Genomic DNA, 230,686 nt, shown 5'->3' on the forward strand with positions numbered 1-230,686 from the left:
CCGTCCTGCGCCACCTGCTGACCGCCCGCGAGACCGTCCTGGCGGTCAACGCCGCCTACCTCGCGTCCGCCGCCCGAGCCGACTCGACCCGCACCGAACCGCCGTTCCGGCTCCAGGGCTCGTACCGGAACATGAACAAGATCACGGCCCGCATCGCACCCGTCATGAACGAGGCCGAACTCGCCGCCGTCATCGACGACCACTACACCGCCGAAGCCCAGACCCTCACCGGCGAAGCCGAGACCAACCTCCTCAAACTCGCCGGGCTCCGGGGCACCCTGACCGACGCGCAGGCGGACCGCTGGTCGGAGGTCATCGCCGCCCACACCCGTACCCAGAGGCTCGGCGGAGCCGCCGACGACCCGCTGACGCGGGCGGTCGCGGCGCTCGGCCTGCTCGCCGACCGCATCACGGCCGTCGAGGCGGCGATCACCCGGGCCGCCGACCCGCGCCGCGCGGACTGACCCCCGGCACCCGCCCGAGCGCTGTCCGGTCGGCGTCCGTGGGCCCGGCCGGGCCTGATCCCGCGCACCACCCGCGAGGAGACCGCGGGGGACCACGGGACGCGGGCCCGGACCACCCGGAGGACAATGAGGGGGCGGAAACGCCGCGTGGGAGGCCCCCGTGAACACGAGAAGCTCAGGCGGACCGGGGGGCCGCGCAGTCGTCGTGGGCGCGAGCATGGCGGGGCTGTGCGCGGCTCGCGTGCTGTCCGAGTACTTCGGCAGCGTGACGGTGATCGACCGCGACCCGCTGTCCACGGACGCCCCCTGGCGCCCGCACGTTCCCCAGGGCAGACAGCCGCACCTGCTGCTGCACGCGGGCACCCGACTCCTCGAAGCCTGGTTCCCCGGCGTGATCGAGGAGCTGTACGCCGGTGGGGCGACGCCCTTCGACATCTGCCGCGACTTCTACTGGCACCAGGCCGGAGGACCCCTGATCCGGCCTGCCACCACGATGGTCGGGCCCGTGATGTCACGGCCCTTCCTGGAGACGACCGTCCGCCGACGCGTCGCCGACCTCCCCGGAGTCACGCTCCGTGGCGGCGCCGCGGCCGAAGGGGTGCTCACCGGCGACCACGGGACCCGGATCACCGGCGTCCGGCTGTCCGACGGCAGCGCCCGCGACTGCGAGCTGCTCGTCGACGCCACCGGGCGGCAGGCCAGCAGCCTCGGCTGGCTGAAGGAGCTGGGCTACGGGGAGCCGCCCACCTCCGTGATCACCGTCGACACCCACTACGTCAGCCGGATCTACCGCCGCGGCCGACGGCCCGCGCGGGACTGGAAGGCGGCCGTGGTGATCGGGGCCCCCGACACCAGGCGCCTGGCGATGGCCCTGCCGTGGGAGGGCGACCGGTGGATCGTGGCCCTGGTCGGCGTCAACGGCGAGCTGCCGCCGATGGACGAGGCGGGCCGGCTCGCCTTCGCCCGCTCCCTGGACTCGCCGGTGATCGCCGACGTGATGGCCGCGTCGGAGCCCCTCGGCACGGCGGTGGGCCACCGGTTCGTCGCGAACCAGCGCCGCCATGTCGAGCACATGCGACGCCACCCCACCGGATGGGTCCTGATCGGCGACGCCGTGTGCAGCCTCGATCCCGTCCACGGGCAGGGCATGAGCACCGCAGCCCTGCAGGCGGAAGCGCTGGGCCATGCCCTGCAGCACTCCCGTACGGTCGACCGGACCTTCGCGCGCCGCTACTTCCGGGCCGCCGCCGGGTCGGTGGCCGTCGCCTGGTCCGTCACGGTCGGCAGCGACTTCGCGTACCCCGGCACCCAGGGCAAGAAGCCTCCGGGCACCGATCTGATCAACCGGTACATGAACCGGGTCACCCTCGCGGCGCAGCACGACGAGGCCGTGTGCGTGCGGTTCAGCGAGATCGCGGGCATGGTCCGGCGCCCGGAATGGCTCCTCACGCCTCCGTGCGTCCTGCGGGTGCTGCGTCTCTCCCGGCGGGGGCCGGCTCGCGTTCCCGCGTGATGTGCCACCTCAACTGTCGAGCAGACGCCACGCGGCGAGGGCGAACTGCGCCCGTAACAGTCCGGTGGGACCGGTCAGTTCGATCCCGAGGGCCTTGCCGAGGCGTTCGAGCCGGCCGGCGACGCTGCTGTGGTGCAGATGGAGCAGGTGGGCGGCCCGGCGCAGGGAGCCGGTGGCGCAGTAGGCGTCCAGCGTCTCCAGATCCTCCGGGTTGCCGGCGACGACGGCGATGGCCGCGACGTCGGCGTTGTCGCGTACGACCTCCTGCGGCACCTGCGCGAGGAGGGCCAGCGCCCCCAACTCGGCGTAGTGGAGGGCCGGTCGGCGGGGACTCGTGAAACGGAGGGCGGTGCGGGCCTGCTCCCAGGAACGGGCGGGTCCCTCCGCGGCGCCGATGCCCGCACGGACGCCGGCCGGAAACCGCTCAGGGGCGACGACGGAGGCGGCCAGGATCACGCCGCTGTCGGAGAGCGGCGCCGCCTTCACCGGGCCGGTGGGACAGAGCAGGACGCCGACCTTGTCGAGCGGAAGGCAGGTGCGTACGGCGACGGCGCGCAGCGGCTGACCCGCGGGGAAACCAAGGAGCCGAAGGGCGCGGGACCGGGCCGCCTCGTCGGTGTCCGGGCTGACGACCAGTTCGACGAGGGCGGGGTCGGCCATGGTGGTGCGGGCCGGGCCGTACCGTTCGACGACCGTCGCCGTGGCGAGGGCGAGCCGGTCCAGGAGGACCTCGTCGAGGGGACTCGGCGCGCCGGGACGCTCCAGCCACACCGTGCCGATCTCCTCCTCGTCGAGGGTGATCGGCGCCGTGCTGGAGGTGGGCCGCGGAGGGCCGGGTGCTTCCCTCCCGTCCGGCGCGATGCGGACGACCCGTCCCGTGCCGTGGAGCCCGATTCCGACCACGCACGCGGCCAGGCCCGCGGAGGACCGGGCGAGCGCGGGGACATCGACCCTGCGGCGCATCAGCGTGTCGTAGAACGCGATGACGCGAATCGCGCCGTGGACGTGCGAGTCCAGGTCTGACAGCCGTTCGGACAGTGCCTCCATGGCTGGAGGATACGGTCCTCCGCCCGGCAGCGGTGGCGCCGCCCGGCGCGCAATGCGGGCCGGATGCCCGACAGTTGGCGGGTGAACCGGGGGGCGGCCGGAGCGAGGATGGCCGACATGGATCCCGAACTGGAAGCATTCACGCCCCTGATCCCCCATGTCGATCTCAGCGACCCGCTCGCCGACCGTAGGAATTACGCCGCACGGGCCGCGGCGGCCCCGGCCTTCGACACCACGGGCATGGAGATCGAGGACCACGCCGTGCCCGTGCCCGGTGCGCCGGACGTCCCCGTACGGATCTACCGCCCGCACAAGGCGGAGGGCGCCATCGTGTGGATGCACGGCGGCTCCTGGGTCATGGGCGATGTGGACACCGACCACCCGTGGGCCTCCCGGCTCGCGGCCCTCTCCGACGTCGTGGTGATCTCGGTGGGCTACCGGCTGGCCCCCGAGCACCCGTTCCCAGCCGCCGTCGACGACGCCTACGCCGTGCTGACCTGGGCGGCCGGACACGCGGCCGAACTCGGACTCGACCCGGAACGGATCGCGGTCGGCGGGCACAGCTCGGGCGGCGGCATCGCCGCGGGGGTCGCCCTGCGGGCACGGGACGAGCAAGGGCCACGGATCTGTTTCCAGCTGCTCAACCAGCCGGGGCTCGACGACCGGCCGGAAAACTGGACCAGAGGCCACCTCGCCGAGACGCTCGCGGGCGGTCACGTGCACGCCGCCGCGTCCTGGCGGCACTGGCTGGGCGGCGCCCCCGCCACACCGTACGCCGCCCCGGCGCGGGCCGAGGACCTGTCCGGTCTGCCGCCCGCCTTCATCGGCGGCGCGGAGTTCTGCCCGTACCGCGACGTCGGCATCACGTATGCCCTGCGCCTGCTCCAGGCGGGAGTCTCGGTCGAACTGCACCAGTGGGCCGGAACCTTCCACGGCTCCCAGGCGATCCTGTCCGCCGACGTCTCCCAGCGACAGATGGCCGAAGTCGGCGCGGTCCTGCACCGCGCGGTGGCCGGGTAGCACGCGATGAACGAGCAGTCAGTTACTGCCGGACGAAGAGCCCGCGGCGGCGGGACCCACGGCCGGTTCGTCGAGGAGGGCAGCCACGAGGAACTGCTGCGCCGCGGCGGCCGCTACGCGAACTTCTGGAAGCTCTCCTGGGCAGGAGCGGCGGGGGGCGCGGGCCGGGTGGGCGCCTGACCGTGCCGGAGCCCGGCCGGGTTTCCTCGGCCGGGCTGTCGGGCCGCCGGTGGGCGCGGGTCAGCCGAAGTCGGGGATCGGGTGGTCCGGGGCGAGTGCGGCGGCGATGCGCTGGGCGATGGTGTGGGCGCTGTGGCCGGCCTGGGCGGTGGGGCCGTTCGTGGTCGAGACGGCGATGGCCAGACGCTGCGACGGGAGGTAGGCCTGGGAGGCGGAGTAGCCGAAGAACAACGGGTGCTGCGCGATCCAGTCGCCCAGGACGAGCAGGCCCATGCCGTAGTGGGTGGCTTCGGTGTTCGCCAGGCAGACCGTCGCGGGGCACGTCCTGGTCGGCTTGCCCAGGCCCACCGTCCCCGGGTTCAGGAGCTCCTTGTACGAGGCCGGGGACACCAGCTCCCCCGATCCGATGCCGACGGCCGAGCGGGCCAGGTCGCAGATGTCGGTGGTCTGCACCGCGCCGGGGGCCGTGGTCCACGAGGGGTTCCAGAAGGTGGACTCCTCGTACGTCCCCCGATCGGCGGTGAAGGCGTGCAGGACGGGCTCGGGGATCTCAGGCGTGAAGCTGTTGCGGGTCTCGCGCAGTCCGAGCGGGCGCAGGACCTCGTGCCGGAGCAGGACGTCGAGGCGGGTCCCGGTGATCTTCTCCAGGGCGGCGCCGAGCAGGACGAAGTTGGCGTGCGAGTAACTCCAGTTGGTGCCCGGCTCGTACCAGCGCGGATGGCTCGTCGAGATGGCGACCAGTTCCTTGGCCGTCCACTGGCGGAACGGGTTCGCGTAGACGCTCTCGCCGAACCCGGCGGCGGTGACGTAGTCGACGAGCCCGGTGGTGGACGCGGCCAGCATCCGCAGGGTGATCCTGTCGCCGTCCTTGAGGTGCGGAAGCCAGCGCGACACGGGGTCGTCGAGGCGGACCTTGCCCTGGTCGACCAGGCGGAGCAGCGCGGTGCCCAGGTAGCTGATGGCGATGTTGCCGTTCCGGAAGTGCATGGCGGGGGCGGCCGGCACACCCGTCATCGATTCGCCGAGCGCGGTGGTGACGATCTCGCGGTCGCCGGCCGTGACCCGCACGATCACGGACTTGAGGTCCATCTCCGCCTTGGCCTGCTCCGCGATCCGGAGGACGTCGCGTGCCGGGCCGCGGTCGGGCAGCCGGGAGGCGACGCAGGGCCTGCGGTCGTGACCGTCGCCGCCGGTGGGGCCGCCGATGGCCGTGACCGGGGAGCCGAGCGCGAGGAGTGCGGAGAGCGCGGTGACCGCGGCGGCGCGGGACCGGAAGGGGGAGCGAGCTGATCTCATGGCGGGAGTATTGGCCGCGGCGTACCGGCCCGGCGGCGGAGGCCCCGCCGACCCGCACCAATGTCACCCGTCAGGCCCGCGCGCGCCTGCCCGGGGGAGGGTGGGCGGGGGCGGCTCCGCCTCGGGTCCGGGAGGCGTCGGTGGCCCGTCTCAGGTCCGGGAGGCGTCGGTGCCCGCGGCCGTGTCCGTGCCGGCGGTCAGCCAGGAGCCGATTCCCGGGAGCGCGTCGGGCCCGCTCTCGCCCTCCACCGTCGCGACGAGATCGGCGATCGTGGTGCCCGCGAGCGAGGCCCTCCACGCGGCTTCCGCTGCCCCCATCGCCCGGGCGATCGGGCAGGGCTTCGTGCACTTCTCCGGCGGGGTCGCCAGCGGTCCGCGCTGCCGGATCTCGGTGCAGACGAACGCCGGGTCGGGCCCGTCGACGGCCTGCACGACGTCGAGCAGGGTGATCTCGGTGGCCTGCCTGGTCAGCACGTATCCGCCGGTCTTGCCCTGGACGGATCGCACGAGACCCGCCCGCGACAGCGCCTGCATCTGCTTGGCCAGGTAGCTCGGCGACACGTCGTGCAGCTGCGCGAGCCGGGCCGCGGGCACCGGTCGGATCGCCGCCGTCAGGACCACACAGCAGTGGAGCGCCCACTCCACGCCACCGGACAGTTTCATGTCGCCTCCCCATTTGACTCGGACACATAGTATCCGAGTATCATCTCGGACATCGGGTATCCGAGTTTGAGCCCCGGGGTTCCGTGCACCGGAGGCATGACCGGCCCACGAAGGAAGGCACACCATGAAGATCACCGTCATCGGCGGCACCGGCCTCATCGGCTCCCAGGTCGTCACCGTGCTCCGGAAGGCCGGCCACGACGTGGTCCCGGCGTCCCTGTCCTCGGGGGTCGACCTGCTCACCGGCGCCGGCCTGGACGAGGTCCTCGCCGGCGCCCACACGGTCATCAACGTCAGCAACTCCCCGACCTTCGACGACCGCTCGCTCGACTTCTTCCGCACCACGGTGGGCAACCTGCTCGGCGCGGGCGAGCGGGCGGGGGTACGCCACCAGGTCGCGCTGTCGATCGTCGGCGTGGAGCAGGTCCCCGACCTGGACTACTACCGCGCCAAGGTGCTCCAGGAGGACCTGCTGCGCGACGGCCCCACCCCGTACTCGATCGTCCGCGCCACCCAGTTCTTCGAGTTCATGGATGCCGTGATGTCCTGGACCGCGACCGACGGCGAAGTCCGTCTCCCCGCCACCCCGCTGCAGCCGATCGCGTCCGCCGACGTGGCCGCCGCCCTCGCCGACGTCGCCGTCGGGGAGCCGCTGAACGGCACGCTCGACGTCGCCGGGCCCGACCCCCTCGCGCTGGACGAGATCGGCCGGATCACCCTGGCCGCCCGCGGTGACGGCCGCGCCGTCGTCGTCGACGACCAGGCGGGTATGTTCGCCGCCGTCCGCGGCGACGTCCTCACACCCGGGCCGGGCGCGCGACTGGCTCCCACCCACTACCGCGACTGGCTGGGCGCCACCCTCGCCGGCTGACCGTGACCGGCAGCCGTTCGAGAGCGCGGCATCGTTCCCGGCCGGGCACTCGGCCTCCGAGGTGAACGTCGCGGCCGGACGGCTGGGTGCGCGGTGGGGGGAAGGGTGCGCGTCCTACGGTGGATCGATGCGATCCGTTCCCAGGTGGGCCCTGCTGTCCTCGGGGTGTGCCCCGATCCTGCTGGCCGGCGGCTGGACCGTCGCGGCGCTTCTGGAGGGGCCCGCCTACGACCCCGTCACCCAGACGATCAGCGTCCTCGGCGCCTACGGGGCCGCGGGATCCCGGGTCATGACCGGAGCCTTCCTCGCCCTGGGGATCTGCCACCTCCTCACCGCCTGGGGGCTGCGGCCCGCCGCGCCCGCCGGGCGGGTGGCGCTCGCCGGCGGTGGCGTGGCGGCGCTGGTGGTGGCGTGGGTTCCGGCGCCGAGCAGTGGGGGGTCCTTGTACCACGGGGCGGTCGCCGCGGTCGGCTTCGCGCTGCTCGCGTTGTGGCCCGTGCTGGCGGTCGAGCGCGGTCGCGGCGCGCCCTGGGGGCTGCGGATCGCGCCCTCCGTCGCCGTGACCGCGATGATGGGCCTCGGTGCGCTCTGGTTCCTCGTCGAGCTGCACCGGCAGGGCTCCGCCGGTGTCGCCGAACGGCTGGTGACCTGCGTCCAGTCCACGTGGCCCCTGGTCGTCGTCGCCTCCTGCCTCCGTCACACCGGCGGCGAGGGTTCCGCGCCGACCGGATGAGCGGATGACCGGCGGAGCCAGGACACCCCCTACCGCTCCGCGAGGACGTCGTCCTTCGGTGCCCGCCGATGCGAGCGAAGCGCGAGGGCGCACCAGACGGTCGCCGCGATCAGCGCGGCCGCCGCCATCGCGACGACCAGCGGCGCCTCGGGGCGCCAGCCAAGGGAGAGCCGGGTGCCCGCGTAGGTGAGGGCGGCGGCGATCCGTCCGGGTGCGTAGACGAGGATCCGGGCGGCGGCAGCCCGCAGGACTGCCGCGACCGCGATGCCGATCGCGGCCCACGTGGCCAGGTACGGCCACAGCGCGCCGGGAGCGGCGGGCGGAAGCCCGTACTCCTCGGGTCCGATGCGGAACAGGGCGGTGGCCCAGCCCACCGCCACCGCGCCGGCCGCGATGCCCACCACCCACAGCGCGTGGCGCCACAGCGGGCCCGGGCGCAGGGCCTCTTCGTCGCTTTCGGGGCCGGAGAGGCCGGTGGGGTCGGAGGTGTCGTATGCGAAGGGCTCGGTCACGCCCCCTAGGACGCGGTGCGGCGGGCCGGGGTTGCTTCGGCGTCCCTCAAGATCATCGGCCCGTCAGCCGGCCCAACGCCCTGTCAGGAAGGTGACGGCGAACAGTGTCGACAGGGGCGCGGCGAGACAGAGGTACGCGGTCCTGAAGCGGGGCGCGCGCAGGCTCCAGGCGGCGAGCGTGATCCACAGCGGCCACCACAGGAGGGTGGCCCGGGGGACGGACTGGTACCAGTAGGACGTGCCCAGGGCCCACAGGCTGAGGCCGACGTAGGCGGCCTCGGGCCACTGGCGGCGTCGGATCAGGAGAGCCGCCAGGATCAGTCCGATCACCATGGCGAGCAGTTCGGCCTGGAACATGAAGGCGTAGCCGGTGGTCTGGACATGCCCGAACGCGGACTCCCAGGTGGTGCTCCAGGCGTCCCAGGGAGTGTGGAACCGGCGGTACCACCCGCGCTCCTGGGCATGCTTCCAGGCCATCCAGTCGCCGGTCCGCGACTGCAGGTACCAGGTGTAGAGGAGTGCGGACAGGGCCGGGAGGGCGAGCCAGGGCAGCGGGCGCCAGTCGGCGCGGGTGCGGGCGGTCAGGACGAAGTGCAGGGCGAGGGCGGCGGCGAGGAAGAGACCGCTGACGCGTACGGCCGTGGCCAGGGCGGCCAGTGTGGCGGCGAGGGGCCAGTTGCGGCGGTGGGCGGCGAGCCAGGCGGGCAGGGCGAGGGCGAGGAAGAGCGACTCGCTGTACCCGGCGGCGAGGAAGACCGCACACGGCGACAGCAGCAGGAGCTGCGCGGTCCGCCGGCCGGCCTTCGGGTCGGGCAGATACAGACGCGCGACGCGCACGAGCGCCAGAACGGCGATGCCCCCGGCGACGAACGAGATCAGCAGTCCGGCCGCGGTCCAGTGCGGAACGACGGTGTGCAGGGCCCGCAGGGCGAGGGGGAAGCCGGGAAAGAACGCCTCGCGGTTGTCCCGGTCGGCGTCCCCCGGGCCGTTTCCGGCGGGGAAGTAGCCGTCGCGCGCCACGTTCAGGAAGTGCCCCCAGTCCCACCGCTCGAAGGGCGCGAGCACGGGGCCCGCGTCGCGCGCGTCGGCATCGGCCGGGAAGAGCCACCGCGCGCAGTAGGCGGTGGTCCACAGGGCGGTGCGCGTGAGCAGATACAGCCACAGCACGTCCCGGTCCTCGGCGCTCGGCCGAAGACGGCGGCTGACGCGGCGCACGCCGTCGGTGCGGCTGACGCGGCGCACACCGTCGGTGCGGCGGACGCTCGCCGCCGGGCGGTACCGGGGGCGGGGGAGCGGCGGCGCCTCTCCCCGTGACCCGGGGGATATCACAGACATAAGGGACCTTCGTAGGCGTGGGAAGGCATGGCGGATCGCGCGACGGCGGCACGTCGCGATGAAGGGCGGCGCAGGTCAGGGGGGTGAGGTGGTCACCCGGCCGGAGGGCTGCGTCGCCGTGGCCGAGGGATCGCCGGGGGTGCCCTCGCGGGTGGGGGAGGTCGGCGATGTCGTACTGCTCCGCGGCGGCAGGGTGGTCTCACCGGGAGACGGCGCGTCGGGCGAGGGGCTGGTGGCGGGCGCCACGGGAGCCGGCGCGTCCGACAGCAGAGCCGCCGCGGTCACTCCGCCACCGGCGAAGAGCAGGCACGCGGCGCCCGCCGCGACGGCGACACGGCGCCGGTGCGCGCGCCTGGCGCGTTCGGCGATGCGCGCGACCGGTACGGCTCGGGCGTGGGACTGCCCGGCGGCGGCGGCCTGCCGGAACATCTCGCGAAGGGGGTCCTGGGGTTCCTGGGGGTCAAACACCGGGGTCCTCCTCAATGCTCCGGGGCTGCAGACGATCGGCGAGGGCGACCCGGCCGCGGACCAGGTGCGTCTTGACGGTGCTGGCGGACTGTCCCGTCTCGCCGGCGATCTGTTCGACGCTCAGATCGCACAGGTAGTGCAGCGCCACCGTGCGGCGCTGCTGGGCGGGCAGGTCCCGGAGCGCGTCGATGAGCACCACGTGCTCGGGACCCGGTCCCTCGACGGGCGGTGGAGCGCCCGCTCGGTCCCAGGCGTCCGACGCGCGCCTGCGGAAACGCCAGCGGCTCACGGCCAGACGCCAGGCGACCGTACGGATCCACGCCTCCGGCTGCCCGTCGCGATCGAGCTGCCGTCGCCGACTCCATCCCTTGACGAACGCTTCCTGCACGACGTCCTGAGCCTCGTGCAGATCGCCCAGCATCACGTACAGCTGCCCTGTGAGTCGCGCGACCGCCTGCTCGTAGAACGCCTCGAACTCCTCAACGGTCAACACTCACTCCCGGATCTTTCGCTTCACCACGCATACGCCCGGGACCAGGCGTCCGGTTGACACGGCCCACGAATCGGCGGAGTGACGGTGATCACGGAACCGAACGGAGCGGACACGCGTCACCCCGGTCCGGCCATTCCACCAGCTCCGGACCGCCGGACACCGCGGCGGCACACGACGTCGTACGGTCCGGCCGCGCCCTGCTCATCCATGAGAGCGAAAGAAACGTGGACGCCGATGTCGAGAACCCGCGACCTGCTCCGTCCCTGGGGCGGATGTGACCACAATGGGTCGCACCGGGACCGAGGAGAACCGCCATGGCCAAGTACCTGCTGCTGAAGCACTACCGAGGCGCTCCGGCCGCCGTCAACGACGTACCCATGGACCAGTGGACGCCGGAGGAGATCACGGCGCACGTGAAGTACATGAACGACTTCGCGGACCGCCTCAAGGAGACTGGCGAGTACGTCGACGGCCACGCGCTCTCCCCGGAGGGCACCTTCGTCCGGTACGACGGTGAGGGACGGCCGCCGGTCACCGACGGCCCGTTCGCCGAGACGAAGGACGTCATCGCCGGCTGGATGGAGATCGACGTCGAGACCTACGAGCGGGCGCTCGAACTGGCCGGCGAACTGTCCGCGGCGCCGGGCGCGGGCGGAAAGCCGATCCACGAGTGGCTCGAACTGCGCCCCTTCCTCTCCGCGCCGCCCACCATCACGGAGTGACCCTTTCGATGGACGAGGCCCTGCTGAGGAGCCTCACGCCGAGCGTGCTCGGGATCCTCGTCCGCCGCGGAGCCGACTTCGCGGCGGCCGAGGACGCCGTACAGGACGCCCTGGTCGAGGCGGTCCGCGTCTGGCCGGCCGAGCAGCCCAGGGATCCGAAGGGCTGGCTCGTCACCGTGGCCTGGCGCAAGTTCCTCGACGCGACCCGGGCGGACACCGCCCGGCGCCGGCGCGAGGACCTCGTCGACGAGGAACCGCCGTCCGGGCCCGCGACCGGGGTGGACGACACGCTCCAGCTCTACTTCCTGTGCGCCCACCCCTCGCTGACGCCGTCCTCCGCGGTCGCGCTCACGCTGCGCGCCGTCGGGGGACTCACGACCCGGCAGATCGCCCAGGCCTATCTGGTGCCGGAGGCGACGATGGCGCAGCGGATCAGCCGGGCCAAGCGGACCGTCGCCGGTGTGCGGTTCGACCGGCCGGGCGATGTCGCCACCGTGCTGCGCGTCCTCTACCTGGTCTTCAACGAGGGCTACTCCGGCGACGTCGACCTCGCCGCCGAGGCCGTCCGGCTCACCCGGCAGCTCGCGACCGTGATCGACCATCCCGAAGTGGCGGGGCTGCTCGCCCTCATGCTGCTCCACCACGCCCGGCGCGACAGTCGAACCGCACCCGACGGCAGCCTCGTGCCGCTCGCCGAACAGGACCGCGGCCGCTGGGACACCGGGCTGATCACCGAGGGCGTCGAGATCCTGCAAGCGGCCCTCGCCCGCGACCGCCTCGGCGAGTACCAGGCCCAGGCCGCCATCGCGGCACTCCACGCCGACGCGCCCACCGCCGAGGAGACCGACTGGGTGCAGATCGTCGAGTGGTACGACGAGCTGGCGCGGCTGACGGACAGCCCCGTCGTCCGGCTCAACCGCGCGGTGGCCCTCGGGGAGGCCGACGGTCCGCGCGCCGGGATCGCGGCCCTCGCGGCGCTGCCCGACTCCCTGCCCCGCCACGCCGCGGCGGCGGCGTACCTCCACGAACGCGCCGGCGAGCCGGCGACAGCGGCACGGCTGTACGCGGAGGCGGCACGCAAGGCCTCCAACCTCGCCGAACGCGACTACCTGACCCGCCAGGCCGCCCGCCTCAACACCCGCCGGATCCACTGAGGGGGTGTGGTGTCGATCAGGCCGGGCTCGCGACGCGGCCTGATCCGACGCCCATGGTCAGACACGCCCTGGGCCGCCGTGACGTTCCCGGCCGGACGCGGCACCGTTGCGGAGCCGGTCAGTTGAGGGCGTCGTCCATGGAGCTCTGCCAGTACGTCACGCGCAGCGAGCTGTCGACGTACACGCCCTTGCCGGCGAGCGGGGGCTTGGCGGTGGTGCCGTTGGTGAAGCCGACCGTGAGGCTCGTCGTCGTGTAGCCGTGCTGTCCGCTGCCGTCGGCGGCGGACAGGATGACGCCCGCGTACCCGGACTCACCCGGAGCGAGGGTCACGACCGCCTGCGGGTGGGTCTCCTCCATGACCGGCGGGACGGACTGGGCCTCGCCGAAGCGGGCGACCGGGTAGCCGAGGAGGTCGCAGCGGGCGGAGCCGGTGTTGGTGACGGTGAGCAGCATGTGGTTGAGCGGGCGGGCGACCGGGGTGGCGGTGATCTTGGTGTTGCCCGCGCCGCACTGCTTGTTCCGCGAGGGCCCGCTGTCGTCGCCGCCGGAGGCCGAGGCGCTTGCCCCGCTGTTGCCGCCGGAGCCGCCGCTCCCGGCGGAGGTGGTGCCTCCGGTCTTCCCGCCGGTCGTGGTGCCCGTCGACGTGCCGCTCGTCGTGCCGGAGGAGCCGTCCTGGGGCTTCGTCGACGTGTTGCTCTTGGGGGGCGTGGTCGGGGTCGTGGTCTCGGCCGGCTGCGGGGCGGAGGTCGTGGGTGCTACGGACGTGGCGGCCGCGCCCTCGTCCTTCGCGGTGCCGGTGCCGGACCCGCAGGCGGTGAGCGAGAGCGCGGCGACGGCGAGCGTCGTGGCGGCGAGAAGACGGCTGCGGGTGGTGCGTCCGGACATGGGAGTCCCCCTCAAGGGTGGGGTCGGAAATCGGTCGTTGTGCGGTACGGGCCACCGGTTCCCCGTGGCGGCCTTGCTTCGCTGGCCACACCTTGTGCGAAGATCCGTTCCAGCTGCCACTCCCGCCGGGTGGTACGGGACGCTGGAACGAATTCAAGGCGCTGACCTGCGCTGATGTCCCTGCCTGGGACGCGGGATCGAACGCTGGAAGAGGGTGGAACGGTGGCGGGGGACGAGTTCGCGGCGCTGTTGGGACAGCTCAAGGAGCGCTCGGGGCTCAGTTACGGCACGCTCGGCAAGCGCCTGCACCTGAGCGCCTCGACCTTGCACCGGTACGTCAACGGGGACGCCGTACCAGTGGATTATGCGCCCGTGGAGCGGTTCGCGCGGCTGTGTCGCGCGACCCCCGACGAACTCGTCGAGCTGCACCGGCTCTGGGTACGGGCGGACGTGTCGCGCCAGCGGAAGACTCCGGCCGCCGTCGGGCCGGACAGCGCCGCCGAGCCGGAGCCGTCGTCGGCGGAGTCCGTGGAGTCCGTGGTGCCTGTGGTGCCTGTGGAGTCGCACGAGCCGGCGTCCGAGGCGTCGACGACGGAGCCGGCGCCGCCGGACGAACGCGTCGCGTCCGAGCCGACTCCCGCGGTGGCCGCCCCACCCCCTCAGGAGCGTCGGCGGTTCCGGCGTACCGCCGTGATCGTCGGCAGCGCTGTGGTCGCCGCCGCCGTGTCGGTGGCGCTCGTCATGAACCTCTCGGGCGGGGACGGACCGGAGAAGGGGCGGTGGACGGGCGACGCGGCCATGCCCTCGGGCACCACGGCCGGAGTGCCGGAGCAGTCCGCGAAGCCCGGCCCGTCCGACGCCAAGACGGCGGCGCACGCGCCGACCGTCGCCACCGCGCCCCACACCTGGGAAGGACCCTGCACCCAGCACTATCTGCTCGACCGCGAGCCCGAGCAGGTGCCGCCGCCGCCCACGGAGCAGGACGCGCCGGGATGGATCGCCGCGCTCGACGCGGTGCCGGGCGGGGACCAGCTGCTCCGGCTGACCGTGCAGGGCACCGGGAAGCAGACGGTCGTCCTGGAGGCCCTCCACGTCCGGGTCGTGAGCAAGAAGGCGCCCCTGGCCTGGAACGACTACGTGATGGGCGTCGGCTGCGGCGGCAGCGTGTCGACGAAGGCCTTCGCCGTCGATCTCGACGCCGGCCGGCCCACCGCCGTCCCCGTGGGCGGGCAGCGGACGTTCTCGTACAAGACGAGCGAGTCCGACCCGGTGATCGTCAACGTGGCCGCGCGCGCCCAGGCGCACGACGTCAGCTGGTACCTGGAACTCGTCTGGTCCAGCGGCAAGGAGCACGGCACCCTCCGGGTCGACGACGACGGCCGCCCGTTCCGTACCAGCGGCAACCTCGCCCGGCCCGCGTACGCCTACCCCTTGGGCTGGACCGAATGGATCGACAACGACGTCGACACCAGCGGACGCTAGCGGGCGTCGAGGGCGGCCACCAGGCTCGCCACGGTGACCGTGTTGAAGACGAAGGCGATGGCCGAGTTGGCGGCGACGGTGCGGCGCATCTCCGTCTTCCTCTCCCTGTGTTCCTCACGGCCACGTCCCCGCACAGCCGTTTTATGGACATTCCGGAGAGACCGTAGTGTATTGCTCCGGCGGTGAATCGCCCCGCGTCAGCCCCGAAGCGCCGAGGCGAAGATTCTCGGCAGCGCGGACCAGCGGGGCGCGGCGACGAACTCGGTGAGGAGACGGCCTGTCGTCGCCGCGGTGCGGTTTCGACGAACCACGGGGGCTTGGGGGACATGACCGGCTCCCCGTGCAGGATCGCCCGGGGAGCCGGGCGGAACGGGCCCCGTACGACGGTCCGTTCGGGTCCGTCCAGGAGCAGCGCGTTGTGCACGACGCCGATGCCGCTCTGGATGTCGTCGAGCGTGTGCCCGGGGAAGGCGCCCCAGGTGGCGGTCGCCGTCAGATAGCCGAGGCCCGTCCAGGCGTTCACCGCGACCGTGCCGTAACGGAGTTCGGCGATCATCCGGTCGAGCGCCGGGCCGAGCGCGGCGATGGTGCGCGGATGGACGACGAGGTTCACCCCGAGCGTGCCGGTGAGCTCCTCGTTGGCGGTACGGATCGCCTCGTCGAGGAACTGCCCCATGTCACCGGGGAGTTCCAGGACGGCGAGGACGGGGGCGAAGTACTCGGTCGTCAGGGCGGGGCCCGGATCGGCGGGGTCGAGGTTCGTCAGCAGCACCCGGCCCTTGTCGATGCGTCGCGCCCCGGCGTACGAGGCGACGGCCTGCGCCACCCGTTCGTCGCTGCCCGGGTAGTACGCGGGACGGGCGGGGCGCAACGTGATCGGCGGCGCGGAACGCGCCCGTACCCCGCAGATCGTGGCCGACGCCGCGCACGCGGTCCTTACCCGTGACGCGCGCGCGTGCACGGGCAACCTCTTCGTCGACGACGAGGTGCTGGCGGAGGAGGGGGTGCGGGACCTCTCCGGCTACCGGCCGACGGACGCGGACGCGAGCGGCGAACTGGAGCTGGACATCTTCGTCGACCCCGCCTGACTCGGGGCCGAGGGGGGGCGAGGCGGGCGCGTCGGTGCTCTACGAGCCCTTCCTGGGCGTCGGCTGCTCGCGCACGGCGTCGTAACGTGCCGGCATCGTGGGGCCCGACGCGAGTTCGTGCAGGAGTCGGTGGAGCGCCGTGCGGTCGGCCGGGGCGAGGTCCGCGAAGACCTGCTCGTCGAGGTGTTCGAGCCCGCCGTTGGCGCGCGCGAGCACGGCGGACCCGGTCTCGGTGACGTCCACGACGTACCGGCGCCGGTCCCGCGGGTCACGCGCCCGCGCCACGTATCCGGCGGTCTCCAGGGTGTCCAGGCTGCTCGCCATCGTGGCCGGGTCGATCCGCAGATGCGTACCGAGCCCCAGCTGCGGCTGCGGCCCGTTGTCCACGAGGGCCTGCAGGATGCTGTAGTGCCGTACGCGCAGCCCGAGCCCGTCCAGCTCGCCCTCGCTCAGCCGGAACGCCACCTGTCCCAGCTTGAGCAGCAGACAGATCGCGTGCTCCGCCGCCGAGCCAGGGACCAAGGATCCCTCGGACACCGTTTACCCCGCTTATCGTTTGCCGTGCGTACGATGGACGGTCGCCATGATAGCGAGCGCCGGAGGGCCGGGCAGCGTACCAGCGGCGGACCCGGCAAGGGCGGATATTCACGTACTCTCCGCGCCTGAATGTGTTCATACGGTAGTCATGACGCCGGGAGGAACACATTGATCTTCAGTCGCAGCCGCCGCCGGAAGTCTGTCCCCAGCACGGGCGCCTGCCCCTACGCGTCCGGGGACCCCTCGCCCGCAGTCCCCGTCCGCGAGGTCGCCGGCCAGGTGCCGCACCTCGTGGACCGGCGCGAGGCGGAACGGTTCATCCGTCAGTTCCACGGCGAACAGCCGGGCGCCGGAGACGTGCGGAGCCGGGTCCGTGAGGCGCTGGCCGAGATCGATCGCACCGGCACCTACGAACACTCCCCGGCCGAACTCGCCTTCGGCGCGCGCGTCGCCTGGCGGAACGCGGCCCGCTGCATCGGCAGGCTCTACTGGCGCAGCCTCGTCGTGCGCGATCTGCGGCACCTCGCGTCCGCCGACGACATCGCCGCCGCCACCTTCGAGCATCTCCGGCTCGCCGGCAACGGCGGCCGGATCCGGCCGGTGATCACCGTCTTCGCCCCCGACCGGCCGGGCCGCCCCGGCCCCCGGATCGTCAACGACCAGTTGGTGCGCTACGCCGGACACCGCACGCCGGAGGGGCGGTGGAGCGGCGACCCCCGCAGCGCACCCCTGACCGCCCGGGCCCGCGATCTGGGCTGGAAGCGCGACGAAGAACCCTTCCAGGTACTGCCGTTGATGGTCCAGGAGCGCCCCGGAGACCGGCCGGAGTGGTACGAGCTGCCGGACGACTCCGTCCGCGAGGTGCCGCTGAGCCACCCCGATCACGCGTGGTTCGCCGACCTGGGACTGCGGTGGTACGCCGTGCCCGCGATCAGCGACATGACCCTGGAGATCGGCGGCGTACGGTATCCGGCGGCGCCGTTCAACGGCTGGTACATGGGGACCGAGATAGGTGCCCGGAACCTCGCCGACACCGAGCGGTACGACCTCCTGCCCGTGGTGGCCGACCGGCTCGGGCTCGACCGGTCGAGCGAGCGCACCCTGTGGCGGGACCGGGCGCTCGTCGAACTCAACGTGGCGGTGCTGTACTCCTTCCACCGGGCCGGGGTGACCATGGCGGACCACCACACGGAGTCCCAGCGGTTCCTGCGGCACATCGCCCAGGAGGCCCGCCACGGGAGGGAGACGCCGGCCGACTGGAGCTGGATCGTGCCCCCGGTGTCCGGCTCCGCGACGCCGGTCTTCCACCGGTACTACGACGCGGTCGACCCGTCCCTCCGACCGGCCTTCCTCGCCCGCGGCTGAGCGGGGCGGCGTGCGGGCGGGCGGTGGTGCGGACGGGACGGCGGCGTGCGGGCGAGCGGCGTGTGGGCGGGCGCCTTCGCCTCAGCCGCCCGTCCCGGGGGCCCAGTAGTTGTGCACCGCCATGACCTCGGGGCCCGCGTCGGTGACGGGCCAGCCCTCCTCGGCCGCGATCGGCATCATGCGTGCGGCGAAGGCGTTCATCTGCTCCTCGGTCTCCCAGACGTCGAAGATCTCCAGGCCGCCGTCCGCCTTCGCACACGTGTGGGACACACAGCCGTCGAAGATGTCGGGCGTCGAACGGAGCCGGGCGTTGAGGGCGTCGTACTGGTCGGTGGTGATGCCCGAGAGGACGGCGTGCACGAAGATCGCCATGATGGATCACTCCTCCTGAGAGAGGGTGGCGGCACCTCCCGTGCCGCCCCCGGCGCCGTCCGCTCCCATCCACCAGCACAGCACGGCCCGTCGTCGACGGCACGCCGGAGGCCGTCGCCCGCCCCGAGGCGCGGGCGGCGGGTGGTCAGCGGCCGCGCGGGGGCGGTGTCTGGTCGACGAGGACAGCCGTCGCGCGGTCGAGGAGGTCGCACAGGGCGCCGTGTTCGGCGGGCGTGAACGCGTCGGTGAGCGCGCGTTCGAGGACGATGACCTCCTCGTAGGCGCGGTCCAGTACCGCCCGTCCGTCATCGGTCGGCGTGGCGATCTGCACCTTGGCGTGCGCGGGGGACGCGTCGCGGCGGATGAGGCCCTTGTTCTCCATGGTGGTGAGCACGCTGGCCATGCTCTGCTGTGTCACCCCGCAGGCCCGAGCCGCCTGGGCACCGGACAGGCCGCCCTCGCGGGAGAGGGTCAGCAGCACGGTGTACTGCGTCATGGTCAGCCCGTGGCCGCGCAGTACGGCCTCGTGGTGCGCCATCAACGCCTGTTCCGCGCGCCTGATGCGGGTGCAGAGGTACTCCTCGACCGGGATCTCCGTCATGCTCTCACTCCCAACACAGGTATCTGTGTTGACTCAGATACCTGTTACGTCTAGCGTTCCTCGTGACGTGACACAGGATACTGAGTCAGCTCAGGAGGCTGCATCCATGCGGGCGATCATTCTCGACAGCGACGACCACTACCGGATCACCGAACGCGACGAACCCGCCCCCGGCCCCGGCCAGGTGGCGGTCCGCGTGGCCTACGCGGGCATCCAGTGGGGCGACACGATGGTCAGGGACGGCCACTTCCCCGTGCCGCGCCCCTTCGTCCCCGGCTTCGAGGCCTCCGGGCACATCGTCGCCGTCGGTGCGGGCGTCGACGGCGACCGCGTCGGGGAAGCCGTCACCGCCCTCGCCACGGGCGGCGCCTGGGCCGAGGTGGCCGTCGTGCCCGCCGCACTCGCCCTGCCGATCGGCGATGTGCCCCTGCGTACGGCGGCCGGATTCGGCTGGGGCACCCCGACCGCCTACGACCTCGTCCACACCGCCGCACGCCTGCGGCAGGGCGACAGCGTGCTCGTCCACGCCGCCGCCGGTGGAGTCGGCGGTCTCGCCGCCCAGTTCGCGAGACTCGCCGGAGCCGGCCGCGTCGTCGGCGTGGCCGGCGGTGCCCGCAGGGCGGAGTACGCCGCCGGTGGCGCCTTCGACCGTGTCCTCCAGCGCGAGGCGTTCCCGGCCGGGCTCGGCGACGAGCGGTTCGACGTGGTCCTCGACCCCGTCGGCGGCAGGACCCGGCAGGAAGGGCTCCGGCTGCTCGCGCCGCACGGCCGCCTGGTGGCGTACGGCGGCCTCGGCGGCCGCGAACCCGTCCCCGCCGACGCCGACGACCTGCTCATGACGGGAAGGTCACTCGTGACGTACAACAGCGACCTGCTGAGCCGCACGCACCCCGACCGTCTCGCCGACTCCGCCCGGCGGGCACTCGACCTGCTGGCCCGGGGGCGGATCCGGATCGACATCACCGCCGAGTACGACCCGACGGAACTCGACGTCGCGGTGCGGCGGCTGAGCGACGGCACCACCCTCGGCAAGAGCGTCCTGCGCGTCGCCGGGCGTCTGTGAACCGGCGCCTCAGCGCCGTCCCAGGAGCTCCGCGATCCGCGTGAAGCCCTCCGCGCCGTGGCCCAGGGCCACCGTCCGGCGGGCCAGGCCCTCGGCGGCGCGCATCACGCCCGCGTCGATGCCGTGGGCCTCGGATGCGTGCACGATGTGCGCCATCGTCGACACCGCCGAGGTGAGCGGATTCCCCTCACCCGAGTACCGGCCGTTCTCCACGTCCTCGGCCCACTCCTGGAACAGCGGCGGCAGGATCGCGCCGATGCCGGCGGCGAACGGCGCCAGCTCCGTCGGGGAGATCCCCTCGGCGCGCGCCACCGCCAGGGCGTGGACGTAGCCCGCCATGGACGTCCAGAAGATGTCGAGCAGCGCGATGTCGTACGCCGCCGCCCGGCTGATCTCCTCCCCGAGGTGGGTGTGGGTGCCGCCCAGCGCGTCCAGCACCGGCCGGTGCTCGCCGTAGAGCGCCTCGGGGCCGCTGTGGAGGAACACCCCGGCGGGCGTCCCGATGGTCGGGGTCGGGGTCATGATGGCGCCGTCGAGATAACCGATGCCGTGCTCTTCGGCCCACCGTCCGGTGTCCCTGGCCCGCTCGGGGGTGTCGGCGCTGAGGTTCACGACGGTCCGCCCCTTGAGCGCACCCGTCACGGCCGCCTGCCGCAGTACGGAGTCGGTGGCGTCGTAGTTGACCAGGCAGACCACGGTCAGCGGGCTCGCGGCGACCGCCTCCTCGGCGCTCGCGGCCGGGACGGCACCGGCGGCGACCAGCTCCCCGTCCCGGCCCGGCGTCCGGTTCCACACGGTGGTCCGTACGCCCGCGGCCAGGAACGCGGCGGCCAGCGCCCGTCCCATCGGCCCGAGACCGACGACGGTGACCGAGGGTTCGCGGGAAGAAGACATGGGTGAACTCCCTTGTAGACAGATGAAAGAAGAAATCCCGGAGGAAGGAGAGGGACGCGGATGTCACGCGCCCGGGCCCAGGACACGAACGTGTGCGGCGTCAGCGCCGCGATCGTGGTCATCGAGGGCAAATGGAAGACGGCCCTGCTGTGGCTGCTGGAGTCAGGCCCGCACCGCCCCGGCGAACTGCGCCGGAAGCTCCCCGAGATCAGCGAGAAGGTGCTGACCCAGGCCTTGCGCGAGATGGAGGAGGACGGTGTCGTGCACCGCGAGGTGTACGACGTCCTGCCGCCGAAGACCGTCTACTCGTTGAGCGGCTTCGGGCGTGAACTCTCCGAGGCGCTCGCCCCGTTGTCCGACTGGGGCCACCGCCGCCTGGACCGGCTCACCGCGGTACCGGCCGCTTCCTGAGGCCCTCCGTCTCCTTTCCTCCGGGCCGCTTCCAGCTTCGCCCGGGCCGTGCGCCCCGACAAGTACGCACAAAAAAGTGGGTATGCCGGGGCGCACGCGAAGGGGGCCTCCCCGTGAAGGAAGGCCCCCTGAGGGAGGAGTCGTCAGCCCCGCCGCTCCCCGAAGGCGTCCAGGATGCGCTCGGCGGCCAGCGTCGCCGTCAGCCCGCCCGCGCGGACCTGCTCCTCAAGGGCCGGCGCGAGCTCCTTGACCGCCGGGTCCGTGTGGAGGCGGCGCAGGAGTTCGTCGCGGACCATGTTCCAGGTCCAGTCGACCTGCTGGTCGTGGCGCTTGGCCGTGAGTCGGCCGGTCGAGTCGAGCAGGGTGCGGTGCTGCTGAAGGCGGTCCCACACCTCGTCGAGGCCGGCCGATTCCCGGGCGCTGCAGCTGAGCACCGGCGGCGTCCAGAACGAGTCGGCGCCGTGCATGAGCCGCAGCGCGCCCGCGAGTTCGCGGGCGGCGGCGCGGGCGTCGCGCTCGTGGGGGCCGTCGGCCTTGTTGACGGTGACCACGTCGGCGAGTTCCAGGACGCCCTTCTTGATGCCCTGGAGCTGGTCGCCCGTGCGGGCCAGGGTGAGCAGCAGGAAGGAGTCGACCATGTTGGCGACGGCGGTCTCGGACTGGCCGACGCCGACCGTCTCGACGAGCACCACGTCGTAGCCCGCGGCCTCCATCACGACCATCGACTCGCGGGTCGCCTTGGCGACGCCGCCGAGGGTGCCGGCGCTGGGGGAGGGCCGTACGAAGGCCGCCGGGTCGACGGCCAGCCGCTCCATCCGCGTCTTGTCGCCGAGGATGGAGCCGCCCGTACGGGTCGACGACGGGTCGACGGCGAGCACCGCGACCCGGTGGCCGAGCCCGGTCAGCATCGTGCCGAACGCGTCGATGAACGTCGACTTGCCGACACCGGGCACTCCGCTGATCCCGATCCGCACGGCGTTCCCGCTGTGCGGAAGCAGCTCCGTCAGGAGCTCCTGGGCGAGCGCCCGGTGCTGGGGGCGGGTCGACTCGACGAGGGTGATCGCGCGGGCGACGAGCGCCCGCTTCCCCTCCCGTACCCCCCGGACGTACGTGTCGAGATCGATCACCGCTCGTGCCCGAGGTCGGCCGACAGCCGCGTCACCAGGTCGTGGGCCGCGTCGGGGATCACCGTGCCCGGCGGGAACACGGCGGCCGCGCCCATCTCCAGGAGCGTCGCCACGTCCTGCGGAGGAATCACCCCGCCGACCACGATCATGATGTCCTCGCGGCCCTCCGCCGCCAGTTCCTCCCGCAGCGCCGGTACGAGCGTGAGGTGTCCGGCGGCGAGCGACGAGACCCCGACGATGTGCACGTCCGCCTCGACGGCCTGGCGGGCCACCTCGGCCGGGGTCTGGAACAGCGGGCCGACGTCCACGTCGAAGCCCAGGTCGGCGAAGGCCGTGGCGATCACCTTCTGGCCGCGGTCGTGGCCGTCCTGGCCCATCTTGGCGACCAGGATGCGGGGGCGCCGTCCCTCGGCCTCGCCGAAGGCGTCCACCAGGGCCCGGGTGCGCTCCACCGAGGGGGACGCGCCGGCTTCGTTGCGGTACACACCGGAGATCGTACGGATCTGTCCGGCGTGGCGGCCGTACACCTTCTCCAGGGCGTCGGAGATCTCGCCCACGGTCGCCATCGCACGGGCGGCGTTCACCGCGAGCTCCAGCAGGTTGCCTTCGCCGCCGGCCGCCCGGGTGAGCGCGGCGAGCGCGTCCTGGCAGGCCTGCTCGTCGCGCTCCTCGCGCAGCCGCTTCAGCTTGGCGATCTGCTGGGCGCGCACCGAGGAGTTGTCGACCTTCAGGACGTCGATCTGCTCGTCGGTCGCCACGCGGTACTTGTTGACACCGATCACCGGCTGCCGTCCGGAGTCGATCCGGGCCTGGGTACGGGCCGCGGCCTCCTCCACGCGCAGCTTGGGAATGCCCGCGTCGATGGCCTTGGCCATGCCGCCGGCCTGCTCGACCTCCTGGATGTGCTTCCAGGCGCGCCGCGCGAGGTCGTAGGTGAGCTTCTCGACGTACGCGCTGCCGCCCCACGGGTCGATGGTCCGGCAGGTGCCCGACTCCTGCTGGATGAGCAGCTGGGTGTTGCGGGCGATGCGGGCGGAGAAGTCGGTCGGCAGGGCGAGCGCCTCGTCGAGGGCGTTGGTGTGCAGCGACTGGGTGTGGCCCTGGGTGGCCGCCATCGCCTCGACGCAGGTGCGCGTGACGTTGTTGAACACGTCCTGCGCGGTGAGCGACCAGCCCGACGTCTGCGAATGGGTGCGGAGCGACAGTGACTTGGGGTTGGCGGGGTCGAACTGCTGCACGAGTTTTGCCCAAAGGAGGCGGGCAGCGCGCAGCTTGGCGATCTCCATGAAGAAGTTCATGCCGATCGCCCAGAAGAACGACAGGCGAGGCGCGAACGCGTCCACGTCGAGCCCGGCCTCGCGGCCCGCGCGGATGTACTCCACACCGTCGGCGAGGGTGTACGCCAGCTCCAGGTCGGCCGTCGCTCCCGCCTCCTGGATGTGATAGCCGGAGATGGAGATGGAGTTGTACCGCGGCATCCGCTGCGAGGTGTAGGCGAAGATGTCGGAGATGATCCGCATCGACGGCCCGGGCGGATAGATGTACGTGTTGCGGACCATGAACTCCTTGAGGATGTCGTTCTGGATGGTCCCGGCCAGCTTCTCGGGCGGTACGCCCTGCTCCTCGGCGGCCACGATGTACAGCGCGAGCACGGGGAGCACGGCGCCGTTCATCGTCATCGACACGGTCATCCTGTCGAGCGGGATGCCGTCGAACAGCTGGCGCATGTCGTAGATCGAGTCGATGGCCACGCCGGCCATGCCGACGTCACCGGTCACGCGCGGGTGGTCGCTGTCGTACCCGCGGTGGGTCGGCAGGTCGAAGGCGACCGACAGGCCCTTCTGGCCGGCGGCGAGGTTGCGCCGGTAGAAGGCGTTCGACTCCTCGGCCGTGGAGAAGCCCGCGTACTGCCGGATCGTCCAGGGCTGGTTGACGTACATCGTCGGGTACGGGCCGCGCAGGTACGGGGCCATGCCGGGGCGGGTGTCCAGGAAGTCCAGGCCCTCCAGGTCCTGCCCGGTGTACAGCGGCTTGACGCCGATGCCCTCCGGGGTCTCCCAGAGCAGGTCGTCCCCGCCGGTGGCCTTCTTGACGGCCGTACGCCACGCTTCGGGACCGCCGTCGGCGGTCGGCGCCCCGAGCTCGATCCCGGAGAAATCGGGGATGGACATCAGGACACTCCCATGCGGTCGAGGGCGGTGGAGAGCAGGGCGACGGCGTCACAACCCGCGAAGAGGAACGAGTCGACACCGGGGTGGTCCCCGGGGCGACCGGCGAGGAGGACGTGCTCGGCTCCCGCCGCGCGCAGCTCCGCGGCCACGGTTCCGGCCTGCTCCGCGTACAGCGCGTCGCTGGAGCAGAGGCAGACCTCGCGGGCGCCGCTCTCCTCGAACGTGCCCTCGGTGACCGGCTCGATGCCGCCCGCCTGGAAGAGGTTCGCGGCGAAGGTGACCCGGGCCGAGTGCGCGGCCGCCGGGCCGAGCGCGGCCAGATAGACCCGGGGCCGGGCCCCGGTCGCGGCCAGGTGCGCGTCGGAGCGGGCGCGCAGCGCCTCGTACGCCTCGTCGCGCCGGACGCGGGGAAGACCGCCGGACGGCTGCTCGGGCGCGGGTGCGCGCTCGACGGGCTTCTCGGTGAGGTGGGGGAACTCGCTGACACCCGTGATGGGTTCGCGGCGTGTGGCCAGCTTCTTGCTGCGCGCGGCCCAGGTCGCGGCCAGCTGCTCGCCGATCGTCCCGGCGCGCAGCGCGGCCTCCTGGCCGCCGGCCCGCTCGATGCCCTGGAAGAACTCCCAGGCCGCGTGCGCCAGCTCGTCGGTGAGCCGTTCCACGTACCAGGAGCCGCCCGCCGGGTCGATCACCCGGGAGAGGTGCGACTCCTCGATGAGGACGGTGGAGGTGTTTCGGGCGATCCGGCGCGCGAAGGCGTCCGGCAGCCCCAGCGAGTCGTCGAAGGGGAGGACGGTGACGCTGTCGGCGCCGCCCACCCCGGCGGCGAGGGTGGCCACCGTGGTGCGCAGCATGTTCACCCACGGGTCGCGGCGCGTCATCATCACCGGCGAGGTCACCGCGTGCTGGCGCTGCGCGCCCGCGTCCGGGGCGCCGCAGACCTCGGCCACCCGGGCCCAGAGGCGGCGTGCCGCGCGGAGTTTGGCGATGGTCAGGAACTGGTCGGCGGTGGCCGAGTACCGGAACTCCAGCTGTGCGCACGCCTCGGCGACGCTCAGCCCGGCCTCGGTCAGACCGCGTAGATAGGCCACGCCCGTCGCGAGCGAGCAGCCCAGTTCCTGGGCGGCCGAGCCACCGGCCTCGTGGTACGGCAGGGCGTCCACGGTCAGGGCGCGCACCCCCGGGTACCGGTCGGCGCAGCGGCGCGCGAGACCGGCGACGGACGCGAGGTCGTACGCCGGGCGGCCGGTGCGGGCCTCGTGGCCGAGCGGGTCGGCGCCCAGGTTGCCCCGGGCCGCGTCGTCGGCGACGCCGCGCTCCTCGTAGAGCCCCAGCAGTCGCTCGGCGGCGGCCGCCGTCTCGTCGCCCGCGTCGAGGACCACCGGAGCCAGGTCGAGGTAGACCCCGTCGAGGACCGTGGCGAGGGAGGAGACCGGGATGCCGGTGCCGCCGACGCCCAGCCAGAGGGAGGTGACGCCGTTCTCCAGGTCGGCGAGGACCGCGTCGCCGTCGGCCGCGAGATGCCGCTGGCGTACGTCCCAGCCGCCGAGGGTGTTGCCTTCGGCGCGGCCGCCGCGCACGAAGGGCGCGAAGCCGGGGAGTCCGGCGTCGGGGGCGGCGTCGCGCGCGGTGTACAGCGGACGGGTGTCGAGGCCGTCTTCGAGGAGTGTGGAAAGGGCGTCCTCGGCGGCGTCGCCGGAGACCTCTTTGCCGGACTTGCGCAGGACACCTGCCACAAGGTGTTGCCACTGTTCGTGTGGCGCGTCAGGGAATTCGGACGCCAGGGAGAGCCCGTCGTCAGGCAGGACCGTCATGCTCGGATGCTAGGGGAGATCGACAAAGCAGCAGGAGGGCGTACGACTGTGACCTTCTTCTCTTCGACCTGGGGCGTTCGGTGTGGTGGGAGCTGTGCGCGGCGTCGTGGGCGCGGTCGGCGGCGTTGTCAGTGGTGGCTGGGACGCTGATCGTATGGACAGGGACGAGGAGCTGTTGAGAGGCCGGGTCTACGGCCAGGACCATGACGACCCCCGCCCGGGCCCGCGGCCCGGCCGGATCTATGCCGAACTGGTCGGCGGCCCGCTCGACGGGCTGCTGCTCGACGTCACCGACCGGACGCCGGAGCAGCGGGCGGCCGGCGTGGCCCTGGAGACGGAGCTGGGGAGGTACGGCGCCGACGGACGCTCGCTGTACGACGCGAGGCCCGGCGCCCCTCTCCACTTCGACTGGTCCGGCGATGCGCCGTGAGCGGATTCCCGTCATATGTGCGCAAAAGAGGGCTCATCACACGGGGTGTCAGTCGTCCTGCGACTCCCGGGTCTTCACCCGTCCGTTCCCTATCGAGCCCGCGATGAGTTAGCTTAGGCTTACCTAAGTAGCCCTCGTCATCTGTCCCGGGAGATCTCGGATGCGTTCCTTCACCACCCGCGTCACGCGGCCCACCCCCGCCGAGCGCGTGCGATCGATCCTGGCCGCCGCCCACTCGATGACGGTCGTGTCCGACGGACTCCACCAGGAAGTGCACCTCCTGGACGGGACCGGGCCCATGGGGCACATCCACCTCCACGACCCGTCCGAGGAGAGCCACGCCGGGCAGCCCGCGCGGATCCCCGTGCGCCTGGAGTTCACCGACATCGCCCCCACTCCCGTACGGGAACGGCTGCGGGCGCGCGTCACCCTCACGGGACTCCTCGCCACCCCGTACGAGCCCGGGGCGACCACGAGCATCTGCATGGAGTTCGGCCAGGCCCTCCTGGAGGACGCCGAGGGCCGGAGCTACATCACCCTGGAAGAACTCCACGCGACCGACGTCGACCCGATGGCCTCCTGCGAGGCGTCCATGCTGACCCACCTCGTCGACGGTCACAGCGAGCTCGTCCCCCTGCTCCTGCGCCTCGTCCGGCCGCGCCCCGAACGGGACATGGTCCGCGCCCTCCCCGTCGCCCTCGACCGGTACGGCATCACCCTGCGCCTCGAACACCCCGCCGGCCACCAGGACGTCCGGCTGCCCTTCCCCACCCCGGTCACCGACCTCGACCAGGCCGGCCCCCGTATCCACGCTCTCCTCGCCGCGGCCCGCCGCTCCTCCCACCCCAACCGCCTGCTGACCTGACCGAACGCCCGCCCGCCCCGGCCGAGATGCCGGAGCACCGAGGCAGGCGAACAATGGACGGGTAGACCCGTGCATCGTCGGTGCGGGGACCGCTCGGGGACTTCCCAACCGGACACGGCCTTGCCATGAACGCAGGAAGCCCGGCCGCTACCCGGCCGTCACCGCCCAGGGGTGCGCTCTATCGACTGGGTCACTGGTGCGCCCGTCACTTCATCGTCGTCATCGCGCTGTGGCTGGCGGCGATGGTGGGACTCCAGATCACCGACAGGGCGGTCGGAGGGCAGTACTCCGACAACTTCGACCTCCCCGGGGTGCAGTCGACGGAGGGGCTCGACGCCCTCCAGGCGCACGACCCCGCTGCCGCCGGCTACGCGGCGCAGATCGTCCTGAACAGGTCCTCGGGGCCGCTCACGGACGAGGCGTCCGTCATCAACTCGACCGTCACCGCCCTGGAGAAACTGCCCGACGTCATCGGCGCCCAGAACCCCCTGCCGCCGCCGGGCACCACCCCGCCCGCCCTGCCCGCCGGGGTCCCCAACACCGGCCCGCTGTCCACCGACGGCAAGACCGCCTACATCACCGTGCGCTTCAGCGTGCCTCCCTCCACCCTCGGCACCGATTACCTGCCCGGGGTCGACAACGCCGTCCAACCGCTCCGCGACGCGGGCGTGGACGTCGAGTACGGCGGCCCCCTGGGCGAACTCGCCCGGCCGGCGGCCGACGACCGCACCAGTGAGGCCATCGGCTTCGCCGTCGCGATCGTCGTCCTCCTCATCGGCTTCGGCAGCGTCATCGGGGCCGTCCTGCCGCTGATCACCGCGCTCCTCGGGGCGATCTGCGGCCTCGCGCTCCTCGGCCTGATGGCGGCGGCCTTCACCTTCGGCACCGTCTCGCCCACGCTGGCCACCATGATCGGCCTGGGCGTCGGCATCGACTACGCGCTCTTCCTCATCACCCGCCACCGCCAGAACCTCATGAACGGGCACAGTCCCGCCGAATCCGCGGGCCTCGCGACCACCACCAGCGGCCGCGCCGTCCTGGTCTCCGGCTGTACGGTCATCATCGCCCTCTCGGGCCTGTGGGTCTCCGGTGTCAGCTTCATCGGCAAACTGGGCCTGGCGGCCGCCTTCACGGTCGTCACCGCGGTCCTGGCCGCGCTCACCCTGGTCCCGGCCATGCTGGGTCTCGTCGGCAAGCGCATCGACCGCTACCACGTGCGCAAGCCCGTGGCGGAGACCGACGCCGAGCCCGGAGCGCCCGCGCACGGCACCTGGCACCGGTACGCGCAACGGGTGGAGAAGCGCCCCTGGTGGTTCCTGACCGGCGGCGTCCTGGTGCTGCTCGTCCTGGCCTTCCCGCTGCTCTTCATCCAGCTCGGCCACATCGGCGACGGCGCCGACCCCAAGTCCTTCACGGACCGGCGCGCCTACGACCTCATCTCCACCGCCTTCGGGCCCGGCGCGAACGGCCCGCTGACCGTGGTCGTCGACCAGACGGCCGTCCCCTCCGCGGACCGCGCGGACCTCGCCGACAAGCTCAAGCAGTCACTGACCGGAGTCCCCGACGCGGCCTACATCACCCCGCTCCAGGCCACCCCCGACGGGGACGTCCTGGTCGGCACCGCCTACTCGGTGGCCTCCCCGCAGGACGAGAAGACCACCCAGCTGACCAACCACCTCGTCGACGACGTACTGCCGCAGGCGGCGGCCGGCACCGACGCGAAGACATACGTCACCGGCACGACGGCCTCCCAGGTGGACTTCCTCGACCTCGTCTCCAGCCGGCTCCCGCTGATCATCGCCGTGGTGGTGGGGCTCGCCTTCCTCGTCATCCTTGTCGTCTTCCGCGGACTCCTCGTCGCGGTGAAGGCCGCCGTCCTCAACGTGCTCTCCATCGCCGCCTCGTACGGCGTGGTCGTGGCCGTCTTCCAGTGGGGCTGGGGCGGGCCCGCGCTCGGCGTCTCCGGCAAGGTGCCCATCGAGAGCTATGTGCCGATGATGATGTTCGCCATCGTCTTCGGCCTGAGCATGGACTACGAGATCTTCCTGCTGTCCCGCGTCCGGGAGGCCTGGCTCCGCACCGGTGATTCGAAGGCCAGTGTGGCCCACGCCCTGGAGATCACCGCTCGGGTCATCACCTGCGCCGCACTCATCATGGTCAGCGTCTTCGCGGCCTTCATCGTCTCGGACAACATCGTCGTCAAGATGCTCGGCCTCGGCCTCGCCGCCAGCGTCCTCATCGACGCCACGGTGGTACGGCTCCTCCTGGTGCCCGCCGTGATGACCCTCCTCGGCGAGCACGCCTGGTGGACCCCCCGCTGGCTGGACCGGATACTGCCGCACCTGGACACCGAGGGCGAGGGCGAAGTGGAACCGGCAGAACCGGCGGCGGCCGGGGCGAGGAAGGGCTGAGGCTCATCCGCGCGACAGCTCGCCGAGCAGTTTCCAGGTACGGACGCGGCCCTCCTCGCCGTTCAGTTCCGTCGCGGTGAACACCACCTCCGTCGCCCCCGCCTCGCGGTAGCGCCGCACCTCCTCGGCGACGGTCTCCTCGTCGCCGATCACGGCGAGTTCGGCCGCCCGGCCGGCGCCGGAGCGTTCGATGGCGCGCTGGTAGGAGGGAATCCGCTCGTACAGCGCGAGCGCCTCGGCCGCCTTCTCCCGTACGGCCCCGGCCTCCGCCTTCGTGGTGACCACACCCGGCACCAGGGCCACGATCCGGGGCGCGGGACGGCCGGCGGCCGCCGCGGCGGCGGTGACGGCGGGGACGATGTGCTCGGCGAGCGCCCGCGGACCCGCCAGGAACGGCAGGATTCCGTCGGCCAGTTCACCGCTGACGCGCAGCGCCTGCGGCCCCATCGCCGCGACCAGGATCGGCACCGGCGGCCGGGCGCCCGGCACCGCCGCCGAGTACGGCGTCGTCGCGGTCAGCAGCTCGCCGTGGAAGTCGGCACTGCCCGTTTCGAGCAGCGGCCGAAGCGCCGTCAGGAACTCCCTGAGCAGCCCGATGGGCCGCTCGTACGGGAGGCCGAAGCCGGTCTCGGTCAGGTGCTTGGTGCCGAGGGCCAGCCCCAGGTGGTACCGGCCTCCGGTGGCCGCCTGTGCGGTCTGCGCCTGGCTGGAGACGAGCAGCGGATGGCGGCCGAAGACCGGGATCGCGGAGGTCCCGACCTGAAGGCCGGGCACCTCGCGCCCCACGATCGCGGCGAGCGAGGGCGAGTCGTACGCGAAGGTCTGGCCGAACCACGCCGAGTGCAGGCCCGCGTCGCGCGCCTCCCGCGCGAGCCGCACCGTGCTGTCGATCGTGTGCTGGACGGCGGTCGAACCGAGCGTTACTCCGAGAGTCATGCATCTGGCAACCGGCCCCGCGGCGAACGGCATTCCCATCCATGTGTGAAGAGTGTGTTGCACCGTCACCGTCACTGGGGGTGTGGGAGCAGGAGCGGGCGCAGGGGGTAGGGGGGGGCGGCGGCCTCCGGTGCCCCGCGATGATGGGGCGATGAAGAATCTCGCCGAGGTGGACGCGCTCGCCGACCGCGCGCACGCCGGACAGACCGACCTGATCGGTGCCCCGTACGTCGAGCACGTCCGCGCCGTCGCCGCCGGCCTCGAACCCCTCGGCCCGCACCTGGCCATGGCAGGCCTCCTCCACGACGTCATCGAGGACACCGCCTGGACGGCGGAACGACTCCGCGCAGCCGGCATCCCGGACCACGTCGTCGCCCTCGTCGAGGCCGTCACCAACACGCCCGGCACGCCGTACGAGGAGAAGATCCGCCGCATCACGGAGGACCCCGACGCCACCCTCGTGAAGATCGCCGACAACGCCCACAACAGCCGCTCCGACCGGGCCGCCGCACTGCCGCCCGACAAGCGGGAGCGGCTCGCCGCCAAGTACCGTGCGGCCCGGCAGGCGCTGTGGGCCTCGGCCGACCCCGAGCACATCGCGACGATCCTGCGCGTCGTCAATCCCGAACTCCTGGAGGAACTGACCCCGCGATGTGACCCGGGTCACGGGAACCCGCTCCGGGGGCCGGACAGACGAGAGACGTGAACATCGATCTGCGCGCACGCATCCGGGACGGAGACCCCTCGGCCTTCGCCGAACTCTTCGACTCCTACGCCCGGAGCGTCTACAACCACGCCTTCCGGCTGACCGGCGACTGGTCCGTCGCCGAGGACGTGATGGCGGCGACCTTCCTGGAAGCCTGGCGGCTGCGGCAGAAGGTGGACCCCGAGGGGGGTTCGCTCCGGCCCTGGCTGCTCGGCGTCGCCACCAACGTCTCCCGCAACCACTGCCGGGGCAACCGCCGATACCGGGCCGCCGCCACCGCGTACGCCGCCGCCGGCCCGCCGGAGGCCTCGGTACCCGACCACGCCTCCGAGGTCGCCGGCCGCATCGACGACCGGCGCCGCATCGCCGCCACCCTGAAGGCGCTCGGCAGCCTCCGCCGCACCGAACGCGAAGTCCTCGTTCTCTGCCTCTGGGAGGGCCTCGCCTACACCGAGGTCGCCCGGGCCCTGCGCGTCCCCGTCGGCACCGTCCGCTCCCGGCTCTCCCGTGCCCGCGCCAAGCTCCGTACCGGCGCCGAGGAAGAACTCGCCCGGGAAAAACGGGAACCCGGCTCCCGCACCCGACAGACAACAGGTGATCGCGTGAACGCGGTCCGGCCCGCGCAGGAAGGAATCCGATGAACCCCGACCCGGACAAGACCCGTACGGCGAACCGGTACGAGACCGGAGACCTGCCGGCGATCGAGGAGCACGACCTTCCTCAGGGCCGCCACCAGTTCCACAAGGAGCGCCTGATGAGCCAGATCCACGACGACCGCCTCGCCGCCGCCGAGGCGCGCACCCGGCGCAACCCCTTCCTCCGGAAGGTGATCCTCCTGCCCGCCGCCACCGCACTCGCCGGAGCGCTTGCCGTCGGCGTCCTCGTCCTCACCCCGGGCGGCAGCGGCGACCCCGTCGAGCGTGCCACCGGTCCCGCCCTCACCACGACCATCGGCGTCGCCGACGCCAAGGGCGCGCCCCGGCTCCTCGACCGTATCTCGCTCGCCGCCGTGGAGGCCGAGGCCCCCAACGGCCGCGCCGGCCAGTACATCTACATCGAGACGCGGTCCGCGAACACCTATGTGCAGACCGTCGACGGCGAGAGCAGCCTCGTCAGCGACCCCCTGCACACCCGGCAGTCCTGGCGGTCGCCCGACGGCCTCAAGGGCTGGCTGATCGAGCCCGGCAACACCGGCCCCGAGGGCCTCACCCTCGAAGGCCGCGACGAACAGGGCAACGTGCCGAAGCCGCACCTCGGCGCTCCCTCCCACGACTACCTCGCGACCCTGCCCACCGACCCCGACGCGCTGCTGCGGAAGATCTACAAGGAGACCGAGGGGCAGGGCCGCGGGAAGGACCAGCAGGCCTTCACCACCATCGGTGACCTGCTCGGGGAGAGCTGGCCGACCCCGAAGCTGACGGCGGCCCTCTACCGGGCCGCCGCGAAGATCCCCGGTGTCGTCATGGTGGACAGCGCCACCGACGCCGCCGGCCGCAAGGGCGTCGCCGTCGCGCGGCTCGACGAGACCAGCGGGGCGCGCACCGAGTGGATCTTCGACAGCAAGACCTTCACCTTCCTGGGCGAGCGCACCGTCCAGGTCGAGGGCAACGGCGGCGAGGGCGGCCTGATCAAGCCCGGGACCGTCGTCTACACCCACGCGATCATGGTCCGGGCCTTCGTCGACGACATCAAGGTCGTGCCGTAGGCCTCAGGACACCTGTCCGGACGACCAACCGCCCAGCTCCGTCGGGCGGTTGGTGATGACCCCGTCCACGCCCAGCGTGTCCAGGGCCTTCCAGCGGGCCGGGGTGTCGACCGTCCAGACGTTCACGGCGACACCCGCCGCGTGCAGCTCGCCCACCAGCCCCGGGCGGGTGGAAAGGGCCTGGTCCGAGGTGTTGTACGCCGCGAGGTGAAGGTCCTCGGCGAGGGCGACGGGGTCGGCGTCCAGGGTGTCCCGCAGCAGGCCCAGCGGCAGTTCGGGGGCCAGCTCGTGGACGTACTGCAGATGCGTGACGTCGAAGCTCTGGACGAAGACCCGGTCGGTCATGCCCTGTTCGCGCACCACCTCGACGATCCTGCGCACCTGGGCGTAGGTGTGACGGCCCTTCACCTCAAGGAGCAGCTTCCCGCCGCGCTCGCGCAGATCGGCCAACTGGGCGGCGAGCGTGGGCACACGGGTACCCGCGTAGGCCGGGGCGAACCAGGAACCGGCGTCCAGGGCGTCCAGTTCGGCGGAGGTCAGCGAGCGGATCGGGCCGGTACCGTCCGTCGTCCGGTCGACGGTCGTGTCGTGGAGGATGTACGGCACGCCGTCCTTGCTGGGCTGGACGTCGTTCTCGATCCAGACGGCGCGGCCCCGCCGGGCCACCTCGTCGGAGACCAGGGTGTTCTCCGGGGCGGCCGAGGAGGCGCCCCGGTGGGCGATCACGGTCAGTGGCGCCCCCGCCTTGCGCATCCAGGGGCTCGCCGCCGCGGCGGCCCCGGCCGCCGGAGCCGGAGCCGGAGCCGGTCGGGGCGCGGACCGCGAGGGCGGGGCGCCGACGACGAACGCGGTCGCGAGCCCGGCGACGGTGGTGACCACGGCGACCAGGCCGGCGGTCCTGCGCCGACGGGTCCGGACGGCACTCGGGTGACGGTCTCTCATGACCGCACACCCTAAGTGGTGACGCGCCGATCGGGCCGGATCGGGGCGGCGTCTCGTGTCGTGCCGCGCGGGGCGGAGGAGGGGGCGGGAGGGAGACATGAAGGAATCCTGGAGAGGTTTCTCCGGCGTGCTCACCGGACCCCGTGCCAACTTTCACCTCCCCCTCGCCGGTCGGCGGCCGGGCCGCCCCGACGGCTGCCGTATGCGCCGAATCTCCTGAACTGCACCCCTGTGGAGTGCCGTTGGATACGGCGCGAACACGGTTACGTTTCGCTCAAACGTTCTGGAAATCTCCGTTCGACTAGCCGACACCCGGGCGACGGAGACAACCTCACATGCCCACAAGGCGCATACGCCGCGCATGGCTCACGGCCGCCGCGGCGGCCTCACTCGCGTTCATCGGACTCGCGGCGCCGGCCCAGGCGGAGGACCTTCCGCCGGACGCCCCGCAGAGCTGGATCCAGGAACCCCGCACGACCGACGGGACCGCCTCGCCGTTCGCGGCCGGAGCCTGGACCGAGCCCGGTGGCGCGGCCTCGCCCGGTGACTTCACGATGTCGCCCGGCGCGCTGAATGCCGAGACCACCACGCGCGTCACCCACCTGGACAAGGTGCTGCCGAAGTCGGGTGTGCAGAACCTGCTGGCCGGGCCAACCGCACCGTACAGCCGTGGTGTTCCCGGGACCCGTTCGGCACGGCCCCGGACCCCGACATCAAGTACTGCCTGCAGAACGACGACTCCGTCTCGCGGGAATGGGTCCCCCAGGGCATGACCGGCGTCTCCGACGCCAAGATCGACGAGCTGTGGGGCGAGGCCGGGAACATCCAGCTGTTCGCCTCCTACGACGGCTGGGACCCGGGCCGGGAGAACGACCCGCTCCCGACGGCCGGCGACTGCACCACGGCCGAGCTGGAAGCGAACGACGCCTGCAACCAGAAGGGCGTCCGCATCACGTTCGTACAGAGCCGGACCAACCCGGCCACGGGCAGCCCCGAGGTCAAGTACCGGCACGTCCTGCTGGGCTGGACCTATGTGAACTCGGCCGACCACGTCTCCTTCGACGGGCTGCACGCCGCCGAGTACCCGATCCAGAAGGGCGTGCATGCCGGCGGGATCGTCTGGTACGGCAACTACCTCTACGTCGCGGACACCCGCAACGGCCTGCGCGTCTTCGACATGCGCACCATCATGGACATGGACCCGGACGGCGACCCCGGCACGCACGACGCGATGGGGGCCGACACGGACGGCGTGAAGACCACCTCCAACGTCGAGGACAAGACGAAGGTCGGCCGGCACGACAACGTCTGGTACAGCTTCGGCTACCGCTATGTGATGCCCCAGGTGGCCGCCTGGAAGTTCAAGGCGGACCAGAAGAACCCCCAGGGCTCCTACGCCTGTGTCGACACCGGCGCGCCGAAGGCCTCCTACATCTCCCTGGACCGCAGCACCGTCCCGGACCGTCTGATCATGGGCGAGTACTGCCGTCCGAAGAGCGGCTACCCGTCCACCGGCCGCATCGCCTCCTACTGCCAGCGGGTGCTCTACGGACACAAGCTGAGCTGGCTCGACGGCCGGCCGTAGCGCAGACGGCGTGGAGGGCTCGCCCCGCGACACGACGGACAGTGCGAGCTCTTCGCCGGAATCGACCGGTCTGCGGCATGGTGGGGGACATGCCCGGAGCCGTGCCGTCGGGGGTACGCGGCCGGGCGCGGCGAGTCGGGGGGACTCATGGACGGCGGTAAGGGCAGCTCGTCGGGCAGAACCGGGCACGGACAGGTGCGCGACCAAGGGCCCGCGCCGGCCCGCGGCCGGGGCGTACTCGAAGGGGCGTTCGCCCTGCTCGACGCGCTGCGCCGGAACGGCGACGAGGCGGGAGTGACCGAACTGGCGCTCGCCTGCGGAGTACCCAAGGGCAGCGTCCACCGGCTGCTCGACCAACTGGTCACGCTCGGCGCCGTCGAACGGAAGGGCAATCGCTACCGCGTCGGCCCCCAGCTCTACCGCCTCGGCCAGGCCTGGGAGCCGCACCCCGGCCTCCGCACCGCCGCCCGGCTGCCGCTCCAGCGGCTCCGCGCCGCCACCGGCGCGAGCGTGGTCCTCGCCGTGCTGCGCGAGGACATGGCGATCACCGTCAGCTCGGTCCCGGGAGACCTCGAACCACTCCTCCCCGTACGGGACGGCATCGCGTTCCGGCTCGACACCGCCGCCGGGAAGGCCCTGCGGGGGCCCCTCCGGGGCGGCGCGGTCCTCGACCGGGAGGACGTGATGGCCGGAGTGTGCTGCGCCTCGCTCCCGGTCCGCACCCCGGACGGGCGTACGGTCGCGGCGCTCGCCGGCCTGGTGCCCGCGGGCCGCCCGCTCGACTCGCTGGCCCGGGGCGTAGCCGAGGCGGGAGCCGCGATCAGCCGCGCACTCGCCAGGGGCGGGCAGCGAAGCCCCGTCCCGAAGACCGCGCTCGTGCTCTGAGCAGGCCGCGAACCGCTCTCGCACGGCGCTGTTCCGCCCAGCGGAACGCGCGTAGAACCGGGACGGCGGGCCGGGCACAGTGGGTGTCGTGCCGAGGGGAACGGCACGCAGGCCCCGCCCCCACGAGGCGGGCCGCAACCACCGTCACGCGAGTGACCCGATGTGTGGGGGGACCACATGCGCAAGAACCGAATCGCCCGAACCGCCGCCACCGCCCTGCTCGGACTCGGCAGCGTCGCCGCCTTCGCCGGTTCCGCCCAGGCCGAGCCGATCGACTACGTGCGGATCGAACTGGTCGAGCTCCACTGCCAGAAGAACAGCGAGGGCGACCACGACGAGGCGTACCTCAAGATCACCGACGCCAACGGCAACGCCGTCAAGGTCTGGCCCGGCAACGGCGTCAAGTACCAGACCATGGGCACCGGTTACGTCCGCTCCATGGCCGACGGAAACGGCAACGCCGCCCTCATCCTCGGCAAGGAGCAGGCCCGCACCCTGACCCTGTGGGACGACGACTCGACCAGTGGCGACGACAAGCTCGGCGCCACGCTCGTCACCGGCAGCGAGGTCGGCGCCGAGACCCAGTGGCGCTCCGTGGAGGGCTCCGGCGGCGTGTACGTCATCGGCTACCGCGTGATCGACATCTGACCCACCCCCGGTACGCGAGGAAGGCCGTGCCGGAACACCGGCACGGCCTTCCTCGCATGCGGGAGATCCGCGGGGGATCAGTCGCCGTCGGGAGCCCGCAGCTCACCCGACCGGGCCACCCGCGCGTACCAGCGGGCGCTGGACTTCGGGGTCCGCTCCAGGGTGTCGTAGTCCACCCGGACCGCGCCGAAGCGCTTCGCGTAGCCGTACGCCCACTCGAAGTTGTCGAGCAGCGACCAGAGGAAGTAGCCGCGTACGTCCACCCCTTCCGTGATCGCCCGGTGCACCGCCTCCAGATGCGCGTGCACATAGGCGGCGCGCTCCGGGTCGTGCACCGAACCGTCCGGGCCGACCACGTCCTCGTACGCCGCCCCGTTCTCGCTGATGACGAGCGGGAGTTGGGGGTACGCGTCGGACACCCGGGTCAGCAGGTCGTACAGGGCGCCGGCGTCGACCGGCCAGCCCATCGCCGTCCGCTCGCCCGGCGCCCGGTGGAAGGCGACCGCGTCCGCGCCGGGCCACGGCGAGTGTTCGCTGTTGCCGTGCCCGTCGTCCTGCGGCTTCTCCGCACCTTCCTGAACCTGCGAAACGACCGTCGGCGTGTAGTAGTTGATCGCGAGCAGGTCCAGCGGCTGCCGGGCCGTCGCGGTGTCGCCGTCCTTGACGAACGACCAGTCGGTGAGCTGCGCCGTGTCGCGGATCAGGTCCTCGGGGTAGGCGCCCTCCAGCATCGGACCCAGCCAGATCCGGTTGCCGACGGCGTCGATGCGACGGGCCGCGTCCCGGTCCTCGGCGGAGGCCGTGAGCGGCCGCACCTCGTGCAGATTGAGCGAGACCGACAGCTGCCGGTCGGCGGGCAGCGAGGCCCGCAGCGCCTGGACCGCGAGCCCGTGCCCGAGGTTGAGGTGGTGGGCGGCCCGCAGCGAGGCCACCGGGTCCGTACGGCCAGGGGCGTGCACCCCGGAGCCGTACCCCAGAAAGGCGCTGCACCAGGGCTCGTTGAGGGTGGTCCAGCGGGTCACCCGGTCGCCTAGGGCGTCGGCGACGATCCCCGCGTACTCGGCGAACCGCTCGGCGGTCGCCCGCTCCGGCCAGCCGCCGGCGTCCTCCAGCTCCTGCGGCAGGTCCCAGTGGTACAGGGTGAGCGCCGGCTCGATCCCGGCGGCGAGCAGCTCGTCGACGAGCCCCCGGTAGAAGTCCAGTCCCTTCTGCACGGCCGGGCCCCGACCGGTGGGCTGCACCCGGGACCATGAGACGGAGAACCGGTAGGCGTTCAGGCCGAGTTCGGACATGATCGCGACGTCTTCGCGGAACCGGTGGTAGTGGTCCACGGCCACGTCACCGGTATGGCCCTCGAAGACCTTGCCGGGGGTGTGCGAGAAGGTGTCCCAGATGGACGGGGTACGGCCGTCCTCGGCCGCCGCTCCCTCGATCTGGTACGCGGCGGTGGCCGCGCCCCAGAGGAAGTCGGACGGGAACGAGCGGGTGGCGGTGAGCGGCCGGGTATCGGACGCGGTCATAGGAGAGCGCTCCCAACGCGGGTACGGGGTAGGTACGTTCGGTACGTGCGGTACGGAGAGGGGGTGGCCGGTCAGCTCTTGACGGCGCCGGCCGTGATGCCGCCCACGATGTGCTTGCCGAGGAAGGCGAAGACCAGGAGGAGCGGCACGGTGGAGATGAGGGCGCCGGTCAGGACGACCGCGTGGTCCACGGTGTGGTTGCCCGCGCCCAGGCCGGCGAGTGCCACCTGAAGCGTGGGGTTGCCGTCGGGGGTGAGGGCGATGAAGGGCCAGAAGAAGTCGTTCCACGACTGGACGAAGACCAGCATGCCGAGTACGGCCATGGCGGGCCTGGCTACGGGGAAGACCACGTGCCAGATGATGCGGAGGCTGTGGGCGCCGTCCATCCGGGCCGCCTCCACCAGCTCCATCGGCAGTGCCTCCACCAGGAACTGGCGCATGAAGAACACGCCGAAGGCGGCGACGAGCGAGGGCAGGACGACCGACTGGAGCTGGTCGAACCAGCCGAGGTCGGTGATGATCTGGTACAGCGGGATGACGCTGAGCTGCGGCGGGATCGTCATGGTGGCGACCACCAGGGAGAGCAGCATGCCCCGGCCCCGGAAGGGCAGCTTGGCGAAGGCGAAGCCGGCCAGCGTGGAGAACAGGACCGTGGACAGGGACACCAGGCTCGCCACGATCGTGGTGTTGATCAGCGCCTCGCCCATGTCGACCTGGTTCCAGGCGAAGGTGAGGTTGTCCAGGAGACGGTTGCCGGGCAGCAGCGGTGCCGGGGCCTCCACGACCCGCTCGCCGGTGTGCGAGGCGGCGACCACGTTCCAGTACAGCGGGAAGAGCGAGACGAAGGCGGCCGCGACGAGCAGCACGTAGGTGAGCGGTCCGGCGTGGTGCTGGCGGCCGGCGGTCTGACGGAACCGGCGTCCGGGCCGGGTCCGCGCCGGGGCGGGGGTTCCGGACTCGGCCGGGCTCCTGTCGAGTGTGTGCGCCATGAGGTCAGCCCCCCAGCTTCTTGCGGTTGTGGCGGGAGGCGAGCGCCTGGACGCCGCCGACGATCAGCAGGAGCAGCAGCATGACCCACGCGATCGCCGAAGCCTGGCCCAGTGCGCCGGTCACCCACCCCTTCTCGTACATCAGCAGGCTCAGCGTCTGGAACTGGTTGCCGCTGCCGCCGCTGATGCCGACGCTGCCGCCGAAGAGCATCGGCTCACCGAAGAGCTGGGTGGCGCCGATCGTGGACACGATGATCGTGAAGAGGATGGTGGGCCGGATCGAGGGGATCGTGACGCTGACGAACTGCCGCCAGCGCGAGGCCCCGTCGAGCGAGGCCGCCTCGTACAGGTCCTGTGGCACGGCCTGCATGGCGGCGAGGTAGATGAGCGCGTTGTAGCCGGTCCAGCGCCAGGTGACGATCACCGAGATGGCGATCTGCGCCGGCCACTTGGACGATTCCCAGTTCACCGGGTCGAAGCCGAACCAGCCCAGGACGCCGTTGATCATTCCGTAGTCGGTGTTGAACAGCTGGGCGAAGACCAGGGTCGCCGCCGCGATCGAGGTGGCGTACGGGGCGAGGATCGCCACCCGGAGGAAACCCCGGCCGCGGAGCTTGTAGTTGAGCAGATGTGCCAGGCCCAGGGCCATGAGCAGCTGGGGGACGGTCGAGATGACCCCGATGGTGAAGGTGTTGAAGAGTGCGTTCCAGAAGAACTCGCTGGTCGCGAGGTCGGTGTAGTTCTCCAGACCCTTCCAGGTCGGGTCACCGCCGAGTTCGACCCGGTTGAGCGAGAGCCAGCCCGTGTAGATCAGAGGGAAGAGACCGAAGGCGGCGAAGGTGAGGAAGAAGGGGGCGACGAAGACGTACGGGATCGCCTTGGTGTCCCAGCGGTAGAGCGTGCTGCGCCAGCCGCCGGAGGAGGAGCGGTGGCCGCGCGGGCCGGGGGAGGAGGGCGGTGCGGCGGGCGGCGGGGAGCCGTCCGGCTTCGCCCGAACGGAGGTGGCCACGGGGGCGTCCTTCCAGGGTCGATGCGTGCGGTGGTGCGGACGGTGCCGGTCCGCCGCCGACGGGCGGCGGCGGACCGGCAGGTGTCCCCGCTACTGGTCGATCTTGTCGTCGACCAGCTTCTTGACGTTCTCCCAGGCCTTGGCCGGGTCGGTGCCGCGCTGCTCGATGTCGAGGATGCCGTTGTCGGTGAGGAAGGTCTTCACCTGGCCGTCGTAGCGGCTGATGGCGGCGGGGGTGATGCCGGCCGCCGCGCTGGAGAAGATCTTGCCGACGGGGGTGTCACCGAAGTACGGCAGCTTCGCCTCCTGGACCGCCGAGGAGGTGAGCGTGTCCTTGGACGAGGGGATGTTGCCGTTGACCGCGAACACCTTGGCGTGCTGCTCGGGCGCGGTCAGCCAGGCGGCCAGTGCGGCGGCCTCCTTGGTGTGCTTGCCCGCCTTGGGCACGGCGAGGAAGGAGCCGCCCCAGTTGCCGGCGACGGGCGGCGCGGCGATGTCCCACTTGCCCTGGTTGGCGGGGCCGGCCTGGTCCTTGATGATGCCGGTCATCCAGCTGGGGCAGGCGACGGTGGCGAACTTCGAGTTCTTGAAGGCGGCGTTCCAGCTGCCCTTCTCGTCGAACTGGCGCAGCTTGGCGGTGAGTCCGCCCTGGGCGGCCTTGACCGCGGTGTCCCAGGCGTTCTTCACGCCGGGGCTGTTCTCCCAGTCGAGTTCGCCGCTGGTGTTGGCGTACTGCACCGGGTCGCTGGAGACGACGGCGTTGAAGAGACCGCTTGCCGAGTCGTGGAAGGAGGTGCCCGCGGGGGCGGCCGCCTTGTACTTCTCGCCGGTCGCGATGAACTTGGCCCAGTCGCCGGCCCACAGCTTGCCGACGGCGTCGCGGTCGGTGGGCAGCTTGGCCTTGGCGAAGAGGTCCTTGTTGTAGCAGATGGCCATGGGGCCGATGTCGGTGCCGAGGGCGATGATCTTGCCGTCGCCGGTCGTCGCCTGCTTGACCTTCCAGTCGAGGAAGGCGTCGGTCTTCGCGCCGCCCTCCTTGCTCAGGTCGACCCACTTGTTCGCCATCGTCGTGCCGGTCGCCTCGGCGATGTAGCCGACCTCGACGGCCTGGATGTCGGCGACGCCGCTGTTCTGGCCGAGGCGCAGCTTCAGCGTGTCCCAGTACTTCTGACCGTCGGAGACGTTTGACTCCTCGATCTTGATGTTCGGGTGGAGCCGCTCGTACTCGGCGTACAGCTTCGCGCCGGTCTTGTTGTCGTAGCCGAAGGAACCGAAGGTTCCGATCCGCAGCGTGATCTTCTCGGTGCTCTGGCCGCCCCCGCCGCCCGTGCCGCCGTTGTCGTCGTCGCTGCCGCAACCGGTGAGCAGGGTCGTGCCGGTCACGACGACGGCGACCGCCGCGATCGCCGCACGGCGTCCGCGTCTGCTGCTGGAAGTGCGCATTCCACTCTCCTCGTCCAAAGGTGGTGCTCGTTGTGCGCCAAGAGGTCCGGCCGGCTGATCGCGGCTCGGCGGCGCCTGCCAGGACCTGATGCAAGGCTGTGCGCATCCCGGATGGGAGCGCTCCCACGTCGTTGCCGGAAGGTTGCTGCCTGGCGGGTACGGGTGTCAAGACATGAACGCGGATTCGTTACCGGAAGGTTTTCCAGGGGTTTCGCGGGCCTGGGCAGGGATCATCGCGTCATCTCCTGAACGCACCCTCGTGGCGCGAGGGGAGGGGCTTGGACTACGGTGGGAGCGCTCCCATTGCTGCTTCCGTTCCCGGCGGGGCCGTGGTGAGCAGCGCGTTGTCCTACGAGGGGAGTTCGGGAGTTGTGAGCGGACGGCAGAGCGGCAGACCCACCCTTGAGGAGGTCGCGGCCAGAGCCGGGGTCGGCCGGGGCACGGTCTCCCGGGTGATCAACGGCTCCCCCCGGGTGAGCGAGCAGACCAGAACGGCCGTCGCCAGAGCCGTCGACGAACTCGGCTACGTACCCAACCAGGCCGCCCGCGCCCTGGCCGGCAGCCGTACGGACGCGATCGCCCTCGTCATCCCCGAGGTCGAGGCGCGGCTCTTCGCGGAGCCGTACTTCCTCGACCTCATCCGCGGGGTCAGCGCCGAACTCGCCGAGGCTGACAAGCAGTTGCTGCTCACCCTGGTCCGCAGCGAGCAGGAACGGCAGCGCTTCGAGCAGTACCTCGCCGCCCAGCGCGTCGACGGTGTCCTGCTCGCCTCCGTCCACGGCGACGACCCACTGCCCGACCGCATCAGGGAACTGGGCCTCCCGGTCGTCATGAACGGCCGCCGCTCGGAGGCCGAGCCCGTGCCGTACGTCGACTCCGACAACATCGGCGCCGGACGGGCGGCCGTCGCCCACCTCGTGGGGCGCGGTCGGAGCCGTATCGCCACCGTCACCGGGCCGCTCGACATGTACGTGGCGCGCGCCCGGCTCGGCGGCTACCGCGCCGGTCTCGCGGAGGCCGGGCTCGCGCCCGACGAGGCGCTGGTCTCGGCGGGCGACTTCACGGAGGAGGGCGGCCGCCGGGCCATGCGGCTGCTGCTCGACCGCAGCCCGGACCTGGACGCGGTCTTCGCCGCCTCCGACGTGATGGCGGCCGGGGCGCGCGCGGCCCTGCGGGAGGCGGGCCGCCGGGTGCCGGAGGACGTGGCCCTCGTCGGGGTCGACGACTCGCCGGTGGCGCGGCTGATGGACCCGCCGCTCACGAGCGTGCGTCAGCCCATCGAGGAGATGGGCCGCACGATGGCCCGGATGCTGATCCAGGAGATCCAGGAGATCCAGGGGATCGCGGAGGCACCGGAGGAGCCCCGTCGGCACGTGCTGCCGACGGAGCTGGTGGTGCGGGGCTCCTGCTGACGGCCCCCCGTTCGCGACGGGCACGTCAGGGCTGCGCGCCCGGCCCGTCGGCCACCGCCCCTGCAAGGCAAGGTCATCGTCCCCAACGCCCGGAGAGGGAACGGAGATCGGGGAAGCGGTCCGGAAGCGGAACGGGCCGGACGGGGTCTCCGGGCCCGTCCGGCCGTTTCGCGTTCCTCGCAAGGGGGTTGCCGCCACGGCCGCGCCGGGTCGGCAACCCCTTAGGAGGTCTTACAGCGCCGGGTAGGCGTTCTTCATGAGCTCCTGGAACTGGGCCGAGAACCACTGGCCCGAGATCGGGGCGTCGGGCAGCGCGCCCGACATGCTGTTCCCGTTACGGGCGTTGCCCGTGTACGTCGGGTCGCACATCCGGTCGAAGCCCTTGCCCTCGTTGTTCGGGATCTCCTTGCTGGCGCCGTCGGACTCGCCCGGGGGCTTCATCCAGACGTACGCGTCGATGCCCGCGGCGGGCGCCGCCTGGGGTCGCTCGCCGAGACCCGCGCCGGACTGGTTGCACCAGTTGCCGAGGTGGATGCGCCGGTCGTAGCGGCCGCCGTTGACGTAGGTGTCGACGTTGGTCGTGGCGCCCGCGGCGGTGGGCCGGGCGGTGCCGCCCCAGCCGTTGCGGGAGGTGTCGATCAGCATGCCGAGGTTGCTGTCGAAGCCGAGCGAGACGAGCTTGGTGCGCATCGCCTGCGCGTACGACAGTTCGTCGGTGTACCGGTTCCAGTCGACCCACTTCGACTGGCGCACGGAGACGCCGTTCACGCTGTCGTTGATGGTGAAGTGGTCCTCCTTCAGGGCGCTGTAGTTGGCCGTGTTGACGATGAAGCCGTGGACGTTGGAGACTGTGGAGCCCTCGGCCGTGGCGGCCTGCTTGAACAGCTCCGCGGAGGCGCCGAAGTTGTCGTCCCAGCCCAGCCAGCCGTGGTGGCCGGCGTCCACGTAGTTGTAGACGTTGCCGATCGAGCCAAGCTTCTTCAGCGCGTAGCCGACGCCGGTGATGTAGTTGCCGTTGGCCTTCATGACATCGCAGTTGGGCGTGGCGGTCGGGCGTCCTGAGACGTTGGTGACCAGGTTGGGCAGCGAGTCGATCTCGACCGTGGTGACGATCCGCAGGCCCGCGTACTTGGAGTCGGCGAGGATCGCGGCGATCGGGTCGATGTACTCGGTCTTGTAGCGGCCGATCTCGGTGGGGCCGAGCTCACCGTTGGAGGCGAGGGCGGCACAGTCGCGGCCCGGCAGGTTGTAGACGACCAGCTGGACGACGAGCTCACCGGTGCCCTTCTGCTTCAGGGCCTCGTCGAGGTGGGCGCGCAGGCCCATGGAGGTGGCGGAGCCGTTGATGGCGGCGATCCGGTCCAGCCAGACACCGGTCGGTTGGCCGGAGATCTTGTTGCCGCCCGGCTCGGCCGCGGCCTTCGCCGCCCACTCGGGGTTCACGTACACCTTGGCGCCGGCGTACGGGTTGTCGGCCTTGGAGCCGGCCGGCGGCGTGGTGGGCGGCGTCGTCGGCGGGGTGGTCGGGGGAGTGGTGGGCGGCGTGGTCGGCTCGGTCGCGCCGTTGCAGGTGACCCCGTTGAGCTTGAAGGTCGCGGGCACGGCGTTGGTGCCGCTGTACGAGCCGTTGAAGCCGAAGGAGGTCGAACCGCCCGTGGCCAGGGTCCCGTTGTAGGAGACGTTCTTGGCGGTGACGGCGGCACCGGACTGGGTGATGGTGGCGTTCCAGCCCTGGGTGACCTGCTGGTTGCCGGCGTAGGACCACTCGACGGTCCACGTGGCCACCGGGTCACCGGTGTTGGTGACGGTCACGTTGGCGCCGAAACCGGTGCTCCACTGGTTGGTGATCTGGTAGTCGACCTTGCAGCCGGGGGTGGCGGCGCCGGCGGTGGCGGTGCCGAAGACGGTGGCGGTGGCGCCGGTGGCCGTGATGAGGCCGAGGGCCGCCAGGAGGGCGGTGCGGCTGGTGCGGCTCATGCGGGTGGGGATTCCTTTCAGGGGGTGAGACCGCGCAGGTGATCGCGCGGTCCGATCAGGGGTTGAGACCGCGCAGGTATCGCGCGGTCCGATCAGGGGGTGAGGGCGCGCAGGTGATCGCGCAGTCCGATGCCGAATGCGGTGGGGGTGCCGTCGTACGAACTGATCAGTGCGGGACCGGAGTTGCAGTTCCAGGTGTTCCAGGTCCAGCCCAGGTACGAGAGGCCGCGGTCGTCGAACCACTTCATGACGCGGTCGATGAACGCGTGTCCGCAGGTGTTCTCACCGATCTCGCCCGCGAGGAGAGGAACCTCGGCGGCTACCGGGGCGAGGGTGTTGTTCCAGCACGTCTCGTCGGCGCAGGTGTTGAAGTTGTAGACGTGCCAGGCGGCGGCCAGATTGCCCGCCGGGTCCGTGGGGCGGTACGTGAGCCACTGGCTCAGGTCGTTGGAGTACGCGATGCCCGGGACGAGAACGAGGTTCTTCGATCCCGTGGCGCGGACCGCGTCCAGCAGGTCCTGCATGCCGGCGACCTCGTATCCGATGCCGGGGCAGGTGCCGCCGTCGCGCCAGCAGGACCAGGCCTGGGTCGCGGTGGAGGTCGCCCGGTCCGGATAAGGCTCGTTGAACAGGTCGAAGACGACCCGTTTGTCGTTCTTGAAGGTGTTCGCGACCGAGGTCCAGAACGCCGGCGTGTACTGGGCGTCGGGCATCGGCTTCTGGCAGGAGGCGTGGACGTCGGCGCAGCCCGCGGAGTTGCCCGTGTACTGGCCGTACGTCCAGTGGAGTTCGACCACCGGGGTCATGCCGTGCGCGATGACCTTGGTGACCAGGTCCTTCACGGCGTTGATGTAGTTCGTGCCCCGGTACTCGGGCTTGATGTTGTCCAGGCCGAGCCAGCACTCCTCGTTGAGGGGAATGCGGACCGTGTTGGCCTTCCAGTCGGCGATGGCCTTGACCGAGGCGTCGTCGACGGGACCGTCCCAGATGCCGTAGCCCTGGACGCACATGAACTCACCGCCGGAGCGGTTGACCCCGAGAAGGCGTCGGGTGGCGCCGTTCTGGTCGGTGAACCTGTTGCCGGACACGCTGAGTTCGGGCGCGCCGGAAACCGGGGTCGGCGTCGTCGGGGGAGTGGTGGGTGGTGTGGTCGGGGGTGTCGTGGGTGGTGTGGTCGGAGGCGTGGTGGGCGGTGTCGTCGGATCGGTGGGTGTGGGAGTCGGCGTCGTGCCCGAGTCGCACGGCGTGCCGTTGAGCGTGAACGCGGTGGGCGCCGTGTTGGCACCCGACCAGGAGGCGATGAAGCCGCCCGAGATCTTCGCGCCCGTGCCGAGCGCGGCGTTCCAACTCTCGTTCACGACCGTGACGTTCGTCCCGGATTGGGACCACTTGCCGCCCCAGCCCTGACTGACGACCTGGCCGGCCGGGAAGCCGAAGCCGAGGCTCCAGCCGTTCAGCGCGGCACTGTGGTTGGTGACGGTGACGGCACCCTGGTAGCCGCCGGCCCACTGACCGACGACCGAGTACTCCACCGTGCAAGCGGGTGCGGCCGCGGCTCCTGAGGCCGTACCCATGAGGGCGAACGCGGTGCTCGCCATCGTGAGCGCCACTCCGGAGAGCAGCGCGGACAGACGTGGGGGATGTCGCATGAGCGAGTCCTCGCAGCGAGGGCACACCCCTGACGGTGTGCCGACCGGACGGATTCGCTCCCACTGGTCGGGCAGACCGTAGCGGCAACTGCCGCCAAGGAAAAGAGGGGTTGGGTAAATTCCCCGGCTTTTGACTTCGACTTCTCACACACCTTGACGGCGTTGGGCCCCAACTGCACAGTGGGAGCGCTCCCACTGGTTCAAAGCTTGACTGTCAGGCCTTCCCGCTCTTCGCTCACCCGACCTCCCGAGCCGCGAGGAGAACCACCCGCATGCCACGCCTCCGACCAAGAACGCGACCACGCCGGCAGCTGACCGCGCTGGCCGCGGCGCTCACCCTCCCCCTCGGTCTCACGGCCGTCGGCGCCACCACGGCCCAGGCCGCCGACGTGCAGTGCAGCGTCGACTACAAGACCAACGACTGGGGTTCGGGCTTCACCGCCGAACTCACTCTCACCAACCGCGCCACCACCGCGCTCAACGGCTGGACCCTCACCTACGCCTACGCCGGTGACCAGAAGCTCACCAACGGCTGGAGCGGCGTCTGGTCCCAGTCCGGCAAGAACGTCACGGTGACCAACGCGTCCTGGAACGGCACCCTCGCCGCCGGGGCCGCCACCACCACCGGCGCCCAGTTCACCTACAGCGGTGCCAACGCCGCTCCCAGCTCCTTCGCGGTCAACGGCACCCCCTGCACGGGCGCCCATCAGCCCCCGGTCGCGGTCCTGACCAGCCCGGCCGCCGGGGCCGTGTACAGCCAGGGCGACGCGGTGCCGCTCGCCGCCACCGCCGCCGCGGCCGACAGCGCCACCGTGAGCAAGGTGGAGTTCTACAGCGACACCGCGCTCCTCGGCACCGACACCACCGCGCCCTTCACCTACAGCGCGGCCGGCCTCGCCACCGGCTCGCACTCCCTCTACGCCAAGGCCTACGACAGCCTCGGCGCCTCCGCCGAGTCGGCGCCCGTCGGCATCACCGTCGCCGCGGGCCCCGCGCTCGTCGCCGCCCCGAGCCAGCTCGGGGTACGCCAGGGCGCCAGCGGCACCTTCGACCTGAAGCTCTCCACCGCCCCCACCGCCAACGTCGCGGTGAGTGTCGCCCGTACCTCCGGCAACACCAACCTCACCGCGACCCCCGCGACCCTCACCTTCACCCCGTCGAACTGGAACACCGCCCAGAAGGTGACCGTCGCCGCCGCGGCCACCGGCACCGGCTCCGCCGTCTTCACGGCGACCGCCCCCGGCCACGCCAAGGCCGAGGTCACCGTCGCCCAGCTGGCCGCGAACTCCACGTACGACGCCCGCTTCCTCGACCTCCACGGCAAGATCACCGACCCGGCCAACGGCTACTTCTCGCCCGAGGGCATCCCGTACCACTCCGTCGAGACCCTGATCGTCGAGGCCCCCGACCACGGCCACGAGACGACCTCGGAGGCGTACAGCTACCTCATCTGGCTCCAGGCCATGTACGGCAAGATCACCGGCGACTGGACCAAGTTCAACGGCGCCTGGGAGACCATGGAGAAATTCATGATCCCCACCCACGCCGACACGCCCACCACCTCCTCGTACAACGCCGCCAAGCCGGCCACGTACGCGCCCGAGTGGGACCTGCCGTCCCAGTACCCGGCACGGCTCGACTCCGGGGTGACCTCCGGCTCCGACCCGATCGCCGCCGAACTCAAGAGCGCGTACGGCACCGACGACATCTACGGCATGCACTGGATCCAGGACGTCGACAACGTCTACGGCTTCGGCAACGAGCCCGGGAAGTGCTCCGCCGGACCGACCGCGACCGGCCCCTCCTACATCAACACCTTCCAGCGCGGCCCGCAGGAGTCCGTCTGGGAGACCGTCACCCACCCCACCTGCGACAACTTCTCCTACGGCGGCAGGAACGGCTACCTCGACCTCTTCACCGGGGACGCCTCCTACGCCAAGCAGTGGAAGTTCACCAACGCCCCCGACGCCGACGCCCGCGCCGTCCAGGCCGCCTACTGGGCCGACCTCTGGGCCAAGCAGCAGGGCAAGGGCACCCAGGTCTCCGCCACCGTCGGCAAGGCCGCCAAGATGGGCGACTACCTGCGGTACGCGATGTTCGACAAGTACTTCAAGAAGGCCGGGAACTGCGTCGGCCCCACCACCTGCCCGGCCGGCACCGGCAAGGACAGCGCCCACTACCTGATGTCCTGGTACTACGCCTGGGGCGGCGCCACCGACACCTCCGCCGGCTGGTCCTGGCGCATCGGCTCCAGCCACGCCCACGGCGGCTACCAGAACCCGCTCGCCGCCTACGCGCTCAGCGAGTACGCCCCGCTCAAACCCAAGTCGACGACGGGCGCGGCCGACTGGGCGACCAGCCTCGACCGGCAGCTGGAGTTCTACCGCTGGCTCCAGTCCGACGAGGGCGCCATCGCGGGCGGCGCCACCAACAGCTGGCAGGGCCGCTACGCCACCCCGCCGGCCGGCACCCCCACCTTCCACGGCCTCTTCTACGACGAGAAGCCCGTCTACCACGACCCCGCGTCCAACCAGTGGTTCGGTTTCCAGGCCTGGTCCATGGAGCGGGTCGCCGAGTACTACCAGCAGACCGGTGACGCCGGGGCGAAGACCGTCCTCGACAAGTGGGTCTCCTGGGCGCTGTCGAAGACCACGATCAACCCGGACGGCACCTTCCGCATCCCCTCCACCCTCCAGTGGTCCGGCGCGCCCGACACCTGGAACGCGGCGAACCCCGGCGCCAACGCCGGACTCCACGTCACCGTCGCCGACTACACGAACGACGTCGGTGTCGCCGCCGCCTACGCCAAGACCCTGACCTACTACGCGGCCAAGTCCGGCCACGCCGAAGCCAAGCGGGTCGCCAAGGCACTCCTCGACGGCATGTGGGACCACGACCAGGACCCGCTGGGCATAGCCGTCCCGGAGACCCGCGCCGACTACAACCGCTTCGACGACCCGGTCTACGTGCCGAGCGGCTGGACCGGCGTCATGCCGAACGGCGACGCGGTGAACTCCTCCTCGACCTTCGCCTCGATCCGTTCCTTCTACAAGAACGACCCGGCCTGGCCGAAGATCGAGGCCTATCTGGCGGGCGGGGCCGCGCCCGTCTTCACGTACCACCGGTTCTGGGCCCAGGCGGACATCGCCCTGGCCATGGGCTCGTACGCGGAGCTGCTCGAATAGCAGCCGCCCCGCACGGAGCGGCTCCACGTACGACGAGACCGGGCGGACCCCGAAGAAGGGGCCGCCCGGTCTTCCGCCGCTCCCGCCGGCCCTTTCCGTGGCCCCGCCAAGTGCTCCCTGTCGTAGGCGACTTACCTGTCCCCGAGGTGAGTACGGGTACTCAGGCCTCGTCGCCCGCGATCTTCCAGACTGAGGCGCGAACGCCGGACCGCCTCAGGGGGAGACTCATGGACCACGCTCTACAGCTGCGCGCCGCCACGCCTCGTGATCACGACTGGATCCACGAGCTGCGCCATCGTGTGTACGCCGAGGAGCTGGGACAGCATCCGGTGGATCCGTCCGGGCGGCTGAGCGACGGACTCGACGGCGACAACGTCTATCTCGTGGCCGCGCGCGGGGAGACGCGGATCGGATTCGTCAGCCTCACTCCGCCCTGGGTGGGCCGCTATGCCCTGGACAAGTACCTGACGCGTGAGGAACTGCCGCTCCTGACGGAGGAGGAGCCCTTCGAGATCCGCGTCCTGACCGTCGAGGAACGCTGGCGGTCCACCGCCGCGGCGCCGCTCCTCATGTACGCGGCGCTGCGCTGGGTCGCGGCGCGGGGAGGCCGCCGGGTGGTGGCGATGGGACGCACGGAGCTGCTCGACATGTACCTCGCCACCGGGCTACGGCCGGTGGGGCGCACGGTCCGCTCGGGTGCGGTCTCGTTCGAGGTGCTGAGCGGCTCCGTGGCCGAGCTGACGAGGACGGTCGCGGACCGCCACGGCCGGACCCTGGAGCGACTGCGGGCGGGTGTCGACTGGCGGTTGGACGTGCCGTTCGCGCCGCGCGCCGACGGCTGTGAGCACGGTGGTGCCTTCTTCTCGGCGATCGGGACGGACTTCCGGACCTTGATGCGCCGTCATGAGGTGGTCGCCGCCGATGTGTTGGATGCGTGGTTCGCGCCGGCCCCGGCGGTCCGCGCGGTCCTCTCGGAGGACCCGGGGTGGACGGCGCGGACCTCGCCGCCGACCGGCGCGGAAGGGCTGCTCGCGGAGCTTGCCGAGGTCCGCGGGCTGCCGACGGAGTCACTGGTCGTCGGCGCGGGCTCGTCCGACCTGATCTTCCGGGCCTTCGGACGGTGGCTGACGCCGGGGAGCCGGGTGCTCCTGCTGGACCCGAGCTACGGCGAGTACGCCCATGTCACCGAGCGGGTGATCGGCTGCCGGGTCGACCGGCTCCGGCTGCGCAGGGAGGACGGCTGGCTGCTCGACCCGGCCCGGCTCGCCGCCGCGACCCGGAGCGGACGGTACGACCTCGTGGTGGTGGTCAATCCGAACAACCCGACCGGCCGCCACGCTTCCGCCGACGCACTGCGCGCCGTCATCGAGGCCTCGCCCGCGCGCACCCGGTGGTGGATCGACGAGACGTACCTGGGCTACGTCGACGCGGCGGACTCGCTGGCCGGGCTCGCCGCGGTCGACCCCCGGGTCGTGGTCTGCACCTCGCTGTCGAAGATGTACGCGTTGTCGGGGATGCGGGCCGCGTATCTGGTGGCGGACCTGGACACGGCCGGGGAGCTGCGCCGATGGACGCCGCCGTGGCCCGTGAGCCTGCCGGCCCAGCTGGCCGCCGTGACGGCGCTGCGCGACCCCGCGTACTACGCGGAACGCTGGGCGCGCACCGCCGTGCTGCGCCGGGACTTGGCCGCCGGGCTCACGGAGCTCGACGGGCTGTCCTCGGTCGACGAGGGGATCGCGAACTTCCTCACCGTCATCCTGCCGCCGGACGGGCCGAGCGCGGCGCGGCTGGTGCGCGAATGCCGCCGCCACGACGTGTACCTGCGGGACCTGTCGCCGATGTCCCCGTCGTACGAGGGGCGGACCGTCCGTGTCGCCGTCCGCGACACGGCGGAGAACGCGCGGATCGTGGCGGCGTGCCGAAGCGCCCTGGACGCGCTGCGCACGCCGGTGGGGTCGGGGGCGCCGGACGGGCGGGTCTCCCTGTGATCACGGTCGCCGGCCTCGTGCCCTGTCTCGGCGGGGCACTGGCGATCGGAGGGCTCGCGGTGGCGGCGACCCGGCGGCGTGAGCTGATGGTCCGCTGGTGCGTGTGGATGCTCGGAGTGCCGCTGGTCACCGCGGCGTTCTGGCTCGGCCCGCCGGGGATCGCGGCGCTCGCGGCCGTGGTCGGGGTGGTCGCGGTGGCGGAGTTCGGCGGTCTGCTGAGGCTCGGCCCGGTGGACCGGACGGTGCTCGGCGCGGCCGTCACCGCGCTTGTCCTGACCGCCTGGCTGGCGCCCGGCGAGGTGCTCCGGGTGGCGGCGGTGGGGGCGCTCGCGATCGCCGGGGCGCCCCTGCTGGCGGGTGACGCGGAGCACGGACTCCGCCGCCTGGGGGCGGGCCTGTTCGGGCTCGTGTGGCTGGGCGCTCTGGCCGGTCTCGTGCCGGCCGGTCCCCTCGGCCTCGTTCTGTTCGTGGCCGTGTCGATCGCCGACATCGTGGCGTACGCGGCGGGCCGCCGTCTCGGCGGCCCCCGGCTCTCCCCGCTGTCGCCCGCCAAGCGGTGGAGCGGCACGCTCGCCGGGGCGGCCGCCGGTCTCTGCGCACTCGCCGTGCTGTCGTCCCTGACGTGGCAGACGGCGGTGGCCGTGGCGGTCGGCGGCCCGCTGGGCGACCTGCTCGAATCGATGGTCAAGCGGGGGGCCCGCGTGAAGGATGCCGGCCGCTGGCTGGCCGGCTCCGGCGGTCTGCTGGACCGGATCGACTCCCTCCTCGTCGCCCTGGCGGTGCTGCTGGTCCTGAGCTGAGCCACGGGGGGACAGCCGCACGCGCGCGCGTGCGGTGGCCGGAGGCGGTCCATTGACGCGGGAAGTCCCTCCTCCTACCTTCTCGTTCGGACACACGACAACTGGTCGATATTTCGAACGAGAGGGACACGCATGTCAGCCACGGAACCCGCCGCCCGCTTCACCCTCGACCCCGACTTCACCGTCGGCCCCGTCGGCCCGCGCCTCTTCGGCTCCTTCGTCGAGCACCTCGGGCGCTGCGTCTACACCGGCGTCCACGAGCCCGGCCATCCCACCGCCGACGAGGACGGACTGCGCACCGACGTCCTGGAACTCGTCCGCGAACTGGGTGTCACCGCGATCCGCTACCCCGGCGGCAACTTCGTCTCCGGATACCGCTGGGAGGACGGTGTCGGCCCGGCCGAGGAGCGCCCGCGCCGACTCGACGTCGCCTGGCGGTCCACCGAGACCAACCGCTTCGGCCTGAGCGAGTTCATCGCCTTCCTGCGGAAGGTCGGCCCGCAGGCTGAGCCGATGATGGCGCTCAACCTCGGCACCCGGGGCATCGCCGAGGCGATGGACCTCGTCGAGTACGCCAACCACCCGGGCGGCACCGAGCTTTCGGACCGTCGCATCGCCCACGGCGACAAGGACCCCTTCGGTATCCGCCTCTGGTGCCTGGGCAACGAGATGGACGGCACCTGGCAGACCGGACAGAAGACCGCCGAGGAGTACGGCAGGCTCGCCGCGCAGACCGCGCGCGCCCTGCGCCAGATCGACCCCGGCCTCGAACTCGTCGCCTGCGGCAGCTCGGCGCGCGGGCTGCCGACCTTCGCCGCCTGGGAGGCCACCGTCCTCGCGGAGACGTACGAGGTCGTCGACCACGTCTCGCTGCACGCCTACTACGAGGAGGTGGACGGCGACCGCGGTTCCTTCCTCGCCTCCGCCGTCGAGATGGAGGCCTTCATCGAGGAGGTCGTCGCCACCTGCGACCACGTCGGCGCCCGGCTGAAGTCGTCGAAGAGACTCACCCTCTCCTTCGACGAGTGGAACGTCTGGTACCAGCGCCGGCCCAATCCGCATCCCGTGCGGGACTGGCAGGAGGCCCCGCGCCTCCTGGAGGACGTCTACACCGTCACCGACGCCGTCGTGTTCGGCACCCTCCTGATCGCCCTGCTGCGCCACGCCGACCGGGTCGCGGTGGCCTGTCTCGCCCAGCTGGTCAACGTGATCGCCCCGATCATGACCGAGCCCGGCGGCCCCGCCTGGCGCCAGACCACCTTCTTCCCCTTCGCGCAGGCCTCCCGGTACGGCCGGGGGGCCGTCCTCGACGTGCGCGTGGACTCGCCCACGTATCCCACGGAGCGGTACGGGGACGTACCGCTGCTGCACGCCACGGCCGTGCGAGACGAGGACGGCCGTGTCACCGTCTTCGCGGTCAACCGTGGCCGGAACGCGCCCCTGACTCTGGAGGTCGCCCTGCGCGGTCTCGACCTGGGCCGGGTCGTCGAGCACAGCGCGCTCGCCGACGCGGACCCGGAGGCGGCCAACACGCTCGACGAGCCGGAGCGGGTCACGCCGCACGCGGTGGAAGGCGCGACGCTGGCGGACGGGACGCTGCGGGCCGTCCTGGAGCCGATGTCCTGGAACGTCATCAGGCTGGCCTGAGAGGCCCACTGTTGAATCCTTTCATCCCGATCGCCCGAGGTCATGCTTCGAAGCGCTTCGAAAGATCCTGTCCGAAGCGTTGACGTGGCTGGCGGGCGAACCTACTTTGTCCCAGCAAGCGCTTTCCTGAAACGTTCTAATCACACGCGCGGGAGGACGAACTGTGCGTACTCAAAGCACTGTCGACCGTCGGAATCTGCTGAAGTTCGCGGGCGGGTCACTGGCGGCTCTCGGCCTGACCGCCGCGGGGTGCGGCACCGGCTCCGGATCAGGGGACGGCACCGTCACCATCCGGTACGCCTGGTGGGGCTCCGACGACCGGGCCAAGCGGATCAACCAGACGATCGCCCTCTTCGAGAAGAAGTACCCGAAGATCAAGGTCAAGACCGACTTCCAGCCGTACGCCGACTTCTGGAAGAAGTTCAACACCCAGGCCTCGGGCGGCAACGCGCCCGACGTCTTCCAGAACGCCATCGGCTTCCTGCGCAAGTACGACGCGAAGAACGTCCTGCTCGACCTGCGCGAGCAGGCCGAGCAGGGCAACCTCCGCCTCGACGGCTTCCGGGCCGGCCTGGAGAAGTTCGGCGAGGTCGACGGCAAGCTCCTCGGCATACCCGTCGGCAGCAACTCGATGGCCCTGGTCGTCGACCAGACCGTCTTCGGCAAGGCCGGCGTCACTCCCAAGGCCGGCTGGACCTGGGACGAGTACCACGCCGCCCTCGCCAAGATCCGTGACACCCAGGGCCGCGCCGGAGACGCGGGCCCCTACGGGATCATGTACCTGTACGACCTCTACCTGCGCCAGCACGGCAAGGCCTTCTTCAGCACCTCCGGACTCGGCTTCACCGAGGCGGATCTGACGGACTGGTGGACCAAGGCCCACCAGGGCGTCACGTCCGGCATCTACGCCGACCCGAAGCGGACCATCCAGGCCAAGCCCAAGTCGGCGGTCACCGCCGAACTCGCCGCCTGCGAGTTCACCTGGGACAACTTCACCGTCCGCTACGCCTCCGAGGGCAAGAGCCAGTACGGTCTCGCCCCCATCCCGACCACGGACGGCCGCAAGACCGGCCAGTACCTCGGCTCGCTCATGCTGAGCGGCTCCCGGCGCACCAAGCACCCCAAGGAAGTCGCCCAGTTCATCGACTTCATGGTCCACGACCCCGAGGTCGGGAAGATCATGGGCTATGACCGCGGCGTCCCGGCCACCACCGCCCAGTACGAGGCGTACGTGCCGACCGACGCGGTCGGCAAGCAGATCGCCGCGTACGAGAAGCAGCTGGTCGAGTCCCGCGTCCTGGAGCCGATCACACCGCACCCGGCGGGCGCCGACGTCACCGAGGCCGCGTTCCTGCGGCTCGGCGAGGAGATGTCCCTGGGCACCCGGCCCGTCCCGGACGCGGTGAAGCAGTTCTTCACCGAGGCGAAGACGGCGCTCGCCTCCTGATGGACGCCGCCGTGACCTCCGTACCGAACCCCGCGCCGGCGACCCCGCCGGACGTGGCGACCGCACCCGCGGACGCCACGTCCGGCGGGGACCGCCCGCGCCGGACGCCGGGCCGCGCCGGACAGCGCGACCGGGCCCGCCGCGAGAACCTCGCCGGCTATCTCTTCATGTCCCCCTGGATCGCCGGCTTCCTCCTGCTCACCGCGGGGCCCATGGTCGCCTCGCTCTACTTCGCCTTCACCGACTACAACCTCTTCGACGCCCCGAAGTGGATCGGCTTCGACAACTTCACCGAGATGTTCGGCGACCCCCGCTGGCGCACCTCCGTCGAAGTGACCAGCTGGTACGTGGTGATCGGCACCCCGCTCAAACTGGCCGCGGCACTCGGCGTGGCACTGCTGCTCAACCAGAGCCGCCGCGGGCAGGGCTTCTACCGGGCCGCGTTCTACGCGCCTTCGCTCGTCGGGGCCAGCGTCTCCATCGCCATCGTCTGGCGGGCGCTGTTCTCCGACGGCGCCGCGATCGACCGCGGCCAGCAGTTCCTCGGCATGGAGGCCGGCGGCTGGATCGGCGACCCGGACCGCATCATCTACAGCCTCGTCGCGCTCACCGTCTGGCAGTTCGGCGCCCCCATGGTCATCTTCCTGGCCGGACTCAAGCAGGTGCCGCGCGAACTGTACGAGGCGGCCGAGGTCGACGGCGCGGGCCCGCTGCGGAGGTTCTGGAGCATCACCCTGCCGATGATCTCCCCGGTCCTCTTCTTCAACGTGCTCCTGGAGACCATCCACTCCTTCCAGATCTTCGGATCCGCCTACATCATCGGCAGCCAGGGCAACGCCTGCGGACCGGCCGACGGCACCCTCGTCTACACCTGCTACCTCTACATCCAGGGCTTCGAGAACAGCCGGATGGGACTCGCCTCCGCGATGGCCTGGATGCTGCTGCTCGCCGTCGCCCTCGTCACGGCGTTCCTTTTCTGGTCCCAGCGGCGCTGGGTGCACTACGAGGAGGGGGCCCGATGAGCCTCACACGCACAGCCACGCGCCCCGCCAGGACGCGGACGGCCGGCTCGCTCGTCTGGCACCTCGGCGCCCTCGCCGTCCTCGCCGTCATCCTCTACCCCGTGGTGTGGGTCATCGGCGGCTCCTTCAAGCCGAACGACGAGATCGTCGGCAGCCTCGCCCTCTTCCCCACCGACCCGATCACCGACAACTACCGGCGCCTCGCCGACGGGATCGCCGACATCCCCATCACCACCTTCTTCGGCAACTCCCTCTTCCTGGCCGTCGGTTCGGTCATCGGCGTGGTCCTCTCCAGCTCGCTCGCGGCCTACGCCTTCGCCAAGGTCCGCTTCGCCGGGCGCGGACTGCTCTTCACCGCGATGATCGGCACGTTGCTCCTGCCGTACCACGTGCTGCTCATCCCGCAGTACGTGCTGTTCCAGAAGCTCGAACTCATCAACACCTACACGCCGTTGCTGCTCGGCAAGTACCTGGCCACGGACGCCTTCTTCGTCTTCCTGATGCTCCAGTTCATGCGCGGGCTGCCGAAGGAACTGGACGAGGCGGCGCGACTCGACGGCTGCGGGCACCTGCGCACGTACTGGTCGATCGTGCTGCCGCTGTGCCGGCCCGCTCTCATCACCAGCGCGATCTTCACGTTCATCAACGCGTGGAACGACTTCATGGGGCCGCTGATCTACCTCAACGAACCCGAGAAGTACACGGTCTCGCTCGGCCTCAAGATGTTCGTCGACCAGGACGGCGTCGCCAACTACGGCGGCATGATCGCGATGTCGCTCGTGGCGCTGCTTCCGGTGGTCGCGTTCTTCCTCGCCTTCCAGCGGTACCTCATCGACGGCATGGCCACGTCGGGCCTCAAGGGCTGAGGGGCGGTGCCGAGATGAGAGACCGGTTCCTGGCACGGTTCGCCGTCTTCGCCGAATGCCTGCTCGTCGGGGTGTGGATCGCCGTCGCCGCGCTGCCCCTCGTCACCCTCCCGGCGGCCCTCGCGGCCGGCGCCGCGCACCTGCGGCGCTGGACCGGCGACGAGGAGACCGGACTGCGGTACTTCACCGCCGACCTGCGCGCGGCCCTGCGGGGCGGCGGCTGGTCGGCGGGTCTCGGCTACGGGACCGCGCTCGCATTGGTGGGTGCCGACCTCGCGTTCGTACGGGCGCTGCCCGTGCCCGGCGGGCGGGCGGCCGGGGCCCTCGCGATCCTCGCGGCGCTCTGGCTGACGGTCACCCTCCTGCGGGCGGCCACCGCCTGGCGCCCGGACCTGCGCTGGCGCCCCCTGCTGGGCCCCGCCGCCCGCCGCGCGCTGCGCGACCCGGCGGGCTCCCTCCTCGTCGTCTGCGGCCTGGCGGTGATCGCGGCGTCGGCCTGGTTCTCCGCCCCCCTGGCCCTACCGGCCCTCGGCATCCTCGTCGCCTCGACTCTGGCGGCGGAACGCCGCGGGGCGGCTCCGGCGACTGCCTGATCAGGGGGCCCATCCGGCCGGGGCCGCCCCCGGCACCTCCCGCCCCCGGCACCTTCCGCACCCTCCCGCTTCCGCCGGCATGCCTTCGGCATGCCCATGAAAGGAGTTCCCGTGTCTGCGATACCTCGCCGCTCCCTCCTCAAGGCCGCCGCCGTGGCCGGAGCCGCCGCACAGTTCAGCTGGGTGCTCGGGCGCGGGGACGCCCGGGCGGCCGCGCCCGCCGAGACCCCGGCGGCCGACCGGCCCGCGACCGTCACCTGGCTGGAGCCCGGTGGGCTCGGTGCCGCCGCCGGATCGACCTTCGGCGTCGCCTGGCCCAAGGGCGTCCACCCCGGGGACCGGGCCTTCGCGCTCACCGCCGCCGACGGCACCGACGTCCCCGTGCAGACCTGGACCACCGCCCGCTGGCCCGACGGCTCCCTCAAGTGGACCGCGCATGCCGTCGGACCCGAGGCCGCCGGGGTCGAGCGGTTCACCCTCGCGCCCGGGACCCCGGCGACCGTCGCGAAGACCGTCTCCGTGACCGAGACCGGCCGCCGGATCACCGTCGACACCGGCATCGTCCGGGCCGTCGTCTCCAAGGACGGCGGGAAACTCGTCGAGTCCGTCACCCGCGACGGCGTGAAGATCGCCACCGACGGCCGGCTCGTCCTGCTCCGCCAGAGCGACCTCGACGACGGCGACCACGGCAACGCCAAGTGGGACCGGTTCGACGGCGAGATCTCCGGCGCCGTCGTCGAACAGAGCGGCCCCGTCCGGGCCGTGGTCCGCATCGACGGAAAGCACCGCAAGGGGAGCCGGAGTTGGCTGCCGTTCTCGGTGCGCCTCTACTTCTACGCGGGCTCCGAGTCCTTCCGCATGGTCCACACCATCACCTACGACGGCGACCAGCAGAAGGACTTCATCCGCGGCCTCGGGGTCCGCTTCACCGTGCCCATGCGGGACGCCGCGTACGACCGGCACGTCCGCATCGCCGGTGAGGGCGCCGGGTTCCTCACCGAGGCCGTCCAGGGGATCACCGGCCTGCGCCGCGACCCCGGCGCCGCCGTCCGTACCGCCCAGGTCAAGGGTGAGAAGCTGCCCGACCCCGCCACCTGGGACCAGCGCGTCACCACCCGCATGCAGTACGTCCCCACCTGGGGCGACTACACCCTCGCCCAGCTCTCCGCCGACGGCTTCAGCCTCCGCAAGCGCACCAAGTCCGGCCACGGCTGGATCCCGGCCGGCGGCGGCCGGCGCGCCAGCGGCTTCGGCTACGTCGGCGGCGTGACCGGCGGACTCTCCTTCGGGATGCGGGACTTCTGGCAGAAGCACCCGGCCCAGCTCGACATCCGGGGCGCGGCCGGCGACGCCGCCGAGGTCACCCTCTGGCTCTGGTCGCCCGAGGCCCAGCCCATGGACCTGCGCTTCTACCACGACGGCATGGGGCAGGACACCTTCCCCGAGCAACTCGAAGGCCTCAACATCACCTACGAGGACCACGAGCCCGGCTTCGGCACCCCCTATGGCATCGCCCGCACCAGTGAGCTGATGTTCTGGGCCAACGCCGCCACCCCCACCGCCTCCACGCTCGTCGCCCAGGCGGCCGCCGTCCGTACCCCTCCGCAGCTCGCCGCCAGTCCCGAAGACCTGGTCCGCGCACGGGTGTTCGGCGGGCTGTTCTCGCCCGTCGACCGTTCCACCCCGGCGAAGGCGACGATCGAGGACCACCTCGACTACCTCTTCACGTACTACAAGGACCAGGTGGAGCAGCGCCGTTGGTACGGCTTCTGGGACTACGGCGACATCATGCACACCTACGACGAGGACCGGCACCAGTGGCGGTACGACGTCGGCGGCTATGCCTGGGACAACTCCGAGCTCTCGCCCGACCTGTGGCTCTGGTACGCGTACCTGCGCTCCGGCCGCTCCGACGTGTTCCGCTTCGCCGAGGCCATGACCCGCCACACCGGCGAGGTCGACGTCTACCACCTGGGCAAGTGGGCGGGCCTCGGCACCCGCCACGGCGTCCAGCACTTCGCCGACAGCGCGAAGCAGCAGCGCATCTCCACCGCCGTCTACCGTCGTCCCTACTACTTCCTCACCGCCGACGAACGCGTCGGCGACCTCATGCACGACCTGGTCGACTCCGACGAGACCTTCCTCGTCCTCGATCCCATCCGCAAGATCCGCACCGAGCCCTACACCCCCGACCGCCACGCCCTCTCCATCGGCTTCGGCACCGACTGGAGCGGTCTCGCCGCCGCCTGGCTCACCGAGTGGGAGCGCGGCGGCCCCAAGGCGGCCAAGGCCGAGGCCCGGTTGCGCTCCACCATGGAGACCATCGCCGCCCAGCCCAACGGCTTCGTCCAGGGCACCGGCCTCTACGACCTCGACACCGGCCGCTTCGCGATCGCCGACAAGCCCGTCGTCGGCGTCTCCCACCTCTCCGCGATGTTCGGCCTGGTCGAGATGTGCGCCGAGCTCATCGACCTCGTCGACCAGCCGAAGTTCAAGGAGGCCTGGCTCGACTACTGCCGCTACTTCAACGCCTCCAAGACCGAACAGGCCGCCCGCTACGGCCAGAACTTCGGCACCCTCCTCCTCTTCCAGGGCCACTCGCGCCAGGACGCCTACGCCGCCGCCCAGTCGAACGACACCAAGCTCGCCCAGCGCGCCTGGGCCAAGTTCGACAAGAGCGACGGCTACACCGCCGCCATGGTCTGGGACAAGACGCCGGTCCAGGGCTCCGCCGCCCTCGAACCGGGCTACGAGCACCTGTGGATCAGCACCAACACCACGGCCCTCTACGGCCTGGCCGCCATCCAGAACCTCGCCCTCGTCGGCGACCACCTGCCCAAGTGACCACCGGAGGCACCACGATGAGGAAGAGAGCGCTGCTCGCCGCCGCGGCGACCCTGCTCGGCACCCTGGCCGGCGCACCCGCCGCCCACGCCGCCCCCGCCCACGGCCCCCACGGCCAGGGGCTCGACCACTGCACCACCGCCACGACCTCGGACAACCTCTCGGACACCGCGTCCCTCAGCTGCCACTTCGCCGTCCCGCCCGGCACGTACGACGTCACCGTGACCCTCGGCGGCGACTCCGCCGGATCCACCGCCGTCAGCGGCGAGACCCGGCGCGCGCTGCTCGCCGAGACCGCCACCGAGGCCGGACAGCGCGTCCGGCGCTCGTTCACCGTGGACGTACGCGACCCGGAGGGCGAACCCACCGGACCGGCCGGAAGCCCCGGACTCGACCTGCTCCTCGGCGGCTCCGCACCCCGCGTCACCGCGCTCCGGGTCACCCCCGCCCGCGCGGCCCGCCGGCTCTTCCTCGTCGGGGACTCGACGGTCTGCGACCAGCCGGGCGACCCGTACACCGGCTGGGGTCAGCTCCTCCCCGCCCATCTGAAGCGGGGTATCGCGGTCGCCAACCACGCCGACTCCGGAGAGAGCACCGTCACGTTCCTGGAGAACCCGGCCCTCTTCGAGCGGGTCGAGGCCGCGATCCGGCCCGGCGACCCCGTCCTGATCCAGCTCGCCCACAACGACAAGCAGACGGACGCCGCCACCTACCGCGCGAACCTCACCACCCTGGTCGAGCGGGTACGAGCGCGGGGCGGCGAACCCGTCCTCGTCACCCCGATCGTCCGCCGCTGGTTCAACGCCGACGGCACCCTGAACAACGCCGTCGCCTTGCTCGTGAACGGCCTCGGCGTGGACCACCCCGCCGAGATCCGCGCCCTCGCCGCGACCCTGGGCACCCCGCTGATCGACCTCACCGCCCTCACCAGGGCGCGGGTCGAGGAGCTGGGCCCCGAGGCCTCCAAGGCGCTCTACCTGACGACGGAGAAGCGGGACAACACCCACACCTCGGTGCGCGGGGCCACGGAGTACGCGGCCCTCGTCGCGGCGGAGCTGCGGGCCCGTGGAATCGTCCCGGGGCGGCTGCTCCGCTAGGGGGTGTCTTGTCGATCAGGCCGGGCTCGCGGCGTCTGGCACGCCTTGATCCGACGCCAATGGTCAGACAGCCCCTGGGGCCGGAGGGCCGCCGCTCTTGGACGCCCTGGCCGAAACGCATCTACTATGCCGGTGATCATCGCCGCCGTGCCCTTACACGGCGGCGTCGCCGTGTCCCGGGGGGGAAACGTTTCATGGATGCGTACAACGTGCCGGTCGGACCGGCCGCCGTGCGGGGCCCGCGGTTCAGGTTCCGCAATCCGGTCGGACCGGCCCTCGTGGTCCAGTCGCTGATCGCCACCCAGGCCCTCGCCGACGTGTACATCATCGCGACCGGCGGCAAGGACTCACCCTGGCTCGCCGAGGACATGGTCCCGTTCCCGGCCGTGCTCCAGGTGGCGTGCTGGATCGCGTTCCTCTTCTGGTTCGTCCGCGTCCGCTCCAACGCCGAGGTCCTTGCCCCGGGCAGTCACAAGCACACCGTGGGCTTCGCCATCGGCGCCTGGGCCATCCCGCTCGCCATGTGGTGGATGCCGCGCCGCATCACCCTCGACATCCACCGGGCCGGCGGCCCGCCCCGCGACGCGTGGCTCATCAACGCCTGGTGGTTCGTCTGGCTCGTCGACGGCCCGTTCTCGGTCGCCTTCCACCTCGGGGTCCTCGATCAGACGGACTACCGCAACCCGGTCGACCAGGGCCTCAACATCCTGTGTGCGATCCTCGCGATCGCGGTCATCCGCCGGGTGACCGCCGCCCAGCCCGCAGGCCCCCTGCCGTACTTCAACATGACCTGAGCCCCGGCCCCCCACCGGGGGACCGGGGACGCGACGGTCAGCCGAGCGGGGTGAAGGCGAGGGAGAAGGCGGCCGGGGCCGCGTCGAGCCGGTACTCCGGCAGCACCCCCGGTCCGCAGGACTGGGAGCCGATGCCGTGCTGGGCGTGGTCCAGGTGCAGCCACAGCGTGTCGCCCGGGACCAGCTCGCCGCGGTGGGTCGCCGCGTCCAGTTGCTCGGTGGTCCAGCGGCGGGCGGTGAACGCGAACGCCGGGTCGCCCTCCACCCGTACGCCCCCCGTCGGGGACGTCAGCTCCACCCACCGCGTGTCGATCCGGGCCCCGTTCTCCTGCGGCCGCAGGTACGGGGTCTGGAGCGCGTCCACGGTCGCCTCCCAGCGGCCGAGCCGCGCCGCCGCCCGGGTGTCGGGGTACGCCTCGCCCGGCCCCGCCCCGTACCAGTCGACCCGGTCCAGGGGGGCCGGCAGACCGAGCCTCACCCCGAGCCGGGGCAGCGGCACCCGCCAGTCGCCGTCCGGGACCACCTCGACCGCGAGGCGCAGTGCCGTGCCGTCCGAGGTCCAGCGGTACGTGGTGCGGAGCCCGACGTCCGACGCGGCCGGTGCGACCCGCGACCGCACGGTCAACCCCTCCTCGTCCAGGAGGACTTCGTCCGTACGGTGCCGCATCCGGTGCAGGCCGAGCTCGCGCCAGAGCGGCCCGTGGCGCTCGTCGGGCTGCCAGGGCGCGCCGTCGTCGTTGTCCGTCGGCGCCCGCCACACGTCGAGGCGCGGGCCGGCGGTGACAGGGAGGGACCCGAGTGCCGACAGCGCACCGGTCCGGGCGTCGAAGACGCCGGGGCCGAGCGTGATCCGGTCCGAGGTGCGAGACGGGTGCGCGCGGGTCGGGGGAGCCGGGCGGACGGGTGCGGAGACCGGGATCTGTCCCCAGGCGACCTCGTGCCCGGCGGGCGCCCACGCGGTGTCCGCCGCGAGCAACGCCCGTACCGTCCACAGGGTTTCCGCACCTTCGCGATGAGCGGGCGGTACGGGAAGCGCGACCCGGGCGCTCGCCCCGGCGGCGAGCACGGGCACCTCCAGGGGGCCGGTGGCGAGCGTCTCGCCGTCGGCGAGGAAGGACCAGGTGAAGGCGAGATGTGCGAGGTCGGCGACGTCGTGGCCGTTGGTCACCAGGGCCGCGCCGGGTCCTCCGTCGGCGATGCGGACCGGCTCGACGACCTTCTTGTACTCCAGGAGTCCCGGCGACGGCGTCCGGTCGGGGAACAGCAGTCCGTCACAGACGAAGTTGCCGTCGTGCAGTTCCTCCCCGAAGTCGCCGCCGTAGCCGTACCCGTGGACCGGATGGACGAGGCCGTGGTCGATCCACTCCCAGACGAAGCCGCCCTGGCAGCGCTCGTACGTCTCGAAGAGCCGCTGGTAGTCGGCGAGTCCACCGGGGCCGTTGCCCATCGCGTGCGCGTACTCGCAGAGAATGAAGGGGAGTTGCGCGCGGGCGGCGGGTCCCCCGTCGGTGCGGCGGCCGATCTCCTCGACCTCGGCGTGCGGCGGATACATCCGCGAGTAGACGTCGGTGTCCGCGCAGGAACGGTCGCCCTCGTAGTGGACCGGGCGGGACGGGTCCCGGTCGCGGATCCACCGCGCCATCGCGGTGAGCCCCGCCCCGGTGCCGCACTCGTTGCCCAGCGACCACATCACCACCGACGGGTGGTTCTTGTCCCGCTCGACCAGGCGGGCCGCCCGGTCGAGCAGTGCCGGGGTCCAGCGGACGTCGTCGACCGGATTGCCCCGCCAGGCGAAGTCCTCGAAGCCGTGGGTCTCCAGGTCGCCCTCGTCGATCACCCAGAGCCCGTACGCGTCGCAGAGGTCGAGGAAGGCGGGGTGCGGCGGGTAGTGGGAGGTGCGGACGGCGTTGATGTTGTGCCGCTTCATCGACTCGACGTCCTCCCGCATGGTCGCGAGGTCCAGGCTGCGCCCGCGCTCCGGGTGGAACTCGTGCCGGTTCACGCCCCGGAAGAGCACCCGGCGCCCGTTCACCGTCATCACGCCGTTCTCGACCGCCACCGTCCGGAACCCGACGCGCAGCGGGACCCGCTCCCCGCCGGCCGCGAGCTCGGCCTCGTACAGTCGGGGGACCTCGGCGCTCCACGGCTCGACCGCGACCGTGACCGCCTCCCCGGTGGCGAAGTCAAGCCCGAGCTCCGGCACCGTGATCCGGCCCGCCACGTCGCCCTCGCACTCCACCCGCAGGGTGCCGGTGCCGGTGACGTGGTCGTACGAGGCACGGACGAAGAAGTCGCGGGGCGCGCCCTCCGGCCGGTGCAGCAGCGTCACGTCACGGAAGACGCCCGGCAGCCACCACTGGTCCTGGTCCTCCAGGTAGGAGCCGGAGGACCACTGGTGGACGCGGAGGGCGAGGACGTTGTCCCGGGCCTTCAGGAGGTGGCCGACGGCGAACTCGTGGGCGAGGCGCGAGCCCTTGAACTCGCCCAGCTCCGCGCCGTTGAGCCAGACCCGTGCACAGGACTCGACCCCGTCGAGGCGCAGGACCGCCCCACCGGTCGCGGGCCAGTCGGCGGGCAGGTCGAAGCGGCGCAGATGGTCACCGGTCGGGTTCTCGGCGGGGACGCGGGGTGGGTCGACGGGGAAGGGATAGCGGACATTGGTGTAGGCGGGGCCGCCGTACTCCCCGGGCGCCTCGCTCCCCTTGCCCTGGAGGACCCAGTGGCCCGGCACCGCGACCGTTCCCCAGTCGCTCGCGTCGTACTCGGGAGCCGCGAAGGCCAGGTCCTCGGCGTCGGCGGTGGGGGAGAGGCGGAACGCCCAATCGCCGTTCAGGGAGAGGGCGGGGGCGTCGGAGCGGGCGTACCAGGCGCGGGGCGGGAGCGTGCCTCGGCCGGGGGAGACGTCTTCGTACCAGGGCAGGGCGGACATGGTCCTCCTGTCGGAGAGAGGGAGAGAAAGGGGAGCTCAGTGGCTGTGAAAGCGCTTGCTGTCCCGTGTCCATCCCATCGCGTGGCACGCCCCCGCACAACCCCGCCCGGGCGTCGGACCCTTGGACTCTTCGCGACCCGCCTGGACAGCTCGACGAGCGGCCGCTTAGGGTCGGGGTCCGAATCATCGACGGGCGCCGTGCGCCCGGAACACCGGGAACACCCGAGGAGCGCGCACGTGGTCACCCTCGCCGATGTCGCCCGCCACGCCGGGGTGTCGGCCAGCACCGTCAGCTACGTGCTCAGCGGCAAACGCTCCATATCCGCCCCCACCCGCGAGCGGATCCAGCACAGCATCGACACCCTCGGCTACCGGCCGCACGCCGGCGCCCGCGCGCTCGCCAGCAGCCGCACCGACATCCTCGCCCTGATGATGCCACTGCGCACCGGCCTCTACGTGCCGGTCATGATGGAGATCGCGATGGCCGTCACCACCACGGCCCGCTCCCACGGCTACGACGTGCTGCTGCTCACCGGCGAGGAAGGCCCCGAAGCCGTCCGCCGCGTCGAGGGCAGCGCCATCGCCGACGCCATGATCGTCATGGACGTCGGACTGGACGACCCGCGGCTCCCCTGCCTCCAGGAGGCCGAACGGCCCGCCGTCCTCATCGGGCTCCCCACCGAATCCGCGGAAGCCGCCGACACCGCCGGACTCGACTGCGTCGACCTCGACTTCGAGGCCGCCGGCGCGCGCTGCGTCGAGCACCTCGCCGGACTCGGCCACACCCACGTCGCCGTCCTCGGCGAACCGCCCGCCGTCTACGAGCGGGGTACAGGCTTCGCCGCCCGCACCCTCACCGGACTGCGCGCCGCCGCCGACACCCACGGCGTCGGTCTGCTCCACCGGCCCGTCGACGGCACCTACGCGGCCGTCGCCGCCGCCGTCACCCGCGTCTTCGAGGAGCGCCCCGGCACCACGGCCCTCGTCGTCCAGAACGAGGCGGCCGTCGAACCGCTGCTCGCGCTCCTGCGCCACCAGGGCCGCGCCGTGCCCGAGGACGTCTCCGTCCTCGCCATCTGCCCCGACCAGGTCGCCGTCCACGCCTCCGTGCCGCTCACCGCCGTCTCCGTGCCCGCCCAGGAGATGGGCCGGCTCGCCGTGGAACGGCTCGTCGCGCGTCTCGCCGGGGAGGAACCCAGGGGCACGGAACTGATCCCGCCCCTGCTGACCGCCCGCGCCAGCACCGGACCGGCCACCACCTTCGGCGCCCCGTCCCCTTCCGCTTCGACCGAGGACCGTCGTGGTCTCGGCAGACACTGAGGCCGAGGGGAGCGCGGCGGAGTTCCGGGCCTTCTTCGAGCGCCACTACGCCGAACTCGCCCGTCTCGCCCATCTGCTGACGGGTGAGACCGACGCCGCCGACGACCTCGCCGCCGACGCCATGCTCGCCCTCTGGCACCGCTGGGACCGGGTCCGCGCCGCCGATCATCCCGCCGCCTACGCCCGCGGCGTCGTCACCAACCTCGTCCGCACCCGGATCCGTGGCACCGTCCGCGAGCGGCGCCGCATCGCCGCCTTCTGGGACCGGCGCCCCGACCACACCGAGGACCCGGACGTCCCCGCCGTCGTCGACGTGCGGACGGCGCTTCGCGCCCTGCCCTTCCGCAAGCGGGCCTGTGTCGTCCTCCGGCACGCCTTCGACCTCTCCGAACGCGACACCGCACTCGCGCTCGGCGTCTCGGTCGGTACGGTCAAGAGCCAGACCGCCAAGGGCATGGCCGAACTCCAGCGGCTGCTCGGCCCCCACGCCGTCACCGAACTCGCCACGGGGAGGCGCTGATGGACGAGACACGGCTCCGCCACGAGCTGCGGGAGGCAGCGCTCGCGCACCGGCCCGACCACGCCCGCATGCTCGCCCGGGTGGAACGCGGCCTGGCCGCGCCCGCCCCGGTGACCCGTCCGGTCCGGCCCGTGAATCGCTGGACCGGGCGCCGCTGGGCGGGGGTCGCGGCCGTCGCGGCGGCCGTCGCGGGAGTCGTCGGCCTCGGCGGTCTCGCGGCGACCACGCTGAACGGCCGGACCGCCACGCCCGCCACCGTGCTTCCCGCACCCGGCCCGAGCGCCCGGGCGACCGCCACGATCGACCCCGGCAGCAACCGCTGGTGGGCGCAGAGCGATCTCGGCCTGACGACCGACACCCCCGTCACCGGCCTCACCGTCGAGCTGCGGATCGTCCGCACTCCCGGCGTCGTGAGCACGGGCCACTGGCGCACCCGCCCCGCCGAGGACTTCACCGCGACGGTGGCCGAGGAGGGCAGGGAGCTGGTCTACCGATGGACGCTCAAGCCGGGCCGCACGGTCCCGCCGGGCCCCCATGTCTTCGCCGGCCAGTACAACCACGCCGAGGGGGTACGGGACGCCTCGGCCGACACGTACACCGCGGTCCTGACGGGCGCGGACGGCGGCCGCACCACCCTGGACGGCGACTTCGGCACGACGGCGGCGAAGTGACGGCACACGGGCCGCACGAGCCGTCCGCGACATCGTCTTGAAACGTTTCGAACATCCGGCAACCCCCACCCCTTCAGCGGCGACCTAGGGCTACCTGCCACCTCCGTACCGAAGGAGCCGCACCCCGATGAGCGCGTACGACACCTCCGCACAGCCCCTCCGCCGCCGCACCCTCCTCGGGGCCGCCGTCGCCGGGACGGCCGTCGCCGCCGCCGGCGGCCTCGTGCCCTCCCCGGCCACCGCCGCGGCCACCGCGTTCGGCTGGAGCGACGACGGCACCCAGTACGTCGTCGACACCGGCGCGGGACTGGTCTTCAAGGTCTCCAAGTCCACCGGCGACCTCACCTCCCTCGTCTACCAGGGCAAGGAGTACGAGGGCTACGGCGGCAAGCACTCGCACGTCGAGTCCGGCCTCGGCGCCTCCACCGTCACCCTGGCGCAGACCGGCTCCACCGTGCTGATCACCGTCGTTCACGGCACCCTCCGCCACTACCTCGCGGCCCGCTCCGGACGGAACAACGTCTACCTGTGGACCGACAAGGCCGACACGTCCTTCACGGCCACCCGCTTCATCGCCCGCCTCAAGCCCGGCGTCTTCCCCAACGAAGGCCCCGACTCCTGGGTCGAGGGCACGGACACCGTCATCGAGGCCGGGGATGTCTGGCAGCGCGCAGACGGCCACACCCGGTCCAAGCACTACTCCGGCGTCCGCGTCATGGACTACGACCACATCGGCTACACCACCGGCTCCGTCGGCCTCTGGATGATCCGCTCCAACCACGAGAAGGCCTCCGGCGGCCCCTTCTACCGCTCGCTGCTCCGGCACTCCAACGAACTGGGAGTCGGCCTGTACGAGATCCTCCACTACAACCAGTCCCAGACCGAGGCCATGCGCTTCGGCCTCCAGGGCCCCTACCTGCTGGCCTTCACCGACGGCGGCACCCCCGACCCGGCGCTCTTCGCCGCCAACCACGACACCTCATGGGTGGACGGCCTCGGCATTCCCGGCTGGGTCGGCGCAGCCGGCCGCGGACGGGTCGCCGGCGTCGGACTCCAGGGCATGGCCGCAGGCCACCCGTACACCGTCGGCTTCGCCAACGCCGACGCCCAGTACTGGGCCCGCGCCACCGCCGGAACCGGCGCCTTCTCTTGCCGGGGCATGCTCCCCGGCACGTACACCCTCACCGTGTACAAGGGTGAACTCGCCGTCCACACAAGCTCCGTGACCGTCACCGCGGGCGCCGCCACCGCCCTCCACACCCTCACCCTCACCAACGATCCGAGCACCGCCCCCGCCCTCTGGCGGATCGGCGACTGGGACGGCACCCCCGGCGCGTTCAAGAACGCCGCCCTCATGACGTACGCCCACCCCGCCGACGTCCGGGCCGCCGCCTGGACGGGGAACGTCGTCCTGGACGGGGGTGACGTGTCCGCCTCCTTCCCCTGCTATCTGTGGAAGGGCGTCAACGACGGCGTCCTCGTGTACTTCCGGCTGACCGCCGCCCAGGCCGCCGCCGCGCACACCCTGCGCATCGGGGTCACCACGGCCTTCCTCAACGGTCGCCCCCAGGTGACCGTCAACGACTGGGTCTCCGCGATCCCCTCACCGCCCACGCAGCCCTCGACCCGTTCGCTGACCAACGGCTCCTACCGGGGCACCAACCACACCTTCACGTACGTCGTCCCCGCGAGCGCCTGGAAGACCGACCCCGGCCAGTACAACGTGCTCAAGCTGAACGTCGTCAGCGGTTCCTCCGGCACCGGATTCCTGAGCCCGGGCACCGCCGTCGACTGCGTGGACCTGTTGGCCTGAGCAACGCCTGAGAGGGGAGGGGCCCCGGAGCGGGTCCCTCCCCTCGACTGCGTTGAGCAGCGGTTCAGTTCATCGTCGAACCGATCGTCGTCGAGCCGGTGGTGAGGAAGGCCGTCGACGGCAGCGAGCCGTCCGCCTTCCGCGCTCCGTACGCGCTCGCCGGATCGGTGGACAGGAACGCCGGCGTCGCGATCCCGCTGTCCCAGTTGTTGCCCGCCGAGACGACCGACGAGCCGGCGCTCACCGAGCCGGTGCCGTTGGAGACGGCCAGGTTCTTGCCGAGCCGGGCCGCGCCCGTCGCGAAGTAGTAGCCCTTCTTGCCGTTGGCGTAGGACGTCGTGCGGTTGATCTGGATCGCGCCCCGATTGCTGTTCTCGGTGAAGCCGTTGCCCGCGTTGTCCCAGGCCGCCGAGTTGTTGACGACATGCGCGACGACCTCGCCGTCGCCGCCCAGCTTGTATCCGTTGCCGTCGCCCGCGAAGGCCGAGTCCGACCAGCGGTTGCGCCCGTTGCCGTACGCCCAGCTGTGCTCGATCGTCAGCGGGCTCGACCAGGACCACAGGTCGACGCCGTCGTCGGAGTTGTTGGAGAGCCGGGCCCCGGTGATCAGGTTCCCGGTTCCGGAGCCGAACTTCACGGCCAGGCCGTCGGCGTTCTCGCCGTGGTTGGCGGCGTCGTAGTGACCGGAGGAGTCCAGGTTGCGGACGGTGTTGTCGTTGGTGTCGGCTCCGGTGAGGGTGAAGCCGGAGTCCCCGCCGTTGATCGTCCTGATCCGGTCCCAGGTGGTGCCCGTGCAGGAGGTGCAGACGACCGCGCTGTCCGGGGAGTTCTGGAAGGTGAGGTCGGCGACCGACCAGTAGTCGGCGGTGAGTTTGAAGATCCAGGAACCGGCCGGGAGTTGGGAGCCGTCGATCCGCACCGTCTCGGAGCCGTACGGTCGCAGCTGGATGCGGCTCGCGGAGGTGCCGTTGGCCGTGGACTGGAGGGTGGCCGTCGGGTAGTAGGTGCCGCCGCGGATCTGGATGACGGTGCCGGGGGTGGCGTTCTTCACGGCGGTGGCCAGGTCGGCCGCCGTCGAGACGGTGACGGTGGCGGCCTGTGCCGGACTCGCCAGGGCGCCGAGGCCGGCGCAAGCGGCCAGGACGGAGACGGCGACGAAGGTGCTCCTGGTGCGTGCGGTACGAGACATGACGTGCGGGTCCTCTCGTGTGCGGTGGGGGAGGAGCGGGTGGGTTCTTCCGGGGATCAGGGGCAGGGCGGGCGTGGGTTCCAGTCGCCGAGATACGTCGACCGGGTCGCGGACACTGCCTCGGAGGACCCGAGTTGGGGGCGGTTCTCCGGGACGGTGATCCGGGCACCAGGGCCGGAGTTGCGGTACTCGGCGAAGCGCTGCGCCTGCCATGGGTAGGCGTCGCGCATGTTCGCGTACGGGGCCACCGTGTCGACCCCCTGGCCGAGGACGGTGTCCCGGACCACGAGTGACGGCCAGGCGGTGAGGTCCGAGCCGGGGACCCAGGGGCGGGCCAGCTTGTAGTAGCCGTCCGGGGCCTCGCTGGTGACCCGGCAGCGGGCGGCGAGGAACCCGTACGGGTTCTCCCGGCCGTGGACGGGGCGAAGACGAAGCCGTGCGGGGCCGCCGCCAGATCGGGGCGGAGCAGCGTACGGAAGTGGCAGTGCTCGAAGACGGCGGTGGCCCGGCCGAAGACGAAGTCGACGTCACCCTCGACGTAGCAGTGCGCGAAGTACTGGCGGGCGAAGGCCGTCAGCGACATCGAGTCCGCGTACAGGGTGTCCTGGTGGCCGAGGAAGCGGCAGTGGAAGAAGGCCGACCGGTCGCCCTGCACCTTGAGCGCGACGGCCTGGGTACCGGGGTTGCCGGGGAGGTCCGTGCGCAGGAAGTCGTTGGCGAAGGTGACGCCGTGGGCGGTGAAGCCGGCCGCCTGGACGGTGGTGGTCGCGGAACCGGTGGTGCCGTAGGTGCCGCCCTCGGGGCGGGGCGTTCCGGCGGCGTTGGCGTACACCACGACGACGTCGCGGGGATCGCCGCTCGCGCCGATCCAGGTCATGTCGGTACGGGCCGGGCTCACGGCGACCGTCTCCCGGTACGTACCGGGGGCGAGCACCAGGGTCCGGCCGGTGCCGCTCGCGGCGGTGACCGCGGCCTGGACGCTGGTGTGGTCGCCGAGGCCGCCGGGGTGCACGTACAGGGTCCGCTCGGTGAGCCGGCGGTCGGGCGAACCGAACCGGCCGAAGGGCCGGGCACGCGACGGCGAGGTGGCCGGATCGGCGGAGACGGCCGAGGCGGGAGCGGCGGGCAGGGCCAGGGCGAGTGCGGCTCCGGCGGCGCCCAGGAGCAGGGAGCGGCGTCCCGTCGGCGCTCCGTTCGGGTGCGAGGGCATGCGGGGTCCTCCTGAAAGGGGATGGGGGATCAGCAGGACCGGCCGGCGCCCGCGCGGTGGTCGACGAGGGCGGGCACGGCCCTCGGGTGGTCGACCCGGGTGCGCAGGACGGGGGTCCAGCCCGCGTCGGCCCGCAACAGCTCCTCGGGGAACTGCGTGTTGTGGACGGCGAGGAGGTCGACGGGCTTGCCGTTCACGTAGTTGCCCACCGTGGTGACGGGCGCGTCCTTCCACTTCTTCAGGATCTTCCCGGCCGGCACGTCCCCGGCGAGCGTGAACGCGTTCTTCTCCGCGAAGAGCTGGGACTCCTGCCCGATGCCGAGGCTGTACGCGTAGGCCGAACTCGGCACGACGAAGTGGTTGTTGTACGCGTCGACCTGCCCGAACCGGACCCGCGGCGCCCGCTCGATCACGTTCTCGAAGAGGTTGTGGTGCAGGGTGACCCGCAGTTTCCCCCGGTCGGTGGCGCCCGCGCTGTCGCTGTTGCCGATCATCAGGGTCTTGTCGTGGTCGGTGAAGACGTTCCAGGAGATCGTGACGAGGTCCGCACCCCGTACGACGTCCAGCTCCCCGTCGTGCTGCTGGTAGACCTCCCCGTAGTACGAGGGCAGCGAACTGTCCGGGTGGGCCCCGTCGGTGAAGGTGTTGTGGTCGATCCACACATGGGTGGAGCCGTAGACGACGAGGCCGTCGTACTCGGAGTTCCACGCACCGGTCGCGCCGTCCGTCGGGTCCCACTGCGGGAAGCAGTCGAGCGGGCTCTCCATCGTGAGGTTGCGGATCACCACGTTGTCGACGCCCTGCACCTGGAGGCTGCCGCCGGTGATCCCGGCGTCCCTGCCGACACCGGCGATCGTGGTGTTCGCGGGGACCTTGACCTTGATGGCCTTGCCCTGGGCGGTCGCGGAGGCCGCCCGCAGGTCCTCCTGGGGGCCGCTGACCACGGTCTCGTACCCCCAGACGGCGGGGTCGTAGTCGGCGAGGTAGCGGGCGAAGTCGTAGCCGGGGGCCTCGAAGGCGGCGCAGCCGGCGGCGGTGGCGTTCAGCGTGCCGACCACCTTGACGATCCTGGGCTCGGTGCCGGGCACGGCCAGAGCGTCCCGGAACTCCTCCCAGGTGGTGACGGTGAAGACTCGGGAGGCGTCGGCGGCGGCCCCGCCGGTGGTGCCGGTCCCGTCGGACGCCCAGCCGTCACCGGCCGGCAGCGTCGCGCGGGCGGGGTCGGCGGCGGGGCGCGGGGCGGCGTGGGCGGCGGGGGCGGTGACCGCCAGGGTGAGGGCGGTCGCGGCCACCACTCCCAGTCGCGTGCGTCGGTTCATGGGCTGCTCTCCTCGGACTCGGGCCAGGTGATCCACTGGGTGGGTATCTCGTCGTCCAGGCGGCGCGTCTCGCGCGGTGCGAGGACATGGGTGCGGAGCAGCTCGGCGGCGGCGAGGCGGGCCACCTCGATCGCCCCGGGCGGGTTGAAGTGGGTGTTGTCCTGCTCGGTCGCGGTCCAGTTGAAGTACGTCTTGGTGGCCTCGGGACCGAGCCGCTGCCACAGGGCGAGCGACAGCGCCTCCAGGTCGAGGAGCGGGACGTCCGACTCGCGGGCGGTCTCCCGCATCGCCGCCGGATACGCGCCGAGCGTCCGCAGGGCGGTGCCGTCCACGTCGAACTTGCGCCGCTCGACGGAGGTGGCGAACACCGGGAGGGCGCCACGGGACCGCGCGCCCTCGACGAAGACCCGCAGATTGTCCTGGTAGGTGGTCCACGGCTCGGTGTACCGGCTCGGATCGGCGACCTTCTGGTCGTTGTGACCGAACTGGACCAGGAGCAGGTCGCCGGGGCGGAGCGCCTTCAGTACGACGTCGAGGCGCCCCTCGTCGAGGAAGCTCTTGGTGCTGCGCCCGTTGACGGCGTGGTTGGCGACCCGCACGCCGTGGTGCAGGAAGAAGGGGAGGGCCATGCCCCAGCCGGTCTCGGGAGCGGCGTCGGCGTACTTCTGGGCGGCGGTGGAGTCGCCCGCGATGAACAGGGTGCGCATTCGGGGGTGTCCTTGGGAACGGGCCGGGGGAGCCCCGGCCAGGGCGAGCGCGAGGCCCGCCCCGGCCGTGACCACCGCGCGGCGGCCTACGCTCACTGGTTCTGCTGCTTCCACTCGGCCTGCGCCGCGTTCAGCTGCTCGGCCAAGTGGTCGAGGAACTCCTTGGCGCCGGACGTACCGAGCAGGACCTTCTGGAAGCCCGGCTCGTTCTCGGCCTTGGAGATCGTGTTCCAGTCCGGCAGGTAGTACGGCAGCTCCACGATGGTGGCCTTGCCGCTGAAGAGGACCTCGGCGCCGAGCTTGGTCGGCTCCGCCTCCTGGAGCCACGGGTCCTGGGCGGCCTCCGTGTTGGCGGGGATGGCGCCGGCCGACTTGTTCCACTTGCTGTTGGAGGCGTGCGAGGCCGCGAACTCGATGAACTTCCAGGCAGCGGCCTTGTTCTTGCTGGAGGAGAAGAGCCCGAGGCCGTCGACCGGGTTGGAGACCTGCACGCGGGTGCCGTCGTCCAGAGTCGGGTTGGGGATGCCCCGGAACTTGTCGGTGCCGAGCGCCTTCACGTGGTCCTGGTAGGAGCCCAGGTTGTGGTTCAGCATGCCGATCTGGCCGCTGTCCCACTGCGCGACCATCTTGGTGAAGTCGTTGTTGACGTCGGCGGCCGGGGTGGTCTTCTTGAAGAGGCCGGCGTACTTCTCCAGCGCCGCCACGTTCTTCGGATCGTTGACGGTGGTCTTGTCGCCGTTCCAGAAGCTCGTGATGCCGCTCTGGCCGTACATGGCGTCCAGGGCCTGCGCGATCGAGCCCGCGCCGCCGCGGATCGTGTAGCCGAACCGGTTCTTGTCGGTGGCGGTCAGTTTCTCCGCCGCCGCGTAGAACGTCGACCAGGTGGTGGGTTCCTGCAGCCCGGCCGCCTTGAACAGATCGGTGCGGTAGTAGAGCACGCCGTTGCTCGCGGAGGTGGGGACGGTGAACAGCTTGTCCTGCCCGCCCGCCGCCTTCACGCTCGCGACCATGCCGGCGTTCAGCTTGCCCTTGAGCGCGCTGTCCTCGATCCGGGCGTCCAGCGGTTCCAGGGCGTTCTGCGCGGCGATCCCGGCGAGCATCGCCGCGCCGACGCCGCCCACGTCCGGCAGGCCGTCGCCCTGGATCGCGGTGTCGTACTTCGACTGGACCTCCTTGGAGGCGATCCCGACGTACTCGACGTCGATGTCGGGGTTCGCCTTCTCGAAGTCCGCGATGATCTCCTTCCAGACGTCGGTGCGGACACCGCCGTTGTTGTCCCAGAAGGTGATCTTTCCCTTGCCCGATCCCTCGGTTCCCTTGTCGCCGCCCCCGCCGCTGCCGTCGTCACCGCAGGCGGTGGCGGTCAGGGCGAGGACGGAGGACAGGGCGAGGGCGAGGGCGGCTCTGCGCCGTCCGCCGGGGAAGATGGTCATCGTCGGCTCTCTTCTCTCGGGGTGTTGCGGGGACTTTCGGGGATGGGGATGTGGGGGAGTTCAGGGGGCGCCTCGGAGCGCGCCCGGCGGGCGGGGTCCTCAGCCGGCGGTGACGCGGAAGGCGGAGAACACGGCCGTCCCGGCGTGTCCCGCACCCTCCGGCGCCCCGGCGAACAGACCGAGCAGGGCGCCGACCCAGCGCCAGGGAGTGGCGGCGAACTCCGGTCCGAGCCGGACCGGGCCGTCAGCCGTGTCGTCGGTGGCGTACGAGAAGCGGCAACGCGCGTCCGCCGTGACCTCGATCCGGAGCAGGACCCGGTCCCCGGCGACCGGCCGGGAGTGCGCCGCGTCCCGTTCGTGGTCCGCGTTGCCCGGGGCGAAACGGTGCACGAGCCGGGCCGTGCCGTCCGGGGCACGCTCCAGACCGATCCACGCGTACGCGTCCCCCAGGACCACGAGCCCGGCGCGGGCCCCGGCCGCCTCGGAGCCGAGCCGCAGCCCGACCTCGACGGTCACGGCCCCGGCGGGCAGCCGCTGGGTGAGGACGTGCGGCATGCTCCGGAGGTCGTCGAGCCGGTCCGTCCGCACACAGCCGAGCCGCAGTCCGTCGCCCGAGTGCTGACTGGCCCAGCCCTCGCCCGGGTTGGCGGTCCACTGCCACTGGCGGCCGAACCGCCCGCCGGGAAAGGTGTCGTCCACCGCCGGCCGCGCGGGCGGCTGCTCCGGCAGGTCCGGCTTGCGGTGGACCCGGACCGGGGCACCCCCGGCGCCGAGCACGGGCCAGCCGTCCGCATCCCAGCGCATCGGCTGGAGATGGACGAGCCGGCCGTGCGCGCCGGACTGCTGGAAGTGCAGGAACCAGTCCTCGCCGCGCTGGGTGCGCACCCAGCCGCCCTGGTGGGGGCCGTTGACGTCGGTGTCGCCCTGCGCGAGGACGGTCCGCTCCTCGTACGGGCCGAAGAAGGACCGCGAGCGGAACGCGCCCTGCCAGCCGGTGGCCACGCCCCCGGCCGGAGCGAGGATCCAGAACCAGCCCTCGTGCCGGTACAGCTTCGGGCCCTCCAGGGTGAACCAGCCCGGAATCCGGTCGGCGTCGACGAGGACCCGGCCCTCGTCGAGCACCTTCGTGCCGTCCGGGCTCATCCGGTGCCCGGTGAGCCGGTTGTTGAACCCCGCGCGGGACTTGGCCCAGGCGTGCACGAGATACGCCTCGCCCGACTCCTCGTCCCACAGCGGGCAGGCGTCGATCAGACCCCGGCCCGCCTTCACCAGGTGCGGGGCCGTCCACGGGCCGCGCACGGAAGGGGCGTTGACCTGGAAGATCCCGTGGTCGGGGTCGCCCCAGAAGATCCAGAACCGGCCGTCGTGGTGCCGGAACGAAGGCGCCCACACCCCCCGGTCGTGCCGGGGCTCCGTGAACGCGGCGGCCGGTTCGAGCCGCTCCAGGGCGTGGCCGACGAGCGTCCAGTTGACCAGGTCCCGGGAGTGCAGCAGCGGCAGGCCGGGCGCGCGGCCGAAGCTGGACGCCGTCAGGTGGTAGTCCTCGCCGACCCGGACCACGTCGGGGTCGGACCAGTCGGCGGCGAGGACGGGGTTGCGGTACGTGCCGTCTCCGAGGTCCCCGGTCGCCCCGACCGCACCGGGCCCCGTCACGAGGTCACCGCCTTGCGTACCAGGGCCGCCGCCTCGCCCCGGTCGAGGCGGCCGTCGGCGACCACGGTCACCACCCGCCGTACGAAGGTCTCCCCGGCCGTCACCGGAAGACGCCGGTCGTGGGCGAGCGAGGAACCGACCCCCGGGTACTCGGCCGCCCGGACGAACCAGGGGTCCTCACGGGTCCGGGCCGTCGCCCCGGCGAACACCAGGGTCCAGCCGCCGCCCACGAGCGCCACCCAGTCCGAGCGGACCCCGTGCACCGCCTCCTCGCCGTCCGCGTCCGCCGCCGGCCCGAACACCGCCGGCGCCTTCGTCTCCTTCGGCGCGCGCCAGAAGAAGCCGCCGTACGCCGCGCCCGGCCGGCCGTTCGTCGCGGGACTGCCGATCGACAGGTCACGGCCGGACACATTGGTGAGGGAGAAGGTGAGGTCGAGCGCCCAGGCCGTCTCGGTGAGCGCGGTGGCCGCCACCGTACGGTGCTCGCGGAGCAGCCGTTCGCCCCCCGCCGTCCAGGTCAGCTCCTCCACGAAGCCGTCCGGGTCGCACAGCTTGAACCCGTCGTGCCGCTGCACCCCGTGGTCGTCGAGCTGCACCGAGCCGCGGTCGCGGACGAACGTGCGCCCGCCCCAGAAGTTGTGGCCGGCGACATCGGGCACGGCGACGCCCGCGCCGAGGTGGTGCGGATGGTCCTCGGGCACCGTCTCGGTCACCGGGCGCCCGGCGAGGGTGGTCACCGGGTGCAGGTACGGCCGGGGGGAGTGGTCGAGGGCGAGGTCGGGCCGGGTCGTGCAGCGGGCGACGGTGACGCCCGCGCAGCGCAGGACCGTCGACGGCTCGGGGTTCATCGGGCCTCCGTCCGGGTCGACGGAGCCCAGGGGGCGCCGAGTTCGGAGAACAGCCTCAGCTCGTCGGCACTGGCGTCCACCAGGGCGTCGACGCCGTCGACGACCCGGCGCGGTGCGCTCTCGCCGGGCTCGGCGTGCCAGTGCGCGGCGGCTATCCCCAGCGGGTCGGGAGCCGTCCGTACGGCCTCGACGACCCGCATGAACGCGCCGGTCGCCGACGGCGGGACCCACAGCGGCTCGCCGTCCGTGACGTGCGCGACGAGGTTCTCCAGAAGGTCGGTGCGGCCGTACTCGGTCTCCACCGGGCCGTGCCCGGCGCGCTGCACGAGCACCCGGTCCTGCCGGTACCAGAAGGTGATCCGGCCCTGGCTGCCGTGGACGATGACGTACGGCTCCGAGGACTTCTCGGCACAGAGCGTCGCCGCGACCGTGACCTGGGTGCCGGCCGAGGTGACGACGCGTACCGCCGAGGTGTCGTCGGACTCGATGGCGTGGGCGTGCAGCAGCTCGGTCTCGATGTGCTCGACGTCCTCGGCCCGGGTGGAGCCGGACAGCGCGAGCGCCGTGGCGACGGCGTGGGCGAGGGGGTTGGTGAGCGCCCCGTCGACGACGTCGACCCCGTCGAGCTTCCGGTGGCCTGCCCAGGGGGCGCGCCGGAAGTAGGCCTCGTCACGGACCCAGGCGCCGGCCGCGCCGACGCCGAGGAGTTCGCCGATCGCGCCGTCCCCGACCATCCGGCGGATCGCGGGCACGGCATGCGAACCGAGCGACTGGAAGCCGATCTGGCAGGCCACCCCCGCGGCCTCGACCCCGTCGGCCATCCTGCGGAACTCGGCGAACGAGGGGGCGGGCGGCTTCTCCAGGAGGATGTGCGCCCCGTGCCGGGCGGCGGCGAGCGTCATGTCGGTGTGGGTCTGGATGGGGGTGCTGAGCACGGCGATCCGGGCGCCGGTGGAGACGAGGAGCGCCTCGAAGTCGGCGGACTGCGCCGGGTCTCCGATGCCGTCGAGCTCGTCCGCGTCGAGCGGGCGCAGCTCGCAGACCCCGGCGAGGCGGACGAGCCCCTGCTCTTCGAGGCGGCGGATGTTGAGGAGGTGGCTGCGGCCGTGGCCGCGGGCGCCGGCGAGGACGACCGGCAGCGGGGTGGTGCGTACGGTGTTCATGTCTTCCCTGTTCGTGCGTGCTGTGCTGATGCCGACGGCCCCGTTCATCCCTTCACCGCCCCGGCGCTGAAGCCGGTGACCAGCCACTTCTGGATGAAGGCGAAGACGACGACGACGGGCACGGCGGCGACGACGCCGCCCGCGGCGAGCGCCCCGAGGTCGACGCTGTCGGCGCCCATGAGGGTGTTGAGGCCGACCGGGATCGTCTGCTTGTCCTGGCTGCTGAGGAACATCAGGGCGAAGAGGAAGTGGTTCCAGGCGTGCACGAAGGCGAAGGAGCCGACGGCGACCAGACCGGGCCGGAGCAGCGGGAGGACCACGATCCGGAAGGCGGAGAAGCGGTTGCAGCCGTCCACCCAGGCCGCCTCCTCCAGGGAGTACGGCACGTTCCTGATGAAGCCGCTGATGAGGATCATCGACAGCGGGAGCTGGAAGACGGTCTCGGCGATGATCACACTGCCGAGCGAGTTGATCATCTTCAGCTCGGCGAAGATCTGGAACAGCGGGACGAGGAGCAGGGCGCCCGGCACGAACTGCGAGCAGAGCAGGGCCAGCATGAAGCCCTTCTTGATCTTGAAGTCGAAGCGGGCCAGCGCGTAACCGCCGGCCAGGGCGACGACGGTGGTGCTGATGAGCACGGCGACGCCGATGAGCAGGCTGTTCTGGAAGAAGACGCCGAAGCTCCGCTCGTTCCAGACCTTCTCGAAGTGTGCCGTCGTCATCGGCCAGGGCAGCAGCGAGGTGGAGCCGGCCGGACGTACGGCGAAGAGCAGGATCCAGTAGAAGGGGATCAGGGTGAAGAGGAGGTAGATCCCGAGGGGCAGATAGATCTGCCAGCGGGGCACCTCGTCCCAGGCCCTGCGCCTGACGCGGGCGGCGGAGGGCGGGGTCCGGTCGGGCGGCTGCGCGCCCCGGGGCGGGGTCACGTCGGCCGGGGCCGGGCTCAGGGTGGACTCGGCTGTCACTTGCCGTCGCCTCCGAACTTGCTCAGGCGCAGATAGACCATCGAGCAGAAGAGAAGGATCACGAACGCCACCGTGGTGAGGGCGGAGGCGTATCCGAAGTTGTGGGCGTCGACGCTGGTGTGGGCGATGTACAGCGGCAGGGTGGTCGTCTCGCCCGCGGGGCCGCCGCCGGTCAGCGTGTACAGCAGGTCGACGTTGTTGAACTCCCAGACCGCGCGCAGCAGCGTGGACAGGACGATCGCGTCCCGGATGTGCGGCAGGGTGATGTGGACGAACTGGCGGACCCGGCCCGCCCCGTCGACCTCGGCGGCCTCGTACAGGTCCTTCGGTACGGACTGGAGGTCGGCCAGGATGAGGATGGCGAAGAAGGGCACCCCGCGCCAGAGGTCGGCGATGATCGCCGCCGGGAAGACGGTCGCGGTGTCGGAGAGCCAGGACGTGCCGTACGTGCCGAGGCCCATGTCCGCCAGATAACGGCTGATACCGGTCTGGGAGTTGTAGAGCAGCACCCAGATCGCGGAGGTGAGCACTCCGGAGACGGCCCACGGGGAGAAGACGAGGGCCCGGCCCAGGGCGCGGCCGACGAAGGTCTGGTTCACGATGAGGGCGAGCGCGAGACCGAAGAGGAGCTGGAGCGTCACCTCGACGACGACCCACTTGAGGCTGAAGGTCAACGTGCCCCAGAACCGCGGGTCGTCCGTGAAGATCCGGGTGAAGTTGTCCAGGCCGGCGAAGCCGTTCCGCCAGGGCTTCGTGGGGTTGTAGTGCTGGAGGCTGTAGTAGAAGACGCTGAGCACCGGGTAGGCGATGAAGCCCAGCATCAGCAGTCCGGCGGGGGCGATCAGCAGGTACGGCAGTCGGCGGGGGGTCGCTCCCGTGCGGCGGCGGCTCCGTGCCGTGACGGCTCGGGGCGGTGGGGTCACAGCTGAGGCCATGACGGCGGCTCCGTTCTCGGTGAAGCGCTTCGCGAACGACGTTCGAGATTTCGGACACGATGGGGCGGGTGGAGCTGGAGGTCTGAGGAAGGGCCCGGCGGCCGGGTTTCAGGAGCGGGCTGTCAGCCCGCGTACGGATCGGGGGTGGCGCCCGGCCTGGCCAGGAACTCGAAGTCGCAGCCCGTGTCGGCCTGGGAGATCTGCTCCATGTAGAGCGCGCCGTAGCCGCGCTCGTACCGGGCCGGCGGCGGTGTCCACGCAGCCCGGCGGACGTCCAGCTCCTCGTCCGTGACGTGCAGATGGAGGGAGCGTGCCGCGACGTCGAGGGTGATCGTATCGCCCGTACGGACGAGGGCAAGTGGTCCGCCGACATGGGACTCGGGCGCCACGTGCAGCACACACGCCCCGTAACTCGTCCCGCTCATCCGCGCGTCGGAGATCCGCACCATGTCCCGAACCCCCTGCTCAAGCAGGTACCGGGGGATGGGCAGCATGCCGTACTCCGGCATCCCGGGCCCGCCCTTGGGGCCCGCGCCGCGCAGCACGAGGACGTGCTCGGGCGTGATGCCGAGCGCCGGGTCGTCGATGGTCCGCTGCATCGACCGGTAGTCCTCGAAGACGACCGCGGGACCGGTGTGCTTCAGCAGCCGCGGCTCGGCCGCGATGTGCTTGATGACCGCCCCGTCGGGGCAGAGGTTGCCGCGCAGCACCGCCACCCCTCCCTCGGCGGCCAGCGGCCTGGAACGGTCGCGGATCACCTCCTCGTCGTGGACGAGGGCCCCGTCGAGCTGCTCCCGCAGGGTGGCGTGGGAGACGGTGGGCCGGTCCAGGTGCAGGACGTCGGTCAGCCGGGAGAGGAAGCCCGGCATCCCGCCCGCGAAGTGGAAGTCCTCCATCAGGAACTGTCCGCCCGGCCGCAGGTTCGCGAGGACCGGGACCGTCCGCGCGATCCGGTCGAAGTCGTCGAGCGTCAGCTTCACCCCCGAGCGCCCGGCCATCGCGATCAGATGGATGACCGCGTTGGTCGAACCGCCGAGCGCGAGCACCGCGGCGACCGCGTCCTCGTACGCCTCCCGCGTCAGGATCCGCGACAGCCGCAGGTCCCGCCGTACGAGTTCCACGATCCGCAGCCCCGAGGCCGCGGCCATCCGGTCGTGCCCCGAGTCCACCGCCGGCACCGAGGAGGCGCCCGGCACGGTCACGCCGAGCGTCTCGGCGGCGGCGGTCAGCGTGGACGCCGTCCCCATCGTCATGCAGTGGCCCGGGGAGCGGGCGAGTCCGCTCTCCAGCTCCGCCATCTCGCAGTCGCCGAGGTTCCCGGCCCGCTTCTCGTCCCAGTACTTCCACATGTCCGTACCGGAGCCGAGGGTCTCGCCCCGCCAGTGTCCCGGCAGCATCGGCCCCGCCGGGACGAACACGGCCGGCAGGTCGACCGAGGCCGCACCCATGAGCAGCGCGGGGGTCGTCTTGTCGCAGCCGCCCATCAGCACCGCCCCGTCCACCGGGTACGAGCGCAGCAGCTCCTCCGTCTCCAGGGCGAGGAGATTGCGGTAGAGCATCGGGGTCGGCTTCTGGAAGGTCTCCGAGAGGGTGGAGACCGGGAACTCCAGCGGGAAACCGCCGGCCTGCCACACCCCCCGCTTCACGGCCTGGGCGCGGTCGCGCAGATGGACGTGACAGGGGTTGATGTCGGACCAGGTGTTGAGGATCGCGATCACCGGCTTGCCGAGGTGTTCCTCGGGCAGATAGCCGAGCTGCCGGGTGCGGGCCCGGTGGCTGAAGGAACGGAGGCCGTCGGTGCCGTACCACTGGTGACTGCGCAGGTCCTCGGGGCGTCGCCCGGCGCCGGCCGGGTCTCCGGTGCTCATATCGGCCACCCGGCGGCGATCGTGGCGACCTCGGCCCGCTCGCTCTCGGGGAGTTCGCGGCTCGGCGGGCGGACCTCGCGGCGGCAGAGGCCGAGCGAAGCGAGGGCCTCCTTGACCACGGTCACGTTGTCGGCACTGCCGTTCGCCGCGCGCAGCTCCTCGAAGCGGCGGATCCGCTCCCAGACCTTCATCGCGGTCGGGTAGTCGCCGGCCCGCAGGGCGCCCAGCATCTCCAGTGAGAGCGCGGGGGAGACATTGACCAGGCCGGAGGTGAACCCGGTGGCGCCGCTCGCGAAGTAGGCGGGGGCGTACGGCTCGGCGAGGCCCGCCACCCACACGAACCGGTCGAGGCCCGCGTCCCGCGCGAAGCCGGCGAACCGGGCCGCGTCGGGTACCGCGTACTTCACACCGACGACATTGGGGCAGACGGCGCCCAGCTCGGCGAGCCGGGCCCCGCCGATCAGCGGGTTGCGGATGTACGGGACGACGCCGAGCTCCGGGACGGCCTCGGCGATGGCCCGGTGGTAGGCGACCCAGCCGCTCTCGGAGACGTACGGGTGGACGGGCTGGTGGACCATCACCATGTGGGCGCCCGTGGCGCGGGCGTGCCGGGCCGCCTCGACCGCCGTCGGCACGTCGTGGCCGACGCCGACCAGGATCGCGGCGCGGTCGCCCGCCTCCTCGACGGTGATCTCGGTGAGGGAGCGGCGCTCCTCGGGGGTGAGGGCGTAGAACTCGCCGGTGTTGCCGTTGGGGGTGAGGGTGCGGACCCCGCTGTCCAGGAGCCGGCGCAACAGCGCCCGGTGCGTGACGGTGTCCACGGAGCCGTCCTCGGCGAACGGCGTGACCGGGATGGCCACGACGTCGGCCAGTGCGGTCCTCAGGGTGTCGAACTCGATGCTCACGTGCTGCCCGCTCATTCGTTGATCATGGGGGACTGGTTCATGGGGGACTGGTTCATCGGGGGCGGGTCCATGGGGGGCGGGTCCATGGGGGAGTGCGGGAAGGCGCGCTCGACGAACGAGGCGATGTGGTCGTGCACGGCCAGGCCCGCGCCGTCGACGTCGCCCGAGTCGGCCAGCCGCAGGATCTCCTCGTGCTCCGCGGCCTCGCGCTCCCAGGAGGGGACGGCCGCCCAGGCGACCGTGGAGACCAGCGCGGCCTGGTCGCGGACCTCGTCGAGCATCCGGCCGAGCAGCGGGTTGCCGCAGGGCAGGTAGAGCGCGCGGTGGAAGTCGCGGTTGGCCAGCGACCGTTCGGCCGGGTCGTCGGCCCCGGCCGCGCGCCGCAGCGCCTCGTGCGCCGCGTCGAGCGGGGCACCGGAGGCGACCGCCCGGCGGACCGCCTCGGGCTCCAGGAGCAGCCGCACGTCGTAGACGGCGCGGGCCATGTCCGCGTCGACCATCCGGACCGTGACGCCCTTGTACTGGCTCATCACCACGAGTCCGCTGCCCGCGAGGGTCTTCAGCGCCTCGCGGACGGGCGTCTTCGACACCCCGAAACGCGCGGCGAGTTCGGTCTCCACGAGCGCCTGCCCGGGTCTGAGTCCCCCGGTGAGGATGTCGTGCTTGATCGCTTCCAGGACGTACTGGGTGCGGGAGGGGATGGGACTGGGGGCGAAGGCCATGGCGCACTCTCAGATCTCATGTATCGCGTCTCATATATGACGTACGAAGTGCAACGGGCATGAAGCTATGGGGGCGTTCGTGTTTCGTCAATGCTTCGCGCAAGCGGTTTCTACGGCGGGATCCAGCGGCGATCACTCGGCTGTGGGGGCTGGTTCGCTGTTTTGTTTTCTGGGATAACTATTGAGGGCTCGGTGCAGCCCCTCCCCACCCCACCCCCAAGGACCAGCATGAAGTTCACCGACGGCTTCTGGCTGATGCGCGAGGGCGTCCACGCCTCGTACGCCACCGAAGTCCGCGATCTGCGCCCGGAAGCCGACCGCTTCACCGCCTACGCCTCCGTCAAGCGGGTCGAGACCCGCGGCGACACCCTGAACTCGGCCCTTCTGACCGTGGAGTGCCACGCGCCCGCCGAGGGCGTGATCGGCATACGCGTCACCCATCACGCGGGGAAGGCCCACCGCGGACCCGACTTCGACCTCGACCGCCCCGGATCGGGGGCGGGCAGGCTCCGCACGGACGGACCGGTCGTCGAGCTCGCCTCGGGGCCGCTGCGGCTGCGCCTGGACCGATCGGCGCCCTGGACCCTGGAGTTCGGCGACGCCGAGGGGCGTGCCCTCACCCAGGCCGGCCGCAAGGGCACCGCGTTCGTCACCACCCCCGACGGCGCCCACCACATGGCCGTCCAGCTCGCGCTCGGCGTCGGCGAGCAGATCTACGGCCTCGGCGAGCGCTTCACCCCCTTCGTGAAGAACGGCCAGAGCGTCGACATCTGGCAGGCCGACGGCGGCACCAGCAGCGAACAGGCCTACAAGAACATCCCGTTCTACCTCTCCTCACGCGGCTACGGCGTCTTCGTCAACCACCCCGGCCGCGTCTCCTTCGAGATCGGCTCGGAGGCCGTCGGCCAGGTCCAGTTCAGCGTCGAGGACCACACCGTCGAATACTTCGTCGTCGCGGGACCCACCCCCAAGGACGTCCTCGCCCGCTACACCGCGCTCACCGGCCGCCCCGCCCTGCCTCCGGCCTGGTCCTTCGGCCTCTGGCTGACCACCTCCTTCACCACCGACTACGACGAGGCGACCGTCACCTCCTTCGTCGACGGCATGGCCGAACGGGACATCCCGCTCTCCGTCTTCCACTTCGACTGCTTCTGGATGCGCGAGTACCAGTGGTCGGACTTCCGCTGGGACCCCGAGACCTTCCCCGACCCGGAGGGCATGCTGGCCCGGCTCAAGGCGCGCGGGCTGCGCGTCGGCATGTGGATCAACCCGTACATCGCCCAGAAGTCCCCCCTCTTCGAGGAGGGCAGGGAGCGGGGCCATCTCCTCAAGCGGCCGAACGGCGACGTCTGGCAGTGGGACCTGTGGCAGCCCGGCATGGCCCTCGTCGACTTCACGAACCCCGAGGCCAGGACCTGGTTCCAGGACAAGCTGCGACCGCTGCTCGCGCAGGGCGTCGACTGCTTCAAGACCGACTTCGGCGAGCGCGTCCCCACCGACGTCGTCTGGCACGACGGCTCGGACCCCGAGCGCATGCACAACTACTACGCCCAGCTCTACAACCGGACCGTCTTCGACCTCCTGGAGAAGGAACGAGGCACCGGCGAGGCCGTCCTCTTCGCCCGCTCCGCGACCGCCGGCGGCCAGCAGTTCCCCGTCCACTGGGGCGGCGACTGCTGGGCCTCCTTCGAGGCCATGGCCGAGTCCCTGCGCGGCGGACTCTCGCTCTCCCTGAGCGGCTTCGGCTTCTGGAGCCACGACATCGGCGGCTTCGAAGGCACACCCGAGCCCGAGGTCTTCACGCGCTGGCTCGCCTTCGGGCTGCTCTCCTCGCACAGCCGGCTGCACGGCAGCGACTCGTACCGGGTGCCCTGGGAGTTCGGCGAGGAGGCCGTGGAGGTCGCCCGGCGCTTCACCCGGCTCAAGCACCGCCTGATGCCGTACCTGTATGGGGTGGCGGCGGAGGCGCACGCGACGGGGATGCCGGTGATGCGGCCGATGCTCCTGGAGTTCCCGGAGGACCCGGCGTGCCGGACCCTGGACCGGCAGTACATGCTCGGCCCCGACCTGCTGGTGGCGCCCGTGCTCAGTCCCGGGGGCGAGGTCGAGGTCTACCTCCCGGCGGGCGACTGGACCCACCTGCTCACGGGCGAGACGGTGACCGGCCCGTGCTGGCGCCGGGAGACCCACGCCCTCGACAGCCTCCCGCTGTACGTCCGCCCCGGCGCGGTCCTCCCCCTGGGCGCCGACGACTCGCGCCCGGACGGCGACTGGCTGGACGGCCTGACGCTGCTCGTGGCACCGGGAGGTACGGGGGAGGGGCAGGGCGCGGTGACGGTCACGGTCCCCGACCACACGGGCGCCCCGGCGGCCGTCTACCGGGTGACCCGAACGCCGGAGGGGCCGCGTGCGGCGGTGACCGGGACGGATCTGCCGTACGAGGTACGGGTTCTGCGGGCGGACGGATCATGACCGGGACGCCCCTTGGGGTCGGGCCGTAGGGTCGGGCCATGACGAACACGCGGACGATACGAGATCCCGAACAGCGCAAGAAGGACCTCCTCGCGCGGCTCGCGGAGGAGGTGGACATCTGGGTGGCCTCGGCGAGTGCCGACGGGACGCCGTACCTCGTACCGCTGGCCTTCCACTGGGACGGCACGGACATCTGGCTGTGCACCCGGCTGACCAACCCCACCGGCCGCAACCTCCGTACCGGCGGACGGGCCCGGCTCTCCCTCGGGCACACCCGGGACGTCGTCCTGATCGACGGCGAGGTGACGACCCTCTCCGTCGGCGACGTACCGACCGCGGCGATCGAGGAGTTCGCCGCGAAGTGCGGCTGGGACCCCCGGAACTCGGGCCCCGCGTACGGCTGGTTCCGGGTCCGGCCCACCGCCGTGGAGGCATGGCACGAGGAGCCCGAACTCGCCGGGCGCCACCTGATGCGGGACGGTGCCTGGGTGGTCTGAGGCGGGTGGATAACGGGGTGCGCCGGGTGGTGGGAGACGGGTAACCTGCCCGCCATGTCGAGCCCCGAAGCATCCAGGGTGGGGGCTTTCGGTCACGCCGTCAGCCCCCTGATCCCCTGATTCCTGAACGTCTGAACCTGTGAGCCGGTAGTCCGCCTGCGCCCTCCCGCCGCCCCGCGCGGCCGGACGGGCCGCGCCGGTGTGCCCAGGTCGGGGGTGCTGACCGTGGTGACGAGACGTCGTTCTCGTAGCCCTCCTCACCCCGGAGCCACCCTTGACGCGTCCCTCGACGCCTTCCTCGATGCCCCTTCCCCTGTACCTGCTCGCCCTCGCGGTCTTCGCCATGGGCACCTCGGAGTTCATGCTCGCCGGGCTGCTGCCCGACATCTCCCGCGACCTCGGCGTGAGCGTCGGCGCGACCGGCGCGCTCACCTCGGCCTTCGCGATCGGCATGGTCGTCGGCGCCCCGCTGACGGCCGCGCTCGCCCGTGACCGGTCCGGCCGGGCCGGACTGCTCGGATTCGTCCTGGCCTTCCTCGCCGCCCATGCCGTGGGCGCCGTCACCGGCAGCTTCGCGGTCCTGCTCGCGACCCGTGTCGTCGCCGCCCTCGCCCACGCGGGCTTCCTCGCCGTCGCCCTGACGACAGCCGCCGCGCTCGTCCCGCCCGAGCGGAAGGGCCGTGCGCTCGCCGTGCTGCTCTCCGGCACGACCGTGGCCACGGTCGTGGGCGTGCCGGGCGGCGCGCTGCTCGGCGGCCTCTTCGGCTGGCGCGCCGCGTTCTGGGCGGTCGCCGCCCTGTGCCTGCCCGGCGCGCTCGGCGTCCTCCGGGGCGTCCCGGCCCACCCCGTACGGAAGGACGCGCACGGTCGGCGGGACGCGGACGGTCGGAGAGACGTGGATGGTCGGCCGGACGCGGACGGTCGCCGAGACATGGAGGGCAGGCGGGACGATCCCGGCGCCCGGCAGTCCACGGACGACCGGCCCGCGCTACGGGCGGAGTTCGCGCGGCTCAGGAGTCCGCGGCTCCTCCTGGTCCTGCTGTCCGGCGCCCTGATCAACGCGGCGACCTTCGGCGCCTTCACCTTCCTGGCCCCCGTGGTCACCGGATCCGCCGGACTCGCCGAACCGTGGGTCCCGGTCGCCCTGGTCCTCTTCGGAGCCGGTTCCTTCGTGGGGATCACCGCCGCCGGCCGGCTCTCCGACCGCCGCCCCGGCCTGGTCCTCGCCGTCGGAGGCCCGCTGCTGCTCCTCGGCTGGCCCGCCGTGGCGCTGTTCGCGGACCGGCCGGTGGTCCTCCTCGGGCTCGTCCTGGTGCAGGGAACGCTGTCGTTCGCGCTGGGAGGCACCCTGATCGCCCGGTCCCTGTACGCGGCGGCCGGGGCGCCCACCATGGCCGGGGCCTACGCCACCGCCGCCCTCAACGTCGGCGCGACGGTGGGACCCCTCCTCGCGGCGGCGACCCTCGGGACCTCGGCCGGACCCCTGGGACCCTTCTGGGCGGCCGCCGTGCTCGTCGCGGCCGCACTGCCCGTCGCTCTCGCGGCCGTCCCGGCACGCGGCACACGCGCCTGAGCACCCCGCGTACGACGAGAGCCCGGCACCGGAAGGCTCGGTGCCGGGCTCTCGGGTCGGTTCCGCCGGTCCCTCAGCCGACGAAACCGACGTGGGCGAGGCGCACCCGCCCGCGCAGGGCGACCCGGAGGTCCACCACGTCCTGCGTGAGCACCGGGGCGACCAGGGTGCGGTAGGCGTACGGCCCGTCCGTCGGCTCGACATCGAACCGGGCCAGGAGGGTGCCGTCGGCGAGGGACAGCTCCACCGTTCCCTCGCCCGCGACCGTCACCGCCGCCTCCGAGACGCCGTCGGCGAAGTAGCAGGCCCGGTAGACGAGGCGGCCGTCCGCGTCCGGGTCCGCCGGAGTCACCGCGTCACCCGAGACCTTCGTGCGGTCCACGATCACCGTGCCGGACTGCTCGTCGTAGTCGGCCGCGGCGAGGCCTTCCACCCGGACCGGACGCGGGCCCGGCGCCTCGCCCGCCACCTCGACGCGGACCGTGCGGCGGATGTCCGCGGCGGACGCGCCCACCTGGATCTCGTACGGGCCCGGCTCCACCGTCCACCGGCCGTGGGCCACGTCCCAGTACCCGAGCGCGGCCACCGGCACCTCGAAGGAGAGCGTGGCGGACGCGCCGGGCGCGATGCCCACGCGCGCGTGGGCGACGAGTTCCCGGTGCGGGCGCGGTACGGAGGGCGCCACTACGCGCGCGTACACCTGGATCACCTCGTCCGCGGTGACATCACCCGTGTTGGCGACCGTGCAGGAGACCGTCACGGTCCCGCCGTCGACGGCGGCCGTCAGCTCCTCGTACGCGAAGCTCGTGTACGACAGGCCGTGCCCGAACGGGAAGAGCGGTGTGCCGTCGAAGTACAGATACGTCTGCCGGCCGCCGATGACGTCGTAGTCCAGCATGTCGGGCAGGTCCTCGTCCGCCGCGTACCAGGTCTGCGGGAGCCGCCCCGCCGGGGAGACGTCACCGGCCAGGATCCGGGCGAGCGCCGTACCGGCCGCCTGCCCGCCGTGCGCGGTCCACAGCACGGCCGGGAGCGTGGCGGCGGCCTCCGGGACGGCGTACGGGTACGAGGAGACCAGGACGAGGGCGGTCCGCGGGTTCGCCGTGTGCGCGGCCCGCCACAGCCGCTCCTGGTGGGCGGGGAGGGCGAGCGTCGTACGGTCCTCGGTCTCCCGGCCGTTGATGTGCGGGTCGTTCCCGGCGACGACGATCACCGTGTCCGCCCCGGCGGCGGCCCGGGCGACCGCCTCCTCGCCCCGCTCGATCACCTCCACCGTGAAGGGTTCGGCCGATTCCCGGTCGGCGGCAACCTTCACGCCGTCGGCGGCGACAGAGACGTAGCCACCCGTACCGAGGTGCAGAAGGAGGTGTCGGTTCCCGTGTTCCTCACGCACCGCGTGTCCCTCGTGGGCTTCGAGTCGGAAGGTCTCCTGGACGACCCAGCCGCCGGGTTCGTCCGCGGAGGCGCGGACGAACCCGTCCTCGGCGACCGACAGGTACCGGCCGTCGGGTGCGCGCAGGGTCAGTACCCCGTCGCCCCAGTCGACGAGGGCGAGTTCCGAGCCCTCCGCGTCGGCGGTGAGCGGCGGAAGGTCGGTCCGGCCCGCCAGCAGGGCCGGGTCGAGCGCGACCTCGGTGCCCCGCACCGTGCCGGCCGCGCCGCCCTCCGGCACCCGCAGCACGGTGCCGGACGCGGTCCGCAGCCGTACCCGGTCCACGCCCTCGGCGAAGGTCACCCGGTCCGCGCCGAACCGCTCCCGCAGCCCGTCCAGCGGGGAGGAGCGGTGGATCGGCGAACCGCTGTACCAGTCGAGCTTGCAGGCGTCGGCGAGCAGCCCGACCACGGCGATCCGCCGCCCGCCGTCCGCGAGCGGCAGCAGCGGGCGGTCCGGCCGCTCCGGGGACCTGCCGCGCAGTTCCGGGCCGCCGGAATCCGTGCGCTCGTCGCGCGACACCGGGCCACCCGGCTCCAGGGGCTCGTTGCGCAGCAGGACGACGGCCGCCTCCGCCGCCTCGCGGGCCAGTTCCCGGTGCTCGGCCGTGTCGAACCGGTCCTCGGCCGCGTACGGACCGAGCTCCGGGTCGAACTCCCCGAGCAGACACCGCACGGTCAGCTGGCGCCGTACCGCCCGGTCCACATCGCCCTGGTCGAGGAGTCCGGCCTCCAGGGCCCGCCGCAGCCGCCCGAGGATCACCGAGGTGTCCGTGCCGTGGTCGGTGAAGGAGTCGACACCGGCGCGCAGCGACGCCGCCAGCGCCTCCTCGTGCGTCGCGAAGTACCCCTGGGAGTCGGCCAGGTTGGACGGCGCGCCCGCGTCCGAGCAGACGAGCAGCTCCTGGTCCGTCCAGGTGCGCAGCTCCTCCTCCAGGTACGGGGAGAGGTGGTTGGGCCGGCCGTTGACGAGGTTGTACGCGGGCATCACCCCCGCCACCGCGCCGGCCTCCACGGGTCCGCGGAAGGCCCGCAGGTCGTACTCGTACAGCACCCGCGGTCGTACGGAGGCCGAGGAAGTATCCCTCGCCGCCTCGTTGTTGTGGGCGAGCCAGTGCTTGAGGACCGGTGCGGTACGCCAGTACACGGGATGGTCGCCGCGCAGGCCCCGGGTGTACGCGGTGGCGATCGCGGCGGTCAGCGTCGGGTCCTCCGCGTATCCCTCCTCGCCGCGTCCCCACAGCGGGTTGCGCAGCAGGTTCACCGTCGGTGCCCAGACGTTGAGGCCGACCCGGTCGTCCTTGGTGCGCATCGCCCGCGCCTCGCGGGACACCGCCTCGCCCACCCGGCGCACCAACTCCGGGTGCCAGCTCGCCCCCAGGCCCACGGACTGGGGGAACACGGTCGCCGGCCCCATCCAGGCGACGCCGTGCAGGGCCTCCTGGCCGGTGCGGAAGGCGGCGAGACCGATCCGGTCGACACCGGGCGCGAACTGGTGGAGGAGCGCCAGGCGTTCGTCGGCGGTGAGCCGGTCGAGCAGATCGTCGACCCGGGAGGCGACGGGGAGCGCCGGGTCACGGAAGGGCGGCCGGTGTGCGGTCACGTGCGAGTCCCTTGCAGAGGAGCGTGGATGCCGACAGGGCGGAGCTTTCGAAGCGCTTCGATGCTCCGTGTGGGAGGAGTGGGTGTCAAGCGGTCGAGGGCGATCATTCACCGTGCCCTCAAGCTCACTTGAGAGGAGCGGGTCTGTCGTGGAATCCCCGGAGATTCTCGGGAACGACTCTTGCCGCGCCTGTGGCGGTCACTTAACCTCGCAGCAATATCGAAGCGCTTCGACTCGATCGTCGACAGCGCCCGGGGTACCGCCCCGCCCGCACCACCTCCACCACCGCAGCCGGCCGGCACCTCCACGGTCGCCGTATGTCCTGGCGCGTGCCATGAAGGGTTGACGCAATGACGCCGAACGCCGTCTCCACGGGCTCCCGGAGATCCGCCCCGAGCCGGAGCGACTCCGGGCAGAGCCGCAGGGGCTTCCTCGCCTCCACCGCCGTCGCCGCCGCCGCGGTCGCCGGCGGCGCACCGCTGCTCGCGGCCTGCGGTGGCGGCGGCTCGGACGGCGGGAAGAAGGACGGCACCACCACCGGCAAGGACGCGGCGAAGCTCCTCCCCGCCTTCGTTGCGAGCACCGTCGTCGCCCCCGACATCGCGCCGAAGAACGGCTCGGCCGCCGGCTTCACCCGCGCCATCCCGAGCGCCGAACTCAAGGCCTCCGTCGACGGGAAGCGGGGCAAGGGCGGCGCCCTCACGATCATGGCCCCGTTCTGGGGACCGCCGCCCGCCCCCGACAACCCGTACTACCAGGCCATGAACGACGCCATCGGCGTCCGGGCCACCTGGCAGAACCAGGACGGCAACGTCTACGACCAGAAGCTCGGCGCCGTCCTCGCCTCCAGCGAGATCCCCGACGTGGTCGTCGTCCCCGGCTGGAACCTCGGCGGCAAGATCCCCAGCGCCGTCGACGCCAAGTTCGAGGACCTCGGCCCGTACCTCTCCGGCGACAAGGTCAAGGCCTACCCCAACCTCGCGGCGATCCCCACCGACGCCTGGCAGCGCTCGATCTTCGGCGGCAAGCTGCGCGGGCTCCCCATGCCCGCCTCCTACGTCACCAACATCGCGCCCTTCTACCGCAAAGACCTCTTCGACGCGAAGGGCTGGCAACTCCCCAAGAGCGCCGACGAGTTCCTCGCCCTCGCCAAGGAGATCACCAGCGCCAAGGCGAAGGTGTGGGCCTGCGGCGACATGACCTGGACCGCGTACAACATGTTCGGCGTGCTGCTCGGCAACGACAAGGCGCTCGGCTGGAACCTGGTCGACGGCAAGCTGATCAACCGCATCGAGACGCCCGAGTACCTCGAAGCGCTCGAATGGACCCGCAAGCTCTTCGACGCCGGAGTCGTCCACCCCGACGAGAAGACCCAGAACCAGGGAGACACCGGCAACCGCTTCACCGCCGGCCAGTGCCTGATCTACAACAACGACCTCTCCCACTGGTACGCCAAGACCTCCGAACAGGCCGCGCAGAAGCCGACGTTCGCCATGGCGGCCATGGACATCCCCGGCCACGCCGGCGGCCTGCCGAAGCTGTGGGCCACCAACCCCGCCAACATCTGGGCCTTCATCAGGAAGGGCAGCTCCAAGGCCGTGATCGAGGACGCCCTCGCCGTCGCCGACTTCACCGCCGCGCCCTACGGCACCAAGGAGCGGATGCTCACTGACTACGGCGTCGAGGGCGTCCACCACACCGTCAAGAACGGCCTTCCGGTCAAGACCGACAAGGGCAACCAGGAGGTCAGCAGCTCCTGGATGTTCGTCGCGAGCCCCGCCCCGTACATCGCCCACCCCGACACCCCCGAGGTCACCCGGGCCATGATCGAGTGGCAGCAGCGCATGGGCGCCGTCACCTCCAAGTCCTCGTTCTACGGCATGACCGTCACCGAACCGTCCCGGTGGACCGGCCTCATGAACGACTTCGAGCAGCTGGAGAAGGACATCGTCCGCGGCCGCAAGAAGGTGTCCGACATGCAGCAGGCCGTCTCCGAGTGGAAGACCAAGGGCGGCGACGAGCTCCGCGACTGGTACCGGAAGCTCCTCGACACCAACGGTTCCGCGGCGAGCTGACCGTGAGCACGCTCGACACCAAGACGGCGGAGCCGCCGGCCGCGGGGCCCGCCACAGGCGGCGCCCCACGGGGCCGCCGCCGTGACCGGCGGCGGAGCCGTACGGCCGGGCACGTCCCGCTCGGCCGGCGGCTCCGCCGTGACCGGACCCTGCTCCTGATGACCGTCCCGGCGCTCGCCCTCGTCGTCGTCTTCAACTACGTCCCGATCCTGGGGAACGTGGTCGCCTTCCAGGACTACGACCCGTACATCTCGACCAACGGCGTCACCGCCATGCTGGAGAGCCCCTGGGTCGGCCTAGCCCAGTTCGAACGGGTCTTCTCCGACCCGGGGTTCTGGCACGCCGTCGAGAACACCCTCGTCCTCTTCCTCCTCCAGCTGGTGCTCTTCTTCCCCGTGCCCATCGGGCTCGCCCTGCTCGTCAACAGCGTGCTGCGGCCCCGCGTGAGAGCGGTCGTCCAGGCGATCCTGTATCTGCCGCACTTCTTCTCCTGGGTGCTCGTCATCACGGTCTTCCAGCAGATCCTCGGCGGCGCCGGCATCATCGCGCAGACCCTCCGGCAGTACGGCTACGAGGGCTTCGACCTCATGACCGACCCGGCGATCTTCAAGTTCCTCGTCACCGCCGAAGGCATCTGGAAGGACGCGGGCTGGGGCGTCATCGTCTTCCTCGCCGCGCTCGCCGCAGTCAACCAGGACCTGTACGAGGCCGCCGCCATGGACGGCGCGAACCGGTGGCGCCGGATGTGGCACGTCACCCTGCCCGCGCTGCGGCCCGTGATCGCGCTGCTCCTCGTCCTCCGCGTCGGCGACGCCCTCACCGTCGGCTTCGAACAGCTGCTGCTCCAGCGCGACGCCGTCGGCCCGGGTGCCGCCGAGGTCCTCGACACCTTCGTGTGGTGGACCGGTCTGCGCAGCCAGGACTTCAGCTACGCGGCCGCCGCAGGCCTGGTGAAGGGAGTCGTCGGCCTCGTGCTGGTGCTCTCCGCGAACAAGACCGCCCATCTCATGGGCGAGCAGGGGGTGTACCGGAAGTGACCCAGAGCCTGGAAGTGACCCGACGACCGGAAGTGACCCGACGACCCACCTCGCCGCGGTGGGCGGCGCCCGCCCGGCCCGTCTGGGAGGAGCCGCCCGGCCGGGCGGGCCTCGCCGCCAAGGGCGCGATCCTCGTCCTCGCCTGCCTCGCGGTCCTCCTCCCGCTGTGGATCGTGGTCGTCACCAGCCTCTCGTCCAAGAAGACGATCACGGAGACCGGCGGACTGGTGGTCGTCCCCAGGGACATCACCTTCATCGCCTACCAGGAACTCCTGAGCGGCGGCCAGGTCACCCGCGCGGCCGTCGTCAGCGTCCTCGTCACCGTGACCGGCACGCTCTTCTCGATGGCCGTGTCGATCCTCTGCGCGTACGGACTCTCCCGGCCCGGCTCGCTCGGCCACCGCTTCATCCTGCTCGTCCTGATGGCCACCATGTTCTTCGGCGCCGGCCTGATCCCCACGTACCTCCTCGTGCAGACCCTCGGCCTCACCGACACCTATCTCGCGCTGATCCTCCCCAGCGCCGTCAGCGTCTTCAACATCCTCGTCCTGCGCGGCTTCTTCATGGGCGTCTCACCCGAACTCATCGACAGTGCGCGCATCGACGGAGCGGGAGACATGCGGATCCTCTGGCAGATCGTGATGCCGCTGTCGAGGGCGGTCATCGCCGTCATCACCCTGTTCTACGCGGTCGGTTACTGGAGCGCCTGGTTCAACGCCTCCATCTACCTCAGCGACCAGAACATGATGCCGCTGCAGAACGTCCTCATCCAGCTCGCGCAGAAGCAGGAGATCCCCGTCGGCCTCGGCCAGGCCGTCAAGGCGGGCAACCTCTCCGGCCTCGCCGTCCAGATGGCGGTCATGGTCCTCGCCCTGCTGCCCGTCGCCGTCCTCTCGCCCTTCGTCCAGAAGCACTTCAGGAAGGGCATGCTCACCGGCGCCGTCAAGGGATGAGCCCGCACCCGCCCCACACAACCCCCTCTCTCTTACGGAGCGTTGGATGCCGAGCCTCGACGACGTGACCCGGCCGCCCGGACGGCCGCCCCGGATCCTCTACGGCGGTGACTGGAACCCCGAGCAGTGGCCCGAGGAGACCTGGGCCGAGGACATCCTGCTGATGCGCCGTGCCCGAGTCGACTCGGTCACCCTCGGGGTCTTCTCCTGGGCACGCATCGAACCCACGCCGGGCGCCCGCGAGTTCGGGTGGCTCGACCGCCTCATGGACCTCACCCACGACCACGGCATCAGTGTCGTCCTCGCCACCCCCACCTCCTCGCCACCGCCCTGGATGGGGCGGCTCCACCCCGAGACACTGCCCCGCGACGAGGACGGCAGGACCGAATGGTGGGGCTCGCGCCAGCACTTCTCCCACTCCAGCGAGGTCTACCGGCAGTACGCCGCCGCGATCACCGAAGATCTCGCCGCCCGCTACGCCGGACACCCGGCCCTCACCATGTGGCACATCAACAACGAGTACTGCACCTACGACTGGGGCGACGAGGCCGCCCGTACCTTCCGCCGCTGGCTCCAGGACCGGTACGGCACCCTCGACGCGCTCAACACCGCCTGGGGCACCGCCTTCTGGAGCCAGCGGTACGGCGACTGGGCCGAGGTCCTGCCACCCCGCCGCGCCCACTACCTGAAGAACCCGGCACACGTCCTCGACTTCCGGCGCTACACCTCCGACCAGCTCCTGGAGTGCTATCGGGCCGAACGGGACATCGTCCGCCGCCACACCCCGCACCTGCCCGTGACCACCAACTTCATGCCGTTCTGGTCCGGCCAGGACGGCTGGGCCTGGGCCGCCGAGGAGGATCTCGTCTCGGTCGACGTCTACCCCGACCCACGGGACCCGGGCTCCGGCGCGTACAACGCGATGATCGGAGACCTGACCCGCTCCCAGGCCGGCGGCGGGCCGTGGATGGTCATGGAGCAGGCCGCCGGCGCCGTCAGCTGGCGGGGCGTCAACCACCCCAAACCGTATGGACTCAACCGCCTCTGGGCCCTCCAGACCGTCGCCCACGGTGCGGACGCCGTCTGCTACTTCCAGTGGCGGCAGTCCCGTCAGGGCGCGGAGAAGTTCCACTCCGGGATGCTCGGCCACGCCGGGGAACGGGGCCGTGTCTTCCAGGAGACCGTCCGCATAGGCGAAGACCTCGCCCGGCTCGGCCCCCGCGTCGCCGGCAGCCGCGTCACCACCGACATCGCCGTCCTGCACGACTGGAACTCCTGGTGGGCCGGCGCCCAGGACGGGGCGCTCTCCCGCCTGGTCGACCATGCCGAGATCGTCCGAGCCTGGCACCGGGCCCTCTGGGAGGCCCACCTCCCCGCCTCCTTCGCCCACCCCCACCACGACCTCGGCGGCCACCGGCTCGTCGTCGTCCCGCACCTCTACCTCCTCGACGACACCGCCATCGACAACCTCCTCGCGTACGTGCGCGGCGGCGGCACCCTCGTCTGCGGTTTCCTCACCGGCATCGCCGACCAGGACGACCGGGTCCGCCCCGGCGGGATGGACGCCCGCCTCCGCGAACTCCTCGGCATCGACCTGCTCCAGGAGTGGTGGCCGCTCGACGAGGGCGAACACGTCGACTGCGGCACCTTCAAGGGCTCCCTCTGGTCCGAGGAGCTGACCGCCGCCCCCGGCGCGGAGACGGTGGCCGCCTACCGGGGCGGGGAACTCGACGGCCTTCCCGCCGTGCTCCGCAACGGCCGCGCCTGGTACGTCTCCACCCTCCCCGAACCGGCAGGACTGCGGGACCTGCTCGCCGCCGTGGCCCACGAGGCCGGGGCGCACCCGCTCCTCGACGGACTGCCCGCCGACGTCGAAGCCGTCCGGCGCGGCGAACTGCTCTTCCTCCTCCACCACGGGCCCGACCCGGTCACGGTGCCGCTGCCCGGCCGCCACCGTGACCTGCTCACCGGTGCGGAGGTCGAAGGGGCGCTGAAGCTCGACCGGTACGGAGCGGCGGTCCTGGAGGAGTGCGGACCGGGCCCCGTGCCCGCGTCGGAGGGACGTCCGTGATCCACGGAACCTGGGAGCCCGCGCCCGCCACCCGCTGGGAGGACGCCTTTCTCGCCGGGAACGGCAGGCACGGCGCCCTCGTCCTCGGCGACCCCGAGGACGACCGGGTGATCGTCACCCACCACACCCTCGTACGGCCGAACAACGCGCCCGCCGACACCGCGCCACCACAGCTCGCCGCCGCGCTCCCCGCGCTGCAGGACGCCCTGCTCGCCGGGGACGCCACCGCCGCCGAACGCTTCACGGACGGGCGCCCGCTGCGCTGGGTCCGGCCCTTCCACCCCGCCTTCCAGACCCGCGTCCGGAGCCGTACGCCCGGCACCCCGGCACTCGCCGCACGCCGATCCGTGGACTTCGCCGACGGGCTGGTCACCGGGGAGTGCGGGCAGCGGCGCAGCGAGGTCCTCGTCTCCCGCGCCGACGACGTGATCGTCCAGTACGTCTCCGAGCCCGGACCCGTCGTCGAGATCGGCCTCGACCACCGGCTGCCCGGCGCCCCCACCGAGCTCGGGGCAGGCCGGGGCGTCGCCACCGCGGGCCGGGAGACCGTCCTGACCCTGCGGGCCCGCTACCCGGACAGCCCACTCGGATACACCGGCCTCACCCTTCTGCTCACCGACACCGGCCTGACCACGGTCACCTCGTCCGGTGTCCGCGTGGAGGGGGCCGGGCAGCTGCTGCTGCTCACCCGGGTGCGGCGGCACGGAGGGGATGCCGACGCGGCCCGGGAGACGGAGGAGCTGTTGCGGGAGCTGCGGGCAGTGGTCGCCGAAGCCACCCGCGCCTCCTCCTCGGACCTCGCCGCCCTCCACGGACGGCTGCGAGCCCGCCACACCGCACGGCACAGCGCCGCCTACCGGCGCGTCTCCCTCGACCTCGGCGCGGACGAGGCCGAGCGCGCCCTCCCCGGCTCCGTCCTCCTGCGCCGGCCCGGCAGCCCCGCCCTCCTGGAACGTCTCTTCGCGGCCGGCCGCTACCACCTGCTGTCCTCCTCCGGTACGCATCCGCCCCGGCTCACCGGGCTCTGGACCGGGGACTGGGACACGGCGTGGTCGGGGGCGTTCACCACCAACGCCAACCTCAACCTCCAGACCGCGTCGGCCGTCGCCGGCGACCTGCCTGAGGTGACGGAGGCTCACACCGCGTTCATCGAGGGCCAGTTAGGAGACTGGAGGGACAACGCCCGGGCGATCTTCGGGACCGGGGGCATCGTCGCCCCCTCGCACACGGACGGCGTCTCGGGGCACACGTACCACTTCAGCCGCGAATACCCCCTCCACCTGTGGACGGCGGGCGCCGACTGGCTCCTCAAACCACTCCTCGACCACGAGGAGGCGAGCGGGACACGCGACCCGAGGACCTCGGCCGCCCTCGCCGAACTCGCCCTCTTCTACACGGACTTCCTCACCCGTGCCGATCCCGACGGCCGCATCGTCGTCGTCCCCTCGTACTCCCCGGAGAACCGCCCGCGCGGTGGGAGCTGGGGCGCGGTCAACTCGACGATGGACATCGCCGCGGCCCGCCACGCCCTCCGGGCGGCAGCCGACCGGGCGCCGCTGGCGGACGCCGCCCGCCTGCGCGCGCTCGCCGACCGCCTTCCGCCCTACCGGGTCAACACCGGGGGAGCGCTCGCCGAGTGGGCGTGGCCCGGCCTCGGCGACCGCTACGACCACCGGCACCTCAGCCACCTCTACCCCGTCTGGCCGCTGGACGAGATCAACCCGTACGACACCCCCGACCTCGCGAAGGCCGCCCGGCGCGCCCTCGAACTCCGGCGCAGCGAGAACGACTCGGCCCACGGACACCTCCACCACGGCCTGGTGGCCGCCCGGTTGGGAGACGCCGCCCGCACCGAGGCCGCGCTGGACCGCGTCCTCACGGGCGACTACTTCCACGACTCCCTCATGAGCGCGCACTACCCGGCCCGCGACGTCTACAACGCCGACGCCGCGCACACGCTCCCCGCGCTCCTCATCGAGGCCCTCGTGCAGTCCACGCCCGCGCGGCTCGTGTTGCTGCCCGCGCCACCCGCCCGGTGCCCGCACGGCCGGCTCACCGGTGTACGGACCCGGTTCGGCGCCCGTGTCGACCTGACGTGGTCGCCGGGGACGTACCGCGCGGTCCTCCGCCCCGACCGGGACGCCGAGATCGACCTGAGGACCCCGGCGGGGGCCGCACGGCTCGTCCTGCGTGCGGGGGAGGAGCGGACGGTCGGTTCCTGAGCCCGGCCCGGAGGATGTCCGCAGGACCGGTGAGCACGCGGTCAGAACCAGTGCAGGCAGTGCGGGGAGCGCTCGGCGCGGAAGAGGGCGTCGGCGAGCGCGGCCGCACCCGGGCGGTGGGCCCGGATGTGTCCGGCACGCACGAGCGTGCTCGGGGCGGTGCCGCCGAGGTAGACCGAGCCCAGGTCGCGCACGTCAAGGGACAGGTCGGGCTCCCGGTCCGTCGGCACGCAGTCGGCCTTGCCGTCCCGGACGGTCAGCAGGTAGCGGCCGTGCTCGCCGAGGAACGGGTCCTCGACGTCGAGGACGAGCTCGCCGTCGGTGTACCAGCCGCGCGCGGTCAGGGCCCGTGGGACGTCGAGCAGCCGCACCCACAGCCAGTCGGTGTCGCCGCTCACCCGGCCGGCCCGGAAGTCCGCGAACTGCCAGCGCAGCGGGTGCTGGGGCGGGACGTGCTTGAACACGACCTGAGAGACCAGGTCGTGGCCGAGGACGAACCGGGCCAGGGCCGTGAAGACGGTGTCGTCGCAGGCGATGGTCTCGTCGACCGTCAGGGTCTCGGCCTCGCCGATCGAGTAGCCGGCATACCCGTCAGGGACGCCGTCGGCGTCCCTGTGCACGGCGACGTAGCGCGGCGCCGGTGAGATCGGGGGCTGCCCCGCGCGCAAGGCCCACCAGCGGTGCGGCCGGGACAGCGCGCCGGGCTGGGAGCGGCGGTACCGGTCGTAGACCGCTTCCAGGACCTCTCCGCACTCGGCACGACGCAGCACCTCGATCGAGCCGGTGGCCGGTGCGTCGGCGACTGCGTGTGTCCGGGGCGAGGCGAGGGCGGCCTCGTGGCGCTGCACCGTCAGCCGTCCCGTGTAGGTCGCCGGTCCGTAGCCGAACCTGCCGTAGATCGGGGCCTCCGAGGCGAGGAGTACGGAGAGGAACTCCCCGCGGGCCCGCAACTCGGCGAGCTGATGCCGCATCATCGCGCTGAGCACGCCCTGGCGGCGGTGCGAGGGCAGCACGCCGACGGCGGTCACCCCGGACACCGGGACGAAGGTCTCACCGGGCAGGGTGAGTTCGAAGGAGTGCGCGGCGGCGGTGCCGACGGGCCGCCCGTCCGCCGTCAGTGCGAGCAGGCAGCGGTCCGTTTCGAGCGCCGACCACCAGAGCCCGCCGCCCTCGACCGGTGTTTCCGGGAAGCGCCCGAACGCGGCATGGACAGTGTCGACGAAGGCGTCGAAGTCCTCATCGGTCGTGGAACGAATCTCCATTGCAGCCGCTGTCCCCTCGGGTCGCGGGCACCACGACGCGTGGTGCCCGGCCACAGTCCAGCGTCGACGCGTGGCCGGGGCAAGCGCATTACGGGTCCGGGGTCGTACGGGCGTTCACATCAGGGCCCTCACGGCCGGGCCCGAGGCGACGGCGGCGGGCCCGAGCTGTCCCGTACGGTCAGGGTGGGTGTGAGGAGTTCGACCCCGGTGGTGTCCGCCCCTGCCCGCCGGGCGAGGCCCGCGATGAGCCGCTCCACCGCCCTGCGGCCCAGCTCCTGCGCGGGAATCGCCACCGAGCTGAGCGGCACCGAGGCCTGGGCGGCGATCTGGTCGGCGCAGACCGCGACCACCGACACGTCCTCCGGCACGGCCCGGCCCGTGCGCCGCAGCAGGGCGAGCAGCGGCTCGACCGCCGTCTCGTTCTGCACGACGAAGGCGCTGACCCCGGGCCGCTCGTCGAGGATCCGAGCGAGCACACCGGCCACGGCGTCATGACCGCCCTCGCACGGCCGGTGCAGCAGGCGGACACCGAGCTCGGCCGCCCGGTCGCGCAGCCCGCGCAGGGTGCGCTCGGCGAAGCCCGTATGACGGGCGTAGACACCGGGGGACTCGCCGATGACCGCGATCTCCCGGTGTCCGAGGGACGCCAGATGCTCCACGCACCGCGCTCCGGCCGCCGCGAAGTCCAGATCGACGCAGCTCAGACCGGTGGGGTCGGCGGGCAGCCCGACCAGGACGGCCGGCGGGCCCGCGGCGCGCAGCACCGGAAGCCGCTCGTCGTCGAGCTGGACGTCCATCAGGATCACCGCCTCGGCGAGTCCGCTGCCGGTCACGCGGCGGAGCGCCGACGGTCCTTCCTCCCCGGTGAGGAGCAGCACGTCATAGCCGTGGGCGCGGGCGGCGGTGGCGACGGCGACCGCGATCTCCAGCATCACCGGCACGTACATGTCGGTGCGCAGGGGGACCATCAGCGCGATGATCCGGGAACGGCTGCTGGCGAGCGCGCGGGCGCCCGCGTGGGGCTGGTAGCCGAGCTGCTCGATGCTGGCCCGCACCCGCTGCCGGGTGGGGTCCGAGATGGGCCGCTTGCCGCTGAGGACGTAGCTCACCGTGCTCGCCGACACTCCGGCGTGCCGGGCGACCTCGGCAAGCGTGACCATCCGTTCTCCCCGCGGGCCGTGACTGAGGTGAAGCGAGGCGAATCGCCTCGAATCGCTTCGACGACGCCTGTCGAACGATCGCTTCGACGGCTCAGCGAGACCGTAACGCGGGCGGGTTGACGTGTCCAGAGAAGTGGGTCAAGAAGATCGAAGCGCTTCGACGGGAGACGTGTCGCAGCTGAAGCGCCGCAGTTCGCCCGGGTGCCGGTGAGGACGATGGCGAGCGCCTCGGGGCTCTCGACGGAGGGGATCTCGGTGGGCCGGAGCCCGCCGTCGGGGAAGCGGTGCGGGGAGGTGTCGGCGGGGTCCGCCGCCGGTACGGGGTGGCCGATACGGCGGAGGGCGTCGCCGCCGGGGAGCCGGGGGGCCGGTCGCGTGGTCATCGGAGTCCTCCGCTGGGGAGGGCGGACGCGGAAGGGGGGTGGCCGCGGGGTCGGGTTCAGGGGCGGAGGAGGACCTTGCCCGTGTCCGGGGAGCCGCCGCCCGCCAGGGCGAGCGCCTCGCCGAACCCTTCGAGCGGGAACTCGTGGGTGACGAGCGGGCCCGGGTCGAGCAGTCCGAGCGAGAGGGCGCGGACGGCATCGGCCCAGGCCGCGGAGGAGGCGCCGAAGACGCTGCGGACCTCCAGCTGGCTGGCGGAGAGGTGGACGGGGTCGATGCCGGTGGCCCCCGCCGTGAACATGCCGGTGAGGACGACCCGGCCGCCACGGCGGGCGAGCAGACAGGAGGACGCGGCCGTGGTGGACGCCCCTGCCGTCTCCACGACCAGGTCGAAGCGCCCGGTCTCGCCGTCCGCCTCGGCCGGGGTGAGGGCCCGGCTCGCGCCGAAGTCCAGGGCCCGTGCCGCCCGTTCCGTCCGCGGGTCCACGACGGCCAGTTCGGCGGGGGAGGAGGCGGCGAGCCACTGGACGGCGAGGAGCCCCAGCGTTCCGGCACCGACCACGGCGATCCGCTCGCCCGGGCGTGGCCGGCCCGCCCGCACCGCGGCGGCGACGACGGCGGCCGGTTCGAGCAGGGCGGCGGCACGGAGGTCCACCCCGTCCGGCAGGGAGTGCAGGAGCCGGGCGGGTACCAGGACGTGGTCGGCGAACGCGCCCGGTTCGGTGAAGCCGGTCTCGGCGTATCCGGCCGTGCACAGGCTGGTCTCGCCGTGCCGGCAGCGCTCGCACAGACCGCAGGACCGGAAGCCCTCGGCGACACACGGCCGGCCCAGGAGAGAGGGATCGACGCCGGTGCCGACGGCGTCCACGGTGCCGGACCACTCGTGGCCGGGGACGATCGGATAGCGGACGTAGCCCGGGGCGCGGCGGCCCTCGTACAGCTCGCGGTCGCTCATGCAGATCCCGGCGGCGGCGACCCTTACCCGTACCTCGTCGGGGCCCGGCTCGGGGACCTTCCGCTCGACCAGCCGGTGAGTGCCGGGCCGTTCGACGAGGACGGCGCGGCTCACGGCGGCGGATGCGGCGCGCCTCACTTCGGCTGCCTTCTCTCCCAGCCCTCGGCCCACAGGTCGAACCGGGCCCGCTGCTGCGGGAATTCGGCGGCGGCGTCCGCGTCGAACTCCACCCCGAGACCGGGCTCGTGGGAGACGGTGAAGCAACCGGTCTCCGGGTCGACCTCGGGCGCGCCGCGCACGACCTTCTTGATCTCCGCGTCCGCGAAGTCGTTGAAGTGCTCCAGGATCTTGAAGTTCGGGGTACAGGCGGCGAGTTGGAGTGACGCGGCGGTGAGGACCGAGCCGCCGACGTTGTGCGGGGCGACGAGGACGTAGTGGGTCTCGGCGGTCGCGGCGAGCTTCCTGGCCTCCAGGATGCCGCCGATGTGCCCGACGTCGGGCTGCACGATGTCGGCCGCCTGCGACTCGAAGAGTTCCCTGAACTCGATCCGGTCGTGGATCCGTTCACCCGTCGCGATCGGCAGGTCCACCTTCTCGGCCACCTTCGCCAGGGCTCTGAGGTTCTCCGGCGGCACCGGCTCCTCCAGCCACGCCGGCCGGAACGGGGCGAGTTCGCGCGCGAGCCGGACCGCGGTCGAGGGGGAGAAGCGGCCGTGCATCTCCACCATCAGCTCGGTGTCCGGGCCGACGGCGTCCCGTACCGCCTCGATCAGGGCGACGGCCTCCCGCGACCGCTCGGCGTCCAGCTCGTAGTGACCGGTGCCGAACGGGTCGATCTTCAGCGCCCGGTAGCCGCGCGCCACGACCTCACGGGCCGCCGCGTGGTACGCCTCCGGGGTGCGCTCGGTGGTGTACCAGCCGTTGGCGTACGCCTTCACCCGGTCGGTCACCTTCCCGCCGAGCAGCTGCCAGACGGGAACGCCGAGCGCCTTGCCCTTGATGTCCCAGCAGGCCATCTCCACGACCGCGATGCCGGACATCACGATCTCCCCGGCCCGTCCGAAGTCCCCGTACTTCATGCGCCGTACGAGGTCCTCGACGGCGAACGGATCCGAACCGGCGATGTGGTTGGCCTCCGCCTCGCGGAGGTAGCCGACGAGCGCGTCGGTGTGCCCGAGCATCCGGGTCTCGCCGACCCCGGTCAGACCCTCGTCCGTGTGGACCAGGACATAGGTCAGGTTGCGCCACGGCGTGCCGACGACATGAGTGGTGATTCCCGTGATGCGCACGGTGGTTGCTCCCCGGGGACGCGGAAGTGTTCTTCGAGAGGCCGAATTGTTCGAGATGCCGAATGGCGTTCGGTGGATCGGCGAGACCGTAGGCAGCGGCCCGCCGGGGTGTCAATGGGAGCACGTCCACCCGGCCCGTCCACGACGAGAGCCGTTGCCGGGCGTGGGGTGCGCCGCTAGTCTCTGTTCGCGATTTCGATCGTGGTACGGAATACCGAACGGACAGAGGCGAGGTGGGGGACCCATGGGACGACTCGTTCCGGCGGTGACCAGGGCATTCGACGTACTGGAGCTCTTCCTGGAGGGCGACGGGACACTGTCCGCCCCCGAGATCACCCGCAGGCTCCAGCTGCCCCGCACGACCACCCATGAGCTGGTCACCACCCTGACCGCCCGCAACTACCTCGTACCGGTGCCGGAACAGCCGGGCCGCTACCGGCTCGGCGTCCGTACGTACCAGCTCGGCAGCCGGTACGCGGAGCAGCTCGACCTCGCGGCCGAGGGGCACCAGGTCGCCCGCGAGGTGGCCGACACCTGCGGCGAGACCGTCCACGTGGCCGTCCTGGAGGACATGGACGTCATCTACATCGCGAAGGTCGACTCCACCCACGCGGTGCGGATGGTCTCGGCGGCCGGACGCCGACTGCCCGCCCACTGCACGGCCGTCGGCAAGATGCTGCTCGCGACCCTCCCGGAGGCGGAGCTCGGCGAGCGCCTCGAAGGGTGCGAACTCATCGGCATGACGCCCCGCAGCATCACCGACCCGGACGCGCTGCGCGCCGCGCTCGCCGAGATCCGGATCCTCGGGGTCGCCGGCGAGCAGCAGGAGTCCAACCCCGACGTCACCTGCGTCGCCGCACCGGTGCGGGACCGCACGGGCCGGGTCGTCGCCGCCCTGTCCGTCTCGGTACCGGTGCACCGCTGGAGCGAGGACCGCGAGAACGAACTCACGGCACTCGCGGTGAAGGGCGCGAACGAGCTGTCGGAGCGGCTGGGGTACGGGATCGTGCGCTGAACCCCGGCCCGCCCCCGCCCGGTCAGGCCTCCGCATCGGCGGGTCCGGCGTGTCCGCCGTCCCGTCGCTCCCGGGGCCGGCGCATCCGGCTGACCGGGCCGAAGACCTCCCGGTCGTCGAGGAAGCCCTCCAGGGCGAACGCGGCCGCGCCCCGGGTGACCGCGTTGTGCGGCACCGCGCTGCGCCGCAGGGTCGCCGCCCGGTGCGGCAACGGCAGGGCGTGCCGCGTGACCGCCTCGTACGTGGCGGTCAGCAGACGCTCTCCCAGCAGGTCGACGACCTGGTTGCCGAGGACGAGGGCCCGGGGGTTGAGCAGATTGACCAGATTGGCCACCGCCGCGCCCAGGTAGCGCCCGGTCCGGTCGATGACCTCGGCGGCCGTCGGATCCTCCTCGGCCGCCGCGCGCGCCAGGGCGGCGACCGTGGCCGCGTCGTCCGGCCCGGCGGCTCGCTCGTCGCCGGGGGCGAGCTCGCGCCAGGTCCGGGCGATCCCCCGGGTGCTGACGTACGCCTCCACGCACCCCCGGTTGCCGCAGGTGCAGAGCCGCCCGTCGATCGCGAGACAGGTGTGGCCCCATTCGCCCGCGCTGTTCGTGAACCCCCGGTAGAGCTGCCCGTCGACGGCGATCCCGGCGCCGACACCGGCCCGCAGGGTGAGCACCACCAGGTCGTCCACCTCCCGACCGGCGCCGAACCACAACTCGGCCACCGTGCTGGCCCGCAGGGGGTTGTCCAGCCGGAGCGGCAGCCCGAGGCGTTCGTCGAGCAGCGCGCGGAGCGGCACCTCGTGCCAGGACCAGTAGGGGGAGAAGGCGGAGACGCCGCCCTCGTGCTCCACCATGCCGGGCACGCTGACCCCGACCCCGAGCACGCGCGCGCGGGGGACCCCGGAGACGCGCAGCAACTCCTCGACGCACGCGGCGAGCTGCTCGACCACGTCGGCTGGACGGACGTCGTCCGGGGGGAGCGGGCGCTCGACCGAGTGCCGGACCTCCAGGGCGAGATCGAACAGCTCGGCGTGGACGGAGGTCTCGGCGATGTCGACGCCGATCAGGGCGCCCCGGTCGGCGTTGACGGCGAGCCGTGCGCGGGGCCGGCCGCCGCTGGAGTCCTCGTGGCCGGCCTCGACGAGGACGCCGGCCTCCAGGAGTTCGGAGGTCAGGTTGGCGACGGTCGCGAAGGAGAGGCCGGTCGCGGCGGCGAGGTCCTGACGGCTCATCGCACCGGACCCGGCGTAGAAGCGCCGCAGGACCTCGAAGCGGTTGAGGCGGCGAATGTCCTGGGACGTCCGCTTGATCATGGGTGCTGTCCTCCGCTCGTACGGCCCGTACGCACGACCCGCTCTGACGGCCCGTACTTCGGGATCTTATTCAAAGGGTTGGAAGAACTGGAGGGCGGGATATTTACAACCGTTAGACGAACCCGTAGTTTTTCCTTCGCCGCACCACTCCACCGCACCACTCCACTGCACCACTTCGCCGACCGAGGAGGCCAGATGCAGTACCTCAGGGCCGTGCCCTGCTCCCCCCTGCCCGGACGCCTGACGGAAGGGCCCGTCTGGGACGCCCGGCGCCGGGAACTGCTCTGGGTGGACATACCCGACGGCCTCGTCCACCGGGCCGCCCTGACCCACGAGGACGCGACGCCGGACCTGGTCGCCGTCTCCACGATCCGCCTCGACCGCCCGGTCGGTTCGGTTCAGCCCTGCGCCTCCGGGGCCCTGCTGGCCGTGGCGGGCACGTCCTTCCTGCGGTTGGAGGAGGACCGCCCGGTCGCCGAGGCGGTCGAGCTGGCAGCGCCCCTCCTGCCCGAGGACGGCCTGCCCCGCCGGATGAACGACGCCGCCGTCGACCCCGCGGGCCGGCTCCTCGCCGGAACCATGGCGTACGACGAGAGCCCCGGCGCGGGCGCGCTCTACCGCCTCGACGGCGACGGCCTCGCCACTCTCCTGGAGTCGGTCACCATCTCCAACGGCCTCGGCTGGAGCCCCGACGGCACGCTCCTCTACTACGCCGACAGCCCGACCGGCCGGGTCGACGTCTTCGCGTACGACACGGGCACCGGCACCCTGAGCGGACGACGGCCGTTCACCGTCCTCGACCGCGGGGTGCCGGACGGGCTCACGGTGGACGCCGAGGGGCGGGTGTGGGTCGCGGTGTGGGGCGGCGGGGAGGTTCTCGCCTTCACCCCCGAAGGCGGCCTCCACGCGCGCGTGGAGGTCCCCGCCTCGCACGTGACCAGCTGCGCCTTCGCCGGACCGGACCTCGACGTCCTGGTCATCACGACGGCGACGGAGGGCCTCGACGAGGACCGCCGCCGGGCGGAGCCGGATGCGGGGCGCCTGTTCGTCTGCCGCCCGGGGGCGCGGGGCCTGCCGAGTGTTCCGTACGCCGATCGCTGACCGCTGACCCCGACCACCGATTGCTGACGGCTGACCGCCGACCTGGGGAGGCGGATGGGCCTGGCGGGGGACGGCCGGGCCCGTCGGCCGCTCGGCCTGACGGTGTCCTTCGGCGCGCCCGCCGCTGAATTGCCGGAACGTCGCGCGGCCGTCGACTCCGCGCGCTCGCGCGGGTGGAGCACGGCCGCCGGTCCGCCGCCGCAGCTCCGCCGCCGAACCTCCGGCGGACTGCCTCGCCGTAGCCCGTAGCCCGGTCGCCGCGGCCCACCTGCCCGGCGGGCTGTCAGCCACGCCCGCCTGCCCGTCCCCGGATCCCGCCCGCTCGCCTGTCGGCCGGCGGACCGTCAACCGTTCCCGCCCGCCCGTCTCCCACCCCGCACCCCTGAGGAAACACCGGCCATGACCACCCCTCCCACAGCGACCACACCGCCCGACGAGCGCACCCGGCCACACGCCGTCGCCCTCCGGGCCGCCCTCGCCTCCGCGCCCGTCATCGCGATCCTTCGTTCCACCTCCGCCACCCGCTTCGCCGAAGTCACCGACACCCTCCTCGCGTCCGGCATCCGCGCCGCCGAGTTCACCCTCACCACCCCCGGCGTGCTCGACGCCCTGCGCGAGTACGCCGCCGACGCACCGCCCGGCCTCGTGCTCGGCGCCGGTACCGTGACCACGCCCGCCGAGGCGCAGGCCGCCGTCGAGGCCGGGGCGACGTACCTCATCACCCCGACCACCTCCACCGAGGTCATCGCCGAGGCGGCCCGCCTCGGCGTCCCGGTGCTCCCCGGTGCGTACACCCCCACCGAGATCCTCACCGCCTGGAGGGCCGGGGCCACCATGGTGAAGCTGTTCCCCGCCGCCACCGGCGGACCCGAGTACCTCCGCGCGATCCGCGCCCCGCTGCCCCACGTCCCCCTGGTCCCGACCGGCGGCATCGGCGTGACCGACGCCCCCGCCTATCTGGCCGCGGGCGCCACCGCCCTGGGCATCGGCGGCCCCCTCGTCGGCGACGCCTGTGAGGGCGGCTCCCTCGCCGCCCTCGGCGAGCGCGCCGCCGCCCTCCTCGACGGAACACGCCGATGACGGCGACCGGACGGCGGCCCGCCCTCGTCACCCTCGGCGAGGCCATGGCGGTGGTCGCCGCGACCGAACCCGGACCGCTCGCCACCGGCGCGCCCCTCCGCCTCGGCTGGGCGGGTGCCGAGGCGACGGTCGCCATCGGCGTCAGCCGGCTCGGCCACCGGGCCGCCTGGACCGGCCGGGTCGGCGACGACGCCGCGGGCGCGATGGTCCTGGCCGGACTCCGGGCCGAGGGCGTCGACGTCTCCACCGCCGGCACGGACCCGGCCGTGCCGACCGGTCTGCTGCTCCGCGAGCGCCGCACCGCCGACCGGCTCCGCGTCAGCTACTACCGGGCCGGGCTCGCGGGCTCCCGGCTCGCCCCCGAGGACCTCGACGAGGCACAGCTGACGGGCGCGCGGATCCTTCATGTCACCGGAATCACCCCGGCGTTGAGCGGCACGGCGCGGGCCGCCGTGGAACACGCCGTCGCCCTCGCCCGCGCCGCGGGCGTCACCGTCTCCTTCGACGTCAACCACCGCGAACGCCTCTGGAGCCGCACTGAGGCCGCCGAGGTGCTGGCCGAGCTCCTCCCGTACGCCGACATCGTCTTCGCCGGACCGGAGGAGGCCGCCCTCTTCGTACCCGAGGAGACGCCGGAGCGGATGGCCCGCGCCCTCACCCGGCTCGGCCCGGGGCAGGCCGTGCTCAAACTCGGAGCGGGGGGCGCCCTCGTAGCCACGGCGGACGGCGAACTCCACGTCCGGCCGGCCGTCCCCGTCACCGCCGTCGACCCCGTCGGCGCAGGCGACGCCTTCGTCTCCGGCTACCTCGCCGCGGCCCTCGACGGCTCCCCGGTGGAGGAACGCCTGCACCTCGCCGCACTCTGCGGTGCTTTCGCGGTCTCGGTCCCCGGCGACTGGGAAGGCCTTCCGCGCCGCGCCGAACTCGGCCTGCTCGCGGCCCAGGACATCAGTCGCTGAGCCGTCCGCGCCCCCCTCGATCACCTTCCGCACCAGCACTCAGGAACCCACACCCATGAACCGTTTCTCCGGGCAGATCGCCGTCGTCACCGGCGCGGCCTCCGGCATCGGGGCGGCCAGTGCCGTCCGGCTCGCCGCCGAGGGCGCTGCCGTGCTCGTCTCCGACATCGCCGACGGGCCCGGCGAGACCGTCGCCGCCGCGATCCGCGCCGACGGCGGCCGCGCTGCCTACGTCCGCTGCGACGTCTCCTCCGAGGAGGACTGGACCGCCCTCCGCGCCGAGGCCCACGCCCGGTTCGGCCCGGTGAGCATCCTCCACAGCAACGCCTTCACCCACACCACGGCCGCCGCCCACGAACTCCCCGTCGCTCTGTGGGACCGGGAGATGGCCGTCAACCTGCGGGCCCTCTACCTCGCCACCCGCACCTTCCTCGACGACCTGCGCGCCGAACGCGGCAGCCTCGTCGCCACCTCCAGCGTGCACGCCGACTTCGGCCTGCCCGGCTATCCCGCCTATGCCGCCGCGAAGGGCGGGATGTGCGCGCTCGTCCGCCAGTTCGCCGTCGAGTACGGGCCCGACGTCCGCTTCAACTCCGTGCTGCCCGGCCCGATCCTCACCGACGTCTGGAACGACGTCGACGAGGAAGGACGGCGGCTCTCCGCCGATGCCACCGCGCTCGCCCGGCTCGGCAGGCCCGAGGAGGTCGCCGCCGCCGTCGCCTTTCTCGCCTCCGCCGACGCCGCCTACATCACCGGAACCAACCTGGTCGTCGACGGCGGCTGGACCGTGAAGAAGGAGTCCAAGTGAAGATCACCTCCCTGCGCACCTACCTCGTCGCCCCGCGCTGGTGCTTCCTGCGCATCGACACCGACGAGGGTGTCACCGGCTGGGGCGAGCCCGTCGTCGAGGGCCGCGCCCACACCGTCGCCGCCGCCGTCGACGAGCTCTCCGACTACCTGATCGGCCAGGACCCGATGAAGATCGAGGACCACTGGCAGGTCCTCACCAAGGGCGGCTTCTACCGTGGCGGCCCCGTCCTCTCCAGCGCTGTCGCCGGCATCGACCAGGCCCTCTGGGACATCACCGGCAAGGCCCTCGGCGTCCCCGTCTGGCAGCTGCTCGGCGGCAATGTCCGCGACCGCGCCCGCGTCTACAGCTGGATCGGCGGTGACCGGCCCGACGAGGTCGCCTCCGAGGCCCTGGCCCGCAAGAACGAGGGCTTCACCGCGATCAAGATGAACGCCTCGGCGCAGCTGCGGCTCATCGACACCCCCGCCGCCGTCCACGGGATCGTGGACCGGGTCGCCTCGATCAGGGAGGCCGTCGGCGACGAGTTCGACATCGCCATCGACTTCCACGGGCGGCTCACCGCCCCGATGGCCCGCCGCGTCCTCCCGCTCCTGGAGCCGTACCTCCCCTTCTTCGTGGAGGAACCGGTCGTCCCGGAGATGAGCGACCACATCGGCGACATCGTCCGCTCGACCTCGATCCCCATCGCGACCGGCGAACGCCTCTACTCCCGCTGGGACTTCAAGAAGGTGCTCGACCAGGGCATCGCGGTCGCCCAACCGGACCTCTCGCACGCCGGCGGCATCTCGGAGGTGCGCAGGATCGCCGCCATGGCGGAGGCGTACGACGTCTCCCTCGCCCCGCACTGCCCGCTGGGTCCGATCGCGCTCGCCTCCTGCCTCCAGGTCGGCTTCGCCGCGCCGAACCTCCTGATCCAGGAGCAGAGCCTCGGCATCCACTACAACACCGGCTCCGACCTGCTCGACTATCTGGTCGACCCCTCCGTCTTCCGGTACGAGGACGGTCACGTGGGCCTGCCCACCGGGCCGGGCCTCGGGATCGAGGTCGACGCGCAGGCCGTCGAGCGGGCCGCCGAGGTCGGCCACCGCTGGCGCAACCCGGCCTGGCGCCGCGACGACGGCTCCCTGGCGGAGTGGTAGTCAGGACGCACGGAAGGGGCGGGCTCGTTCACGAGTCCGCCCCTCATCATGTGTGCGGTCGGGTCAGCGGTGCGCCAGCCAGCCGGCCGCGGGCAGCAGCTTGCTGTCGTAGTCGAACAGGGCCTGGTTCTCCCAGCCGTTGCCCGACGAGGAGTCGGCCGGGTCCCAGCCGTTGCCCGTGACGGCGGTCCAGGCGGGCTCCCAGTAGACGACGCCGAGGCCGCGGCCGTTCGGCACCGCCTCGACGACGTTCATGACGTCCCGCAGCCAGGCCGACTGGCCGGCGCTGCTCGCCGGGTAGCCGGTTACCAGCTCGCTCGACAGGTCGATGATGTTCTCGTGGGCGTCCTCGCTGTCGAGGCGGAAGGGGTACGCGGTCTCGGCGACCATGACCTTCTTGCCGTAACGGGCGGAGATGTCGTCGAGGTTGGCCTGGAGCGAGGACAGGGCGCCGTGCCAGTAGCCGTAGAACGAGAGCGCGATGACGTCGTAACTCACGCCTTGCGCCGCCGCGTTGTCGAACCAGGTGCGGTAGAGGGTGTTGTCACCGCCGTTGGCGAGGTGCAGGGCGATCTGGGTGCTGGACGAGACCGCCTTGGCTGCGGAGATACCGGAGTTGAGCAGACCGGCGAGCTGGGACCAGTTGCTCGTCGAGCCCTCGGGCCAGAGCATGCCGGTGTTGATCTCGTTGCCGATCTGCACCATGTCGGCGGTGGTGCCCTGCGCCTTCAGGGCGTTGAGGACGTCGTACGTGTGGTTGTAGACGTCCGTCTTCAGCTGCGTGTACGAGTGTCCCTGCCAGGCGGCGGGCTTGGTCTGGGCGCCCGGGTCGGCCCAGATGTCGGAGTAGTGGAAGTCCACGAGGAGCTTCATGCCCTGCGCCTTGATCTTCTGGGCGGTGGCGAGGACACGGGCCTTGTTGTTGTAGCCGTCGGCCGGGTTCACCCACACCTTGAGGCGGCCGTAGTTCGCGCCCGCGTTCTTGAGCAGGGTGACCGCGTCACCGGTGGTGCCGGAGCTCGACTTGTAGGTCCCGCCGAGGTCCTCGCTCTTCTTGAGCGCGGAGAGGTCGACGCCCTTGACCGAGAGTCCGGTCGTGCCGGAGGTGAACGTCAGGTCGTCGACGTTGAGCCAGTTCCCGGCGTTGGCGTCGGAGTTGATGCTGATCGTGCAGGTGCCTCCCGTCACCGTGATCGGGGTGACGATCCGTATCCAGGAGCTGGAGGTGACCGGTAGGTCGGTGCGCTGCTCCGCGGACCCACAGTTGCGCAGGGCCAGATAGGCGGAGTTCTGCCCGCCGCCCGAACGCACCCAGGCGCTCAGCGTGTACGTGCCGTTGGCGAGCCCGGAGAGGTACTGGTACGTCTCCACCTTGTACGCGGACGCCGACCAGTGGCTGAGGCGGTAACTGCCGCCGTGCCCCCCGGCTTCGGTGAACGAGGCGGCGTTCTGGCCGGCGGCCGAGTAGGTCGACCAGCCGGCCGGGGTGGCGGTCCCGGCGGCGTCGCTCTCGAACCCGGCGTTGGTGAGGGTGGCGGCGGCCTCGGCCCGCTGGGTGGCGGGCAGGGGAGCCAGGAGCAGGGCGCCGAGCGCGGCGGTGACGGCCGCGGCGCGCAGACGGAAGCGGCTTCTGAGGGTGGGGTGCATCGTCGAGTCCCTTCGACGGTGGCGGACAGGAGTGTGGTGCGTTTCCCAACGTGTGGTGCGGGTGGTGCGGGTGGTGCGGGTGGTGCGGCCCGTGCCGGGGGCACGGGGGTACGGCTCACCCGGGGGCGGCGCAGCGGGTACTGCCGCTCCCGGGGAGATCGGGGGCCCGCCCCGCGGAACACGGGGGCGGGTAGGGGGGCTCAGGCGTCGAGGCGTACGACCCTGACGGCCCCGGCCGGAACCGCGAGCTTGCCGGTCATGTGGGCACCGCCGAGCAGCTCCGTCCCGGCGCCTTCCAGCGGCACCTCGACGTCCTCCCCGGAGTGGTTCAGGGCGAAGACGTATTCCCCGCCCTCCCCGGCCCGCCGCACGACCTCCACGTCACGCGGCAGTCCGGCCCTTGCCGGGACCCCCGCGTCCTCGGACGCGGCGGCGACGATCGCGTCGAGCGACGTCGCGTCGAGCCGGGTGGAGACGTACCAGGCCGTGCCCTGCCCGAGCCGGTGCCGCGTCACCGCGGGGCCGCCGGCGGCCGGCCCGTCGGCGTACGTCCACACGGTCTCGGCGCCGCGCGGCCGGACGAACTCCGTCCACACGTCGCCGGTGAGCGAGGCGCCGTCGGGTCCGGTGATCCGCACGCGCTCGTCGTCCAGGAGCGGTGACCACTCCTCCACGGTGAGGCCGAGCACGTCCCGCAGCGCACCCGGGTAGGCGCCGGGGTGCACGGCGTCGTGCTCGTCGACGATCCCGGAGAAGTACGAGACGACGAGCGTGCCGCCGTTCTCGACGTACTCGCGGAGGTTCTGTCCGGCGGCCTCGGTCATGAGGTAGAGCGCGGGGACGACGACCAGCGGGTAGGCCGAGAGGTCGGCCTCGGGGTGGGCGAAGTCGACGGTGAGGTGCCGGTCGTAGAGGGTCTCGTAGAAGCTGTCGGCGCGCTCACGGGCCTCGTGGGCCTCGTTCGGCCGCCACTCCAGGTTCTGCGCCCACCAGGAGTGCCAGTCCCAGAGCACGGCCACGTCCGGGACGGTCCGGGTGCCGCGTACCTCCTCCAGGGCCTCCAGGTCGGAGCCGAGGGCGACGACCTCGCGCCAGATCCGGGTGTCGCTGCCGCCGTGCGGGACCATCGCGGAGTGGAACTTCTCGGCGCCGCGCCGGGACTGGCGCCACTGGAAGAACATGGCGCCCTCGGAGCCGCGCGCCACGTGGGCGAGCGAGTTGCGGGCCATCTCGCCGGGGCGCTTGGCCGGGTTGCGGGCCTGCCAGTTCACCCCGGACGTGGAGTGCTCCAGGAGCAGCCAGGGGGCGCCCCCCGCCACGGAGCGGGTGAGGTCGGCGGCCATGGCCAGGTTGACGTGGGTGCGGCGGCCGTCGGTCATCAGATAGTGGTCGTTGGTGACGAGGTCGACCTCGCGGCCCCAGGCCCAGTAGTCGATCGAGTCGCACTGGCTGAGCGCGGTCATGAAGTTGGTGGTGACGGGGATGCCCGGCGCGAGTTCGTGGAGGATGTCCCGTTCCGTCCGGAAGTTCTCTCGGATGGTGGCGTCGGCGAAGCGCCGGTAGTCGAGCTGCTGGGCCGGGTTTCCGACGGTGGGGGTGACGCGGGGCGGGTCGATCTCCTCGTACGAGCCGTAGCGCTGGCCCCAGAAGGCGGTGCCCCAGGCCTCGTTCACGGCGTCGACCGAGCCGTACGTCTCGTGCAGCCAGCGGCGGAAGTGGGCGGCGCAGCTGTCGCAGTAGCAGGCGCTGACGGGTACGCCGTACTCGTTGTGGACGTGCCAGAGCGCGAGCGCCGGGTGGCTGCCGTAGCGGCGGGCCAGCTCGGTGGTGATGCCTGCGGCGGCCGCGCGATAGGCGGCGGAACTGTGGCAGATCGCCCCGCGTGAGCCGTAGGAGAAGCGCACGCCCTCGGCGGTGACGGGCAGGGCCTCCGGGTGGGCGCGGTAGAACCAGGCGGGCGGTGCCACCGTCGGTGTCCCCAGGTCGACCCGGACGCCGTGCTCGTGGAGCAGGTCGAGGAGCCGGTCGAGCCAGCCGAAGTCGTACCGGCCCGGCTCCGGTTCGAGGAGGGCCCAGGAGAAGATCCCGACGCTCACCATGGTGACGCCGGCCTCCCGCATGAGCCGGACGTCCTCCTGCCAGACGCTTTCCGGCCACTGTTCGGGGTTGTAGTCCCCGCCGAACGCGAGCCGGTGCAGGCCCTTGGGAGTGGTCTGCGGCATGAGTCTCTCCTGAAACCTCGAACGATGAAAGCTGCGGAGCCTTGTGAACGTGCACACAGTCGATCTCGATGTGGCAACGCAACATAACCGCACACGAACAACCATTGACAAGTGTCCGGAACATTTCTCTACTGTGAACGCTCACAGATGCATGACCGGCCTTCCCGCTCTGGGGAGAGGCCCCTTTTTCGGTCAGGGAGAAGCACCCCATGCCTCACATCACGCGCCGCAGCCTCGCCGCCGCCACCGCCGTCCTCCTCGGCGCCACCGCGCTCACCGCCTGTGGATCCTCCGACTCCGGCGACGACTCGGCGGCGTCCGGCCCCGTCTCGCTGACCTACTGGGCCTGGGCGCCCGGTATGGACAAGGTCGTGGCCCTCTGGAACGCCGAGCACCCCGACATCAAGGTCACGGTGCAGAAGCAGGCCTCCGGCGACGACCTGGTCACCAAGATCATCACTGCCGCCAAGGCGCACAAGGCTCCCGACCTCGTCCAGGCCGAGTACCAGGCCCTGCCGACCCTGGTCTCGAACGACGCCCTCGCGGACATCGCCACCGACGTCACGGGCGTCAAGGACAAGTTCGCCCCCGGCATCTGGCAGCAGACCACTCTCGGCAGCGACGAGGCCGTCTACGCCCTGCCGCAGGACTCCGGGCCGCTGATGTTCTTCTACCGCCAGGACCTCTTCGAGAAGTACGGCCTCTCCGTCCCCAGTACCTGGGAGGAGTTCGCCGCCACCGCCCGCGACCTGAAGAAGAAGGCCCCGAAGCAGTCGCTCACCACCTTCTCCGCCAACGACTCCGGCCTCTTCGCGGGACTCGCCCAGCAGGCCGGCGCCAAGTGGTGGACCTTCGAGGGCGACACCTGGAAGGTCGGCATCGACGACGCCGCCACCAAGAAGGTCTCCGACTTCTGGGGCGGCCTGGTCGCCGAGGGCGCCATCGACAACCAGCCGATGTACACCCCCTCCTGGAACAAGGCCATGAACACCGGCGAGCAGCTCGCCTGGGTCTCCGCCGTCTGGGCCCCCGGCACCCTGACCACCGCCGCCCCCGACACCAAGGGCAAGTGGGCCATGGCCCCGCTCCCGCAGTGGACCAAGGGCGGCTCCTCCACCGGCAGCTGGGGCGGCTCCTCCACCGCCGTCACCACCGACTCCCAGCACAAGACGGCCGCCGCGCAGTTCGCCACCTGGCTGAACACCGACCCGGTCGCCCTCAGCGCCCTCGTCAAGGAGAGCGGCATCTACCCGGCCGCCACCGCCGCCCAGACCAGCGGTGCCCTGGCCAAGGCCCCCGACTACTTCGCCAACCAGCCCGACTTCTACACCCGCGCCGCCGAGATAGCGAAGACCACCGCGCCGGCCGCCTGGGGCCCCAACGTGAACGTCGCCTACACCGCCTTCAAGGACGAGTTCGGCAAGGCCGCCAAGGCCAAGTCCGGCTTCGACACCGCCCTGTCCGCCGTCCAGTCCGCCACCGTCGCGGACCTGAGCAAGCAGGGCTTCGAGGTCGCCAATTGACTCCTCCCCCTCGTGAACGAAGGGGATTCCTGACTCACTCCGCCTGGCACCTCACAGGTGGCAGGTCTTACAAGATCGGCACCAGCCGGGTTGAGACCAGCCCGGACGAGCATCACGCGTGCGGAGTTCTTGTCCCTGGGGGACACCACTCCGCACGCCGTGCACGTGAAGGTTCTCTCGGAAAGGGGAAGTGCGTGCTTGGCTCTCGCTCCGCACCGCGCGCACTCCATGGTGGTGTGCGCAGGATGGATCAGACAGATCGTGCGGCCGTGCTTGCGTGCCATCTCGACCAAGGCGGTCCTGGTGGCGGTGATCGCGGCGTCGGCGGCCTTGCGCGCCAGGGTGGACTTGGCGAGGAACCTCGGCCGGAAGTCCTCCACCGCGAGGACGTCATGATCACGGACGACCCGCTTTGCCCACTTGCGGGCCGTGTCCTGCCGCTGCCGAGCGACCTTCTTGTGGGTCTTCGCCGCTGCTTTACGGGCTCTGCGGTACCCGGCCGTGTCAGGACGGTTCTCAGGTGTCGCACGCCTGGCCATCATCCGCTGATAGCGGGTCAACCTCTGCGCCGCCGTGCGGCCGTGCTCGGGGTGGGGCAGGTCGTGGGCATCGCTGGTGGTCGTCGCGGTTTCGCGTACGCCCCAGTCGATGCCGATGACCCGGCCGGTGGTGGGCAGTGGCTCGGGCCGGACGGTCACGACGAACGAGGCATACCAGTGGCCGAGGCTGTCGCGGTACACCCGTACCGACGTGGGGACGACCGGAAGTGGACGCGACCACACGACCGTCAGGACGCTGCCGCCGGCCAGGTGCAGACGGCCGTCCTTGAGACGGAAGCCCCGCACCGTGTAGTTGAGCGACGGCAGTGCCTCGCGCTTCCGCTTCGTGCGAGGCATCCCTGCCCGCTGCCGGACCGGCAGCCGTGCCGTGACATCCTTCAGCGCCTTGACGCGGGACTTCGCGAAGTCCCGGATGGTTTGCTGCTGAGGGACGGAGGAACCCTCCCTCAGCCAGGCCATCGACCGGCGAGCGTCCGTCAGCAGCTTGTCCAGCTGTGCCGGACCACATGTGATCTTCTCGGCGACCGTCTGGTTGAAGGCGTGGACCTTGCGGGCCATCGCCACGCACTCGTTCCACACCCAGCGACACCGCGCCCATTCACCCTCCAGGGCCGCATACGCGGTGGACGACACGCGCAGCCGGTACGTGTACCGGGCGTGCCCGGCCCCGTCCGCCCCCACCGCTGTCGTCATGCGGATCAACCTAACGGCCACCACTGACAACACAGGAAAGAACAGGTCACCACAGATGCGCAGCAGAATCCGCCGCTTCGCGGCGCCGCCCCGAGGAGCCGTTCCTCCTCGGCATGAAGGCCGAAGCCTCCCGGGAGAAGTCCGGTGACGCAGCCCCCCAAGGGCGCGCGCCGGTCGTACGGGGTCAAGGCGGCCCCGTACGGCTTCCTCCTCCCCGCCGCCCTCCTCTTCGCCCTCTTCTTCGCCCTGCCCATCGGCTACGCCCTGTGGCTCAGCTTCCACAAGGTCCAGATCAAGGGCCTCGGCCTCGGCAAGGGCGCCAAGTCCGAGGTCTGGGCCGGCCTGGAGAACTACACCTCCGCGCTCACCGACTCCGAACTCGCCGCCAGCGCCCTGCGCGTCCTGGGCTACGGCGCCATCGTCGTCCCCGTGATGCTCGGCCTCGCCCTCTTCTTCGCGCTCCTGCTCGACTCCGAGCGCGTCCGGGCCCGCTCCTTCGCCCGGCTCGCGATCTTCCTGCCGTACGCCGTCCCCGGTGTCATCGCGGCCGTCCTCTGGGGCTTCCTCTACCTCCCGGACGTCAGCCCCTTCCACTTCGTCCTCGACAAGCTCGGCCTCCCGCAGCCCGACCTCATGGACGGCGGACCGCTCTACCTGGCGATGTCGAACATCGCGATCTGGGGCGGCACCGGCTTCAACATGATCGTCATCTACACCGCGCTGCGCTCGCTGCCCGTCGAGGTGTACGAGGCGGCCAAGCTCGACGGCTGCTCGGAGCTCCAGATCGCCTTGCGCATCAAGATCCCGATGGTGGTGCCCTCCCTGGTGCTCACCTTCTTCTTCTCGATCATCGCCACCCTCCAGGTCTTCAACGAGCCCATGACGCTCAAGCCGCTCACCAACGGCATCCCCTCCACCTGGAGCCCCCTCATGAAGGTCTACAGCGACGCGTTCACCGGCGGGAACATCTACGCCGCCTCGGCCACCGCCGTGGTCCTCGCCCTCGCCACCTTCGTGCTCTCCTTCGCCCTGCTCAGAATCTCCAACCGCCGCACCACGCAAGGAGCCAGCCGATGACCGGGCTCGCCTCCCCTCCGCTGCGCAAGGCAGCCCCGGCAGCCGGCAGCACCCCCGGCGTCCCCCAGGCCCCGCCGCGCCCCCGCCGCACCGCGCTGCTCCCCACGGCCGCCCTGGTCCTCGGCGCGCTCTACTGCCTGCTGCCCGTCGCCTGGGTCGTGGTCGCCGCCACCAAGCCCGACAACGAGCTCTTCTCCACCTTCACCTTCCTGCCCGGCGGCGGTCTCGCCGACAACGTCTCCGAGCTCACCGCGTACCGCGAGGGCATCTACTGGCGCTGGATGCTCAACTCCGTGTTCTACGCGGGCCTCGGCGCCGTCCTGTCCACCGTGGTCTCCGCGCTGGCCGGCTACGCCCTCGCGATCTACCGCTTCCGCGGCCGCGAGGCCTTCTTCAACGTGATGCTCACCGGCGTCCTCATGCCCCCGGTCATCCTCGCCATCCCGCAGTACCTGCTGATGGCCGAGGCCGACCTGACGGACACCTACGCCTCGGTGCTGCTGCCGCTGATCCTCTCCCCGTACGGCGTCTACCTCGGCCGTATCTACGCCGAGGCCGCCATCCCCATGGAGCTGGTCGAGGCCGGCCGCATGGACGGCGCGGGCGAGTGGCGGATCTTCGTGCGGATCGCCGTCCCCATGATGTCCCCGGGCCTGGTGACGATCTTCCTCTTCCAGTTCGTCGCCATCTGGAACAACTTCCTGCTGCCCTTCATCATGCTCGGCGACGACGAGAAGTTCCCCATGACCGTCGGCCTGTTCACCCTCCTCAAGCAGGGAGCCTCCCAACCCTCCCTCTACACCCTGGTGATCACCGGCGCGCTCCTCGCCATCGCCCCGCTCATCGCCCTGTTCCTCGTCATCCAGCGCTTCTGGAGCCTCGACCTGCTTTCCGGCGCCGTAAAGTCCTGAGCACAGGGGATCGAGGGGAAACACACAGCATGAGCACAGCAGCGAGCAGGCGCCGCCCGGCGACCATCCACGACGTGGCCCGCGAGGCCGGCGTCTCGCGCGGCACCGTCTCCCGAGTCCTCAACGGCGGCCACTACGTCAGCCCGACGGCCAAGGCGGCCGTCGACGCCGCGATCCGAAGAACGGGCTACGTCGTCAACCGGCACGCCCGCTCGCTGATCACGGGCAAGTCCGACTCGGTCGCCTTCCTCCTGACCGAACCTCAGGAGCGCTTCTTCGAGGACCCCAACTTCAACGTCCTGCTCCGCGCCTGCACCCAGGCACTCGCGGCCCAGGACATCCCGCTCCTCCTGATGATCGCGGGCACCGAGGACGAGCGCCGCCGCAACCTCCGCTACATCGAGGCCGGTCACGTCGACGGCGTCCTCCTCGTCTCCAGCCACTCCGGCGACCCCGTGGTGGCCCGGCTGCACGAGGCCGGCGTCCCCGTCGTCGCCTGCGGCAAGCCCCTCGGCCAGACCGCCAAGATCGGCTACGTCGCCGCCGACGACCGCGACGGCGCCCGTGACATGGTCCGCCACCTGTACGGCTCCGGCAGGCGCCGGATCGCCACCGTCACCGGCCCGCTCGACACCCCCGGAGGGGTGGAGCGCCTCGCCGGCTACCGCGAGACGCTCGCCGAGTACGGGCTGCCCGCCGACGAGACGCTCATCGCCACCGGCGACTACAGCCGGGCCAGCGGCGAGGACGCGGCTCGCGCCCTCCTGGAGCGCGCCCCGGACATCGACGCCGTTTTCGTCGCCTCCGATCTGATGGCCCAGGGCGTCCTCGACGCCCTCGCCCGCGTGGGCCGGAACGTTCCCGAGGACATAGCCGTCGGAGGCTTCGACGACTCCCCGGCGGCCCTGTCCTCCCGCCCCTCGCTGACCACGATCCGTCAGCCCTGGGACCGGATCAGCACCGAGATGGTACGGACGCTGCTCGCCCGGATTGCGGGGGAGGACCCGGCGACGGTGATCCTCCCGACGGAGCTGGTCCGGCGGGAGTCCGCGTAGCGAGTCCGCCCTGCGCGTACGGCACCGGAGCGGTCGCTCCCTTCGGGGAGCGGCCGCTCCTTCGTCGTGTCCGGCGCCGGACCTGGGGATCGATCCCCGTCGTGAATCGATTCATTCATGCCGAGATCCGCTCATCGTTCAGGATGTCGTCCCTACTCTTGACCGCGATCATGCGTACGCCCTAGCGTCCGAACGCACGGAAATGAATCATTTCAGTTCCGGGGAGGGAGCGATGGGGATGACGAACATGCGGCGGGTCTGTTTCCTGCTCAAGGTCCGGGCCGGGCGGGTGGAGGAGTACCGGGCGCGCCACACGGACGTCTGGGCCGACATGCTCACGGCTCTGTCCGCGGCCGGCTGGCACAACTACTCCCTCTTCCTCCGCGAGGACGGGCTGCTCGTCGGCTATCTGGAGACGCCGGACTTCGACCGGGCCCGCGCCGCGATGGAGGCCACCGAGGTCAACGCCCGCTGGCAGGAGGAGATGGCGGAGTTCTTCGAGGAGCTCGACGGGCAGGCGCCCGACGCCGCCATGCGCCCGCTCACCGAGGTCTTCCACCTCGCGTGAGAGGCGCCGGGCGGCGGCCCGCCTCGATGCGGCCGCATAGGATGAAAAGCGGGGCGGGACCTCGCCCGGCCGGGGCGGTAGGGGTAGGACGGACCAGGTGGGACGGATGACGGACACCGAGCGGAAGGTCGGGAACGTCGGCATCAAGGACGTGGCACGCGAGGCGGGAGTCTCCGTCGGCACCGTCTCGAACGTGATCAACCAGCCCGAACGGGTCTCGCCCGCGACGCTCGAACACGTACGGCGGGTCATCGCCCGCCTCGGCTACGTGCGCAGCGAGTCCGCCCGCCAGCTACGGGCCGGCCGCAGCCGGATCATGGCGTTGCTCGTCCTCGACATGGGCAACCCCTTCTTCGTCGACATCGCCCGGGGCGCCGAGCGCACGGCGCGTGCGGCCGGTCTCGGCGTCATGGTCTGCAACAGCGACCAGAACGCCGGCGAGGAGGCCGACTACCTGTCCCTCTTCGCCGAGCAGCGCGTCCGCGGCGTCCTGATCACCCCCGCCGACCCGAGCGGTGCGAACCTGCGCGAGTTCCGCCGCCACGGCATCCCGTCCGTGCTCGTCGACCGGGTGGCGGGCGACGGCGCCGGCTGCTCGGTCTCCGTCGACGACGTCGTCGGCGGCTCGCTGGCGATCCGGCACCTCACCGCGGCGGGACACCGCTCCTTCGCGTACGTCAGCGGCCCGTCCCATCTCCAGCAGATCCGCGACCGGCGCGAGGGCGCGCTGCTCGCGCTCGCGGAGGCGGGACTGCCCGCGTCGGCGCTCCGGGAACTCCCGGCGGAGCGCCTGGACGTGGCCTCGGGGCGCGACGCGGGCTCCCGTCTGCTCGGCCTCGCCGACCGCCCGACGGCCGTCTTCTGCGCCAACGACCTGCTGGCGCTCGGTGTGCTCCAGTCGCTCTACGCGGCGGGGGTCAGGGTCCCGGAGGACATGGCCATCGTCGGCTACGACGACATCGAGTTCGCCGCGGCCGCGACCGTACCCCTGACGTCCGTACGGCAGCCGGCGCTGACGCTCGGAGCCAAGGCGGCCGAACTGCTCCTGGAGGAGACCGGCGAGCGGGCGGCCGACCACCGGCACCAGCACGTGGTGCTCCAGCCGGAACTGGTCGTCCGCCGCTCGACCCTCGCCGGCCACTGACGCCCTTGGTACGAGGCCTTCGTACGACGGCCTCGTGCCAACGTCTTGTACGACGGCCTCGCGCCCAGGCTTCGTGCGGCGGCCTCGTGCGGCTGCGTTCTCAGCGGACGCCGAGCAGGTGCTCCAGGGCCAGCTGGTCGAGGTGCTCGAAGGCCATGGAGCGGGCCGCCGCCGCGTCCGGGTCGAAGGTCTCGTACGCCGTGGGGTCGGCGAGCAGCGCGGCGAGGCCGTCGGCGGCCGTGGGGACGGCGAGTTCGGGCAGCCGGGAGGCGGTCAGGGCCTGCTGGACGTCCGGGTCGGCGCGGAAGGCAGCCGCGCGCTCCTTGAGGATCAGGTAGTTCCGCATGCAGTTCTTCGCGGACTCCCACACCCCGTCCGCGCCGTCCGTCCGCACCGGCTTGAAGTCGAAGTGGCGCGGGCCCTCGTACCCGGCTGTCTCCAGGAGGTCCACCAGCCAGAACGCCTGGCGCAGATCGCCCGCGCCGAAGCGGAAGTCCTGGTCGTACTTGATGCCGGACTGGCCGTTCAGGTCGATGTGGAAGAGCTTGCCCGCCCACAGGGCCTGCGCGATGCCGTGCGGGAAGTTGAGGCCGGCCATCTGCTCGTGGCCCGTCTCCGGGTTCACGCCGACGAGTTCGGGGCGCTCCAAGCGCTCGATGAAGGCCAGGGCGTGCCCGATGGTGGGCAGCAGGATGTCGCCGCGCGGCTCGTTCGGCTTGGGCTCGATGGCGAAGCGCAGATCGTAGCCCTGCTCGGTGACGTACTCGCCGAGCAGGTCGAAGGCCTCCTTCATCCGGTCGAGGGCGACCTGGACGTCCTTCGCGGCGCCGGACTCGGCGCCCTCGCGGCCGCCCCAGGCGACGTAGGTGGTGGCTCCGAGCTCGACGGCCAGGTCGATGTTGCGAAGGGTCTTGCGCAGGGCGAAGCGGCGGACGTCCCGGTCGTTGGCGGTGAAGCCACCGTCCTTGAAGACGGGGTGGGTGAAGAGGTTCGTGGTGGCCATCGGCACCGCGAGCCCGGTGCGGTCGAGTGCGGCCCGGAAGCGCTTGACGATCGCGTCGCGCTCGGCGTCCGGGGTGCCGAAGGGGATCAGGTCGTCGTCGTGGAAGGTGACGCCGTACGCGCCGAGCGCGGCGAGCCGTTCCACCGTCTCGACCGGGTCGAGGGCCGGGCGGGTGGCCTCGCCGAACGGGTCACGGCCCTGCCAGCCGACGGTCCACAGTCCGAAGGTGAACCGGTCCTCGGGGACGGGGGAGAAGAGATCCGGCATGGTGTGTCCTTCTCTTGGGATTTGTTTTCTGAGATAACTAATACGGGACGGACGTACCGGGGCGCCAGTCCCCCGCCAGGAATCACACCCGGACGAACGACAGGAAAGAGGTGAGGGCGTGCCCACGAGCCGCTCCGTCGTGATCGGCGTGGACAGCTCCACGCAGTCCACCAAGGCCGCGGCCGTCGACGCCGACACCGGCGAGCTCCTCGCCCTCGGCCGCGCCCCGCACACCGTCACCGGCACCGCCGGCGCGCGCGAGAGCGACCCCGAGGAGTGGTGGACCGCCCTCGCCACGGCCGTCCGCGCGGCGGTACGGGACGCGGGAGTCCCGGCCGACGCCGTCACCGGCATCGCCGTCGCAGGGCAGCAGCACGGCCTCGTCACCCTCGGCGCCGACGGACGCCCCCTGCGTCCCGCGCTGCTCTGGAACGACACCCGCTCGGCGCCCCAGGCCGCCGCCCTCGCCGCCCGCCTCGGCGGTCCCGCCGCCTGGCCGGCACGCACCGGTTCGATGCCCGTCGCCTCCATGACCGCCGCCAAGTGGCAGTGGCTGCGCGCGCACGAACCGCACGTCGCGGCGGCCGTCGCCGGGGTCCGGCTCCCGCACGACCACCTCACCGAACGCCTCTGCGGCGTCGCCGTGACCGACCCCGGGGACGCCTCGGGGACCTGCTGGTACGGAACCGCCGAAGGCGCGTACGACCCCGAGATCCTGGACCTCATCGGTCTCGACCCGGCCCTGCTGCCGACCGTCGCCCCCGGCGGCGCCACCCGCGTCGGCACCCTGACCCCGGCCGCCGCCGAGGCCCTCGGGCTGCCCCGTACCGTCGTCGTCGCGGCAGGGACCGGCGACAACATGGCCGCGGCCGTCGGCCTCGGCCTCGGCGGCGCGGGCCTCCTCGACCATCCGGTCGTCAGCCTCGGCACCTCCGGCACCGTCTTCGCCGCGACCCGCGCCCGCCCGGCCGACCCCGGCCTCGCCGGCTTCGCCGCCACCGACGGCACGTACCTCCCGCTCGGCTGCACCCTCAACTGCACCCTGGCAGTGGACCGGTTCGGCACACTCCTCGGCCTGGACCGGGAGGACGCGGTGCCGGGTGGAGGCGTGGTGGTCCTGCCGTATCTCGACGGCGAACGCACCCCCGACCTGCCCCACGCCTCGGGGCTCGTCACCGGCCTCCGGCACGGCACGGACCCCCGGTCGGTCCTCGGCGCCGCCTACGAAGGCGCGGCCTTCACGGTCCTGCGCGCCCTCGACCGACTCCTCGCCGCCTGCGGCCTCGACCCGTCAGACCCCGCCGTACGGGACCGGCCGCTGCGCCTGATCGGCGGCGGCGCGCGGGGCCGCGCCTGGACCGAAACCGTCCGCAGGCTCTCCGGTCGCCCCCTGATCGTTCCGACCGCCGACGAACTCGTCGCCCTCGGTGCGGCGGCCCTCGCGGCCGGCGCGGTGACGGCTGCGGACCCGGTGGCCCTGACGACGGCCTGGGGTACGGGGTCGGGCGAGCTCCTGGACCCGGTCGCGCGTGACGAGGAGACCTGGAGCCGTATCGAGGGGGTCCTGTCCGCCGCCACGCCGACACTGCTGGGCGGCCCGGTCCCGTCGTGAGGCGACCCGGGACTCTGGCCCTGCCGCCGACCGGCCGCTTACCCTGAGGGGAACGACGGGGGAGGCGCAAGTGGTAGCGGTAATGGTTCTGTTGGGGGTCCTCGGCGGCGCGGGGATCCTGATGGTCGTCACGTTGGTACGTCGAGGAGGCGGGCGGCGGGCGGAAACGGCAGAAGGCATGCTCCTGGAGCAGGAAGCCCTGCGCCGGGCCCGCCACGACCGGGTGTCCTTCGCTTCCGCGGCCGTCCACAACTCCGTCCCCACGGCGAGCGACTCGTACCACCGCGGGAGCGGCCGCCCTTGAGGGGTGTCGCCCGGGTCGGGGTTCACCCCACGGTGGTGTCAGCGACCGTCGAAGAGGTGGGCCAGGGTCGTCGGGGCGAGGCGGAGGTCGTCGAAGTCGACGCGGCATCCCTCGCCGACGGGTGACTGGACCTCGACGCCGACCCGTACGGGACCGGGTCCGTCCAGGGCGAACTGCCGCACCAGGCGCCAGAAGTCGCCGTCGTCCGAGACGTGGAAGGCGAAGCCCTCGCCGATCCGGCTGATGCGCAGCCACAGCGCGTCTCCCGGCACCGGGCCCGCGAGCGCGTCGTCGGACCGGCCGCGGGTGACGACGGAGTAGACGCTCGGAGCGCCGTCGGGCGCCTGCTCGAAGTTGAGCTTCGCCCAGTGCTCGTCGTCGTACCGGACGATGAGCGCCCCCGCGTCCCACGCGGACCGGAAGCCGACGCGCAGCCGGCCCGAGAACTGCCAGTCGCCGTCCGGCGGAGCGGTCAGCGCCATGGCGGCGTCCCGTCGCACCGCCCCGCCGACGGGGTCCGTGAAGACGTCCGTGCGGGGAGCGGCGGAGACGGTCAGGACGCCACCGGAGAGGGACCAGGCGGCCGGGTCGGTCATCCAACGCAGGCCGAGCGGGAGCGAGTCGTCGACGTTCATGGGTTCATGATCGCGACCCGGCCGGGCGCTCGCCACGGACTCCGCCAAGGATCCAAGAGCCGGTACGAGAGTCCAACTCGGCAGATCACCCGCGCTTGGCCGCCCGGCTTCCGGCCCGGATTCCCGAGCGGCCCCGCCCGGCAGCCCTGCGGCGAGAGCCCCCCGGCCCGCGGCCCGTCAGACCCCGGCGCCCGCCGTCGCCGTGACGCGCCGCTGGTGCACCCGCAGGTGCAGGGTCGCCAGGTCGAGGAGCGGGGTCGCCACCCCCAAGGCACGCGCGCGGGTGGTCAGGTCGCCGAAGAGGTGCTCGACCTCGGTCGGGTGCCCCGCCGTGAGATCGCGGTAGAGGGACGGGACCATCGGCGAGCCCGACGCCGAGACCACGGCGAGCGTCGCCGCCCGCTCCGCCTCCGGTACGGGGTGTCCGGCCGCGGCGGCGACGGCGGCCGCCTCGTCGAGCAGCGCCGGGCCGAGTGCGGGACCGCCCGGTGCGTCGTACACATCGCCCACCGTGCCCCGCATCAGGCTCGTCACGGCGCCGAAGGTCGTGATGAACACCCACTTGTGCCACATCGCCGTGATCACGTGCTCCGGCTCCGGCGACGCGATGCCGGAGCCGTCGAGGACCGCCCTGATCTTCGCCACGCGCGCGGAGTCGGTGCCGTCCTGCTCGCCGAGCGTCAGATGGGCCAGCGGGGCGAGCCGCCGGATGTCACCCGTGTCGTCGAGCGTGGTGACCACCTTGGCCACGCCGCCGAGGACGGCCGAGGCCCCGAAGCGGGCGTTGAGGGCGTCGATGTGGGCGAGACCGTTGAGGAGCGGCACGACGGCCGTGTCCGGCCCGACGGCCGGCGCGGTGTCCTCGATCGCCCTGTCCAGGCCGGTGGACTTCACCGACAGCAGGACCAGGTCGTACGGGGAGTCGAGCGCGTCGGCCGTCACGAGGCGGGGCGCGAGGACCCACTCCTCGTCCCGGCCCACCACCCGCAGCCCGCGCTCCCGCAGCGCCGCCGCCCTGGCGGGCCGGACCAGGAAGGTGACGTCCTGTCCGGCGCGGGCGAGCAGAGCACCGAAATAGCCACCGGTGGCACCGGCGCCGACGACCAGGATCTTCATCGTTGTGGACCTCTCGTGAAGCGCCCCGAGGGCGCGGTGGTGAGCAGGGGGTGGAGCAGCCGGTGCGGCCGGGCGAGCGCGGCCGTCACCGGGTCGTCGTCAGGGGCGGACGGGGCGAGCCCGGGGCCGGGGGCGACCAGGACGTCCGCGACGGGTACGGCCGCGCCGCAGCGCGTACAGCGTCCGTCCGCGTCGAGCGGGGCCTCGTCCCCGGCGTGCAGGAAGACGCGGCGCGGGCCGCTGTCCGCCGCGTGGAACTCCTCGCCCCAGGCGGTCAGCGCGCGGACGGCCGGCCAGAGCGCGACACCCTTGGGCGTGAGCGCGTACACCTCGCGGCGGCCCGTGCCCGGCTCGGGGCGGCGCTCCAGGACGCCCGCCCCGGTGAGGGTGGTGAGCCGGTCGGTGAGGACGGCCCGGGGTACGCCCAGGTGCGCGGCGAACTCCCCGAACCTGCGCACCCCGTAGAAGGCGTCGCGCAGGATCAGCAGCGTCCAGCGCTCGCCGACGATCTCCATCGAGCGGGCGAGGGCGCAGGTCTGGCCGCGGTAGTCGCGCGGAAGGGTCATGGCGGGACCCTAGCGCAGAAGAGTTCGGTGACCGAACTGTTTTCGAGGGAACGGTTCTCCGGCGAGTGAAGGGGACCACTAGGCTTTCGCTCACCATGAACCAGCCCACGGAACCCAAGGCCGACAAGTCGGGCGTGCGTCGGCACAACCTGAGCCTCGTCCTGCGGACCGTCCACGACGCGGGCGAGACCACCAGGGCGGCCGTCGCCGGCCGCGTCGGCCTCACCCGGCCCGCCGTCTCCTCGCTCGTCGAGCAACTCCTCGACCTCGGCTTCCTCGTCGAATCGGGCAAGACGTTCAGCGGGCAGGCGGGACGGCCGGGCACCGTCCTCAAACCCGCGGACACCGGACCGGCCGGACTCGGCGTCGAGATCAACGTCGACTACGTGACGGTCTGCGTCGTCGACCTCACCGGCACCGACCGCGTCCGGCGCACCGAACGCCTCGACAACCGCGCCGTCGGCGCCCCCGAGGTCCTTGCCCGGGCCGCCCGTGTCGCCGCCGAAGTCCTGGACACCGCCGCGGAACGACGTCTCGCTCCGGCGGGCGCCGGACTCGCCCTGCCGGGCCTCGTCTCCGGCGGGACCGTCCGGCAGGCCCCCAACCTCGGCTGGTACGAGGTCGAGGCCGAGCGCCTCTTCGGCGAGGCCCTCAGCGCACTGCGTCCCGGCACCGAGGGCCTCGCCCTGACCTCCGACAACGAGGCCAACATGGCGGCCCTCGCGGAGCTGTGGTTCGGCACGCTCGGCGACCTCCGCACCTTTCTCCACCTGACCGGCGAGATCGGCGTCGGCGGCGCGATCGTCGTCCACGGCGAACTCCTGCGCGGCGCGCACGGCTTCGCCGGCGAGATCGGCCATCTCGTCGTCGACGCCGAAGGGCCCCGCTGCCGCTGCGGCTCCCGCGGCTGTCTGGAGCAGTACGCGGGCCAGGCGGCGCTCCTCCGGGCGGCGGAGGCGACCGGCGTCCCCGACCTCACGGACCGCGCCGGGGCGGGAGACCCACGGGCCCTCGCCGCGCTCGCCGAGGCGGGCAGGATGCTCGGGCGCGCCCTGTCCGGCGCCGTGAACCTCCTCGACCCCGAGGCGGTCGTCCTCGGCGGCATCTACCCGCAGCTGATGCCGTGGCTCGTCCCCGCCCTCGCCGAGGAGCTCTCCGACCGGGTCGTCTCCGGCCTCTGGGCCCCGGAAGCGGGCCGCCTCCGCCCCGCCTCCGCGGCGACCGACGCCGCCCGGGGCGCGGCGGCACTCGTCCTCCACGACGTCCTGGCCGACCCGCTGGCGTACCCGACGGCGACGGGGGCCTGACGGGAGCGGAGGTGGGACGGTCACGGGGGCCTGACGGTTACGGGGCCTGACGGGGCTCACCGGGCGTCGGCGGCCCTCCTTCCGGGCGGTCGGCCGGCGGGGGCCGTCGGCGGTTCGACGAACGGCCGCGTCAGATGGGCCGTCGCCAGCACCGCGCCGCTGTCGGCGGCGCGCGCGAGCAGCTCCTCACGCGTGGAGCGTGCGGTGGCCGGGTCGCGTTCGTGGGCGTACGCCACAGCGGGGGCGACGAGCTGCACCGCATGTACGAGGACGTCGCCGGTGACCAGGACGTCCCGGCCGTCCGGCCGTTCGACCAGGACGGACTGATGGCCGGGGGTGTGGCCGGGGGTGGGAAGCAGCGTGACGCCCGGGCGCAGCCGGTGCCTGCCGTCGACCTCGTGCAGCTGCCCGGCGGCACGGAGAGGTGCCACCACCCAGTCCCACACGGGATCCTGCCGGTCGAGGGCGGCGGTCTCCGCGCCCTGGACGACGTACCGGGCGGACGGGAAGAACGGCCGGTCGGCGGCGTCGGCGACCCAGCCGGTGTGATCCTCGTGCAGATGCGTCAGGACCACGGTGTGGACGTCCGCGCGGTCGATCCCGGCCTCCGTGAGCAGGTCCGGAAGTCGGCCGGGCACGGGACACCAGGGCGCCCCCGGCCCCTCGGCGGGGCCCACACCCGCGTCGATGAGCGTCCAGCCCGAACCGCCGGGGTCGGCCACGGCGAAACAGCGGAAGTCCAGCCGCCATGCGCCGTCGGGCCCCACCGCACCCGGGTCGAGCGCGGCGGCGGCCGCCCAGTCCGCCGGGGCCGCGCCGGGGAAGGCGTCCCGCGCCGACGTGAAGAACAGCCCGGTGGCGTCCAAGAGTGCCGTCACCGGGCCCATCCGCGTCAGTCCGCTGCTGTTCGGCATGACGCCGACCCTGCCACCGTCAGGCTCCGCACGTACAGCAGACCGATCACTCTCATCCCGCTCTCACGCCGGCCTTATCCCGTCATCACGCGCCGCCCCTAGCTTCACGCCCATGTTCTTCACCTACCTCCGGCGCGAACTGCGCCGCCGCAGAAAGGCGGCGCTCGTCGTCGCCTCCGGGCTCGCGCTCGGGATCGCGCTGGTCATCGTCGTCAACTCCGTCTCCTCCGGCATGAACCAGGCCCAGGGCAAGGTCCTTGAGTCCCTCTACGGCCTCGGTACGGACCTGACGGTGACCAAGGCGCAGGAACGGCCCGAGGGCGGCGCGCAGCCGCAGCGCCCCCGGTTCGAGTTCCAGGGCAAGGAGGACGGCGAGGAGCAGAGCAGTGACCGGCTGATGGTCCAGGGCTTCCAGACCCTCGCGGACTCCACCGTCGCCACGGTCGCCGGACAGCCCGGTGTCGACCGGGCGGTGGGCGGGCTCAGCCTCGTCAACCTGAAGATCAACGGGGAGTTCGCGCGGGGCCGGATCCAGCGCGGCCAGACCCAGCAGGTCCAGCCCGGCGAGCAGGGCGGCCAGAACGGCGGAGGCGGCAACGGCGGCGGTTCCGGGCCCGGTGACACCGTCACCGGTGGCGGCGCGGCCTTCGACGTCGACTCCTTCACGCTCTACGGCACCGACGTCACGGCGCCCGACCTCGGCCCCCTCACCACCTCCACCGTCTCCCAGGGCCGTACCTTCAAGACCACCGAGACCGACGCGAAGGTCGCCGTCGTCGACAGCGCCTACGCCCAGGAGAAGGACCTCGCGGTCGGTGACGAACTCACCGTCAAGAACGCGAAGTTCGAGATCGTCGGCATCGCGACCGCCGACCGGGGCCAGTCCGCCGCACAGGTCTACCTTCCGCTGAAGCAGGCGCAGACCCTCTCCGCCTCCGCGGCCAAGATCACCACGATCTACGTGAAGGCGACCGACTCGACGCGGATCGACGCGGTCAAGACCGCCATCCAGAAGAACGTCACCGGCACCACCGTCACCACCTCGGCCGACCTCGCCCAGACGGTCTCCGGCTCGCTCGACACCGCCGCCGACCTCGCCTCGAACGTGGGCCGGTGGCTCTCGTACGCCGTGCTGCTCGCCGCGATCCTCGTCGCGGGTCTGCTCACCTCCTCCGCCGTCACCCGCCGGGTCCGTGAGTTCGGCACGCTCAAGGCGCTCGGCTGGAAGAGCGGCCGGGTCACCCGCCAGGTCGTCGGCGAGGCGCTCGTCAACGGATTCATCGGCGGCGCCCTCGGCATCGCGATCGGCCTGGCCGGAGCGTACGCGGTGTCCGCCGTCAGCCCGACGCTCACCGCCGAACTCGGCGCCACCGGAGGCACGTTCGGAGGTGGCGGCGGACGCGGCGGCATGGCCTTCGGCGGCGGCCCCGGCGGCACGGCTGCCGGAAAGACCGTCGACATCGCCCTCACCGCACCGGTCAGCGTCACCACGGTGGGTCTCGCCGTCCTCCTCGCCCTGGGCGGCGGTCTGGTCGCGGGCGCGTTCGGCGCCTGGCGCGCCTCGCGACTGCGCCCCGCGGACGCGCTGCGCCGCGTCGAGTAGCCGCCCGAACCCACCCACGTACCACAGGAGTCCCACCATGTACGAACTCATCGGCGTCACCAAGCAGTACCGGCGGGGCCAGGAGAGAGTCGACGCCCTCGTTGGGGTCGACCTCACCCTCGCCCAGGGCGACCGGCTGGTCATCCAAGGGCCCACGGGCGGCGGCAAGTCGACGCTCCTCCAGATGCTCGGCGGCCTCGACCGCCCCACCTCCGGCCAGGTCCTGCTCGACGGCACGGACCTCGCCGCGCTGTCCGAGCGCAGGCTGACGGCCGTACGCGGCCAGAACATCGGCTTCGTCTTCCAGAGCTTCAACCTCATCCCCACGCTCACCGCGCAGGAGAACGTGGAGACCGCGCTCGTCCCGCTCGGTGTGAAGCCCGCCGAGCGGCGGAGCCGGGCCGCCGAGGCGCTGGAGTCGGTCGGACTCGGCGAACGCCGCGGGCATCTGCCGTCCGAGCTCTCCGGCGGTCAGCAGCAGCGGGTGGCCATCGCCCGCGCGCTCGTCAAGCGCCCGAAGGTGCTGCTCGCCGACGAACCGACCGGAAACCTCGACGAGTCGATGCGCGACGAGATCGTCGAACTGCTCGAAGGGCTGTGGAAGGAGCACGGGTTGACCTTCGTCATGGTCACCCACGACAGCGCGATCGCCCGCCGGGCGCCCCGCCTCGCCACGATCCGCAAGGGCCGGATCACGATCAAGGAGAACCGCCCGGCGGCGACGCCGGACCCGGTCGAGGCCTGAGCGACTGCCGTCGCCGCACGGGGTCTCGGGTGGCTAGGGCACGCCGTGGCCGCGCAGATAGGCCAACGGGTTGATGTCCGAGCCGAAGTACGGCGTGGTCCGCACCTCGAAGTGCAGATGCGGACCCGTCACCCGGCCGGTCGCGCCCGAGCGCGCGATCCGCTGCCCGGCCGACACGCTCTGGCCGGGCGACACGTCGATACGGGAGAGATGGGCGTACTGGGTGAAGCGGCCGTCCGGGTGGCGGATCACCACCTCGTAGCCGTACGAGCGTCCGTACCCGGCGGTCACCACCCGTCCGGGACCCACCGAGCGGACCGTCGTCCCCGTCGGGACGGCGAAGTCCTGCCCCGTGTGATAGCCCTTCGACCAAGAACCGCGCTGCCCGTACCATCCCGTGTAGACGTACGAGGAGACCGGCGTCGTCCAGCCCCGCGAGGAGCCGGAGGGCGCCGTCGGTCCCGAAGGCCCGGACGGTCTCGTGGAGTTGGACGTGTCGCCCGAAAGGCCCGTCCGCTGCTGGTACTTCCACGCGTGGCCGGTCCAGTACCAGTGGCCGAGGGACTTGTACCAGTAGACGCGGTCCTGGGCGTCCCAGCCCTGGCGCCCCCGGAAGACCGGCTCACCGGTCCGGCCGCCGCCCGCGGGGGAGGTGGCGGCCGAGGCTCCGGTGCGCTGCTCGTACGTCGTGGCGTGACTGGTCCAGCGCCACTCGCCGGCCGCGTTCCGGAACCAGTACTTCGAGCCGTCCCAGCCCGCGTGCGCCGGGGCGGGTTCGGCCGCGGCCGTCCCCGCCCCCGCGCCCGCCAGGGCGACCGCGCCCACGGTCGCGACGACCGCGCGGCGCACCCCGTGCAGGGGCGCCACCGCGCGCGGTCCGCCCGCCCCGGTGGGCCGGGCGGCGTCGGCGCAGCCCGCGCAGGCGCAGTCCGCGGGTATAGCGTCGGTGAATGCGGGGGTGGTGAATGCGGGGGTGTTCACAGTCCTCTTCACGGTCCTCTTCACTCCTGGTTCGGGTCGGCCGGGCCGCCACTCCGGGTGTAGAAGGCCACGGTCAAGTCCTTGACCAGGGCCTGGCGTTCGAAGTCGTCGAGCTCGACGAGTCCCCGGACGGTCAGCCGGGTCACGGTGTCGTCCACGGCGTCGATCACGCCGGTGAGGACGGAGTCCCGGTGCTTGGCGTCCAGGGCGGCGATCTGCCGTCTGCGCATGGCGGCGGCGACCTCGGGGGCGTACTCGATGCGGGTCGGCTGTGCGGAGAAGACGGCGATGCCGACCGGCCGGCACTCGGCCGCGAGCATGCGCGTGAGCGCGTCGCCGACCGCCTCCGCGTCCCGCAGGGTGGGTGTGCCGCCCCGGAAGGCATCGGCGGGCAGCTGCGAGAGCACCCGTGCGGCCGCCGCCTCCACCTGCTCACGCAGATAGCCGAGATGGTCGTCGACGGAGAGCAGCGCGCGGGCCGTGTCCCGTACCGACCAGACGACCAGGACCACCACGCGAAGCGCCGAACCTTCGGCGTCGACGACGGCGATCGGTTCACTGCGCCAGTGCCGCAGCCGTACGTCGATCCGGCGCCGCAGCACGAAGGGGCTGATCCATACGAGGCCGGTGCGGCGCACGCTGCCCCGGTAGCGGCCGAAGAGCGAGAGCACCCAGGCGGAGCCGGTCCGCCCGCGGGTCAGTCCGCCGAAGGAGACGACGGCGACGACGAGACAGCCCGCGAGCGCGGCCCATTCCCAGGGCGGCAGCTCGACTTCGCGGAGCGGGCGGGCCCGCCACAGCGCCGTGGCGATGCCGGCGAGCGCGGTCAGCCCGGTCAGCAGGGCCACCCAGCCGGGGACGGCGGGCCCGGGGCGTTCCACCAGGTCGGGGTCGACGGGCGGGGGACGGCGGGGGAGCACGGTGGCCGGGGTGCCCGCCGCGGACCGTGCGGTGGGTGTGGTGGACGGGACATGCGGCGAGGCTGCCAGGGCGGCGGTGGTGGGCTCGGTGGGTGTGGTCCCGCGCTGCCGGGCGTGCCGCTGGGGGGAGTTCGGCCCGGCGCCCGCGGTCGCCTCGACCCGGTCGGCCGCCAGCTCGGTGGGCCCCGGCAGGGCCGTGATCCTCGCCGGCGCGGTGGTCTTGGATGCGCCGGTGGCCTTCGCCAGGGCCGTGGTCTTCGACAGGGTGGTGGTCGGCTGCTGGGCGCGGTCCGACCGGAAGAGGTCGTCCATCGGTATGCCGTCCGTGTGCCAGCGCGCACGGACGGGCAGGGGCCGTTCTCGTCGCTCGGTCATGAGGCCCTTCCGGCCGTTCCTGAGGTGACGGCACGTCGGATGATCTTCACGGACCATCGTCACAGGGGTGTATGTCCGGAATGCCGCGACGAACGTCCTGAATGTCCAGGACTTAAGTCCCTTGGCCAAGGCTTCACCGGGGGCCGTTGTCAGTGGGTGCCCCTACCGTTTTCACCATGACGACGACCTACCTGGAGCTGTCGCAGGACGACGGCGCTGCCCACAAGTTCTACGAAGTGACCGTCGACGACCTCACGGTGTCGGTCCGTTACGGAAGGATCGGCGCGGCGGGCCAGACGCAGCGCTCCACGTTCCCGACGCAGGCGAAGGCACAGGCCGCCGCGGCGAAGAAGATAGGGGAGAAGGTCCGCAAGGGATACGCCCCGGCTGTCCGGGGACAGCGGGCCGCCCGCGCCGTGACGCGGCGCGCGGTGACCTCCGCGCCCTCCACCGCGCGCGCCGTCGCCCCTGTGCTCTGGCGCTTCCGGACCGGCTCGGCCGCCTTCGGCATCCATGTCGACGAGGAGCGCTGCTGGGTCGGCAACCAGGCGGGGGACGTCTTCACGCTCGACCGTTCCGGCGAGGTGCAGGCCCGGTTCAGCCTCCCGGACGGCGTCAAGTGCCTGGTCGCCGACGACTTCTGGATCTACGCCGGCTGCGACGACGGCAAGGTGTACGACCTGTCGTCCAAGCTGCCCTTCGCCGCCTACGACATCGCCACCGACGTGGACATCTTCTGGCTCGACATCCACGAGGGCGTCCTGCACGTCGCCGACCGCTCGGGCCGGCTCACCGTCATCGACCACGAGGACGAGCACCAGTGGGCGCGCGGCGGCCAGGGCGAGCACGCCTGGATGGTCCGCGCCGACGGGGAAGCCGTCTACTACGGGGACACGCGGGGCGTCGCCGCCCACGCACCGGACGGCGGCGGCGAGCTGTGGCACACGGCCACCGAGGGCGGGGTCCTCTTCGGCTGGCAGGAGGACACCGCGGTCTACGCGGGCACCGCCCGAAAGAAGGTCCAGCGGCTCGCGAAGAAGGACGGGCGGATCGAGGCGGTGTACGCCTGCGACAGCCCGGTGTACTCCTGCGCCACCTCGCCCGGCGGCCGGTTCGTCTTCGCCGCCGACTCGGCCTCCTCCGTCTACTGCTTCGCCGAGGACGGCACCCGGCTGTGGAAGCTCGGCACGGGAGGCGGCTCGGCGCTCTCCATGCAGTACCGCGACGAGCGGCTCTACCTGGTGACCACCGACGGTTCGCTGGTGTGCGTGGACGCGAGCGAGGCGGCGATCGAGGCCGCCCAGGGCGGCACGGTCCCGGTCGCCCGCGACATCAAGCTCGCGGCGGCCATGCCGGTGTACGAGCCGGCGACGACCGTCACCGCCGTGACCACGGTCAGCGACGCCCCGGTCGGCTCGGTGGTCGTGGAGTGCGTGACCGAGTCGGGCAGGACACGGGTACGGGTCGTCTCCCAGGGCTACGACTCCGCGTGGAACGTGCAGTTCCCGAGGGCGATCCGGGAGCCCGGCGCGCGGTACGTGGTCGATGCCCTGCACGCGGCCGCCGGTGGCTTCTACCGGGTGCGCGGTGACATCCGGCGGCTGCGGTGACAGCGGGCCCGGGGGGTGGCGGCACCTTCGAGGCGGCCACGGGGGACGGCCCGCCGGTGCCTCCGGCGGACGTCGAGCAGCGGTCGAGGGAGGTCCGGGCCGCCCTCGACGGGCTGCTCCAGATCAGACGGCTGACCCACCACCAGGGCGGGCGTGACCCGAAGTCCGTGCCCGCCGACTGGGAGCTCCGGCAGCCGGTCCGCGCGGTGGCGCTCGCCCTGGAGTCCAGTGGGCTCGCACCCTCGTCGGTGGACGCCGCCGGAGCGCGGATCGCCACCGGATACCGCGTCCGGGCGGGGGACCGGCCGGAGACGGCCGTGGTGGAGTGGCTGGGCCCGGCGGGCTCGGGCGCCGCCCGGGAGGAGACGACGGCCCTCGGCGCGTGCGTACCGGCCCTGGCACGGCTCGGCTGGGAGGCCCTGCTCTACAAGGGGCCGCGTGGGCGCCGCTTCCTGGAGGTGGAGCCCATGGCGGGCTGAGCGCGGGGGAAGGGGCGGCGAGCGCGGACCCGGGAAGGGTCGGGGGCGAACCCCCGGCGGGGCTCAGGCGATCGAGGCGGAGACGATCGCCGAGACCGCGATGTTGCAGGAGGCGGTCACCCAGACCGCCGGGTGCGGCTCGGGGTCGACCAGGGTGGCGCCGAGCTTGCCCGGCGTGACCAGGTCCACGACGAGGAAGGCCACGGCCATCATCACCAGGCCGAGCAGTCCGAACGCGGCCGTGGAGACGAGTCCCTTGCCGAAGTTCTCGTACGTCGTCCAGATCGAGGTGAAGACGATGCCGCCGATGCCGAGGAGGGCCGAGCTCAGCAGGATCGAGGCATTGCGGTTGCGGTCCTCCCAGATCTGCCGCCGGAGCTTCCCGGGCGTCAGTAGATCCACGAGGACTATGCCGAGGATCAGCAGGACCACGCCGAGGGCGCCGTAGGCGCCGGCCCGGCCGAGGCCGTTGACGATGTCGCTCATGGTGTGCCGGTCTCCGGGAAGTCACGATCACGGGGGATCGGTGGTCAAGGACCGGCAAAATGTAGCGCACGCGTCAACAGCGCTCGCCGCCCGCCCGGGAATCGGGCGGACGGCGAGGGGACGGGCGGGGGAGCGCGGACGCCGTCAGGCGCCCGGCGGCAGCGACTTGGCGCGTGAGCGCACCTGGAAGGCCGTCACGATTTCGACCGCGCCGACGACGAGGAGCCAGATGCCGCCCAGGACCATCAGCACCGCCGCCGACTCCAGCGGGGAGACGATGAGGACCACACCGGCGAGCGCGTTGACGATGCCGAGGAAGATGTGCCAGCCGCGCGCCGGCATCGCAGTGTCGGAGGCCGCCGCGATGGTCTCGGTGATCCCGCGGAAGAGCCAGCCGATCCCGATCCAGAGCGCGAGCAGCAGAATCGACTGCGTCGCGCCGCGGAAGCAGAGCAGGCCGAGCAGGATCGAGACGGCGCCGCTGATGAATGCCATGACACGGTGCGCGGTCGTGGTGTGCGTGCCGAAGGCTGCGACCAGCTGCAGCACACCGCTGAACAACAGGAAGAGGCCGAAGAGCAGGCCGGCCACGAACAGCGAGGCGTCCGGCCAGACCAGCACGATGACGCCGAGGGCCAGCGACGCGATTCCGGCTACGAGGAGCGCCTGCCAGGCGGCGCCCGCGAGCGCGCTCAGCGGGCCGGGCGGTATGTCCTGGTGCCTCGGGCCGTCTTGAGTCTGTGCCATGGACGGTTCCCGTCCTTCCGTGGAGGGGGTGGGCGGAGTTGGGGCCGGTCAGAGCCGGCTGGCGTAGGCGCTGAGGAAGAGCGCCTCGGCCAGCGCCATCTGCTCGATCTCGGACGGGTCGACGCTCTCGTTGGGCGCGTGGATGAGACAGCCGGGTTCCTCGACGCCGATCAGGGCGATCTCGGCGGTGGGGAAGTGGTCGGCGAGCACGTTGCAGAGCGGGATCGAACCGCCCTGTCCCGACTGGACCATGTCCTTTCTGTACGCCTCGCGGAGCGCCGCCGCGAGCGCCCGGTAGGCGGGGCCGTCGGTGCGCGCCCGGAAGGGCTGGCCGGAGCTCTCCGGCTCCACCTCCACCCGGGCGCCCCACGGTGCCGTGCCGACGAGGTGGTCGGTGAGGGCGCGCAGGGCGTCCTCGGCGTCGATCCCGGGCGGGATCCGCAGGCTGACCCTGGCGCGTACCTTCGCCTGCACGGCGGCCGAGGAGCCCACCACCGGCGGGCAGTCGATGCCGAGCACGGTGACGGCGGGCCGCGCCCACAGCTCGTCGGCGACGGTGCCCGTCCCGACGAGGGACACCCCGTCGAGGACGCCCACATCGGCGCGGAACTGTTCGGCCGGGTAGTCCACGCCGTCCCAGACGCCGTCGCCGGGCAGCCCCTTGATCGCGGTGTTGCCGTGTTCGTCGCGGAGGCCGTCGAGGATCCGGACGAGCGCGGCCATGGCGTCGGGCGCGGGGCCGCCGAACATGCCGGAGTGCATCGCCCCCTTCAGTGTGGAGACGGTGACGACGACGTTGGTGAGCCCGCGCAGCGAGGTGGTCGTGGTGGGCAGGCCGCGCGCGAAGTTTCCGGTGTCGCAGATCAACAGGGTGTCGGCGGCGAAGAGTTCGGGCTGCAGGGGGACGAGCTGCTCCAGACCGCCCGTGCCCTGTTCCTCCGAACCCTCCGCCACGAACTTGACGTTCACCGGGAAGCCCCGGCCGTCCGGACCGCCGAGCGCGCGCAGCGCCGTGAGGTGCATGGCGATGTTGCCCTTGCAGTCGGCCGAGCCGCGCCCGAACCAGCGCCCGTCGCGCTCGGTGAGCTCGAAGGGAGGCGTCTCCCAGGCGGCGTCGTCGAGCGGTGGCTGTACGTCGTAGTGGCAGTAGAGGAGCACGGTGGGCGCCCCCTCGGGGCCCGGCGCGTGTCCGACGACCGCGTCCGTGCCGTCCGGGGTCGTCACCCGGCGCATGTCGTGGAGTCCCGCCTCTGTGAAGGCCCGTACGAGGAAGTCGGCGGCCTTCGCGCATTCCTCGGGCGGGAACTGCCGCGGGTCGGCGACGGAGCGCATCGCCACGAGCGCGGCGAGGTCCTCCTTCGCCCGGGGCATCAGCGCCCGGACCTTCTTCCGCAGGGCTGCGGTCTCGGTGGACTCGGCGGTCATGCGTACCCACTTCCCTAGGGCCGCGGCGGGGGCGCGGCGTGCGAGACCCCGGACGGCGAAAGCCCTCCCACCAAAGCATCAGTGGACAAGTGCCGCAAATGTGACTCGTACGGAGTATTCGCCCGGGGTCCCGGGCGGCGCGGACCGGGGAGGGCGACGACAGTGGAGGCGTACGTGTTCGCGTACGTGTCCGCCCCCTCAGCCTCCCCGCACCTGGAGAACCACATGGGCCACCTCAACCGACGCGACCTCGGGCTCCTCGTGCTGCGGGTCGGCACCGGAGCCGTACTCGCCGCCCACGGCACCCAGAAGCTCTTCGGCTGGTTCGGCGGCGGGGGCATCGAGGGCACCACCAAGGGGATGGAGGCCATGGGCTTCCACCCGGGCCGGGAGAGCGCCATCGCCGCCGGTCTCGGCGAGGCGGGCGGCGGTGCGCTGCTCGCCCTGGGCCTCGCCACCCCCGCGGCCGGAGCCGCGGCGGCCGGGGCCATGACCGGTGCCGTCGCCGTCCACGCCCCGGCCGGATTCTTCGCCCAGGCCGGCGGCTACGAGTACCCGGCGTTCCTCGGCTTCGTCGCCGCGGCCATCGGGGTCACCGGCGCGGGCCGGTACTCCCTCGACCACGCCACGGACCACGTCCTCGACCGTCCCTGGGTGGTGGCCACCGCCTTCATCGGTACGGCGATCGCCGCCGCGGCCGTGGTCAACCGGCGCGCCGACGAACAGGCCGCCGGCCGGGCCGCCGCGGAGGAGGCGGAGCCGGAAGCCCCGTGAGGCCGGACTCCGGCGGGGGTCCGCACGCGTCCGCCGCGCGGGAGGGTTAGGCTCGCCGCAGAGGAAGGGACGGTCGCCGCGCATGAAGATCGATCTGACGGACACCAACTCCAGCAAGATCAACAAGGCGATCCTGGAAGGCCGCAGGGCCGTCGGCACACCCGCCGCCGGCGCCGTGCTCACCCTTGTCGTCGTCACCGACGAGGAGAACGCCTACGACGCGGTCAAGGCCGCCAACGACGCCTCACGGGAACACCCCTCCCGTACCCTCGTGGTCATCAAGCGCCACGGCCGCACGCCCCGCGATCGCCACGAGACCCGGCTCGACGCCGAGGTGCGCCTCGGCAGCGACGCCGGTTCGGGTGAGACGGTCCTGCTGCGGTTCCACGGCGAACTCGGCGCCCGCGCCGACTCCGTGGTCCTTCCGCTGCTCCTGCCGGACGCGCCCGTCGTCGTCTGGTGGCCCGTCGACGCCCCCGACGTACCGTCCCGCGACCCGCTGGGCTCACTCGCCCAGCGCCGCATCACCGACATGTACGCGGTCGAGGACCCGCTCGCGGCCCTGGAGGCCCGGGCCGGCTCCTACGCCCCCGGCGACACGGACCTCGCCTGGACCCGGCTCACGCCCTGGCGCTCGATGCTGGCCGCCGCACTCGACCAGGCCCCGCTGGCCGTGACCTCCGCGGCCGTCGAGAGCGAGGCGGAGAACCCCAGCGCCGAACTCCTCGCCCGCTGGTTCGAGGTCAAGCTCGGCGTGCCGGTGGACCGGATCGTCACCGACGGCCCCGTCGTCACCGCCGTCCGCATGGGCACCGCGGACGGCGAGATCCGCATCGACCGGCCCGAGGGCCCGGTGGCCCGGCTCTCGATCCCCGGCCAGCCCAGCCGGGTCCTCGCCCTGAAGGTGAGGACCACCGCCGAGCTGATCGCCGAGGAACTGCGCCGCCTCGACCCCGACGAGGCCTACGCGGCAGCCCTGCGCGGCCGGGCCTGACCCGGGGCCCGGCGAGCCCGCCGCCGCGGGACCCGGAGCGGCCACCCGCTCAGGGCTTCTCGAACTCCATGACGTAGTCGGCCATTTCCCGTACGCGGGGAACGTCCGGGTCCGGGAGCGCGAGGAGCCGCTCCTGGGCCTCGGCCACCAGGCGGGTGGCATCGCCCGTGACCGGCCAGGCGCCGGTGAAGAGGCCGCCCGACACGGAGCGGGCCATCGCCCGGGGCGACACCCGGAAGGTCGTGGGCCGTTCGGAGGCCCTGCCCAGGTAGACGAGCCCCCGCGCCTCGGCGATCGGCGCGAGGATCCAGGGCCCGTCCTGGCGGGTCCTGCCCGGGTCGAGCCGGTCCTCCAACTCGCCCACCACGACCCCGATGTCGTCCGTGGGGCGGGTGCCCCCGGCCGGGATGACCAGATAGCGGCCGCCCGGGCGCAGCACCCGGGCGACCTCGTCGAAGACCTCGCCGTTGTCGGGTCCGGCGTGCAGCAGCCAGGTCGACACCGCCTGGCTCACCGAACCGGTCCGCACCGGAAGGCGGCAGGCGTCCGCCACCGCCACCCGCGGACCGAGCCGGTCCAGGGCCCGGGAGAGCATCCCGGGCGAGAGGTCCAGCCCGTACACCACGTGCCCGCGTGCTGCCAGTTCGGCCGCCACGATGCCCGTGCCCACACCGATGTCGAGCACCGGGCGGGCGGGGTCGAGCAGCGGCGCGAGCTGCTCGGCGAAGCCCGCCGCCCGCGCCGTGCCCCCGCGCGAGGCGTCGTACCCCGGGGCGATCGCGTCGAACTCCGCGGTACCGGAGGCCGATGTCATCCGTATGTCTCCGTTCGTCTCTCCGCCGTCGGTACGGTGGTTCAGGCCTCGGGCGTGAAAGCCACGGGCAGGGTCGCCATGCCGCGCAGGATGCCCTCGCGCCGGCTCAGATCCGCGTCCGGGTCGGCGAGCCGCAGGTCGGGGAAGCGGCGCAGCAGGGTGCCGATGGCGATCCTCGCCTCCGCGCGGGCCAGCGGCGCGCCCAGGCAGAAGTGCACACCGTGGCCGAAAGCGAGCTGTTGCGGAACCTCGCGGCGTGCCACGTCGAGGATGTCGGGACGGTCGTAACGGCCCGGGTCGCGGTTGGCCGCGGCGAGCCCGATGATGATCATCTCGCCCGGCGGGACGGTGACCCCGCCGATCTCGTACGCGTCGGTGGTGAAGCGGGCGACGCCCCGGCTCACCGGCCCCTCGTAGCGCAGGAGTTCCTCGATCGCGCCCGGCAGCAGCGAGGGGTCGTCGCGCAGGGCGGCGAACTGGTCCGGGTGGCGCAGCAGGGCGTGGACGCCGTTGGCGATGAGGCTCGCCGTCGTCTCGTGTCCGGCGAGCGTGAGCAGGATCGTCATCGCCGTCAGCTCGCGGTCGCTGATCCGCTCCTCCGCCTGCGCGGCACACAGCGCACTCAGCAGATCGTCCTTGGGGTCCTTCTTGCGCTCGGCGATCAACGGCTCGAAGAACTCGGTGAGTTCGGCGCGCGCCGCGGCTCCCTTGGCCAGCCGCTCCGGGGTGTTGGGAGGCATGATCAGGCCGACCGCGAGACGGGCGAAGTCCGGCTGTCCCTCGGCCGGGATGCCGATGAGTTCGCTGAGCACGGCCATCGGCAGCGGCAGGGCGAACTCCGAGACCAGATCGGCGGTTCCGCGTGCCGCGATCGCGTCGAGGAAGGCGTCGGTGTGCGCCTGGACGCGGGGCGCGAGCTGCTCCACCCGTCGGGCCGTGAAGGCCTTCGAGACGAGGTTGCGCAGCCGGGTGTGGTCCTCGCCGTTGGCGACGAGCATGCTGGCCATCAGGACGTTGGTGCGCTCCTGATGGGCCATCTCCTCCTCAAGTCCGGTCACCCCTACGGGACTACTGCTGAGCCGGGGGTCGGTGAGGGCGGCCACCGCCTCGTCGTAACCCGTGACCATCCAGACTTCAAGGGTGGGATTCAGCCGCACGCGCTGGACGACGCCGTGCTCGCGGATGCGCTCGAAGAGCGGGTAGGGGTTGGGCTGTTGAGCGACGTTTACCGGGACATCGTGAACGATTGTCTGCTCTTGACCGGTCATCTTCCGTAACTCCCCGAAGCTTTGTGAAAGATCTCTTGCAAGTAGTCATACCAGCCACCCAAGTTGCGTGGTAGCGTCACCGGCGCTCGGCTCGAATGATGTACGGCGAAGGACCGGCGAACAGTCGGTGACAAGATCGACGAGGCGCTCCACCCACCGGTGTCCGGTGCCTCGTAAGGCTCGACTCGGTAGCAGCCAAGGCCTCAACCAGGCCCTATGCGCAGGGGGAGACGTTTCGTGGAGCAAGCGGCAGCCGTGGACCCGATTCTGGATCTGGCCCGTCCGTCGATCCTGCGGAACCCCTACCCCTCGTACGCCCGGATGCGTGAGACCTCACCCGTCTTCTGGCACGAACTGCTCGGTTCCTGGGTCCTGACCCGACATGCCGACTGCCTCGCCGTGCTCACCGACAGTAACTGTTTCGCCTCCGACTGGCGCCGCGCCGGGGAGGACATTCCCGCACCGCTCCTCAGCGTGCAGACCCTCGACCCGCCCGAGCACACCGCCATCCGGCACCTGCTGCTCGACGGCTTCCGGGCGCAGGACCGCCAGGCGCTGCACGACGGCCTGGAGGGGCAGATCGACGATCTCCTCGCCGAGTTGGCCCGGCGTCCCTCCTTCGACCTCGTCGGGGAGCTCGCGGAACCGGTGGCCCTCCGCTTCGTGACCGCGTTCCTCGGCGTCCCGGCCCCCGAGCTCGACTGGTTCGTGCCCATGTCCCGTACCGTCGTCGACGGCATGGACGCCGGGCTCTGGCCCGAGAAGCACGAGCCGGCCGTAGCGGCCCGCGCCCGGCTCGCCGAGTACGCGGGCGGGTGGCTCGCCGACCCGCCCAAGGAAGGCCTCATCGCCTACGTCGCCGAGCACGCGGCGGACAGCGGCGTGGCAGAAACGGTTCTGCGCAACAGTCTGCGCGCCGTCCTCCACGCGGGCTACGAATCGGCCTCCCGGCTGCTCGGCAATGCGGCGGCCGCCCTTCTCACCACCCCCGGAGCGCTCGGCGCGTTCCGGGCGACCCCGGCCACGGCCGTGGACGAACTCATCCGGTACGACGCACCGGTCCAGGCGGACGCCCGGGTCTGCGTCACCGACACCGAACTGGGTGGCGTCACGATGAAGGCGGGTGATCCGGTCACGCTCTTCCTGGGCGCGGCCAACCACGACCCGCTCCGTTTCGACCACCCCACAGAGCTGCGACTCGACCGCGCCCCGAACCCGCACCTCGGGTTCGGCCGCGGGGCCCATGCCTGTCTGGGCGCGTCCATGGCGATCCGGCTCACCGGATCGGTCCTCGGATCCCTGGCCAGGGACTATCCCGACGCACGGGCAGTCGCGGAACCCGACCACCGGCGCAATCTGACCCTTCGCGGTCTCGACCGCTTCGAGGTCACACTGCGTCCACACACGGGGGAGGAGGTACGACCATGAAGTACTGGCACTGAAACCAGTGAGCGTGCGGCCCGTCCTGGAGGCGGGCACCACGCCCGTGCACGACACCCGTGCACCCCGCCGGAGCCCGAGCCCGCTGCACGGCTCGGGCTCCGGCCCATCCGCTGTGTGCCCCGACGAGGGCCGGGGCCGCGCGTCAGGTCGTCCTCGGCACCACGCGCGCGTCGTCGACGAACAGGCTCAGCGCGCCGTCGGCGGGACACCGCAGGCCGACCGACACGCGCCGGACGTCCCCGTCCGTGCCGAGCGTGTACGCGGCGGCCACCTGGAACAGGTCGTGTCCCGCAGGACATCTGACCATCGCCGGCGAAGGGCTCGGTTCGGGAAGGGCGGAGGGTTCGAGTTCCCAGACCGTCGTCTCGGAGCGCACGTCCCCGTCCCGCACGCCGATCGGCAGACAGCAACCGTCACAGAAGCACTCCCAGGCGGTCACCTCGAACCGGTCCGCGCCGCAGTACCGGCAGACGAGGGCGCCGGTCACGATCCTCCGATCCGCCACCCCGGGTCCTGCCCCGCCCAGCAGCCGGGACAGAACGCCGTCCGCCGCCTCGTCGCCCACCGGTCCGTCGCTCCACACACGCGCGCTGTTCACGACGGTGATCCTTTCACCCCGGAACACGGCGGCACCGCCGGGTCAGCCGCGGAGCTTCCCCGGCAGCCAGCGGAGCTGGGCCGCCTGCTGGAAGGCGCCGCCGCCCTCGTGGTCGTTGAAGTCGTACACCTCGATCGCCTTCTCGTCCCCGGCGTACGCGTTGAAGGCCGCGAACACCGTCGACGGCGGGCACGTCAGGTCCTCCAGGGCCGTCGAGAACAGGGCCGGGGCCGTGGCGCGGGCCGCGAAGTGGACCCCGTCGAAGTAGGAGAGCGTCTCCTGGACCTGCCGTACCCGGCCGCGATGCGTCTTGAGGTAGTTGCCTATCTCGCGGTACGGCGTGCGGTCCGTGATCGTCGTCGCACGCGGGAAGTCGCACAGGAACGGCACGTCCGCCGCGACCGCCACCAGGTTCCGTACGAGTCCCGCCACGGCGAGCGTGATCCCGCCGCCCTGGCTGACGCCCGTCACCGCCGTGCGGCTCGCGTCCACCAGCGGGTGCGAGCGGGCGGCCTCCACGGCGCGGACCGCGTCCGTGAACAGCCGCCGGTAGTAGTAGGTGTACGGATCCTCGACGCCCCGGGTCATGAAGCCGGGGAACGAGGGCGCGCTGCCCACCGGGTCCGGGGTGTCACCGGTGGCCCAGCCGCTGCCCTGCCCGCGCGTGTCCATCACGAAGTGCGCGAATCCGGCCGAGGCCCAGAGCAGATGGGTGTGCGGAAGGCCGCGCCCGCCGCCGTAGCCGAGGAACTCCACCACGACCGGAAGCGGTTGGGAGGTGCCGGCGGGCAGCACGAACCAGCCCTTGACCGGCTGCCCGTCGAATCCGGCGAAGGTCACGTCGAAGGCCTCCACCGTGGCGAGCCCCGTCGGGACGGCCTCGAAGCGTGCGTCCAGCTCGTGCGCGCGGGCCTCGCCGAGCGTCTTCGCCCAGAAGGCGTCGAAGTCCTCGGGCTCCACGGACGCGCTCCGGTGCGTCCGGAGTTGGTCGAGGGGCAGGTCGAACTGGGTCATGAACACCGCCTGGTGGGTCGCCCGGTGAGGGAAGGTCACGTTCGAAATACCGACCGGTTCACCCCCGGCCTGCTTCACCCTAGTCCCCGGGCCGCCCGGATTCATATACGTGAATTCGAGGCGTCCCGGGTGGACACTCCACGCCGTTGGCGTCACGAGAGCGCCACCGGCCCGGTCCCCATGACATCCTCGGACGAACCGCCCACAGCGTGTCCAGTTGTGGGCCTTCGTCGTCCTGCGCGGAGGGACACCATGCTCATCAGTCACGCCGTACGTCACCATGCCCTGCACGTGACGCTCCACCGCGACCTGGACGTCACCAACCGGGCCGCCGCCGCCCTCCAGATCCAGGCCCTGGTCCAGTCGCACCGGCCGACCCGGGTGGTCGTCGCCGTCCCCACCGCCGAGCCCACCCCGGCCACCCTCAGCGCACTCGCCCGCGCCCACCGCATGTGCGCGAGCCTGGGCATCCCGCTCGCACTCAGCGGGGCGAGCGCCCGCACCCGCCGGCTCCTGGACGTGGCCGGCGAGTGAACCGCCGCCTCGTCTTCGGCCGGGCGAACGGAGGACCCTGTCACGGAGGACCCTGTCGAGGAAGGGGGCGCGCTGCGGTGACCTCACATCGTCATCAGCATGGTGAGCATTCCGACGCCCATCGAGAGCCGGCCGGCGGACGCCAGGTCCGCCCCCACCAGCCGGAAGCCGGCCCACAGCACGTACCGGGCGTAGTAGGCCAGCAGCAGACCGGTCAACAGCGTTGCCCCGCCGGGCCCGTGCCCGGCGTGGGCGCCGCCCGCGGACGTGGCCATCACGACGGCCATGTAGACCATCGCCAGAGAGCCGACGGCATGGTGCAGATGGCGGCGCTCGCCGCGCGCCGACCACAGGGCCCTCAGTGCCGCGCCGCCGAAGACCATCCCGTACACCGTCCAGACCCACGCGGGCGGCGTGAACACCAGGGCGGGTACCGCCATGGCCGCCATCCCGAAGCCCATGAGGGCCTCGTCGCCCGCCCTCGCGGGGCTCTCCCCGCCGCCGCGCCACCGCAGCAGGCAGGCGGTGGTCCCGACCGCCACGCACAGGGCCACCAGCAGCCAGCTTGCCGTCGCCGGTCCATGCATCACGCACCTACCCGTCCGCCGACGAGCCGAGGTGTTCGGCGGCGTGCAGATCCTGGAGCAGAGAGGTGCGGGCGCGGGACACGCGGGAGCGCACCGTACCCACCGGACAGCGGCTGACCAGCGCCGCCTCGGCGTACGGCAGGCCCAGCAACTGGGTGAGGACGAACGCCTCGCGGCGTTCGTCGGGCAGCGTGGCGACCAGGGCGGAGAGCGCGACGCCGTCGTCGAATCCGGGGACGTTGCGCGGCTGGACCCGCTCGGCGGCGGACTGCCAGTCGTCGGCGGGAGAGAGGCGGGGCTGGGTGGCCGAGCGCCGGTAGCTGTCGACCACGGCGCGCCGGGCGATGGACAGCACCCAGGTCCGCGCGGACGAGCGGCCCTCGAAGCGACGCAGTCCCATGAGCGCGCGGAGAAGGGTCTCCTGAGTCAGGTCGTCGGCCGACTGGGCGTCGGCGCTCAGATGGGCCACGAAACGCCACACGTCATGGTGCACGGCGCGGAAGAAGCGGTCGACGGCTTCGGGATCGCCGCCGCGGGCGGCGAGTGCCCAGCCCGTCACCGTGGCATCGGGCGGCGCCGTGGCGGTCTCGCGCGGACCGTGGGTCACGGGCATGACAGCTCCTCGTCGTACGAACGTGCGGGAGGGGAGGCGGGAGGGGGCATGAGGGAGGCGGAAGGGTCGACGGGAAGGGCTCCCGTGCGGGGTCAGCGCTCGGGCCCCCGCGCGTACAACCGTTGCTGCAGGGAGAGCTCGACCTGGCTCAACGGCACATCGGGGGTGAGCCGTTCGGGGTGGCACGCGGGCGGTTCGGCCATGAGCACGGGTGCCGCCGACGGGGGTGGCCAGGACGGCTCCAGGAGCTCCGGCACCACCTGGGGGGTCCACAGGCTGCCGTAGCCGACCAGCGCTCGCATGACCGGCCGCCAGCAGCGGGAGAGGAGGGCCGGCAGGCGGCCCATGGCGTGATGCCTCTTCCATGTGCTCATCGACGGGGTCCCGTGGAGCCGTGGCCCGGGACGCCGCCGAACGGCGCCAGCACGCCCTCCACCCCCAGCTCCCGCAGCACCACCTCTCCCGGCGCCGTACCGCGCACCGCCGCCGCGACATGCGCGGTCCCCACCGGCAGGTCCATCAGTTGCCAGCCGGCGGGCGGGGCCGGTGCCCCCGGATCCCCGCTGGTGCAGTCGAGGTTCGGTGCCCGCCCCAGACCGCTGCCGAGGCCCTTGAGGTAGGCCTCCTTGCGCGCCCACAGCCGGGTGAAGACCGCGGCCCGCCGCTCCGGGGCGGCGGCCGTGATTCCGTCGCGCTCACAGGGGTGCAGCAGCCCGGAGACCGCGGTGACCGTATGCGCCTGGGGACGGCGTTCGACGTCCACGCCGATCGGCACCCCCGCCACCCCGATGAGCACCAGGTCACCGGCGTGGGAGAGCGAGAAGTACGGCGGGGACGAGGCGAGCAGCGTGGGCCGTCCGTGCGGGCCGCCGCAGCACGGGCACGGGTCCCTGCGATAGCGCACCGACCGGGCGGAGACGCCGAGATAGGCCCCCAGGAGCCGTCGCAGGGCGACATGGGCGGCCACGTATCCGGCCCGGTCGGCGGGGTGGATGAAGGCCGCCGCGCGCCGCCGCTCCGTCCCGTCCAGGACGGCGTCGTTCAGCGGGGTCTCCGTCAGCCAGGCCGACGGCACCCGGAGCAGCCAGATGTCCGCGTCGCTCCCCGTGGGAACGGCCAGGGCGACGGGCCACGCGGCGGGCTCGAACACGCCGACCGTCTCCTCCGCGGCCGCGCCGACGGGCGCGGCCGCGTCGACCGACGGCCCGGCCTCGAAGTTCTGCAAGGTCATCGACGGCTCCTAGGGGGTGTCTTGCGGATCGGGCCGGGCTCGCCGAGAACCCCTGGGTAGTGTCCGGAAAGTCCCGCCTGGCCCGTCGGGCAGACGGCGCTGCTTTCCGGACACCCTCTAGGCGTCCGTGCCCGGGGCGGTCGGCCACTCGCCCAGGCGCCGGCCGAGGGTCTTCTCGGAGATGCCGCTGTCGTCCAGACGGGGAGTCACGCCGCCGAGGTGGAAGGGCCAGTCCCCACAGGTGAGCAGCGCGAAGTCCACGTCCCGCGCGTCCGCGACGACGCCCTCGTCGACCAGCAGGCGGATCTCGTGGGCGAGGGCGGCCAGCGCGCCGTCCAGCGGGGCGCCGGGCGTGATTCCGCCGCCGGGAGGGTCTCCGGGCATGGTCTCCAGGAGCCGGCCCACGGTCTCCTCGCCCAGCTCCCGCAGCACGCGCGACGGCGGCACGGGCAGGGCCAGCTCCTCGCACGCCCCGTCGATCGCGGCGGCCGCGTCCCCGGCCCCGGCCGATTCCCCGGCCGCGGCGAGCAGGGTGCCGAGGAAACGGGCCCGCAGCCGGTTCACCACGAGCCCGGGGGAGTCGGCCACGGGAAGACACTGCATGCCGAGCTTGCCCGCAAGCTGCCCGGCGGTGGCCCGGGCGGCCTCGTCCACCTCCCGTGAGCCGGCCAGTTCGGCCAGCGCCCCCGTCTCACCCACGTTCGGGAAGTGCAGTCGCACCAGCCGCTCGGGGGACTTCAGCCCCGCCACCAGCTCACTGCGGGACCACACGGGTGTGGTGGACACCAGCGGACACGTCACGGGGACGGCGTTCTCGGCGCGCCGCAGCGATTCCCGTACGGCCTCCAGGTCGCCCGGCGTCGCCTCGATCACCGCGTCGGCCGCCGCCAGAGCCGTCGCAGGCTCCGTACTCACGCTGATCAGCCCGGCGCAGCTGTCGGCTCCGTCGGCGCTGATCCTGCCCTCGGCCACCAGCCGGTCCAGCTCCTTGCGGACGTGGGCGAGCGCGGCGTCCACCGTCTCCTGGCCGTCGTCGACCAGCACGACGGGGATGCGGAGCTTCGTCAGGCACAGCAGGGCGAGCCGCCGGGCCGTCGCTCCCGAGCCGAGGATCCCGATCCGCCTCACGGGTCGTGCCCGACGCGGGTCGGGCTGCCCGGGATGGCCGGCGGCGTGCGTCTGAGTGAGCCGGAGGGCGTAGAGACTCGCACGGAACTCCCGGCTCATGAACAGTTCGGTGGCCGCTTCCTCGGCCGCGGCGAACACCTCGTCCCGCTCGCCGCGGCGGGCGAGTTCCAGCAGTTCCAGCAGGTGTCGCGGCGCGGGCAGCACGCCGTGGGTGCGGGCCGCGACCACCTCGCGGCCGCGGTCGAGGGCGGTGTCCCAGGCCGCGTCGTCGAAGGTGCCCGCGCGTTCGACGACGGTGGTGCCGGACAGCACGTCCGCCGCCCACTGCAGCGAGAGCTGGAGGAACCCGCCGGGTTCCACCAGCGTGTCGGCGAGACCGAGGCCGTGTGCGGTCGGCGCGTCGAGCATCCGGCGGCCGGCCAGGGGGTGGTCGAGCATGAGCGTGACCGAGGTGTCCGGACCGACCAGCCGCGGCAGCAGCCAGGCGCCGCCCCAGGCCGGGACGAGACCGAGCGAGCACTCGGGCAGCGCGAGGGCCGGAGCGCTGCGGGACAGGGTCCGGTACGTGCAGTGCAGCGCCAGTTCGACCCCGCCGCCGATGGCCACGCCGTTGACGAACGCGAAGCTGGGCACGGGGAGTTCACCCAGCCGGCGGAAGACCCGGGTGCCCTGGCGGAGCGTCGCGGAAGCTTCCTCGCGGGAGGTGACGGCCGCCGCGAGAGCGAGATCGGCGCCGGTGCTGAACACGAACGCCTTGCCGGTGATCCCGACACCCGCGATCTCGCCCGCACGGGCCGCGGCCGCCACGGTGTCGAGCGCCGCGTCGAGGGCGGCGAGCCCTTCGGGGCCGAACGTGGCCGGCCGCATCGCGGGACCCATCGGGGGAAGACCGTTGTCGAGCGTGATCAGCGCGAAACGTCCGGCCTCCTCGGGAAGGTCCAGGAAGCGGACATGGGCCGCGGTGACGGTCTCCACCGCGGGCTGTCGCATGGTCGTCACTGATCCTCCAGAGCTGATGTGGGCGAGGACTGCGCACGTGCACCGGCCTTGAGGAACTCCTCGATCAGGGCCAGGAGTTCGATCGGGCGCTCGACCGGCGGGGTGTGACCGGTGTCCGGGAGCTCGACGAGCCGGGCGTGCGGGAGGAGCGTCGTGTAGCGGGCGGCGACCGGAGGCCGGATCGGTACGTCGCCGCTCCCGTGCACGACCAGCGTCGGGACGGTGATGCCCGGCAACAGGTCCGCGATGTCGCCGCGCGTGTAGACCGAGTTGCAGGCCTGCTCGATCCGCTCACCCGTCAGGGTGCGGAAGTGATCGATCCAGTACCGGGCGGGGTCGCTGCCCTGGAACGAGCGGTGGAAGTTCAGCCGCGCGACCATCCGGGCGAGATCCTCGCTCATCCCGTAGCTCAAGACGGTCTCGACCATCGCCAGGAACGGCCGGGCCGTCGACTCCGGCTCGGCATAGGGCTGGGTGTCGACGAGCACGAGTCCCGAGACCAGGGAGGGATGCCGCAGCGCCATCCGCAGCGCCTTCATTCCGCCCATCGAGTGGCCGACCCAGACCGTGGGGCGGCCGTCACCGAGCGCCCGGTAGGCATCGGCGAGCCGGTCCACCTCCTCCTCCAGGGTGTACGGGGTGCCACGGGCCGGGGCGAGACCGTGCCCGGGCCCGTCGACCGCGACGACGGGGTGCTCGTGACGGAGCCCGGCCATGACCGGGAGCCAGACCCTGCTGTCGGTGAGCAGCCCGTGCAGCAGCACCACGGGCGTCCCGGTGCCCTGTCGGTGGACCCCGAACGTCCAGTCGCCGGAGGTGACGACCTCGGACACCGTCTCAGGGCCGAGGGGCGCGAACGTCCCCGACGGATCAGCCGCATCCACCCGCATGGCCGATGTCACCTCCCGGGCGGACGTCCGCCTCCGCCGCGACCGACTCGGAAGCGGAAGCGGAAGCGGAACTGGGACCGGGACCGCCGCCCGCGTCAGTGTCCGGGGCCAACGAGGCGAGGAAGGCGGAGAGCCGGTCGACGCCCCAGTACTTGTCGTGACCGTTGACGAAGAACGGAACCCCGAACACGCCTTCGCGGATCGCCGACCGCAGTGCCTCGGCGCCTTCCTCGCGCAGCCCCGGATCGTCGGCGGCCCCGGTGAGGACGTCCCGGGCCAGGCCCAGCCGGTCGGCGATCCCGGCCATGGTGGCCCGGTCGCAGATGTCCAGCCCCTCCTGCCAGCGGGCCTGCTGGGCCTGCTCGACGAAGGCCGGTCCGAGCCCCCGGCGGCGGGCGGCGAGATACGCCAGGTGCGGCACCTCCCACACCGGCGCGTGATCGACCGGCCAACTGACCTTCAGGCCACGGTCGTTCGCCAGTCGACGCACATCGGCGAGGATGTAGAAATGCTTGGCGCGCGACATCTGCGTGTACACGAACGTGCTGCCCGTGTCGGAGAGCAGAGCCGTGGTCCGTTCGTCGGGCTCCCAGTACGGCACCCACTCCAGGGTGTCGGCCGGCCCGGCATGGTGGTTCATCAGATCATGGTGGGCGAGCCAGGAATAAGGGCTGCGCAAGGAGAAGTAGAAGCGGCGCTTCGGTACGGCCGTCCGGCCGGCGCCGCGGTCGGGTGGTGCCATCACCGTCCCCCTTCAGAGGTCGGAGTCGGAGGTCAGGGTCGGAGTCGGAGTAGTCAGAGAGAGATGCCGCCGTCGATCTGCACGACCTGGCCCGTGATGTACGCGGCACGGTCGGAGACCAGGAACGACACCAGGTCCGCGACCTCTTCGGGCTCGCCGAAACGGTCGAGCGCGATGCGCTCCCGCATCTGCTCGGCGACGGCACCGCTCAGTTCCGCGGTCATGTCGGTGGCGACGAACCCCGGCGCGACGACGTTCGCGCGGATGCCGTAGCGCCCCAACTCCTTGGCCACGGACCGGGTGAAGCCGATGATCCCGGCCTTGGTGGCGGCGTAGTTGGACTGCCCGACGTTGCCGTACACACCGGCCACCGAGGAGAGGGTCACCAGGGATCCGGCGCGGCGCTTCATCATCGGGAAGACCGCGGCCCGGCAGATGTTGTAGGTGCCGTTCAGATTGACGTCGACGACGTCCTGCCAGTCCTCCTGGGCCATCAGCACCAGGGGCTTGTCGCGGATGATCCCCGCGCAGCTGACCACCGTGTCGACCGGCCCCACCTCCTTCTCCGTCAGCGCGACGAAGGCCCGGGCGGCGGCCGGATCGGCGACGTCGGCCCGATGGGCGAGGACGCGCGCCCCCGTCGTACGGGCCAGCTCCGCGGTCTTCTCGGCCGACTCGGGCTGGGAGCGGTAGCAGAACGCGATGTCGTAGCCGTCCTGGGCCAGCCGTTGCACCACCGCGCGCCCGATCCCCCGGGATCCACCGGTGACCAGGGCGACGGGACGGTCCTGTCCGGGCATGCTCGTGACTCCTCAGTGAAGGGGCTGGGGCTGGGGCTGGGCGAGATCGGACAGCGGGCGGAGGGCGACGATGAAGTTCCCGACCTCCAGCGCCGTGGAGCCGCCGACCAGGGTCCGTCCGGCGAGCAGGGTGGTGTCACCGACCGCGCGGACGACGTGCACCTCGTGTTCGAGCACATCACCCGGATACACGGGGTGGCCGAACCGCATCCGGTCCAGCGCTCCGGCGAGTTCCACCTTGCCGGTGGTCACATCGGGGTTGGGGGTGTCCCAGACGGCGAGCAGGACCGCCGCCTGCGCCCAGGACTCCACGAGCAGCGGCAGCGGATAGCGGAACCCGGCCGACGTGGCACCGGCCGGCACCCTGCGGTAGTGCGGTTCGTTCACCGTGACGGCCTTGACGGCGGTGAGCCGCTCCCCGGGCACGGCGGCGGTCACCCGGTCGACGAGCAGCATCGGGTAGCGGTGCGGAATGATCCGGGTGATGCCGGCGACGTCCGCCGACTCCGGCTGCCTGGTCACACCGCACCTCCGGGCCCGGCCGCCGGCCGGTGCTCGTGGACGATCCGCAGGTCGGCGGCTCGGCCCCGCCCCGTGTCGATCGCCACCGTGGAGCGCACCCCGGAGTCGCCCGCCCGCGGTGCGTGGTACGTCACCCGGATCGTCAGTTCGTCGCCCGGGAAGACGGGTTCGCGGAACCGGCAGAGCTCCACGCCGATGAGCTCCACGGTGCGGCCCCGGCGCTCCTGGTCGGCCGTCACCGTGCCGTCGGCCAATTCGATGAGGCCGACCCCGGGGAACACGGGGAACCCCGGATAGTGCCCAGGGAACGCCTCGTACCCGGGATCGACCGTGGCCAGAGCCGTCACCGTGTCGTCCGTGAACTCCACCGTCCGCGCGGCCAGTCCGAGCAGCGAGGGCGCCGTCCCCGTCATGAGGCGGCCCGCAGCGTCTCTTCGAGGAGTGCGTGGGTCGTCGCCAGGGTGGAGATCTTCTGCAGCTCCTCCTCGGCCAGCGTGACGGAGAACTCCTGCTCCAGGCGGACGGTGATCTCCAGGGCCATGAGCGAGTCCACGCCCAGGTCGTTGACGAAGTGCGCGTCGTCGGAGACCTCCGCGACGTCGACGTCCAGGATCTCGGCGATCAGGACGCGCAGCGCTTCCAGGTCCAGTTCGGTGCCGGTCTGCTCGGACATGGGCTTCCTTTCCGGGGGAGGGACGATCGGGGGTGCGGTGGGCGGGCCACGGCACGGTCGGGGGTCACAGCAGGCGCAGGACCGTACAGGCGACGAGGCCGTCCCCGTCGAGGGAGGTCACCAGGGCGACGCCTCCGTCACCGGGTCCGGTCGGGCCGACGGCGAGCACGGCGGCGAGCTGCAGGGCGGCCGACGCGGCGGAGGCGTCCCCGAACAGGTCGCGGACCCGCACGAGTTCGGCCTCGGTGCCGTCCATCGCCTCGGCGAGGGCTTCCGCCTCGACTCCGGGCGGGCCGCCGGTGGCGTCCGAAGGAGCCGCGAGGCGTACCTCGGCGGGACTCACCCCCGCGTCCCGCAGGGCGTTGCGGATGCACCGTACGAGCGTCGGGCGCAGGTCCTCCGGAGAGTGGAACGCGGCGAACCGTGCCGAGAGGATCTCCGCGCGCGGCCGGCGGCCCTGCCGCGCGGCGGAGTCCGCGTCCTCCAGGAGGAACATGGCGCAGCCCTCGGCGAGCGGGGTCGCGCCCCTGTCGCGGGGATCGCCGGTGTGCCAGTCCAGCCAGGCGCGCTGCACCGAGAACTCCTCGACCGCGCCGCACAGCACGGCCTCGCAGTGCCCCCGCTCGCGCAGCCGTGTCGCGTAGCGCAGGGCCTGCAGTCCGGTCAGCGGGCCCCCCGCGAGGGTGGCGTTCGGTCCCTTGAATCCGTACCAGATGGCGCTCTGGCCGGCGGCCCGGTTCATCACCGTGTTCGGGAAGCGCGCCGGGTCGACGTAGAAGGGCTTGGCGCCGGTGAGGGAGTCCCGGGTGAAGTCCATGGTGCTCTGCACGCTGCCGGAGCCCGTGCCGAGGACGAGCCCGACCCTCTCGGGGGCCGCGGGGAGCGGCTTGCGCGACCCGAACGGTTCGAGGAGCGAGCCGAGCGTGGCCACCGTGATGCCGGTGAGCCGGTCCATGGAACGGGTGCCCCGGCTGCCCAGCGCCTCGACCACGTCGAAGCCGGGGACGAGGCAGACCTGGTCGGAAGGGGCCTGCCATTCCTCGCTGTTGAGCCGGGGGACGACGGTCCGTCCGGCCCGCACCCCTTCCGTGAACGCCTCGCCGCCGATGCCGTACGGCGACAGCGCGGACCAGTCCGAGATCACGGTGGACCTGCGGGCCGGTGAGATGACAGCCATCAGTGGGCGCCCCTTCCCTCGTGCGGCGCGTCGTCGCCGCGGTTCCTGTTCCAGGTGGTTCCCGCGGCGACCAGCTCCGCGCCGTCGACGCCGATGGTGTTGCCGGTGAGCCACGAGGACTCGGCGCGCGAGAGCATCACGACCACGTCGGCCACGTCCTCGGGCCTCGTCAGCCGGCCGTGCGGGTTGACCGAGGCGGACCGGTCCACGAACTCGGCGTGGCCCGGGATGCGCAGCAGCGACGGGGTGACGGTGACACCCGCCCGCAGCGCGTTCACCGAGACGCCGTGCGGCGCCAGTTCGCAGGCGAGCTGACGTACATGCGACTCCAGTGCCGCCTTGGCCGCCGACACGGCCCCGTAGCTCGGCAGCACCTGGCTCGTCCCGGCGCTGGTCATGGCGAGGATCTTCGCGCCGTGGTGCAGCAGCCCCGCCGCCATCAGATCCTGCGTCCAGTACACGAGGCTGTGCGCCATGACGTCGAGCGTCATGTCCATCTGCCGCGGGGTGAGGACGGTCTTGTCGTCGTCCCGCGGAAGGAACGGTACGAGGGACCCGAAGGCCAGCGAGTGCAGCACCGTCAGCAGACCCGCCCCGCCGGTCAACTCTGTGATGGTGGGGATGAGTTGCTGCCGGGTGCGGGCGGCGGCGGCATTGGCGTTGAACAGGTGGGCCCGGGACCCGAGCGCCCGTAGCTCGCCCTCCAGCTCCTTGGCCCGCGCCGCCGCTTCGCCGTGGTCGAAGTGCACCCCGATGATGTGGGCGCCCTCCTCGGCCAGGGCCAGGGCGGTCGCCCGGCCCATGCCGCTGGAGACTCCCAGTACCAGACACCAGCTGTCACGCAGAGACTTCGGCATCGATCCCTCCCGCCGGGTGATGGTGAGTGGCGGCGCCGCCGACGCGGGCCGCCGCGAGCTGTCCGGTCGCCGTCGCGGTGACGACGACGCAGTCCTCGGCCCCGGTGGAGAGCAGGGCCCCCGCGTGCAGCAGCGGGGCGAGGCACCCCGCGCCCGCGGTCCTCTCGTACAACGGCCGCGCCCCGCCGGTCAGCGCCGCGAGTTCCCGGGCGACGGCCCGGCCGCGCGCCGAGCCGTCGAGGACCGCGTACACCGGCAGGGGGCGCCGCTCCCACTCCGGGCACAGTGCGTGGACCAGGTCCGCCACGCGGCGGCTCAGTTCCCCGCCCGGTGCGTCCCGCCCGCCGGCCGGAGGCACGAAGGCCGAGCGGACGCGGCACACCCCCTGGATGTGCGCTCCGCGCCGCTCCGCGTGCGCCCGGGGTTCGAGGACGAGACCCACGGCGCCCTCCTCGCCGCTCCCGGCGCCGGGTTCCCCCGGCGGGACCCGGTCCTCGGCCGCGGTGACGAGCACCGTACGGGCCCGGCCGAGGCGCAGTGCGCGCGTCGCGACCTCCACCGCCTCCAGGCCGGCCACGGCCGGGGAGGTGAGCGTCAGACTGAACCCCTTGAACATCTCCTCCGAGGCGAGCCTGCTGGCGAGGACGTTGATCGCGAAGTAGGGAGCGGTCGCCGGGCTGAGGCGCTCGGCGCCGCTCTCGATCACCGTCCGGTCCATGTCCCGGAACAGCGGGGCGAGGGCGCTGTTCGTCCCGAGGACCAGGCCGCGCAGCTCCGGCGGCACCTCGTCCACCGGGCCGGCCGCCCGCAGCGCCCGACGGCCCGCGGCCAGCAGATAACGGGCCCCGGGCGGCAGGTACTTGTGGCCGCGCGGCCCCAGCTCGGCCCGCGCGTCGAACCATTCGGCGTCCGCGACCGTGGGACCGGGGTCCAGCACACCGGCCGGGGTCCGCCGGGGCGACACCAGGCCCACGCCCGTCACCACCACCTCGTCCTGGGCGACCGTCAGCACGGGACCGCCTCCCGGACCACGAACGAGGCGTTGTTGCCGCCGAACGCGTAGGCGTTCACCAGCACCGCCGGGTTCCCGAGCGGGACCGGGGCCGGGAACACCGGGACGGCGCACTCCGGGTCCTGCCGGCCCACAGGCACGTTGCCGGGTACGGACCCGTGCCGCACGACGAGTGTCGCGGCGACCGCGGCGAGCCCCGCGGCGGCGCCACCGGTGTGGCCGATGAGCGCCTTCAGACTGTAGAGCGGCGGCACCCCGCCGTCCGCGCCGGCGAACACGCTGTTCAGCGCCGCGCTCTCCACCTGGTCGTTGAGCCGGGTGCCCGTTCCGTGCGGGATGACACAGCCGATGTCGTCGGGACCGAGCCCCGACGCCCGAAGCGTCAGCCGCATCGTCCGGGTGATCTGCTCGCCGCCCGGCTCGGGCGCCGTCGGATGGTGGGCGTCGCAGCTCCAGCCGCAGTCCGCCAGTTCGGCCGACGGGCGTGCCCCGCGGGCCGCGGCGTGCGCGGCCGACTCCAGGACCACCACGGCCGCACCCTCGCCGAACACCGTCCCCGCCCGGTCCACCGCGAACGGACGGCAGCCCCTGGGGTCCACGGCTCCCATCCGGTTGAAGCTCGCCAGCGCGATGCGGGAGTAGGCGTCGGCCCCGCCGCTGATCACCACGTCGGCCTCGCCGCAGCGGATGAGGTCGGCGGCGATGCCCAGCGCGAAGCCGCTCGCCGCGCAGGCGTTGCTCACACTCGTGACGACACCGCCGACGCCGAGGGCCGCCGCGAGCCCGGAGGCGACGTCGAAGCCGGGACGCCACTCCTCCCCGTCCGACGACGCCCAGGACCGCCGTTCCTCGACCCGGTCCCGCTCCTGCTCCCCGGTGGACCCCATGCAGGTGCCGAGCACGACCGCGGTCCGGCTCGCGGGCAGGTGCCCCGGCTCGATCCCGGCCTCGGCGAGCGCCTCCCGGGCCGCGGCGAGCGCGAACGACGTCGCCCGCCCGGCCCCGTCCGCGGACCGGTGCCCGGCCCGGTCCGCCGGCCCGTCCTCGGGCACCAGGTACATCAGCGGCAGATCCATCCGGGCGTACGGATCGGGGAGCTTGTCGGGCGGCCGGGCGGCACCCGTCGTCATCGCGTCCCACAGCGCGCGCGTCCCGGGGCCGTGACAGGTCACGGCCCCGGTGCCGGTGATGAGGACGGGCTCCATCAGCCCTGCTGCCCGTTCAGGCCGCGGATCATCCGGTCGTCGAACTCCGCCAGGCTCCAGTCGTGACGGCTCTCGATCTTCGCGTACCCATGGGTGATCCGGCCCGTCGCCGTGTGCACCGGAACGCCGTCCCGCAGCACGTAGCAGTCCATCCGGGCCGTGTAGGTGAGCCGCTTGAACACGTTCTCGACAGTGAGGACCGTGTACAGCTCCTCCTCCATCCCCACCTCCTCCAGCATGGAGACCGAGTTCTGCGGCACCACCGGAATCCAGTCCTGCTCGTCGAGCAGCCGCTTGATGGAGATGCCGCGGTCCTCCAGGAACAGGTCGACCGCCTCCTCCATCAGACGCAGATAGCCCGACATCTGCAGACGCTCGGTGAAGTGGCAGTAGAAGTACGGGACCCGCCACTTCCACCCGTACGCGTTGGAGTGGCCGGTCAGCTCGGCGAGCAGCGCCTCACCGTCCTCGGCCTTGGCCGGCGGCGCCGCGGCGAGTGGCACCTGGACGAGCGCGGAGCGTGCGATCCGGTCCACGGCGAACGGTTCGACCGGGGCGGGGACCGGTGCGGCGCCGCCCCCGCGAGGGTCGACGCGCAGGGCCACCCGTACCTTCGCGGCGACGGTCTTCACCGGCGTCGGGCCGTCCACATGAAGGGTGACGGAGAGTGCCATCTCCCCGTCGACGGGCTGCTCCTCCGGCACGACCTGCGCCGTCACGTCGTCGTCGATGTGCGTGGCGGACAGGATCCGGGCGTTGATGTCCACGATGTCGACGCAGAGCCCGTAGTCCTCGTACAGCATCCCGGCGGCCCAGCCACCGCGCCGGAAGTGTTCGAGAACGGCCTCTTCCACCAGGTAGTTGACGTGCTTGAAGCCGATCCAGGTGCAGATGTTCGACCCCTCGAAACGGGGCCTGAGCCGGACCGTCGTGGTCCGCCGGGTCACCGGGGAGGCGGTGGGCAGCGGGCGGGCAGCAGAGACTGAGGCCTCTATCACGTCATCTCCAGTGAGGTGATGGCCGGCGGCGGGCCGCCGGGGGGATGGGGTGCGGCGGTGAGCGAACCGAGGAAGTCGGTGAGGAGTTCACCGAACCGGGCGGGCTGCTCGGCCATCGGGAAGTGCCCGCAGGACGGCAGGAGTTCGAGACGTCCGGCGGGCAGCGCCCGGTCGAGCGCCGCCGCGTCCGTGGGGCGCGCGGCGAAGTCGTTCTCGCCCGCGACGGTGAGCACCGGGAGGCGGACGCGGTGTACGGCGAGATGGGGGGTCCGCAGATACGCGCCGAAGAAGTCCATCCATCCGTACGGCCCGATCCGCTCCCGTACCCGGAGGGCCATGGACTCCCGGGTCGCGGGCGGCAGCCGGTCGCCGGACGAGACGCTGAGCCCTTCTTCGAGGATGAGATGGAAACGGTTGAAGTAGTAGGAGATCGCCGACCAGTCGAAGTCCCGCTGCCGGGGCCGGTAGAACGGCGACACGAGCACCGCGCCCCGCAGACCGCTGTCGTGCTCCCGGACGAGGAACTCCAGCAGGGCGTTGGCCGCGAACGAGTGCGCCACCACCACCTCGGCCCCGGTGGTGCGCACCGCCCGAGCGACCAGCTTCGCGGGATCGCCCGGCCCCTCGGGGTGCGCGGAGCCGTCGACCGGCCAGTCGATGTCGACGGGAAGCAGTTCCACCCCGTCGGGCGGCTGTGCGCACCACGGCTGCCACAGCGCGGTGCTGCCCGCGAGGCCGTGCAGCAGCGCGACCCTCAACCGCGTCACGGCGCACCCCCCGACGCGGACGAGGAGAGAAGGAGCAGCGCCGCCGCCGCGTCGTCACCCGTGCCCGGCCGCCCCGGCCCGGTGCCGTGGCCCGCCGAGGCCAGCACGGACGTGTGCCCCGTCCGGACCAGCTCGGCGGTGGCCGCCACGCACTGCAGGACGCCCAGCGCTCCCGAGCAGCGGCCGAACCGCGCACTCAGGTCGTGGGTGGGTACGGAATCCTGGTGCGGACGGGCCGGCGCGACGGCCCCGAGCGGCGGTTCGGGCAGGTACCACAGGCCCGGCGGCGCCGTCTCGTGCCGCCGGACCTCCGACACGGCCGCACCCAGGTCGGAGCGGCGCGCGTAGGGGCCGACGGCGGCGAGTGACCGGCCCCCGCGGGCCAGGACGGCCTCCTCCGCCTCGGCGACGAGCGCGACGGCGCCGTCCAGGAGCGGGACGCCGTCGTCCCCGGCCCCGCCGACGAGCCGCTCGACGGGCGCGTTCACCGGCTCGACGCCGATCACCAGGGCGCGGGTCAGACGGCCGGAGGCGATGAGGTTGCGGGCCCAGTGGACCGCGTCGAGCCCGGACGTGGGCCCGTTGCACAAGGTCACGTTGGCGCCGCGCAGCCCGTGGGTGATCGCCACCCAGGAAGCGGTGACATTGCTCGCCGTGTTCGGCAGCAGCATCGGACTCGTCGCCGCGTAGCCGCGCTCCCGGATGGTCGCCGAGGTGTCGCAGACGGTGTCCACGTTCCCCCAGTTGGTGCTGACCACGACACCGAAGTCCGGCCGGTCCGTGCCCGAGCCGTCCGCCTCCGAGCCGTCCGTCACCTTGCCGTCCGCGTCGAGCAGCCCCGCGTCGCGCAACGCCCGCTCGGCCGCGCACAGCGCGAGCTTGGTGGCACGGTCCTTGTACCGCAGGCCGGGACCCCGCAACGTGCTCACCGGGTCCGGGCCGGCCGCGGGGCCCCCGGCCCCGAGCAGCGCGCCGGGACCCGACACGCCGGCCAGAGCCGTGCCCAGCCCGCTGATCACCACGCGTGTGCGCACCTCAAGCCATCCTCTCCACCACGGCCACCGCGTTGAGGCCGCCGAACCCGAACGAGTCGACCTGCGCGAGGCGCAGCTCCGGGTCGGTCGCCGGCTCCCGGCTCAGCCGGAAGTCGGCCACCTCCTCGATGGGCAGCTCCAGACCGAGCGTCGGCGGCACCCGGCCCGAGCGCAGCGCCTGGACGGCCGTGATCAGGCTGTGCAGCCCGGACGCCCCCGCGGTGTGCCCGATCATCGACTTGATCGCCGTCATCCGCGGCGAGCGCGGCGCACCGGAGAGAACGGTCCGCAGCGCCACCGCCTCCGCCTCGTCGTTCAGCGGCGTCCCGGTACCGTGCAGCAGCACCAGATCGATGTCGCCCGCCTTGACGCCGGCCCGCCGGTACGCCTCCCGCATGGCCCGCTCGATGCTCGCGCTGTCCGGCGCGGAGGGGTGGTACGCGTCGCAGTTCAGCCCGACACCACGGACCCGGGCGTGCGCCCGCGTCCCGTACTCCCCGGACTCGCGGCGCAGCACCACCGCCGCCGCCCCGTCGCCCTGCAGCATCCCCCGCCGGTCCCGGTCGAAGGGACGCACGGACTCCGGGGCCTCCCGGTAGACCCGGTCCAGGAGCCCGTACGTGCTCTCCGTGATGGTGTCCACGCCGGCCACGACGACGGTCTCGGCCTCACCGAGCGCGAGCAGGTCCGCGCCGAGGCCCAGCGCGTACAGGGAGGCGGAGCAGGCGTTCGCCACCGTGTACGTACGGTCCGCCCCGAACCGCTCGCGCAGCGCCGTACCGAAGTGCAGCTCCGCCGGCTCGAACGGGGCGGCCTCGCACCAGCCGAGCTCGACCGACCGCAGCTCGCGCAGGGTCGTGCCCACCAGCACCGGGACGCCGGCGAGGTCCTCGGGCAGCTCCGCGTCGCGCAGCGCGGCCGCTACCGCGTCGAGCAACCAGCCCGTCGCCCGCAGCGGCACATCCGCACCCGGCGCCGGCCGGTCGTCGATCTCGTAGGCGTGCCGCGCCCGGAACTTCGTCCGGTCGAAGCCGCGCAGCTCGGCCACCCCGCTGCGCCCGGCGCACAGCGCGTCGAACGTGTCGTCCACGCCGGCACCGACGCTGGTGACCGCGCCCATGCCGGTGATCAGGACACTCATCCGCCGCCTCCGCCCGTACGGGCCGGGCCGGCCGGGTAGGCGCCGAGGATCAGCACCGCGTTGTTCCCGCCGAACGCCAGGGCGTTGTTCTGCACGACCCGCAGCTCGGCCGGCCGGGGTGCGTTGGGCACACAGTCGAGGCCGCACTCGGGATCGGTCTCGACATGGTTGATCGTCGGCGGGATGAACCCCTCCGAGATCGCGAGCGCGCACGCGGCCGAGGCCAGCGAGCTCGCGGCACCCATCGTGTGGCCGATCATCGCCTTGATGGAGATGGTGCTGGGCGGACCGTCACCGAACACCTGGCGGATCGCCGCCGCCTCCGTCACGTCGTTGGCCCTGGTGCCGGTGCCGTGCGCCGAGATGAAGTCGATCTCGTCGGGCTTCACCCCGGCGCTCGCGTGCGCCAGTTCCATGCACCGGGCGATGCTGTCCCGGTCCGGCGCCACCGGGTGATGGGCGTCGCAGTTGAGCCCGTACCCGAGCACCTCGGCGTAGATCCGGGCGCCCCGGGCCAGCGCGGAGTCCAGCGTCTCCAGGAGCAGGACGCCCGCGCCCTCACCGGTGAGGATTCCCTTGCGGTTGACGTCGAACGGCTGGCAGGCCTCCGGAGCGATGGTGCCCAGCCGGTAGAAACCGGTGAACGTCTTGCGGCACATCGCGTCGGCACCGCCGACCAGCGCCACGTCGACATCGCCGCCCCGCAGGGCGTCCAGCCCGTAGCCGATCGCGTAGTTGCCCGCGGCGCAGGCCGTCGCCAGGGTCGTGGCCTCCACGTCCACCAGCCCGAGTTCGCCCACCACCGCGGCGGTGAGCCGCCCGGCCGGCACCCGGCGGGCGACCACCGGGTCGAGCCGCTCGGGTCCGTCGGTCAGCTGGGCCTCCACCAGTCGGTCGAGATCCGCCGACTCCCCGTCGGTCGTCCCCACGCACACCAGGGCACGGCGCTCGCGCAGCTCCTCGACGGGCATCCCGGCGTCCCGTACGGCCATCACGGCCGCGGCGACCGAGAACTGCGTGGCCCGGCCGAGCGTCTCGGGAGCGACATGGGTGATCCACTCGGCGGGGTCGAAGCCGGTGACCTCGCAGCCGTTGGCGTAGTCGAAACCGGTGGTGTCGAACGCGGTGATGGGCTGAGCGCCGTTATGGCCCTCGCGCAGCCCCGCGAGGAACTCCCCGACCCCGATGCCGATGCTGGTGACGGTGCCCAGACCGGTGATGACCACCCGTACGGGCTCGTGCCGTTCCCGGTCGTTCCCGCCGGGCGGGCTGGTGGACACGGGGGTCACCGCGCCGACTGAGCCTGGTCCACGACCGACTCGACGCCTTCGAGATTGACCATGCGGCTGAGCTCGGCCTGGTCGATCGTGATGTCGAAGGTGCGCTCCAGTGCGGCGAGGATCTCGATCGCCCGGAGCGAGTCGGCCCCGTGGTCCTCCTTGAACAGACTGGTCTCGGTGATCTCCGCCGGGTCGATCTCCAGGATGTCGCAGAGCAGCTTCGTGATCTGCTCGCGGCGCTCGGAGGTGCTGGCGGCGTTGTCCGACGTGGTCATCTCATCTCCGTAAGTGAGTGGTCGAGGGGGCGGCGGGTGACGTTCACAGCTGCACGAGGACGTCTTTGACCAGCCATTCCATGGTTTCGACGATCTCCGAGGGGCGCATGGACAGGTCCAGCACCATCATCGAGACGCCGCACGAGCGATACGCGTCCAGCTGCTCGGCCACCTGCTCGGCCGTGCCCCGGATGCTGACCCGGTCGGACATGAAGTCCATGACCTCGAAGGGCGGGACGAGCGCACGGCGCACCGTGATCTCGATGGCCGCCGGGTCGCGGCCGGCCTCCTCCGCGAAGCGCGCGAGGGTGTCCCGGGCCGCCGGCAGTTCCTCCGGATAGACCTCGTGGGCGAGCCATCCCTCGCCGTACCGGGCCACGCGTCGCAGAGCGGGATCGGTGTTGCCGCCGACGTAGATCGGCGGTCCCTTCGCCGTGTACGGCCGGGAGGCCAGCCACATGTCGTCGAAATCGGTGAACCGGCCGTGGAACGAGGTCGGATGCTTGGCGGCCCACAGCGTCCGCATGACCTCGATGGCCTCGTCCGTGCGGACCCCGCGCTCCTTGCGCGGAACGCCCACGGTCCGGAACTCCTCGTCCATCCAGCCGATTCCGGCGCCCAGGATCGCCCGGCCCATCGACAGCTGGTCCAGCGAGGCGAGTTCGGAGGCCAGGATGACCGGGTTGCGGTACGGCAGTGCCAGGACGTGGGTGCCGATCCTGACGCGCTCGGTGGCACCGGCCACCAGGCCCATCACGGCGATCGGCTCCAGCCAGGCGACGCCCCAGTTGTAGGCGTCCGCGGTCTTCGCCCTCGGATACAGGCAGGTGCTCTCGCGCTGCCGGGGCAGGGCGACATGGCTGCTGACCCAGACGGAGTCGAAGCCCAGCCGGTCGGCGGCGCGCGCGACCTCGAGTACATAGCGGCGGCGGCCCGGCGGACCGACGGTGGGAAGTGCGATGCCCAGTTTCATGGCGTCCCTTCGGCGCGTGGAGTGGTACCGGGTCAGGCCGGCCGCTCGAACCAGTGCTCCAGCTTCGCGGCGTACAGCGTGTTGCCGGAGAGCTTGACCTTGCCGCCCAGGAAGGCCTGCATGCCGTTGAGCCGGCCCGTGAGCAGCTTGAGGAAGGTGTGCAGGGCGAGCGAAGTCGTCAGCTTCGGCGACTCGACCCGGCCCCGGCCGGTCTCGCAGGTGTCGCCGGAGATCTTCACGAAGTACTCGTGCACTCCGTCCGGGGTCCTGACCTCGTACTGGAAGGAGGCCTCCTGGCCCTTGGCACGATCCGCGCGGAAGGCGTCGGGCATGTTGCCGAAGACGTCGTCGAGAAGTCCGGCGATGCCGCCCTCCTGACTCCGGGCGAAGGCCAGGACGTCGTCCTCCTTCTTGCTTCCCGCGATCTCCTTGATCTGTTCGAACCTGCTGGTGTCCAGGGCCATGGCCACACTCCTCGTGATCGCCTGCGTCCGGGGCGACGGCCCCGGCCGGAGTCCCGACGCGGGTCGGACGGTCCCTCACGCTGCCGGTCGCGGGGAGCCGGTGGCAGAGCCGTCAGGGCGGTGGATCTGTGCCCCGCCGGGAGCGGCTGGTGCGCCCGACCGATGGGCCCGCCCGAGTGGGCACCCCCTTGGGGGCTGTGGGCGTGCCCCGGGCGCCGCTTTGCTGTGCGGGGCACCGGCGGTCGTCGAGCCGCCCGCGGGGCGGCCGCCGCCTGGACGTACCCGCGGAGGTTGTATGTACGACGTCATTGTCGTGGGAGCCCGCTGTGCGGGATCCCCCCTCGCGATGCTCCTCGCCCGCAAGGGGTACCGGGTCGTCGTGCTCGACCGGGCGTCCTTCCCCCGCGACACCGTGTCGACCCACTACGTACAGCCGAGCGGCCTCGCCAGGCTCCGACGCTGGGGCCTGCTCGACCGGTTGACGGCCACCGGCTGTCCACCGGTCACCGAGGCCCTGTGGTGGTTCGGGGAGACCTCGGTCCGCGGCTTCGCGCCGCCGCACGGCGACATCGCCATGGCCCTCGCACCGCGCCGTACCGTCCTCGACGCCCTGCTCGTCGACGCCGCACGGGAAGCCGGCGCGGAGGTCCGGGAGAGCTGCACCGTCCGGTCCCTCGTCCGCGCCGACGACGGGCGGGTCACCGGCGTCCGCTGCCAGGAGCAGGGCGGCGCCGAGCACACCCTGTCCGCGCCGATCGTGATCGGAGCGGACGGACGGGACTCCCTGGTCGCCCGGGAGACCGGCGCCGAGAAGTACAACAGCCGGCCGCCGCTCACCGTCGTCTACTACACCTACTGGCGGGGGCTGCGGCCCGAACGCCGCCACCGCAACGAGGTGTTCCTGGAGGGCGACAAGCAGATCGGGGTGATCCCCACCCACGACGACGCCTATCTCATCCAGGCGGCGCGCCCGCACGACTTCTTCGGCGAGTACCGCTCGGACATCGAGCGCCACTACCTCAAGGCCATCGAGGAGGCGGCTCCCGCCCTGGCGAGCGAACTCGCCGACGGCGCCGAACGCGTGGAGCGCTTCCGGGGCAGCGCGTCGCTGGAGAACTTCTACCGCAAGCCGTACGGGCCCGGCTGGGCCCTGGTCGGCGACGCCGGCTACCACAAGGACCCGCTGACGGGACAGGGCATCAGCGACGCCTGGCGCGACGCCGAGCTGCTCGCCCACGCCGTCCACGAGGTGCGCTCCGGCCACACCGACTGGGACACGGCGATGGCCGGCTACGAGCGTCTCCGCAACGCCGCCTCGGAACTCATCTACGAGTTCACCTGCGAGGCGGCGAGTTTCGAGTTCGACCCCATGACGCGACAGCTCGTCCGGGTCCTGGCCGAGAACCGCGACGAGGCCGACCGGTTCTTCGGAGTCATCGCCGGCACCGTGCCCGCCGAGGAGTTCTTCGCCCCGGACAACCTGCTGTCCATGCTCGCCCGGCTGCCGGCAGAAGCGCTGGCCGAGATCACCGGTACGGAAGGGACCCGATGACCGACCGACAGGACCACGACTTCCCGCCCTCCCTGAAGGACTTCGACCCCTACACACCGGAGTTCCGCGCCGATCCCTACCCCGAGTACGCCCGGATCCGCGAGCTGGGAGGGCCCGTCCACTGGGACTACCTCGACTCCTACGTCGTGAGCGGCCACGCGGACGCCTCCGCGGTGCTCGCGGATCCGCGGCTGCTGCTGCGGCCGCCCGCGCCGGTCGCCGAACTGCTGGCGACGATCGTGCCCGAGTCGCTGCGCTCGATGAACCAGACGCTGCTGTTCCAGGACCCGCCCGACCACACCCGGCTGCGCAACCTGACCCGCCGCCCCTTCGCGTCACCGCGGCTCCAGGGAGTCCTGGCCGACGCCCGGGAGGCGGCCGACCGCATCCTCGGCGAGGCCGTGCGCCGAGGCGGCCTCGAGGTGGTCGACGACCTGGCGTTCCCCGTCTCGCTCCAGGCGATCGGCGATCTGCTCGGCATCCCGCGCGAGGACCTGCCGCAGCTGCGGGACTGGGGCCAGGCGATGTCCCCCGCCGCCGACATCCCGGCCGACCCGGGTTCGATCGAGCGGGCCGTCGAGGCGTTCGAGGCGTTCGACGCCTACATCGGGCGACTCGCCGAGCGGCGCCGCGCCGACCCCGGTGACGACCTCTTCTCCTCGCTCCTGGAGGCCGAGCGCGAGGGACTGCTGAGCCGCGACGAGCTGCACGCCAACGTCATCCTGATCTTCATCTCGGGGCACGAGACGCTGGTGGCCTTCACCGCCAGCGCCGTCCTGACCTTCCTGCGCCATCCGGACCAGCTGGCACTGCTGCGTGCCCGGCCCGAACTCGCGGCCACCGCGGCCGAGGAGGTCATGCGGTACGAGAGCCCGCTGCAACTCGCCACGGCCGGCGGCGGGCGCTGGACGGCCGAGGACATCGAGGTGGGCGGCAGGGTCATCCCGGCCGACAGCCGGGTGCTCACCTTCATCGGCGCCGCCAACCGGGATCCGGCGGTCTACCCGGACCCGGACCGCTTCGACATCACCCGCTCGGGGGCCCGCCATCTCGCACTGGGCCACGGTCTGCACTACTGCCTCGGGGCGGCCCTGGCCAAGCAGCAGGGGACGCTGATGATGGAGGCACTCGCGGCCTGGCCCGTCGCCCTGGAGTCGGAGGCCGTCGAACGGCCCGTGTGGCTGCCGCTGTTCATGCAGCGTCGGCTGGCCGAACTGCCCGTGACGGTGGCCCCGCTCGGCTGAACCCGGGCGTTCCCGTACACCGCATCCGGACACCACGTACGCACGGCGCATCGGTACCGCGCAAGAAGGCCCCGGAATCATCCGGGGCCTTCTTCCTCGTGGTGGCCGTCAGCCGTTCTGCGGGGCGACCCCGAAGTCGGCGACCGCCGCGTAGTCCATGACGTCCCAGTGCTCGGCTATCAGCCCGTCCTGGACGCGCAGGAGATCGGCGGTGTGCAGCAGCAGTTCACGGCCGCTGGACGCCTCGTGACCCCGCCAGACGCAGAAGATGCCCACCAGGTCGTCCTGCGCGATGATCTGGGTGATCTCCCCGGTCAGATCGGGCGCCAGCGCGAACAGACCGGCGAAGAAGTCCTTCATCCCCTTCAGCCCGCCTCCCGACTGGGCGGCGAAGGCGTTGTGCTGGATGTAGTCCTGCCGGTAGTAGTCGTCCGCACGGTCGAGCAGGTGCTGCTGCATCAGCTCGTCCCAGACCTTCAGGACCAGCCGCATGTTGGCCTGCTCGGTCTCGGTGGCCGCCCAGTCGGGCTTTCCGGCGGGCTGGGTCTGATCGCCCGCCGGCATGCCGAACCGGGTGAGCCCGGACTGGTCCACCACGCTCCAGTGCTCGGCGATCTCACCGTCCCGGACGCGGTAGAGGTTGGCCGTGAAGAGCGTCATCTCCTCCTCCGAACCGGTCAGGTGCCCGGTCCAGCGCAGGAACACCAGCACCCGGTCGTTCTGGGTCACGATGTGCTCGACCTCGGCCACCGCGTCGGGGAACGCGGTGAACATCATGCCCACCCGGTTGCGCAGGGCGTCCGCGCCCACCTCGCCCTGGCCGCCGTGGTTGAGGACGTCCTTCGCGTAGAACTCGGGCATGCGGTCGAGCCGGTGCACGTTGTACACCTCGGTGTAGAGCCGCTGGATCAGCTCGGCGTTGCTGCTGCGCGTCGTATCGGTCATGTCGTCCTCCCGGCACTTGCCCGTTCGATGAGTTCAGGGGTGAAGAACGCGTCCCAGGTGAACTGGCCGGCGATCAGGCCGAAGAACCGGTCCACCTGGTCCTGGTCGCCGGAGATCACCCGCAGGATGTCCAGCAGCTCCGGCATCGGATCCAGCTGGGCCGCCTGGAGGTTGAAGAAGTACTCCGGCATGGCGTCCTCGTCGCGCTCGACGGCGAACGTCTCCAGGGCCTGGTCCAGCGGCAGTTCACCGCCCAGGGCGGGGCTCAGCAGCCCCGCGAGCAGCTCGGCGTGCCGGATGGCGTCGCTGATGCCGAAGGCCCCCACGGGGTCCTTGTGGAATCCCGAGTCGCCCACCAGCACCCAGCCCGGCCCGCTCGCCTGCCGGAAGAAGTTCGGCAGCCGGCCCGTGCCGTTGAACCGGGCCGTGCGCTCCCCGGCCCGCGCCCGCTCGGCCAGCTCCGGCGCGGTCGCCTCCAGCGCCTTGAGGTAGGAGCCCTCGACGTCCTTGCGGACCTCGTCGAACTCCGCCCGCGGCCACTGGATGCCGATCATCACGTTGTCGTCGTTGGTGGGGACGACTCCGATCGCGCGGCGACCCGTCACGTACACCTCGTAGTCGGCCTTGAGCCCGCCCCAGTACGTGTAGTAGAGGCAGTTCAGGGTCGGGGCCTCCTCGTACTTGCGGGCTCCGACCGCGCGGGCCACCGTCGAGTCGACACCGTCCGCCCCGATCACCACCCGCGCGTGCTCGGTGTACTCCCGGCCGTCCGTGCCGCGGGCCCTGACGCCCACGACCCGGTCGCCGTCCCGGAGCACCTCGGTCACCTTGGTCTGCTCCCGCAGTTCGGCGCCGGCCTCGCAGGCCGCGTTCACCAGCAGCGTGTCGAGGACGAACCGGCGCGGACCGTACGCGGTCCTGATGCCGTCCACCGGCGGCGCGCAGCCGGTGATCGTGACGTCGTTCAGGGTCCAGCGGGCGATGTCCAGCGGGGGACAGCCGGTGGCCGTGAGGCGTTCCAGCAGGCCCCAGCGGGCCAGCCGCGCGACCGTGGGCTGGTGGACGTAGTGGGTCGACATGGTGTCGCTGGGGAACTGGGCCCGGTCCAGGAGCAGAACCCGGTGGCCGGCCCTGGCCAGCAGCATGGCAGTGGTGGCTCCCGCGCACCGGGCACCGACGACTATCGCGTCGTACATCAGGTATCACGCCTCCTCGGCGTTGGTGGCGGACGGCTCCGCCGGACGGTGGGTGATGCCCTTCCGGGAGCCGGAGCTCACCGCAGCACCGCGGCGACGGACCTGCGCGGCGCGGCGGCCGCCGGCTGTGCCGGGTGGCCGATGCGGAAGGTGACGAGGGTCTGCCGGTCCGGGTCGCCGACGAGCTCGGCGAGCACGGAGTCGAACCGGGGCGGCTGCCCGGTCTGGCGCTCGCGATCGGCCCGGACCGTCATCATGTTGAGATGCCCGACGGCGAGCCCCCGGGCGGTCGCGAACAGATGGATGCGCTGGAGCAGCCGGCCGCCCTGGATCCGGTCCCGGAGGCTCGTCGCGTCCGGGACCGTGACCATCCCGAACGCGGCCGCGGTGGGCAGATGGACCTCGCGGGTCTGGCGCAGCCAGAACCGGTCGGCGGTACGCCGGGACGGCGAGGGAAGCCGCTTGCCCAGGGCGCTCAGCAGCGGCGGCATGCCCTGGGTGTCGACGGTCATCCCGTCGGGGCTGCGCTCGATGTCCCGGTCGCTCTTGCGGAACCACCGGTGTCCGGCGAGGGACTGGTCCTCGTCGGCGATGATCGCCTCCGTCGCGGCCGTCAGATGCTCGGCGACCCGCGTACGGTCCTTCTCCTCGGAGAACCAGAGCAGCGCCGGCGCGGGCAGATCGGCCCGGCCGAGACCGGCGATCTCCTGGAGCACGGGCTCGGGCAGGGCCTGCGGACGGAACGGGCCGCGGTTGGTGTGCCGGTAGGGGATGGCGTCGTACAGCTCGGACGCCGTCGCCTCACCGGGCTCCAGCCGTACGGTGGCGGCGTGTGCCGGATCCCCGTCGTCGGGGAGCAGCTCCACGTGCGGGGCGAACCCGCGGGCCCGGGCGGCCAGCACCATGTTCTCCAGGGCGCAGCCGAGGCCCACGTACAGCTCCCGGTCGAACGGATCGAGAGCACCCTGACGGCGCGACAGGTCGGCGTACAGACGCAGTCGGCCGCCGCCCTCGTCGTCCGCGTCGACGGCGAACCGCCACGGCTGTACGTTGCGGGCGTTGGCCGCCAGGATGCCGGCGGCGACGATGCCCTCGGCACCCTCGTGGTCCCGCCAGTTTCGCCAGGCGTCGAAGGCCGTGCCCTTCGGCGGCCTCGCTGAGTGTGTGGTCATCGCGGAACTGAGCGCAACGGATCCCATGGACGGCTACCCTGCGGCCGTCCCGGGAGCCACGGGAGTCCCCTTTGGGGGGTGCACGCGAGGTGCCCGAACGACCACGGCGTCGGTGGGTGTCTCCCGGGGCTCCCGCGAGACACCCTCGGCCTCATGACGCAGACGACCCCGGCCCAGACACCGGAAGACCACCTGGCAGCCTTCTTCGACCCGGACAACCGCGCCGACCCGTACGCCCACCTGCACCAGCTGCGCGAGGCGTCGCCGTTCCTGGCCATGGACGGGGCGCTGATGGTGCTGGGGCGGCACAAGGACGTGGACGCCATGCTGCGGCACCCGGCGGCCAGCGCCGACCGCAGCAAGTCCAAGATCCTCAGCACGGACGCCGTGGAGTCCCGCAAGGAGGTCATGACCTTCCTCGACCCGCCGGACCACACCCGGCTGCGAGGTCTGGTGACCCAGGCGTTCACCCCCCGCATGGTGCAGAGCCTGGAGACCCACATCCGCGGCATCGCCGACGACCTCGTCACCCAGGTGGCGCAGAGCGGGTCGCCGGTCGACATCCCGAGCGTCTTCTCCTACCCCGTACCGGTACGGGTCATCTGCGAGATGCTCGGCGTCCCCGCGGAGGACCACAAGGTCTTCGGCACCTGGTCGACGGTCCTCGGGCGGGCGCTCGACCCGCTGATGGCCGCCAACCGCTCGCCGGAGATCGACAAGGAGGACACCGAGACCAGGGCCGCCTTCTACCAGTACTTCCGTGACCTCATCGCCGACGGCGGGGCCGACGACGACGGCCTCCTCGCCCGGCTGGTGCGCGCCGAGGCCGAGGGCGACCGGCTCACCGAGACCGAGCTGCTCGCGACGCTCGCGCTGCTGGTGATGGCCGGCCACGAGACCACCGCGAACCTGATCACGCACGGCATCCTGCTGCTGCTGCGCCACCCGGAGCAGCTGGCCATGCTGCGGGAGGACCCCTCGCTGGCGTTCGCCGCGGTCGAGGAGATCCTGCGCTTCGAGCCGTCCGTGCAGATGCTGCACCGGATGGCGAAGGAACGCATCGTGCTGGACGACTTCGAGATCCCGGAGGGCATGGACGTCCTGCTCCTGGCGGCGGCCGCGAACCGGGACCCGGAGGTGTTCCCGGACCCCGACCGGTTCGACATCACCCGGGCCACCGGGCAGCGTCTGGACCACCTGTCGTTCTCCAGCGGTCCGCACCGCTGCCTGGGCGCCAACCTGGGCAAGCTGGAGGCCGTCATCGCCCTCCAGGCGTTCGTGACCCGGGTCGTCGACCCCAAGCTGGTCGAGGAGTCGCTCGAATACCGGCCGCACGTCATCCTGCGCGGCCCCGAGAAGATGTCGGTCTCCTTCTCCGGCATCCGCTGACCCGTCCCACCCCGGCCCGGCAGCCCGTAGGTCGTGTCCGACGACTCCCGTCGGATCAGGCCGGAGGCTGCCGGGCCCCGGCGTCCGCGCTCACCCGGGGAGATGCCCGCGCAGCCCCGGGGTCTCCACCGGAGTCGCCGCCGGGCCGTTGGCCAGCTGTTCGACCAGCTTGCGGAAGCCGGGGCACTCGGTGAAGTCCTTCGCCTTGCATTCGAGGGCGTGCTCGATCAGCGTCTTCGACGCCGCGATCTCCTCCATGCGCCGCTCCAGCTCCGCGCGCTGCTCAAGCAGCAGCACCCGCCGCTCCGCCGCGTCGGACGCGTCCAGCACGGCGCGCAGCTGCTCCAGGCTGAAGCCGGCGGCCTTGCCCCGGACGATCATCGCTACCCGGGCGATGTGGCGCGTGCTGTAACGACGGCGCCCGTTCACCCGCTCCGCGGGGGACAGCAGCCCCGTCGCCTCCCAGTGCCGCAGCACATGGGTGCGCAGGGCGAACCGGTCGGCCAGCTCGCCGATGGTCATGGATGTCTCGTCGGCACTTGACTTCATGTTGACATTAACTTGCAGAGTTGGGTCCAGGTCAAGGGGACGCATCACGTCTCCGCTGAGACAGGAGGAATCATGCTTGACGTGATCATCGTCGGCGGGGGACCCGCCGGAATGTCCGCAGCACTGACCCTGGGGCGGGCCCACCGCACGGTGCTGCTCCTGGACAGCGGACAGGGCCGCAACGCCCCGGCCGACGCCGTGCACAACTTCCTCACGCACGACGGCACGCCCCCGCAGGTCCTGCGCGACCTGGGCCACGAGAACCTGCGCCAGTATCCGACGGTCCAGTCCGTCGCCACGGCCGCGACCTCGGTCCGCCGCCTCGGCGACGACCACTTCGAGGTCCGGCTCGAAGACGGCGCGCTGCACGAATCGCGCCGGCTCCTCCTGGCCACCGGACTGCGCGACGAACTCCCCGACGTCCAGGGCGTGGACGTGCTGTGGGGCAAGAGCGCCTTCCACTGCCCGTACTGCCACGGCTTCGAGGCGAGCGGCAGCCGCATCGCCGTACTCGGCGCGGCACCGGAGCGGGTCAGGCTCGCGCTCCACCTGAGCCGCTTCACCGACGACATCGCCCTGTGCACCGGCGGAGCCTCCCTGGAACCGGTCATGCAGAGCGTCCTGGAGGCCAACGGCGTCGCCGTGCAGTGCGCCCCGGTCGCCCGGCTGGAGCACGAGGGCACCCAGCTCCGCCGCATCGTCTTCGACGACGGCACCTCGCTCGACCGGGACGCCGTGTTCATCAAGACCACGCTCCACCAGCGGTCCGACTTCGCCGAGCGACTCGGCTGCGCCGACTTCCCCGACGGCTGCGTCGAGGTGAACGAGTTCGCCCAGACCAGCGTCCCCGGCGTCTACGCCGCGGGGGACATGGCCCGACGCGCCACCGTGCCCATACCGCTCGCCGCCGTCGTCGCGGCCGCGGCCAGCGGAACCGTCGCCGGCAGCGTCATCGACCAGGACCTGGTCAGTGCCGACTTCAAACTTCCCAACCCGTTTGCGTCCGGGAGGGCGTGACCCACGATGTCAGAACGCACCACCGCCGAACCCTCCGCCGACCGGCCCGGGGACACCGGCGCCGGGGAACCGGCCCACCGCAGCATCGTGCCGCTCGCCTCCGCGGGCCTCGTACTCGGCATGCTGCTCTCCGTACTCGACCAGACGGTCGTCGCCATCGCCCTGCCCGACATCGCCGCCGACATCGGCGGCGCCGACTCCTTCAGCTGGGTCGTCACCGCGTACGTCCTCGCGTCCACCGCGACCGGCACCCTGTACGGGCGGCTGAGCGACCGATACGGGCGGCGACCCCTCTTCGTCATCGCCGTCCTCCTCTTCGTCGTCGCCTCCCTGCTGTGCGGCATGGCCCAGACCATGCCCCAGCTGATCGCGGCCCGGGTGCTCCAGGGCATCGGAGCCGGCGCCCTCTTCGTCATCCCGACCGTCACCCTCTCCGAGCTGTACCCGAAGCATCTGCGCGGCAAGGTCCAGGGCCTCACCGGAGCCGTCTTCGCCATCGCCAGTGTCGGCGGCCCCCTGGCCGGCGGAGCCATCACGGACACCGCCGGATGGCGCTGGATCTTCTACATCAACGTGCCCCTGGGCATCATCTCGGTGCTCCTGTGCGCCTTCGCGCTCCGGCTGCCGCGCGCCGCCGCGGGCGAGAAGGTCGACCTGGGCGGCTCCGCGCTGCTCATCGGCGGCGTGGTGAGCCTGCTCCTCATCACCCAGTGGGGCGGACGGGACCACGACTGGACCTCCGGGCTCATCCTCGGCCTGATCGCCGGCTGCCTCGCCCTCTTCGCCCTGTTCGTGTGGTGGGAGGGCAGGGCCGAGAACCCCCTGCTGCCGATGCGGCTGTTCACCAACCCCTCACTGCGGCTGGTACTGCCCGCCACGGCCATCCTCGGCATGCTCCTGTACGGCTCCGTCGTCTACATGCCGACCTTCCTGCAGACCGCGTACGACATGAGCGCCACCGAAGCCGGCCTCGCGCTCAACCCGTACTTCATCCCGTTCCTCGTGGTCTCCGCCGTCGCGGGCGGCAAAGCCGGCGCCAGCGGAAGGTTCAAGCCCTATCTCCTCACCGGAGCCGGGGTGCTGGCCGTCGCCTTCCTGGTGCTCGGCATGCTCGACCTCGACAGTCCGTACCTCGTGGTCGCGGGCGCCATGGTGATCCTCGGCGTCGGGTTCGGCCTCCTCATGCAGAACCTCGTGGTGGTCTCCCAGAACGCCGCCGCGCCGCCCGACCTCGCCGCCACCACCGCCGCCAACCTCTCCATCCGGGGACTCGGCATGGCGATCGGCGTCGCCCTCTTCGGCAGCCTGCTCAGCCGCGAGATCGGTGACGGCCCGGTGACCCCGGAGTCCACCGCGGCCGCCATCCCGGAAGTCTTCGTCTGGGGCGTGCCCCTGGCCCTGCTGCTCACCCTCCTCATCGGTCTGCTGCCCCGGACCGGCGCCGCCCAGCAGGGCACCGACCAGGACTCCGACGACCGGAAGCCGGCCGGCAGCACGCCCGAACCCGGCACCGCCTGACCACCAGGCAAACGGCGGACGAGAAGCCGTGCGGGCTTCTCGTCCGCCGCCCCTCCACACCGAAGGCCAACCAGATGCGTTCCCTCTTCCACGCCGCCCACCGGGGGCTCCATCGCCTCGCCGCCCGGGGCCACGACCACAGTCGACACGAGGCCGAGCCGGGGGGCATGGGCATCAGCGGCGAAGCCTACGACCGCCTCTCCGGGAGGCTGCTCAGCGGCCTGTACCGGCGAGCCGCCGACGACGTCTGCCGCGCCCCCAAGGACGCCCTGGTGGTCGACATCGGCACCGGACCCGGCAGGCTCCTCCTCGACATCGCCCGCAGGCGCCCCGACCTGCGCCCGCACGGGGTGGACGTCGCGCCGTCCATGACCGAGCGAGCCCGCCACAACGCCCGGGCGCACGGCTACGGAGACCGCATCACCGTCCACACCGCCTCGGCCGACGCCCTCCCGCTCGCCGACGCCAGCGCCGACGTCGTCGTCTCCACACTGAGCATGCACCACTGGGCCGACGTGCCCCGGGCCGTCACCGAGATGGCACGGGTCCTGCGCCCGGGAGGGCGGCTCGTCATCTACGACTTCCGCGCCACCTCGGACGCACCGCTGCACCGGACCGTCGCCGAGCGCCCCGAGTTCACCGGCAGCACCGTCGAGCGCACCCTCGTCACCGCTGCCCCCTGGATCCCCTTCCCGCTGTTCGCCCGGATGACGGTCGAACGCGCCGCGGCCCCTGCGAACCCGCCCCACGCCACGGCCGGGAACTGACCGGTCGGCCACCCCCGAAGGCCGGGCCTTTCGTGCCTGGCACCCCATCCACCCACGGAGGTTGACTCCCCGCATGGCCACTCAGGAGAACTACGGTCCGACCAGCTACGGCGACGAGCTCGCCGACATCTACGACAACTGGATCGTCCGCCTCCAGGACGACACCGAGGACACCGTCCGGGTCCTCGGCGAACTGGCGGACAGCGCGGCCCGCGCCTCGGGCGCGAAGCGGATTCTGGAACTGGGCGTCGGCACCGGCCGGGTGGCCCTCCCGCTCAGCGAGCGGGGTCTGGAGATCACCGGCATCGACGCCTCGCCCGACATGCTCGACCGGCTCCGGGAGAAGCCCGGCAGCCACCGGGTCACCCTCGTCCAGGGCGACTTCGCCGACCACACCGCCGAAGGACCTTTCGCCCTCGTCTACATCGTCTTCAACACGCTCTACAGCCTCTCCTCCCAGGAGGAGCAGCTCAACTGCCTCTCCAACGCGGCCCGGCTCCTCCCCGACGAGGGACTCTTCGTCGTTCAGGGCTTCGTGCCGGACACCGCGCGCTTCGAGATGGCCCGCCAGAGCCAACAGCTCATGGAGGTGGCCAGGTCCGAGGAGAGCAGCCTCAACCTCGGTGTGGCGCGCCACGACCCGGTGACCCAGCGGATGTGGCCCCACTACAGCCTCCGCGACTCCGCCAACTCCCGTGACCACATCGTCCAGTTCCGCTACGTGTGGCCCAGCGAGCTGGACCTCATGGCCCGGCTGGCCGGCCTCACCCTGGAACAGCGGTACGGAGGGTGGGACCGGTCGCCCTTCACCGGCGAGAGCCAGCAGCACGTCTCCGTCTACCGCAAGACGGGCGCCGCGCGGCCGTGACCAAGGAGCGGAGGCGCCACACACAGGTCGCCGTCATCGGCGCCGGGATAGCCGGGCTCGGCGCCGCGATCCAGCTCAAGCGGCGCGGCCTCGACTCCTTCACGGTCTACGAGAAGGGCGACGACCTGGGGGGTACCTGGCGCGACAACACCTATCCCGGCGCCGGCTGCGACATCCCGTCCCATCTCTACTCGTACTCCTTCGCCCCCTACCGGGACAGCTCCGTCCGCTACCCCCGGCAGCGCGAGATCCTCGCGTATCTGCACCGCTGCGCCGCGGACAGCGGACTCGCCCCGCACCTGCGGTTCGGCACCGAGATCACCGAGCTGCGGTTCGACGACGAGACCGGGCGCTGGCGGCTGCGCACGACGGGCGGGGAGGAGTACACGGCCGACGTGGTCGTGACGGCCGTGGGGCAGCTGTCCCTCCCGAAGTACCCGGCGCTCGAAGGGGTGGACGAGTTCGCCGGCAACGCCTTCCACACCGCCCGCTGGGACCACGGCCACGACCTCGCAGGCCGTGACGTGGCCGTCATCGGCACCGGATCGAGCGCCGCCCAGGTCATACCCGAAATAGCGCCACTGGTACGGAAGTTGTACGTGTACCAGCGCTCGGCGAACTGGGTGCTGCCCAAGCCCGGCGAGCGCTTCCATCCCCTGATGGCCGCGGTGCTGCGCCGGGTTCCCGGCGCCCACCGCGCGTACCGCTCACTGCTCTTCCGGCGCTCCGAGGCCGTCCTGCTGCCCGCCCTGCGACGCAGCAGGATCTCCGGCCTGTTGCGCATGATGGCCGGACGGCATCTGAAGTCCCAGGTGACCGACCCGGAGCTGCGCGCCAAGCTCACCCCGGACTCCGCCATCGGATGCAAACGGATCGTGCTCGCGGCCGACTACTACCCCGCGCTCGCCCGCGACAACGTGGAAGTCGTCACCGACCCCATCGAGCGGGTCACCGAGAAGGGCATCCAGACCCGGGACGGGACCCACCGCGAAAGCGACACCATCGTCTACGCCACCGGGTTCCGCACCACGGAGTTCCTGGCCCCCCTGAAGGTCATCGGCAGGGACGGCCAAGACCTCCACGAGACCTGGCGCGACGGCGCACGGGCCCATCTCGGCATCCACGTGCCCGGATTCCCGAACCTGTTCCTCATGTACGGCCCCAACACCAACCTCGGGCACAACTCCGTCACCCTGACCCTGGAAGCACAGGCCGGGTACATCGCCCAGTGCGTGGAGCTGATCGCGGAACGCGAGGAACGCTCGGTGCTCGACGTCGGCCGGGAAACCCTCGACGCCTGGCAGCGCCAGGTCGACGAGGGCTCCCGGCGCACGGTCTGGACCGACAGCTGCACCAACTGGTTCAAGACCGACGACGGGCTGCTCACCAACAACTGGCCCCACCCCACCACGCTCTACCAGCGCCTCACCGCCCGTCCCGATCCCACCGCCGTCCGGCTCGTCCCGGCCGGCCGGCCACTCCACCCCTGACCGTCGCGCACCCACGGACCGCACCCCGCCACACCGCCGGGGCGCGGTCCGTCCGCGGTTGCGGCCAGGACGCGGACCGCCCTGCCCGACCTACCCGATCAGGTCGCCCGAACGGATCTGGGGGCCCCCGATGACCCGCCCTAACGTGCTCTGCATGACAACTGAGCAGGCCACCAACGGCCTTGAGGCCGCACAAGCCGTCCTCGCGGACGAACAGGCCCACCTCTTCCGGGGCTGGGTGCAGCAGGGCGCCTACCGCGGAATGCCCGTACAGGGGGCGCAGGGCTCCTGGTTCTGGGACTACGCGGGCAACCGCTTCCTCGACTTCTCCTCCCAGCTCGTCTACGCCAACCTCGGCCACCAGCACCCGCGTCTGGTGGCCGCCGTCAAGGAACAGGCCGACCGGCTCTGCGTCATCGCCCCCCACTTCGCGGAGGCCAGCCGCTCCACCGCCGCCCGGAAGATCGCCGAGGTCGCCCCCGAGGGCCTCGACCGCGTCCTGTTCACCAACAGCGGCTCCGAGGCCATCGAGAACGCCGTACGCCTCGCCCGGCTGCACACCGGCCGGCACAAGCTGCTGTCCGCCTACCACTCCTTCCACGGAGCCACCTCGACGGCGATCCACCTCACCGGGGACCCGCGCCGCTGGCGCAACGACACCGGAGCGGCGGGCGTCAGCCGCTTCTTCGCCCCGTACCTCTACCGCTCCGCCTTCTACTCCGAGACCGAGGAGCAGGAGTGCGCACGCGCCCTGGACCACCTGGAGCAGGTGATCGTCCTGGAGGGCGCGCAGACCATCGCGGCCATCGTCTTCGAGCCCATCGGCGGCACCAGCAGCGGCGTCCTCATCCCCCCGGACGGCTATCTGGCGGGTGTCCGCGAACTCTGCGACCGGTACGGCATCATGCTCGTCCTCGACGAGGTCATGGTCGGCTTCGGCCGCACCGGCACCTGGTTCGCGGCCGATCACTGGGGTGTCCGCCCCGACCTCATCACCTTCGCCAAGGGCGTCAACTCCGGCTATCTGCCGCTGTCGGGCGTCATCATCTCCGACGAGATCGTGGAGACCTTCTCCAAGACCCCCTACCCGGGCGGCACCACCTACTCCGGACAGCCGATGGCCTGTGCCGTCGCGGTCGCCGCCATCGACACGATGCGCGACGAGGGCGTCCTGGAGCACGCGGCCAGGCTCGGCCGGGACGTCTTCGGCCCCGAGCTCGCCAAGATCGCCGAGCGTCACCCCTGCGTCGGCGAGGTGCGGGGCATCGGAGCCATGTGGGCGATCGAGCTGGTGAAGAACAAGGAAACCCGCGAGATGTACATCGGCTACGACGCGCCCGACCGGTTCAGCCCCCAAGGAGCTGAACTGATGGGCGCGTTCATGTCCCGCGGCCTCAACCTCATGGTGTACCTCAACCGCATCAACATCACCCCGCCGTGCAACATCAGCGAGGCGGACGCCCGCGACGGCCTCGCCCGCATCGACGACGCGCTCAGCGTCGCCGACCAGCACTGCACCTGATCCCGCCTCCCGGCGTCCCGGCGGCCACGCGGCCGGCGGGACCGCCGGGACCGCGGGACTTCAGCGATCTCTAGAACAGCGGAGTGAACAGGCCGCGGCCGGCCGCGGCCACCGTTCCGTACACCAGCAGACCGCAGACCGTACAGAGCAGCAGCACCGCCCGCCGCAGCGAATGACAGCGCAACGCCCTGGACAACGGCTTCGGCCCGTGCTCCAGCTGATGCACACGCGCCTCAAGCGTCGTCGTATCACCCATCAGCGTTCCCGCAGGCGCCACTTCGGGCTCCGCCAGGGCCTTCACCAGAGCACCCGCCAGCGTCGAGGGCGCGGCGTGGGACAGCGCGGCCCGGTCGGCCGACAGCTCCTGCCGGACCGCCGCGTGTCGGCCCACGGTGCGCAGCGCCGGCAGGAACCACAGTGCCGACGAAGCGAGTTCGGCGGCGAGGCGGCCCAGCGGATGCCGACGACGGGCATGGTGCGCCTCATGGCGGAGCACCGCCGCCAGCTCCGCGTCGGAGGTCCGCGCCACCAGCATCGAACTGATCGCGATCCGCGGGCGCCACGCGCGATGCGTCACCGCGACGGCGTGCGCCACGTCGATCTGCGCCACCCGGATGTCACCGGCGACCGACCGGGCGATCCGCGACAGCCGCTCACAGGGCGGCACCGAGTTCTCGCTCACCCACCGGGAAAGCGCCGCGGAGTCGAGCAGGCACCGCAGCATCGTCCGGGATCCGGCCAGCACGCTCACCAGTGCGACGGCGAGCCCGCCGGCGATGGCCAGCGTGTCCACCATCCCGATGAAGCCCGACTCCCCGCCGACTCGCGCATGCCGTGGAAGCTCCGCACCGATGTGCCAGGCCTCCAGACCGCAGCCGATCGTGACGCCGAGGCAAAGGACGAGCCCTACCAGACAGGCAGGGCTCCGTCGTATCTCGCCGAGGTGTTTCACCGATGAGTCCCCCTGAGAACACGCTGAGTTGGCGGAGCGACAGGTGATGATGCGTCAGCCAGGTTCGGCACCGTCCGAATCCGGCTGCATGAGGTTGAGCAGCCGGGACCGCAACTGCGGTTCCGTCCGGCACTGGTCGACGAAATGCGCCACCGCGGCAACCCCGTGATCCCTGATCACGTCCCGCACGGCCACCTCGGCGGCATCGGCGACGAGGGGCTCGTACAGGAAGCCGCGCCCGGCCGGCGTCCGCCGGAGCACGTTCCTCGTCGCGAGCCGGCTCAGCACGGTCATCACCGTGGTGTAGGCGAGCGGCTCGCGGCGGTGCCGGTTGAGCTCTTCCTGAACCTGCCGGACGCTGAGCGGCCGGCCGTTGCGCCACAGGGCCGTGAGGGCCTCGGCCCCCAGCGGCCCTAAGAGCTTGCTCAGCGTTCCGGCTGTCTTCTCGGTCATGAGAACCACGGTCCTCGGGTCAGTCCGAACGATGGGCGTCACTCACGTGGATGCGACGCATCGCCTCCATGCGCACCGTACCGACAACGACGAGGCCAAATCCATACCAGACGAGATCGTGGTAGAAGTCGACCGACGTGCCCTGCGAGTGCTTCCACATGTCGAGGAAGAATCCCGCCAGTTCCACTCCGCCACCCGCCGCGAGCAGCAGGCCGGCCACCCGGAACCCCGCGCGGAACGCCAGCGCTCCGCCGGTCGCCAGCACGATCGCGGCGCCCAGGTAGATGCCGAGATGGATCGACCACAACGCGCCAGGAGGCTCCGGGACGAAGGAGACGTTCTTGGCGTGCCAGTACGTGTCGAAGGCCTGGCCGAACAGATAGATCGCCACGGCCGCGAAGGCGACCGTACGGAGCCGGCCGGTCGGATCGGCAGGAGGTGCCGAGTTCCCCGCTTCGTGTTCCAAGGCCGACCGCGTCTCTGTGGAGTCCATGCCCCTTACGGTGCAACACGCGCGTCCACGGTGAGACCCGACTCCGGACGAGGAGAACGACCGGCTGATCGGCCACCCCGTTCAGGCCCCCCGCGTTCGTCGAAGGTACGGCCGACGGAGTCTCGCCCCGGAACCCGCCGGGCCCGATCGTGACGGGATGTCCTACGACGTCTATCTTGCCCATGTCGTCGGTCACCGCGACGGCCCCATCCCTCTCTCCTACGCCCTCGTGGCCGGAACGACTGCCCTCTACGCCTCGTTCGACGCCCTGCGGCTGCGCTGGCACGAGCGCCGCTTCGACGCCCGGCGGGTCTGGCGCGCCCTACCCCGATTCACCCAGCGACTCTGCGACCACCCCCTGCTCCGGCGCACGCTGCGGCTGTTCGGTCTCGCCCTGACCGTGCTCACCCTCACCGTGCTGACCACGGGATACGGAGGAAAGGAGCTGGGACCGGGCATGGTGTTCGTCCTGTTCTGGGTCGGACTCGTCCCTGCCTCGCTGCTGTTCGGACCGGCCTGGAGACTGCTCAACCCCCTGCGCACCCTCCACGAGCTGCTCGCCCTGCTGATGCGCACCGACCCCGACCAGGGCATCCGGCCCCTGCCCGACCGAGTAGGCCACTGGCCGGCCGCGGCCGGGCTCCTCGCCTTCGCCTGGCTCGAACTGGCCGCGCCGGCCCGTGGCTCCGCCTCGACGGTCCTGCTGGGGCTCTGGCTGTACGCCGCACTCCAGCTCACGGCGGCCGCCGTGTTCGGCTCACGCTGGTTCGAACGCGGGGACGCCTTCGAGGCGTACTCCTCCCTGATCGCCTCCCTCTCGCCGCTGGGCAGGTCGCCGGCCGACGGCCGCCTGGTGCTGCGCAACCCCTTCAACGGGCTGAGCGCGGTGCACGCCCGGCCGGGGCTGACGGCGACGGTCGCCGTGATGCTGGCGGCCACCGGCTTCGACAGCCTGGCCAACCTCGGCTGGTGGAAACGGCTCACGGAAGGCGTCCCCGAGCCGGTCGCCCGCTCGGCGGGGCTGCTGGCCACGGTGCTCTTCGTGCTGGGACTCCTGTGGGCCTCGGGCCGGGCGTCCGGACGGCTCTCCCGTGACGGCTCGTGGACGTCCGCACTGATGGCCCCCTCGCTGATCCCGATCGCCATCGGCTACGTCATCGCCCACTACTCCTCCGTCCTGGTCCTGGAGGTCCAGCGCTTCTTCGACGTCTTCTTCGTCACCGGGGAGCACGGTTCCACCCACGACGGCGGCATGGCAGCAGCGTCCTACTACGTCCCCGGAGCCACCCTGATGTCCCTCGTCCAGGTCACCGCCGTGGTCACCGGCCATGTCCTCGGGGTCATCAGCGCCCATGACTCGGCGGTGGGGGTACTGCCGCGCGGCCGCAAGGTACTCCCGCAGGTTCCGCTCTTCGCCGGCATGATCGGCCTGACACTGGGCGGCCTCGCTCTCCTCTACAGCACCTGAGAGCAGGCGGCACGGTACGAGAGGTGGGGGCCGCTCCCGGAGCGGCCCCCACCTGTGTCACGCCCGAGCCGTGCGGGCTACTCCCCGCTCTCCCGTGCCTCCGGTGTCTCCCGTGCCCAGCGGGCCAGCTCCGTCAGTTCCGCGACGAGTCCGTCGACGATCCGGCGCGTGGTCTCCGGCCGATGGCGGTTGCCGCTGAACCCGACGGTGAGATTGAGCCGCCCCGCGACGACGAAGCCGATCACGTCGACCAGCCGGAACCGGGTGCCCACATCGCTGCGCTGGCGGCCGTACGCCATCCGGGGAACGCTCAGCAGATCGCTGCGCATGAACACCTCGTCGACCTGCCCCAGATAGTTGACGCCGATCTCCGCCTGGGGAAGGGAGCGCAGCGCGGCGGCCTCCGGATCACCGGACACGTACCGCAGCAGCCCGTGTCCGGCACCGCGGCCCGGCTGCGACCGGGCCTGGTCCACGGTCCGGTGCAGCGCGTCCACCGCCGACTCCGACGGGTCGAACTCGAACAGCACGGGGACGAGCGTCGAGAACCGCCCCACGGTGCGGCTCACGTCAGCGCCCGCCACCGGCAGGTCACGTCCGTGCCGCTCCAGATCCAGCAGGACCCGCCGCGCGTCCTCCCCGCGACCCTCGTCCTCGAAGGGCAGGGACCGCAGGAGCGCGGAGCAGAGCACCTCCGACAGATCGGCCCGCACCCGCCGCGGCAGCAGCCGGACCAGCGCCTCCGTCACCTTCCGGTCGAGTCGCACGGTGTGGTTGTCCAGCGATTCGAGCGAGTTTGCCCCCTCGGTGCCGTCCAGCCTGATCACCGATGGCGACCGGCGGTCCTCGCCGGCCCAGTAGTCGAGCTCGGCCCGTACCTCCGGACCCTCCGCGTACGCGCGCAGCCCTTCGGTCCAGGACCGGAAGGACGAGGACTTCGGCGGCAGTCCGCCCTCCTCGCCCGCGGCCAGGTCCGCGTAGCAGCCGAGCAGGTCCTCAAGGACGATCCGCCCCGAATAGTGGTCGACCGCCAGCCAGTGGGCGAGGAAGAGGATGCAGTGGGGGCGGTCGCCCATGTCGAAGTAGGCCATGCGCAGCAGCGGCCCCTCGGCGAGGTCGAGGCTCGACTGGAGCGAGTCGCTGATCTCGGTGCTGCGCAGCTTCTGGGCGCGGCTGTCGAGCCCGGACAGGTCGTACGTCGTGAACGGCAGCGCCTCCGACTCCTCGTACGGAGCGACCTCGGCCTCCCAGCCGGCCCCCGGGGCGGACTCGCGGAAGCGCAGCCGCAGGGCGTCGTGGTGTTCGAGGACGCGACGCAGCGCGAGCGCCAGCCTGGCGGGCTCCAGCGGACGTTGCAGCGACAGCAGGAACGAGGCGTCGTTCCAGTGGTGACGCTGCGGCAGGTCCTGCGAGAGGAACCAGTGCTGCGAGGGCGTCATACCGGTCGGACCCACGGGGACGTCCTCGGCCGTGCGGACCACGGCGGAGCCGACGACCAGTGCTTGTTGGGTGATGGTGGGGTTTTGGAATATGTCGGGGAGTTGGAGGTGGAGTCCTTGGCGGTCGGCTGCGGCGGTGGCGCGGAGGGCGAGGAGGGAGTCGGCGCCGAGTTCGAAGAGGTTGTCGGTGGTGGAGAGGGGTTGGGTGGGGTTGAGGAGTTCGGTCCAGATGGTGGTGAGGGTGTGTTCGGTGGGTGTGTTGGGGGGTGTGTGGGTGCGGTTGGTGGGGTTGGTTGTGGGGTTGGGGAGTGCTTTGTGGTTGATTTTTCCGTTGGGTGTGAGGGGTATTTCGTTGAGGGTGATGATGGTGTTGGGGATCATGTAGTGGGGGAGTTTTTCGCGGAGCCAGTTCTGTATGTCTTGGGTGGTGGGGGGTGTTTGGGGGTTGGTGGGGACGATGTAGGTGATGAGTCGTTTGTTTTCGCGGTTGGTTGTGTGGTGGGTGGTGGTGAGGGTGGTGTGGATGTGGGGGTGGGTGGTGAGGGTGGTGTCGATTTCTCCGAGTTCTATGCGGTAGCCGTTGATTTTGACTTGGTGGTCTTCGCGGCCGAGGAATTCGATGGTTCCGTCGGGCCAGTAGCGTCCGAGGTCGCCTGTTTTGTAGAGGCGTTGTTTGGTGTGGGGGTGGGTGGTGAAGGCGTTGCTGGTTTTCTGGGGGTCTTTCCAGTAGCCGAGTGCGACGCCGGTGCCGCCGATGTGGATGTGTCCGGTGGTGTAGGGGGGTCGGGGGTTTTGGTGGTGGTCGAGGATGTGCATGGTTTGGTTGGTGAGGGGTTTTCCGTAGGGGATGCTGGTCCATTCTTCTGGGGTGGTGGTGATGGGGTGGTGGATGGACCAGATGGAGGCTTCGGTGGCGCCGCCGAGGCTGTGGAGTTGGAGGTGGGGGAAGGTGTTTTTGGCGCGTTGGGGGAGGGTGAGGGGGATCCAGTCTCCGGAGAGGAGGGCTGTTTTGAGGGTGGTGTTGGTGGGGGTGTTGTTTTGGTTTCGGTGTTCGGTGAGGAGTTCGAAGAGGGCGGGGACGGAGTTCCAGGTGGTGATGTGGTGGGTGGTGAGGAGGTGGTTCCAGTGGTGGGGGTCGCGTTGGGTTCCGGGGTTGGGCAGGACGAGGGTGGCGCCGGCGGTGAGGGTGCCGAAGATGTCCCAGACGGAGAGGTCGAAGGAGAGGCTGGAGATTCCGAGGATGGTGTCGTGGGGGGTGAGTTGGGTGCGGTTGTTGATGTCGTGGATGGTGTTGAGGGCGCCGCGGTGGTCGATCATGACGCCTTTTGGCTGGCCGGTTGAGCCGGAGGTGAAGATGACGTAGGCGAGGTCGGTGGGGGTGCGGGTGGGTTGGTGTGGGGTGGGGGTGTGGTACCAGGGGGCGTTGTTTTCGATGGTGAGGGGGGTGATGGTGGTGGGCCAGTCGATGTCGGCGGTGTCGGGTTGGGTGAGGACGGTGCGGGTGTCTGTGTGGGTGAGGAGGTAGGTGATGCGTTCGTGGGGGAGTTCGGGGTCGATGGGGAGGTAGGCGGCGTCGGCGTGGAGGATGCCGAGGACGGCTGCGATCTGTTCCCAGCCTTTGTGCATGCTGATGGCGACGAGTTCGCCGGGTCGGACGCCGTGGGCGCGTAGTCCTTGTGCGATGTGGAGTGCGTGGTCGGTGAGTTCGGCGTAGGTCAGGGTGCGGGTGGGGGTGATGACGGCGGTGGCGTCGGGAGTCCGGGCGGCCTGGGCGAACACCGGCTCATGCAACAAACCCTCGGGAAGGGACGCGACCGTGTCGTTCACCCGGGAGACGACCTCCAGGTGCGAGGCCGGCGCACGGACCGGAGCGGGCTGTGCCCAGGCCTCCGAAGCGTCGACCAGCGTCTCCAGGAACGATGTGTAGGCCGAGAACGCGTCGTCGAGCACGCCGGCCGGGAACAGTCCCTCCACCGCGTCCCAGGTGAGCAGGAGTTCACCCGCGATCTCCACCACCTGGTGGTCGAGATGGACCTGTGGCGTCTGTGAGATTCCGTCCAGCAGCCTGCCCAGTCCGGGCAGCGTGCCGTCGGAGTCGCCCGGCATGTCATGGCCGAGGACGCTGGTGAAGACGACGGGCATCGCGGCCCGCGCGGGCCCGTGCTCCCGGGCCAGTTCGCGGATCAGACGCACCCCGCCGAACGCACGGTGCTCCAGATCCCGCATCAGCCGGCTCTGCAGGGCGCGCGCACGGTACTCGAAGCCCTGGTCCGTGTCCCGGTGATCGGATTCCAGGAGGATGAGGTTGGTGAAGTCGCCGATGAGGTGTTCGGTGTCGGGGTGCAGGGGGAGGCGGTCGCCGATGGTGACGTTGAGGGTGAAGTGCGGTTCTTTCGCCCAGGTGGCGAGGGTCTCGGCATAGGCGGCACACAGCAGGGTGGACGGGGTGAGGCCCCGCTGGTGTGCCTGCTTCTTCAGGCGGGTCCACTGGTCGGCGGGCAGGGTGTGGGTGCGGCGGGTGAAGCGGGTCGGGGTGCCCGGGGGGATCGGGAGGGTGGGCAGTTCCGGTGCGGGCGGGAGGGTGTGGAGACGTTGGGTCCAGTAGTCGCGGGCGGTGGTGTTCTCCAGGCCGGTGGTGGCGGTGCAGTAGTCGCGGAAGGACAGGCCGATCGGGGGAAGGACCGTGTCGGGGTCGGCGTAGAGGGCTGCCCATTCGGTGAGCAGGATGCGGACCGACGCGGCGTCGGCGATGAGCATGTCCAGGCTGAGGTGGAGGCGGGTGGTGCCGCCGGGCAGGCGCTGTGCGCGTAGCTCGAACAGTGGCCACTGGTCCGCGGGCCGTACCTCGTGGGACAGGGCGTCCCGTACGGCGGTGATCTCGGCTTCGGCCTCTTCGTCGCTCAGCTGTGAGAGGTCCTGGTAGGCGATGGACGCCTCGGGGACGGTGTCGAGGATCTGCTGGCGTCCGTCCGGGCGGACGATCGCGCGGAGCATGTCGTGACGTGCGACCAGCCGGCGCAGGACCGTGTTGCCGCGTTCGGGCTCGAAGTCCCCTGACTCCAGTTCCAGATAGAGATGCGTCGACACATCGCCCAGCTCGAACAGACCCGAGCGGCCCAGCCAGTACGCGTGCTGCACATCCGTCAGCCCGAACGGCTCGTGCAACCCACCGGGATCGGGCACGAGGACGACCGCGGCCGCCGAGGATCCCGCTGCCTGAATCACCAGTGCTTGTTGGGTGATGGTGGGGTTTTGGAATATGTCGGGGAGTTGGAGGTGGAGTCCTTGGCGGTCGGCTGCGGCGGTGGCGCGGAGGGCGAGGAGGGAGTCGGCGCCGAGTTCGAAGAGGTTGTCGGTGGTGGAGAGGGGTTGGGTGGGGTTGAGGAGTTCGGTCCAGATGGTGGTGAGGGTGTGTTCGGTGGGTGTGTTGGGGGGTGTGTGGGTGCGGTTGGTGGGGTTGGTTGTGGGGTTGGGGAGTGCTTTGTGGTTGATTTTTCCGTTGGGTGTGAGGGGTATTTCGTTGAGGGTGATGATGGTGTTGGGGATCATGTAGTGGGGGAGTTTTTCGCGGAGCCAGTTCTGTATGTCTTGGGTGGTGGGGGGTGTTTGGGGGTTGGTGGGGACGATGTAGGTGATGAGTCGTTTGTTTTCGCGGTTGGTGGTGTGGTGGGTGGTGGTGAGGGTGGTGTGGATGTGGGGGTGGGTGGTGAGGGTGGTGTCGATTTCTCCGAGTTCTATGCGGTAGCCGTTGATTTTGACTTGGTGGTCTTCGCGGCCGAGGAATTCGATGGTTCCGTCGGGCCAGTAGCGTCCGAGGTCGCCTGTTTTGTAGAGGCGTTGTTTGGTGTGGGGGTGGGTGGTGAAGGCGTTGCTGGTTTTCTGGGGGTCTTTCCAGTAGCCGAGTGCGACGCCGGTGCCGCCGATGTGGATGTGTCCGGTGGTGTAGGGGGGTCGGGGGTTTTGGTGGTGGTCGAGGATGTGCATGGTTTGGTTGGTGAGGGGTTTTCCGTAGGGGATGCTGGTCCATTCTTCTGGGGTGGTGGTGATGGGGTGGTGGATGGACCAGATGGAGGCTTCGGTGGCGCCGCCGAGGCTGTGGAGTTGGAGGTGGGGGAAGGTGTTTTTGGCGCGTTGGGGGAGGGTGAGGGGGATCCAGTCTCCGGAGAGGAGGGCTGTTTTGAGGGTGGTGTTGGTGGGGGTGTTGTTTTGGTTTCGGTGTTCGGTGAGGAGTTCGAAGAGGGCGGGGACGGAGTTCCAGGTGGTGATGTGGTGGGTGGTGAGGAGGTGGTTCCAGTGGTGGGGGTCGCGTTGGGTTCCGGGGTTGGGCAGGACGAGGGTGGCGCCGGCGGTGAGGGTGCCGAAGATGTCCCAGACGGAGAGGTCGAAGGAGAGGCTGGAGATTCCGAGGATGGTGTCGTGGGGGGTGAGTTGGGTGCGGTTGTTGATGTCGTGGATGGTGTTGAGGGCGCCGCGGTGGTCGATCATGACGCCTTTTGGCTGGCCGGTTGAGCCGGAGGTGAAGATGACGTAGGCGAGGTCGGTGGGGGTGCGGGTGGGTTGGTGTGGGGTGGGGGTGTGGTACCAGGGGGCGTTGTTTTCGATGGTGAGGGGGGTGATGGTGGTGGGCCAGTCGATGTCGGCGGTGTCGGGTTGGGTGAGGACGGTGCGGGTGTCTGTGTGGGTGAGGAGGTAGGTGATGCGTTCGTGGGGGAGTTCGGGGTCGATGGGGAGGTAGGCGGCGTCGGCGTGGAGGATGCCGAGGACGGCTGCGATCTGTTCCCAGCCTTTGTGCATGCTGATGGCGACGAGTTCGCCGGGTCGGACGCCGTGGGCGCGTAGTCCTTGTGCGATGTGGAGTGCGTGGTCGGTGAGTTCGGCGTAGGTCAGGGTGCGGGTGGGGGTGATGACGGCGGTGGCGTCGGGGGTCCGGGCGGCCTGGGCGAACACCGGCTCATGCAACAAACCCTCAGGCACAGGAGCCACGACGCTGTTGACCGCCTCGACGACCCGCAGATGAGCCGCGGGAGCGGAGACCGGATGCGTCAGATCCCAGGTGTCCGGCGTTTCGGCGAGAGCATCGAGCAGGGCCGTGTACGCGGAGAACGCGTCGTCGAGCACACCTGCCGGGAACAGCTTCTCGACCGCGTCCCAACTCACGACCAGGGCCTCGTCCTGCTCCACGACCTGGCAGTCGAGATGGACCTGCGGCGTCTGCGACAGCGCGCCGACCGCGTGACCGAGACCCCGAACCGGCCGGCCCGGTGACCCCGGCATCTCGTATCCGAGGATGCTGGTGAAGACGACGGGCATCGCGGCCCGCGCGGGCCCGTGCTCCCGGGCCAGTTCGCGGATCAGACGCACCCCGCCGAACGCACGGTGCTCCAGATCCCGCCAGAGCTGACGCTGCAACATCCCCGCCCGCTCGGTGTACGAGCCCTCCGTCCGGTGATCGGTCTCCAGGAGGACGAGGTTGGTGAAGTCGCCGATGAGGTGTTCGGTGTCGGGGTGCAGGGGGAGGCGGTCGCCGATGGTGACGTTGAGGGTGAAGTGCGGTTCCTTCGCCCAGGTGGCGAGGGTCTCGGCATAGGCGGCGCAGAGGAGCGCGGAGGGGGTGAGTCCGCGCTGGTGTGCCTGCTTCTTCAGGCGGGTCCACTGGTCGGCGGGCAGGGTGTGGGTGCGGCGGGTGAAGCGGGTCGGGGTGCCCGGGGGGATCGGGAGGGTGGGCAGTTCCGGTGCGGGCGGGAGGGTGTGGAGACGTTGGGTCCAGTAGTCGCGGGCGGTGGTGTTCTCCAGGCCGGTGGTGGCGGTGCAGTAGTCGCGGAAGGACAGGCCGATCGGGGGAAGGACCGTGTCGGGGTCGGCGTAGAGGGCTGCCCATTCGGTGAGCAGGATGCGGACCGACGCGGCGTCGGCGATGAGCATGTCCAGGCTGAGGTGGAGGCGGGTGGTGCCGCCGGGCAGGCGCTGTGCGCGTAGCTCGAACAGTGGCCACTGGTCCGCGGGCCGTACCTCGTGGGACAGGGCGTCCCGTACGGCGGTGATCTCGGCTTCGGCCTCTTCGTCGCTCAGCTGTGAGAGGTCCTGGTAGGCGATGGACGCCTCGGGGACGGTGTCGAGGATCTGCTGGCGTCCGTCCGGGCGGACGATCGCGCGGAGCATGTCGTGACGTGCGACCAGCCGGCGCAGGACCGTGTTGCCGCGTTCGGGCTCGAAGTCCCCTGACTCCAGCTCCAGATAGAGATGCGTCGACACATCGCCCAGCTCGAACAGACCCGAGCGGCCCAGCCAGTACGCGTGCTGCACATCCGTCAGCCCGAACGGCTCGTGCAACCCACCGGGGTCCGGAACCAGCGCCGGACCGTCAGCCCCTTCCACGAGGGCCTCGTCGGGGGAGGTCAGCCGCAGATCGATCGCCTCCGCGAGCGCACGCGGGCTCGGTGCCTCGACGAGATCGGCGAGCGAGACCGACACACCCAGCTCGGACTCGACCGTGATCTGGAACTCGGTCGCGTGGAGCGACTCCAGGAAGAGCTGCTCGTCCGGGTCCGACGGCCGCTCCCTCCCGGTGATCGCCGCATAGCGATCGCAGAGGTAGTCGCTGATCGTGCCGAGCCGTTGTGCGGGTTCAAGGGAGAGCAGGACCGTACGGTCCACCACGCCGATGCCGACGTGTCCGCTGCTGGTCGGATTCACTGGATCCCCTTCGGAGTGCCGTTCGGCGAAGCGTCCCTGCACGTGCCTGTCGCGGGCCACCCTCCCTGTCCGGGAGCAGGCCCACGAGACCCGAAGGACACCCGGGTCGGCCGGGCAGCTGGTGACGTGGAGCAGTGTCCGTTCGAGGGGGACGTGAGGTGGGGCCCTTCGGCTGCGCCCTGCTGGGCTGTGCGGCACCGGGAACGCCCGCGAGTGTGCAGGGGAATACCGTCTGCCAAAGGAGCGACTGTGACAGGGCCCTCACCGAAGCGGAGTTTCGGCCGGACACTGCTTCGGATCATTCCCATCCTGGCCGTTCTCATCGCGGCCGGTGCCTTCATCATCGCGAACCGCACGGAGGCCATCAGCCCGGAAGGGACACCGGTGTCGCTGAGCAAGGCGCTGAGCATCTACCGGGAGCATCCGAAGGCTTTCCGCGACGAACTCGGCCAGATCAAGGCCCCGGTGTCCCCGAACAAGGCGATCAAGGGGTTCACGGTGCCGGCCGCCGGTGTCTACACGTACAAGACGGACGGCAAGGACTCCATCATCTACGCGGGGGACAGCTATGAACGCCCCTTCCCCAAGGAGAGCTACGCGCGGGTGCACCATGGCGGCGGCTGCGTATGGGAGCTGTACTTCGCCCCGATCGAGGAACACGTCGACGCGCACCGCCAGTGCAGTGGGAAGAACGAGTACCTGTGTCTCGCGCACATGCAGAAGGTGAGCTTCGCCGGCATCGAGGGCGACGAGGCCCACAAGTGCAATCCCGCGATGGTCCAGGTCGGCGGTGCCGCGGTGAAGCCCGGCGGGAAGGAGGAGACGATCTGCGTCGCCCACGGCAACCGCGCGCGGATCGTGATCAAATACGTCGGCGACGAGACGGTGGACGTCGGCGGCGAGAAGCGCGGCGCCCATCACGTCCGTATCGACAGCTACGTCAAGGGCGACGGTCTCGACGGTGACGCCGTCGCCGACGTGTGGTTCGACAAGGAGGACGGCCTCTACCTGAAGGTCGTACGGTCCGCGGACGTCAACGTCGACCGAGGCGGCGGCAACAAGGGCACGTACCGTGTCGAGGCCTCCTACGCCCTGACCTCGCGCACCCCGCAGATCTGATTCCTGTCGCCGGGAACGCACCAGCCGGAGCACCGGAAGAGGCCCTGTCTCCTCGGAGGGAGACAGGGCCTCTTCGTGCGTCGGCGACGCCGGTGGCGCCGGATCAGCGCACGGCGGCCGTCAGCCGGGAGCGGACGGAATCCAGGACGCGTGCGGTGTTCTCTGCGATGAAGAAGTGCCCGCCCGGGACCGGTTGGAGCTCGAAGTCGCCCGTCGTGTGCATCCGCCAGGGGGCCATCAGCTCCGCGGGCGCCCGGTCGTCCTCGGTGCCGGCCAGGGCCAGGACCGGGCAGTCCAGCGGCAACCCGGGGGAGTAGCGGTAGCCCTCGGCCGCCCGGAACTCGGCCCGGAGACCGGGCTCGGCGACCTCGCGCAGCGCCTCGCTCTCCATCAGCTCCGGCGGCGTTCCGCCGAGGAGCCGTACCTCCTCCCAGAACTTCTCGGTCGGCAGTTCGGCCAACTCCGGCCCCGGGGAGGGGAGATGAGGTGCCACGTGACCGGAGGCGATGAGAGTGTGCGGTCCGGGCGCGCCCTTCGCGCGCAGCTCCCTGGCCGTCTCGAAGGCGATCAGGGCACCGAGGCTGTGGCCGAGGAACGCGAAGGGGCCGTTCTCCGCCCTCAGCCGGTCGGCGAGGGCGGAGGCGAGCGCGGTCACCGGAGCCGCGGGCGCGACCGTGCTCGGCCGGCTGCCGCGCCCGAGAACCCGGACCTCGGCGTCCGGGGCCAGCTCCTCCGCCCACGCGCGGTACAGCGACTCGGCGCCCCCGGCGTGCGGGAAGCAGTACAACAGCATGTGCGCACAACTCCTCTCGAATCTCGGTGCGCGGTCCCGGCGCTCAGCACACCGGGTCAGTCCTCCACCAGGCGGGCGAACGCGGGGATGACGAACAGCTGGGTGACGAGCGTCATGCCGATCAGGACCGCGACCGCCTTGAGCAGGGCCTCGGTGACCGTGCCGCTCGTGGGACCGGTCATCAGCGCACGGACGCCCTCGATGACATAGGTGAAGGGGTTCCACCGGGTCAGCGCGGCGAGCCAGTCCTGGAGCAGGAGCGGCGGAGCCGCCGCCGGGCTGGCGAACAGCAGGAGGACCGAGAGCGGAGCCATCGCCAGCGGGGCCTGCGGATTGCGGGTGCGCAAGGCCACGATGTAGAAGAAACCGCCGTACGCCACCGACCACAGCGAGCACAGCAGCAGAAGACCCAGCACGCCCAAGGCACCCTGCTCGATCCGGGCGCCGAGCAGCACACTGACGACGAGGACGACGAGGACGGCGGGCACGACGCGGATCGCGTCGAAGAGCAGCCGGGACAGCAGCAGCGCGGTGGGGCGCACCGGTTGCAGACGCAGCCGGTCCAGGAACCCGCTCTGGGCGTCGAGCACCAGCGCCGTCGCCGAGTATCCGGACCCCATCATGCCGGTGAACAGCAGCAGCCCCGGAGCCATGTAGGCCGCGTACGGCGTGACCGGGAAGCCGGGGATGAAGGCCATCCGCTCGTAGCTCGACGCGACCAGCGTGATGAGGAACAGCGGGAAGACCACGGGGAAGACGAACGCGATGACGGGGCTCCGTACCCCTTCGCGCAGATTGCGGACGAGCAGTGTCGTCGTACCGGAGGCGGCGGACATCACATTCCTCCCTGCTGGGTGCCGATGGTCCGGCCGAGTGCCGCCGCCGAGACCGCGCTCTCGTGTGCGACCTTGCTGTCCAGGGACTCACCCGTGAGCCGGACGAAGACGTCCTCGATGGTCGGGTCGGCGACCGTCGTCCCGTCCAGCGGAACCCCGGCGTCGCGCAGCCGGGCCAGTAGTTCGGGCATCAGATCCTCCTTGCCGGACAGGTCGATGCTCAGGACGCCGTCGTCCTCGTGGCAGGCCGCCTCGCCGACCACGGTGGCCGCTGTCCCGCGGGCCTCGGGCGAGGCCGCGGTGAGCTGGAGGACCTTGCCGCCGATGCCCTTCTTGAGCCCTTCCGGAGTGTCGGTGACCGCGACCCTTCCCTTGTCCAGGATCGCTATCCGGTCGCACAGCTCGTCGGCCTCGTCGAGATACTGCGTGGTGAGGAACACCGTGCCGCCGTCCGCGCGGTACTGCCGGACGAAGGCCCACAACGCCCGCCGGCTCTGTGGGTCGAGCCCGGTGGTGGGCTCGTCCAGGAAGAGCAGTTCGGGCCGGTGGACCAGGGCGAGCGTGGCGTCCAGCCGACGTCGCATGCCGACGGTGTACGCGGCGACGAGCCGGTCCGCCACGTCGGTCAGGCCGAAGGAGGCCAGCAGCTCGTCGACCCGTGCCTTGCGTTCCTTGCTGCTCATGCGGCGCAGCGAGGCGATGAGGTGCAGATGCTCGCGCCCGGTCATCAGCGGGTCGAGTGCCGCCTGCTGGAGCGAGAGACCGATCCGGTCGCGCACCTCGGACCGCTGTCTGACGACATCGAGCCCGAGCACGCGGGCCTCGCCGGATGTCGGCCTGATGAGAGTGGCCAGGACTCTGACCGTGGTGGTCTTGCCGGCACCGTTGCGGCCGAGGAAGCCGAACACCTCGCCGGCACTTACCTCGAGATCGACGTGGTCGAGTGCGACCGTGCCGTCGTCGAACGCCTTGTAGAGGCCTTGGACCTCGATGGTGGACATGGAGTCACTCTGGGAGCAGCGGCCCTCCGTGCACAGCGCTGATTCGGAGCGTCGTTCGTGCCTCGCCGGACGTCCGTTCGGAGTGGCCGATCGGCGTCGCCGGTGGTGCTGTGGCACGGACGTCCCGTTGGCCCTGTGGACGGAGCACGCGCCGGCGCTAGAAACGACACCGAGACCGTACGGGACCGTGCGAGACCGAGGGGACTTCGTGAGCGTCTTTCCCAGCACCGAATGGCTGCAGTCATATGTCCAGCGCATCAACGGTTCGGAGGAGTTCGAGGAGGCGGCGAGCACCTTCGACGCCGAGATCGCCTTCGTCTTCGAGGCCGAACCGGAGAGCGGGGTTCCCGCCGACGTCTGGTGTCACACCGAGTTCGGCGGCGGCAAGTGCAAGTGGGCCGAGTACGACACGGGCGAGGAGAAGGCCAAGAACTCGACCTTCGTGATCCGGGCCCCGTACTCCTCCTGGAAGGGGGTCATCCAGGGCGAGATCGATCCGATCGAGGGCATGCTCGACGGCGATCTGATGGTGACCGGGCATCTGCCGACGCTGCTGCGCTACGTCCGGGCGACGGATGAGCTGGTCTCGCTCGCCGCCCATGTCGCCAGCACGTTCGTGGACGATCCGCGCTGACCCGGCGCGTCCACGGACACGGCCCGGCGGGGCGCCGTCCTCCTCGGACGGCGCCCCGCCGGTTTCGTACGTACGGATCTGCCGGGGTCGGACTCTGGTGGGCCGGACAGGATGGGACCAGACCCCGGGGGCTGATCGGCCGGGGCCGGGCCCCGGCCGGCTCGGTCGGGCCGGGTCAGCGGACTTTGCGGACGACCTCCAGATCACCGGCCAGATACAGCTCCCGGCACACCCCGCGCTGCTTCTTGCCCGAGGAGGTCTTCGGGAGCGTCGCCGGGCGCACGATCAGCACCTCGGCGGGTGCGTGCTGGGCGGTGGTGCGCAGCACGTCGAAGAGCTCGCGCCCCAGCCGGTCCAGGGACTCCTCGCCGCCGACGCCCTCCGCGACGACGACCATCCGCTCCGTGTCCGGCAGCGAGAACGCGATCACATGACCCGCCCGTACGCCGGGGACCGCCTCGGCGGCGATCTCGTAGTCCTCCGGGTAGAGGTTGCGACCAGCCACGATGATCATGTCCTTGGCGCGGCCGCAGATGTACAGCTCCCCTTCGTGCAGGAACCCGAGGTCGCCCGTGCGCATCCGCCCGTCGGCCAGCTTTCCCTGGCCGTCGAGGGGCTGGTCGGGGCCCGTCCAGTAGCCGTCGGTCACGCCGGGGCCGCGCACCTGGACCTCGCCCACGTGCCCGTCGGGAAGCTCCTGGTCCGTCGGTCCGTGAATGGTGACGGTCGTCCCGGCGAGCGGCCGCCCGCAGGACACCAGCGGCCGGGCGGGCAACGGATGGTCGCCGCCGTTCGGCACCTCCTCGGGATCCAGGACGCGAGGTGCGGAGCCGGCGGAGTCGGCGCTGACGACCAGCGTGGTCTCGGCCATGCCGTAGGTCGGGCAGAGGCTTCCGGCGGGCATTCCGCTCTTGCCCAGGATCTGAAGGGTCTCCTCGACGATGTCGGCCGTGACCGGTTCCGCTCCGTTGATGGCGACCTTCAGACACGACAGGTCCAGCTCCGCGGGCCGCAGCTGCTGGGCCCTGGCCGCGAGCCGGTAGGCGGAGTTGGGCGCGGCGGTGATCTCCGCACGCCACGCGCTCACCGTCGCCAGCCAGGACGACGGCCGGCCGAGGAAGTTCTCGGTGGGCATGACCACGGTGTGCACACCCTGCGAGACCAGTCCGACGACGGAGACGATCCCCATGTCGTGGTAGAAGGGCAGCCAGCTCACATAGGTGTGGCCCGGGCGCATCTCCAGCGTCTCCATGCACGACCGCACGTTCTCGATCAACTGCCCCTGCCGGACCGGTACCGCCTTGGACGTGCTGCTCGTGCCCGAGGTGAACTGCAGCATGCCGAGCTGATCGGCCTCCGGCATCGGCGGTGCGGGAGCGGGACCGCCGGCCGAGGCTGCGTCGAGGGTGAGCACCCGGACGTCCGGCAGCCCCACGCCCCGTACGAACTCGGGGCGGTCGGTGATCACCGCGGTGGCCCCGGCGACGGCCGACCGGCCGACGAGCAGACCGCGTGCCTGAGCGCCGTCGCCGCGCTGTTCGTGCGGCAGGACGACCGGCACGGCACCGAGCCGCCAGAGGCCGAACAGATTGATCAGCATCATCGGGGAGGTCGGGGCCATGACGCAGACCCGGTCGCCGGGGGCGACACCCGCGTGCCGCAGACCCACGGCGGCCCGGGTCGAGCGTTCGTGAAGTTCCTGTAAGGAAAACCGGGTGACGCGCATGGAACCGTCCAGGATGGAAAGCGACCCGCCGTGTTCGGCCGCCCGGCTCATGGCTTGGGGGATTGATGTCTGAATATTCCCCTCATGGCGGACTGTCATAGCGGCGTTTCCTTCCCTGTGAATTCAGGCATACTGCGACAGGCTAGGCGGATGATCCCGGCCCCGGCAGTTCCTCCGGGGGGCTCGTGTGGGGGTGCCCGATCGGTGCGGCCGCGAGCGTGGCCTTCTGTCGTGGCGAGAAGAGGGGCCGCTTCGGCGCGGCCGGACGAAGGTGGCGAAAACCAATCGCTCGGCTCCGGAAGTCCGTTGGCGGCGTTGCTAGGCAGTGCTTTCGTGGCTACTGTCGTCCGCGTCTACTAGCACCGCGTAGTAGGAGACCGGATTGGCGAATCGCAGCGCACCGGGGGCGAATCCCCGGGTGCATGCGTTTCGCCGTCGTGCCGTCTCGGAGGCTCCACCCCGCCCTCCACGCGAACGACGGCTCTCCAGAACTGCCATACAACCGCCCACCCCCGGCGGCACCGCAGCCGGTAAGTAGCCAAGGAGTCAGAGCCGTGACGCAGGCAACTCACACCACCGCCCAGGACTACCGGCACAATTCCACGAAGACGCCCGACATCGCGCTCGTCGTCCCCAACGAGATGGCCCGGCTGGGTCTCAAGACCATGCTCTCGGCAATCGACATGCGATGTCTGGTCGAAGCCGATTCATTTGACGCACTGTCGAATAGCCTCGACCGAATACCGGTCGACGTGATCATCATGTCCTGTACGGAGTGTGATCTGGACGTACATGAGGAGTCGCTTCGAGAAGTGGCCGGACGTGGCGTGAAGGTTTTGTTTCTGCTGGAGAGCGCCGCGCAGCACATGATTGCCAGGGCCGCGTGTCTCCCGGTGGACGGATTTCTCATCCAGTCGGAGCTGACCGGAAATACCCTCGACGACGCCATCCGCCGCATTTCCGACGGAGAGATCTCCATGCCGTCCACCCTCGCCCGGGAACTGCTGTCCCAGGTACGGGACCGGGGCACGGTGAAATCACCGCGCCCCGTCTCCCTGACACCCCGGGAGCAGCAGGTGCTCTCCCTCGTCGCGGACGGTCTGAGCAATAAACAGATCGCCCGCCGGCTCGGCATCTCCGAGCACGGCGCCAAACGGCACGTGGCGAACGTGCTGGCCAAGCTCAACAGTCCCAACCGGACCCTGGCGGTGGTCACCGCGCTGAAGGAGGGGCTCCTTCCCGAGCAGGCCTGAGGGCAGGAGACGCCGTCCCGGCCGGTACCGCCCCGCTCGGCACCGTCCCGGCCGCCACCGACACGGCCGACACCGTCTCGCCCGGCACCGTCCCGGTCTCGTCGCGGCCCTCCGCCGAGGGGCGCCATGTCCGCAGCCGCAGGCTGTTGGCGACGACGAGGAGCGAACTGGCCGACATGGCCAGCGCGGCCAGCATCGGATTGAGCAGTCCGACCGCCGCGACGGGGATCAGCAGACCGTTGTAGGCGAAGGCCCAGGTGAGGTTGGAGTGGATGACGGCCAGGGCCCGCCTGGCCAGGTGCAGCGCGTCCACCACGACCTCGATGTCGTCCTTCACCAGCGTCACACCGGCCGCACCGATCGCGGTGTCCGTGCCCGTGCCGAGCGCGATGCCCAACTCGGCACGGGCCAGCGCCACCGCGTCGTTGACCCCGTCACCCACCACGGCGGCGGTACGTCCGGCCCTGCGCAACTCCTCCACCACCTCGGCCTTGCGCTCCGGCGAGGCCGAGAAGTGGACCTCCTCGATGCCCAGTTCACCGGCGACCGCGTAGGCGGCCCCCCGTCCGTCACCGGTGAGGAGCACCGTGCTGACGCCCATCGCGCGCAGCCGCCGCACCGTCCGGAGACTGCCCGGACGCACCGTGTCGCCGAGGACGAGTACGGCGGCGACGGCGCCGTCCACCTCCACCACCACGCCCGTACGGCCCATGGAGTCGGCCCGGTCCAGCTCGGTCCGCAGTACGGCCGGCAGGTCCCCGGCCGCCTGCGGGCGCAGCACCCGCACCAGACGCCCGTCCACCACGCCCTCCACGCCCGTCCCGGTGGTCGCGAGGAAGGACGTGGCCGGCAGGGGAGCGTCGTCGCGCTCCAGGGCCGCCGCCGTCACCGCGCGGCCGATCGGATGCTCGGAGAGCCGCTCGACGGACGCGGCCGACCGCAGCACCTCGTCCTCGTCCCGTCCGGGCACCGTGACGACCGAGAGCAGCCGCATCCGTCCGGTGGTGAGCGTGCCGGTCTTGTCCATCACCACGGTGTCGATCTGCCGCAGCCGTTCCAGCACCTCCGGCCCCTTGAACAGCACCCCCAGCTGCGCCCCGCGGCCCGTCGCGGCGAGCAGCGCCATGGGCGTGGCCAGCCCCAGCGCACACGGGCAGGCGACCACCAGGATGGCCACGGCGGTGGTGACCGCCCCCAGCGCGGTGGCGCCGGCACCGAGCCAGAACGCGAGGACGGCGCCGGCCAGCGCCATGACGGCGGGTACGAAGACTCCCGCGACCCGGTCCGCGAGGCGCTGCGCCCGTGCCTTGCCCGCCTGGGCGTCGGCGACCAGCGAGGTGATCCGGGCCAGCTGGGTGTCGGCCCCGACGGCGGTGGCGCGCACCACCAGGCTGCCGCCGATGTCGAGGGTCCCGCCCATCACCCGGTCACCGGGGCCCACGTCCACGGGAACGCTCTCCCCGGTGAGCATGGACAGGTCGAGGGCGGCGCGGCCGCGGACCACCACCCCGTCGGTGGCGACCCGTTCGCCCGGCCGCACCAGGAACCGCTGCTCCGGAAGGAGCTGTTCGATCGGGATCAGGCGCTCCCGTTCGAGGGCGCCGTCCGCCGGGGACGGCGGCTCGTCGAGGACGGTGACGTCCTTGACGGCGAGTTCGGCCAGGGCCCGCAGAGCGGATCCGGTCCACCGCCGTGCCCGGTCCTCCAGGAGCCGCCCGGTGAGGACGAACAGCGGTACTCCGACCGCCGCTTCGAGGTAGATGTGATCGTCGCCCGCATCCGCCGTGAGCGAGAACGGCATCCGCATCCCGGGTTCTCCGGCGTCCCCCAGGAACAGCGCGTACACGGACCAGGTGTAGGAGGCGACGATGCCCAGACTGACGAGCGTGTCCATGGTCGCCGTGCCGTGCCTGAGCGCCCGCAGGGCGTTGCGGTGGAAGGACTCGGCTCCCCACAGCGCCACCGCCGTGGCCAGCAGGAAGCAGACCCACTGCCAGTTGTGGAACTGCGAGGACGGCACCATCGAAAGCACCAGGACCGGCAAGGAGAGCGCGGCCACGATCACGAGCCGGACGAGCCGGTCGCCGTCGTCCGCGGCTTCGGCGTCCTGCGAGGCCGTCGTCCCCTCGCCGACCGGTTCCGCCGTGTACCCGGCCTTCTCGACCGCGGCCACCAGCTCGGTGACCTCCACGAGCGGCGGATGCAACACGCGGGCGCGGCCGGTGGCGAAGTTGACCCCCGCTCTCACTCCCTCGATGCGGCTCAGCCGCTTCTCCACCCTGGCCACGCAGGCCGCGCACGTCATGCCGCCGATGGCGAGGTCCGTCGCCACCAACTCCGCGGTGTCGGTGCTCATTTCCGCTCCAGTCCCGCGCCGTGCTGCCCCGTCTCGTCCTGCGGAGGACTCCAGCCGGGCCGCAACTCGGGCGGGACCGGCCCCACGAGCCGGCCGGCCGCGTAGGAGACGGCGAAGAGCAGCGCGAGCAGAAGGAGGAAGCCGGACGACTTCACCAGGACGCCGTTCCCTCCCCGCCGAGCTGTCGTGGTGCGCAGGAGCTGTCCTTGCCGATGGTCTGCATCCATGACAAGTCAGTCGTGATCCGGGTCCCCGGAGTTCCGGACCCGAACGGACTGATGGGGAGCGAGTGCCCGTGACGTGGCGATCAGATCCAACCGCGGCGTGCCGCGACGACACCGGCCTGGAAGCGGTTCACCGCGCCCAGAAGTTCGTGGAGGCGGCTGATGCGCCGGCGCATCGTGCGGACCGACCAGCCGAGCTGGCGGGCTATGGCCTCGTCCTTGAGGCCGCTGACCAGCAGGGTGAGCACCAGGCGATCCTCCTCGCCGAGCGGGTCCTCGGCGGGGACATCGAGCGGCAGGGCCTGTTTCCAGCACAGTTCCCAGTAGTCGGTTAGAGCGTCGAGCAGCGAGGAGGGGCGGATGACCGCAGCGCGCACGCCGTCTAGGTCCAGAGAGAGCGGCATCAGCGCCAGCCGGCGGTCCGCGATGGCCAGTTTGATCCGCAGGCCCGGCATCACCCGGGCCTGCTCGCCACGGCGCACGAGTCCGCGGATGTCCTCGAGCACCCCTGGCCACTCCAGCGCTTCGGGGGCGTAGACCGCGCGGTAGCGCACGCCGCGCCCCAGCGCCGTGCTCTCCACCGGGTTGGAGGTGGTCAGTGCGTACGGCGGTCGGTCCAGTGTCATGACGTCCTCGCGCGCCTCCTGCTGGAGGCGGACGAACCAACGGCCGAGCGCCTCACGGCCGGTGGCGATCTCCACCTCGTCCTCCCCGGCGGTACCGGCCTGGGCCGCGGCGAAGAGGCGGGACAGCTCGCCCGCCGCCGAACGGACCCGGTCCAACTCCGCCGTCCTGTTCCGTACCAGGGACTCGACCGCGGCCCCCGGCTCGATCGCCGCGTACCGGCGGCGGACCCCCGCGAGGCGCCCCACCAGGCCGTGGTCGTGCAGCCGGTCCAGCGCCCTGGCGGCGCGGAGGGGGGAGCAGTCGAGGTCGGCGGCGAGCTCGGCCGGGGCCGCCGTACGCCGGGTCAACACGGCCCGGTAGACGCTCTCGTCGAACGGATCGATGCCTGCCGCGGTGAGCTCGTTCGTCATATGCGGATCCTGGCCCACTTGTGCCAGGTGCAGCAATGGGCCGCCACGATCCGTTGTACGGAGAGTGACTTCGGCGCTAGGACTTCTCCCCATGGCCAAGAACCCACGAAGAAGCCGACGTCTGGTGGCCGCCACGGTCACCACCGTGGCGCTGGCCGGGACGCTCACCGCGACACCCGGCACCGCGACCGCGAAGTCACCCGACCCGAACCAGCGGGTCATCGTCGAACTGTCCGGGGATGCCGCCGTCGCAGCCGCCCCCGGCGGCTCGCTCACATCCCAGGCCGCCGGCACCACCTCCGCCGTCGGCGACGCCCGGCGGGCCCTGGCGGCACGGCAGGACGCCTTCGTCGGGACGGTGCGGAATGCCGGACTGCACCCCGCCGCACCCCGCAAACTCGGCCTGCTCGTCAACGCCGTGGCCATGACGGTGCCCGCCTCCGAGACGGCACGGCTGGCCGCGCTGCCGGGCGTCATCACCGTCCGGCCCGACACCCGGATACAGGTGCGCACGGACACCAGCGTCCCGCTGACCGGCGCGCCCGACGTCTGGAAGCGCGAGGACCCGGCCGGGGTGAAGGCCACCGGCGAGGGCACCGTCGTGGCGGTCCTGGACAGCGGCGTGGACTACGGCCACCCCGACCTGGGCGGCGGCTTCGGCGAGGGCCACAAGGTCGTCGGCGGCTTCGACTTCGCCAACGGCGACGACGACCCGATGGACGACAACGGCCACGGCACCCACGTCGCGGGCATCATCGCGGGCAAGGCGGCCAGGGAAGGCGGCGTCACCGGCATGGCGCCCGACGCCCGCCTGCTCGCCTACAAGGTCATCGGCGCCGACGGCAGCGGCTACACCTCCGACATCATCGCCGGCATCGAGGCCGCGTCCGATCCGAGCAATCCCCACCCGGCCGACGTCATCAACATGAGCCTCGGCGGCCCCGGTGACGGCACCGACCCGCTGGGCCGTGCTGCGACCGCCGCCGTGCGGGCCGGAGTGGTCGTCGTCGCGGCGGCGGGCAACGACGGACCCGGCAGCGGCACCGTCGGTACACCGGCGTCGGCCGACGGCGTCATCGCGGTCGGCGCCTCCACCAGCGGGCTGCGGATCCCCAGCGCGTACCTGGCGGGCAAGGAGCCCGAACTGATCCAGACGTACCGAGGCGTCCTGTCCGCGAACCCGCCCCTGAAGCCGGTCACCGCGCCGCTCGTGGACGTCGGCGCGGGCACCGCCGAGGACTGGGAGCGGATCGGTGACGTACGGGGCAAGATCGTGCGGGCCGACATGCTCGTCGCCCCCAGTACGGACGTCCTGAGCCAGAGCGACATCGACTGGGCGCGCGAAGCCGAGCGACGCGGCGCGGTCGCCGTGCTCGGCGGCCTCCCGACCCACGACGGACCCGTGCTCGCCGCCACCCGGGGAACGGTCGAGGCCCGGGAGACCCCCGCCCGCCCCGACCTCGCCCGGACCGCCGCCTCCGGCGACTCGTTGCGCATGGACCGCCTGGTCGTCATGGGCATCGACACGACCCAGTACGCCCAGCTGAGCCGTGAACTGGCCGCAGGAAAGGTGTCCGTCACCTTGCGCGGCACCGACTCCACTGACGAGATCGCCTCGTTCTCGTCGCGCGGACCCGGCACCGGCTTCGGGCTCAAACCCGACCTGGTCGCACCCGGCGTGGAGATCCGCTCCTCGATCCCCACCTCGATGTACGAACCCGGTGTCTACCGCATGTCGGGCACCTCTATGGCGAGCCCGCACGTCGCCGGAGCCGCCGCCCTGCTGCGCCAACTGCGCCCCGAACAGGACCCCGACGAGGTCAGGTCCGCACTGGTCGGCACCGCGAAGCAGCTCGCCGGCACCGGCCCCACCGTCCAGGGCAACGGACGGCTCGACGTGGCCGCCGCGGCGTCGGCCACCCTCACCGCCTTCCCGACGAGTGTGTCGTTCGGCCTCGCCGACCTGGCGGACCGGACCGTCGGCGGCACCGCGAAGGTACGCCTGGCCAACCCCGACAAGAAGCCGCTGACCGTCACCCTCGGCAGTACCGGGCCCACCACCGTGTCCCCGGCGCGGGTCACCGTCCCCGCCGGGGGGTCCGCGACCGTCACCGTCACCCTGCGCGCCGACCGCCCGGCCGGCGACACGGAGATCAGCGGCCGGATCACGGCAACCCCCGCGCGGGGCCCGGCCCTCCGGGTGCCGTACCTGCTCGTCGTCCGGCATCTGGTCGTCCAGGCGTCCCCCGACCCGAGCGACGGCCGCTCCACCGTGCACATCGCCGCCCCGGCCGCCCTGAACGCGCCGCCGGAGATCAGGGTCACGCCGCCGCACGGCAAGGCCTTCACGCTGCCCACCACCATGAACGGCGCCGGCTACTACCAGGCCGACGTGACCGGGAAGGCGGCCGGCGCCTACCGGTTGGCCGTGCGGGCCACGACCACCGACGGCCGGCGGATCACCGGAACCGGTGCCTTCGAGGTCACCCCCGCCGGTAGCCGCGGCGACCGCTGGGAGCCCATCGGCCCGAACAGCGAGGCCGGTCACGTCGCTCTCTCGCCCGCCCGGCCGAAGCAGGCCGTCGTGACCCAGTTCCGCAAGGCCGCCCCCTGGCTGACCACCGACGGCGGCGCCCACTGGCGCCAGGTGGGCAGGCTGCCGATCGCCGACGGCAACGGCACCGGAGCGGTCGTGGTCGACGCCCGCCGCCCCGATCGTTGGTGGTACGCAGTGAACACGGCGGCCGATCCCACCCGCCGGGGCACGATCCTGCGCACCGACGACAACGGCCGCACCTGGCGGAAGCTCGACGTGCCCGACGCGCACATCGACGAGTTCGTCGCGGACGAGCAGACCCGTACCCTCGCCGCGATCGTCGACGGCATGCTGCTGGTCAGCACCGACGCGGGCGACAGCTGGGCGACGTACCCCACCGGCGTGACCGGTGACGTCCGCGACGCCACCCTCGTCGGCGACACCCTGTATCTGGCGACCTTCGAGAGCGTCTGGCGGATCGACGGCGTCGGCAAGGGCGACCCCGGTACGGCGCACCTCGTCCTCGACGAGCCGGTGAACACCATCCGCGGCATGACGGCCGACTCCACCGTGGTGGCGGCCTACGTCCCCGGTACGGGCGTCCGCGGCTCCTACGACAAGGGCCGCACCTGGTCCACCCTGTTGCCCCTGGCGGAGGGCGGCAACGGACTGTCCGCCTCCGGCGGCGACCTGTACCTGCGCGCGCTGTTCGGCGCCGGGCAGGTGAGCCGTGACCACGGCAGGACCTGGAAGGCCGTGCCCGCCCCCTCGAAGGCCGCCATCGCGATGGACTACGACCGCTGGGCCGACGGCTCGGTGACCGTGTCCAGCGAACAGGACGGCCTGTACCGCGGCTCGGCCGACGGCACCGGTTACCGGAGGATCGGCGTCCAGGGCCTGACCACCTTCGCCCTCGCGGCCAGCGGCGACCGGCTGCTCGCCGGAACGGTGAGCGGCACCTACCGCACCGCGATCCCCGTCACCGGCCCCGAGTGGGGCCAGACCGGGGCGGAGGGCATGACCGGTCGTCTCACCTCGCACATCGCCGTCTCGCCCCAGGACACCAAGGTGGTGTGGCAGGTCCGGCGTACCGCGACCGGCCTCTTCGAGGTCTCCCGCAGCGGTGACGCCGGCCGGACCTGGCAGGTGAAGGGCACGTCGTCGGAGATCCCGACCTCGATCCTGGTACACCCCGCCGACCCGGACCGGGTGGCGATCAGCTTCAGGAGCATCTTCGGCGACGGGCTCTTCTCGACGTCCGACGGCGGCAGGACGTGGAAGAACCTCTTCCACGAGAGGTCCTTCGATGTCATGGCCGGTGACCCGCGCGACCCGCGGCGCCTCTGGCTCGGCAACGCCTCGGGCCTCTACCGCTCGGACGACGGCGGCGTCACCAAGACCAAGGTCGCCGAAGGCCCCGTCTCCGCGATCGTGGCGGAAGGCCGACGCCTGGTCGTCGGCGGATCGTCCGTCCGGGTCAGCACCGATGACGGCAGGACCTTCCACACCGCCGACACCGGCCCGCTCGCGGTCCACGTCTCGGACCTGCTGCGGGTGAACGGAGCGCTCTACGCGGCCACCGCCCGCTCGACCGCGTCCGGACTCGTCCAGGGCGGCCGGGGCGTACTGCGCAGCACCGACAATGGCCTCACCTGGGAGAACATCTCGAGCGGTCTGCAGAACACCGACACCACCAAGCTGGCCGCCGCCCCCGACGGCCGCACGCTCTACGTCGGCGCGGTCGACGGCGGGGTACACCGCCTGAAACTGCGCCGCTGACCCACTCCGAGCATGACGAGTGTGACCGTATGACCGGCGCGAGCGCCGACCCGGCCCGGAGGTCCCGGGTCCGGTACCCACGCTGACCAGCGCCCTCGGCTTGGCCGCCCCCCTCGTCCTTCGGACGAAGGGGGCGGTCTTCTCATGCAGGAGACCGTCTGCTGCCCATGGGGTGCTGTTGATCCTCGGACCGACGTCGATCCGTCCGGCGGCGGCCAGGCCGACGAGCGCCCCGACCTTCTCGTCGGGGTCCTGGACGTGACGGTGAAGTCGCTGGTGCAGTACGCCCTCGACGCGGTCGCGACCCTGCGCCAAGCCGGCCTCGCCGCGGCGATGGGCAATACGGACGCCGAGGGGATCGCACTGATCCAGCTGATCGCCAGTGGGGCACCGATGGCGGAGGACCTCGTCGAAGGGCGCCTGCGCTACCGGATGGCGCGGTGGCACGTGGGCCTCGTGTTGTGGATCGAAGTTCCCGAGCAGGCCGATGCCCTGGACCGGGCGATCTCTGCCGTGCGCTCCGCCGCCGGCGGCGGCCGGAGCGCCCTGGTGGCGCGCGCCAGCGCCACGTCGCGGTGGATCTGGCTCTCGGGGGAGGCCGTCCCGGACCTTCACCACGTGGAGAAGGACCTCGCGACGACCGACGAGGTCCGCGCGGCGGTGGGAAGGCCGGGGCGCGGACTCGAAGGGTTCCGGTCCAGCCACCAGGACGCCCTCGCGGCGCAGGCGCTGGTGGCCCGGCTCGGGTCCGACCGGCGATTCACCGCCTACGCCGACGTCGAGTTGATCGACGCGCTCACGAAGGACGGTGTCGGCGCACGTCGGTTCGTCATCAACACCCTCGGGCCGTTGGCCGAAGCCGACACCGCCCTTCGGCAGGCCCTCCTCACCTACGTGCAGTGCGGCTTCAACACCACCCGGGCGGCCGCCAACCTCTACGCGCACCGCAACACCGTCGAACGGCGGGACACTCAGGCCCGTTCACGGCCCCGCGAGGGCCTGTGGGAGGGCGCTGCGAATGGCGGTGATCAGGGTGTGGCTCGCGTCGAAGGCGGCGGCCATGGCCTGGGTGGGGTTGGTGCCGGCCTGCTGGTGGAGGACGACACCGAGGATGAGGTGGGAGGTTCCTTCGATCTCCTTGGTGGCGGCCCACATGAGGTTGCCGCCGGCCGGGGTGGAGGAGCCGGTCTTCAGACCGATCACTCCGTCTTGGCCGAGGAGTCGGTTGCTGTTGTTGATCTGCACGCCGACGCCGGGGGCTGTGACGGTGGGTGTGGCGACGATCTGGCGGAAGGCTTCGTTCTTCATGACGGCGCGGGCCAGCTTCAGCTGGTCGGTTGCCGTGCTCTGCGTGCTGGGCTCCATGCCCGAGGCTCCCGTGTAGACCGTGCGGTCCATTCCGAGCTTCGAGGCGGCCTTGTTCATCTTCTTGGCGAACTCTTCCTGGCTTCCGGCATCCCAGCGGGCCAGAAGCCGGGCGACGTTGTTGCCGGACGGCAGCATCATGAGCTCCAGGAGCTGGCGCTGGGTGTATTCGCGGTCAGCCACGAGGGGTGCGGTCGATTCGCTTGAGGAGTACGACTCGTCGGCGGCTTGCTGGTCGGCGGTCACCGTCTTGCCCTGCTTCCCCGCCGGCATCGGGTGGTCGGTGAGGATCACGTACGCGGTCATGACCTTGGTGATGCTGGCGATCGGCACGGGTGTCTGTTCGCCTTGGGTCCCGAGGCTTCCGACGCCTTCGACCTCCGCGCTCGCCTGGCCTTCTGTCGGCCACGGCAGGTCCATCGCCCGGCTCAGGGCGGCATCCGGTTCGGTGCCTGCGACGCCGAGGCTGGAGGACTCTTCTCCGCCGAGGCTGGTGAGGTCCTTGCCCCCGAAGGTGTAACAGCCGGCCGTGCCGCTCATGAGGAGGGCGGCGGACAAGTACAGGGCGGCGGGCCGGCGGAGACGGGGGCGGTAACGGCAGGGGCTGTCGGACATGGGGTACCTCCCAGGCGGGTCTGGTGCGGATCCCGCACCTGAATTCACCTTCGAGGGCCCGTGCTTCCGGTCTCGTGCGCCCCTGTTTCCGTCGCCGCGGGGTCGTATTGCGGTTACGTTTCAGACTGGATCGAGGCCAGGTCGAGGGTGGCGGTCGCGCCTCCGTCGGGGGCGTTGATGAAGGTCAGCCGCGCTCCGAGGACATCGGCCTGCCCCAGCGCGATGGTGAGTCCGAGGCCGTGGCCGCGTCCCCGCTCGGAGGTTCCCGTACGGAAGCGCTGCGGTCCTTCGGCGAGGAGCGTGGCGGGCAAGCCGGGTCCGTGGTCCCGTACGACGATCCGCGTGCCGGTGACGGTGACCTCGACAGGGGTGGCTCCGTGCCGGTGTGCGTTGGTCACCAGGTTGACCACGATCCGCTCCACCCTTCGTGGGTCGGTCTCCACGACCTGGGCGTCCCTGGTCGTGACGACGGTCTGCGTCCCGGTCCGGCGCACGACGTCGGCGACCAGGTCCCCCAGGGGTACGACGTCGGTCCGGGCCCGTTCGGCGCCCGCGTCGAGCCGGGAGATTTCCAGGAGGTCCTCGACCAGGCCGTTCAGTGCCAGGGCCCGGTCGCGTACGAGTTCCGCCGCTTCGTCGTCCTGCGGGAGCAGTCCTGCGGCGGTGGACAGGCCCATCAAAGGGGTGCGCAGTTCATGGGCGACGTCCGCGGTGAACCGCCGCTCGTTCTCCAGCTTGCGCTGCAGGGCTCCGGCCATCACGTCCACGGCGGCCGACATCTCGGTGATCTCGTCACGGGCTCGGCCGCGGGAGCCGATCCGGGCGTCGAGGTCGCCGTCGGCGATGGCCCGGGCGGTGCGGGAACCATGGCGCAGTCGGCGGTTCATCGGTTCGGTGGCCAGCGCGGCGAGCGGCACGACGACGGCGAGGGCGGCGAGCACGGCTTTGATGATGCTGCGGTCCAGGAGCTGGAGGCTGCGTACCTCGGTACTCATGTCCGTCCGCGCGACGAGTACCCGGTTGCCGGCGACGGGCTGGGCTGCCCACAGCCAGTACCAGTTGGGGGGTTTCCGGTCGTACCAGGTCACGTACAGATCGTTCGGGTTCTTGGCTGCCAGTGCGTGTGCGAGGGGCGCTTCCAGCTGTTGGGGGGAACTGATCTCGACGTCGAGAGGTGTCGTGCCCGTGCGGGTGTACTCCCGCTCCGCGGCGGTCAGGCGGGCGGCGACGCGCTGCTCGCCGGTGCGGTCGCCGCGTTCGGATATGGCTTGGTGGACGAGTACGCCGATCACTGCGGCCACCGCGCAGCAGGCGGCCGCGGTCAAGGCCGCGATCTTCCAGCGCAGGGCGCGTGGGTTGAGGAGTGCCATGGGCCGGTTCGGTCTCTCAGTCGCGGACGAGTTTGTAGCCGAAGCCGCGGATGGTCTCGATCCGGCCGGTTCCGATCTTCTTGCGCAGGCGCAGGACGCACAGGTCCACGACCCGGGAGTCTCCTTCCCAGCCGTAGTCCCAGACATCGCGGAGCAGACGTCGGCGGTCCAGCACGATGCCGGGTGCCGCGGCGAACTCCAGGAGGAGGCGTAGTTCGGTGGGGGTCAGCGGGACGGGCCGGCCGTCGCGGTGCACTTCCAGACCGACGGTGTTCACGGTCAGGTCGCCGAAGACCAGCACTCCGGGGGTCACCGCACTGGCTTGGGCCGCGCGTACGTGAGTGTCCGGGGAGCGGGTTGGCGGCTTCTCGGCCTCTTCGGGTCGTCTGAAGCTCGCGCGGCGCAGCAGCATGCGGATGCGGGCGACGAGGACGGCGGTGTCGACGGGTTTGACGACGTAGTCGTCGGCGCCTGCTTCCAGGCCTGCGACGACGTCGAGGGCGTCGCCGCGGGCGGACATCATCAGGATCGGTACCAGGCTCTCCTCCCGGATGCGCTGGCACAGCCCGATGCCGTCGAGCTCGGGCAGCATGACGTCCAGGATCAGCAGATCATGGGCGTCCGCTCGGAATGCCTCCAGGCCGGCGAGGCCGTCCCCGGCCACTGCGACCTGATAGCCGTAGCGCTCCAGGAAGAGCTGGACGGCGCGGCGGATGACGGCGTCGTCCTCGACGACGAGGACGCTGACGGGGCCTGGTACTCGGATGGCCGACATACCACCAATCTGCTCATGGGTGGGCATATGTTCCTGGTCATCGTAGTCAGAGGGTCGGGTGGCGTGGTCACAGCCGCAGCGAGGCCGCGATGGGGAGGTGGTCGCTGCCCGTGGCCGGGAGCGACCAGGAGGAGGCAGGGCTGACTCCCCGGACGAGGATCTGGTCGATGCGCACCAACGGGAACGATGCCGGCCAGGTGAGGCCGAAGCCCGCGCCCGCTTCGCTGTGTGCGGAGCGCAACTGTGAGGTCAGCGAGCTGAGCGCAGTGTCCTCGTTCGTCCCGTTGAAGTCGCCCATCACGATGACTCGGGGGAGTCGTTCGGCCCGCACGGCCTCGGCGAGATTCCTTCCCGCCTCGTTGCGGCGGGCTGTGGCGAAGCCGAGGGGGGTTACCCGTACCGACGCGAGGTGAGCGGCGAATACGGCAACGGGTCCTTGGGGGGTGTCGACCGTGGCCCGTACCGCACGGGTCCAGGGCATGATCGGTACGGGTTCCACCCGGCGCAGCGGGTGCGTGCTCCACAGCCCGATGCCGAGGTGTACCGAGTGGTACGGGTAGGCCTCGGCCAGCTCACGCTCGTACGCGGGTGTGCTCTTGGAGGACAGCTCTTCCAGGGCGAGTACGTGTGCCCCGGACCGGGCGAGGGCACGGGCGGTGCCTTCGGGATCAGGGTTCGCCTCGTCCACGTTGTGAGTGACCACGATCAGGTCTCCGCCCTCGGAGCTCTTGTCGGCCACCACACCGTGGAAGAGTGAGCCCCAGACGACCGCGGGCGCGATCACGGCGACGGCCGCGATCCGAGAGCGTCGAACCGCCGCGAAGGTGAGCAGCACCGGAACGCTCAGCCCAGCCCACGGCAGGAAGGTCTCGAACAGACTGCCGAGCTGGCCGACCCCGTTGGGGATCTGGGCGTGCAGCGCCATCAGCAGGGCTGCGCAGAGCGCGAAGCAGGCGATCAGCCGTCCGCGACGGCCCGCGCGTGCGCGGGCTTCACGCGACCCGGCACCATCCTGGGGCGGGTCGGCGGGCCCCGTTCGGGTGGCGGGACTGGGGCGGTGGGGAGTGCTCAACATGACAAAGGCCTCCGGCATCACGTACACCGGGAATCGGGTACGGGCACAGAGTCGCGTGGGCACGCTTCCAGCCGACCCGATCACTGCTTCGAGCGCCCCACGGCTTTGTTTCAGGTACGTATCGACCCGAGCTGATTCCTGGGAAGTCGTCTACGTCGGTTCGGCGGCGTGCCTCGCCCTGGCCGTGGTGGTGCTGATGTCGCGGGTGCCCGAGATCCGCGGACGCGGCGGGCGCGCAGGACGGGGCCGAGGAGGAGCCGGTGAGGGTTCCGGGATGCGCTCGTGTAATCCGCCCGGAGGGCTCACGCGGACCCCTCGGAGTACGGCAGGAGGGCCGCGCTGCCTTCCATGACGACGCCGTACACGTCGTCCGTGGTGAGCTTCTGCTGCGTACGGTCTCCCTCGAAGAACACGACGCGGCGGCGCCGCGGCATGTCGGCGAAGCGGTCGATGACTTCCTGGGCGATGTCGGGCAGCATCTCGACCGGTGCCGAGACGGCGCCGAGAACGCCGTCGAAGGGCTTGCCGGTGTGCGGGTCGAGGAGCAGGCTCCAGACACCGTTGTCGGCGAGAACCTGCAGTAGGTACGTGTACACGTTCCAGCGGGCGCCGCCCTGCGAGGCAGTCGGCGACGGGAGCCGGTTTCCTTTGCACACCACGTTGATCAGGTAGTTGGCGTCCCCCGCGGGGCCGGCCAGGACGTGCATGTGCCTGGAGCGTCCCCAGGCGGCGGGGACCAGCACGCCTTCGCGTTCCAGGTCGAGCAGCAGGGACTGGACGAGTCCGTCGCGGGTCGAGTCGTCGCTCATGGTGCCGGGACCGGCCCTGCGGATGTGGAGGAGGGGCGCGTCATCAGGGATGAGGGGCAGGAACTTGGTCACTACGGCGAGGGCTTCGTCCGTCGTCGGGCGGATGGGGCCGTCCCGGACGACGACTACGCCTTCGATGGTGTCGGGATCCATCGGTGTCACGTCATGGCGCCCAGTGGGCAGTACGGGCGTCTTCAGGAGTTCGGCACCGCAGCCGGCGTTGGCGCAGAAGCCGCCGACCGGTTCCGCCACGTCGACGGGGTTCGTGTATGAGGGCGGCCGCTTCCCCTTCAAACAGTCCCTGCACAGCGTGTACCGGCAGTTCTGGCATTGAAGGCCAAGGGGATTCGTGACGTCGATACGCACGCCTTTGGTGGCATACAGGACCGTGTGAGTCGAGTACCAGCGGCCGTCACAGGACGAGCACTCCGTCGTGATCGGCGCCAGCAGCGCGCTCTGCCACTGCATGTCGGTCGGTGGCTCGGGAGATGTGAGGCGTGCCGTGCGGCTTTGGCCCAGGACCGTGAGCGCCACGAACAGCCCGTCGGTGCTTTCCGGGTCATGGCGCAGACGGCGCAGGACCTCGTCCAGCGCCGTACGGTGTCGTCCCTCCCTCAGGAGTCCCGCCACCGTGTGCCGCAGGTCCGTGAGGTGCGGGCCTCGCTTCCATTCCGACAGTTCGAATCGCCGCATGGAGATCACCGCCAATCCGCTAGTTCGGCCGCTTCGGCATGCCGCCCGGCCCTGGTCAGCGCCTGCACAGCGGTCTGACGTACCGTCTCGAAGAGCGCCAGGGGCAGTGGCGTGGCCAGCAGCCGGTTGAGTTGGTTGATGGCCTCGCCGAGCCGGCCGAGCCGGATCAGCACCTGGGCCAGCGAGAGCGCCCTGCGCTGCTGGTCGATCTGGGGCAGGGGAATCCGCGGGGAGTCGACCGGCGGGCTCTGGACCGCTCTGGCGAGCATCTCGGCGAGCATGCGGAACGACTGAGGACGTTCTGACAGGTGTGGCTGCAGGCAGCTCGACACGAGGATGCTGATGCCCTCCCCGGGTGGGGTGACGGGTACCTCGGTCGGCTCGGACTGCCCCCAGTAATAGAGCTCCTCTTGACGACGTTCCGGGCCTGGAGACGCGTAGTAGTCCAGCAGTTGCGCCTGCTGGGTGACCGGGTCGGATGCCGGGGCGAACGAGTAGGGGAGCCTGCCCGTGCACGCTTCGTAGAGGAGCACGCCGAAGGAGAAGATGTCGGCGCGGGTGTCGCAGGGTTCCCGCCGCAGCACCTCGGGCGCGGCGTACGCCCAGGTGCCGCCCCGCGCGCTCGCGAAGCGTCCGTCCTGGATACGCACCTGCCGGGCCAGGCCGAAGTCGGCGACCTTGGCCCGACCTGTGTCGTCGATGAGTACGTTCGACGGTTTGAGGTCGAGGTGAGCGACCTCGACGACGTTGGACAGGTGAGCCATGCCGTCGCACACTTGCTGCAGGATTCCGGCGAGTCCGGGCCCGTGCCGCAGCCGGATCAGGTCGGTCAGGGTCGAGGGCGCGTAGTCGAAGACGATGCCCGACCGCCCACGCACATCGATGACGTCGAGCGTGGTGACGATGTGCCGGTGCGGTTCGAGCGCGAGCAACATCGCGAGTTCGCCGTCGCCGACGAGTGCGTCGGACAGCGGGGTCTTGATCGCGCGGCGGCCTCCGCGCTCAAGGTCGTCGACGATAAGTACCCATGCCTGCCCGCCGCGGCGGATCTCCGCCACCGACCAGCGGCCGGACAGCACCTCGCCGATGGCGGCAGGTGCTCCCGCGGGCGGTGGCGGCGGTTCGTACGGTCCATCGGCCGTGAGGTCGGTGTCGGGGTCCACCTGATGATTCCTCCCTTTCACTCGGGTGCCTCAGGCGTCACGCTCGCATTCGGGTCGAAAAGGTCGGGCGCGGAGAACTCCACCAGCATCGTTCCACTCGCGACGCTCAGCCGGTCCTTGTCCCCGACCGGACAGGTGTCCCCCTTGGCCAGCCTCAACTGGCGTGTGGCGCCGGCCAGGAACGCGGGGTGGGAACCCAAGTGCCGGTAGGTCAAGGTCGTACCGATCAGGGTGAGATGGCCGTGGAAGCGGCTGTCGCGGTGGTCCGGCAGGCACACGCGATTGTGTGCGTTGCGGCCGAGCGAGACGGTGAAGTCGTCGGTTTCCAGGATGAGTTCCTTCGCACCGTCGCGCAGCCACGACAACCGAAGGGTGCCATCGGCGAACCGGTGGACCGGTGCGGCGAGACGCAGGCGCTCGGGGGCGAGCGCGACGAGCTGCTCGGCGGGGGCGAGCAGCACGCTGTCGCGGTTCCAGTGCCCCGAGTTGAGGCGCGCCGACACGATGCCGATGACGCTGCCCGTCCCAGTGAGCAGTACCGGTGCGCCGCTCATGCCCGGCTGGGCGTGTCGGCAGCTCACCTTCACCCAGGACCTGCCGTCTTGCGCCGTGGCGCCGACGTAGTGGCCGACACCGGAGTCGTAGTCGCGGGACGTGGCGAATCCGCGCAGGTGGACCGGGGCGCCGGGGGTGGCGCTCGTATGCGAGGCGAGCGTCATCGGCTTCCAGTCGTCGGCTTCGCGTACGTGGATGAGCGCCACGTCGGTCGCGCGGTCCGAGGGCAGCGAGCAGTCGACGGGGAGCGAGATTCCGGGCGCGGCGATGGGCTCGAAGGTCCATTGCGCGGCGGGGTGCGGCGCAAGGACATGAGCGGCGGTCGCGGCGAGCCCGTCGGCGGTGAGGACGAAGGCGGTTCCGACGGGCTCACCATCGCGTACCAGCCTTCCGATGGTGTCCACTGCGACGCCTCAGTCCGGGAACAGCCGGTTGGCCAGTTCGAGCAGGGGATCCTTGCCGGATCGGCCCTCGGCCGACAGCTGTTCCGTGTCTGACCCGCTCCCGGGGGCGCGGGTTGCCTGGACCGCCGCCGCCAGTCGGTGGCCGTTGAGGGCCGCTGTCGCGTTGGCGTCCGCGCGGGACTCGGCTGCCTCGGTTCGGGCGGTCAGGTCCGCCACCCGCTGCCGCTGCATCGTCGTACCGAGCAAGGCGCCGATGGCCGCGAACGCGACGGCCTCCACGGACCCGAGGACGACAAGCAGACGTGACCAGGTGACGTCGCTCGCGTCGGCGTTGAAGGCCAGCCAGGCGAGGAGCCCGATCCACAGCGCGATGACCGTGACCGCGACGACGAGCGCCGTCCCGGCGAGTGGCGCGCCCGCCGCCGCCGCATCCCCAGGCTCCTCGCCCGCCTCGTCACCCGTGTTCCCGATTCCAGGCACAAGCCCCCCTCGCATGCTGCAACTGCCCGAACCCGCCTCAGTGTCGGGAAGTCGGCCGTACGACCGCTGACCGCTCTCCTTGTTGTTCCCTCTACCCCGTCGGGTCCTCCCTGTCCCCTGGACGCCCGGTTGCTGTCTGGTCGTCACCATGGCGCTCAAGTGGCCTGCGGTGAATGAGCCCTTCGCGGAGCGGAAACTCGGAGAGTCAGGCCATCCGGTTCGTGGGGACCGAGAAGCATCCCCAAGCCATTTACCACGTCTACCGCGGTCCGGACCGGGCGCAGGCTCTGGCGTTCCTCCGGCGGACTCCGGTCCGGGAGCCTCATGTGTACGTCGTCGTCGAGACGCCGCAGGGCAATGTCGGCCGCGACCTGATCTACCTCTTCGAGGAGGGCAATGGGCAGCTGATCGAGTTCGGTTCACGTACGCAGTCGGAAGTCCCCGTGCCGTCGGCCACGCACTGCGCGTGGTGCGGGTTCTACATGGTTCCGTTCGTTCTGCCCCAAGAGGCACGCCTCGCCTCAACTCTCAGCAGCAGGTCCAGGTCGTGGGCCACCGCAGGAGTGCGGGAGGGCGTCGTGGGTCCACGTGCGCGACGGGGGCGCTTCGTCTTCGGTGTTACGGCGGACGTACCGCCGTGTGCGGTGGCCATCACGGTTCCTTCTCGGAGAGCTCGGCCGTCCCGGCCGGTTCGGGTGTCTCCAGGGTCGACACGTCGCCCTCGGGCAGGCCCAGTTCGCGGGCCCGCAGCAGGCGGCGCATCACCTTTCCGCTGCGGGTGTGGGGCAGATCCTCGACGAACTCGATCTCCCGGGGGGCCACAGCCGGGCCGAGGCGCCGGCGGGCGAATGCCAAGACGTCGCGCCGTAGTTCGGTGTCGGGCGGATACTCGGGGCGCGGCAGCACGAACGCCTTGACGATCGCGCCTGCCAGCGGGTCGGGGCGTCCGATGACACCGGCCTCGGCGACCGCCGGATGCTCCATGAGCGCGCTCTCCACCTCGAATGGTCCGATGAGGTGCCCCGCGGACTTGATGACGTCGTCGGCGCGGCCCACGAACCAGTACCAGCCGTCGGCGTCGCGGCTGACGAGGTCGCCGGTCAGGTACCAGCCGGCCGCGAAGCACGCCTCGTAACGGTGCGGCTCGTGGAGGTAGGCCCGGAACATCGAGGGCCAGCCCGCCCGTAGGGCGAGCTCGCCCTGGGCGCCGGGTTCTTGGAGGATCTGGACGTGCCCGCCGGTGATGGCCGCCCGGCCGTCCTCGCCGCATGCCAGGACGGCGGCCTCGATACCGGGAAGGGGTCGGCCCATCGAACCGGGCCGCACCGGGTCGGCCGCGAAGTTGGCGATCATGATGGCACCGGTCTCGGTCTGCCACCAGGTGTCGTGGACCGGTTGCCCGAGCGCCTCCCGGCCCCAGTGCACAGCCTCGGGGTTCAATGGCTCCCCGACGCTCGCGACGAACCGGAGCGCGGAGAGGTCGTGCCGCGCGGCGGGCGTCGGCTCGCCGCTGCGTGGTGTGGCCCGCATGAGCATGCGGAGCGCGGTGGGCGCGGTGTACCAGACGGTGACGTGCTGGTCGGCGAGTATCCGGTACCAGCGAGCGGGGGCGAAGTCCCCTTCGTCGACGACGGTCGTCACACCGTGGGTGAGCGGGGCGATGATGCCGTACGACATGCCGGTGACCCAGCCGGGGTCGGCGGTGCACCAGAAGACGTCGCCCTCGTGCAGGTCCAGGGCGTAGGCGGCGGTGACGTGATGGGCGAGGACCGCCTCGTGCACGTGTACCGCGCCCTTGGGGGTCCCTGTCGTGCCGCTGGTGAAGTGCAGCAGTGCCGGTTCCGCCGGATCGGTCGGTCCCACTGTGTACGCGTCCGGCGCGGAGGCCGTGAGGGCGGGGAAGGACAGGGTGTCGGGGGGCGGGTCGGCCCCGGGGTCGAGAAGCAGGACGTGCCGCAGGTGCGGAAGACGGGACCGTACCGGGGCCACCTTGCGTTCGTACAGCTCCTGGGTCGTGACCAGCGCCCGGGCGTTGCCCAGCTTCATGCGCAGTGCGACGGGTTCGGGCCCGAAGGCGCTGAACAGGGGGCACACGACCCGGCCGGCCCGCAGCGTTCCGAGGACGGTGCTGTACAGCTCGAACCGGCGGCCGAGGAGGGTGAACACCCGCTCGCCGCGTTCCAGTCCGAGCGTCTCCAGAACGTGCGCGAAGCGGGAGCTCTCGGCTGCGAGCGCGGCGAAGCTGACCGTCCGGACGGATCCGTCGCGGGCGATGCAGCGCAACGCGACCTGTTCGCCGTGGCCCTCGCGCAGGTGCCGGTCGACCGCCTCGTATCCGATGTTGATGCCGCCGTCCGGCAGCCCGGCGAGCCGGGACCGCTCCCGTCGCCAGGAGAAGACGGCCCGGGCGCTGTCGTAGTCGGGCATCACCGGTGCCACCCACAGGGCGTTCATCGCGGTGGCTCCACGTCGAGCGCGAGGTTGTCGTAGGCGTACTCGATCGATTCGTGCAGGGCGACGACTCCGTCGACCGAACGGCAGAGCCGCACGATCACGCGGATGTCGGCCCGCTCGGCGACCCGGCCCGTCAGCCCGACGACTCCGTCGTCGACGGTCACGCGGATCGTGTCGGGGGCGAGGCGCAGAGTGTCGGCCAGGACGTCGTGCTCGATCTCGTCACGGATCGCCGTGTCACTGCGTAGGAAGGGCCGCAGCAGGTCGCTGCGGCTGATGATCCCGACGAGGCGACCGGTCTCGTCGGTCACGGGCAGTCTCTTCACAGCCTTGCGCTGCATCGTCCGGGCCGTCTCGACGAGATTCCAGTTCGCCTGTGCCGTGACGGCCGGCGAGGTCATCAGCTGGGCGGCCGTCTCCGCATCGGGCAGCCCTCGCTCCTGGGATAGGAGTCGGACGCCGGTCCAACGGCCCTCCAGGTCGGGGAGCTCGGCGGTGGAACGCAGCAGGTCGGCCTCCGAGACCACGCCGAGCAGGCGTCGGTCGGCGTCGACGACCGGGACCGCCGAGACGTCGTGGTCGGCGAAGAGCCGGGCGATCTCCTTGAACGGGGTCTCTGGGGCTGCGGTGACCACGTCGTGGGTCATCACCTCGGAAACCGTGCGGTGCTGCATGACGGTCCTCCTTCAGGGGACACGGCCGCCCCAGTTCTCACTCTGCTGCGCGAAGCGCACCCGGGGCAGTGCCGAATGGTCCCCTTCCGGGACTGTTGGCCCCTATGGCGGCGGGCCCGCCGGGACGCACGGTGGAGACGGCGAGAGAGCCCGTCTCGGGAGGACCGCGGCCGGGCGCTCGTGCCGGGAGGCGAGAAGCATGACCGGGACCGGAGCAGGACAAGGCCAGGAGAAGCCTCGCGCCGGGTTGTGGGCTCGCGTCGGCGACCGGCTGATCGTGGGTGGTGCCACGGTCGGGGACGAGGGGCGAGACGGTGAGATCGTCGGGCTCCACCATCCGGACGGCACTCCGCCCTTCGATGTCCGATGGGCGGACACGGGCCGGGTCACCGAGGTGTTCCCGGGCCCGGACGCGCGCGTCCAGCACTTTCCGCCGCACGGCACGAGAGAGGCCGGACCCGGGAAGGCTGCTACGAGGTCGTGAATTCCGCCGTCGCGGCCACCACACCGGGCACCGCCCGGGTCAGGCGCAGGGCCAGATCCGCCGGAACGGACTGTGGCAGGCGTCCGGCGAGCGTCACCGCGCCGTTCTCGACCCGTACAGTCAGTGCCGCGTCACCTTCGGGGATCAGGTGCGTGAGGAGCTCGTGGCGCACGTCCTCGGCGAGTTCGGAGTCGGAGCGAAGGTAGACCTTGAGCAGATCGCCCCGGCTGACGACACCCACCGGGCGGCCGTCCTCGTCCACCACGGGAAGCCGCTTGAGGTGGCCCTGCGCCATCAGCCGCGCGGCCCCGGCGATCGTGGCATCGCGCGGAACGGTGACGGGCGGAGCCGACATCAGGCTGCCCGCCGTCACCGATCCCGCGTCGTCCCGGGCCTCTCCCGGAACCTTGCCGAGTACGTCCGCCTCGGACACCACGCCGACCACTCGTCCCTGGGCCGACAGCACGGGGACCGCGCTCACGCCCCAGCGCCGCATGGACCGGACGATCTCCTTGACCGGTGCGTCGAGCCTGGCGGAGACCACCGCATGGGTCATCACGTCGTCGACGGTACGAGGGTGCTTCATGACCGGCCTCCGGTACGTCTGCGCCCCGAGTCCTGTTGCTGCGAGGGTTTCGCCGCCGGGCGGCGGACGGCAAGGGCCGAAAGGGGCACGTCGGGACCCGGGCAGCACTGGCACGGACCGCCTGCCGATGCTTTCCTGAAAGTGAGGAGGGGGCCCGCCAGAGGGACGCGGGGAAGCGGCTTCGAGCCGCGCACCGCGCGATCAGGATCCGCGAGAAGCGGATGGGCCCCTCCTCCCGTCGTGTCGCCGCGCCGCCTCCGCATGCGGACCGGGCGGTCCGGGCCTGGGACCGACCGGCCCTACCTCGTCACTCCAGTGCGGTGCGAGCGTGGCAGCAGGCCACCTCACGACCCGGAAAGGCGGTGGGCACGATGGAATCACCCCTGGTGGTAGGAGTGGACGGGTCCGACGCGAGTCTCACGGCCTTGGACTGGGCCGTCGACGAAGCGGTACGGCACGGGCTTCCGCTGCGCATCGTCCATGCCTCCCTGTGGGAACGGTACGAGGGTGTCGTGCCGGCCCGGACGAAGGACCGGCCCTCGGGCCAGGTCCTCGCCGAGAACATCGTCGGCACCGCGGCCGAACGCGCCCGGCGCCGCGCACCGGGCCTCCCCGTCACCACGGACGTCCTCGCCCAGGACGCGTCCACCGCGCTGCTCGGGGAGGGCCGGGAGGGCACGATCCTCGTCGTCGGATCCCGCGGGCGCGGCGAACTCGCCGACCTTCTGCTCGGATCCGTCGGCCTCGTCGTGGCAGCCCGGGCCCACTGCCCGGTCGTCGTCGTCCGGGGGCACCGGCAAGCCCTCGAAGCACGCCACGGGCGTGTCCTGCTCGGCATCGGAGAGTACGACGTCGACTCGCCGGCCGTGCGCTTCGCCTTCCGCGAGGCAGCCGTCCGGGACGCGGAACTCGACGTCGTCCGCACCTGGCAACGGCCGGCCCATGAACCGGCCGACCACCTGCTGATGAGGCGCGCCGGGGCGGCCTACTTCACGGAAGGGTCCTCCGAACTGCTCGACAAGGCCCTTGAGACCGCGGCGTCCGAACATCCCCAAGTGCGCCTGCGCAGGAGCACGGTGGAGGGCCCCGCCCACAAGGTCCTGACCGAGCGCTCCGCCGCCGCCGACCTGCTGGTCGTCGGTGCGCGGCGCCGTGACGGCCTCGTCGGCCTGGAGCTCGGCAGGGTCGCCCACCGCGCCCTGCACCACGCTTCGTGTCCGGTCGCCGTCGTACCCCAGCGGCGTCCGGAGACCACGGAAGGAGACGTGTGATGAACACGAACGGTGACCCGCGTGCCTCGCACGCCACGAGCGACCTCGGCCGCCGCGTCGAGGCCAGGCGCACCCGACTCGGCCTGTCCTGGGAGGACGTGGCCGAACGGGCCGGCTCGACGCCCGGCTACATCGCCTACGTGGAGGAGCAGGTGCCCACCCCGGGGATCGAGTTCCTGGTCCGGCTCGCGAACGCACTGGAGACCACCGTCCAGGATCTCACCGGGTACACGGCGGACCTCGCACCCGGAGGAGCCCGCGCCGGGTACCGGGCACGGATGGAGGAGATCGGCGAGGCCGGGTGTTGGGAGCTGCTCGACGGGCACGGCGTCGGCCGGGTCGCCGTCGAAGGACGGGACGGGCTGATGGTGTTCCCCGTGAACTACCAGGTCGTCGACGGGAGTGTGGTCTTCATGACTGCTGCGGACTCGACCCTCGCGCGCGCCTCGGCGTCCGGGGTGGAGATCGCCTTCGAGGAGGACCACCTGGACGAAGCCTTCAGTCAGGGCTGGAGCGTCCTCCTTGTCGGTCAGGCACGCACGGTGTCGGAGGAGACCGAGGTGCGGAGGATCAAGGATGCCGTCCACTCGGCGCCGTGGGCTGGGGAAGGGCGGGACACCGTGGTGACGCTCTCGCCGCGCCGGGTGACCGGAAGGCGCATCCAGGTGCCGGGCGCGCCCGGCGCGCCGTCAGGGGCCGCTGAGTGAGCGGGCGTCGGCGATCGCGTTCGTCGGCTCGGAGGACCTGAACGCGCCCCGGGCTCACCGTGGAGTCGGGGATTCTCTTCACGGAGGGGGAGGGGGGAGCCGGCCGAAGTGCAGAGGCTGAAGCGTGAGGTCGGCAGCTGGCGGACGACCTTGCGTAGACAGGTGTCTGGCTGGCCGGGGCGATGGAGCAAGCGTGGGACATGGCTGGGCCTGGCTGCCGACCCTGCCCGGCCGACCTGCTCGGGGAGCGGCGCCGGACCGTCGCCAACGACGGGTACCGTCCCAACTCATGCGCGACGGTGGCGCGTCTTCCGCGCCCGGGTTCGCGAGTCGCAGTCCGAGTAGGCGCCGCCGTCGTCCTCTCACATCAAGGGGACGACGGCGACCGGCGCGGGGCTGTGGTGGATGACCGCGTGGGCGACATGGCCCAGATGCGGGCCGAGGGGGACGTTCCGACTCCGGCGTCCCACGATGACGAGTTGCGCGGTCTGTGACGCCTCGACCAGCTGGTACGCGGGCGAGCCCACCACCGTTTCGGCCTCCACTTCCACGCCCGCGTACCGCTTCCGCCACGGCTCCAGCAGGTCGTCCAGCCCCCCGAGGAGGTGGCGGCCCAGCTCCTTGCCGATCCCCGGGTCCATGACGGCCGCGTAGCCGTACGAAGCGGGAAGCGTCCAGCTGTGGAGGAAGCGCAGCGGCGTGCCCTTTCGGGCGGCTTCGGCGAAGGAGAACGCGAGCAGGGCTTCGCACGGGTGGTGGATGTCGACGCCCACCACGATGCCGCCTTCGGGAGCTTCCCGTTCGTCCATCGCGCGTACGAGGACGACCGGCTGTCGCGCCGCGCCGACGACGGCGAGGGAGACCGAGCCGACGAGGAAGCCGCGGACGCCGCCGAGCCTGCGCGAACCGAGAACCGTCAGATCCGCCTCGTTCGCGGCGACCCTCAGCTCCTCGGCTGCCCGGCCATGCGCACGCTCCGCGATGACCTCGAGGTCGGGATGGTTCTTCCGCGCTCGGTCCGTCTCCTCTCGCATCAACCTCTCGGTCCGCTCGTCCAGGGCGAGGGTGCGGGCATACGCAAGGGGCACTTCCGGCAGGGCCGGCCACTCCTCCACGTGCACCAGCCTGAGGGGCACTTCCCGCAGCGCCGCTTGCGTCGCGGCCCAACGGGCGGCGGCGAGGCTTTCATCAGAGCCGTCCAGACCGACGGTGACCTGGGCTGTCATGGCGTGCCTCCCTCATCGAGTCCTTTCCGCCCCTATCCGGGCCCGGATCGGACAGGACATCTCGCATTTCAGGTTGGTGCCACGTCGCTTCCGGCAGCAGGGCCGGGAAGGGCTCGATCGGGGCCGAACGGCCCATCCCGAGGAGGCCGCCACGATGTCAGCGTGGGAGGTGTCGCCCTTCGGGACATGCTCCCGAGCCCGGGGCGCACGCCGGAGGAGGAACCATGACCAGCGCGATCCCGGCCCGACCGGAGTTCGGCAACGTCGTCGTGGGAGTGGACGGGTCCCCCTCCGCGCGCGCGGCCGTGCTGTGGGCCGCTGACGAGGCGGACCGACGGGGGCGGTCCCTGCATCTCGTGCACGCCGCCGACACCGACCGTCGGGCCATCTTTTCCAATGCCGAGACGATCCAGTCGGTGCGTGAAGCGGGTCGCGACCTGCTGACCGAGACCGCGAGCGTGGTCCGTGACCTCTTTCCGGAGCTCGCCGTCACGAAGGAGCTGAGTCGCCAGGAGCCGGTCGCCGGTCTCCGGGCGGCCGCCGGGAACCGAGGCACGATCGTGGTGGGCAGCCGGGGGCTCGGAGGCTTCTCCGCGCTCATGCTCGGATCCGTCGGTCTGGGTGTGGCGGCCCGCGCCGAAGTGCCCGTGATCGTGGTCCGTGGCGACCGTGACCGGCCGGCGTCGGGCTCGGTGACAGCGGCCGTGCACGGTGCTTCGGATCTGGGCTGGCTGCTCGTCGCGGCTGCCGAGGCGGAGGCCCGCAAGGCGGCGTTGCGGCTGGTGAGCGTCTGGAACGTGCTCACCCATGTCGGCAGCGTCGCGACCATGCTGGACGACCTCGACGAGATCGCGCGGCAGCGCGTGCACGAGATCAAGGCGCTCGCCGACCTCGTGCAGGAGTTCTACCCCACCCTGACCGTCGGCCATCACGTCGAGACGGGCACGAGCACGCCCGGGATCCTGGTGGAGGCGAGTGCCCACACCGATCTGCTGGTGATGGGCAGACAACACCGCGCCCTGGGCGTGGGCCCCTCCCTGGGGCGAGTCGCCCACACCCTGCTCCACCACGCCCACTGCCCGGTGGAGATCGTCCCACCTGCCTTCGCCACCCGGGTCGAGGAGACATGAACGAGATAGTGCTCGGAGTCGACCCCCGGGAGCAGTCGGTCCCCGCTCTCGTCTGGGCCGCCGACGAGGCCGTACGGAGAGGACTGGTGCTCCGGCTGGTCGTCGCCGTACCGCCTGCCCACGATGCCCTCCGGTACGACGCGATCGCCCACCAGAGCGCCCTGCGCACCCGTGCGGAGGCGGCGCTCGCCAACGCGGAGGACCTTGTCCGGGAACTGCACAACGGTCTGCGGATCGCGACGGAACGCGTGAACGGTGTGCCGGCGGTCGTGCTGCTCGACATGGCAGAGCACACCGCAGTCCTCGTCGTGGGCTCGCGTCGTCTCGGCAGGCCGGCCGAGATGTTCAGCGAGAGCTCCGTGGTCGCCCCGCTCACGGCGCGGGCCGACTGTCCCGTCGTCGTGATCCGCGCACCTGAGCACACCACCGTGCACCCACCGACCGTCGTCGTCGGCGTGGACGGAAGCGAGTCCTCCCAGGCCGCGGTCACCTTTGCCGTCGAGGAGGCGAGCCTTCGCCAGGCACGGCTGCGGGCCGTCTGGGTCTGGCCCCGTTCGGTACTCGCCCACGACGACGGTGAAGAGGGTCTGACCGAGCGGCGTCGGCTGCTCGCCGAATCGATGGCGGGCTCGGCGGAGAGGTATCCGGACGTCGCCGTCTCCGAAGAGATCCTGCGGGGACACCCGGTCGAACAACTTGCTCTGACGTCCCAGGAAGCCCTCTCTCTGGTGGTCGGCCGCCGAGGCCGCGGAGGCTACTCCGGCATGCGGTTGGGTTCGACGGCTCACGGCCTGCTGCGCCGTGCCCCGTGTCCGTTGATCACCGTCCCTCTTCCGCAATGCGAGCGCCGGACCGGCGACCCGGCGTGGGCCGACCGGTCCCGTTCCGGTAGGACCGACCGGCCTGTGCCCGCTGCCCCGCTCGGCACTGGGGCTCGACGACCTCCACGCGGGACGGTGGGGCGAGAGGGCGCCCCCGGTCCGTCGGAGGGTTCTGCGGAGAGGTGAGCATCATGCGGCGCATCCTGATCAGCCCCCCGCCCCAACGTCCCTGCAGGCCCGCCCCCCTCGACCTGCGCACGCCGTCCGGCCGTCCCCTGCCGTACTGAGGAGGCCGGAGAGCCGTGGAGGAGACCATGGGACCGATACGACACGTCGTACCGTTCACGGAACTGGGGCGGCACGATGTCAGCCGAGCGGGTGGCAAGAACGCCTCGCTGGGCGAGATGACCACCCGGCTCGGGGGCGCGGGCATCCGTGTCCCACCGGGATTCGCCACCACCGCCGAAGCGTACGAG

Annotated in this window: 196 protein-coding genes and 5 pseudogenes (2 of these 201 running past the window's edge); 90 read left to right on the forward strand and 111 right to left on the reverse strand. The window is 71.8% G+C overall.

Going from position 1 to position 230,686, the window contains the following annotated elements:
* Positions 1-464, forward strand: partial view of a DNA repair ATPase gene (locus OG514_RS26990; protein WP_266899154.1) — the final stretch only. The gene continues 4,381 nt to the left of window position 1, outside the view; only the last 464 of its 4,845 coding nucleotides appear in the window; the start codon falls outside the window, past its left edge; its stop codon occupies positions 462-464.
* 160 nt (positions 465-624) lie between these two features.
* Positions 625-1,977: an NAD(P)/FAD-dependent oxidoreductase gene (locus OG514_RS26995; protein ID WP_266899156.1), complete on the forward strand. Its 1,353-nt coding sequence runs from the start codon at positions 625-627 to the stop codon at positions 1,975-1,977.
* Between the two features lie 9 nt (positions 1,978-1,986).
* Here the strand turns inward: OG514_RS26995 and OG514_RS27000 are convergent, their stop codons facing one another.
* Positions 1,987-3,024 (reverse strand): helix-turn-helix domain-containing protein, encoded by a 1,038-nt coding sequence (locus OG514_RS27000; protein ID WP_266899158.1) that lies wholly within the window; start codon positions 3,022-3,024, stop codon positions 1,987-1,989.
* Positions 3,025-3,141: 117 nt separating this feature from the next.
* Here OG514_RS27000 and OG514_RS27005 point away from each other — a divergent pair, with 117 nt between their 5' ends.
* Together OG514_RS27005 and OG514_RS27010 are read left to right on the forward strand one after the other, a co-directional pair.
* Positions 3,142-4,044, forward strand: coding sequence for an alpha/beta hydrolase (locus OG514_RS27005; protein ID WP_266899160.1), 903 nt, complete (start codon positions 3,142-3,144; stop codon positions 4,042-4,044).
* A 6-nt stretch (positions 4,045-4,050) separates the two neighbouring features.
* The gene (locus OG514_RS27010; protein ID WP_266899162.1) at positions 4,051-4,224 is read left to right on the forward strand and encodes a hypothetical protein; all 174 of its coding nucleotides are present in this window, start codon (positions 4,051-4,053) and stop codon (positions 4,222-4,224) included.
* 60 nt (positions 4,225-4,284) lie between these two features.
* Here OG514_RS27010 and OG514_RS27015 read toward each other — a convergent pair whose 3' ends face one another.
* Together OG514_RS27015 and OG514_RS27020 are read right to left on the reverse strand one after the other, a co-directional pair.
* A complete protein-coding gene (locus OG514_RS27015) occupies positions 4,285-5,520 on the reverse strand; it encodes a serine hydrolase (RefSeq protein ID WP_266899164.1) in 1,236 nt (411 codons plus the stop codon).
* A gap of 150 nt (positions 5,521-5,670) precedes the next feature.
* Positions 5,671-6,183, reverse strand: coding sequence for an Rrf2 family transcriptional regulator (locus tag OG514_RS27020; protein WP_266899166.1), 513 nt, complete (start codon positions 6,181-6,183; stop codon positions 5,671-5,673).
* 124 nt (positions 6,184-6,307) lie between these two features.
* Here OG514_RS27020 and OG514_RS27025 point away from each other — a divergent pair, with 124 nt between their 5' ends.
* Together OG514_RS27025 and OG514_RS27030 are read left to right on the forward strand one after the other, a co-directional pair.
* Complete coding sequence (locus OG514_RS27025) at positions 6,308-7,054, forward strand: SDR family oxidoreductase (RefSeq protein ID WP_266899168.1); 747 nt, start codon at positions 6,308-6,310, stop codon at positions 7,052-7,054.
* 127 nt (positions 7,055-7,181) lie between these two features.
* Positions 7,182-7,787 carry a DUF998 domain-containing protein gene (locus OG514_RS27030; RefSeq protein ID WP_266899170.1) on the forward strand — a complete coding sequence of 202 codons (606 nt, stop codon included), beginning with the start codon at positions 7,182-7,184 and terminating at the stop codon, positions 7,785-7,787.
* Between the two features lie 29 nt (positions 7,788-7,816).
* Here OG514_RS27030 and OG514_RS27035 read toward each other — a convergent pair whose 3' ends face one another.
* The 4 genes from OG514_RS27035 to OG514_RS27050 all read right to left on the reverse strand — a co-directional run bounded on the left by OG514_RS27035 (position 7,817) and on the right by OG514_RS27050 (position 10,592).
* Positions 7,817-8,299, reverse strand: coding sequence for a hypothetical protein (locus OG514_RS27035; protein ID WP_266899172.1), 483 nt, complete (start codon positions 8,297-8,299; stop codon positions 7,817-7,819).
* A 63-nt stretch (positions 8,300-8,362) separates the two neighbouring features.
* Positions 8,363-9,634 carry a mannosyltransferase family protein gene (locus OG514_RS27040; RefSeq protein WP_266899174.1) on the reverse strand — a complete coding sequence of 424 codons (1,272 nt, stop codon included), beginning with the start codon at positions 9,632-9,634 and terminating at the stop codon, positions 8,363-8,365.
* 75 nt (positions 9,635-9,709) lie between these two features.
* Complete coding sequence (locus tag OG514_RS27045; RefSeq protein WP_266899176.1) at positions 9,710-10,102, reverse strand: hypothetical protein; 393 nt, start codon at positions 10,100-10,102, stop codon at positions 9,710-9,712.
* On the reverse strand, positions 10,095-10,592 hold the full coding sequence (locus tag OG514_RS27050) for a SigE family RNA polymerase sigma factor (protein WP_266899178.1): 498 nt from the start codon (positions 10,590-10,592) through the stop codon (positions 10,095-10,097). The genes OG514_RS27045 and OG514_RS27050 overlap by 8 nt, the downstream gene beginning before the upstream one ends.
* A 317-nt stretch (positions 10,593-10,909) precedes the next feature.
* On the opposite strand from OG514_RS27050, the gene OG514_RS27055 reads away from it, so the two are divergent.
* Both OG514_RS27055 and OG514_RS27060 read left to right on the forward strand, forming a co-directional pair.
* On the forward strand, positions 10,910-11,317 hold the full coding sequence (locus OG514_RS27055; protein ID WP_266899180.1) for a YciI family protein: 408 nt from the start codon (positions 10,910-10,912) through the stop codon (positions 11,315-11,317).
* A gap of 8 nt (positions 11,318-11,325) precedes the next feature.
* A complete protein-coding gene (locus tag OG514_RS27060; protein WP_266900979.1) occupies positions 11,326-12,471 on the forward strand; it encodes an RNA polymerase sigma factor in 1,146 nt (381 codons plus the stop codon).
* A gap of 118 nt (positions 12,472-12,589) precedes the next feature.
* Here OG514_RS27060 and OG514_RS27065 read toward each other — a convergent pair whose 3' ends face one another.
* The gene (locus OG514_RS27065; RefSeq protein WP_266899182.1) at positions 12,590-13,357 is read right to left on the reverse strand and encodes a DUF4232 domain-containing protein; all 768 of its coding nucleotides are present in this window, start codon (positions 13,355-13,357) and stop codon (positions 12,590-12,592) included.
* 222 nt (positions 13,358-13,579) lie between these two features.
* Between OG514_RS27065 and OG514_RS27070 the strand changes: the two genes are divergently transcribed.
* Complete coding sequence (locus OG514_RS27070) at positions 13,580-14,839, forward strand: helix-turn-helix transcriptional regulator (protein WP_266899184.1); 1,260 nt, start codon at positions 13,580-13,582, stop codon at positions 14,837-14,839.
* Here the strand turns inward: OG514_RS27070 and OG514_RS27075 are convergent.
* A pseudogene (locus tag OG514_RS27075) lies at positions 14,836-14,931 on the reverse strand (DUF1345 domain-containing protein); the annotation flags it as partial. The gene OG514_RS27070 and the pseudogene OG514_RS27075 sit on opposite strands and share 4 nt — an antisense overlap.
* 780 nt (positions 14,932-15,711) lie before the next feature.
* On the opposite strand from OG514_RS27075, the gene OG514_RS27080 reads away from it, so the two are divergent.
* On the forward strand, positions 15,712-15,927 hold the full coding sequence (locus tag OG514_RS27080; RefSeq protein ID WP_266899186.1) for a hypothetical protein: 216 nt from the start codon (positions 15,712-15,714) through the stop codon (positions 15,925-15,927).
* Positions 15,928-15,966: 39 nt separating this feature from the next.
* On the opposite strand, the gene OG514_RS27085 is transcribed toward OG514_RS27080, so the two are convergent.
* Entirely contained in the window at positions 15,967-16,449 is a 483-nt protein-coding gene (locus tag OG514_RS27085) for a MarR family winged helix-turn-helix transcriptional regulator (protein WP_266899187.1), read from the reverse strand.
* A 306-nt stretch (positions 16,450-16,755) separates the two neighbouring features.
* Between OG514_RS27085 and OG514_RS27090 the strand changes: the two genes are divergently transcribed.
* Positions 16,756-17,829: a nitric oxide synthase oxygenase gene (locus tag OG514_RS27090; protein WP_266900980.1), complete on the forward strand. Its 1,074-nt coding sequence runs from the start codon at positions 16,756-16,758 to the stop codon at positions 17,827-17,829.
* 81 nt (positions 17,830-17,910) lie between these two features.
* Here OG514_RS27090 and OG514_RS27095 read toward each other — a convergent pair whose 3' ends face one another.
* The gene (locus OG514_RS27095) at positions 17,911-18,201 is read right to left on the reverse strand and encodes a hypothetical protein (RefSeq protein WP_266899189.1); all 291 of its coding nucleotides are present in this window, start codon (positions 18,199-18,201) and stop codon (positions 17,911-17,913) included.
* Positions 18,202-18,346: 145 nt separating this feature from the next.
* The gene (locus OG514_RS27100; RefSeq protein ID WP_266899191.1) at positions 18,347-18,802 is read right to left on the reverse strand and encodes a MarR family winged helix-turn-helix transcriptional regulator; all 456 of its coding nucleotides are present in this window, start codon (positions 18,800-18,802) and stop codon (positions 18,347-18,349) included.
* Between the two features lie 106 nt (positions 18,803-18,908).
* On the opposite strand from OG514_RS27100, the gene OG514_RS27105 reads away from it, so the two are divergent.
* Positions 18,909-19,865: a zinc-binding alcohol dehydrogenase family protein gene (locus OG514_RS27105; RefSeq protein WP_266899193.1), complete on the forward strand. Its 957-nt coding sequence runs from the start codon at positions 18,909-18,911 to the stop codon at positions 19,863-19,865.
* A gap of 9 nt (positions 19,866-19,874) precedes the next feature.
* Here OG514_RS27105 and OG514_RS27110 read toward each other — a convergent pair whose 3' ends face one another.
* Positions 19,875-20,759: an NAD(P)-dependent oxidoreductase gene (locus OG514_RS27110; RefSeq protein ID WP_266899195.1), complete on the reverse strand. Its 885-nt coding sequence runs from the start codon at positions 20,757-20,759 to the stop codon at positions 19,875-19,877.
* Between the two features lie 60 nt (positions 20,760-20,819).
* Here OG514_RS27110 and OG514_RS27115 point away from each other — a divergent pair, with 60 nt between their 5' ends.
* Positions 20,820-21,170: a helix-turn-helix domain-containing protein gene (locus tag OG514_RS27115; protein WP_266899197.1), complete on the forward strand. Its 351-nt coding sequence runs from the start codon at positions 20,820-20,822 to the stop codon at positions 21,168-21,170.
* A 143-nt stretch (positions 21,171-21,313) separates the two neighbouring features.
* Here the strand turns inward: OG514_RS27115 and meaB are convergent, their stop codons facing one another.
* From meaB to OG514_RS27130, 3 genes are read right to left on the reverse strand one after another with little or no spacing between them, the layout of a single operon-like run.
* Positions 21,314-22,297: a methylmalonyl Co-A mutase-associated GTPase MeaB gene (gene meaB, locus OG514_RS27120; protein ID WP_266899199.1), complete on the reverse strand. Its 984-nt coding sequence runs from the start codon at positions 22,295-22,297 to the stop codon at positions 21,314-21,316.
* Entirely contained in the window at positions 22,294-24,468 is a 2,175-nt protein-coding gene (gene scpA, locus OG514_RS27125) for a methylmalonyl-CoA mutase (protein WP_266899201.1), read from the reverse strand. Before scpA ends, meaB begins: the two co-directional genes overlap by 4 nt.
* A complete protein-coding gene (locus tag OG514_RS27130; RefSeq protein WP_266899203.1) occupies positions 24,468-26,279 on the reverse strand; it encodes a methylmalonyl-CoA mutase family protein in 1,812 nt (603 codons plus the stop codon). The genes scpA and OG514_RS27130 overlap by 1 nt, the downstream gene beginning before the upstream one ends.
* 154 nt (positions 26,280-26,433) lie before the next feature.
* Here OG514_RS27130 and OG514_RS27135 point away from each other — a divergent pair, with 154 nt between their 5' ends.
* The 3 genes from OG514_RS27135 to OG514_RS27145 all read left to right on the forward strand — a co-directional run bounded on the left by OG514_RS27135 (position 26,434) and on the right by OG514_RS27145 (position 29,985).
* Positions 26,434-26,709, forward strand: coding sequence for a hypothetical protein (locus OG514_RS27135; protein WP_266899205.1), 276 nt, complete (start codon positions 26,434-26,436; stop codon positions 26,707-26,709).
* 160 nt (positions 26,710-26,869) lie between these two features.
* Positions 26,870-27,574, forward strand: coding sequence for a DUF2470 domain-containing protein (locus tag OG514_RS27140; protein ID WP_266899207.1), 705 nt, complete (start codon positions 26,870-26,872; stop codon positions 27,572-27,574).
* Between the two features lie 125 nt (positions 27,575-27,699).
* A complete protein-coding gene (locus tag OG514_RS27145) occupies positions 27,700-29,985 on the forward strand; it encodes an MMPL family transporter (protein WP_266899209.1) in 2,286 nt (761 codons plus the stop codon).
* 3 nt (positions 29,986-29,988) lie between these two features.
* On the opposite strand, the gene OG514_RS27150 is transcribed toward OG514_RS27145, so the two are convergent.
* Positions 29,989-30,921 (reverse strand): TIGR03564 family F420-dependent LLM class oxidoreductase, encoded by a 933-nt coding sequence (locus OG514_RS27150; RefSeq protein ID WP_266899211.1) that lies wholly within the window; start codon positions 30,919-30,921, stop codon positions 29,989-29,991.
* A 151-nt stretch (positions 30,922-31,072) separates the two neighbouring features.
* Between OG514_RS27150 and OG514_RS27155 the strand changes: the two genes are divergently transcribed.
* The 3 genes from OG514_RS27155 to OG514_RS27165 are packed head-to-tail and all read left to right on the forward strand — an operon-like array spanning position 31,073 to position 33,332.
* Positions 31,073-31,627, forward strand: a complete 555-nt coding sequence (locus tag OG514_RS27155) for an HD domain-containing protein (protein WP_266899213.1) — start codon at positions 31,073-31,075, stop codon at positions 31,625-31,627.
* The gene (locus OG514_RS27160; protein ID WP_266899215.1) at positions 31,624-32,268 is read left to right on the forward strand and encodes an RNA polymerase sigma factor; all 645 of its coding nucleotides are present in this window, start codon (positions 31,624-31,626) and stop codon (positions 32,266-32,268) included. Before OG514_RS27155 ends, OG514_RS27160 begins: the two co-directional genes overlap by 4 nt.
* Complete coding sequence (locus OG514_RS27165) at positions 32,265-33,332, forward strand: CU044_5270 family protein (RefSeq protein ID WP_266899217.1); 1,068 nt, start codon at positions 32,265-32,267, stop codon at positions 33,330-33,332. The genes OG514_RS27160 and OG514_RS27165 overlap by 4 nt, the downstream gene beginning before the upstream one ends.
* Positions 33,333-33,335: 3 nt before the next feature.
* Here the strand turns inward: OG514_RS27165 and OG514_RS27170 are convergent, their stop codons facing one another.
* On the reverse strand, positions 33,336-34,274 hold the full coding sequence (locus OG514_RS27170; protein WP_266899219.1) for a glycerophosphodiester phosphodiesterase family protein: 939 nt from the start codon (positions 34,272-34,274) through the stop codon (positions 33,336-33,338).
* 769 nt (positions 34,275-35,043) lie between these two features.
* Here OG514_RS27170 and OG514_RS27175 point away from each other — a divergent pair.
* The 3 genes from OG514_RS27175 (at position 35,044) to OG514_RS27185 (ending at position 37,392) form a co-directional block, all read left to right on the forward strand.
* Positions 35,044-35,859, forward strand: coding sequence for a hypothetical protein (locus tag OG514_RS27175; RefSeq protein ID WP_266899220.1), 816 nt, complete (start codon positions 35,044-35,046; stop codon positions 35,857-35,859).
* A 147-nt stretch (positions 35,860-36,006) separates the two neighbouring features.
* Positions 36,007-36,744: an IclR family transcriptional regulator gene (locus tag OG514_RS27180; protein ID WP_266899222.1), complete on the forward strand. Its 738-nt coding sequence runs from the start codon at positions 36,007-36,009 to the stop codon at positions 36,742-36,744.
* A gap of 177 nt (positions 36,745-36,921) precedes the next feature.
* Entirely contained in the window at positions 36,922-37,392 is a 471-nt protein-coding gene (locus OG514_RS27185) for a hypothetical protein (protein WP_266899224.1), read from the forward strand.
* Between the two features lie 77 nt (positions 37,393-37,469).
* Here OG514_RS27185 and OG514_RS27190 read toward each other — a convergent pair whose 3' ends face one another.
* The 4 genes from OG514_RS27190 to OG514_RS27205 form a co-directional block, all read right to left on the reverse strand.
* Positions 37,470-38,912: a GH1 family beta-glucosidase gene (locus OG514_RS27190; protein WP_266899226.1), complete on the reverse strand. Its 1,443-nt coding sequence runs from the start codon at positions 38,910-38,912 to the stop codon at positions 37,470-37,472.
* Positions 38,913-38,983: 71 nt separating this feature from the next.
* Entirely contained in the window at positions 38,984-39,901 is a 918-nt protein-coding gene (locus tag OG514_RS27195) for a carbohydrate ABC transporter permease (protein ID WP_266899228.1), read from the reverse strand.
* A 4-nt stretch (positions 39,902-39,905) separates the two neighbouring features.
* Complete coding sequence (locus OG514_RS27200) at positions 39,906-40,910, reverse strand: carbohydrate ABC transporter permease (protein WP_266899230.1); 1,005 nt, start codon at positions 40,908-40,910, stop codon at positions 39,906-39,908.
* Between the two features lie 90 nt (positions 40,911-41,000).
* Entirely contained in the window at positions 41,001-42,353 is a 1,353-nt protein-coding gene (locus tag OG514_RS27205) for an ABC transporter substrate-binding protein (RefSeq protein WP_266899232.1), read from the reverse strand.
* Between the two features lie 371 nt (positions 42,354-42,724).
* Between OG514_RS27205 and OG514_RS27210 the strand changes: the two genes are divergently transcribed.
* Positions 42,725-43,765: a LacI family DNA-binding transcriptional regulator gene (locus OG514_RS27210; protein ID WP_266899234.1), complete on the forward strand. Its 1,041-nt coding sequence runs from the start codon at positions 42,725-42,727 to the stop codon at positions 43,763-43,765.
* 231 nt (positions 43,766-43,996) lie between these two features.
* On the opposite strand, the gene OG514_RS27215 is transcribed toward OG514_RS27210, so the two are convergent.
* Together OG514_RS27215 and OG514_RS27220 are read right to left on the reverse strand one after the other, a co-directional pair.
* Positions 43,997-45,742: a glycoside hydrolase family 6 protein gene (locus OG514_RS27215; RefSeq protein WP_266899236.1), complete on the reverse strand. Its 1,746-nt coding sequence runs from the start codon at positions 45,740-45,742 to the stop codon at positions 43,997-43,999.
* Positions 45,743-45,834: 92 nt separating this feature from the next.
* The gene (locus tag OG514_RS27220) at positions 45,835-47,391 is read right to left on the reverse strand and encodes a cellulase family glycosylhydrolase (protein ID WP_266899238.1); all 1,557 of its coding nucleotides are present in this window, start codon (positions 47,389-47,391) and stop codon (positions 45,835-45,837) included.
* A 272-nt stretch (positions 47,392-47,663) separates the two neighbouring features.
* Here OG514_RS27220 and OG514_RS27225 point away from each other — a divergent pair, with 272 nt between their 5' ends.
* The 11 genes from OG514_RS27225 to OG514_RS27275 all read left to right on the forward strand — a co-directional run bounded on the left by OG514_RS27225 (position 47,664) and on the right by OG514_RS27275 (position 63,674).
* Complete coding sequence (locus OG514_RS27225) at positions 47,664-50,576, forward strand: glycoside hydrolase family 48 protein (protein ID WP_266899240.1); 2,913 nt, start codon at positions 47,664-47,666, stop codon at positions 50,574-50,576.
* Between the two features lie 227 nt (positions 50,577-50,803).
* Complete coding sequence (locus OG514_RS27230; protein WP_266899242.1) at positions 50,804-52,564, forward strand: histidinol-phosphate transaminase; 1,761 nt, start codon at positions 50,804-50,806, stop codon at positions 52,562-52,564.
* On the forward strand, positions 52,561-53,364 hold the full coding sequence (locus OG514_RS27235; protein WP_266899244.1) for a phosphatidate cytidylyltransferase: 804 nt from the start codon (positions 52,561-52,563) through the stop codon (positions 53,362-53,364). The genes OG514_RS27230 and OG514_RS27235 overlap by 4 nt, the downstream gene beginning before the upstream one ends.
* Positions 53,365-53,496: 132 nt before the next feature.
* Entirely contained in the window at positions 53,497-55,011 is a 1,515-nt protein-coding gene (locus OG514_RS27240) for an alpha-N-arabinofuranosidase (protein ID WP_266899246.1), read from the forward strand.
* Between the two features lie 163 nt (positions 55,012-55,174).
* Complete coding sequence (locus tag OG514_RS27245; protein WP_266899248.1) at positions 55,175-56,458, forward strand: ABC transporter substrate-binding protein; 1,284 nt, start codon at positions 55,175-55,177, stop codon at positions 56,456-56,458.
* Between the two features lie 11 nt (positions 56,459-56,469).
* A complete protein-coding gene (locus OG514_RS27250) occupies positions 56,470-57,480 on the forward strand; it encodes a carbohydrate ABC transporter permease (protein ID WP_266899250.1) in 1,011 nt (336 codons plus the stop codon).
* The gene (locus tag OG514_RS27255; protein WP_266899252.1) at positions 57,477-58,346 is read left to right on the forward strand and encodes a carbohydrate ABC transporter permease; all 870 of its coding nucleotides are present in this window, start codon (positions 57,477-57,479) and stop codon (positions 58,344-58,346) included. The genes OG514_RS27250 and OG514_RS27255 overlap by 4 nt, the downstream gene beginning before the upstream one ends.
* Before the next feature lie 14 nt (positions 58,347-58,360).
* Positions 58,361-58,939, forward strand: a complete 579-nt coding sequence (locus tag OG514_RS27260) for a hypothetical protein (RefSeq protein ID WP_266899254.1) — start codon at positions 58,361-58,363, stop codon at positions 58,937-58,939.
* 111 nt (positions 58,940-59,050) lie between these two features.
* Positions 59,051-61,783 (forward strand): Tat pathway signal sequence domain protein, encoded by a 2,733-nt coding sequence (locus OG514_RS27265; protein ID WP_266899256.1) that lies wholly within the window; start codon positions 59,051-59,053, stop codon positions 61,781-61,783.
* Positions 61,784-61,800: 17 nt separating this feature from the next.
* On the forward strand, positions 61,801-62,880 hold the full coding sequence (locus tag OG514_RS27270) for a rhamnogalacturonan acetylesterase (RefSeq protein WP_266899258.1): 1,080 nt from the start codon (positions 61,801-61,803) through the stop codon (positions 62,878-62,880).
* A gap of 194 nt (positions 62,881-63,074) precedes the next feature.
* The gene (locus OG514_RS27275) at positions 63,075-63,674 is read left to right on the forward strand and encodes a DUF4328 domain-containing protein (protein WP_266899260.1); all 600 of its coding nucleotides are present in this window, start codon (positions 63,075-63,077) and stop codon (positions 63,672-63,674) included.
* Positions 63,675-63,711: 37 nt separating this feature from the next.
* Here OG514_RS27275 and OG514_RS27280 read toward each other — a convergent pair whose 3' ends face one another.
* Positions 63,712-66,603: a glycoside hydrolase family 2 TIM barrel-domain containing protein gene (locus OG514_RS27280; protein ID WP_266899262.1), complete on the reverse strand. Its 2,892-nt coding sequence runs from the start codon at positions 66,601-66,603 to the stop codon at positions 63,712-63,714.
* Between the two features lie 237 nt (positions 66,604-66,840).
* Here OG514_RS27280 and OG514_RS27285 point away from each other — a divergent pair, with 237 nt between their 5' ends.
* The 4 genes from OG514_RS27285 (at position 66,841) to OG514_RS27300 (ending at position 70,927) form a co-directional block, all read left to right on the forward strand.
* Positions 66,841-67,923, forward strand: a complete 1,083-nt coding sequence (locus OG514_RS27285) for a LacI family DNA-binding transcriptional regulator (RefSeq protein WP_266899264.1) — start codon at positions 66,841-66,843, stop codon at positions 67,921-67,923.
* A complete protein-coding gene (locus tag OG514_RS27290; protein WP_266899266.1) occupies positions 67,904-68,443 on the forward strand; it encodes a SigE family RNA polymerase sigma factor in 540 nt (179 codons plus the stop codon). The genes OG514_RS27285 and OG514_RS27290 overlap by 20 nt, the downstream gene beginning before the upstream one ends.
* Positions 68,443-69,114, forward strand: a complete 672-nt coding sequence (locus tag OG514_RS27295; protein WP_266899268.1) for a hypothetical protein — start codon at positions 68,443-68,445, stop codon at positions 69,112-69,114. The genes OG514_RS27290 and OG514_RS27295 overlap by 1 nt, the downstream gene beginning before the upstream one ends.
* Before the next feature lie 127 nt (positions 69,115-69,241).
* Positions 69,242-70,927 carry a rhamnogalacturonan lyase B N-terminal domain-containing protein gene (locus OG514_RS27300; protein WP_266899270.1) on the forward strand — a complete coding sequence of 562 codons (1,686 nt, stop codon included), beginning with the start codon at positions 69,242-69,244 and terminating at the stop codon, positions 70,925-70,927.
* 64 nt (positions 70,928-70,991) lie between these two features.
* On the opposite strand, the gene OG514_RS27305 is transcribed toward OG514_RS27300, so the two are convergent.
* The 13 genes and pseudogenes from OG514_RS27305 to OG514_RS27365 all read right to left on the reverse strand — a co-directional run bounded on the left by OG514_RS27305 (position 70,992) and on the right by OG514_RS27365 (position 85,844).
* Positions 70,992-72,116 (reverse strand): right-handed parallel beta-helix repeat-containing protein, encoded by a 1,125-nt coding sequence (locus tag OG514_RS27305; RefSeq protein WP_266899272.1) that lies wholly within the window; start codon positions 72,114-72,116, stop codon positions 70,992-70,994.
* A 56-nt stretch (positions 72,117-72,172) separates the two neighbouring features.
* Positions 72,173-73,326 (reverse strand): annotated as a pseudogene (locus OG514_RS27310) (pectinesterase family protein).
* Between the two features lie 29 nt (positions 73,327-73,355).
* Positions 73,356-74,645, reverse strand: coding sequence for a polysaccharide lyase family 1 protein (locus OG514_RS27315; protein WP_266899273.1), 1,290 nt, complete (start codon positions 74,643-74,645; stop codon positions 73,356-73,358).
* The gene (locus tag OG514_RS27320) at positions 74,642-75,448 is read right to left on the reverse strand and encodes a rhamnogalacturonan acetylesterase (protein WP_266899275.1); all 807 of its coding nucleotides are present in this window, start codon (positions 75,446-75,448) and stop codon (positions 74,642-74,644) included. Before OG514_RS27320 ends, OG514_RS27315 begins: the two co-directional genes overlap by 4 nt.
* Positions 75,445-76,785: a sugar ABC transporter substrate-binding protein gene (locus OG514_RS27325; protein WP_266899277.1), complete on the reverse strand. Its 1,341-nt coding sequence runs from the start codon at positions 76,783-76,785 to the stop codon at positions 75,445-75,447. Before OG514_RS27325 ends, OG514_RS27320 begins: the two co-directional genes overlap by 4 nt.
* Before the next feature lie 99 nt (positions 76,786-76,884).
* A complete protein-coding gene (locus tag OG514_RS27330) occupies positions 76,885-78,438 on the reverse strand; it encodes a glycoside hydrolase 43 family protein (RefSeq protein WP_266899279.1) in 1,554 nt (517 codons plus the stop codon).
* Complete coding sequence (locus tag OG514_RS27335) at positions 78,435-79,286, reverse strand: PmoA family protein (RefSeq protein ID WP_266899281.1); 852 nt, start codon at positions 79,284-79,286, stop codon at positions 78,435-78,437. Before OG514_RS27335 ends, OG514_RS27330 begins: the two co-directional genes overlap by 4 nt.
* Positions 79,283-80,449: a Gfo/Idh/MocA family protein gene (locus OG514_RS27340; RefSeq protein ID WP_266899283.1), complete on the reverse strand. Its 1,167-nt coding sequence runs from the start codon at positions 80,447-80,449 to the stop codon at positions 79,283-79,285. Before OG514_RS27340 ends, OG514_RS27335 begins: the two co-directional genes overlap by 4 nt.
* Before the next feature lie 44 nt (positions 80,450-80,493).
* Complete coding sequence (locus OG514_RS27345) at positions 80,494-81,414, reverse strand: carbohydrate ABC transporter permease (RefSeq protein WP_266899285.1); 921 nt, start codon at positions 81,412-81,414, stop codon at positions 80,494-80,496.
* Positions 81,411-82,349 (reverse strand): carbohydrate ABC transporter permease, encoded by a 939-nt coding sequence (locus OG514_RS27350; RefSeq protein ID WP_266899287.1) that lies wholly within the window; start codon positions 82,347-82,349, stop codon positions 81,411-81,413. Before OG514_RS27350 ends, OG514_RS27345 begins: the two co-directional genes overlap by 4 nt.
* Positions 82,350-82,471: 122 nt before the next feature.
* A complete protein-coding gene (gene araD / locus OG514_RS27355; RefSeq protein ID WP_266899289.1) occupies positions 82,472-84,217 on the reverse strand; it encodes an L-arabinonate dehydratase in 1,746 nt (581 codons plus the stop codon).
* Positions 84,214-85,122 carry a dihydrodipicolinate synthase family protein gene (locus tag OG514_RS27360; RefSeq protein WP_266900981.1) on the reverse strand — a complete coding sequence of 303 codons (909 nt, stop codon included), beginning with the start codon at positions 85,120-85,122 and terminating at the stop codon, positions 84,214-84,216. Before OG514_RS27360 ends, araD begins: the two co-directional genes overlap by 4 nt.
* An 11-nt stretch (positions 85,123-85,133) precedes the next feature.
* A complete protein-coding gene (locus OG514_RS27365; protein WP_266899291.1) occupies positions 85,134-85,844 on the reverse strand; it encodes a GntR family transcriptional regulator in 711 nt (236 codons plus the stop codon).
* Positions 85,845-86,072: 228 nt separating this feature from the next.
* On the opposite strand from OG514_RS27365, the gene yicI reads away from it, so the two are divergent.
* From yicI to OG514_RS27380, 3 genes are all read left to right on the forward strand, one after another.
* Positions 86,073-88,316, forward strand: coding sequence for an alpha-xylosidase (yicI, locus tag OG514_RS27370; RefSeq protein ID WP_266899293.1), 2,244 nt, complete (start codon positions 86,073-86,075; stop codon positions 88,314-88,316).
* A 38-nt stretch (positions 88,317-88,354) separates the two neighbouring features.
* Positions 88,355-88,813 carry a pyridoxamine 5'-phosphate oxidase family protein gene (locus OG514_RS27375; protein ID WP_266899295.1) on the forward strand — a complete coding sequence of 153 codons (459 nt, stop codon included), beginning with the start codon at positions 88,355-88,357 and terminating at the stop codon, positions 88,811-88,813.
* A gap of 301 nt (positions 88,814-89,114) precedes the next feature.
* Positions 89,115-90,386: an MFS transporter gene (locus OG514_RS27380; protein WP_266899297.1), complete on the forward strand. Its 1,272-nt coding sequence runs from the start codon at positions 89,115-89,117 to the stop codon at positions 90,384-90,386.
* 73 nt (positions 90,387-90,459) lie between these two features.
* On the opposite strand, the gene OG514_RS27385 is transcribed toward OG514_RS27380, so the two are convergent.
* A complete protein-coding gene (locus tag OG514_RS27385) occupies positions 90,460-93,420 on the reverse strand; it encodes a glycoside hydrolase family 3 C-terminal domain-containing protein (RefSeq protein ID WP_266899299.1) in 2,961 nt (986 codons plus the stop codon).
* Between the two features lie 350 nt (positions 93,421-93,770).
* Between OG514_RS27385 and OG514_RS27390 the strand changes: the two genes are divergently transcribed.
* The 5 genes from OG514_RS27390 to OG514_RS27410 are packed head-to-tail and all read left to right on the forward strand — an operon-like array spanning position 93,771 to position 101,778.
* Entirely contained in the window at positions 93,771-95,495 is a 1,725-nt protein-coding gene (locus OG514_RS27390) for an extracellular solute-binding protein (RefSeq protein ID WP_266899300.1), read from the forward strand.
* A gap of 2 nt (positions 95,496-95,497) precedes the next feature.
* The gene (locus OG514_RS27395; protein WP_266899302.1) at positions 95,498-96,532 is read left to right on the forward strand and encodes a sugar ABC transporter permease; all 1,035 of its coding nucleotides are present in this window, start codon (positions 95,498-95,500) and stop codon (positions 96,530-96,532) included.
* 32 nt (positions 96,533-96,564) lie between these two features.
* Positions 96,565-97,485: a carbohydrate ABC transporter permease gene (locus OG514_RS27400; RefSeq protein ID WP_266899304.1), complete on the forward strand. Its 921-nt coding sequence runs from the start codon at positions 96,565-96,567 to the stop codon at positions 97,483-97,485.
* 46 nt (positions 97,486-97,531) lie between these two features.
* Positions 97,532-99,556: a beta-galactosidase gene (locus OG514_RS27405; protein ID WP_266899306.1), complete on the forward strand. Its 2,025-nt coding sequence runs from the start codon at positions 97,532-97,534 to the stop codon at positions 99,554-99,556.
* Positions 99,553-101,778 carry a glycoside hydrolase N-terminal domain-containing protein gene (locus OG514_RS27410; RefSeq protein WP_266899308.1) on the forward strand — a complete coding sequence of 742 codons (2,226 nt, stop codon included), beginning with the start codon at positions 99,553-99,555 and terminating at the stop codon, positions 101,776-101,778. The genes OG514_RS27405 and OG514_RS27410 overlap by 4 nt, the downstream gene beginning before the upstream one ends.
* 41 nt (positions 101,779-101,819) lie before the next feature.
* Here OG514_RS27410 and OG514_RS27415 read toward each other — a convergent pair whose 3' ends face one another.
* The 4 genes from OG514_RS27415 to OG514_RS27430 all read right to left on the reverse strand — a co-directional run bounded on the left by OG514_RS27415 (position 101,820) and on the right by OG514_RS27430 (position 106,825).
* Positions 101,820-103,040, reverse strand: coding sequence for a GNAT family N-acetyltransferase (locus tag OG514_RS27415; protein ID WP_266899310.1), 1,221 nt, complete (start codon positions 103,038-103,040; stop codon positions 101,820-101,822).
* 128 nt (positions 103,041-103,168) lie between these two features.
* Positions 103,169-104,200 carry a LacI family DNA-binding transcriptional regulator gene (locus tag OG514_RS27420; protein ID WP_266899312.1) on the reverse strand — a complete coding sequence of 344 codons (1,032 nt, stop codon included), beginning with the start codon at positions 104,198-104,200 and terminating at the stop codon, positions 103,169-103,171.
* 439 nt (positions 104,201-104,639) lie between these two features.
* Entirely contained in the window at positions 104,640-105,674 is a 1,035-nt protein-coding gene (locus OG514_RS27425; RefSeq protein ID WP_266899314.1) for a zinc-binding dehydrogenase, read from the reverse strand.
* Positions 105,671-106,825: a mandelate racemase/muconate lactonizing enzyme family protein gene (locus OG514_RS27430; protein WP_266899316.1), complete on the reverse strand. Its 1,155-nt coding sequence runs from the start codon at positions 106,823-106,825 to the stop codon at positions 105,671-105,673. The genes OG514_RS27425 and OG514_RS27430 overlap by 4 nt, the downstream gene beginning before the upstream one ends.
* A 244-nt stretch (positions 106,826-107,069) precedes the next feature.
* Between OG514_RS27430 and OG514_RS27435 the strand changes: the two genes are divergently transcribed.
* On the forward strand, positions 107,070-107,840 hold the full coding sequence (locus OG514_RS27435; RefSeq protein ID WP_266899317.1) for an IclR family transcriptional regulator: 771 nt from the start codon (positions 107,070-107,072) through the stop codon (positions 107,838-107,840).
* Positions 107,841-107,862: 22 nt separating this feature from the next.
* On the opposite strand, the gene OG514_RS27440 is transcribed toward OG514_RS27435, so the two are convergent.
* A complete protein-coding gene (locus OG514_RS27440) occupies positions 107,863-109,140 on the reverse strand; it encodes an ROK family protein (protein ID WP_266899318.1) in 1,278 nt (425 codons plus the stop codon).
* Between the two features lie 195 nt (positions 109,141-109,335).
* Between OG514_RS27440 and OG514_RS27445 the strand changes: the two genes are divergently transcribed.
* From OG514_RS27445 to dgoD, 5 genes are all read left to right on the forward strand, one after another.
* A complete protein-coding gene (locus OG514_RS27445) occupies positions 109,336-110,241 on the forward strand; it encodes an SMP-30/gluconolactonase/LRE family protein (protein ID WP_266899320.1) in 906 nt (301 codons plus the stop codon).
* A gap of 399 nt (positions 110,242-110,640) precedes the next feature.
* Entirely contained in the window at positions 110,641-111,321 is a 681-nt protein-coding gene (locus OG514_RS27450; protein WP_266899322.1) for a bifunctional 4-hydroxy-2-oxoglutarate aldolase/2-dehydro-3-deoxy-phosphogluconate aldolase, read from the forward strand.
* Positions 111,318-112,280: a sugar kinase gene (locus tag OG514_RS27455; protein WP_266899324.1), complete on the forward strand. Its 963-nt coding sequence runs from the start codon at positions 111,318-111,320 to the stop codon at positions 112,278-112,280. The genes OG514_RS27450 and OG514_RS27455 overlap by 4 nt, the downstream gene beginning before the upstream one ends.
* 55 nt (positions 112,281-112,335) lie before the next feature.
* Complete coding sequence (locus OG514_RS27460; protein WP_266899326.1) at positions 112,336-113,088, forward strand: SDR family NAD(P)-dependent oxidoreductase; 753 nt, start codon at positions 112,336-112,338, stop codon at positions 113,086-113,088.
* Complete coding sequence (dgoD, locus tag OG514_RS27465) at positions 113,085-114,230, forward strand: galactonate dehydratase (protein WP_266899328.1); 1,146 nt, start codon at positions 113,085-113,087, stop codon at positions 114,228-114,230. The genes OG514_RS27460 and dgoD overlap by 4 nt, the downstream gene beginning before the upstream one ends.
* A 63-nt stretch (positions 114,231-114,293) precedes the next feature.
* Here dgoD and OG514_RS27470 read toward each other — a convergent pair whose 3' ends face one another.
* Both OG514_RS27470 and OG514_RS27475 read right to left on the reverse strand, forming a co-directional pair.
* On the reverse strand, positions 114,294-115,877 hold the full coding sequence (locus OG514_RS27470) for an arabinogalactan endo-1,4-beta-galactosidase (protein ID WP_266899329.1): 1,584 nt from the start codon (positions 115,875-115,877) through the stop codon (positions 114,294-114,296).
* 200 nt (positions 115,878-116,077) lie between these two features.
* On the reverse strand, positions 116,078-118,099 hold the full coding sequence (locus OG514_RS27475) for a beta-galactosidase (RefSeq protein ID WP_266899331.1): 2,022 nt from the start codon (positions 118,097-118,099) through the stop codon (positions 116,078-116,080).
* 209 nt (positions 118,100-118,308) lie between these two features.
* Between OG514_RS27475 and OG514_RS39405 the strand changes: the two genes are divergently transcribed.
* Positions 118,309-119,622, forward strand: coding sequence for an extracellular solute-binding protein (locus tag OG514_RS39405; RefSeq protein ID WP_323181614.1), 1,314 nt, complete (start codon positions 118,309-118,311; stop codon positions 119,620-119,622).
* A gap of 74 nt (positions 119,623-119,696) precedes the next feature.
* Here the strand turns inward: OG514_RS39405 and OG514_RS27485 are convergent.
* A pseudogene (locus tag OG514_RS27485) lies at positions 119,697-120,875 on the reverse strand (RNA-guided endonuclease InsQ/TnpB family protein); the annotation flags it as partial.
* Between the two features lie 144 nt (positions 120,876-121,019).
* Between OG514_RS27485 and OG514_RS27490 the strand changes: the two are divergent.
* The 5 genes from OG514_RS27490 (at position 121,020) to OG514_RS27510 (ending at position 125,630) form a co-directional block, all read left to right on the forward strand.
* Positions 121,020-121,952 (forward strand): carbohydrate ABC transporter permease, encoded by a 933-nt coding sequence (locus tag OG514_RS27490; RefSeq protein WP_266899335.1) that lies wholly within the window; start codon positions 121,020-121,022, stop codon positions 121,950-121,952.
* The gene (locus OG514_RS27495) at positions 121,949-122,863 is read left to right on the forward strand and encodes a carbohydrate ABC transporter permease (RefSeq protein WP_266899337.1); all 915 of its coding nucleotides are present in this window, start codon (positions 121,949-121,951) and stop codon (positions 122,861-122,863) included. Before OG514_RS27490 ends, OG514_RS27495 begins: the two co-directional genes overlap by 4 nt.
* Positions 122,864-122,892: 29 nt before the next feature.
* Positions 122,893-123,918 (forward strand): LacI family DNA-binding transcriptional regulator, encoded by a 1,026-nt coding sequence (locus OG514_RS27500; RefSeq protein WP_266899339.1) that lies wholly within the window; start codon positions 122,893-122,895, stop codon positions 123,916-123,918.
* Between the two features lie 247 nt (positions 123,919-124,165).
* On the forward strand, positions 124,166-124,486 hold the full coding sequence (locus tag OG514_RS27505) for an L-rhamnose mutarotase (RefSeq protein WP_266900982.1): 321 nt from the start codon (positions 124,166-124,168) through the stop codon (positions 124,484-124,486).
* 106 nt (positions 124,487-124,592) lie between these two features.
* A complete protein-coding gene (locus OG514_RS27510; RefSeq protein ID WP_266899341.1) occupies positions 124,593-125,630 on the forward strand; it encodes a LacI family DNA-binding transcriptional regulator in 1,038 nt (345 codons plus the stop codon).
* 100 nt (positions 125,631-125,730) lie between these two features.
* On the opposite strand, the gene xylA is transcribed toward OG514_RS27510, so the two are convergent.
* Positions 125,731-126,900: a xylose isomerase gene (gene xylA, locus OG514_RS27515; RefSeq protein ID WP_266899343.1), complete on the reverse strand. Its 1,170-nt coding sequence runs from the start codon at positions 126,898-126,900 to the stop codon at positions 125,731-125,733.
* 118 nt (positions 126,901-127,018) lie between these two features.
* On the opposite strand from xylA, the gene xylB reads away from it, so the two are divergent.
* Positions 127,019-128,512 (forward strand): xylulokinase, encoded by a 1,494-nt coding sequence (xylB, locus tag OG514_RS27520; RefSeq protein WP_266899345.1) that lies wholly within the window; start codon positions 127,019-127,021, stop codon positions 128,510-128,512.
* A gap of 82 nt (positions 128,513-128,594) precedes the next feature.
* Complete coding sequence (locus OG514_RS27525) at positions 128,595-128,816, forward strand: hypothetical protein (protein WP_266899347.1); 222 nt, start codon at positions 128,595-128,597, stop codon at positions 128,814-128,816.
* Positions 128,817-128,854: 38 nt separating this feature from the next.
* On the opposite strand, the gene OG514_RS27530 is transcribed toward OG514_RS27525, so the two are convergent.
* The 3 genes from OG514_RS27530 to OG514_RS27540 all read right to left on the reverse strand — a co-directional run bounded on the left by OG514_RS27530 (position 128,855) and on the right by OG514_RS27540 (position 131,133).
* Positions 128,855-129,451, reverse strand: a complete 597-nt coding sequence (locus OG514_RS27530; RefSeq protein WP_266899349.1) for a DUF1349 domain-containing protein — start codon at positions 129,449-129,451, stop codon at positions 128,855-128,857.
* A 177-nt stretch (positions 129,452-129,628) separates the two neighbouring features.
* On the reverse strand, positions 129,629-130,567 hold the full coding sequence (locus OG514_RS27535) for a ketopantoate reductase family protein (RefSeq protein ID WP_266899351.1): 939 nt from the start codon (positions 130,565-130,567) through the stop codon (positions 129,629-129,631).
* Complete coding sequence (locus OG514_RS27540) at positions 130,564-131,133, reverse strand: helix-turn-helix domain-containing protein (RefSeq protein ID WP_266899353.1); 570 nt, start codon at positions 131,131-131,133, stop codon at positions 130,564-130,566. The genes OG514_RS27535 and OG514_RS27540 overlap by 4 nt, the downstream gene beginning before the upstream one ends.
* Positions 131,134-131,228: 95 nt before the next feature.
* Here OG514_RS27540 and OG514_RS27545 point away from each other — a divergent pair, with 95 nt between their 5' ends.
* Positions 131,229-132,440, forward strand: a complete 1,212-nt coding sequence (locus OG514_RS27545; RefSeq protein ID WP_266899355.1) for an ROK family protein — start codon at positions 131,229-131,231, stop codon at positions 132,438-132,440.
* A 56-nt stretch (positions 132,441-132,496) separates the two neighbouring features.
* Here OG514_RS27545 and OG514_RS27550 read toward each other — a convergent pair whose 3' ends face one another.
* Positions 132,497-133,354 carry an MBL fold metallo-hydrolase gene (locus OG514_RS27550; RefSeq protein WP_266899357.1) on the reverse strand — a complete coding sequence of 286 codons (858 nt, stop codon included), beginning with the start codon at positions 133,352-133,354 and terminating at the stop codon, positions 132,497-132,499.
* A gap of 112 nt (positions 133,355-133,466) precedes the next feature.
* Here OG514_RS27550 and OG514_RS27555 point away from each other — a divergent pair, with 112 nt between their 5' ends.
* Complete coding sequence (locus OG514_RS27555) at positions 133,467-134,957, forward strand: ABC transporter permease (RefSeq protein WP_266899359.1); 1,491 nt, start codon at positions 133,467-133,469, stop codon at positions 134,955-134,957.
* 37 nt (positions 134,958-134,994) lie between these two features.
* Positions 134,995-135,702 (forward strand): ABC transporter ATP-binding protein, encoded by a 708-nt coding sequence (locus OG514_RS27560; RefSeq protein WP_266899361.1) that lies wholly within the window; start codon positions 134,995-134,997, stop codon positions 135,700-135,702.
* A 33-nt stretch (positions 135,703-135,735) separates the two neighbouring features.
* On the opposite strand, the gene OG514_RS27565 is transcribed toward OG514_RS27560, so the two are convergent.
* Both OG514_RS27565 and OG514_RS27570 read right to left on the reverse strand, forming a co-directional pair.
* Entirely contained in the window at positions 135,736-136,695 is a 960-nt protein-coding gene (locus OG514_RS27565; protein ID WP_266899363.1) for a M23 family metallopeptidase, read from the reverse strand.
* A gap of 8 nt (positions 136,696-136,703) precedes the next feature.
* A complete protein-coding gene (locus OG514_RS27570; protein WP_323181615.1) occupies positions 136,704-137,978 on the reverse strand; it encodes an SPFH domain-containing protein in 1,275 nt (424 codons plus the stop codon).
* A gap of 176 nt (positions 137,979-138,154) precedes the next feature.
* Between OG514_RS27570 and OG514_RS27575 the strand changes: the two genes are divergently transcribed.
* Positions 138,155-139,588 carry a WGR domain-containing protein gene (locus OG514_RS27575; protein ID WP_266899365.1) on the forward strand — a complete coding sequence of 478 codons (1,434 nt, stop codon included), beginning with the start codon at positions 138,155-138,157 and terminating at the stop codon, positions 139,586-139,588.
* The gene (locus OG514_RS27580; protein WP_266899367.1) at positions 139,585-140,067 is read left to right on the forward strand and encodes a hypothetical protein; all 483 of its coding nucleotides are present in this window, start codon (positions 139,585-139,587) and stop codon (positions 140,065-140,067) included. The genes OG514_RS27575 and OG514_RS27580 overlap by 4 nt, the downstream gene beginning before the upstream one ends.
* A 63-nt stretch (positions 140,068-140,130) precedes the next feature.
* Here OG514_RS27580 and OG514_RS27585 read toward each other — a convergent pair whose 3' ends face one another.
* From OG514_RS27585 to OG514_RS27595, 3 genes are all read right to left on the reverse strand, one after another.
* The gene (locus OG514_RS27585) at positions 140,131-140,553 is read right to left on the reverse strand and encodes a DUF350 domain-containing protein (RefSeq protein WP_266899369.1); all 423 of its coding nucleotides are present in this window, start codon (positions 140,551-140,553) and stop codon (positions 140,131-140,133) included.
* A gap of 144 nt (positions 140,554-140,697) precedes the next feature.
* Complete coding sequence (locus tag OG514_RS27590) at positions 140,698-141,300, reverse strand: HdeD family acid-resistance protein (RefSeq protein ID WP_266899371.1); 603 nt, start codon at positions 141,298-141,300, stop codon at positions 140,698-140,700.
* Positions 141,301-141,348: 48 nt separating this feature from the next.
* Positions 141,349-142,725 carry a dipeptidase gene (locus OG514_RS27595; protein WP_266899373.1) on the reverse strand — a complete coding sequence of 459 codons (1,377 nt, stop codon included), beginning with the start codon at positions 142,723-142,725 and terminating at the stop codon, positions 141,349-141,351.
* 225 nt (positions 142,726-142,950) lie between these two features.
* Here OG514_RS27595 and OG514_RS27600 point away from each other — a divergent pair, with 225 nt between their 5' ends.
* A complete protein-coding gene (locus OG514_RS27600) occupies positions 142,951-143,499 on the forward strand; it encodes a DoxX family protein (protein WP_266900984.1) in 549 nt (182 codons plus the stop codon).
* Positions 143,500-143,581: 82 nt separating this feature from the next.
* Entirely contained in the window at positions 143,582-144,493 is a 912-nt protein-coding gene (gene opcA, locus OG514_RS27605; protein ID WP_266899375.1) for a glucose-6-phosphate dehydrogenase assembly protein OpcA, read from the forward strand.
* Positions 144,494-144,542: 49 nt separating this feature from the next.
* On the opposite strand, the gene OG514_RS27610 is transcribed toward opcA, so the two are convergent.
* Positions 144,543-145,307 carry a class I SAM-dependent methyltransferase gene (locus tag OG514_RS27610; RefSeq protein ID WP_266899377.1) on the reverse strand — a complete coding sequence of 255 codons (765 nt, stop codon included), beginning with the start codon at positions 145,305-145,307 and terminating at the stop codon, positions 144,543-144,545.
* 41 nt (positions 145,308-145,348) lie between these two features.
* Positions 145,349-146,575, reverse strand: a complete 1,227-nt coding sequence (locus OG514_RS27615) for a cytochrome P450 (RefSeq protein WP_266899379.1) — start codon at positions 146,573-146,575, stop codon at positions 145,349-145,351.
* Between the two features lie 237 nt (positions 146,576-146,812).
* Between OG514_RS27615 and OG514_RS27620 the strand changes: the two genes are divergently transcribed.
* Entirely contained in the window at positions 146,813-148,003 is a 1,191-nt protein-coding gene (locus OG514_RS27620; RefSeq protein WP_266899381.1) for a cytochrome P450, read from the forward strand.
* Positions 148,004-148,160: 157 nt separating this feature from the next.
* On the opposite strand, the gene OG514_RS27625 is transcribed toward OG514_RS27620, so the two are convergent.
* Entirely contained in the window at positions 148,161-148,616 is a 456-nt protein-coding gene (locus OG514_RS27625) for a hypothetical protein (RefSeq protein ID WP_266899383.1), read from the reverse strand.
* A 42-nt stretch (positions 148,617-148,658) separates the two neighbouring features.
* Complete coding sequence (locus tag OG514_RS27630) at positions 148,659-149,630, reverse strand: acetylxylan esterase (protein ID WP_266899385.1); 972 nt, start codon at positions 149,628-149,630, stop codon at positions 148,659-148,661.
* A 252-nt stretch (positions 149,631-149,882) separates the two neighbouring features.
* Between OG514_RS27630 and OG514_RS27635 the strand changes: the two genes are divergently transcribed.
* Positions 149,883-150,164, forward strand: coding sequence for a hypothetical protein (locus OG514_RS27635; RefSeq protein WP_266899387.1), 282 nt, complete (start codon positions 149,883-149,885; stop codon positions 150,162-150,164).
* 83 nt (positions 150,165-150,247) lie between these two features.
* Here the strand turns inward: OG514_RS27635 and OG514_RS27640 are convergent, their stop codons facing one another.
* The 23 genes from OG514_RS27640 to OG514_RS27750 all read right to left on the reverse strand — a co-directional run bounded on the left by OG514_RS27640 (position 150,248) and on the right by OG514_RS27750 (position 169,532).
* Complete coding sequence (locus tag OG514_RS27640; protein ID WP_266900985.1) at positions 150,248-150,751, reverse strand: DUF5134 domain-containing protein; 504 nt, start codon at positions 150,749-150,751, stop codon at positions 150,248-150,250.
* A gap of 7 nt (positions 150,752-150,758) precedes the next feature.
* On the reverse strand, positions 150,759-151,364 hold the full coding sequence (locus OG514_RS27645) for a sigma-70 family RNA polymerase sigma factor (RefSeq protein WP_266899389.1): 606 nt from the start codon (positions 151,362-151,364) through the stop codon (positions 150,759-150,761).
* A gap of 92 nt (positions 151,365-151,456) precedes the next feature.
* Positions 151,457-151,738: a DUF6059 family protein gene (locus OG514_RS27650; RefSeq protein ID WP_266899391.1), complete on the reverse strand. Its 282-nt coding sequence runs from the start codon at positions 151,736-151,738 to the stop codon at positions 151,457-151,459.
* A complete protein-coding gene (locus tag OG514_RS27655) occupies positions 151,735-152,595 on the reverse strand; it encodes a 4'-phosphopantetheinyl transferase superfamily protein (RefSeq protein WP_266899393.1) in 861 nt (286 codons plus the stop codon). The genes OG514_RS27650 and OG514_RS27655 overlap by 4 nt, the downstream gene beginning before the upstream one ends.
* Before the next feature lie 117 nt (positions 152,596-152,712).
* The gene (locus tag OG514_RS27660) at positions 152,713-154,713 is read right to left on the reverse strand and encodes a 3-hydroxyacyl-CoA dehydrogenase NAD-binding domain-containing protein (protein WP_266899395.1); all 2,001 of its coding nucleotides are present in this window, start codon (positions 154,711-154,713) and stop codon (positions 152,713-152,715) included.
* 5 nt (positions 154,714-154,718) lie between these two features.
* Entirely contained in the window at positions 154,719-155,612 is an 894-nt protein-coding gene (locus tag OG514_RS27665) for an alpha/beta fold hydrolase (protein WP_266899397.1), read from the reverse strand.
* Positions 155,593-156,354: a 2-hydroxychromene-2-carboxylate isomerase gene (locus OG514_RS27670; protein ID WP_266899399.1), complete on the reverse strand. Its 762-nt coding sequence runs from the start codon at positions 156,352-156,354 to the stop codon at positions 155,593-155,595. Before OG514_RS27670 ends, OG514_RS27665 begins: the two co-directional genes overlap by 20 nt.
* A gap of 53 nt (positions 156,355-156,407) precedes the next feature.
* A complete protein-coding gene (gene fabG, locus OG514_RS27675) occupies positions 156,408-157,154 on the reverse strand; it encodes a 3-oxoacyl-[acyl-carrier-protein] reductase (RefSeq protein ID WP_266899401.1) in 747 nt (248 codons plus the stop codon).
* A gap of 12 nt (positions 157,155-157,166) precedes the next feature.
* On the reverse strand, positions 157,167-157,676 hold the full coding sequence (locus OG514_RS27680; protein ID WP_266899403.1) for a 3-hydroxyacyl-ACP dehydratase FabZ family protein: 510 nt from the start codon (positions 157,674-157,676) through the stop codon (positions 157,167-157,169).
* Positions 157,673-158,089 carry a 3-hydroxyacyl-ACP dehydratase FabZ family protein gene (locus OG514_RS27685; RefSeq protein WP_266899405.1) on the reverse strand — a complete coding sequence of 139 codons (417 nt, stop codon included), beginning with the start codon at positions 158,087-158,089 and terminating at the stop codon, positions 157,673-157,675. The genes OG514_RS27680 and OG514_RS27685 overlap by 4 nt, the downstream gene beginning before the upstream one ends.
* The gene (locus OG514_RS27690) at positions 158,086-158,349 is read right to left on the reverse strand and encodes an acyl carrier protein (protein ID WP_266899407.1); all 264 of its coding nucleotides are present in this window, start codon (positions 158,347-158,349) and stop codon (positions 158,086-158,088) included. Before OG514_RS27690 ends, OG514_RS27685 begins: the two co-directional genes overlap by 4 nt.
* A gap of 64 nt (positions 158,350-158,413) precedes the next feature.
* Positions 158,414-159,526: a beta-ketoacyl synthase N-terminal-like domain-containing protein gene (locus OG514_RS27695; RefSeq protein WP_266899409.1), complete on the reverse strand. Its 1,113-nt coding sequence runs from the start codon at positions 159,524-159,526 to the stop codon at positions 158,414-158,416.
* Entirely contained in the window at positions 159,526-160,383 is an 858-nt protein-coding gene (locus OG514_RS27700; protein WP_266899411.1) for an SDR family oxidoreductase, read from the reverse strand. The genes OG514_RS27695 and OG514_RS27700 overlap by 1 nt, the downstream gene beginning before the upstream one ends.
* Positions 160,364-161,395, reverse strand: coding sequence for a beta-ketoacyl synthase N-terminal-like domain-containing protein (locus OG514_RS27705; RefSeq protein WP_266899413.1), 1,032 nt, complete (start codon positions 161,393-161,395; stop codon positions 160,364-160,366). Before OG514_RS27705 ends, OG514_RS27700 begins: the two co-directional genes overlap by 20 nt.
* Complete coding sequence (locus OG514_RS27710; RefSeq protein ID WP_266899415.1) at positions 161,389-162,600, reverse strand: beta-ketoacyl synthase; 1,212 nt, start codon at positions 162,598-162,600, stop codon at positions 161,389-161,391. The genes OG514_RS27705 and OG514_RS27710 overlap by 7 nt, the downstream gene beginning before the upstream one ends.
* On the reverse strand, positions 162,600-163,598 hold the full coding sequence (locus OG514_RS27715; RefSeq protein ID WP_323181617.1) for a hypothetical protein: 999 nt from the start codon (positions 163,596-163,598) through the stop codon (positions 162,600-162,602). The genes OG514_RS27710 and OG514_RS27715 overlap by 1 nt, the downstream gene beginning before the upstream one ends.
* Positions 163,595-164,365, reverse strand: a complete 771-nt coding sequence (locus tag OG514_RS27720) for an alpha/beta fold hydrolase (RefSeq protein ID WP_266899417.1) — start codon at positions 164,363-164,365, stop codon at positions 163,595-163,597. Before OG514_RS27720 ends, OG514_RS27715 begins: the two co-directional genes overlap by 4 nt.
* Positions 164,362-165,399, reverse strand: a complete 1,038-nt coding sequence (locus OG514_RS27725; protein WP_266899419.1) for a beta-ketoacyl synthase N-terminal-like domain-containing protein — start codon at positions 165,397-165,399, stop codon at positions 164,362-164,364. The genes OG514_RS27720 and OG514_RS27725 overlap by 4 nt, the downstream gene beginning before the upstream one ends.
* Before the next feature lies 1 nt (position 165,400).
* The gene (locus OG514_RS27730) at positions 165,401-166,540 is read right to left on the reverse strand and encodes a beta-ketoacyl synthase N-terminal-like domain-containing protein (RefSeq protein ID WP_266899421.1); all 1,140 of its coding nucleotides are present in this window, start codon (positions 166,538-166,540) and stop codon (positions 165,401-165,403) included.
* The gene (locus OG514_RS27735; RefSeq protein ID WP_266899423.1) at positions 166,537-167,820 is read right to left on the reverse strand and encodes a beta-ketoacyl synthase; all 1,284 of its coding nucleotides are present in this window, start codon (positions 167,818-167,820) and stop codon (positions 166,537-166,539) included. The genes OG514_RS27730 and OG514_RS27735 overlap by 4 nt, the downstream gene beginning before the upstream one ends.
* Positions 167,821-167,825: 5 nt before the next feature.
* The gene (locus OG514_RS27740; protein ID WP_266899425.1) at positions 167,826-168,095 is read right to left on the reverse strand and encodes an acyl carrier protein; all 270 of its coding nucleotides are present in this window, start codon (positions 168,093-168,095) and stop codon (positions 167,826-167,828) included.
* Positions 168,096-168,138: 43 nt separating this feature from the next.
* Positions 168,139-169,068, reverse strand: coding sequence for an LLM class F420-dependent oxidoreductase (locus tag OG514_RS27745; protein WP_266899427.1), 930 nt, complete (start codon positions 169,066-169,068; stop codon positions 168,139-168,141).
* Positions 169,069-169,100: 32 nt separating this feature from the next.
* The gene (locus OG514_RS27750; protein ID WP_266899428.1) at positions 169,101-169,532 is read right to left on the reverse strand and encodes an SCP2 sterol-binding domain-containing protein; all 432 of its coding nucleotides are present in this window, start codon (positions 169,530-169,532) and stop codon (positions 169,101-169,103) included.
* Between the two features lie 295 nt (positions 169,533-169,827).
* Between OG514_RS27750 and OG514_RS27755 the strand changes: the two genes are divergently transcribed.
* Both OG514_RS27755 and OG514_RS27760 read left to right on the forward strand, forming a co-directional pair.
* The gene (locus tag OG514_RS27755; protein WP_266899429.1) at positions 169,828-171,084 is read left to right on the forward strand and encodes an NAD(P)/FAD-dependent oxidoreductase; all 1,257 of its coding nucleotides are present in this window, start codon (positions 169,828-169,830) and stop codon (positions 171,082-171,084) included.
* Positions 171,081-172,328 carry a cytochrome P450 gene (locus OG514_RS27760; RefSeq protein ID WP_266899430.1) on the forward strand — a complete coding sequence of 416 codons (1,248 nt, stop codon included), beginning with the start codon at positions 171,081-171,083 and terminating at the stop codon, positions 172,326-172,328. Before OG514_RS27755 ends, OG514_RS27760 begins: the two co-directional genes overlap by 4 nt.
* 108 nt (positions 172,329-172,436) lie before the next feature.
* Here OG514_RS27760 and OG514_RS27765 read toward each other — a convergent pair whose 3' ends face one another.
* The 3 genes from OG514_RS27765 to OG514_RS27775 form a co-directional block, all read right to left on the reverse strand.
* Positions 172,437-173,273: an ester cyclase gene (locus OG514_RS27765; RefSeq protein WP_266899431.1), complete on the reverse strand. Its 837-nt coding sequence runs from the start codon at positions 173,271-173,273 to the stop codon at positions 172,437-172,439.
* Positions 173,270-174,469, reverse strand: coding sequence for an NAD(P)/FAD-dependent oxidoreductase (locus tag OG514_RS27770; protein ID WP_266899432.1), 1,200 nt, complete (start codon positions 174,467-174,469; stop codon positions 173,270-173,272). The genes OG514_RS27765 and OG514_RS27770 overlap by 4 nt, the downstream gene beginning before the upstream one ends.
* Before the next feature lie 77 nt (positions 174,470-174,546).
* A complete protein-coding gene (locus OG514_RS27775) occupies positions 174,547-175,641 on the reverse strand; it encodes a hypothetical protein (protein WP_266899433.1) in 1,095 nt (364 codons plus the stop codon).
* Between the two features lie 153 nt (positions 175,642-175,794).
* On the opposite strand from OG514_RS27775, the gene OG514_RS27780 reads away from it, so the two are divergent.
* On the forward strand, positions 175,795-177,030 hold the full coding sequence (locus tag OG514_RS27780) for a cytochrome P450 (protein ID WP_266899434.1): 1,236 nt from the start codon (positions 175,795-175,797) through the stop codon (positions 177,028-177,030).
* 90 nt (positions 177,031-177,120) lie between these two features.
* On the opposite strand, the gene OG514_RS27785 is transcribed toward OG514_RS27780, so the two are convergent.
* Positions 177,121-177,579: a MerR family transcriptional regulator gene (locus tag OG514_RS27785; RefSeq protein WP_266899435.1), complete on the reverse strand. Its 459-nt coding sequence runs from the start codon at positions 177,577-177,579 to the stop codon at positions 177,121-177,123.
* Between the two features lie 72 nt (positions 177,580-177,651).
* Here OG514_RS27785 and OG514_RS27790 point away from each other — a divergent pair, with 72 nt between their 5' ends.
* The 6 genes from OG514_RS27790 to OG514_RS27815 all read left to right on the forward strand — a co-directional run bounded on the left by OG514_RS27790 (position 177,652) and on the right by OG514_RS27815 (position 184,761).
* A complete protein-coding gene (locus tag OG514_RS27790) occupies positions 177,652-178,596 on the forward strand; it encodes an NAD(P)/FAD-dependent oxidoreductase (RefSeq protein ID WP_266899436.1) in 945 nt (314 codons plus the stop codon).
* A 6-nt stretch (positions 178,597-178,602) separates the two neighbouring features.
* Positions 178,603-180,114: an MDR family MFS transporter gene (locus OG514_RS27795; RefSeq protein ID WP_266899437.1), complete on the forward strand. Its 1,512-nt coding sequence runs from the start codon at positions 178,603-178,605 to the stop codon at positions 180,112-180,114.
* Between the two features lie 74 nt (positions 180,115-180,188).
* Positions 180,189-180,881, forward strand: coding sequence for a class I SAM-dependent methyltransferase (locus OG514_RS27800; RefSeq protein WP_266899438.1), 693 nt, complete (start codon positions 180,189-180,191; stop codon positions 180,879-180,881).
* Positions 180,882-180,954: 73 nt separating this feature from the next.
* Positions 180,955-181,749 (forward strand): class I SAM-dependent methyltransferase, encoded by a 795-nt coding sequence (locus OG514_RS27805; RefSeq protein ID WP_266899439.1) that lies wholly within the window; start codon positions 180,955-180,957, stop codon positions 181,747-181,749.
* Entirely contained in the window at positions 181,746-183,239 is a 1,494-nt protein-coding gene (locus OG514_RS27810; RefSeq protein ID WP_266899440.1) for an NAD(P)/FAD-dependent oxidoreductase, read from the forward strand. Before OG514_RS27805 ends, OG514_RS27810 begins: the two co-directional genes overlap by 4 nt.
* Before the next feature lie 154 nt (positions 183,240-183,393).
* Complete coding sequence (locus tag OG514_RS27815; RefSeq protein ID WP_266899441.1) at positions 183,394-184,761, forward strand: aspartate aminotransferase family protein; 1,368 nt, start codon at positions 183,394-183,396, stop codon at positions 184,759-184,761.
* 70 nt (positions 184,762-184,831) lie between these two features.
* On the opposite strand, the gene OG514_RS27820 is transcribed toward OG514_RS27815, so the two are convergent.
* Genes OG514_RS27820 through OG514_RS27830 form a run of 3 tightly spaced genes read right to left on the reverse strand, consistent with a single transcriptional unit; the run spans position 184,832 to position 186,659 of the window.
* Positions 184,832-185,713 (reverse strand): M56 family metallopeptidase, encoded by an 882-nt coding sequence (locus tag OG514_RS27820; protein WP_266899442.1) that lies wholly within the window; start codon positions 185,711-185,713, stop codon positions 184,832-184,834.
* 54 nt (positions 185,714-185,767) lie between these two features.
* Positions 185,768-186,166, reverse strand: coding sequence for a BlaI/MecI/CopY family transcriptional regulator (locus OG514_RS27825; RefSeq protein WP_266899443.1), 399 nt, complete (start codon positions 186,164-186,166; stop codon positions 185,768-185,770).
* A gap of 19 nt (positions 186,167-186,185) precedes the next feature.
* Positions 186,186-186,659, reverse strand: coding sequence for a hypothetical protein (locus OG514_RS27830; RefSeq protein ID WP_266899444.1), 474 nt, complete (start codon positions 186,657-186,659; stop codon positions 186,186-186,188).
* 157 nt (positions 186,660-186,816) lie between these two features.
* Here OG514_RS27830 and OG514_RS27835 point away from each other — a divergent pair, with 157 nt between their 5' ends.
* On the forward strand, positions 186,817-188,127 hold the full coding sequence (locus OG514_RS27835) for a hypothetical protein (RefSeq protein ID WP_266899445.1): 1,311 nt from the start codon (positions 186,817-186,819) through the stop codon (positions 188,125-188,127).
* A gap of 77 nt (positions 188,128-188,204) precedes the next feature.
* Here OG514_RS27835 and OG514_RS27840 read toward each other — a convergent pair whose 3' ends face one another.
* On the reverse strand, positions 188,205-196,259 hold the full coding sequence (locus tag OG514_RS27840; protein WP_266899446.1) for a non-ribosomal peptide synthetase: 8,055 nt from the start codon (positions 196,257-196,259) through the stop codon (positions 188,205-188,207).
* A gap of 249 nt (positions 196,260-196,508) precedes the next feature.
* Here OG514_RS27840 and OG514_RS27845 point away from each other — a divergent pair, with 249 nt between their 5' ends.
* A complete protein-coding gene (locus OG514_RS27845; protein WP_266899447.1) occupies positions 196,509-197,378 on the forward strand; it encodes a hypothetical protein in 870 nt (289 codons plus the stop codon).
* Positions 197,379-197,481: 103 nt separating this feature from the next.
* Here OG514_RS27845 and OG514_RS27850 read toward each other — a convergent pair whose 3' ends face one another.
* From OG514_RS27850 to OG514_RS27860, 3 genes are read right to left on the reverse strand one after another with little or no spacing between them, the layout of a single operon-like run.
* Positions 197,482-198,171, reverse strand: a complete 690-nt coding sequence (locus OG514_RS27850) for a thioesterase II family protein (RefSeq protein WP_266899448.1) — start codon at positions 198,169-198,171, stop codon at positions 197,482-197,484.
* A 56-nt stretch (positions 198,172-198,227) separates the two neighbouring features.
* Positions 198,228-199,007 (reverse strand): ABC transporter permease, encoded by a 780-nt coding sequence (locus tag OG514_RS27855; RefSeq protein WP_266899449.1) that lies wholly within the window; start codon positions 199,005-199,007, stop codon positions 198,228-198,230.
* Entirely contained in the window at positions 199,007-200,008 is a 1,002-nt protein-coding gene (locus OG514_RS27860) for an ATP-binding cassette domain-containing protein (protein WP_266899450.1), read from the reverse strand. Before OG514_RS27860 ends, OG514_RS27855 begins: the two co-directional genes overlap by 1 nt.
* Positions 200,009-200,216: 208 nt before the next feature.
* Between OG514_RS27860 and OG514_RS27865 the strand changes: the two genes are divergently transcribed.
* Entirely contained in the window at positions 200,217-200,642 is a 426-nt protein-coding gene (locus tag OG514_RS27865) for a hypothetical protein (RefSeq protein WP_266899451.1), read from the forward strand.
* A 175-nt stretch (positions 200,643-200,817) separates the two neighbouring features.
* Here OG514_RS27865 and OG514_RS27870 read toward each other — a convergent pair whose 3' ends face one another.
* The gene (locus tag OG514_RS27870) at positions 200,818-202,467 is read right to left on the reverse strand and encodes an AMP-binding protein (protein ID WP_323181620.1); all 1,650 of its coding nucleotides are present in this window, start codon (positions 202,465-202,467) and stop codon (positions 200,818-200,820) included.
* A gap of 455 nt (positions 202,468-202,922) precedes the next feature.
* On the opposite strand from OG514_RS27870, the gene OG514_RS27875 reads away from it, so the two are divergent.
* Entirely contained in the window at positions 202,923-203,621 is a 699-nt protein-coding gene (locus OG514_RS27875) for a response regulator transcription factor (protein ID WP_266899453.1), read from the forward strand.
* Here OG514_RS27875 and OG514_RS27880 read toward each other — a convergent pair.
* The 3 genes from OG514_RS27880 to OG514_RS27890 form a co-directional block, all read right to left on the reverse strand.
* Complete coding sequence (locus OG514_RS27880; RefSeq protein ID WP_266899454.1) at positions 203,581-205,977, reverse strand: cation-translocating P-type ATPase; 2,397 nt, start codon at positions 205,975-205,977, stop codon at positions 203,581-203,583. The two genes, OG514_RS27875 and OG514_RS27880, sit on opposite strands and share 41 nt — an antisense overlap.
* On the reverse strand, positions 205,974-206,204 hold the full coding sequence (locus tag OG514_RS27885) for a hypothetical protein (RefSeq protein WP_266899455.1): 231 nt from the start codon (positions 206,202-206,204) through the stop codon (positions 205,974-205,976). Before OG514_RS27885 ends, OG514_RS27880 begins: the two co-directional genes overlap by 4 nt.
* Positions 206,205-206,284: 80 nt before the next feature.
* A complete protein-coding gene (locus OG514_RS27890) occupies positions 206,285-207,238 on the reverse strand; it encodes a hypothetical protein (RefSeq protein WP_266899457.1) in 954 nt (317 codons plus the stop codon).
* 91 nt (positions 207,239-207,329) lie between these two features.
* Here OG514_RS27890 and OG514_RS27895 point away from each other — a divergent pair, with 91 nt between their 5' ends.
* A complete protein-coding gene (locus tag OG514_RS27895; protein ID WP_323181621.1) occupies positions 207,330-211,553 on the forward strand; it encodes a S8 family serine peptidase in 4,224 nt (1,407 codons plus the stop codon).
* Positions 211,554-211,946: 393 nt separating this feature from the next.
* A pseudogene (locus OG514_RS27900) lies at positions 211,947-212,270 on the forward strand (PucR family transcriptional regulator); the annotation flags it as partial.
* Positions 212,271-212,534: 264 nt separating this feature from the next.
* Here OG514_RS27900 and OG514_RS27905 read toward each other — a convergent pair.
* The 10 genes from OG514_RS27905 to OG514_RS27950 form a co-directional block, all read right to left on the reverse strand.
* Positions 212,535-213,533 (reverse strand): D-alanyl-D-alanine carboxypeptidase family protein, encoded by a 999-nt coding sequence (locus tag OG514_RS27905; protein ID WP_266899459.1) that lies wholly within the window; start codon positions 213,531-213,533, stop codon positions 212,535-212,537.
* 113 nt (positions 213,534-213,646) lie between these two features.
* A complete protein-coding gene (locus OG514_RS27910; protein ID WP_266899461.1) occupies positions 213,647-214,903 on the reverse strand; it encodes a HAMP domain-containing sensor histidine kinase in 1,257 nt (418 codons plus the stop codon).
* A 16-nt stretch (positions 214,904-214,919) separates the two neighbouring features.
* Complete coding sequence (cseB, locus tag OG514_RS27915) at positions 214,920-215,705, reverse strand: two-component system response regulator CseB (protein ID WP_266899463.1); 786 nt, start codon at positions 215,703-215,705, stop codon at positions 214,920-214,922.
* Between the two features lie 40 nt (positions 215,706-215,745).
* Entirely contained in the window at positions 215,746-216,753 is a 1,008-nt protein-coding gene (locus OG514_RS27920) for an endonuclease/exonuclease/phosphatase family protein (protein ID WP_266899465.1), read from the reverse strand.
* A 302-nt stretch (positions 216,754-217,055) separates the two neighbouring features.
* The gene (locus OG514_RS27925) at positions 217,056-217,814 is read right to left on the reverse strand and encodes a hypothetical protein (protein WP_266899467.1); all 759 of its coding nucleotides are present in this window, start codon (positions 217,812-217,814) and stop codon (positions 217,056-217,058) included.
* Positions 217,815-218,260: 446 nt separating this feature from the next.
* A complete protein-coding gene (locus OG514_RS27930) occupies positions 218,261-219,418 on the reverse strand; it encodes a serine/threonine-protein kinase (protein ID WP_266899469.1) in 1,158 nt (385 codons plus the stop codon).
* Between the two features lie 17 nt (positions 219,419-219,435).
* The gene (locus OG514_RS27935) at positions 219,436-220,377 is read right to left on the reverse strand and encodes a serine protease (protein ID WP_266899471.1); all 942 of its coding nucleotides are present in this window, start codon (positions 220,375-220,377) and stop codon (positions 219,436-219,438) included.
* A 9-nt stretch (positions 220,378-220,386) separates the two neighbouring features.
* Complete coding sequence (locus tag OG514_RS27940) at positions 220,387-220,857, reverse strand: hypothetical protein (RefSeq protein WP_266899473.1); 471 nt, start codon at positions 220,855-220,857, stop codon at positions 220,387-220,389.
* A 651-nt stretch (positions 220,858-221,508) separates the two neighbouring features.
* Positions 221,509-223,311: an acetate--CoA ligase gene (acsA, locus tag OG514_RS27945; protein WP_266899475.1), complete on the reverse strand. Its 1,803-nt coding sequence runs from the start codon at positions 223,309-223,311 to the stop codon at positions 221,509-221,511.
* Positions 223,308-223,985 carry a CBS domain-containing protein gene (locus OG514_RS27950; protein WP_266899477.1) on the reverse strand — a complete coding sequence of 226 codons (678 nt, stop codon included), beginning with the start codon at positions 223,983-223,985 and terminating at the stop codon, positions 223,308-223,310. Before OG514_RS27950 ends, acsA begins: the two co-directional genes overlap by 4 nt.
* Positions 223,986-224,232: 247 nt before the next feature.
* Here OG514_RS27950 and OG514_RS27955 point away from each other — a divergent pair.
* Positions 224,233-224,412: pseudogene (locus OG514_RS27955) on the forward strand (DUF1918 domain-containing protein); the annotation flags it as partial.
* 43 nt (positions 224,413-224,455) lie between these two features.
* Here OG514_RS27955 and OG514_RS27960 read toward each other — a convergent pair.
* The gene (locus OG514_RS27960) at positions 224,456-225,055 is read right to left on the reverse strand and encodes a CBS domain-containing protein (RefSeq protein ID WP_266899479.1); all 600 of its coding nucleotides are present in this window, start codon (positions 225,053-225,055) and stop codon (positions 224,456-224,458) included.
* Positions 225,056-225,426: 371 nt separating this feature from the next.
* Here OG514_RS27960 and OG514_RS27965 point away from each other — a divergent pair, with 371 nt between their 5' ends.
* Together OG514_RS27965 and OG514_RS27970 are read left to right on the forward strand one after the other, a co-directional pair.
* Positions 225,427-226,326, forward strand: a complete 900-nt coding sequence (locus OG514_RS27965; protein ID WP_266899481.1) for a universal stress protein — start codon at positions 225,427-225,429, stop codon at positions 226,324-226,326.
* Positions 226,326-227,033 (forward strand): pyridoxamine 5'-phosphate oxidase family protein, encoded by a 708-nt coding sequence (locus OG514_RS27970; protein WP_266899483.1) that lies wholly within the window; start codon positions 226,326-226,328, stop codon positions 227,031-227,033. Before OG514_RS27965 ends, OG514_RS27970 begins: the two co-directional genes overlap by 1 nt.
* Before the next feature lie 362 nt (positions 227,034-227,395).
* On the opposite strand, the gene OG514_RS27975 is transcribed toward OG514_RS27970, so the two are convergent.
* Entirely contained in the window at positions 227,396-228,259 is an 864-nt protein-coding gene (locus OG514_RS27975) for a universal stress protein (RefSeq protein WP_266899485.1), read from the reverse strand.
* Between the two features lie 224 nt (positions 228,260-228,483).
* On the opposite strand from OG514_RS27975, the gene OG514_RS27980 reads away from it, so the two are divergent.
* From OG514_RS27980 to ppsA, 3 genes are all read left to right on the forward strand, one after another.
* Positions 228,484-229,389 carry a universal stress protein gene (locus OG514_RS27980; RefSeq protein WP_266899486.1) on the forward strand — a complete coding sequence of 302 codons (906 nt, stop codon included), beginning with the start codon at positions 228,484-228,486 and terminating at the stop codon, positions 229,387-229,389.
* Positions 229,386-230,396: a universal stress protein gene (locus OG514_RS27985; protein WP_266899488.1), complete on the forward strand. Its 1,011-nt coding sequence runs from the start codon at positions 229,386-229,388 to the stop codon at positions 230,394-230,396. The genes OG514_RS27980 and OG514_RS27985 overlap by 4 nt, the downstream gene beginning before the upstream one ends.
* A 128-nt stretch (positions 230,397-230,524) precedes the next feature.
* On the forward strand, positions 230,525-230,686 hold the beginning of the coding sequence (gene ppsA / locus OG514_RS27990; protein ID WP_266899490.1) for a phosphoenolpyruvate synthase. Its footprint extends 1,977 nt past the window's final position; only the first 162 of its 2,139 coding nucleotides appear in the window; the start codon lies at positions 230,525-230,527; the stop codon falls past the right edge of the window.

This window comes from Streptomyces sp. NBC_00572 (assembly GCF_026341815.1).
Taxonomy (GTDB): Bacteria; Actinomycetota; Actinomycetes; order Streptomycetales; family Streptomycetaceae; genus Streptomyces.

Bases quoted from the DNA above. Each gene is read 5' to 3' on its own strand.
- OG514_RS27475 (WP_266899331.1), bottom strand. From the start codon at position 118,099: ATGCCGCAGACCACTCCCAAGGGCCTGCACCGGCTCGCGTTCGGCGGG.
- OG514_RS27060 (WP_266900979.1), top strand. From the start codon at position 11,326: ATGGACGAGGCCCTGCTGAGGAGCCTCACGCCGAGCGTGCTCGGGATC.
- OG514_RS27590 (WP_266899371.1), bottom strand. From the start codon at position 141,300: ATGGCACAGACTCAAGACGGCCCGAGGCACCAGGACATACCGCCCGGC.
- OG514_RS27805 (WP_266899439.1), top strand. From the start codon at position 180,955: ATGGCCACTCAGGAGAACTACGGTCCGACCAGCTACGGCGACGAGCTC.
- OG514_RS27115 (WP_266899197.1), top strand. From the start codon at position 20,820: ATGTCACGCGCCCGGGCCCAGGACACGAACGTGTGCGGCGTCAGCGCC.
- OG514_RS27130 (WP_266899203.1), bottom strand. From the start codon at position 26,279: ATGACGGTCCTGCCTGACGACGGGCTCTCCCTGGCGTCCGAATTCCCT.
- OG514_RS27145 (WP_266899209.1), top strand. From the start codon at position 27,700: ATGAACGCAGGAAGCCCGGCCGCTACCCGGCCGTCACCGCCCAGGGGT.
- OG514_RS27765 (WP_266899431.1), bottom strand. From the start codon at position 173,273: ATGACCGATACGACGCGCAGCAGCAACGCCGAGCTGATCCAGCGGCTC.
- OG514_RS27585 (WP_266899369.1), bottom strand. From the start codon at position 140,553: ATGAGCGACATCGTCAACGGCCTCGGCCGGGCCGGCGCCTACGGCGCC.
- OG514_RS27230 (WP_266899242.1), top strand. From the start codon at position 50,804: ATGGACCACGCTCTACAGCTGCGCGCCGCCACGCCTCGTGATCACGAC.
- OG514_RS27825 (WP_266899443.1), bottom strand. From the start codon at position 186,166: ATGACCGAGAAGACAGCCGGAACGCTGAGCAAGCTCTTAGGGCCGCTG.
- OG514_RS27110 (WP_266899195.1), bottom strand. From the start codon at position 20,759: ATGTCTTCTTCCCGCGAACCCTCGGTCACCGTCGTCGGTCTCGGGCCG.
- OG514_RS27420 (WP_266899312.1), bottom strand. From the start codon at position 104,200: ATGGTCACGCTTGCCGAGGTCGCCCGGCACGCCGGAGTGTCGGCGAGC.
- OG514_RS27970 (WP_266899483.1), top strand. From the start codon at position 226,326: ATGAACACGAACGGTGACCCGCGTGCCTCGCACGCCACGAGCGACCTC.
- OG514_RS27105 (WP_266899193.1), top strand. From the start codon at position 18,909: ATGCGGGCGATCATTCTCGACAGCGACGACCACTACCGGATCACCGAA.
- OG514_RS27435 (WP_266899317.1), top strand. From the start codon at position 107,070: ATGGGACGACTCGTTCCGGCGGTGACCAGGGCATTCGACGTACTGGAG.
- OG514_RS27025 (WP_266899168.1), top strand. From the start codon at position 6,308: ATGAAGATCACCGTCATCGGCGGCACCGGCCTCATCGGCTCCCAGGTC.
- OG514_RS27065 (WP_266899182.1), bottom strand. From the start codon at position 13,357: ATGTCCGGACGCACCACCCGCAGCCGTCTTCTCGCCGCCACGACGCTC.
- OG514_RS27980 (WP_266899486.1), top strand. From the start codon at position 228,484: ATGACCAGCGCGATCCCGGCCCGACCGGAGTTCGGCAACGTCGTCGTG.
- OG514_RS27135 (WP_266899205.1), top strand. From the start codon at position 26,434: ATGGACAGGGACGAGGAGCTGTTGAGAGGCCGGGTCTACGGCCAGGAC.
- OG514_RS27470 (WP_266899329.1), bottom strand. From the start codon at position 115,877: ATGCACCCCACCCTCAGAAGCCGCTTCCGTCTGCGCGCCGCGGCCGTC.
- OG514_RS27975 (WP_266899485.1), bottom strand. From the start codon at position 228,259: ATGACAGCCCAGGTCACCGTCGGTCTGGACGGCTCTGATGAAAGCCTC.
- OG514_RS27645 (WP_266899389.1), bottom strand. From the start codon at position 151,364: ATGCCCGTGACCCACGGTCCGCGCGAGACCGCCACGGCGCCGCCCGAT.
- OG514_RS27440 (WP_266899318.1), bottom strand. From the start codon at position 109,140: ATGATCAAGCGGACGTCCCAGGACATTCGCCGCCTCAACCGCTTCGAG.
- OG514_RS27560 (WP_266899361.1), top strand. From the start codon at position 134,995: ATGTACGAACTCATCGGCGTCACCAAGCAGTACCGGCGGGGCCAGGAG.
- OG514_RS27390 (WP_266899300.1), top strand. From the start codon at position 93,771: ATGACGCCGAACGCCGTCTCCACGGGCTCCCGGAGATCCGCCCCGAGC.
- OG514_RS27950 (WP_266899477.1), bottom strand. From the start codon at position 223,985: ATGCAGCACCGCACGGTTTCCGAGGTGATGACCCACGACGTGGTCACC.
- OG514_RS27445 (WP_266899320.1), top strand. From the start codon at position 109,336: ATGCAGTACCTCAGGGCCGTGCCCTGCTCCCCCCTGCCCGGACGCCTG.
- OG514_RS27545 (WP_266899355.1), top strand. From the start codon at position 131,229: ATGAACCAGCCCACGGAACCCAAGGCCGACAAGTCGGGCGTGCGTCGG.
- OG514_RS27020 (WP_266899166.1), bottom strand. From the start codon at position 6,183: ATGAAACTGTCCGGTGGCGTGGAGTGGGCGCTCCACTGCTGTGTGGTC.
- OG514_RS27880 (WP_266899454.1), bottom strand. From the start codon at position 205,977: ATGAGCACCGACACCGCGGAGTTGGTGGCGACGGACCTCGCCATCGGC.
- OG514_RS27455 (WP_266899324.1), top strand. From the start codon at position 111,318: ATGACGGCGACCGGACGGCGGCCCGCCCTCGTCACCCTCGGCGAGGCC.
- OG514_RS27215 (WP_266899236.1), bottom strand. From the start codon at position 45,742: ATGAGCCGCACCAGCCGCACCGCCCTCCTGGCGGCCCTCGGCCTCATC.
- OG514_RS27695 (WP_266899409.1), bottom strand. From the start codon at position 159,526: ATGGCTGTCATCTCACCGGCCCGCAGGTCCACCGTGATCTCGGACTGG.
- OG514_RS27610 (WP_266899377.1), bottom strand. From the start codon at position 145,307: ATGACATCGGCCTCCGGTACCGCGGAGTTCGACGCGATCGCCCCGGGG.
- OG514_RS27180 (WP_266899222.1), top strand. From the start codon at position 36,007: ATGGACGGCGGTAAGGGCAGCTCGTCGGGCAGAACCGGGCACGGACAG.
- OG514_RS27635 (WP_266899387.1), top strand. From the start codon at position 149,883: ATGCTCATCAGTCACGCCGTACGTCACCATGCCCTGCACGTGACGCTC.
- OG514_RS27500 (WP_266899339.1), top strand. From the start codon at position 122,893: ATGAGCACAGCAGCGAGCAGGCGCCGCCCGGCGACCATCCACGACGTG.
- OG514_RS27750 (WP_266899428.1), bottom strand. From the start codon at position 169,532: ATGGCCCTGGACACCAGCAGGTTCGAACAGATCAAGGAGATCGCGGGA.
- OG514_RS27270 (WP_266899258.1), top strand. From the start codon at position 61,801: ATGAGGAAGAGAGCGCTGCTCGCCGCCGCGGCGACCCTGCTCGGCACC.
- OG514_RS27800 (WP_266899438.1), top strand. From the start codon at position 180,189: ATGCGTTCCCTCTTCCACGCCGCCCACCGGGGGCTCCATCGCCTCGCC.
- OG514_RS27225 (WP_266899240.1), top strand. From the start codon at position 47,664: ATGCCACGCCTCCGACCAAGAACGCGACCACGCCGGCAGCTGACCGCG.
- OG514_RS27380 (WP_266899297.1), top strand. From the start codon at position 89,115: ATGCCCCTTCCCCTGTACCTGCTCGCCCTCGCGGTCTTCGCCATGGGC.
- OG514_RS27665 (WP_266899397.1), bottom strand. From the start codon at position 155,612: ATGCGGGTGGATGCGGCTGATCCGTCGGGGACGTTCGCGCCCCTCGGC.
- OG514_RS27460 (WP_266899326.1), top strand. From the start codon at position 112,336: ATGAACCGTTTCTCCGGGCAGATCGCCGTCGTCACCGGCGCGGCCTCC.
- OG514_RS27855 (WP_266899449.1), bottom strand. From the start codon at position 199,007: ATGTCCGCCGCCTCCGGTACGACGACACTGCTCGTCCGCAATCTGCGC.
- OG514_RS27745 (WP_266899427.1), bottom strand. From the start codon at position 169,068: ATGAAACTGGGCATCGCACTTCCCACCGTCGGTCCGCCGGGCCGCCGC.
- OG514_RS27375 (WP_266899295.1), top strand. From the start codon at position 88,355: ATGACGAACACGCGGACGATACGAGATCCCGAACAGCGCAAGAAGGAC.
- OG514_RS27185 (WP_266899224.1), top strand. From the start codon at position 36,922: ATGCGCAAGAACCGAATCGCCCGAACCGCCGCCACCGCCCTGCTCGGA.
- OG514_RS27785 (WP_266899435.1), bottom strand. From the start codon at position 177,579: ATGAAGTCAAGTGCCGACGAGACATCCATGACCATCGGCGAGCTGGCC.
- OG514_RS27405 (WP_266899306.1), top strand. From the start codon at position 97,532: ATGCCGAGCCTCGACGACGTGACCCGGCCGCCCGGACGGCCGCCCCGG.
- cseB (WP_266899463.1), bottom strand. From the start codon at position 215,705: ATGCCCACCCATGAGCAGATTGGTGGTATGTCGGCCATCCGAGTACCA.
- OG514_RS27540 (WP_266899353.1), bottom strand. From the start codon at position 131,133: ATGACCCTTCCGCGCGACTACCGCGGCCAGACCTGCGCCCTCGCCCGC.
- OG514_RS27335 (WP_266899281.1), bottom strand. From the start codon at position 79,286: ATGAACCCCGAGCCGTCGACGGTCCTGCGCTGCGCGGGCGTCACCGTC.
- OG514_RS27525 (WP_266899347.1), top strand. From the start codon at position 128,595: ATGGTTCTGTTGGGGGTCCTCGGCGGCGCGGGGATCCTGATGGTCGTC.
- scpA (WP_266899201.1), bottom strand. From the start codon at position 24,468: ATGTCCATCCCCGATTTCTCCGGGATCGAGCTCGGGGCGCCGACCGCC.
- OG514_RS27895 (WP_323181621.1), top strand. From the start codon at position 207,330: ATGGCCAAGAACCCACGAAGAAGCCGACGTCTGGTGGCCGCCACGGTC.
- yicI (WP_266899293.1), top strand. From the start codon at position 86,073: ATGAAGTTCACCGACGGCTTCTGGCTGATGCGCGAGGGCGTCCACGCC.
- OG514_RS27640 (WP_266900985.1), bottom strand. From the start codon at position 150,751: ATGCATGGACCGGCGACGGCAAGCTGGCTGCTGGTGGCCCTGTGCGTG.
- OG514_RS27205 (WP_266899232.1), bottom strand. From the start codon at position 42,353: ATGCGCACTTCCAGCAGCAGACGCGGACGCCGTGCGGCGATCGCGGCG.
- OG514_RS27300 (WP_266899270.1), top strand. From the start codon at position 69,242: ATGAGCGCGTACGACACCTCCGCACAGCCCCTCCGCCGCCGCACCCTC.
- OG514_RS27870 (WP_323181620.1), bottom strand. From the start codon at position 202,467: ATGACAGTCCGCCATGAGGGGAATATTCAGACATCAATCCCCCAAGCC.
- OG514_RS27505 (WP_266900982.1), top strand. From the start codon at position 124,166: ATGCGGCGGGTCTGTTTCCTGCTCAAGGTCCGGGCCGGGCGGGTGGAG.
- OG514_RS27350 (WP_266899287.1), bottom strand. From the start codon at position 82,349: ATGGCCTCAGCTGTGACCCCACCGCCCCGAGCCGTCACGGCACGGAGC.
- OG514_RS27835 (WP_266899445.1), top strand. From the start codon at position 186,817: ATGTCCTACGACGTCTATCTTGCCCATGTCGTCGGTCACCGCGACGGC.
- OG514_RS27305 (WP_266899272.1), bottom strand. From the start codon at position 72,116: ATGTCTCGTACCGCACGCACCAGGAGCACCTTCGTCGCCGTCTCCGTC.
- OG514_RS27655 (WP_266899393.1), bottom strand. From the start codon at position 152,595: ATGACCTTGCAGAACTTCGAGGCCGGGCCGTCGGTCGACGCGGCCGCG.
- OG514_RS27100 (WP_266899191.1), bottom strand. From the start codon at position 18,802: ATGACGGAGATCCCGGTCGAGGAGTACCTCTGCACCCGCATCAGGCGC.
- OG514_RS27860 (WP_266899450.1), bottom strand. From the start codon at position 200,008: ATGTCCACCATCGAGGTCCAAGGCCTCTACAAGGCGTTCGACGACGGC.
- OG514_RS27650 (WP_266899391.1), bottom strand. From the start codon at position 151,738: ATGAGCACATGGAAGAGGCATCACGCCATGGGCCGCCTGCCGGCCCTC.
- OG514_RS27030 (WP_266899170.1), top strand. From the start codon at position 7,182: ATGCGATCCGTTCCCAGGTGGGCCCTGCTGTCCTCGGGGTGTGCCCCG.
- OG514_RS27005 (WP_266899160.1), top strand. From the start codon at position 3,142: ATGGATCCCGAACTGGAAGCATTCACGCCCCTGATCCCCCATGTCGAT.
- OG514_RS27450 (WP_266899322.1), top strand. From the start codon at position 110,641: ATGACCACCCCTCCCACAGCGACCACACCGCCCGACGAGCGCACCCGG.
- OG514_RS27795 (WP_266899437.1), top strand. From the start codon at position 178,603: ATGTCAGAACGCACCACCGCCGAACCCTCCGCCGACCGGCCCGGGGAC.
- OG514_RS27660 (WP_266899395.1), bottom strand. From the start codon at position 154,713: ATGCGACAGCCCGCGGTGGAGACCGTCACCGCGGCCCATGTCCGCTTC.
- OG514_RS27570 (WP_323181615.1), bottom strand. From the start codon at position 137,978: ATGACCGAGCGACGAGAACGGCCCCTGCCCGTCCGTGCGCGCTGGCAC.
- OG514_RS27850 (WP_266899448.1), bottom strand. From the start codon at position 198,171: ATGCTGTTGTACTGCTTCCCGCACGCCGGGGGCGCCGAGTCGCTGTAC.
- OG514_RS27595 (WP_266899373.1), bottom strand. From the start codon at position 142,725: ATGACCGCCGAGTCCACCGAGACCGCAGCCCTGCGGAAGAAGGTCCGG.
- OG514_RS27190 (WP_266899226.1), bottom strand. From the start codon at position 38,912: ATGACCGCGTCCGATACCCGGCCGCTCACCGCCACCCGCTCGTTCCCG.
- OG514_RS27280 (WP_266899262.1), bottom strand. From the start codon at position 66,603: ATGTCCGCCCTGCCCTGGTACGAAGACGTCTCCCCCGGCCGAGGCACG.
- OG514_RS27175 (WP_266899220.1), top strand. From the start codon at position 35,044: ATGACCGGCGTCTCCGACGCCAAGATCGACGAGCTGTGGGGCGAGGCC.
- OG514_RS27740 (WP_266899425.1), bottom strand. From the start codon at position 168,095: ATGACCACGTCGGACAACGCCGCCAGCACCTCCGAGCGCCGCGAGCAG.
- OG514_RS27755 (WP_266899429.1), top strand. From the start codon at position 169,828: ATGTACGACGTCATTGTCGTGGGAGCCCGCTGTGCGGGATCCCCCCTC.
- OG514_RS27010 (WP_266899162.1), top strand. From the start codon at position 4,051: ATGAACGAGCAGTCAGTTACTGCCGGACGAAGAGCCCGCGGCGGCGGG.
- OG514_RS27555 (WP_266899359.1), top strand. From the start codon at position 133,467: ATGTTCTTCACCTACCTCCGGCGCGAACTGCGCCGCCGCAGAAAGGCG.
- OG514_RS27670 (WP_266899399.1), bottom strand. From the start codon at position 156,354: ATGGCACCACCCGACCGCGGCGCCGGCCGGACGGCCGTACCGAAGCGC.
- OG514_RS27760 (WP_266899430.1), top strand. From the start codon at position 171,081: ATGACCGACCGACAGGACCACGACTTCCCGCCCTCCCTGAAGGACTTC.
- OG514_RS27530 (WP_266899349.1), bottom strand. From the start codon at position 129,451: ATGAACGTCGACGACTCGCTCCCGCTCGGCCTGCGTTGGATGACCGAC.
- OG514_RS27495 (WP_266899337.1), top strand. From the start codon at position 121,949: ATGACCGGGCTCGCCTCCCCTCCGCTGCGCAAGGCAGCCCCGGCAGCC.
- OG514_RS27295 (WP_266899268.1), top strand. From the start codon at position 68,443: ATGGACGAGACACGGCTCCGCCACGAGCTGCGGGAGGCAGCGCTCGCG.
- OG514_RS27055 (WP_266899180.1), top strand. From the start codon at position 10,910: ATGGCCAAGTACCTGCTGCTGAAGCACTACCGAGGCGCTCCGGCCGCC.
- OG514_RS27260 (WP_266899254.1), top strand. From the start codon at position 58,361: ATGAGAGACCGGTTCCTGGCACGGTTCGCCGTCTTCGCCGAATGCCTG.
- OG514_RS27340 (WP_266899283.1), bottom strand. From the start codon at position 80,449: ATGAACACCGTACGCACCACCCCGCTGCCGGTCGTCCTCGCCGGCGCC.
- OG514_RS27600 (WP_266900984.1), top strand. From the start codon at position 142,951: ATGGGCCACCTCAACCGACGCGACCTCGGGCTCCTCGTGCTGCGGGTC.
- OG514_RS27830 (WP_266899444.1), bottom strand. From the start codon at position 186,659: ATGGACTCCACAGAGACGCGGTCGGCCTTGGAACACGAAGCGGGGAAC.
- OG514_RS27700 (WP_266899411.1), bottom strand. From the start codon at position 160,383: ATGCCGAAGTCTCTGCGTGACAGCTGGTGTCTGGTACTGGGAGTCTCC.
- OG514_RS27910 (WP_266899461.1), bottom strand. From the start codon at position 214,903: ATGGCACTCCTCAACCCACGCGCCCTGCGCTGGAAGATCGCGGCCTTG.
- OG514_RS27535 (WP_266899351.1), bottom strand. From the start codon at position 130,567: ATGAAGATCCTGGTCGTCGGCGCCGGTGCCACCGGTGGCTATTTCGGT.
- OG514_RS27780 (WP_266899434.1), top strand. From the start codon at position 175,795: ATGACGCAGACGACCCCGGCCCAGACACCGGAAGACCACCTGGCAGCC.
- OG514_RS27275 (WP_266899260.1), top strand. From the start codon at position 63,075: ATGGATGCGTACAACGTGCCGGTCGGACCGGCCGCCGTGCGGGGCCCG.
- OG514_RS27040 (WP_266899174.1), bottom strand. From the start codon at position 9,634: ATGTCTGTGATATCCCCCGGGTCACGGGGAGAGGCGCCGCCGCTCCCC.
- OG514_RS27815 (WP_266899441.1), top strand. From the start codon at position 183,394: ATGACAACTGAGCAGGCCACCAACGGCCTTGAGGCCGCACAAGCCGTC.
- OG514_RS27885 (WP_266899455.1), bottom strand. From the start codon at position 206,204: ATGGATGCAGACCATCGGCAAGGACAGCTCCTGCGCACCACGACAGCT.
- OG514_RS27240 (WP_266899246.1), top strand. From the start codon at position 53,497: ATGTCAGCCACGGAACCCGCCGCCCGCTTCACCCTCGACCCCGACTTC.
- OG514_RS27365 (WP_266899291.1), bottom strand. From the start codon at position 85,844: ATGGCCTTCGCCCCCAGTCCCATCCCCTCCCGCACCCAGTACGTCCTG.
- OG514_RS27000 (WP_266899158.1), bottom strand. From the start codon at position 3,024: ATGGAGGCACTGTCCGAACGGCTGTCAGACCTGGACTCGCACGTCCAC.
- OG514_RS27770 (WP_266899432.1), bottom strand. From the start codon at position 174,469: ATGTACGACGCGATAGTCGTCGGTGCCCGGTGCGCGGGAGCCACCACT.
- OG514_RS27905 (WP_266899459.1), bottom strand. From the start codon at position 213,533: ATGTCCGACAGCCCCTGCCGTTACCGCCCCCGTCTCCGCCGGCCCGCC.
- OG514_RS27325 (WP_266899277.1), bottom strand. From the start codon at position 76,785: ATGACCATCTTCCCCGGCGGACGGCGCAGAGCCGCCCTCGCCCTCGCC.
- OG514_RS27615 (WP_266899379.1), bottom strand. From the start codon at position 146,575: ATGACCGGTCAAGAGCAGACAATCGTTCACGATGTCCCGGTAAACGTC.
- OG514_RS27315 (WP_266899273.1), bottom strand. From the start codon at position 74,645: ATGAACCGACGCACGCGACTGGGAGTGGTGGCCGCGACCGCCCTCACC.
- OG514_RS27510 (WP_266899341.1), top strand. From the start codon at position 124,593: ATGACGGACACCGAGCGGAAGGTCGGGAACGTCGGCATCAAGGACGTG.
- OG514_RS27890 (WP_266899457.1), bottom strand. From the start codon at position 207,238: ATGACGAACGAGCTCACCGCGGCAGGCATCGATCCGTTCGACGAGAGC.
- OG514_RS27965 (WP_266899481.1), top strand. From the start codon at position 225,427: ATGGAATCACCCCTGGTGGTAGGAGTGGACGGGTCCGACGCGAGTCTC.
- OG514_RS27730 (WP_266899421.1), bottom strand. From the start codon at position 166,540: ATGAGTGTCCTGATCACCGGCATGGGCGCGGTCACCAGCGTCGGTGCC.
- OG514_RS27150 (WP_266899211.1), bottom strand. From the start codon at position 30,921: ATGACTCTCGGAGTAACGCTCGGTTCGACCGCCGTCCAGCACACGATC.
- OG514_RS27710 (WP_266899415.1), bottom strand. From the start codon at position 162,600: ATGGAGCCCGTCCTCATCACCGGCACCGGGGCCGTGACCTGTCACGGC.
- OG514_RS27220 (WP_266899238.1), bottom strand. From the start codon at position 47,391: ATGCGACATCCCCCACGTCTGTCCGCGCTGCTCTCCGGAGTGGCGCTC.
- opcA (WP_266899375.1), top strand. From the start codon at position 143,582: ATGAAGATCGATCTGACGGACACCAACTCCAGCAAGATCAACAAGGCG.
- OG514_RS27790 (WP_266899436.1), top strand. From the start codon at position 177,652: ATGCTTGACGTGATCATCGTCGGCGGGGGACCCGCCGGAATGTCCGCA.
- OG514_RS27015 (WP_266899164.1), bottom strand. From the start codon at position 5,520: ATGAGATCAGCTCGCTCCCCCTTCCGGTCCCGCGCCGCCGCGGTCACC.
- OG514_RS27575 (WP_266899365.1), top strand. From the start codon at position 138,155: ATGACGACGACCTACCTGGAGCTGTCGCAGGACGACGGCGCTGCCCAC.
- OG514_RS27095 (WP_266899189.1), bottom strand. From the start codon at position 18,201: ATGGCGATCTTCGTGCACGCCGTCCTCTCGGGCATCACCACCGACCAG.
- OG514_RS27920 (WP_266899465.1), bottom strand. From the start codon at position 216,753: ATGTTGAGCACTCCCCACCGCCCCAGTCCCGCCACCCGAACGGGGCCC.
- OG514_RS39405 (WP_323181614.1), top strand. From the start codon at position 118,309: ATGCCTCACATCACGCGCCGCAGCCTCGCCGCCGCCACCGCCGTCCTC.
- acsA (WP_266899475.1), bottom strand. From the start codon at position 223,311: ATGAACGCCCTGTGGGTGGCACCGGTGATGCCCGACTACGACAGCGCC.
- OG514_RS27415 (WP_266899310.1), bottom strand. From the start codon at position 103,040: ATGGAGATTCGTTCCACGACCGATGAGGACTTCGACGCCTTCGTCGAC.
- OG514_RS27630 (WP_266899385.1), bottom strand. From the start codon at position 149,630: ATGACCCAGTTCGACCTGCCCCTCGACCAACTCCGGACGCACCGGAGC.
- OG514_RS27155 (WP_266899213.1), top strand. From the start codon at position 31,073: ATGAAGAATCTCGCCGAGGTGGACGCGCTCGCCGACCGCGCGCACGCC.
- OG514_RS27170 (WP_266899219.1), bottom strand. From the start codon at position 34,274: ATGAGAGACCGTCACCCGAGTGCCGTCCGGACCCGTCGGCGCAGGACC.
- OG514_RS27775 (WP_266899433.1), bottom strand. From the start codon at position 175,641: ATGACCACACACTCAGCGAGGCCGCCGAAGGGCACGGCCTTCGACGCC.
- OG514_RS27195 (WP_266899228.1), bottom strand. From the start codon at position 39,901: ATGGCGCACACACTCGACAGGAGCCCGGCCGAGTCCGGAACCCCCGCC.
- xylA (WP_266899343.1), bottom strand. From the start codon at position 126,900: ATGCCGGATCTCTTCTCCCCCGTCCCCGAGGACCGGTTCACCTTCGGA.
- OG514_RS27140 (WP_266899207.1), top strand. From the start codon at position 26,870: ATGCGTTCCTTCACCACCCGCGTCACGCGGCCCACCCCCGCCGAGCGC.
- OG514_RS27685 (WP_266899405.1), bottom strand. From the start codon at position 158,089: ATGACGGGGACGGCGCCCTCGCTGCTCGGACTGGCCGCGCGGACGGTG.
- OG514_RS27985 (WP_266899488.1), top strand. From the start codon at position 229,386: ATGAACGAGATAGTGCTCGGAGTCGACCCCCGGGAGCAGTCGGTCCCC.
- OG514_RS27960 (WP_266899479.1), bottom strand. From the start codon at position 225,055: ATGAAGCACCCTCGTACCGTCGACGACGTGATGACCCATGCGGTGGTC.
- OG514_RS27255 (WP_266899252.1), top strand. From the start codon at position 57,477: ATGAGCCTCACACGCACAGCCACGCGCCCCGCCAGGACGCGGACGGCC.
- araD (WP_266899289.1), bottom strand. From the start codon at position 84,217: ATGAGCACCGGAGACCCGGCCGGCGCCGGGCGACGCCCCGAGGACCTG.
- OG514_RS27165 (WP_266899217.1), top strand. From the start codon at position 32,265: ATGAACCCCGACCCGGACAAGACCCGTACGGCGAACCGGTACGAGACC.
- fabG (WP_266899401.1), bottom strand. From the start codon at position 157,154: ATGCCCGGACAGGACCGTCCCGTCGCCCTGGTCACCGGTGGATCCCGG.
- OG514_RS27550 (WP_266899357.1), bottom strand. From the start codon at position 133,354: ATGCCGAACAGCAGCGGACTGACGCGGATGGGCCCGGTGACGGCACTC.
- OG514_RS27690 (WP_266899407.1), bottom strand. From the start codon at position 158,349: ATGTCCGAGCAGACCGGCACCGAACTGGACCTGGAAGCGCTGCGCGTC.